The sequence below is a fragment of the Massilia haematophila genome (assembly GCF_042647645.1).
GTDB classification, from domain to species: Bacteria; Pseudomonadota; Gammaproteobacteria; order Burkholderiales; family Burkholderiaceae_D; genus Telluria; species Telluria haematophila.
The window spans coordinates 3703338-3932522 of record NZ_JBHRVV010000001.1; the positions used below are offsets into that span (position 1 = coordinate 3703338).

At 65.8% G+C, this 229185-nt stretch carries 193 protein-coding genes, 5 tRNA genes, 1 pseudogene and 2 riboswitches (2 of these 201 running past the window's edge); of the genes and pseudogenes, 71 read left to right on the plus strand and 128 right to left on the minus strand.

Going from position 1 to position 229185, the window contains the following annotated elements; all coding sequences use genetic code 11:
* Both ACFOPH_RS16400 and ACFOPH_RS16405 read left to right on the plus strand, forming a co-directional pair.
* Window positions 1-248, plus strand: the 3' end of a protein-coding gene (locus ACFOPH_RS16400; RefSeq protein WP_379736457.1) for a S9 family peptidase. 1810 nt of this gene lie to the left of the window's left edge; 248 of the gene's 2058 nt are visible here — the last part of the coding sequence; the start codon falls outside the window, past its left edge; the stop codon is at window positions 246-248.
* Window positions 249-403: 155 nt separating this feature from the next.
* Window positions 404-1099, plus strand: a complete 696-nt coding sequence (locus tag ACFOPH_RS16405) for a flagellar brake protein (RefSeq protein ID WP_379736459.1) — start codon at window positions 404-406, stop codon at window positions 1097-1099.
* 141 nt (window positions 1100-1240) lie between these two features.
* On the opposite strand, the gene ACFOPH_RS16410 is transcribed toward ACFOPH_RS16405, so the two are convergent.
* From ACFOPH_RS16410 to recA, 8 genes are all read right to left on the minus strand, one after another.
* Complete coding sequence (locus ACFOPH_RS16410; protein ID WP_379736461.1) at window positions 1241-1753, minus strand: pilin; 513 nt, start codon at window positions 1751-1753, stop codon at window positions 1241-1243.
* 300 nt (window positions 1754-2053) lie between these two features.
* Window positions 2054-3265, minus strand: a complete 1212-nt coding sequence (locus tag ACFOPH_RS16415; protein WP_379732752.1) for an ISL3 family transposase — start codon at window positions 3263-3265, stop codon at window positions 2054-2056.
* Between the two features lie 171 nt (window positions 3266-3436).
* Window positions 3437-4318, minus strand: coding sequence for a succinate--CoA ligase subunit alpha (gene sucD, locus ACFOPH_RS16420; RefSeq protein ID WP_290421968.1), 882 nt, complete (start codon window positions 4316-4318; stop codon window positions 3437-3439).
* Window positions 4319-4335: 17 nt separating this feature from the next.
* On the minus strand, window positions 4336-5505 hold the full coding sequence (gene sucC / locus ACFOPH_RS16425) for an ADP-forming succinate--CoA ligase subunit beta (protein WP_312548635.1): 1170 nt from the start codon (window positions 5503-5505) through the stop codon (window positions 4336-4338).
* Window positions 5506-5567: 62 nt separating this feature from the next.
* Window positions 5568-6128 carry a DUF2889 domain-containing protein gene (locus tag ACFOPH_RS16430; protein WP_312548636.1) on the minus strand — a complete coding sequence of 187 codons (561 nt, stop codon included), beginning with the start codon at window positions 6126-6128 and terminating at the stop codon, window positions 5568-5570.
* A gap of 247 nt (window positions 6129-6375) precedes the next feature.
* A complete protein-coding gene (locus tag ACFOPH_RS16435) occupies window positions 6376-6735 on the minus strand; it encodes a hypothetical protein (protein WP_312548637.1) in 360 nt (119 codons plus the stop codon).
* Between the two features lie 238 nt (window positions 6736-6973).
* Window positions 6974-7432: a recombination regulator RecX gene (recX, locus tag ACFOPH_RS16440; protein WP_312548638.1), complete on the minus strand. Its 459-nt coding sequence runs from the start codon at window positions 7430-7432 to the stop codon at window positions 6974-6976.
* Between the two features lie 36 nt (window positions 7433-7468).
* Complete coding sequence (recA, locus tag ACFOPH_RS16445; protein WP_312548639.1) at window positions 7469-8545, minus strand: recombinase RecA; 1077 nt, start codon at window positions 8543-8545, stop codon at window positions 7469-7471.
* A 190-nt stretch (window positions 8546-8735) separates the two neighbouring features.
* On the opposite strand from recA, the gene ACFOPH_RS16450 reads away from it, so the two are divergent.
* The 9 genes from ACFOPH_RS16450 to ACFOPH_RS16490 all read left to right on the plus strand — a co-directional run bounded on the left by ACFOPH_RS16450 (window position 8736) and on the right by ACFOPH_RS16490 (window position 21012).
* Window positions 8736-9452: a response regulator transcription factor gene (locus ACFOPH_RS16450; RefSeq protein WP_312548640.1), complete on the plus strand. Its 717-nt coding sequence runs from the start codon at window positions 8736-8738 to the stop codon at window positions 9450-9452.
* The gene (locus tag ACFOPH_RS16455) at window positions 9449-11005 is read left to right on the plus strand and encodes a sensor histidine kinase (RefSeq protein WP_312548642.1); all 1557 of its coding nucleotides are present in this window, start codon (window positions 9449-9451) and stop codon (window positions 11003-11005) included. Before ACFOPH_RS16450 ends, ACFOPH_RS16455 begins: the two co-directional genes overlap by 4 nt.
* The gene (locus tag ACFOPH_RS16460) at window positions 10995-11321 is read left to right on the plus strand and encodes a DUF4212 domain-containing protein (RefSeq protein ID WP_312548644.1); all 327 of its coding nucleotides are present in this window, start codon (window positions 10995-10997) and stop codon (window positions 11319-11321) included. Before ACFOPH_RS16455 ends, ACFOPH_RS16460 begins: the two co-directional genes overlap by 11 nt.
* Window positions 11318-13366 carry a sodium:solute symporter family protein gene (locus ACFOPH_RS16465; protein WP_312548645.1) on the plus strand — a complete coding sequence of 683 codons (2049 nt, stop codon included), beginning with the start codon at window positions 11318-11320 and terminating at the stop codon, window positions 13364-13366. Before ACFOPH_RS16460 ends, ACFOPH_RS16465 begins: the two co-directional genes overlap by 4 nt.
* Before the next feature lie 130 nt (window positions 13367-13496).
* A complete protein-coding gene (locus tag ACFOPH_RS16470) occupies window positions 13497-14483 on the plus strand; it encodes a hypothetical protein (protein WP_379736466.1) in 987 nt (328 codons plus the stop codon).
* 12 nt (window positions 14484-14495) lie between these two features.
* Entirely contained in the window at window positions 14496-15512 is a 1017-nt protein-coding gene (locus tag ACFOPH_RS16475) for an alpha/beta hydrolase family protein (protein ID WP_379736468.1), read from the plus strand.
* 49 nt (window positions 15513-15561) lie between these two features.
* Window positions 15562-16776, plus strand: coding sequence for a 6-phosphofructokinase (locus ACFOPH_RS16480; protein ID WP_312548648.1), 1215 nt, complete (start codon window positions 15562-15564; stop codon window positions 16774-16776).
* 184 nt (window positions 16777-16960) lie between these two features.
* The gene (locus tag ACFOPH_RS16485; protein WP_379736470.1) at window positions 16961-18844 is read left to right on the plus strand and encodes a hypothetical protein; all 1884 of its coding nucleotides are present in this window, start codon (window positions 16961-16963) and stop codon (window positions 18842-18844) included.
* A 140-nt stretch (window positions 18845-18984) separates the two neighbouring features.
* Window positions 18985-21012, plus strand: coding sequence for an alpha/beta hydrolase family protein (locus ACFOPH_RS16490; protein ID WP_312548650.1), 2028 nt, complete (start codon window positions 18985-18987; stop codon window positions 21010-21012).
* A 136-nt stretch (window positions 21013-21148) separates the two neighbouring features.
* Here the strand turns inward: ACFOPH_RS16490 and purM are convergent, their stop codons facing one another.
* A complete protein-coding gene (gene purM / locus ACFOPH_RS16495; protein ID WP_379736472.1) occupies window positions 21149-22192 on the minus strand; it encodes a phosphoribosylformylglycinamidine cyclo-ligase in 1044 nt (347 codons plus the stop codon).
* Window positions 22193-22536: 344 nt separating this feature from the next.
* On the opposite strand from purM, the gene hda reads away from it, so the two are divergent.
* The 7 genes from hda to thpR all read left to right on the plus strand — a co-directional run bounded on the left by hda (window position 22537) and on the right by thpR (window position 27592).
* Window positions 22537-23220, plus strand: a complete 684-nt coding sequence (gene hda, locus ACFOPH_RS16500) for a DnaA regulatory inactivator Hda (protein ID WP_312549372.1) — start codon at window positions 22537-22539, stop codon at window positions 23218-23220.
* Window positions 23217-23891 (plus strand): HAD family hydrolase, encoded by a 675-nt coding sequence (locus ACFOPH_RS16505; protein ID WP_312549371.1) that lies wholly within the window; start codon window positions 23217-23219, stop codon window positions 23889-23891. The genes hda and ACFOPH_RS16505 overlap by 4 nt, the downstream gene beginning before the upstream one ends.
* Window positions 23884-25293 carry a polynucleotide adenylyltransferase PcnB gene (gene pcnB / locus ACFOPH_RS16510; protein ID WP_379736474.1) on the plus strand — a complete coding sequence of 470 codons (1410 nt, stop codon included), beginning with the start codon at window positions 23884-23886 and terminating at the stop codon, window positions 25291-25293. Before ACFOPH_RS16505 ends, pcnB begins: the two co-directional genes overlap by 8 nt.
* A complete protein-coding gene (gene folK, locus ACFOPH_RS16515; RefSeq protein WP_379736476.1) occupies window positions 25290-25763 on the plus strand; it encodes a 2-amino-4-hydroxy-6-hydroxymethyldihydropteridine diphosphokinase in 474 nt (157 codons plus the stop codon). The genes pcnB and folK overlap by 4 nt, the downstream gene beginning before the upstream one ends.
* Before the next feature lies 1 nt (window position 25764).
* Window positions 25765-26112 (plus strand): DMT family protein, encoded by a 348-nt coding sequence (locus ACFOPH_RS16520; RefSeq protein ID WP_312549365.1) that lies wholly within the window; start codon window positions 25765-25767, stop codon window positions 26110-26112.
* 95 nt (window positions 26113-26207) lie between these two features.
* Window positions 26208-27065, plus strand: a complete 858-nt coding sequence (gene panB / locus ACFOPH_RS16525; protein WP_312549363.1) for a 3-methyl-2-oxobutanoate hydroxymethyltransferase — start codon at window positions 26208-26210, stop codon at window positions 27063-27065.
* Window positions 27066-27076: 11 nt separating this feature from the next.
* On the plus strand, window positions 27077-27592 hold the full coding sequence (gene thpR / locus ACFOPH_RS16530; RefSeq protein WP_379736479.1) for an RNA 2',3'-cyclic phosphodiesterase: 516 nt from the start codon (window positions 27077-27079) through the stop codon (window positions 27590-27592).
* Between the two features lie 155 nt (window positions 27593-27747).
* On the opposite strand, the gene ACFOPH_RS16535 is transcribed toward thpR, so the two are convergent.
* Together ACFOPH_RS16535 and ACFOPH_RS16540 are read right to left on the minus strand one after the other, a co-directional pair.
* A complete protein-coding gene (locus tag ACFOPH_RS16535) occupies window positions 27748-29085 on the minus strand; it encodes a glutamine synthetase family protein (RefSeq protein WP_312549361.1) in 1338 nt (445 codons plus the stop codon).
* An 83-nt stretch (window positions 29086-29168) separates the two neighbouring features.
* Window positions 29169-30653 carry an aldehyde dehydrogenase gene (locus ACFOPH_RS16540; RefSeq protein WP_312549360.1) on the minus strand — a complete coding sequence of 495 codons (1485 nt, stop codon included), beginning with the start codon at window positions 30651-30653 and terminating at the stop codon, window positions 29169-29171.
* A 133-nt stretch (window positions 30654-30786) separates the two neighbouring features.
* On the opposite strand from ACFOPH_RS16540, the gene ACFOPH_RS16545 reads away from it, so the two are divergent.
* Complete coding sequence (locus ACFOPH_RS16545) at window positions 30787-32247, plus strand: sodium:solute symporter family protein (protein WP_312549358.1); 1461 nt, start codon at window positions 30787-30789, stop codon at window positions 32245-32247.
* 136 nt (window positions 32248-32383) lie between these two features.
* Here the strand turns inward: ACFOPH_RS16545 and ACFOPH_RS16550 are convergent, their stop codons facing one another.
* From ACFOPH_RS16550 to ACFOPH_RS16560, 3 genes are all read right to left on the minus strand, one after another.
* Window positions 32384-33829: an aspartate aminotransferase family protein gene (locus ACFOPH_RS16550; protein ID WP_312549356.1), complete on the minus strand. Its 1446-nt coding sequence runs from the start codon at window positions 33827-33829 to the stop codon at window positions 32384-32386.
* 33 nt (window positions 33830-33862) lie between these two features.
* A complete protein-coding gene (locus tag ACFOPH_RS16555; protein ID WP_312549354.1) occupies window positions 33863-35233 on the minus strand; it encodes a glutamine synthetase family protein in 1371 nt (456 codons plus the stop codon).
* 117 nt (window positions 35234-35350) lie between these two features.
* On the minus strand, window positions 35351-36109 hold the full coding sequence (locus tag ACFOPH_RS16560; RefSeq protein WP_312549353.1) for a gamma-glutamyl-gamma-aminobutyrate hydrolase family protein: 759 nt from the start codon (window positions 36107-36109) through the stop codon (window positions 35351-35353).
* Window positions 36110-36485: 376 nt separating this feature from the next.
* Here ACFOPH_RS16560 and ACFOPH_RS16565 point away from each other — a divergent pair, with 376 nt between their 5' ends.
* A complete protein-coding gene (locus ACFOPH_RS16565; protein WP_312549352.1) occupies window positions 36486-37223 on the plus strand; it encodes a PEP-CTERM sorting domain-containing protein in 738 nt (245 codons plus the stop codon).
* Window positions 37224-37387: 164 nt separating this feature from the next.
* Here the strand turns inward: ACFOPH_RS16565 and ACFOPH_RS16570 are convergent, their stop codons facing one another.
* A complete protein-coding gene (locus ACFOPH_RS16570) occupies window positions 37388-38773 on the minus strand; it encodes a heavy metal sensor histidine kinase (protein WP_379736482.1) in 1386 nt (461 codons plus the stop codon).
* Window positions 38770-39462: a heavy metal response regulator transcription factor gene (locus ACFOPH_RS16575; protein ID WP_312549350.1), complete on the minus strand. Its 693-nt coding sequence runs from the start codon at window positions 39460-39462 to the stop codon at window positions 38770-38772. The genes ACFOPH_RS16570 and ACFOPH_RS16575 overlap by 4 nt, the downstream gene beginning before the upstream one ends.
* Window positions 39463-39599: 137 nt before the next feature.
* Between ACFOPH_RS16575 and ACFOPH_RS16580 the strand changes: the two genes are divergently transcribed.
* The 4 genes from ACFOPH_RS16580 (at window position 39600) to ACFOPH_RS16595 (ending at window position 42377) form a co-directional block, all read left to right on the plus strand.
* Window positions 39600-40091, plus strand: a complete 492-nt coding sequence (locus tag ACFOPH_RS16580; protein WP_379736484.1) for a GlcG/HbpS family heme-binding protein — start codon at window positions 39600-39602, stop codon at window positions 40089-40091.
* Window positions 40092-40106: 15 nt separating this feature from the next.
* A complete protein-coding gene (uraH, locus tag ACFOPH_RS16585) occupies window positions 40107-40517 on the plus strand; it encodes a hydroxyisourate hydrolase (protein ID WP_312549348.1) in 411 nt (136 codons plus the stop codon).
* A 67-nt stretch (window positions 40518-40584) separates the two neighbouring features.
* Window positions 40585-42039: an NADP-dependent succinate-semialdehyde dehydrogenase gene (gene gabD, locus ACFOPH_RS16590; protein WP_379736486.1), complete on the plus strand. Its 1455-nt coding sequence runs from the start codon at window positions 40585-40587 to the stop codon at window positions 42037-42039.
* The gene (locus ACFOPH_RS16595) at window positions 42039-42377 is read left to right on the plus strand and encodes a hypothetical protein (protein ID WP_379736488.1); all 339 of its coding nucleotides are present in this window, start codon (window positions 42039-42041) and stop codon (window positions 42375-42377) included. The genes gabD and ACFOPH_RS16595 overlap by 1 nt, the downstream gene beginning before the upstream one ends.
* 223 nt (window positions 42378-42600) lie before the next feature.
* Here ACFOPH_RS16595 and ACFOPH_RS16600 read toward each other — a convergent pair whose 3' ends face one another.
* The 7 genes from ACFOPH_RS16600 to ACFOPH_RS16630 form a co-directional block, all read right to left on the minus strand.
* A complete protein-coding gene (locus ACFOPH_RS16600) occupies window positions 42601-42966 on the minus strand; it encodes a nucleotide pyrophosphohydrolase (protein ID WP_312549345.1) in 366 nt (121 codons plus the stop codon).
* Window positions 42963-43637 (minus strand): carbonate dehydratase, encoded by a 675-nt coding sequence (gene can, locus ACFOPH_RS16605; protein WP_312549344.1) that lies wholly within the window; start codon window positions 43635-43637, stop codon window positions 42963-42965. The genes ACFOPH_RS16600 and can overlap by 4 nt, the downstream gene beginning before the upstream one ends.
* A gap of 151 nt (window positions 43638-43788) precedes the next feature.
* Entirely contained in the window at window positions 43789-44913 is a 1125-nt protein-coding gene (dnaJ, locus tag ACFOPH_RS16610; RefSeq protein ID WP_312549343.1) for a molecular chaperone DnaJ, read from the minus strand.
* A gap of 105 nt (window positions 44914-45018) precedes the next feature.
* Window positions 45019-46962 (minus strand): molecular chaperone DnaK, encoded by a 1944-nt coding sequence (gene dnaK, locus ACFOPH_RS16615; protein ID WP_312549341.1) that lies wholly within the window; start codon window positions 46960-46962, stop codon window positions 45019-45021.
* 101 nt (window positions 46963-47063) lie between these two features.
* On the minus strand, window positions 47064-47615 hold the full coding sequence (gene grpE / locus ACFOPH_RS16620) for a nucleotide exchange factor GrpE (protein WP_312549339.1): 552 nt from the start codon (window positions 47613-47615) through the stop codon (window positions 47064-47066).
* Between the two features lie 523 nt (window positions 47616-48138).
* Window positions 48139-49242 carry a ferrochelatase gene (gene hemH / locus ACFOPH_RS16625; RefSeq protein WP_312549337.1) on the minus strand — a complete coding sequence of 368 codons (1104 nt, stop codon included), beginning with the start codon at window positions 49240-49242 and terminating at the stop codon, window positions 48139-48141.
* A gap of 215 nt (window positions 49243-49457) precedes the next feature.
* Entirely contained in the window at window positions 49458-49886 is a 429-nt protein-coding gene (locus ACFOPH_RS16630; RefSeq protein WP_312549335.1) for an organic hydroperoxide resistance protein, read from the minus strand.
* Window positions 49887-50101: 215 nt separating this feature from the next.
* Here ACFOPH_RS16630 and ACFOPH_RS16635 point away from each other — a divergent pair, with 215 nt between their 5' ends.
* Window positions 50102-50731, plus strand: a complete 630-nt coding sequence (locus ACFOPH_RS16635; RefSeq protein ID WP_312549333.1) for a YidC/Oxa1 family membrane protein insertase — start codon at window positions 50102-50104, stop codon at window positions 50729-50731.
* Between the two features lie 87 nt (window positions 50732-50818).
* Here the strand turns inward: ACFOPH_RS16635 and recN are convergent, their stop codons facing one another.
* From recN to ACFOPH_RS16650, 3 genes are all read right to left on the minus strand, one after another.
* The gene (gene recN, locus ACFOPH_RS16640; protein ID WP_379736493.1) at window positions 50819-52483 is read right to left on the minus strand and encodes a DNA repair protein RecN; all 1665 of its coding nucleotides are present in this window, start codon (window positions 52481-52483) and stop codon (window positions 50819-50821) included.
* 26 nt (window positions 52484-52509) lie between these two features.
* Entirely contained in the window at window positions 52510-53412 is a 903-nt protein-coding gene (locus tag ACFOPH_RS16645; protein ID WP_312549330.1) for an NAD kinase, read from the minus strand.
* A gap of 128 nt (window positions 53413-53540) precedes the next feature.
* The gene (locus ACFOPH_RS16650) at window positions 53541-54482 is read right to left on the minus strand and encodes a DUF3667 domain-containing protein (RefSeq protein ID WP_379736495.1); all 942 of its coding nucleotides are present in this window, start codon (window positions 54480-54482) and stop codon (window positions 53541-53543) included.
* Between the two features lie 143 nt (window positions 54483-54625).
* On the opposite strand from ACFOPH_RS16650, the gene ACFOPH_RS16655 reads away from it, so the two are divergent.
* From ACFOPH_RS16655 to ACFOPH_RS16685, 7 genes are all read left to right on the plus strand, one after another.
* Window positions 54626-54937 (plus strand): hypothetical protein, encoded by a 312-nt coding sequence (locus ACFOPH_RS16655; protein ID WP_312550837.1) that lies wholly within the window; start codon window positions 54626-54628, stop codon window positions 54935-54937.
* An 11-nt stretch (window positions 54938-54948) separates the two neighbouring features.
* Window positions 54949-55380 (plus strand): OsmC family protein, encoded by a 432-nt coding sequence (locus ACFOPH_RS16660; protein WP_379736497.1) that lies wholly within the window; start codon window positions 54949-54951, stop codon window positions 55378-55380.
* Window positions 55381-55606: 226 nt separating this feature from the next.
* Complete coding sequence (gloA, locus tag ACFOPH_RS16665; RefSeq protein WP_312550840.1) at window positions 55607-56020, plus strand: lactoylglutathione lyase; 414 nt, start codon at window positions 55607-55609, stop codon at window positions 56018-56020.
* 373 nt (window positions 56021-56393) lie between these two features.
* Entirely contained in the window at window positions 56394-56795 is a 402-nt protein-coding gene (locus tag ACFOPH_RS16670) for a hypothetical protein (protein ID WP_379736500.1), read from the plus strand.
* Between the two features lie 18 nt (window positions 56796-56813).
* Entirely contained in the window at window positions 56814-57521 is a 708-nt protein-coding gene (locus ACFOPH_RS16675) for a hypothetical protein (RefSeq protein WP_379736502.1), read from the plus strand.
* Between the two features lie 189 nt (window positions 57522-57710).
* A riboswitch (FMN riboswitch) is annotated at window positions 57711-57857 on the plus strand.
* 105 nt (window positions 57858-57962) lie between these two features.
* The gene (ribB, locus tag ACFOPH_RS16680; protein ID WP_312550845.1) at window positions 57963-58613 is read left to right on the plus strand and encodes a 3,4-dihydroxy-2-butanone-4-phosphate synthase; all 651 of its coding nucleotides are present in this window, start codon (window positions 57963-57965) and stop codon (window positions 58611-58613) included.
* A gap of 445 nt (window positions 58614-59058) precedes the next feature.
* Window positions 59059-60297 (plus strand): hypothetical protein, encoded by a 1239-nt coding sequence (locus ACFOPH_RS16685; protein WP_379736504.1) that lies wholly within the window; start codon window positions 59059-59061, stop codon window positions 60295-60297.
* 64 nt (window positions 60298-60361) lie between these two features.
* On the opposite strand, the gene ACFOPH_RS16690 is transcribed toward ACFOPH_RS16685, so the two are convergent.
* The 5 genes from ACFOPH_RS16690 to ACFOPH_RS16710 all read right to left on the minus strand — a co-directional run bounded on the left by ACFOPH_RS16690 (window position 60362) and on the right by ACFOPH_RS16710 (window position 64667).
* Complete coding sequence (locus tag ACFOPH_RS16690) at window positions 60362-61720, minus strand: TolC family outer membrane protein (RefSeq protein WP_312550847.1); 1359 nt, start codon at window positions 61718-61720, stop codon at window positions 60362-60364.
* A 40-nt stretch (window positions 61721-61760) separates the two neighbouring features.
* Window positions 61761-62084: a rhodanese-like domain-containing protein gene (locus tag ACFOPH_RS16695; RefSeq protein WP_312550848.1), complete on the minus strand. Its 324-nt coding sequence runs from the start codon at window positions 62082-62084 to the stop codon at window positions 61761-61763.
* A gap of 11 nt (window positions 62085-62095) precedes the next feature.
* Window positions 62096-62749, minus strand: coding sequence for a protein-L-isoaspartate O-methyltransferase family protein (locus ACFOPH_RS16700; protein WP_312550849.1), 654 nt, complete (start codon window positions 62747-62749; stop codon window positions 62096-62098).
* A gap of 173 nt (window positions 62750-62922) precedes the next feature.
* Window positions 62923-63579, minus strand: a complete 657-nt coding sequence (locus ACFOPH_RS16705; protein ID WP_379736507.1) for a TetR family transcriptional regulator — start codon at window positions 63577-63579, stop codon at window positions 62923-62925.
* A gap of 188 nt (window positions 63580-63767) precedes the next feature.
* A complete protein-coding gene (locus ACFOPH_RS16710; protein ID WP_312550851.1) occupies window positions 63768-64667 on the minus strand; it encodes an SDR family oxidoreductase in 900 nt (299 codons plus the stop codon).
* A gap of 181 nt (window positions 64668-64848) precedes the next feature.
* Here ACFOPH_RS16710 and ACFOPH_RS16715 point away from each other — a divergent pair, with 181 nt between their 5' ends.
* Window positions 64849-65106, plus strand: a complete 258-nt coding sequence (locus ACFOPH_RS16715; protein WP_312550852.1) for a YkgJ family cysteine cluster protein — start codon at window positions 64849-64851, stop codon at window positions 65104-65106.
* On the opposite strand, the gene ACFOPH_RS16720 is transcribed toward ACFOPH_RS16715, so the two are convergent.
* Window positions 65103-65336 carry a hypothetical protein gene (locus ACFOPH_RS16720; RefSeq protein WP_379736510.1) on the minus strand — a complete coding sequence of 78 codons (234 nt, stop codon included), beginning with the start codon at window positions 65334-65336 and terminating at the stop codon, window positions 65103-65105. The two genes, ACFOPH_RS16715 and ACFOPH_RS16720, sit on opposite strands and share 4 nt — an antisense overlap.
* Window positions 65337-65437: 101 nt before the next feature.
* A complete protein-coding gene (locus ACFOPH_RS16725; RefSeq protein WP_312550854.1) occupies window positions 65438-65848 on the minus strand; it encodes a hypothetical protein in 411 nt (136 codons plus the stop codon).
* A 254-nt stretch (window positions 65849-66102) separates the two neighbouring features.
* On the opposite strand from ACFOPH_RS16725, the gene ACFOPH_RS16730 reads away from it, so the two are divergent.
* From ACFOPH_RS16730 to ACFOPH_RS16740, 3 genes are read left to right on the plus strand one after another with little or no spacing between them, the layout of a single operon-like run.
* Window positions 66103-66936, plus strand: coding sequence for an undecaprenyl-diphosphate phosphatase (locus ACFOPH_RS16730; protein WP_312550855.1), 834 nt, complete (start codon window positions 66103-66105; stop codon window positions 66934-66936).
* A gap of 17 nt (window positions 66937-66953) precedes the next feature.
* On the plus strand, window positions 66954-68789 hold the full coding sequence (recQ, locus tag ACFOPH_RS16735; RefSeq protein ID WP_379736512.1) for a DNA helicase RecQ: 1836 nt from the start codon (window positions 66954-66956) through the stop codon (window positions 68787-68789).
* Window positions 68790-68828: 39 nt separating this feature from the next.
* Window positions 68829-70115: a sugar MFS transporter gene (locus tag ACFOPH_RS16740; protein WP_312550858.1), complete on the plus strand. Its 1287-nt coding sequence runs from the start codon at window positions 68829-68831 to the stop codon at window positions 70113-70115.
* A gap of 217 nt (window positions 70116-70332) precedes the next feature.
* Here ACFOPH_RS16740 and trmB read toward each other — a convergent pair whose 3' ends face one another.
* Window positions 70333-71013, minus strand: a complete 681-nt coding sequence (gene trmB, locus ACFOPH_RS16745; protein WP_379737951.1) for a tRNA (guanosine(46)-N7)-methyltransferase TrmB — start codon at window positions 71011-71013, stop codon at window positions 70333-70335.
* A 213-nt stretch (window positions 71014-71226) separates the two neighbouring features.
* Between trmB and ACFOPH_RS16750 the strand changes: the two genes are divergently transcribed.
* Window positions 71227-72345, plus strand: coding sequence for a succinylglutamate desuccinylase/aspartoacylase family protein (locus ACFOPH_RS16750; protein WP_312550860.1), 1119 nt, complete (start codon window positions 71227-71229; stop codon window positions 72343-72345).
* 14 nt (window positions 72346-72359) lie between these two features.
* Here ACFOPH_RS16750 and ACFOPH_RS16755 read toward each other — a convergent pair whose 3' ends face one another.
* The 4 genes from ACFOPH_RS16755 to ACFOPH_RS16770 all read right to left on the minus strand — a co-directional run bounded on the left by ACFOPH_RS16755 (window position 72360) and on the right by ACFOPH_RS16770 (window position 75763).
* Window positions 72360-73037: a DUF6064 family protein gene (locus ACFOPH_RS16755; RefSeq protein WP_379736514.1), complete on the minus strand. Its 678-nt coding sequence runs from the start codon at window positions 73035-73037 to the stop codon at window positions 72360-72362.
* 10 nt (window positions 73038-73047) lie between these two features.
* A complete protein-coding gene (locus ACFOPH_RS16760; RefSeq protein ID WP_379736516.1) occupies window positions 73048-73968 on the minus strand; it encodes an aldo/keto reductase in 921 nt (306 codons plus the stop codon).
* 94 nt (window positions 73969-74062) lie between these two features.
* Entirely contained in the window at window positions 74063-75286 is a 1224-nt protein-coding gene (locus tag ACFOPH_RS16765; RefSeq protein WP_379736518.1) for a cyanate transporter, read from the minus strand.
* Window positions 75287-75289: 3 nt separating this feature from the next.
* Window positions 75290-75763: a nucleoside deaminase gene (locus tag ACFOPH_RS16770; RefSeq protein ID WP_379736520.1), complete on the minus strand. Its 474-nt coding sequence runs from the start codon at window positions 75761-75763 to the stop codon at window positions 75290-75292.
* Window positions 75764-75899: 136 nt separating this feature from the next.
* On the opposite strand from ACFOPH_RS16770, the gene ACFOPH_RS16775 reads away from it, so the two are divergent.
* Entirely contained in the window at window positions 75900-76733 is an 834-nt protein-coding gene (locus ACFOPH_RS16775) for a LysR family transcriptional regulator (protein WP_379736522.1), read from the plus strand.
* A gap of 19 nt (window positions 76734-76752) precedes the next feature.
* Here ACFOPH_RS16775 and ACFOPH_RS16780 read toward each other — a convergent pair.
* The 5 genes from ACFOPH_RS16780 to ACFOPH_RS16800 all read right to left on the minus strand — a co-directional run bounded on the left by ACFOPH_RS16780 (window position 76753) and on the right by ACFOPH_RS16800 (window position 82352).
* Window positions 76753-76826 (minus strand) — tRNA-Gly (locus tag ACFOPH_RS16780).
* Window positions 76827-76923: 97 nt separating this feature from the next.
* Window positions 76924-78966, minus strand: a complete 2043-nt coding sequence (locus ACFOPH_RS16785; protein ID WP_379736524.1) for a methyl-accepting chemotaxis protein — start codon at window positions 78964-78966, stop codon at window positions 76924-76926.
* Between the two features lie 17 nt (window positions 78967-78983).
* Window positions 78984-79799, minus strand: coding sequence for a TorF family putative porin (locus tag ACFOPH_RS16790; RefSeq protein ID WP_379736526.1), 816 nt, complete (start codon window positions 79797-79799; stop codon window positions 78984-78986).
* A 212-nt stretch (window positions 79800-80011) separates the two neighbouring features.
* Window positions 80012-81094, minus strand: a complete 1083-nt coding sequence (locus tag ACFOPH_RS16795) for a sugar-transfer associated ATP-grasp domain-containing protein (RefSeq protein ID WP_379736528.1) — start codon at window positions 81092-81094, stop codon at window positions 80012-80014.
* Window positions 81095-81305: 211 nt separating this feature from the next.
* The gene (locus ACFOPH_RS16800) at window positions 81306-82352 is read right to left on the minus strand and encodes a TraB/GumN family protein (RefSeq protein WP_312549812.1); all 1047 of its coding nucleotides are present in this window, start codon (window positions 82350-82352) and stop codon (window positions 81306-81308) included.
* Window positions 82353-82624: 272 nt separating this feature from the next.
* Here ACFOPH_RS16800 and ACFOPH_RS16805 point away from each other — a divergent pair, with 272 nt between their 5' ends.
* Together ACFOPH_RS16805 and ACFOPH_RS16810 are read left to right on the plus strand one after the other, a co-directional pair.
* Window positions 82625-83170 (plus strand): LPP20 family lipoprotein, encoded by a 546-nt coding sequence (locus ACFOPH_RS16805; RefSeq protein WP_379736532.1) that lies wholly within the window; start codon window positions 82625-82627, stop codon window positions 83168-83170.
* On the plus strand, window positions 83160-84389 hold the full coding sequence (locus ACFOPH_RS16810; protein WP_379736534.1) for a flagella assembly protein FlgT middle domain-containing protein: 1230 nt from the start codon (window positions 83160-83162) through the stop codon (window positions 84387-84389). The genes ACFOPH_RS16805 and ACFOPH_RS16810 overlap by 11 nt, the downstream gene beginning before the upstream one ends.
* A gap of 656 nt (window positions 84390-85045) precedes the next feature.
* On the opposite strand, the gene ACFOPH_RS16815 is transcribed toward ACFOPH_RS16810, so the two are convergent.
* From ACFOPH_RS16815 to ACFOPH_RS16895, 17 genes are all read right to left on the minus strand, one after another.
* Window positions 85046-86539: a UdgX family uracil-DNA binding protein gene (locus ACFOPH_RS16815; RefSeq protein ID WP_379736536.1), complete on the minus strand. Its 1494-nt coding sequence runs from the start codon at window positions 86537-86539 to the stop codon at window positions 85046-85048.
* The gene (locus ACFOPH_RS16820) at window positions 86536-87768 is read right to left on the minus strand and encodes a putative DNA modification/repair radical SAM protein (RefSeq protein WP_379737953.1); all 1233 of its coding nucleotides are present in this window, start codon (window positions 87766-87768) and stop codon (window positions 86536-86538) included. Before ACFOPH_RS16820 ends, ACFOPH_RS16815 begins: the two co-directional genes overlap by 4 nt.
* A 347-nt stretch (window positions 87769-88115) precedes the next feature.
* Entirely contained in the window at window positions 88116-90890 is a 2775-nt protein-coding gene (locus ACFOPH_RS16825; protein ID WP_379736538.1) for a M16 family metallopeptidase, read from the minus strand.
* Between the two features lie 121 nt (window positions 90891-91011).
* A complete protein-coding gene (locus ACFOPH_RS16830) occupies window positions 91012-92586 on the minus strand; it encodes a tetratricopeptide repeat protein (RefSeq protein WP_379736540.1) in 1575 nt (524 codons plus the stop codon).
* Between the two features lie 15 nt (window positions 92587-92601).
* Window positions 92602-94830: a putative bifunctional diguanylate cyclase/phosphodiesterase gene (locus ACFOPH_RS16835; RefSeq protein WP_379736542.1), complete on the minus strand. Its 2229-nt coding sequence runs from the start codon at window positions 94828-94830 to the stop codon at window positions 92602-92604.
* Window positions 94831-94899: 69 nt separating this feature from the next.
* On the minus strand, window positions 94900-97059 hold the full coding sequence (locus tag ACFOPH_RS16840; RefSeq protein ID WP_312549819.1) for an HDOD domain-containing protein: 2160 nt from the start codon (window positions 97057-97059) through the stop codon (window positions 94900-94902).
* Window positions 97060-97458: 399 nt separating this feature from the next.
* A complete protein-coding gene (locus ACFOPH_RS16845; protein ID WP_312549820.1) occupies window positions 97459-98739 on the minus strand; it encodes a multidrug effflux MFS transporter in 1281 nt (426 codons plus the stop codon).
* Between the two features lie 4 nt (window positions 98740-98743).
* Entirely contained in the window at window positions 98744-99973 is a 1230-nt protein-coding gene (locus tag ACFOPH_RS16850) for a THUMP domain-containing class I SAM-dependent RNA methyltransferase (protein ID WP_379736544.1), read from the minus strand.
* Window positions 99974-100196: 223 nt separating this feature from the next.
* Window positions 100197-100613, minus strand: a complete 417-nt coding sequence (locus ACFOPH_RS16855) for a CopD family protein (RefSeq protein ID WP_312549821.1) — start codon at window positions 100611-100613, stop codon at window positions 100197-100199.
* Window positions 100614-100652: 39 nt separating this feature from the next.
* Window positions 100653-101918, minus strand: coding sequence for a glutamate-5-semialdehyde dehydrogenase (locus tag ACFOPH_RS16860; RefSeq protein ID WP_379736547.1), 1266 nt, complete (start codon window positions 101916-101918; stop codon window positions 100653-100655).
* A 184-nt stretch (window positions 101919-102102) separates the two neighbouring features.
* A complete protein-coding gene (holA, locus tag ACFOPH_RS16865) occupies window positions 102103-103116 on the minus strand; it encodes a DNA polymerase III subunit delta (RefSeq protein ID WP_312551966.1) in 1014 nt (337 codons plus the stop codon).
* Window positions 103117-103137: 21 nt separating this feature from the next.
* A complete protein-coding gene (locus tag ACFOPH_RS16870) occupies window positions 103138-103650 on the minus strand; it encodes an LPS-assembly lipoprotein LptE (protein WP_312551967.1) in 513 nt (170 codons plus the stop codon).
* A gap of 3 nt (window positions 103651-103653) precedes the next feature.
* Entirely contained in the window at window positions 103654-106299 is a 2646-nt protein-coding gene (gene leuS / locus ACFOPH_RS16875; RefSeq protein ID WP_379736550.1) for a leucine--tRNA ligase, read from the minus strand.
* Window positions 106300-106516: 217 nt separating this feature from the next.
* Entirely contained in the window at window positions 106517-107116 is a 600-nt protein-coding gene (locus ACFOPH_RS16880; RefSeq protein WP_312551969.1) for a YdcF family protein, read from the minus strand.
* Between the two features lie 195 nt (window positions 107117-107311).
* Entirely contained in the window at window positions 107312-107638 is a 327-nt protein-coding gene (locus ACFOPH_RS16885) for a barstar family protein (RefSeq protein WP_312551970.1), read from the minus strand.
* A gap of 1 nt (window position 107639) precedes the next feature.
* Window positions 107640-108449, minus strand: a complete 810-nt coding sequence (dapB, locus tag ACFOPH_RS16890; protein WP_312551971.1) for a 4-hydroxy-tetrahydrodipicolinate reductase — start codon at window positions 108447-108449, stop codon at window positions 107640-107642.
* Between the two features lie 7 nt (window positions 108450-108456).
* Window positions 108457-109068 carry an outer membrane protein assembly factor BamE gene (locus ACFOPH_RS16895; protein ID WP_312551974.1) on the minus strand — a complete coding sequence of 204 codons (612 nt, stop codon included), beginning with the start codon at window positions 109066-109068 and terminating at the stop codon, window positions 108457-108459.
* Between the two features lie 79 nt (window positions 109069-109147).
* On the opposite strand from ACFOPH_RS16895, the gene fur reads away from it, so the two are divergent.
* On the plus strand, window positions 109148-109582 hold the full coding sequence (fur, locus tag ACFOPH_RS16900) for a ferric iron uptake transcriptional regulator (RefSeq protein WP_229439108.1): 435 nt from the start codon (window positions 109148-109150) through the stop codon (window positions 109580-109582).
* A gap of 149 nt (window positions 109583-109731) precedes the next feature.
* On the opposite strand, the gene hrcA is transcribed toward fur, so the two are convergent.
* On the minus strand, window positions 109732-110748 hold the full coding sequence (gene hrcA, locus ACFOPH_RS16905; RefSeq protein WP_312551977.1) for a heat-inducible transcriptional repressor HrcA: 1017 nt from the start codon (window positions 110746-110748) through the stop codon (window positions 109732-109734).
* Between the two features lie 62 nt (window positions 110749-110810).
* On the minus strand, window positions 110811-111527 hold the full coding sequence (locus tag ACFOPH_RS16910; protein ID WP_312551978.1) for an HAD family hydrolase: 717 nt from the start codon (window positions 111525-111527) through the stop codon (window positions 110811-110813).
* Window positions 111528-111743: 216 nt separating this feature from the next.
* On the opposite strand from ACFOPH_RS16910, the gene ACFOPH_RS16915 reads away from it, so the two are divergent.
* Together ACFOPH_RS16915 and ACFOPH_RS16920 are read left to right on the plus strand one after the other, a co-directional pair.
* Complete coding sequence (locus ACFOPH_RS16915) at window positions 111744-112331, plus strand: hypothetical protein (RefSeq protein WP_312551979.1); 588 nt, start codon at window positions 111744-111746, stop codon at window positions 112329-112331.
* Window positions 112332-112358: 27 nt separating this feature from the next.
* Complete coding sequence (locus ACFOPH_RS16920; protein WP_379736554.1) at window positions 112359-112985, plus strand: hypothetical protein; 627 nt, start codon at window positions 112359-112361, stop codon at window positions 112983-112985.
* 167 nt (window positions 112986-113152) lie between these two features.
* On the opposite strand, the gene ACFOPH_RS16925 is transcribed toward ACFOPH_RS16920, so the two are convergent.
* The 5 genes from ACFOPH_RS16925 to ACFOPH_RS16945 all read right to left on the minus strand — a co-directional run bounded on the left by ACFOPH_RS16925 (window position 113153) and on the right by ACFOPH_RS16945 (window position 119178).
* Complete coding sequence (locus ACFOPH_RS16925) at window positions 113153-113344, minus strand: hypothetical protein (protein ID WP_312551357.1); 192 nt, start codon at window positions 113342-113344, stop codon at window positions 113153-113155.
* A 281-nt stretch (window positions 113345-113625) separates the two neighbouring features.
* On the minus strand, window positions 113626-114402 hold the full coding sequence (rsmA, locus tag ACFOPH_RS16930; RefSeq protein WP_312551359.1) for a 16S rRNA (adenine(1518)-N(6)/adenine(1519)-N(6))-dimethyltransferase RsmA: 777 nt from the start codon (window positions 114400-114402) through the stop codon (window positions 113626-113628).
* 11 nt (window positions 114403-114413) lie between these two features.
* The gene (pdxA, locus tag ACFOPH_RS16935; RefSeq protein ID WP_312551361.1) at window positions 114414-115475 is read right to left on the minus strand and encodes a 4-hydroxythreonine-4-phosphate dehydrogenase PdxA; all 1062 of its coding nucleotides are present in this window, start codon (window positions 115473-115475) and stop codon (window positions 114414-114416) included.
* Window positions 115476-115479: 4 nt separating this feature from the next.
* Entirely contained in the window at window positions 115480-116898 is a 1419-nt protein-coding gene (locus ACFOPH_RS16940) for a peptidylprolyl isomerase (protein ID WP_312551363.1), read from the minus strand.
* 51 nt (window positions 116899-116949) lie between these two features.
* On the minus strand, window positions 116950-119178 hold the full coding sequence (locus ACFOPH_RS16945) for an LPS-assembly protein LptD (RefSeq protein ID WP_379736557.1): 2229 nt from the start codon (window positions 119176-119178) through the stop codon (window positions 116950-116952).
* Between the two features lie 95 nt (window positions 119179-119273).
* Between ACFOPH_RS16945 and ACFOPH_RS16950 the strand changes: the two genes are divergently transcribed.
* Genes ACFOPH_RS16950 through ACFOPH_RS16965 form a run of 4 tightly spaced genes read left to right on the plus strand, consistent with a single transcriptional unit; the run spans window position 119274 to window position 123593 of the window.
* Window positions 119274-120344: an aminoglycoside phosphotransferase family protein gene (locus ACFOPH_RS16950; protein WP_312551367.1), complete on the plus strand. Its 1071-nt coding sequence runs from the start codon at window positions 119274-119276 to the stop codon at window positions 120342-120344.
* Window positions 120345-120364: 20 nt separating this feature from the next.
* Entirely contained in the window at window positions 120365-121084 is a 720-nt protein-coding gene (gene murU / locus ACFOPH_RS16955) for an N-acetylmuramate alpha-1-phosphate uridylyltransferase MurU (protein ID WP_312551369.1), read from the plus strand.
* On the plus strand, window positions 121081-122409 hold the full coding sequence (pepP, locus tag ACFOPH_RS16960; RefSeq protein ID WP_379736560.1) for a Xaa-Pro aminopeptidase: 1329 nt from the start codon (window positions 121081-121083) through the stop codon (window positions 122407-122409). The genes murU and pepP overlap by 4 nt, the downstream gene beginning before the upstream one ends.
* Before the next feature lie 2 nt (window positions 122410-122411).
* Entirely contained in the window at window positions 122412-123593 is a 1182-nt protein-coding gene (locus ACFOPH_RS16965) for a UbiH/UbiF/VisC/COQ6 family ubiquinone biosynthesis hydroxylase (protein ID WP_379736562.1), read from the plus strand.
* 172 nt (window positions 123594-123765) lie between these two features.
* Here the strand turns inward: ACFOPH_RS16965 and ACFOPH_RS16970 are convergent, their stop codons facing one another.
* The 3 genes from ACFOPH_RS16970 to ACFOPH_RS16980 are packed head-to-tail and all read right to left on the minus strand — an operon-like array spanning window position 123766 to window position 126708.
* Window positions 123766-125232 carry an NAD(P)(+) transhydrogenase (Re/Si-specific) subunit beta gene (locus tag ACFOPH_RS16970; RefSeq protein ID WP_312551373.1) on the minus strand — a complete coding sequence of 489 codons (1467 nt, stop codon included), beginning with the start codon at window positions 125230-125232 and terminating at the stop codon, window positions 123766-123768.
* Window positions 125229-125585 (minus strand): NAD(P) transhydrogenase subunit alpha, encoded by a 357-nt coding sequence (locus ACFOPH_RS16975; RefSeq protein ID WP_312551375.1) that lies wholly within the window; start codon window positions 125583-125585, stop codon window positions 125229-125231. The genes ACFOPH_RS16970 and ACFOPH_RS16975 overlap by 4 nt, the downstream gene beginning before the upstream one ends.
* Before the next feature lie 10 nt (window positions 125586-125595).
* Complete coding sequence (locus tag ACFOPH_RS16980) at window positions 125596-126708, minus strand: Re/Si-specific NAD(P)(+) transhydrogenase subunit alpha (protein WP_379736565.1); 1113 nt, start codon at window positions 126706-126708, stop codon at window positions 125596-125598.
* A gap of 247 nt (window positions 126709-126955) precedes the next feature.
* Here ACFOPH_RS16980 and ACFOPH_RS16985 point away from each other — a divergent pair, with 247 nt between their 5' ends.
* Window positions 126956-127456 (plus strand): NUDIX hydrolase, encoded by a 501-nt coding sequence (locus ACFOPH_RS16985; protein ID WP_312551379.1) that lies wholly within the window; start codon window positions 126956-126958, stop codon window positions 127454-127456.
* A complete protein-coding gene (gene mnmA, locus ACFOPH_RS16990) occupies window positions 127453-128556 on the plus strand; it encodes a tRNA 2-thiouridine(34) synthase MnmA (RefSeq protein WP_312551380.1) in 1104 nt (367 codons plus the stop codon). Before ACFOPH_RS16985 ends, mnmA begins: the two co-directional genes overlap by 4 nt.
* Window positions 128557-128737: 181 nt before the next feature.
* On the opposite strand, the gene ACFOPH_RS16995 is transcribed toward mnmA, so the two are convergent.
* A complete protein-coding gene (locus ACFOPH_RS16995) occupies window positions 128738-130564 on the minus strand; it encodes a putative bifunctional diguanylate cyclase/phosphodiesterase (protein WP_379736567.1) in 1827 nt (608 codons plus the stop codon).
* A gap of 239 nt (window positions 130565-130803) precedes the next feature.
* Here ACFOPH_RS16995 and ACFOPH_RS17000 point away from each other — a divergent pair, with 239 nt between their 5' ends.
* Complete coding sequence (locus ACFOPH_RS17000) at window positions 130804-131553, plus strand: GAF domain-containing protein (protein WP_379736569.1); 750 nt, start codon at window positions 130804-130806, stop codon at window positions 131551-131553.
* On the opposite strand, the gene ACFOPH_RS17005 is transcribed toward ACFOPH_RS17000, so the two are convergent.
* Genes ACFOPH_RS17005 through ACFOPH_RS17015 form a run of 3 tightly spaced genes read right to left on the minus strand, consistent with a single transcriptional unit; the run spans window position 131522 to window position 133381 of the window.
* Window positions 131522-131911: a response regulator gene (locus ACFOPH_RS17005; protein ID WP_312551056.1), complete on the minus strand. Its 390-nt coding sequence runs from the start codon at window positions 131909-131911 to the stop codon at window positions 131522-131524. The genes ACFOPH_RS17000 and ACFOPH_RS17005 overlap by 32 nt on opposite strands.
* Before the next feature lie 14 nt (window positions 131912-131925).
* The gene (locus tag ACFOPH_RS17010) at window positions 131926-132702 is read right to left on the minus strand and encodes a 5'-3' exonuclease (protein ID WP_312551058.1); all 777 of its coding nucleotides are present in this window, start codon (window positions 132700-132702) and stop codon (window positions 131926-131928) included.
* A 7-nt stretch (window positions 132703-132709) separates the two neighbouring features.
* Window positions 132710-133381: a glutathione S-transferase gene (locus tag ACFOPH_RS17015; protein ID WP_379736572.1), complete on the minus strand. Its 672-nt coding sequence runs from the start codon at window positions 133379-133381 to the stop codon at window positions 132710-132712.
* A gap of 204 nt (window positions 133382-133585) precedes the next feature.
* Here ACFOPH_RS17015 and ACFOPH_RS17020 point away from each other — a divergent pair, with 204 nt between their 5' ends.
* Together ACFOPH_RS17020 and ACFOPH_RS17025 are read left to right on the plus strand one after the other, a co-directional pair.
* Entirely contained in the window at window positions 133586-135169 is a 1584-nt protein-coding gene (locus ACFOPH_RS17020) for a methyl-accepting chemotaxis protein (RefSeq protein WP_312551062.1), read from the plus strand.
* Between the two features lie 61 nt (window positions 135170-135230).
* Window positions 135231-136097: a DUF72 domain-containing protein gene (locus tag ACFOPH_RS17025; protein ID WP_379736575.1), complete on the plus strand. Its 867-nt coding sequence runs from the start codon at window positions 135231-135233 to the stop codon at window positions 136095-136097.
* 46 nt (window positions 136098-136143) lie between these two features.
* On the opposite strand, the gene ACFOPH_RS17030 is transcribed toward ACFOPH_RS17025, so the two are convergent.
* The 4 genes from ACFOPH_RS17030 to ACFOPH_RS17045 all read right to left on the minus strand — a co-directional run bounded on the left by ACFOPH_RS17030 (window position 136144) and on the right by ACFOPH_RS17045 (window position 139252).
* The gene (locus ACFOPH_RS17030) at window positions 136144-136683 is read right to left on the minus strand and encodes an REP-associated tyrosine transposase (RefSeq protein WP_312551066.1); all 540 of its coding nucleotides are present in this window, start codon (window positions 136681-136683) and stop codon (window positions 136144-136146) included.
* A gap of 161 nt (window positions 136684-136844) precedes the next feature.
* Window positions 136845-137108, minus strand: coding sequence for a DUF6587 family protein (locus ACFOPH_RS17035; RefSeq protein ID WP_312551068.1), 264 nt, complete (start codon window positions 137106-137108; stop codon window positions 136845-136847).
* A gap of 2 nt (window positions 137109-137110) precedes the next feature.
* Complete coding sequence (gene feoB / locus ACFOPH_RS17040) at window positions 137111-138991, minus strand: ferrous iron transporter B (protein WP_312551069.1); 1881 nt, start codon at window positions 138989-138991, stop codon at window positions 137111-137113.
* A 3-nt stretch (window positions 138992-138994) separates the two neighbouring features.
* On the minus strand, window positions 138995-139252 hold the full coding sequence (locus ACFOPH_RS17045) for a FeoA family protein (protein WP_312551070.1): 258 nt from the start codon (window positions 139250-139252) through the stop codon (window positions 138995-138997).
* A 211-nt stretch (window positions 139253-139463) separates the two neighbouring features.
* On the opposite strand from ACFOPH_RS17045, the gene ACFOPH_RS17050 reads away from it, so the two are divergent.
* Window positions 139464-139676, plus strand: a complete 213-nt coding sequence (locus ACFOPH_RS17050; RefSeq protein WP_379736578.1) for a (2Fe-2S)-binding protein — start codon at window positions 139464-139466, stop codon at window positions 139674-139676.
* A 104-nt stretch (window positions 139677-139780) separates the two neighbouring features.
* On the plus strand, window positions 139781-140251 hold the full coding sequence (bfr, locus tag ACFOPH_RS17055; protein WP_312551072.1) for a bacterioferritin: 471 nt from the start codon (window positions 139781-139783) through the stop codon (window positions 140249-140251).
* A 196-nt stretch (window positions 140252-140447) separates the two neighbouring features.
* Here the strand turns inward: bfr and ACFOPH_RS17060 are convergent, their stop codons facing one another.
* The 3 genes from ACFOPH_RS17060 to ACFOPH_RS17070 all read right to left on the minus strand — a co-directional run bounded on the left by ACFOPH_RS17060 (window position 140448) and on the right by ACFOPH_RS17070 (window position 143306).
* Entirely contained in the window at window positions 140448-142094 is a 1647-nt protein-coding gene (locus ACFOPH_RS17060) for a CehA/McbA family metallohydrolase (protein ID WP_379736580.1), read from the minus strand.
* Window positions 142095-142301: 207 nt separating this feature from the next.
* Entirely contained in the window at window positions 142302-142757 is a 456-nt protein-coding gene (locus ACFOPH_RS17065) for a hypothetical protein (protein WP_312551076.1), read from the minus strand.
* Window positions 142758-142766: 9 nt separating this feature from the next.
* Window positions 142767-143306 carry a lysozyme gene (locus ACFOPH_RS17070; RefSeq protein ID WP_312551078.1) on the minus strand — a complete coding sequence of 180 codons (540 nt, stop codon included), beginning with the start codon at window positions 143304-143306 and terminating at the stop codon, window positions 142767-142769.
* Between the two features lie 127 nt (window positions 143307-143433).
* Here ACFOPH_RS17070 and ACFOPH_RS17075 point away from each other — a divergent pair, with 127 nt between their 5' ends.
* Complete coding sequence (locus ACFOPH_RS17075) at window positions 143434-143928, plus strand: Hcp family type VI secretion system effector (protein ID WP_312551084.1); 495 nt, start codon at window positions 143434-143436, stop codon at window positions 143926-143928.
* Window positions 143929-144013: 85 nt separating this feature from the next.
* Here the strand turns inward: ACFOPH_RS17075 and ACFOPH_RS17080 are convergent, their stop codons facing one another.
* The 4 genes from ACFOPH_RS17080 to ACFOPH_RS17095 form a co-directional block, all read right to left on the minus strand.
* Entirely contained in the window at window positions 144014-145084 is a 1071-nt protein-coding gene (locus ACFOPH_RS17080; protein WP_312551080.1) for a sugar-transfer associated ATP-grasp domain-containing protein, read from the minus strand.
* 148 nt (window positions 145085-145232) lie between these two features.
* A complete protein-coding gene (locus ACFOPH_RS17085) occupies window positions 145233-146087 on the minus strand; it encodes an outer envelope protein (protein WP_312551082.1) in 855 nt (284 codons plus the stop codon).
* Window positions 146084-154564 carry a GH36-type glycosyl hydrolase domain-containing protein gene (locus tag ACFOPH_RS17090; RefSeq protein WP_379736583.1) on the minus strand — a complete coding sequence of 2827 codons (8481 nt, stop codon included), beginning with the start codon at window positions 154562-154564 and terminating at the stop codon, window positions 146084-146086. The genes ACFOPH_RS17085 and ACFOPH_RS17090 overlap by 4 nt, the downstream gene beginning before the upstream one ends.
* Before the next feature lie 230 nt (window positions 154565-154794).
* Window positions 154795-156759: an aminotransferase class V-fold PLP-dependent enzyme gene (locus ACFOPH_RS17095; RefSeq protein ID WP_379736585.1), complete on the minus strand. Its 1965-nt coding sequence runs from the start codon at window positions 156757-156759 to the stop codon at window positions 154795-154797.
* 138 nt (window positions 156760-156897) lie between these two features.
* Between ACFOPH_RS17095 and ACFOPH_RS17100 the strand changes: the two genes are divergently transcribed.
* The 3 genes from ACFOPH_RS17100 (at window position 156898) to ACFOPH_RS17110 (ending at window position 160442) form a co-directional block, all read left to right on the plus strand.
* Complete coding sequence (locus tag ACFOPH_RS17100) at window positions 156898-157383, plus strand: Lrp/AsnC family transcriptional regulator (protein ID WP_312551736.1); 486 nt, start codon at window positions 156898-156900, stop codon at window positions 157381-157383.
* Between the two features lie 89 nt (window positions 157384-157472).
* Window positions 157473-158618, plus strand: coding sequence for a branched-chain amino acid ABC transporter substrate-binding protein (locus tag ACFOPH_RS17105; protein WP_379736587.1), 1146 nt, complete (start codon window positions 157473-157475; stop codon window positions 158616-158618).
* A 12-nt stretch (window positions 158619-158630) separates the two neighbouring features.
* A complete protein-coding gene (locus tag ACFOPH_RS17110) occupies window positions 158631-160442 on the plus strand; it encodes a DUF885 domain-containing protein (protein ID WP_379736589.1) in 1812 nt (603 codons plus the stop codon).
* A 229-nt stretch (window positions 160443-160671) separates the two neighbouring features.
* Here the strand turns inward: ACFOPH_RS17110 and ACFOPH_RS17115 are convergent, their stop codons facing one another.
* From ACFOPH_RS17115 to ACFOPH_RS17135, 5 genes are all read right to left on the minus strand, one after another.
* Complete coding sequence (locus ACFOPH_RS17115; RefSeq protein ID WP_379736591.1) at window positions 160672-162363, minus strand: PQQ-dependent sugar dehydrogenase; 1692 nt, start codon at window positions 162361-162363, stop codon at window positions 160672-160674.
* Between the two features lie 145 nt (window positions 162364-162508).
* Window positions 162509-164197 carry a M14 family zinc carboxypeptidase gene (locus ACFOPH_RS17120; protein WP_312551732.1) on the minus strand — a complete coding sequence of 563 codons (1689 nt, stop codon included), beginning with the start codon at window positions 164195-164197 and terminating at the stop codon, window positions 162509-162511.
* A 33-nt stretch (window positions 164198-164230) separates the two neighbouring features.
* Window positions 164231-165742: a sensor histidine kinase gene (locus ACFOPH_RS17125; protein ID WP_312551731.1), complete on the minus strand. Its 1512-nt coding sequence runs from the start codon at window positions 165740-165742 to the stop codon at window positions 164231-164233.
* Window positions 165739-166635: a hypothetical protein gene (locus tag ACFOPH_RS17130; RefSeq protein ID WP_379736594.1), complete on the minus strand. Its 897-nt coding sequence runs from the start codon at window positions 166633-166635 to the stop codon at window positions 165739-165741. The genes ACFOPH_RS17125 and ACFOPH_RS17130 overlap by 4 nt, the downstream gene beginning before the upstream one ends.
* Before the next feature lie 6 nt (window positions 166636-166641).
* Window positions 166642-167286, minus strand: a complete 645-nt coding sequence (locus ACFOPH_RS17135) for a response regulator transcription factor (protein WP_312551729.1) — start codon at window positions 167284-167286, stop codon at window positions 166642-166644.
* 317 nt (window positions 167287-167603) lie between these two features.
* Here ACFOPH_RS17135 and ACFOPH_RS17140 point away from each other — a divergent pair, with 317 nt between their 5' ends.
* From ACFOPH_RS17140 to ACFOPH_RS17150, 3 genes are all read left to right on the plus strand, one after another.
* A complete protein-coding gene (locus tag ACFOPH_RS17140; RefSeq protein WP_312551728.1) occupies window positions 167604-168278 on the plus strand; it encodes an energy transducer TonB in 675 nt (224 codons plus the stop codon).
* 139 nt (window positions 168279-168417) lie between these two features.
* Window positions 168418-170751: a M28 family peptidase gene (locus ACFOPH_RS17145; RefSeq protein WP_379736596.1), complete on the plus strand. Its 2334-nt coding sequence runs from the start codon at window positions 168418-168420 to the stop codon at window positions 170749-170751.
* 70 nt (window positions 170752-170821) lie between these two features.
* Window positions 170822-172456, plus strand: a complete 1635-nt coding sequence (locus ACFOPH_RS17150; protein ID WP_312550415.1) for a M28 family peptidase — start codon at window positions 170822-170824, stop codon at window positions 172454-172456.
* A 210-nt stretch (window positions 172457-172666) separates the two neighbouring features.
* Here the strand turns inward: ACFOPH_RS17150 and sodC are convergent, their stop codons facing one another.
* The 19 genes and pseudogenes from sodC to ACFOPH_RS17245 form a co-directional block, all read right to left on the minus strand.
* The gene (sodC, locus tag ACFOPH_RS17155) at window positions 172667-173194 is read right to left on the minus strand and encodes a superoxide dismutase [Cu-Zn] SodC (RefSeq protein ID WP_379736598.1); all 528 of its coding nucleotides are present in this window, start codon (window positions 173192-173194) and stop codon (window positions 172667-172669) included.
* A gap of 186 nt (window positions 173195-173380) precedes the next feature.
* Window positions 173381-173563: a hypothetical protein gene (locus tag ACFOPH_RS17160; RefSeq protein ID WP_312550417.1), complete on the minus strand. Its 183-nt coding sequence runs from the start codon at window positions 173561-173563 to the stop codon at window positions 173381-173383.
* A gap of 295 nt (window positions 173564-173858) precedes the next feature.
* Entirely contained in the window at window positions 173859-174443 is a 585-nt protein-coding gene (locus ACFOPH_RS17165; protein WP_312550418.1) for a PEP-CTERM sorting domain-containing protein, read from the minus strand.
* 157 nt (window positions 174444-174600) lie between these two features.
* Window positions 174601-175287, minus strand: a complete 687-nt coding sequence (locus tag ACFOPH_RS17170; RefSeq protein WP_312550419.1) for an alpha/beta hydrolase — start codon at window positions 175285-175287, stop codon at window positions 174601-174603.
* 100 nt (window positions 175288-175387) lie between these two features.
* Window positions 175388-175887, minus strand: a pseudogene (locus ACFOPH_RS17175) (arsinothricin resistance N-acetyltransferase ArsN1 family B).
* A gap of 30 nt (window positions 175888-175917) precedes the next feature.
* Window positions 175918-177984 (minus strand): acyltransferase family protein, encoded by a 2067-nt coding sequence (locus ACFOPH_RS17180; protein ID WP_379736601.1) that lies wholly within the window; start codon window positions 177982-177984, stop codon window positions 175918-175920.
* Window positions 177985-178138: 154 nt separating this feature from the next.
* Window positions 178139-182383 (minus strand): DNA-directed RNA polymerase subunit beta', encoded by a 4245-nt coding sequence (gene rpoC, locus ACFOPH_RS17185; RefSeq protein WP_312550422.1) that lies wholly within the window; start codon window positions 182381-182383, stop codon window positions 178139-178141.
* A 153-nt stretch (window positions 182384-182536) separates the two neighbouring features.
* Complete coding sequence (gene rpoB, locus ACFOPH_RS17190) at window positions 182537-186646, minus strand: DNA-directed RNA polymerase subunit beta (protein ID WP_312550423.1); 4110 nt, start codon at window positions 186644-186646, stop codon at window positions 182537-182539.
* Window positions 186647-186926: 280 nt separating this feature from the next.
* Window positions 186927-187304 (minus strand): 50S ribosomal protein L7/L12, encoded by a 378-nt coding sequence (rplL, locus tag ACFOPH_RS17195; protein WP_036245558.1) that lies wholly within the window; start codon window positions 187302-187304, stop codon window positions 186927-186929.
* A 69-nt stretch (window positions 187305-187373) separates the two neighbouring features.
* The gene (rplJ, locus tag ACFOPH_RS17200; protein WP_312550424.1) at window positions 187374-187898 is read right to left on the minus strand and encodes a 50S ribosomal protein L10; all 525 of its coding nucleotides are present in this window, start codon (window positions 187896-187898) and stop codon (window positions 187374-187376) included.
* Window positions 187899-188172: 274 nt separating this feature from the next.
* Window positions 188173-188871 (minus strand): 50S ribosomal protein L1, encoded by a 699-nt coding sequence (rplA, locus tag ACFOPH_RS17205; protein ID WP_312550425.1) that lies wholly within the window; start codon window positions 188869-188871, stop codon window positions 188173-188175.
* The gene (rplK, locus tag ACFOPH_RS17210) at window positions 188871-189302 is read right to left on the minus strand and encodes a 50S ribosomal protein L11 (protein WP_020653552.1); all 432 of its coding nucleotides are present in this window, start codon (window positions 189300-189302) and stop codon (window positions 188871-188873) included. Before rplK ends, rplA begins: the two co-directional genes overlap by 1 nt.
* Before the next feature lie 117 nt (window positions 189303-189419).
* Window positions 189420-190058, minus strand: a complete 639-nt coding sequence (nusG, locus tag ACFOPH_RS17215) for a transcription termination/antitermination protein NusG (RefSeq protein WP_312550426.1) — start codon at window positions 190056-190058, stop codon at window positions 189420-189422.
* Window positions 190058-190447 (minus strand): preprotein translocase subunit SecE, encoded by a 390-nt coding sequence (secE, locus tag ACFOPH_RS17220; RefSeq protein ID WP_312550427.1) that lies wholly within the window; start codon window positions 190445-190447, stop codon window positions 190058-190060. Before secE ends, nusG begins: the two co-directional genes overlap by 1 nt.
* A gap of 36 nt (window positions 190448-190483) precedes the next feature.
* Window positions 190484-190559 (minus strand) — tRNA-Trp (locus ACFOPH_RS17225).
* Window positions 190560-190688: 129 nt separating this feature from the next.
* Window positions 190689-191879: an elongation factor Tu gene (gene tuf / locus ACFOPH_RS17230; RefSeq protein WP_312554551.1), complete on the minus strand. Its 1191-nt coding sequence runs from the start codon at window positions 191877-191879 to the stop codon at window positions 190689-190691.
* Between the two features lie 77 nt (window positions 191880-191956).
* Window positions 191957-192031, minus strand: a tRNA-Thr gene (locus ACFOPH_RS17235).
* Between the two features lie 37 nt (window positions 192032-192068).
* Window positions 192069-192142: transfer RNA gene (locus ACFOPH_RS17240), tRNA-Gly, on the minus strand.
* Window positions 192143-192181: 39 nt separating this feature from the next.
* Window positions 192182-192266: transfer RNA gene (locus tag ACFOPH_RS17245), tRNA-Tyr, on the minus strand.
* 209 nt (window positions 192267-192475) lie between these two features.
* Between ACFOPH_RS17245 and ACFOPH_RS17250 the strand changes: the two genes are divergently transcribed.
* Window positions 192476-195730, plus strand: coding sequence for an EAL domain-containing protein (locus ACFOPH_RS17250; RefSeq protein WP_379736605.1), 3255 nt, complete (start codon window positions 192476-192478; stop codon window positions 195728-195730).
* On the opposite strand, the gene ACFOPH_RS17255 is transcribed toward ACFOPH_RS17250, so the two are convergent.
* From ACFOPH_RS17255 to ACFOPH_RS17270, 4 genes are all read right to left on the minus strand, one after another.
* Window positions 195693-197255, minus strand: a complete 1563-nt coding sequence (locus tag ACFOPH_RS17255; protein WP_379736607.1) for an HDOD domain-containing protein — start codon at window positions 197253-197255, stop codon at window positions 195693-195695. The two genes, ACFOPH_RS17250 and ACFOPH_RS17255, sit on opposite strands and share 38 nt — an antisense overlap.
* 3 nt (window positions 197256-197258) lie before the next feature.
* Window positions 197259-198893 (minus strand): tetratricopeptide repeat protein, encoded by a 1635-nt coding sequence (locus tag ACFOPH_RS17260; protein ID WP_379736609.1) that lies wholly within the window; start codon window positions 198891-198893, stop codon window positions 197259-197261.
* Window positions 198894-199069: 176 nt separating this feature from the next.
* A complete protein-coding gene (locus ACFOPH_RS17265) occupies window positions 199070-200002 on the minus strand; it encodes a J domain-containing protein (protein WP_379736611.1) in 933 nt (310 codons plus the stop codon).
* A gap of 132 nt (window positions 200003-200134) precedes the next feature.
* Window positions 200135-201292, minus strand: coding sequence for a class I SAM-dependent methyltransferase (locus ACFOPH_RS17270; protein WP_379736613.1), 1158 nt, complete (start codon window positions 201290-201292; stop codon window positions 200135-200137).
* 58 nt (window positions 201293-201350) lie between these two features.
* Here ACFOPH_RS17270 and ACFOPH_RS17275 point away from each other — a divergent pair, with 58 nt between their 5' ends.
* Genes ACFOPH_RS17275 through ttcA form a run of 3 tightly spaced genes read left to right on the plus strand, consistent with a single transcriptional unit; the run spans window position 201351 to window position 203468 of the window.
* Complete coding sequence (locus ACFOPH_RS17275; RefSeq protein ID WP_379736615.1) at window positions 201351-202133, plus strand: SDR family oxidoreductase; 783 nt, start codon at window positions 201351-201353, stop codon at window positions 202131-202133.
* A 16-nt stretch (window positions 202134-202149) separates the two neighbouring features.
* The gene (locus ACFOPH_RS17280) at window positions 202150-202548 is read left to right on the plus strand and encodes a dihydroneopterin aldolase (RefSeq protein ID WP_312550614.1); all 399 of its coding nucleotides are present in this window, start codon (window positions 202150-202152) and stop codon (window positions 202546-202548) included.
* Window positions 202545-203468, plus strand: coding sequence for a tRNA 2-thiocytidine(32) synthetase TtcA (gene ttcA, locus ACFOPH_RS17285; protein WP_312550613.1), 924 nt, complete (start codon window positions 202545-202547; stop codon window positions 203466-203468). Before ACFOPH_RS17280 ends, ttcA begins: the two co-directional genes overlap by 4 nt.
* Window position 203469: 1 nt before the next feature.
* Here ttcA and ACFOPH_RS17290 read toward each other — a convergent pair whose 3' ends face one another.
* A complete protein-coding gene (locus ACFOPH_RS17290) occupies window positions 203470-204696 on the minus strand; it encodes a YbfB/YjiJ family MFS transporter (RefSeq protein WP_312550612.1) in 1227 nt (408 codons plus the stop codon).
* Window positions 204697-204934: 238 nt separating this feature from the next.
* On the opposite strand from ACFOPH_RS17290, the gene ACFOPH_RS17295 reads away from it, so the two are divergent.
* A complete protein-coding gene (locus ACFOPH_RS17295) occupies window positions 204935-205456 on the plus strand; it encodes a SixA phosphatase family protein (protein ID WP_379736618.1) in 522 nt (173 codons plus the stop codon).
* A 229-nt stretch (window positions 205457-205685) separates the two neighbouring features.
* On the opposite strand, the gene ACFOPH_RS17300 is transcribed toward ACFOPH_RS17295, so the two are convergent.
* From ACFOPH_RS17300 to ACFOPH_RS17310, 3 genes are all read right to left on the minus strand, one after another.
* Window positions 205686-207446 carry a M14 family metallopeptidase gene (locus ACFOPH_RS17300; protein ID WP_379736620.1) on the minus strand — a complete coding sequence of 587 codons (1761 nt, stop codon included), beginning with the start codon at window positions 207444-207446 and terminating at the stop codon, window positions 205686-205688.
* Between the two features lie 127 nt (window positions 207447-207573).
* A complete protein-coding gene (locus ACFOPH_RS17305) occupies window positions 207574-209181 on the minus strand; it encodes a S41 family peptidase (RefSeq protein ID WP_379736622.1) in 1608 nt (535 codons plus the stop codon).
* A 213-nt stretch (window positions 209182-209394) separates the two neighbouring features.
* The gene (locus ACFOPH_RS17310) at window positions 209395-212955 is read right to left on the minus strand and encodes an indolepyruvate ferredoxin oxidoreductase family protein (RefSeq protein WP_312550608.1); all 3561 of its coding nucleotides are present in this window, start codon (window positions 212953-212955) and stop codon (window positions 209395-209397) included.
* Window positions 212956-213221: 266 nt separating this feature from the next.
* Between ACFOPH_RS17310 and ACFOPH_RS17315 the strand changes: the two genes are divergently transcribed.
* Entirely contained in the window at window positions 213222-213737 is a 516-nt protein-coding gene (locus ACFOPH_RS17315) for an Lrp/AsnC family transcriptional regulator (RefSeq protein WP_312550607.1), read from the plus strand.
* A gap of 159 nt (window positions 213738-213896) precedes the next feature.
* Here ACFOPH_RS17315 and ACFOPH_RS17320 read toward each other — a convergent pair whose 3' ends face one another.
* The 6 genes from ACFOPH_RS17320 to ACFOPH_RS17345 all read right to left on the minus strand — a co-directional run bounded on the left by ACFOPH_RS17320 (window position 213897) and on the right by ACFOPH_RS17345 (window position 221260).
* Window positions 213897-214562, minus strand: coding sequence for a GNAT family N-acetyltransferase (locus tag ACFOPH_RS17320; protein ID WP_312550606.1), 666 nt, complete (start codon window positions 214560-214562; stop codon window positions 213897-213899).
* A 71-nt stretch (window positions 214563-214633) separates the two neighbouring features.
* On the minus strand, window positions 214634-216181 hold the full coding sequence (locus tag ACFOPH_RS17325; RefSeq protein WP_312550605.1) for a diguanylate cyclase: 1548 nt from the start codon (window positions 216179-216181) through the stop codon (window positions 214634-214636).
* Between the two features lie 111 nt (window positions 216182-216292).
* Window positions 216293-217501, minus strand: a complete 1209-nt coding sequence (locus ACFOPH_RS17330; protein WP_312550604.1) for a multifunctional CCA addition/repair protein — start codon at window positions 217499-217501, stop codon at window positions 216293-216295.
* Window positions 217502-217515: 14 nt separating this feature from the next.
* Window positions 217516-218235: a glutathione S-transferase family protein gene (locus ACFOPH_RS17335; RefSeq protein ID WP_312550603.1), complete on the minus strand. Its 720-nt coding sequence runs from the start codon at window positions 218233-218235 to the stop codon at window positions 217516-217518.
* Window positions 218236-218264: 29 nt separating this feature from the next.
* Entirely contained in the window at window positions 218265-219227 is a 963-nt protein-coding gene (locus ACFOPH_RS17340; RefSeq protein WP_312550602.1) for a complex I NDUFA9 subunit family protein, read from the minus strand.
* Between the two features lie 35 nt (window positions 219228-219262).
* The gene (locus ACFOPH_RS17345; RefSeq protein WP_379737955.1) at window positions 219263-221260 is read right to left on the minus strand and encodes a lytic transglycosylase domain-containing protein; all 1998 of its coding nucleotides are present in this window, start codon (window positions 221258-221260) and stop codon (window positions 219263-219265) included.
* A gap of 133 nt (window positions 221261-221393) precedes the next feature.
* On the opposite strand from ACFOPH_RS17345, the gene ACFOPH_RS17350 reads away from it, so the two are divergent.
* Window positions 221394-221924, plus strand: a complete 531-nt coding sequence (locus ACFOPH_RS17350) for a 5-formyltetrahydrofolate cyclo-ligase (RefSeq protein ID WP_312552450.1) — start codon at window positions 221394-221396, stop codon at window positions 221922-221924.
* 51 nt (window positions 221925-221975) lie between these two features.
* Here the strand turns inward: ACFOPH_RS17350 and metF are convergent, their stop codons facing one another.
* The 4 genes from metF to metK all read right to left on the minus strand — a co-directional run bounded on the left by metF (window position 221976) and on the right by metK (window position 226283).
* Window positions 221976-222809 (minus strand): methylenetetrahydrofolate reductase [NAD(P)H], encoded by an 834-nt coding sequence (metF, locus tag ACFOPH_RS17355; protein WP_312552448.1) that lies wholly within the window; start codon window positions 222807-222809, stop codon window positions 221976-221978.
* The gene (locus ACFOPH_RS17360) at window positions 222796-223149 is read right to left on the minus strand and encodes a phage holin family protein (RefSeq protein ID WP_312552446.1); all 354 of its coding nucleotides are present in this window, start codon (window positions 223147-223149) and stop codon (window positions 222796-222798) included. Before ACFOPH_RS17360 ends, metF begins: the two co-directional genes overlap by 14 nt.
* A gap of 141 nt (window positions 223150-223290) precedes the next feature.
* A complete protein-coding gene (gene ahcY / locus ACFOPH_RS17365) occupies window positions 223291-224703 on the minus strand; it encodes an adenosylhomocysteinase (RefSeq protein WP_312552445.1) in 1413 nt (470 codons plus the stop codon).
* Window positions 224704-224729: 26 nt separating this feature from the next.
* A riboswitch (S-adenosyl-L-homocysteine riboswitch) is annotated at window positions 224730-224802 on the minus strand.
* A gap of 314 nt (window positions 224803-225116) precedes the next feature.
* Window positions 225117-226283, minus strand: a complete 1167-nt coding sequence (metK, locus tag ACFOPH_RS17370) for a methionine adenosyltransferase (RefSeq protein WP_312552444.1) — start codon at window positions 226281-226283, stop codon at window positions 225117-225119.
* Between the two features lie 186 nt (window positions 226284-226469).
* Between metK and ACFOPH_RS17375 the strand changes: the two genes are divergently transcribed.
* Genes ACFOPH_RS17375 through dapF form a run of 3 tightly spaced genes read left to right on the plus strand, consistent with a single transcriptional unit; the run spans window position 226470 to window position 229053 of the window.
* A complete protein-coding gene (locus ACFOPH_RS17375; protein WP_312552443.1) occupies window positions 226470-227321 on the plus strand; it encodes a lysophospholipid acyltransferase family protein in 852 nt (283 codons plus the stop codon).
* Complete coding sequence (locus tag ACFOPH_RS17380; RefSeq protein WP_312552442.1) at window positions 227318-228181, plus strand: LpxL/LpxP family acyltransferase; 864 nt, start codon at window positions 227318-227320, stop codon at window positions 228179-228181. The genes ACFOPH_RS17375 and ACFOPH_RS17380 overlap by 4 nt, the downstream gene beginning before the upstream one ends.
* Window positions 228182-228189: 8 nt before the next feature.
* Window positions 228190-229053, plus strand: a complete 864-nt coding sequence (gene dapF, locus ACFOPH_RS17385) for a diaminopimelate epimerase (RefSeq protein WP_312552440.1) — start codon at window positions 228190-228192, stop codon at window positions 229051-229053.
* Between the two features lie 26 nt (window positions 229054-229079).
* Here the strand turns inward: dapF and ACFOPH_RS17390 are convergent, their stop codons facing one another.
* On the minus strand, window positions 229080-229185 hold the 3' end of the coding sequence (locus ACFOPH_RS17390; RefSeq protein ID WP_379736629.1) for a tetratricopeptide repeat protein. The gene runs 1508 nt beyond the window's last position; only the last 106 of its 1614 coding nucleotides appear in the window; its start codon lies beyond the right edge, outside the window; the stop codon is at window positions 229080-229082.

Sequence of the window (229185 nt, forward strand, 5' to 3'; positions counted from 1 at the left end):
ATGAGCGCTTCAATCCGGTCCACCACGTGAACAAGTGGAAGACGCCGATGCTGGTGATCCAGGGCGACCTCGACTTCCGCATCCCGACCGCCCAGGCACTGTCGACCTTCACGGCGCTGCAGCGCAAAGGCATCGAGAGCAAACTGCTGGTCTTCCCGGACGAAAACCACTGGGTACTGAAGCCGGCCAATTCGGTGCTCTGGCACCACACGGTGATCGGCTGGCTCGACCAGTACCTGAAGCGCTAACTGAACCGCTAACGTCCTGTCTCGGCCTGCCGACAAAGCCCGCTGTGCAGCGGGCTTTTTTGTTGCCTGTGACAATCGATGGTTTTTTATCAGCATGACCGCTGGTATCATGCTCCTCTTTGCTGGCCGGTCGGTCAGCTCTCCGGAAGATCATCATGCATGGCGGCCAGGCGCAAGAACTGAAACCCGAGGACTACGATTTCGAGACCATGAACTTGCAGGTCGGCACGCGCCTGCAGTTCATCACGCATCGCCGCGTCAAGCCGGTCCAGCATTTCTCGAGCCTGATCGGCTACGTGAAGGACGAGTACATCATCCTCAAGATTCCGATGGAAAACGGGGCGCCAATCGCGCTGACCGAGGGCGAGCGCCTGACGATCCGCGTGTTCTCGGGCGTCAAGGTGTGCTCGTTCGCCTGCACCGTCGAGCGCGTGTTCGCGCGGCCGCTGTTCTACGTCCACGTCTCGTTCCCGAAATCGGTGCAAGGCACCAGCCTGCGCACTGCGATGCGGGTCAAGGTCGACCTGCCGGCCCAGCTCGTCGGCGGCGGCAGCCAGGCCTGCAACATCGTCAACCTGTCGGTAACGGGCGCCCTGATCGAATCGAAGCGCCGCCTGCCCCAGGACGACACGGCCCTGACCCTGCAGTTCGTCCTGAAGGCGCCGCCGGATGACCAGGAAGTGAAAGTCAACACGCGCGCTTCGATCCGCAACGTCAACGTGGTGCAGGCGGGGGATGGCGAGGTGTTCACCTATGGGGTACAGTTCATCGAACTCGATCCGGGACATTACACGCTGTTGCAGAACATGACGTATGAGGCGTTGCTGGCGGATCGGCAGAAGATTGTCTGAGGCGTGGGCTCTCTGCTTGTCGTATTATGCCAGCACGCAAATAGCAAAAAGACCGCCGAGGCGGTCTTTTTGTTTGGGTCCTGCTTTCGAGTTTTGCCTCGAGGCAGCCGAGATGGGCTAGCCTCGTTTTGAGCGATCCTCTTAAGTGTTGTCGGTGCTGGTGTCCGCGTCACCACCGCCAGCCGCTTCGCAGCCGGTCGGCAGGAATTTTTCGCCTGCGGCAAAACCGGTCGCAACGCAGCTGTATTCGCCTTTATCGGAGCGGAACAGGGCGATCGATGCACCAGCGTCTGCATCCGCAGCCAGACGGCCCGGTGCATCGATGGCGCAGCTGATCACCGACGCAGTCGCGCCTTCGGCAGCCGACGGGGCGACGACGGTGAATGCGCTGCAGTTACCGGTCTTGGTTGGCAGGCCGGTGGCTGCCGTGTAGGCCTCGTCCGTAGTGGTCTTGCCTTCGACAACGGCCATTTCGTAGCCAGTCTTGCCGCCGGTGATGTCGGCATAGGCAGCCGCTGCCTTCGACTTGGCGATGTAGTCCTGGTAGGCCGGGATGGCGACAGCGGCCAGGATGCCGATGATCGCGACGACGATCATCAGTTCGATCAGGGTAAAGCCGGCTTGTGCTTTCTTAACGATTTTCATCGATTTCATGGTGTATCTCTCCAAGGGTCAGTAGTCGGTTGGTATTGCGTTGTTTGGTGCCACGCTTCATCTATTGCAAACGCCGTGCCAGCCCATTCCCCTGGGAAATTGTTAGTTTCCTTGAAACAAAAGCGACGATTTACGGCAGAGTTGGCTCAAGGAGTGACAAATTTTGTCAGTTCATAAGCAATTTCTGTCGAGCAATGGACGTGTGCGCAAGAATTGTCGCTCGGGTTCGTGCCAGCCCGGCCGCCCGCATGATGCCGCAAGACGCTCCGTCCACGGCTGAGCTGCCACAATAAAAAAGGTTCATCGCACTTTGCCGGGGAACGCATCCTTGATTTTCAGGAAGAAGTAGGATGCGTCCCGAAAACCGTAGGCCATGCGCTTGATGACCTTGATGCGGTTGTTGACGCCTTCAAGGATCGATGAGCTCATCGGATAGATGGCTGATGCCAGGATGCCGCGGCGATATTTGGCCAGGCGTTTGGCAAACTGGATCAGCGGTGCGATCTGGCTTTGCAAGGCGAGCTTGAGCCAGGCTTTCCACCGCCGGGCACCGTCCCGGACTGATGGCGCATACCAGATTTCCTTCAGCTCGGTCTTGAGCAGGTAAACCGTTGCCAAGGGCTGGTTGGCAGCCAACAGCTCTTCGAGCTTGACGGCCTGCTCGGCCTTGAGGTTGTCACGATTGCGCAGTAACAGCCAGCGACTGCGCTTGATGACCTGGCGGGCTTTTGGTTCGGCACGCAAGGCATTGGCCTGGTCGACACGAACCCGGTCGACCACTTCGCGACCGAAGCGCGCCACCACATGAAACAGGTCGTAGACGACTTCTGCGTTTGGACATTGCTGGCGAACTTCGAGGTCCATGGCCGTGTTCATATCCATGGCAACGGCTTCGATCCGCTGGCAGCCTTCCTCTCCCAGCAACTCGAAGAACGGCCGAATCGCTTCCCGGCTATTGCCTTCTCCCACCCATAGCACCCGCATTCGTTCGGCATCCAGGGCGACAGTGGCGTACCGGTGCCCCTTGTGCAGGGCGAATTCGTCCATGACCAAGCGCCGTACGCCTTCTGCCGAGAAGCCACCATGCAGGTGCTGCAAGCGCCGATGATCGATGTCCTTGATGGTATGCCAGTGCAGGCCGGTCAACCGGGCCACATGGGCTATCGGAAGCAGCTGTGCCAGCGCCTCCACCCAGAGGCGCACGCGGTGCGTGATGCGCGCCCGGCGGTCGAGCCAAACAATGTGCTCGGCTACCCGTGCGTCGCAGTGATGGCAGTCCAGTCGCCGCACCGGCACATCGAGCCAGACACGCCTATCCAGAATGTCGCGGTCACGCACCTTACGCCTTCGGCGCTCATGAACCAGAGCGCAAGGCTGGCGGCATGCCCCGCACAAAGCTTCGCTTGAAGGGCTGGTATCGAGAACGATTAACAGCGACCCGTCCTCTTGTTCGTGGACGGCATCGACAATATGGCCTTCCCAAAACGGGACAGACGGCATAGCATTGAGCATGGCGGTGGTTTGACAGACTGATTTGTTTGGCGACTATCAATCTACCAACATCAGACCTCCGCCACCACCTCCTGCTCAGTTCGTCAATCCCGTCTTCCCCCATTCCCCGCGAAGAACCATAAAAAAGGGAAGCCCGCAGGCTTCCCTCTTCGCGACAAGAATCGTCTGGGATTACAGCATGGCCTTCAGCAGGCGAGCCATTTCCGATGGGTTCTTGGTGGCTTTGATGCCGCACTCTTCCATGATGTCCAGCTTGGCTTGCGCGGTATCGGCGCCGCCCGAGATCAGCGCGCCGGCGTGGCCCATGCGCTTGCCCGGAGGAGCGGTGACACCGGCGATGAAGCCGACGACTGGTTTCTTCATGTTGTCCTTGACCCAATGCGCGGCATTGGCTTCGTCCGGACCGCCGATTTCGCCGATCATGATGACCGCATCGGTATCAGGATCGTCGTTGAACATCTTCATGATGTCGATGTGCTTCAGGCCGTTGATCGGGTCGCCGCCGATGCCGACTGCCGACGATTGGCCCAGGCCCAGTGCGGTCAGCTGGCCGACTGCTTCATAGGTCAGGGTGCCCGAACGCGAAACGACGCCGATGCGGCCCTTCTTGTGGATGTGGCCCGGCATGATGCCGATCTTGATTTCGTCCGGGGTGATCAGGCCTGGGCAGTTCGGGCCCAGCAGCAGGGTCTTCGAGCCGGCCTTGGCCATGCGGTCCTTCAGGGCCATCATGTCGCGGACAGGAATGCCTTCGGTGATGCAGATGGCCAGGTCCAGGTCGGCTTCGACGGCTTCCCAGATGGCGGCCGCGGCGCCTGCCGGCGGCACGTAGATGACCGACACGGTGGCGCCGGTGGCAGCCTTGGCTTCCGAGACGTTGGCGTAGATCGGGATGCCTTCGAAGTCTTCGCCGGCTTTCTTCGGGTTCACGCCAGCAACGAAAGCGGCCTTGCCGTTCGCGTAGTCGCGGCACATACGGGTATGGAACTGACCGGTCTTGCCGGTGATACCCTGGGTGATGACTTTAGTATCTTTGTTGATCAGGATCGACATTTGTTTATTCCTTCGAATTAGGCGTTACCAGCTGCAGCGGCGACCACGGCCTTGGCTGCATCTTCCATCGTATCGGCGGCGATGATCGGCAGACCGGAGTCGGCCAGCATCTTCTTGCCCAGGTCTTCGTTGGTGCCCTTCATGCGAACGACCAGCGGTACTTTCAGCGAGACAGCCTTCGATGCGGTGATCACGCCTTCGGCGATGACGTCGCAACGCATGATGCCGCCGAAGATGTTGACCAGGATGGCTTTCAGGCCTGGGTTCTTCAGCATGATCTTGAATGCTTCGGTAACTTTCTCAGCCGTCGCACCGCCGCCCACGTCCAGGAAGTTGGCCGGCTCGCCGCCGAACAGCTTGATGGTGTCCATGGTGGCCATGGCCAGGCCGGCGCCGTTCACCAGGCAGCCGATGTTGCCGTCGAGCGAGATGTAGGCCAGGTCGAACTTCGATGCTTCGACTTCGGCTGGATCTTCTTCGTCCAGGTCGCGGTAAGCCAGGATCTCCGGCTGGCGGAACAGGGCGTTGGCGTCGAAGTTGAATTTCGCGTCCAGAGCGATGACTTTACCGTTGCCGGTCAGGATCAGCGGGTTGATTTCGGCCAGCGACGCATCGGTTTCCCAGTAAGCCTGGTACAGGCCTTTCAGGTTCTGGCGGGCTTCTGCCAGCGATTCGGCAGGAATGCCGATCTTGGTCGAGATGTCGTCCGCTTCGGCGTCGGTCAGGCCGACCGATGGGTCGATCGCGATCGAGTGGATTTTTTCAGGATTGCTGTGGGCGACTTCTTCGATGTCCATGCCGCCTTCCGACGAGGCCATCAGCACGACCTTCTGGGTCACGCGGTCGGTGACCATCGAGACGTACAGTTCCTTCTTGATGTCGGCGCCTTCTTCGATCAGCAGGCGGCGCACTTTCTGGCCTTCCGGGCCGGTCTGGTGCGTGACCAGCTGCATGCCCATGATCTGTTCTGCGTATTCCTTGACCTGTTCCAGCGACTTGGCAACCTTCACGCCGCCGCCTTTGCCGCGGCCGCCAGCATGGATCTGGGCCTTGACGACCCAGACCGGGCCGCCCAGCTCTTCAGCTGCCTTGACGGCCTCTTCCACCGACATGCACGGAATGCCGCGCGGTACCGTCACCCCGAACTTTCGGAGGATTTCTTTGCCCTGATACTCATGGATTTTCATGCTGGCTTCCCTTCTTCTGTTACTGATATGGATAGTTAATTGGAAAACTTCGACATCGGAGTTTAACCCGGTACGGCCTTGATCGCCCAACGAGGGTAATACCGTGCCACGGCGGGACCGTCGGCGCGCAGCGCGTGGCAACGGTCGATCTCGTAAGGACGCTCAGCGTCGCCTTGGGCGGCATTGCGCGTCTCGAACGCATCATCGGCGAAGGCCTGGATTGCCGCGGTGGGCAGGACCTGCGCCAGTTCAGTCAAATGGGTGCAACCAAGCACGCCCGAGAGGCGGTCTTTCAGGTGCAACCGGAAATGCTTGGCGAGCGACAGGCCGACCAGCTTCTTGTAAGCGGGGCCGATGGTGTCGCAATAGCCAGGATACGGCACCGAGTCGGACGCGGCTTCGGCGTCGACGATCTCGAGGTCGCGATTGATGGTGATGCGCAGGCTCAGGTCGTGCACTGCGGTGCCGGCCGGACGGACGCCGGAAGCAAGCGGGATGTCCTGTGCCTTGATGTCGCGAATGCGCGCGTCGAGGTCCCACAGGCCATCGTCGCGCGCGTACGCTTCGACGGTAATGGCGCGCGTGTGCCGGAGCTGGCGCGGAGCGGGAGAAGACAGAGGCATAAAAACGTTGCCGACAGGGCGGCGGTCAAATGTTGCAGCCGGTGTGCTGATGCACGTTGCCGCAGCTTCTGCGGCAACAACCGCTCATGCGGCGCTGCTTAAACCGTCAAAGTTTAGCACAGGCCGATAGCGGTTGCACTGCAACATGACGCATTGACCACGCCGCCAACCGGGGAATGTCGAAAGAATGGCAAGCCTGCCAACGTTGCCCATACAGGGTCGGTGGACGCCACGGCGGCGGGTCGAGTCAGGAAACGTCGTTGCGGAAGAAGCAGTTGATGCCCTCGCCGTCGAGGCAAATCTGGGCATCGCGGTCGATGATGGCCGACCAGGTGCCCTCCCCCGCCTCGGGCTCGATGCCGCGCCAGACGATGCCGGAAAACGAGACCGATAGCGCCGGGCCGCCGGCTTCGCGCCAGGAGCCGCGGATTTCGTCGGTATTGCGGCCCAGGCCGCTGGTTTGCAGGACGTAGTCGCCGCCGGGACGCACGTCCAGGACGATGGACGTGTCGGCGGTGCTGAGAATATAGACGCCGGCGGGGCTGGTCGGCGCCTGGGTGCAGCCGATCAGGCCGGCAGCCAGTCCTAGTGCGAGCAACGCTTTCATCTTGTTCCCTTCTCGATCGCTCGGGTTGCTGCGGCAGGCGCCGCGGACTGGAGCGGCGAGGCCTGCGGCCTGGAGTGCGGCATGCGCCGCGGACATCAAGCGCCAGCGCGCAGCGCCATCCGTCGTTGAGGAATATGCAGGGCATATCGGCGAATGGCGCTCCGCGCTGGCGCCTGGCCCGGATCGGGCCCAAATCTAGCCCGGATATGGTCCCGGGAGGCTTACCGGTGCTGTAACGTCAACAATCGTCGTCGTCCGGAGCGCCCTTGAGCGCCTCGCGTACGGCGCGCTGGGAAAAGCCGCGCGCCATCAGGAAGCGCATCTGCTTGGCGCGCTCGGGCGCGTCCTGGGCAACGGTGCCGAATTTGCGGCGCCAGACTTCGACGGCGCGCGCCATTTCGCTCTCGGCCAGTTCGGACTTGAGCTCGGCAAGCGCTTCGCCGTTCACGCCGTGACTCTGCAATTCCGCCACGACGCGGCTGTTGCCATAGCGGGAAGCTTTTCGGTGAATCAGCGATTCGGCGAAACGCTCCTGCGACAGCCAGTTATTCTTTTCGAGGAAATCGAGGAGGGCTTCGACGTCGTCGCCCTCCTCGGCATGGCGCGCCAGCTTGCGGCCCAGCTCGAGCCGGCTGTGCTCCCTCATGGAGAGGAAGCGCAGGGCCCGGGCCTTCAGGCTCAGGGGTGGCGCGCGCATGGTGCTGCTGTCAGAACAATCAAAGCACGCTCAAGCTTATTCCGACACGGCCTTCAGCTTCGGCGTATCGCCGCCGTCGGCAGCGACCGGCGGCAGCTCGCGCACGCCCAGCGCCGCGCGGACCTTGTTCTCGATCTCGCGTGCCAGTGCCGGACGGTCCTTCAGGAACTGACGGGCGTTGTCCTTGCCCTGGCCGATGCGTTCGCCGTTGTAGCTGTACCAGGAACCCGACTTCTCGACGATCTTGTTGTCGGCGCCCAGGTCCAGGATTTCGCCTTCGCGCGAGGTGCCTTCTCCGTACAGGATGTCGAAGTGGGCTTCCTTGAACGGCGGCGCGATCTTGTTCTTGACGACCTTGACCTTGGTTTCGTTACCGATCACCTCGTCGCCCGACTTGATCGAGCCGGTACGGCGGATGTCCATGCGCACCGAGGCGTAGAACTTCAGCGCGTTACCGCCGGTCGTGGTTTCCGGGCTGCCGAACATCACGCCGATCTTCATGCGGATCTGGTTAATGAAGATCACCAGGGTGTTGGTGCGGTTGATCGAGCCGGTCAGCTTGCGCAGCGCCTGCGACATCAGGCGGGCTTGCAGGCCCGGCAGCGAGTCGCCCATGTCGCCTTCGATCTCGGCGCGCGGAGTCAGTGCGGCCACCGAGTCGATGACCACGAGGTCGACCGAACCCGAACGCACCAGGGCGTCGGTGATTTCGAGTGCCTGTTCGCCGGTGTCCGGCTGCGAGATCAGCAGCTCGTCGAGCTTGATGCCCAGCTTTTGCGCATAGGTGACGTCGAGCGCGTGCTCGGCGTCGATGAACGCGCAGGTGCCGCCGAGCTTTTGCATCTGGGCGATGGTCTGCAGGGTCAGCGTGGTTTTACCCGACGATTCCGGACCGTAGATTTCCACGATACGGCCGCGCGGCAAGCCGCCGACGCCAAGCGCGATGTCCAGGCCCAGCGAGCCGGTGGACACGGTTTGCACTTCCTCGACCGGTGCATTCGCGTCCATGCGCATGACCGAGCCCTTGCCGAACTGCTTTTCGATTTGCGCGAGGGCGGCAGCCAGCGCCTTGCCTTTTTCGGAGGCATTTACTGCGGATTTTTTGTCGTCCATAATTTTCTTTCAGTCTCGGAGGTAACCAAGGTGTGGGCGCCGTCGCGCAATTCAATACCTACTACTGTATAAAAATCCAGTGGTTTTGGCAAGCGCTATCTAGTGCCAAGGTGTGAGAAAGCTCGCATTGTTGCGCTAAATCAAACACAATAAAGGCCGCAGCGAGGTTTAATCAAAAACGAGGTGGAACATGCGAATTTTACTTGCGGAAGATGATAGCGTACTCGCCGACGGACTAACGCGCTCGCTGCGCCAGTCCGGCTATGCGATCGACTGCGTGCGCAACGGCGCCGATGCCGATACCGCCCTCTCGACCCAGGAGTTCGACCTCCTGATCTTGGACCTCGGTTTGCCCAAAATGTCCGGCCTCGAAGTGCTGCGCCGCCTGCGCGCCCGCTCTTCCCTGCTGCCGGTGCTGATCCTGACCGCGGCCGACTCCGTCGAGCAGCGCGTCGAGGGACTCGACCTCGGCGCCGACGACTACATGGCCAAGCCCTTCGCCCTGTCCGAGCTGGAGGCGCGGGTGCGCGCATTGACCCGGCGCGGCGCCGGCGGCGGCCCGGCCGTGATCCGCCACGGCCCGCTCTCGTACGACCAGGTCGGGCGCAGCGCCTACATCAACGAGCAGATGCTCGACCTGTCGGCGCGCGAACTGGGCCTGCTCGAGATCCTGCTGGCGCGCACCGGGCGCCTGGTGTCGAAGGAGCAGCTGGTCGACCACCTGTGCGAATGGGGCGAAGAGGTGTCGAACAACGCCATCGAGGTCTACGTGCACCGGCTGCGCAAGAAGATCGAGGTCGGCGGCGTGCGCATCGCCACCGTGCGCGGGCTCGGCTACTGCCTGGAGAAGTTCTCGGACGCTGCCCGGGCCGGCGCCAACACCGAACAGGCCGCCGAGCACAAGTGAACGACCGCGACGCCGGCCTGGTGCCGCCCGACGGCGATTTCCCCGCCGGCGTGCCCGAGCCGCTGTACGTGCCGCCGAATCCCGAGCCCGAGGAAAGCATCCAGCACTCGCTGTTCGGCGAAATCCTCGACTGGATGCTGGCGCCGCTGCTGCTGCTGTGGCCGATGAGCATCGCCATCACTTACCTGGTGGCGAAGTCGATCGCCAACCAGCCCTTCGACCACGCACTGGAAGACCGGGTCACGGTGCTGGCCCAGCAGGTGCGCGAGGTCGACGGCGCGATCGCCAGCCGCCTGCCCGGCAGCGCGCGCGACATCCTGCGCGCCGACGACGTCGACAGCGTGTATTTCCAGGTGCTCGACGCGGGCGGCGCGCACGTCGACGGCGACCGCGAACTGCCGCGCCCACGCGACGACGAGGACGACAAGGACGGCGCCGTGCACTTTCGCAACGACGCCGTGCACGGCACGCCGGTGCGCGTGGCCTACCTCTACGTGAATCTCGATCCCCTGCACAGCGCCGACGCTTCCACGCCGCTCGAGCCGCCGGCGCCGCGCAAGGCCCTGGTGCAGGTGGCCGAAACGCTGGACAAGCGCGCCCTGCTCGCCAACGAGATCATCAAGGGCGTGATCCTGCCCCAGTTCATCATCCTGCCGATCATCCTGGCCCTGGTCTGGTTCGCGCTCTCGCGCGGCCTGTCGCCGCTGGCCGAGCTGCAGGAAAGGATCCGCGCGCGCTCCTCGGACGATTTGTCGCCCATCGATTCCCGTCAAGTGCCGGAAGAAATTTCTCCGCTGGTCGGCTCGCTCAACGACATGCTCGGGCGCCTGGCCCAGACCATCGACATGCAAAAGCGCTTCATCGCCGATGCCGCGCACCAGATGAAGACGCCATTGGCCGGCATGCGCATGCAGTCCGAGCTGGCCCTGCGCCAGATCGACCCGGACGAGATCCACCGCTCGCTGGAGCAACTGGCGAAAAGCTCGGAGTCCGCCACCCGCCTGGTGAACCAGCTGCTGGCCCTGGCGCGCGCGGAAAACCAGCCGCATGCCGGCCTGGCCTTCGAGGACCTGGAACTGGGGGCGCTGGCGCGCGCCGTGGTGCAGGACTGGGTGCAGGCCTCGTTCACCCACGACATCGACCTCGGCTACGAGCCGCACGACGAGCCGGTGAACATCGCCGGCAATGCCCTGATGCTGCGCGAACTGCTGTCGAACCTGATCGACAACGCCCTGCGCTACACGCCGGCCGGCGGCAGCGTCACCGTGCGCGTGCGGCGCGACGGCGAACACGCCCTGCTCGAAGTCGAGGACACCGGCCCCGGCATCGCGCCCGCCGAGCGCGCCCACGTGTTCGAGCGCTTCTACCGCATCCTCGGCTCGAGCGCGAGCGGCAGCGGCCTGGGCCTGGCGATCGTGCGCGAGATCGCCCAGCAGCACGGCGCCGAAGTGGACATCTTCTATAACCCGCGCAGCCATTCGAAGAAATACCCGGGCAGCCTGTTCCGGCTGACCTTCCCACCACCCGTCACCGAATCCGCCGATGCCGCCTGAACCTGCGCCCGCTTCCGAACCCCATTCCGACTCCGACCTGCGGCGCCAGCGCCGCCTGCTGGCCGCGCGCGCCGCACACTGGCGCCAGACGCGCCGCCTGACCGTCGTGCTGCTGGCGCTGTGGGTGGCGACAGGATTCTGCACCGTGTTCTTCGCGCGCGAACTGGCGCGCATCACCGTGTTCGGCTGGCCCTTGTCGTTCTACATGGCGGCGCAGGGGGCCTCGCTGGTGTGCCTGGCCATCATCGGCGTCTATGCCTGGCGCATGCGCCGCCTCGACACCGGCTATGCGCGCGCGCTGGAGGGCGGCGCGTGAGCGGCAACAAGCGCTATTTCCGCCGCCTGTCCGGCTACTACGCCTGGTTCTGCGCCTGCTTCGCCGGCTTCCTGCTGGCGCTGACGATGCTCGAGAAGGAGGGCATGCCGCGCCTGTGGATCGGCCACCTGTTCATGTTCGCCACCATCGCGCTGTACGCCACCATCGGCGTGGTCAGCCGCACCTCGAACGTCACCGAATACTACGTGGCCGGACGGCGCGTGCCGGCCCTGTTCAACGGCATGGCCACGGCGGCCGACTGGATCTCGGCGGCCAGCTTCATCAGCCTGGCCGGCGGCCTGTACCTGTACGGCTTCGATGCCCTCGCCTACATCATGGGCTGGACCGGCGGCTATTGCCTGGTCGCCCTGCTGATCGCACCCTACCTGCGCAAGTTTGCCCAGTACACGATCCCCGACTTCCTGGCGGCGCGCTACGCCAACGGCGCAGGCGGGCGCGGCGGCGCGGTGCGCGCGATCGCGGTCGGCGCCACCATCATCGTCTCCTTCATCTACGTGGTGGCGCAGATCTACGCCGTCGGCCTGATCGCCTCGCGCTTCACCGGCGTCGACTTCTCGGTCGGCATCTTCCTCGGGCTGGCCAGCATCCTGGTCTGCTCCTTTCTGGGCGGCATGCGCGGCATCACCTGGACCCAGGTGGCGCAGTACATCATCATCCTGGTCGCCTTCCTGATCCCGACCATGTGGCTGTCGGCCAAGCATGCCGACAATCCCCTGCCCCAGGTGGCCTACGGTTCGGTGCTGCCGAAACTGGCCCAGCGCGAAACCCAGCTGGCGCAGGACCCGCGCGAAGCCGAGGTGCGCGCGCGCTTCCGGCGCGACGCCGAGGACTATGACGCGAAGCTGGCCGCGCTGCCGGCCTCCTGGGAACAAGGCAAGCTGGAAGCCCAGCGCCGCCTCGACACGGCGCGCCTGCGCAACGTCTCGCTGGCCGAGGTGCGCAATGCCGAACGGGCACTGGCGGCCTACCCAAAGACGCCGGAAGACGCCGAAGGCCTGTGGCGCGAGCAGCGCGCGCGCCTGCTCGCGCGCTCGCGTCCGCCGCAGCCGCACGCCGCGCCCTTCCCCGGCGCCACCGAGGCCGAATCGAACGCGCGCCGCAACAATTTCCTGGCCCTGGTGTTCTGCCTGATGTTCGGCACCGCCGCCCTGCCCCACATCCTGATGCGTTCCTACACCACGCCTTCGGTGCACGAGGCGCGCGGCTCGGTGTTCTGGACCCTGTTCTTCATCCTGCTGATCTACCTGAGCATCCCGGCGCTGGCGGTGCTGGCGAAATACGACATCTATACCAGCCTGGTCGGTTCCGACTTCCGCTCGCTGCCGACCTGGATCTCGTACTGGGCCAACGTCGACAAGGTCCATCCCCTGATCAGCGTCACCGACATCAACGGCGACGGCCTGGTGCAGCTGGCCGAGATCGCGATCGACGGCGACGTGCTGGTGCTGGCCACGCCCGAGATCGGCGGCCTGCCCTACGTGATCTCGGGGTTGGTCGCGGCCGGCGGGCTGGCCGCCGCGCTCTCCACCGCCGACGGCCTGCTGCTGGCGATCTCGAACGCGCTCTCGCACGACGTCTACTACAAGCTGGTCGACCCCGGCGCCTCGACCCAGAAACGGGTGACGATCTCGAAGCTGCTGCTGCTGGCCGTGGCCTTTATCGCCGCCTACGCCGCCTCGCAGAAGCCGGCCGACATCCTGTCGCTGGTGGGGGCCGCTTTCTCGTTGGCGGCCTCGACCCTGTTCCCGCCGCTGGTGCTGGGCGTGTTCTGGAAGCGCGCCAACGGAGCCGGGGCGATTGCCGGCATGCTCGTCGGCTTCCTGACCTGCCTCTACTATATGTTCCGCACCAATCCGGCACTGGGCGGTCGGATGGATGCGGCCTGGTTCGATATCGCGTCCATGTCGGCAGGGATTTTCGGCGTACCCGCGGGCATTGCCGCGGTGGTGCTGGTCAGCCTGCTCACCGCACCGCCCAGCCGCGCCAGCAACGGACTGGTCGACTATATCCGGGCGCCGGAGTAGGCGCGCGCGCCAGTGCGGTTTCGACGCAACGGCCCCTGCAAAATATCCTGGGTGAATAGCTTTTTTTCATGCATAAATGTTATTCTGAAGAAACAACTATTCTTTTTGTTTCCAAAACCAGGAGTTTGGCATGTCGTTTTCCCGAGCCTCATTGGCCCACGCCCTTGTGCTTGCCCTGTCGCTGTACGCCGCACCGGCTGTCCAGGCACAGGTTGCCCCGTCCCTGCCGCCGATCGAGCGCTTCTTTTCCGCGGCCGCCTTCACCAGCGGCGTGCTCTCGCCCGACGGCCGCTACCTGGCCGCGCGCACCAGTACCCCCGGCCATCCGCGCGCGCTGGCGGTCGTCGACCTCCAGGCCAACACCGGCAAGATCGTCGCTTCGCACGCCGACGGCGACATCGGCAACATCCAGTGGGTCAACAGCGAACGCCTGATCTTCGACATCAGCGACAACCACCTGGGCGAAGGCGACAGGCAGCATGCCCCGGGCCTGTTCGGGGTGAACCGCGACGGCAGCGAACTGGTGCAGCTGGCCGACCGCGGCTACGACGCCAGCTCCAGCCGCACCGCCAGGCGCCTGCTGCCCTGGCATACCTATATGCGGGACCAGACCGGCTCCCAGGACTCCGACTACGTCTATGTCAAGAACATGGTGGTGAAAACCAGTGCACGCGAGGCGCGCTTCGAGCTGCTGCGCCTGAATACGCGCACCGGGAAAGCGCAACCGGTCACCCGGCCGACGGCGGACGTGACCGAATGGCTGCTCGACCACAAGGGCGAGCCGCGCCTGGCGATGGGCATGGTCGAGGACACCACCACCATCCATTACCTCGATCCGGAAACGAAACAGTGGCGCAAGCTGGCCAGCTACAAGGCCTACGGCGATAATCCGGACACCATCACGCCGCTCAAGTTCGGCCCGGACGGCACCCTGTACGTCGTTGCGCGCAACAACAAGGACACGAGCGCGGTCCACACCTTCAATTTCGCCACCGGCAAGATCAACCCGGAGCCGCTGCTGAGCACCGCGGGCTACGACTTCGCCGGTACGATCCTGACCTCGCCCACCAAGACGCTGGGGATGTACTTCACCACCGACGCGACCTCGATCGAGTAGTTCGACCCGGACATGAAAGCGATCCAGCAGAGCGTCGACCAGCTGCTGCCGGCGACGGTCAACCTGGTCGCGCCGCCGCCCAAGTACACGCAAACGCCCTGGCTGCTGGTGACCGCTTACTCCGATGCGGTCCCGCTGACCACCTACCTGTACAACCGCGATACGAAGCAGATCAGCAAGGCCGGCGAAACCCGCCCCGGCATCGACCCGGCACTGATGGGACGCCAGCAGCCGCTGCGCTACAAGGCGCGCGACGGTCTCGAGATCCCGGCCCTGCTGACCATGCCGCCGGGCGGGAAGCGCAGCGGCCTTCCGATGGTGGTGCTGGTGCACGGCGGTCCCTGGGTGCGCGGCGCCTCCTGGGGCTGGGAGGCGGAAACGCAGTTCCTGGCCTCGCGCGGCTATGTCGTGCTCGAGCCGGAATTCCGCGGCAGCACCGGCTTCGGCGCGGCCCACTACAAGGCCGGCTTCAAGCAATGGGGCCTGGCCATGCAGAACGACATCGCCGACGGCGTGCGCTGGGCGGTCGACAAGGGGCTGGTCGATCCGAAACGCGTCTGCATCGCCGGCGCCAGCTATGGCGGCTACGCGACGCTGATGGGCCTGATCAACGATCCGGACCTGTACAAATGCGGCATCGACTGGGTCGGCGTGACCGACATCAACCTGATGTACGGCAGCGCGAACCACACCAGCGATATGCCGGACGAATGGAAGCGCTACGGCATGCCGGAGATGATCGGCGACCAGGTCAAGGACGCGGCCCAGCTGAAAGCGACCTCGCCGATCGAGCAGGCGGCGCGCATCAAGCAGCCGCTGCTGCTGGCCTACGGCGGCGCCGACATGCGCGTGCCGATCGACCACGGCACCAAGTTCTATTCCGCCGTCAAACGGACCAATCCGAACGTCGAATGGGTCGAGTATCCGGAAGAGGGTCACGGCTTCCGGCTGCCGAAGAACAGCATCGATTTCTGGAGCCGGGTCGAGAAGTTCCTGGACAAGCATATCGGCAAGGGAGCAGCACTGTAATGTACTGATTGACGGACGTCCGTCCGCCACAACCTGAAGGAGGTTCTGTATGTCATCTGGCAAGATCCTCGTTGCACAGGGAGGCGGGCCGACCGCCGTCATCAACCAATCGATGGTCGGGGTGGCGCTCGAAGCACGGCGCTTCCCCGGCGTCACCCGGGTCTACGGCGCCCTGCACGGCGTGCGCGGCATCGTCGACGAGGAGTTCATCGACCTCACCCAGGAAACGAGCCACAACCTGGAACTGGTGGCCGCCACGCCCTCCTCGAGCCTCGGCTCCACCCGCGACAAGCCCGACATGGCGTATTGCCAGCGCATCTTCGAGGTGCTGCGCGCGCACGAGATCGAACACTTCTTCTACATCGGCGGCAACGACTCGGCCGACACCGTGCGCATCGTCAGCCAGCAGGCGCGCCAGGCCGGCTATCCGCTGCGCAGCATCCACATCCCGAAAACCATCGACAACGACCTGGTCGGCAACGACCACACACCGGGTTTTCCATCGGCGGCGCGCTTCGTGGCCCAGGCCTTCGCCGGCGCCAATCTCGACAACGCGGCGCTGCCCGGCGTCTACGTCGGCGTGGTGATGGGGCGCCACGCCGGCTTTCTCACCGCCGCCTCCGCGCTCGGCAAGAAATTCCCGGACGACGGCCCGCACCTGATCTACCTGCCCGAGCGCACCTTCGAACTGGCGCGCTTCCTGGCCGACGTCCAGGCGATGGTCGAGCGCCACGGGCGCTGCGTGATCGCGGTCTCGGAGGGCATCCACGACGCCTCGGGCGAGCCGGTCGCCACCCTGCTGGCGAAGGAGATCGAGCGCGACCAGCATGGCAACGTGCAGCTCTCGGGCACCGGCGCCCTGGCCGATTTGCTGTGCGACGAGATCCGCACCAAGCTCGGCATCAAGCGCGTGCGCGGCGACACCTTCGGCTACCTGCAGCGTTCCTTCATCGGCTGCGTCTCCGACGTCGACCAGCGCGAGGCGCGCGAAGTCGGCGAGAAGGCGGTGCAGTTCGCGTTCTGGGGCGACGCCGACGGCTCGGTGGCGATCCGCCGCACCGGCTTCTATTCGGTCGACTACGAACTGCTGCCCCTCGACGAAGTCGCCGGCAAGACGCGCACCATGGAGGACGAGTTCATCAGCGCGAGCGGCACCGACGTCACCGACGCCTTCCGGCTCTACCTGCGCCCGCTGCTCGGCTCGCGCATGCCTGACGCGTTCCGCCTGCGCGGCGCGCGCGTACCCAAGATTTTCCGGACTTGATGCCTCGTTCGGCAAGCAACGCGGAATACAAGCCCTCCGCGTTGATGGGTGCCTTTTTGACAATGTTGTGATAAGTTAATCGGTGGCGCTCGCTCAGCGGGCGCAACACAGCCACGCCCACACCATTTCCGGTTCCCGCCACTTACTGCACAAGGATCACGCCATGCTAGTCAGGTACACCTTGATGTTCGCAAGTCTCATTTCACTGGCAACGATCGCCGCTCCTTCGGCTGCCGCGCCCTCACTCAGCTGGCGCCTGGAGAATCCGTTCCGGCTGTTTCGCAATCCGGCCGATTTCGAACGCCTGAGGGTTCCTGCCAACACGAAGCTCGAAACCTGGTTCGCGGGAATCGGGCCGCAGATCAAGGGTGATTTCCTCCCTTATCGCCGCACTTATTGGGATCCGGCCGGCGGGGAAAACACCAGTGGCCAGTACGAAGCGGGCTATCTGCGCCCGACCAGCCATCGGATCCTGCTGAGCTGGCGGGACGCCCCGGCGGGCGCGACCTGCGATTGGCAAATTGGCGCACAACAGTCCTGGCGCGCGCCATGTGCATCGACGACGGCGGACATCCCCTACGATGCCAGCCGGCGCGCGCCGTCGTCCACCGAGATCACGGTCCGGGCCGGCGACGGGAGCACCGCCACCGTTCCGGTAAAAATCCACGACTGGCTGATCCTGGGGCTGGGCGATTCGTATTCCTCTGGCGAAGGGTCTCCGGACCGCCCGGCGGAACTTCGCGTCGACGCCGCGCGGAAAGTCTGGGACCCGTATCCACCGGAGGAATCCCGCGGTTTCCAGCGCGTGTGGTTTCCGGACGGCGGCAAAACGCCCCAGGTCGCATGGTGGGACAACGAGTGCAACCGTTCGCTGCTGTCCTGGCAGGCCATGGCCGCGCTGCGGCTTGCGTCGCGACTCGCGGACGAAGCCGGGCAGGAAGGTGCAACCGAGCAGTACGCAGTCACTTTCGCTTCCTATGCCTGCTCAGGCGCCGAGTTCTACGATGGCATATTCACGGCCCAGGCGAATCCGCCCGGGGTGCTGAAACGGGCCGCGGCGGCTGACGAGACCTACCGGGCGCCGTCCTCGGTACAGCACAGCCAGCTATACGCGGCCGCACGCGACCTGTGCGAAGGAGGCCAGCCGGTCCGGGCCTTCCATGGAAACCGGCGGCTCGACATGTTCGGTTGCGCCGCCCCGCGCCGGCCGGACGCCATCCTGCTCAGCATCGGCGGCAACGATGCCGGGTTTGCCAAGGCCATCATGCACACGGTCCTGCCCCAGGCCGGCGACGGCAATACGGCGCCGGGCGCGGCGGCGCTGGGGATCATGCACAAGACGCTCGGAACGGTCGACGGACGGGCGGCGCAGACGCGCATGCAGCGCATGTCGAACCATTACCGGCCTTTGGCGACGACGCTGGAAAGCACTTTCCAGGCGCCGCGCGACAGTGTGATCCTGCTTGCCTATCCGAACTCGATCATGCGTCCCGACCGGCTCCGCGCGAATGGCGCCGGCGACTACTGCGGACTGGAAATGCGAGCCGGTATGGAAGCGGCCCGGGTACGCGCCGGGATCGCCAAATTCTGGTGGCATTTCTGGCCGACGCAGGCCGAAATGACGAGCGCGGGCAACGACATCGTGCTGGCGCTCCAGACCACGATCAAACGCGCATTGCCGGACGGATGGCGCTATGCCGATGGGCACCTCGAGGCTTTCAAGCAGCATGGGATGTGCGCCGACGCGTTCAAGGCCGAAGCCGATTCCGCCAAACAGGCGACCGATGCACATCCGGAAAACGTCGCTCGCTATGGGATGCCACGGCATAAGGTCGTGGCGCGGCAAGTGCAGCCGCTGGAAAACCTGGAATGGCAGCCCTACGATCCGGCGCAGCAGCGCTGGGTGCGCACGCCGAACGATAGTCTGCGCACGCAGACGCGCCCCTCGCTGGCAAAGTCGATCGGCGGCGCGTTTCACCCCACCGGCGCCGGTTATGCGGCGATGGCGGACGCAGCCTACGAGCAGCTGACCCGCCTGTTCGACGAACGACGCAGCGAAGGCCGCTAGCCACAGTTACCGGCAGTTAGGCGCCACCGGCCAGGGTGTGAGAATTGGAGAGCCTTTACAAACGTTCAACTGCTAAGCTCTTGGGAAAAAATGTCCGCGGCAAAAACGCGGACGACGACAAGAACCTGAACGAGAACACCATGCTTTCACGCCCCCTCCTGCGCCGGCTCGGCGCCGCGCTGGCACTGGCCCTGTGCGCTTGCGCGCCCCTGCACGCCGCTCCCGACAGCGCCGCCCTGCCGCCGATCGAACGCTTCTTCATCAACCCGGTACTGTCGGGGCCCAAGCTGTCGCCGAGCGCGCGCTACCTGGCGGCGATCTCGGGCGCGTCGGGACGCCGCGCCTACCTGATCGTGATCGACCTGAAGGAAAACACCGCGAAAGCGGTGGCGGGCTACGGCAATGTCGACATCCTCGACTTCGACTGGGTCAACGACAACCGCCTGGTCTTCAACGTGACCGACAACCAGGTCGGTCCGGGGGGCGAATACCTGGCGGCCGGCCTGTATGCGGTCGACCGCGACGGCGGCAAGCTGCGCCAGCTTGCCAGCCGCCGCGGCGAGGCCGAGGAAACGACCGGCTCGCACATCGCCAGCCGGATGCTGCCCTGGCATACCTTCATGCTCGACCAGCGCGGCGCCCAGGATTCCGACGCCATCTACGTCCAGAGCGCCGAGTACGACTACAACCGCAACTTCGCGCTGCGTCACGTGAACCTGTTGCGCCTGAATACGGTGACCGGCACGTCCCAGGTCGTGCAGCGCCCGGCCGCGGTGCGCGACTGGATGCTCGACCACAAAGGCGAACCGCGCCTGGCCACCGCTTCCGAGAATGGCCAGGTCACCATCTACTACCGCGATCCCGCCAGGAACAACGAATGGCGCACGCTGGCGAGCTTCGATGCCTACAAGGGCGGCAAGGGCGCCTTCACGCCGCTGGGCTTCGGCAGCGACGGCACCCTGTACGTGATCGCCGACAACGGCCAGGACACGGCCAGCGTCTACACGGTCGACCTGGCCACCGGCCAGCTCGGCGCCGAACCGCTGGTGGTGACGCCCGGCTACGATTTCTCGGGCAGCCTGGTGCGCAGCGGCGACAAGCTGCTGGGCATCCGCCTGGTCACCGATGCCGAAACGATCATCTGGTTCGACCCCGCCATGCAGGAAGTCCAGAAGAAGCTCGACGCAAGCCTGCGCGGCACCGTCAACCTGATGTCCTTCCCGTCGGGGAACCATAACGAGTGGGCGCTGGTCACGTCGTATTCGGACACCAGGCCGCTGCGTTACACCCTGTACAACGTCAAGACCGGCGCGATGAATCCGGTCGGCGAGGCCTATCCCGGCATCGATCCGAAGCGCATGGGACGCCAGGACCCGGTGCGCTACAAGGCGCGCGACGGCATGGAGATTCCCGCGCTGCTGACCCTGCCGGCGGGCGGCGCCAGGAATGCGCCGATGGTGGTGCTGGTCCACGGCGGCCCTTACGTGCGCGGCAACCGCTGGGGTTGGGATTCCGAAACCCAGTTCCTCGCCTCGCGCGGCTATGCCGTGCTCGAGCCCGACTTCCGCGGCAGCACCGGCTACGGCAGCAAGCACTTCCGCGCCGGCTGGAAGCAATGGGGCCTGGCCATGCAGAACGACATCGCCGACGGCGTGCGCTGGGCCATCGCCCAGGGCTACGCCGATCCGAAGCGCATCTGCATCGCCGGCGCCAGCTATGGCGGCTATGCCACCCTGATGGGCCTGGTCAACGACCCGGACCTGTACCGGTGCGGCATCAGCTGGGTCGGCGTCACCGACATCAACCTGCTCTACGACGGACACTGGAGTTTTACCTCGGACCTGTCCGAGCAGTACAAGAAGTACGGCATGCCCGACATGGTCGGCGACCAGGTCAGGGATGCGGAGCAATTGAAGGCGACGTCGCCGATCCAGCAAGCGGCGCGCATCAAGGCGCCGCTGATGCTGGCCTACGGCGGCGTCGACCGCCGCGTGCCGATGTACCACGGCCGCAAGTTCATGGAAGCGATCAAGCCGACCAACCGCCAGGTCGAATGGATCGAGTACCAGGACGAAGGGCACGGCTGGAGCCTGCCGGCGAACCGGGTCGACTTCTGGGGACGGGTCGAGAAGTTTCTCGACAAGCATATCGGGCCTGGGGCCAGGTAGGGTGGGGACTCGTCCCCACGCGTGACGTTTGCATCATGTTCGCTTGACCGTTAGGGACAACGCCACGCCAGCCACTCCACCTTGCCGAAAAAAAAGGCGCTCCTCGGAGCGCCTTTTTTATTGCGATGAACCCGGCTTACACCACCACGGTCTGCGCCTGGCCTTCCTCACGGGTGCGGATTTCGCCGATGCGGTAGACGGTCTCGCCGGCGGCCTGCAGCTGGGCCATGGCGGCGTCGGCGTTTTCCTTCGCCACGATGACGGTCATGCCGATGCCGCAGTTGAACACGCGGTGCATCTCGGCGTCGGCCACGCCGCCGTGCTGCTGCAGCCACTGGAATAGCGGCGGCATGGTCCACGACTTACCGTCGAGCACAGCCGTCAGGTTGTCGGCCAGCACGCGCGGGATGTTCTCGACCAGGCCGCCGCCGGTGATGTGCACCATGCCCTTCACTTCCATGGCCTGCATCAGGGCCAGCAGCGGCTTGACGTAGATGCGGGTCGGCGCCATCAGCACGTCGGCCAACTTGCGGCCGTGGAAGTCGGCTTCCAGGTCCGGCTTGGCTACACTGATGATCTTGCGCACCAGCGAGTAGCCGTTCGAGTGGATGCCCGACGAGGCCAGGCCCAGCACCACGTCGCCCGGGGTGATCTTGCTGCCGTCGATCAGCTGCGACTTTTCCACCGCGCCGACGGCGAAGCCGGCCAGGTCGTATTCGCCGTCCGGGTACATGCCCGGCATCTCGGCGGTTTCGCCGCCCAGCAGGGCGCAGCCGGACTGTTCGCAGCCCTGGGCGATGCCCTTGACCACGGCAGTCGCAGTCGGCACGTCCAGCTTGCCGCATGCGAAATAGTCGAGGAAGAACAGCGGCTCGGCGCCCTGCACCAGGATGTCGTTGACGCTCATGGCGACCAGGTCGATGCCGACCGTGTCGTGGCGGTTCAGCTCGAAGGCCAGCTTGAGCTTCGTGCCGACGCCGTCGGTACCGGACACCAGCACGGGTTCCTTGTACTTCTTGCTGATCTCGAACAGGCCGCCGAAACCGCCGATGCCGCCGAGGACGCCTTCGCGCATGGTGCGCTTGGCAAAGGGCTTGATCGCTTCGACCAGGGCGTCGCCCGCATCGATATCGACACCAGCGTCGCGGTAGGACAGAGAAACATTAGATGGTTGGCTCATGGTATTTAGCAGCGGAGGCGGTAAAATAGAAGGCGTAGACCTGTTTCTGGTCAATTCGCTATTCTAGCAAAACGGCCCGGCCCCAACCCGCTAAACCGAGATAACAACAAAAACATGCCATTCTTTCCGCCAACTGGAGAACAGATTGCCGATGGGACATCGGTGCTCCGGCGGGACAATGCGACGGCGATCCACCTGTTTTGCGCAGCGTCGATGCATGCCGTGAGTCCGCGTGGGCTCGAGAGCCCACCCTACCGAACCGTATCCCGGCAGAATTCCATTGTCAGCGCAGCAGCTTTTATAATGGCGGATGCGTATGACTATTCCCGTATGAGACGAACGCCATGAAACAGCTGGTGCTCGATTTAGGCGCCGACCCGGCGCAGAGCCTCGATACCTTCCAGGTCGGGGAGAATGCCGAGCTGGCGCACCTGATGCACCAGTTCGCGCAGCGCGCTTCGCGCGAGCATTTCGCCTACCTGTGGGGCGACACCGGCGCCGGCAAGACCCACCTGCTGCAGGCGCTGGCGGCCACCCCGGCCTCGCGCTACATCGCCGCCGACGCCCCAAGCGAGGCCTTCGTGTTTGCGCCCGAGGTCACGCTGTATTTACTGGACGACTGCGACCGCCTCTCGCCGCAGGCCCAGATCGACGCGTTTGCCCTGTTTAATCAGATCCGCGAGCACGGCGCCTACATGGTCTCGACCGGACCGGTGCCGCCGGCCGTGCTGCCGGTGCGCGAAGACCTGCGCACGCGCATGGGCTGGGGCCTGATCTACCTGATCCATGGCCTGTCCGACGACCAGAAGATCGCGGCGCTGACCCAGGCTGCCGAGGCGCGCGGTTTGACGCTGTCGGCCAGCGTGTTACCCTATTTGCTGTCCCATTTCAAGCGCGACATGCGCTCCCTGGCGACGATGCTGGACGCCCTCGACCAGTATTCGCTCGAAACCCAGCGCCCCGTCACGCTGCCGCTGCTGCGCGACCTGCTGCTCCAAGGAAATCCGCAGTCGGAATCCAAAGAATGAAAAACCTTGCGTTGTTTGACCTCGACCACACGCTGCTCCCGATCGACTCGGATTACGAGTGGGGCCAGTTCCTGGTGCGGGTCAAGGCCGTCGACGCGGACGAGTACAAGCGCCGCAACGACGACTTTTTTGCCCAGTACCAGGCGGGCGTGCTCGACCCGGTCGAGTATCTGGAATTTGCCCTCGGCACCCTGGCGCGCTTCGAGCGCGACGAACTGGAGGCCATGTATGCACAGTACATGGCGGAAGTGATCGCACCGGCGATCCGCCCGGCCGCGCGCGACCTGGTGCAGCGCCACCTGGACGCCGGCGACCTGGTGGCGATCATCACCGCCACCAACCACTACCTGACCGCGCCGATCGCGCGTGCCTTCGGCGTCGAGCACCACATCGCGGCCATGCCCGAGTACGGCGCCAACGGCAAGCTGACCGGGAAACTGGCCGGCACCCCGACCTCGGGCCCGGGCAAGGTGACGCACATGCACGCCTGGCTGGAAGGCCTGGGCCGTCCGTTCGCCTCCTTCGAGCGCAGCCACTTCTACAGCGACTCGCACAACGACCTGCCGCTGCTGTCGCTGGTCTCGCATCCGGTCGCGACCAATCCGAACGCGGCGCTCGCCCAACACGCACGTGCCAACGGCTGGCCTTTACTCCATCTCTTCAATGATTAAAAAATTCATTCGTAAAATCCTTGGCGTGAAAGACCAGCGCAATCCCACCGAGCCGGTGGTCCTCGGCTTCGAGCAGCACCGCATCGACCCGAAGCTGGTGTCGCCGAACGCGATCCGCCTGACGCAAACCCTGCAGGAAGCCGGCTTCAAGGCCTTCGTCGTCGGCGGCGCCGTGCGCGACCTGCTGCTGGGCGTGAAGCCCAAGGATTTCGACATCGCCACCGACGCCACGCCGGAGCAGGTGAAAAAACTGTTCCGCCGCGCCTTCATCATCGGCCGCCGCTTCCAGATCGTGCACGTGATGTTCGGCCAGGAGCTGCTGGAAGTGACGACCTTCCGCGGCGCCGGCAGCGCCAACGCGCCGAAGGACGAGCATGGCCGCGTCCTGCGCGACAACAACTTCGGCCCGCAGCACGAGGACGCCGCGCGGCGCGACTTCACGATCAACGCGATGTACTACGATCCGGCCACGCAAACGGTGCTGGACTACCACGGCGGCATCGAGGACATCCGCGACAAGACCCTGCGCATCATCGGCGTGCCTGAGGCGCGCTACCGCGAAGACCCGGTGCGCATGCTGCGCGTGGTGCGCTTCGCGGCGAAGCTCGGCTTCACGATCGAGCCGACCACGCGCGCGCCGATCCCCGTGATGGCGCCGCTGATCGACAACGTCCCGGCCGCGCGCGTGTTCGACGAGATGCTCAAGCTCCTGCTGTCGGGCCACGCGCTGGCCTGCCTGAAAGAGCTGCGCTCGGCCGGCCTGCACCACGGTTTGCTGCCGCTGCTCGACGTGGTGCTGGAACAGCCGATCGGCATGAAGTTCGTGACCCTGGCCCTCGAGTCCACCGACGCGCGCGTCAAAGCCGGCAAGGGCGTGTCGCCGGGCTTCCTGTTCGCCTCGCTGCTGTGGCACCAGGTGCTGGAGAAGTGGACCGCCTACCGCGCCGCCGGCGAGGCGCCGATCCCCGCGCTGCACCTGGCCGCCGACGACGTGCTGGAAACGCAAACCGAGAACCTGGCCCTGCAGCGCCGCATCGCCACCGACATGCGCGACATCTGGGCCATGCAGCCGCGCTTCGAGCGCCGCGCCGGCCGCGCGCCTTATAAACTGCTGGAGAATCCGCGCTTCCGCGCCGGCTACGACTTCCTGCTGCTGCGCTGCGCCTCGGGCGAACTCGACGCCGAGCTGGGCGAATGGTGGAGCGCCTTCTACGAGGCCGAATCGGGCGAACGCGAACGCCTGGTGACGCAGGCGAATGCGCGCCCCGCCGCCGGCGAGAAGAAGAAACGCGCGCCGCGCCGCGGTCCGCGCAAGAACGCCGGCGAAGGCAACGCCGGCGCGGACACGGGCACGGCTGCTCCGGCCGCCGCTGCCGCCGCACCAGGCCCGGCCCAGGAATGATCGCGTTCGTCGGCATCGGCGCCAACCTGGGCGACGCACGGGCCAACGTGGCCGACGCCCTGGCGCGCCTGGCCGCGTATCCCGGCTGCCGCCTGGTCGCCAGCTCGGGCTGCTGGCGCACGGCGCCGATCGACTCCTCGGGCGACGACTACATCAACGCCGTGGCCGCCGTCGACACCGGACTCGATGCCCACGCGCTGCTCGATGCGCTGATGGCGATCGAACAGGCGCACGGCCGCGAGCGCCCCTACCGCAACGCGCCGCGCACGCTCGACCTCGATTTGCTGCTCTACGGCGACGCCGTGATCGACACGCCGAGGCTCACCGTGCCGCACCCGCGCATGCACGAGCGCGCCTTCGTGCTGGCGCCGCTGCTGGACATCGCGCCCGATGCGGCGATTCCCGGCCGCGGCCGCGCGGCCGACTTCCTGCCAAACGTGGCCGACCAGGCCATCGAACGCCTGAGCTGACATGCACATTCCCGTCTTCGTCCAGACCGCGGGCCTGCTGGTCCTGTCGAACATCTTCATGACCTTCGCCTGGTACGGGCACCTGAAGACCCTGAACACGCGCGCCTGGTACATCGCCGCCTTCGTCAGCTGGGGCATCGCCCTGTTCGAATACCTGCTGCAGGTGCCGGCCAACCGCATCGGCGCGACCCAATACAGCCTGGCCCAATTGAAGATCATGCAGGAAGCGATCACCTTGACGGTGTTCGTGCCCTTCGCGATGTTCTACATGAACCAGCCGTTCAAGCTCGACTACGTGTGGGCGGCGCTGTGCCTGGTCGGGGCCGTGTATTTCATTTTCCGCAGCTGAGTTTGCGCAGCTGGCGGACCAAGGCCACTCCGGCAAGATTTTAAGGACGGCATTACACTACGCCGTCGAATGATTTGTTTTTCAAAAGGATGACTATGAGCGCTTATCTGCAGGGCAAGGAAATGACTGGCGGCGACACCCCTCCACCTTCCAAGCCTGCGCGCAAGCCCATCACCATTCCCGCGCTGCACGCGATGCGCGCGGCCGGCACCAAGATCGGCATGCTGACCTGCTACGACGCCAGCTTCGCTTCCCTGATGGACCGCTGCGAGGTCGACATGCTGCTGGTCGGCGATTCGCTCGGCATGGTCTGCGCCGGCCACACCTCGACGCTGCCGGTGACCCTGGAAGACATGGTCTACCACACCGCCTCGGTTGCACGCGGCAACAAGAACGCGCTGCTGGTCGCCGACCTGCCTTTCGGCACCTATGCCACCAAGGAAATCGCCTTCGAAAGCTCGGCCGCGCTGATGCGCGCCGGCGCCCAGATGGTCAAGATCGAGGGCGGCGCCTGGCTGGCCGAGACGGTCGCCTTCCTGTCCGAGCGCGGCATTCCGGTCTGCGCCCACATCGGCCTGACCCCGCAGTTCGTGCACCAGCTGGGCGGCTTCAAGGTGCAAGGCAAGACCAGCGAAGGCGCCGAGCGCCTGAAGAACGACGCACTGGCGCTGCAGGCGGCGGGCGCGGCCATCGTGCTGCTGGAAGCCGTGCCGGCAGCCCTGGGCAAGGAAACCACCGAACTGCTGCAGGTGCCGACCATCGGCATCGGCGCCGGTCCCGACACCTCGGGCCAGGTGCTGGTCATGCACGACATGCTCGGCGTCTTCCCCGGCCACAAGGCGCGCTTCGTGAAGAACTTCATGGAAGGCCAGACCAGCATCGACGCCGCCGTGCGCGCCTACGTCGACGCGGTCCGCGACGGCAGCTTCCCGGCGCCGGAACACTGCTTCTAAAGAGCCAGGCGATGGACAGCGCACCGACCACCCGCCTGTTCCTCGCCCTCTGGCCGGACCCGGCCATCCGGCACCTGCTCCGCGAGCGGCGCGACGCCTGGGACTGGCCACGCGGCGCCAGTCCCGTCCACCCCGACAAGCTGCACGTGACCCTGCACTTCCTCGGCGGCGTGCCGAGCGAGCGCGTGCCCGCGCTGCGGCGCGGACTGGCCGTCCCCTTCATTCCCTTCGAATTGATGTTCGGCGCGCCGAAACTCTGGCACAACGGCATCGCCGTGCTCGAACCGTCGAGCGAGCCGCCCGCGCTGCTGGACCTGCACGCGAACCTGTCGGCAGCCCTGGTCGCGCTCGGCCTGCAGCCGGAAGCGCGCAAATACCGCCCGCACGTAACCTTCGCGCGCCGCGCGAATGGCGTCGCCGTGCCGCCCGAGCCCCCGCCGCTGGTGTGGAAAATCGATGGCTATGCGCTGGTCGAATCGCGGCCGAACAATGGCGGCGTCTATACGGTGCTGGAAACGTATTCGTGAGAGCCTATCCCAGTAGACGGGGGGAAGCTCATGGCGATGCATGGCAGGCATGGGCAAGGCGCGAGGAGGCCGCGTGGCGAGCCACGCAACGACGAGCAACGCCGCCCATGCTTGCCAGGCGCGCCAGGAGCGACTCCTGACTACTGGGATAGGCTCTAAACCAGTAACATCAAGTGCTCGCGCTCCCAGGAGCTGATCACGCGGCTGAAGGTGGCGAACTCGAGTTCCTTCACTTCGCAGTAGGCCTGCACGAACAAGTCCCCCAGCATGCCTGAAAGCGGCGCGCAGCCGCGCATGCGCAGGATCGCGTCCTCGAGGTTGCGCGGCAGGTCGTCGTGGATGTGTTCGGCGCTATCAAGCGTCGGCTCGGACGGTGCCAGGCCTTCGGCCATGCCGAGGAAGCCGCAACTGAGCGTGGCCGCCATCGCCAGGTAGGGATTCACATCCACGCCCGGCACGCGGTTCTCGACGCGGCGGTTTTGGGGCGAGGAGTTCGGCACGCGGATGCCGCAGGTGCGGTTGTCGTAGCCCCAGCGCACATTGGTCGGCGCCGACTGGAAGCGCGACAGGCGACGGTAGGAATTCACGTGCGGCGCAAACATCAGCAGCGCCGGCGGCACGTAGCGTTCCAGGCCGCCGATGAAATGGAAGAACAGCGCGCTCGGACTGCCGTCGTCGTTCGTGAAGATGTTGCGGCCGGTGACGGCGTCAACCACGCTTTGATGCACGTGCATGGCGCTGCCCGGTTCGGTTTCCATGGGCTTGGCCATGAAGGTGGCGAAGATGCCGTGACGTAGCGCCGTCTCGCGCACGGCGCGCTTGAACAGGAAGACACGGTCGGCCAGCTCGAGCGCGTCGCCGTGGGCGAAGTTGATTTCCATCTGGCCGGCCCCGGCTTCGTGGATCAGGGTCTCGACGCCCAGTTCGTGGGTCTTGCAGAAGGCCGACAGTTCCAAAAAGAACGGATCGAAGTCATTGACCGCGTCGATCGAATAGGACTGGCGGCCGAGTTCGGTCATGCCGCTGCGCCCCATCGGCGGCATCAGGGGCACGTGCGGATCGACATTCCGGGCGACCAGGTAAAACTCCATTTCCGGCGCCACCACCGGCGTCCAGCCGCGCTCGGCGTACTTGGCGAGCACGCGCCGCAGCACCGAGCGCGGGGCCAGCTCGACCGGGCTGCCGTCGAAGTTGCAGCAGTCGTGGATGACCAGCGCCACCGATTCGGCCGCCCAGGGCACCACGCGTAGCGTCGCCTCGTCGGGCACGCAGACCATGTCGGGATCGGTCGCGCCGACGTAGGGCAGGTTGTTCGGCTGCTCGCCGTTGACGGTGTTGAGCAGCACGCTTTTCGGCAGGCGCATGAAGTCGCCGCCCAGGAACAGGTCTTTCGGCAGGATCTTGCCGCGCGCGATGCCGGTCATGTCCGCGATGACGCACTCGACCTCGTGGATCTGGTGTTCCTGCAGAAACGCCCGCATCGCCTCGCTCATCGCCATCCCGTGCAGCCGGCAAGGTGGCCAATATAGCACCGCCCCCTTGCCGTCCGCGCGCCGCTGGATGGGCGAGGATGAGCTCAGACCTGGATCCAGGTGGTCTTCAGTTCCGTATATTTATCGAACGCATGCAGCGACTTGTCGCGCCCGTTGCCCGACTGTTTATAGCCGCCGAAGGGCACGGTGATGTCGTCGTTGTCGTACTGGTTCACGTGCACGGTGCCGGCACGCAACGCGCGCGCGGTGCGGATGGCGCGGCTCATGTCGGCCGTCCAGACCGCCGCGGCCAGGCCGTAGGGCGTGGCATTCGCCTGGCGTACCGCCTCATCCAGATCGGTGAACGACAGCACCGACAGCACGGGGCCGAAGATTTCCTCGCGCGCGATGCGCATGCCGCCGTCGACGCCGTCGAACAGGGTCGGCTCGACGTACAGCCCACCCGTCTCCAGCCGCGCCTGCGCCCCGCCCGCCAGCAGGCGCGCGCCCTCTTCCTTGCCCGAGGCGATGTAGCCGAGCACGGTCTTCATCTGGACCGCGTCGACGATGGCGCCCATCACGGTGTCTTCCATCAGCGGGTCGCCCGGCGCGAACTGCGGCACCAGGGCCAGTGCCTTGTCGAGGAAGGCATCCTTGATCGAGGCCTCGACGAACAGGCGAGAAGGCGCGTTGCAGCTTTCTCCCTGGTTGAAATAGATCGAACCGATCGCGGCGCCGACCGCCGCGTCCAGGTCGGGGCAGTCGGCGCAGACGATGTTCGCGGACTTGCCGCCCAGTTCAGTCCAGGCGCGCTTCAGGTTCGACTGGCCGGCCATCTGCACGATCTGCTTGCCGACCCGGGTCGAGCCGGTAAAGGCGATGCAGTCGACGTCCAGGTGCAGGCCGAGCGCGCGTCCGGCCTCGTCGCCGTAGCCGGGCAGCACGTTGAACACGCCGGGCGGCACGCCGGCCTCGAGCGCCAGCTCGGCCAGGCGCAGCGAGCTCAAAGGCGCCTTTTCAGAGGGTTTCAGCACCAGGCTGTTGCCGGCGGCCAGGGCCGGGCCGATCTTCCAGGCCGCCATCAGCATCGGATAGTTCCAGGGAATGATGGCGGCGACCACGCCGACCGGCTCGCGCGTGATCAGGGCCAGGCTGTCCTCGGGGCTGGGCGCGACCTGGTCGTAGAGCTTGTCGATCGCCTCGCCATACCAGCGGATGCAGTTCTGCGCCAGCTGCACGTCGACGCTGCGGCTGTAGCGGATGGGTTTGCCCATGTCCAAGGTTTCCAGCAGCGCCAGCTCGTCGCGGTGTTCCAGCATCAGGTCGGCGAAGCGCACCAGGATTTTTTTCCTCTCGGCCGGCGCCTTGCCGGCCCAGCGCCTGTCCTCGAAGGCGGCGCGGGCGGCGGCGACGGCCGCGTCGACCTCGGCCTCGCCGCAGCGCGCCACTTCCGCCAGCTTGCGCCCGTCGACCGGAGACAGGCAATCGAAGCGCGCGCTCGAGGCCGCATCGACCCGCTTGCCGTCGATGAAGGCGCGACCGTCAATACGCAGTTCGGCAGCACGTTCATGCCATGGTGTTGTTGTCATGCCAGCATTCCTCCCAAGATGAAAGAAAACTCCACGAAAATGCGAACGAGCTTGATCCAACCGCCGATTTCTGCCGCTATAATCGCCGATTTTCCGCCCGATAATTTCTACGTCCCCCAAGGCCCCCACATATATGAACTACACCTTGATTACTTGTGTCGTGCTCTACCTGCTGGGCACGCTGGCGCTGGGCGTGTGGGCGGGCACGCGCATCAAGAATACCAGCGACTTCGCCGTGGCCGGCCGCAGCCTGCCCCTGATCATGGTGATCACCACGACGTTCGCGACCTGGTTCGGCGCCGAGACCGTGATGGGCGTGCCGGCCCGCTTCGTGCAGGGCGGGCTGAACGCCATCATCGAGGACCCGTTCGGCGCCGGCACCTGCCTGATCCTGGTCGGCCTGTTCTTCGCCACCAAGCTGTACAAGCTGAACCTGCTGACGATCGGCGACTACTACCGCCAGCGCTACGGCAAGGGCATCGAGGTGTTCTGCTCGGTCGCCATCATCCTGAGCTACCTGGGCTGGGTCGCGGCCCAGATCACCGCGCTCGGCCTGGTGTTCTCGGTGCTGACCGGCGGCGCCATGTCGCCCGCGGTCGGCATGGTGATCGGCACCCTGGCCGTGCTGATCTACGTCGTGGTCGGCGGCTTCCTGGCCGTTGCGCTCACCGACTTCATCCAGATGATCGTGCTGGTGGTCGGCATGTCGATCATCGCCTTCTTCGCCGCCGACCTGGCCGGCGGCGCCGACAAGGTGCTGGACATGGCCCAGCAGGCCAACCTGTGGCGCCTGCTGCCGGAACCGAACTTCACCGACATCATCTTCTTCATCGGCGCGGCCATCACCATGATGTTCGGCAGCATTCCGCAGCAGGACGTGTTCCAGCGCGTGATGTCGGCCAAGGACGCGCCGACCGCGCGCAGCGGCGCGGTCATCGGCGGCGCCAGCTACATCCTGTTCGGTTTCGTGCCGATGTTCATCGTCGCCGCCGCCGTCGTCGTGATGGGCAATAATGCGATGGAAATCGCGCGTAACGATTACCAGCAATTGCTGCCGACTTTCGTCATGACCAAGATGCCCTTGATCATGCAGATCCTGTTCTTCGGCGCCCTGCTGTCGGCGATCAAGAGCACCTCGTCGGCCACGCTGCTGGCGCCGTCGACCAGCTTTACCGAGAACATCCTCAAGAACCTGCGTCCGGGCATGAGCGACCGCGAGCAACTGCGTGCGATGCGCATCACCATCGTGATCTTCGCCGCCCTGGTGCTGCTGTACGCGATCGCGATGGAAGGCACCTCGATCTATGAACTGGTGTCCTCGGCCTACCAGGTGACCCTGGTCGCCGCCTTCGTACCGCTGGTGATGGGCCTGTACTGGAAGCGCGCCACCACCCAGGGCGCGATCTTCTCCATCGCGGCCGGCTTGTTCGTGTGGATCCTGTTCTTCCCGCAAATTTCGTCCCTCGGCGAACAGTTCCCGGGCCAGCTGGCCGGCCTGCTGGCGGCGTTTGCCGGCATGTTCGTCGGTTCGCTGGCGCCGCAGGTGCTCAAGAACCGGACCGAGCCGGCGAAGACGCTGGCGGCTAGTGCCTAAACAATTGTTTGGCGTAGGGTGGGCACTCCGTGCCCACGCGTGAAGGTTGCATATTGTTGGCCTGCTTTTCGCGTCAACACGACGCACAGGTCACGCGTGGGCACGGAGTGCCCACCCTACGAACCACCGTCCCAGGTTAGACCCACCCGCGCTGGTACAGATCCGCCAGCGTCAAATCCAGGCAATCCCAGATCCGCTCGGCCATCTCGTCGATTTCAAGCTTCGTCATCACCAGCGGCGGCGCGACGATCATGCGGTCGCCGACCGCGCGCATGATCACCCCGTTGTCGAACATGTGCCCGCGGCACAGCATGCCCACGTGGAGATCGCGGTCGAAGCGGACGCAGTCGTGCGGCCCGCTGCCCTTGCGCCGCACCAGGTTCAGCCCGGCCACCATGCCGCAAGTCTCGGCATGGCCCACTAGCGGATGCGCCGCCAGTTCCGCAAAGGCCGCCTTCAGGTGCGGGCCGGTTTCCAGCGCCACCTTCTCGACCAGCCTTTCCTCGCGCAGGATGCGCAGGTTTTCCAGCGCCGCCGCGCAGGCCACCGGGTGGCCGGAGTAGGTAAAACCGTGGTTGAAGTCGCCGCCCTTCTCGACCAGTGCATGCGCAACGCGCTTGCCCACCAGCACGCCGCCGAGCGGCACGTAGCCCGAGGTCACGCCCTTGGCAAAGCTGATCAGGTCCGGGCGCATGCCCATCAGTTCCGAGCCGAACCAGGTGCCGAGGCGGCCGAAGCCGCAGATGACCTCGTCGGCCACCAGCAAAATGCCGTACTTGTCGCAGATGCGCTGCACCTCCGGCCAATAGGTTTGCGGCGGAATGATCACGCCGCCCGCGCCCTGCACCGGTTCGCCGATGAAGGCGGCGACGCGCTCCGGGCCGCTCGCCAGGATCTGCTCTTCGAGCCAGCCGGCGGCACGCAGGCCGAATTCGTTCTCGCTCATGCCCTGTCCATGCTCGGCATAATTCGGCTGGCCGATATGCACGATGTCGGGAATCGGCAAGCCGCCCTGGGCGTGCATGCCCGCCATGCCGCCCAGCGAGGCGCCGGCCATGGTGCTGCCGTGGTAGGCGTTGTGGCGGCTGACGATGACCGTGCGTTGCGGCTGGCCCATCAGGTCCCAATAGCGGCGGACCATGCGCACGATCGTGTCGTTCGCCTCCGAGCCGGAACCGGTGAAGAACACGTGGCTGAACTGCGGCGGCGCCAGGTCGACCAGTTCGGCGGCCAGGCGCACCGCCGGCACGTTGGTGGTGTTGAAGAAGCTGTTGTAGAACGGCAGGGTTTCCATCTGCCGGTACACCGCTTCCGAGATCGACGTGCGTCCGTAGCCCGCGTTCACGCACCACAGGCCGGACATGCCGTCGATGACCTGGCGGCCCTCGGAATCCCAGAGGTAAACGCCTTGAGCGCGCACGATCACGCGCACGCCCTTGTCCCTCAGGGCGGCGTGGTCGGTGAACGGGTGCAGGTAGTGGGCTGCGTCGAGTTGCTGGATGGCGCGCGTGTCGAACGCTTCCACGTCCGGCACGCGCGGAAATGCACTGCTGGCGGCGAGCGCCGCGCTGTTGGCTGCCATGATGACACCTCGTTTTTTGTGGTTATAAAACCCTCAGACGTGCAGCAGCAGGTGTTCGCGTTCCCACGGGCTGATGACGGTCATGAACTCCTGGTGCTCGAGTTCCTTGATCGCCGAATACACGTCGATGAAACGTTCGCCCAGCACCTCGCGCAGCGCGGCCTCGCCGCGCAGCAGGTTCAGGGCTTCCGGCAAGCCTTGCGGCAGCTCGACCGGCATATTGTAGGCGCTGCCTTCGACGATGGGCGACGGCTCGCAGCCCTCGACCATGCCGAGGTAGCCGCAGGCCAGCGTCACCGCCAGCGCGAGATACGGGTTGGCGTCGGCGCCGATGATGCGGTTTTCCACGCGCCGGTCCTGGGCGCCCGAGACCGGCACGCGGAAGCCCACGGTGCGGTTGTCGACGCCCCATTGCAGGTTGATCGGCGCGGCCGTGTGGCGCACGATGCGGCGATAGGAGTTCACGTAGGGCGCGACGACCGCCATCGCCGACGGCATGTAGCGCTGCAGGCCGCCGATGTACTGGTGGAACAGCTTCGACGGCGCACCGTCGTCGCCGCTGAAGATGTTGCGGCCGGTATTCGCATCGACCACGCTCTGGTGCACGTGCATCGCCGACCCCGGCTCGCCCGCCATCGGCTTGGCCATGAAGGTGGCGTACATGTCGTGCTTCAGGGCCGCCTCGCGCAGGGTGCGCTTGAAGTAGAAGACCTTGTCGCCCAGGCCCAGCGGGTCGCCGTGCTGGAAGTTGATTTCCATCTGGCCGGCGCCGATCTCGTGGATCAGGGTGTCGACGTCGAGGTTCATCATGTCGCAGTAGTCGTAGATGTCCTCGAACAGCGGATCGAACTCGTTGACGGCGTCGATGCTGTAGACCTGGCGGCTGGTTTCCGAGCGCCCGCTGCGGCCGATCGGGGCCGTCAATGGCAGATCGGGGTCGATGTTCTTCGCGGTGAGATAGAACTCGAGCTCGGGCGCGACCAGCGGCTTCCAGCCCTTTTTCTCGTACAGTTTCAACACGCGGCGCAGCACCGAGCGCGGCGCGAAGTCGACCAGCGTGCCGTCGGCGAAGTGGCAGTCGTGGATCACCTGCGCGGTCGGGTCGACCGCCCACGGCACCATGGTGATGGTGGTCGGGTCGGCCTTCAGGATCATGTCGCGGTCGGTGCTCGAGATGGCGCGGTCGTAGGCGTCGTCGTGGGTCGGCGAATTGCCGGTGACGGTCATGCCGAGCACGGCCTCGGGCAGGCGCATGCCGCGCTCTTCGGTGAATTTCACGCGCGGCAGGATCTTGCCGCGGGCGACGCCGGTCAGGTCGGGGACCAGGCATTCGATTTCGGTGACGCGCTTGGCATTGAGCCAGTCGTCCATGTCGTTGTAGGAGAAGTTTTCGCGGATTGCCATGGTTGCCTCTTTATCGGTTCGGTCGACGCAGGCGTGCGTTCACGCCTGCACGTGCAGTGCGGGGAGAGAACGAGGCAAGCTAGGGGACGGCGCGCGCCGCCCATTTCTCGTAGGCGGTCATGAGCGTCCCTGTTTCCTGGCGCGGTAGTCGCGGCATGCCTGGCCGAAGGCGCCGAACATCTTCATGGAATACGGGTTGTGCGTGATGCGCCACTCGGGATGCCATTGCACCGCCAGCGTGAAGCCGGGCGCGGCCGCGACCGAGAAGGCCTCGACCAGGCCGTCCTCGGCGGTGGCTTCGACCACCAGCCCAGGCGCCAGTTCGTTGACGCCCTGGCCGTGCAGGGAATTGACGGGAATTTCGTCGGCGCCGAGGATGCCGTGCAGGAAGCCGCCCGGCACGATGGCAATCTTGTGGGCATCGCCGTACTGCTCGTCCATGCCCAGTTCCGGGTTCTCGCGGTGGTCGAACTTGCCGGGCACGCTCTGCACCGCCTGGTGCAGGCTGCCGCCGAGGGCCACGTTCATCTCCTGGAAACCGCGGCAGATCGCGATGATCGGAATGCCGCGCCCGACCGCCGCCCGGATCAGCGGCAGCGTGGTCTCGTCGCGCGCCGGGTCCTGCGGCAGCGAGGGATCGAGCAACTCTTCCGAGTAATAGCTGGGGTGCACATTCGAGGCCGAGCCGGTGAGCATGATGCCATCGCACAGTTGCAGCATGGTTTCCAGATCGAGCGCCGGCCCGAGCGAGGGCAGGATCATGGGCGCGCAATCGGCGCCGAGCACGACGGCGTCGCAGTACTTGTGCTGGGCCGCGTGATATGGGTGTTCGCCGAAGTCACGCGTGCATGCTGGAACGATTACGATGGGGCGCATGGTGTCTACCTTGTCGTGAGCGCACTAGGACCATCATACGAGCAATCTGGTCCGGGCGCGAGTGGCCGTTAATCCAGATCAAACGCCGTGCGACTCCCTGCACAACGTGCGTCGATCTGCTAGTAAAACGCGGTTTCCGTAGCAAAATCTTAACGTCAACCGCAAAACGATGCCAACACGAATAGGCAGTGCCAGCCTGCCCCGCCCCCGATTCCCAAGGGTTTTGCTGCTGTCGAGAAATCTTACACTTGGGCATCCGCGTCTTGACGCACTTCGCATAAGTGACTGAAAGGAATGAATATTTCTTTACAGGCACATTTATTGCTTGATTTGAATCAAGCGCAATATTGCGATAACTCACCACGTCCAAGAACACATGAACATCCTGAACAAGATCCTCGCCACCGCCACCCTCGCCTTCGGCATCACCTCCGCCGCCCAGGCCACCTACCTGCCGGCCTACCTCACGACCGACGATCCGTATCGCGCCATCCTGCACGTGCAGAAGCAGTCCGGCTACGAGATCGAATCGGCCACCCTGAAGCTCAGCTTTGCCGACCCGCTCAACCTCACCTGGAGCACCAAGGAAACGATCTCGGTGCGCTTGGATAACGTTCTCGCCGGCACGGTCACCAACGTCAGCGACTACGTCACCTACAGCTTCAACGTGCTGCCGGCGATGCTCGACGACGGCAAGCTGAACCTGTCGGTCTCGCTCGGCTGCACCCAGGGCCTGTTCTTCTGCTACGACCAGGACGTCTGGCTGAAAAACATCCTGCTCGAGGTCAACCGCGTGCCGACCAAGCCGACCGTCCCGACGACGCCGCCGACCAAGCCCGCCGACCCGGTGCCGCCGGTCGTCACGCTGCCGGTTCCTCCGGTCGAGCAGCCGGCCGAGCCGCTGCCGCCGGTCGAGCAGCCGAGCACGCCACCAGAACTGCCGACCATCCCGCCGGTCGTCACCCTGCCGGGCACCCCGAGCGAACTGCCGGTCGACCCGGTCGACCCGACCGAGACCCCGGCCACGCCGGCCGAAGTGCCGGAGCCGGCAACCCTGCTGACCCTGGGCCTGGGCCTGCTCGGCCTGGCCGCCGCACGCCGCCGCCGCGCCTGAGCTAGGGAAGCACTGATTTATTCTGGCGCGCAGGAATCGGACACGAAAAATGTGGCCGGCAAGGCGTAAACCGGAGCGATACCGGGGTATCGCGAGGATTTACAACGCAGCAGGACGCATTTTCTCGTGGTCGAGACCGCCGCCATGAATAAATCAGTGCTTCCCTAGTCCGGAAATACCAGCGTGAAGGTGACGCGCGCACCGTCCGTCGCCACCTTCGCCTGGCCGCCATGCAGGTCCATGATGGCGCGCACGATCGCCAGGCCGAGCCCGGTCGATCCCTCGGCGTCGCTGCGCGCCGGATCGGCGCGGTAGAAACGCTCGAACAGGTGGGTTAGGTGCGCGGCGTCGATCGGTGCGCCGCTGTTCGTCACCGCGAGTTCGGTGCGGCCCTCGCCCTGGGACGCGTGCAGGACGACGGTGCTGCCCGGATCGGCATGGCGCACCGCGTTCGACAGCAGGTTGGCCAGCGCGCGCCGCAGCAGCGCGGCGTCGGCCAGCACCGATGCCTCGCCCGTGCATGCCAGCGCCAGGCCGCGTTCCTCGGCCATCCCCTCGTAGAAATCCGCCACCTTGCGCAGCTCGTCCAGCGCCGCCAGCGGCCGGCGCGCCAGCACTACCTCTTCCTGTCCGGCGCGGGCCAGGAACAGCATGCTCTCGATCATGCGCGCCAGCCGCTCCAGTTCCTCGATGTTCGACGCGATCAACTGCTCGTACTCGGCGGCGCTGCGCGGCTGCGCCAGCATGACCTGGCTTTGCCCGAGCAGGTTCGTCACCGGAGTACGGAATTCATGGGCCAGGTCGGCCGAGAAGCCGAGCAGGCGCGCATAGCCTTCCTGCAGCCGGGCCAGCATCGCGTTCAGGGCCTCGACCAGGGGCCGCAGTTCCGACGGCGCGTGTGCCAGGTCGAGCCGCTGCGCCAGCGTGCCCGGCCGCACCAGGGCGGCGTGCTCGGCCAGCATGCGCAAGGGGCGCAGGCCGCGCCGCAGCATCAGGGCCGCCAGCAGGGCCGCGCCCAGCGCGCTGGCGACGACGGCCCAGGCGATCTGGCGCCGGTAGGCGGCGAACATGGCGCTGCGTTCGGCATAGGCGCGGGCGACGACCACCGTCACCGTGCCCGCGCCGAGGCGGGCGCTGGCGGCCACCACCCGGCCTGGATCGCCGCGGCTGGTGGTCCAGCCGGCGATCCCGCCCGCGGACGGCGCCACGCCGTCCGCGGGCGGGATCGGATATCTCTCACCGAGCGCGTTGATGTCGGCCAGGATGCTGCCGTCGGGCGCCGTGATCCGCACCAGCGAATTCTCCTGGCCGCTCATGGTGTCGCGGAAGTAGTCGGGCTGCTCGCGCAGCAGTTCGGCCGCGCCGGGGCGTCCCAGCAGCAGCTGCACCTGGCGCAGCTTGCCCAGCAGCTGGATGTCGTCGCGCCGCACGATCTCGCCGACGAAAGCGCGGTACAGGTAGATCCCCAGGCCGGATGCCGCCAGGGCCACGATCAGCGTGAACATGACGGTCACGCGCAGGGCCAGCGAGTGGCGCAAGCTTCCCTTCACGATGCGGCCGCCGCTTCGGCCTCGCACACATAGCCCATGCCGCGCCGCGTGTGGATCAGTTTCTGGGCGAACGGATCGTCGATCTTGCGCCGCAGCCGGCGCACCGCCGCGTCGATGACGTTGGTGTCGCTATCGAAATTCATGTCCCAGACCTGGGACGCGATCAGGGCGCGCGACAGCACCTGGCCCTGGCGCCGCGCCAGCAAATGCAGCAGCGCGAATTCCTGGGCCGTCAGCGCGATCGGCTGGGCGCCGCGGCGCACGCGACGCCGGATCACGTCGATCTCCATGTCGCCGATGCGGATCAACTCCTCCTCGCGCACCGGGCCGCGCCGCAGCAGGGTGCGGATGCGCGCCACCAGCTCGACGAAGGCGAAGGGTTTCACGAGGTAGTCGTCGGCGCCCAGCTCCAGGCCGCGCACCCGGTCTTCGACTTCGTCGCGCGCGGTCAGGAACAGGACCGGGATCTGCTCGGTCGCCGGATCGGCGCGCAGGGCTTCCAGCACCTGCCAGCCGTCCATGCGCGGCAACATCACGTCGAGCACGACCAGCTCGATCTCTTCCTCGCGCGCGATGAACAGGCCGTCGCGCCCGTTGCGCGCCAGGCGCACGGCAAAGCCCGATTCGGCCAGGCCGCGCTGCAGGTAGTCGCCGGTCTTCGGCTCGTCTTCGATCAGCAGGATGGTCATGGGCGCTCGGTCGATAAAACCCCCATTCTATGCCTTGTGCGGCGCGCCGAAGATGACAGGATTGTCATCTGGCGGTCACGATCGCGTCGCCGGGCGCCCGTTAAGCTGGCGCCATCTTCCTCCTCCTCGAAACTGGTATGCACAAACTCATCGCCATCCTGCTGACAGGCTGCACCGCCCTTCCGGCGGCCGCCCAGCTGCGCCAGCCACCCGACCTGACGCTGGCCGCCGCCAATCGCCTGGCCGCCGGCGCCATCGATGCCTGCAAGCGCCAGGGGCGCGACATCGTGGTGTCCGTCCTCGACCGCGGCGGCCATCCGCTCGCGCTGCAACGTGCCGACAGTGTCGGTCCGCACAACACCGAAGCCAGCCGGCGCAAGGCCTACACCGCCCTGTCGACCCGTACCGCCACCCTGGCGCTGGCGCGCAAGGCGGCGGCCGACCCGGACGCGCGCAATCTCGCGACCCTGCCGGAATTGCTGCTGCTGGGCGGCGGCGTGCCGCTGACGGTGCGCGGCCAGGTGGCCGGTGCGATCGGCGTGGCCGGCGGCGGCGGCGCCGTCAACGACCATGCCTGCGCGCTGGCGGCCCTGGCCGCCGTACCGGAACTCGACCAACCCACTCCCTGATCGAAAGGAAATACCATGAACAGCTTCAAACACCTGATCCTGGCCGGCGCCCTGGCCCTGTCCGCTGGCTTCGCTGCCGCCGCCCCGAATCCGCTCAGCGTCCACGTGCTCGATTTGCAGAGCGGCCAACCGAGCGCAGGCATCAAGGTCACCCTCGAGCAGCGCGCCGGCGAAGAATGGCGCGAACTGGCCGCCGGCGTCACCAACGCCCAGGGCCGCATCGCCGCGCTGTATCCGGAAGGGAAACCGATCGCGGCGGGCGAATACCGCATCGTGTTCCAGACCGGCGAGCACTTTGCGCGCGCCGGCAAACCCAGCTTCTTCCCGCGCATCCCGGTCGAGTTCAAGGTCGAGGACACGCAGCAGCACTACCACATTCCCCTGCTGCTGAGCCCCTTCGGCTATTCGACCTACCGCGGCAACTGAGCAAGGGCCGATCCCGAATCGGTCTACCATGGGGGATCACTTTTACCGGATAGGAAAGAGGCCCCTCATGCTGAACCTGAAAGACCCGTCCCTGCTGCGCCAGCAGGCCTACATCGACGGCCAGTGGTGCGACGCGCTCGAAGGCGCCACGGTCGACGTCATCAATCCCGCCACCGGCGAGAAACTGGGCAGCGTGCCGCACATGGGCGCGCAGGAAACGCGCCGCGCGATCGAGGCCGCCAACGCGGCCTGGCCGGCCTGGCGCAAGAAGACCGCGCGCGAGCGCAGCCTGATCCTGCGCAAGTGGAACGACCTGATGCTGGAAAACGCCGACGACCTGGCGCTCCTGATGACCGCCGAACAGGGCAAGCCGCTGGCGGAATCGAAGGGCGAAGTCGCCTATGCCGCGTCGTTCTTCGAGTGGTTCGGCGAAGAAGCCAAGCGCGTCGCCGGCGACACCATCCAGTCGCCCTGGCCCGACCGCCGCATCGTCGTTACCAAGGAGCCAATCGGCGTCTGTGCGGCGATCACGCCGTGGAATTTTCCAGCGGCGATGATCACGAGAAAAGTCGCGCCGACCCTGGCCGCCGGCTGCCCCATCGTCCTGAAACCCGCCGCGCTGACGCCCTATTCGGCGCTGGCCCTGGCCGTGCTGGCTGAACGCGCCGGCGTGCCCAAGGGCGTGTTCAGCGTCGTCGTCGGCGATTCGAAGGCGGTCGGCGGCGAAATGACGAGCAATCCGCTGGTGCGCAAGCTCAGCTTCACCGGCTCGACCGAAGTCGGGCGCCAGTTGATGGAGCAATGCGCGCCGACGGTCAAGAAGATCTCGCTCGAACTGGGCGGGAATGCCTCGTTCATCGTGTTCGACGATGCCGACATCGACGCCGCCGTCGAGGGCGCGATCGCCTCGAAATACCGCAACGCCGGCCAGACCTGCGTGTGCGCCAACCGCCTCTACGTGCAGGACGGCGTCTACGACGAATTCGCGCGGAAGCTGACGGCGGCGGTCGGCAAGCTGAAGGTCGGCAACGGCCAGGACCCGGGCGTGAACCAGGGACCGCTGATCGAGGAAAAGGCGGTCGCGAAGGTCGAGCAGCACATCGCCGACGCCCTGTCGAAGGGCGCGCGCCTGATGCTGGGCGGCAAACGCCACGAGCTCGGCCACAGCTTCTTCCAGCCAACCGTGCTGGCCGACGTCACATCCGAGATGATGGTCGCGCGCGAGGAAACCTTCGGCCCGCTGGCGCCTCTGTTCCGGTTCCAGACCGAGGAGGAAGTGATCGCCATGGCCAACGACACCGAGTTCGGCCTGGCCTCCTACTTCTACTCGCGCGACATCGGCCGCGTCTGGCGCGTGGCCGAGCAGATCGAAACCGGCATGGTCGGCGTGAACACCGGCCTGATCTCGACCGAGGTGGCGCCCTTTGGCGGCGTGAAACAGTCGGGCCTGGGCCGCGAGGGTTCCATCTACGGCATGGACGACTACCTGGTCATCAAGTACATCTGCATGGGCGGCGTCTGATGGAACGCGATCCGCTGGAGGGCATGGCGGACGCGCCGCTGTTCGTCGTGCCGCGGGTGCTCGATCGCTTGCGCGCGTTCAGCCCCGCGTTCGACGGCCTGCCGCAGCCGCAGCGTGCCCGGCTGTCGGCCGAGATCGACAGCCTGCGCAGCCGGCTGCTCGACGGGATCGAAGGGCATCCGACCAAGTTCTGGGTGATGAAGCAGTTCCAGCGTTCGCTGGAGGTGGTGAAGGATGAGGATGGCGCGACGCGCAAGCATTTCCGGGTCGCGCTGGAGAATTTGATGACAATCGTCGGCATCGACGACAGGAGCGGCGTGATCGGCCACTACCTGTAGGGTGGGCACTTGTGCCCACGCGTTACGAACGTCACGTTTGACTAGAAACCGTGGCGTATCGCCCGCAAACGCATGCTATCACCGCTCAAGCGATATTCATCCTGGCCTGACCAGAAACGCCCGTTCGCGCAACGGGCAAGCTCGGCGCTGCGTGGCGATAAACAACGGCCAACAAAAACGGATACGCACGTAACGCGTGGGCACGGGGTGCCCACCCTACGAATTACACGTCCTTGTACTCGTCATACTTGCGCGCGTCCCCGCGCACTTTATCCGCCGGGTACTTGGCCCGGTTGAGCACCATCTTCTCCTCGACCGCCGCCATCAGGTCGACGTCGAGCTTGTCGGCCAGGCGCACGAGATACACCAGCACGTCGGCCATCTCGTGGCGTACCTGGACCAGCTTCTCGGGACCGAGCTCGTCAGGCCGGCCGGACTGCAGCCACTGGAAGTGCTCCAGCAGCTCGGCCGCCTCGACCGACAGCGCCGACGATAAATTCTTCGGCGTATGGAACTGGTCCCAGTCGCGCTCGGTCACGAACTGGCGGACGATGCCGCGCAGGCGGGCCAGTTCGCCGTCGGGATTCACTTCGCCCCGCCCTCGAGGTAGCCCTGCAGCACGACCTCGAGCTTGGGCGCGATCTCCGCGAAGCTGCTGACCGTGATGCCGAGGTCGCGCAGCAGGCCGTCGTGCACGCCGTAGACCCAGCTGTGGATGGTCAGCGGCTGGCCGCGTTCCCAGGCGTCGCGCACGATCGTCGTTTGCGCCACGTTGATCACCTGCTCGGCCACGTTTAGTTCGACCAGGCGGTCGCTGGCGGCCTTGCCGGCCACGTTACCGAGGTACTTGCCGTGCTTGTCGCGCACGTCGCGCACGTGGCCTAGCCAGTTGTCGGCCAAGCCGACGCGGGTATTCGTGAGCGCGGCGTGCACGCCCGAGCAGCCGTAGTGGCCGCAGATGATGATGTGCTTGACCTTCAGCACGTCGATCGCGAACTGCAGCACGGCCAGGCTGTTCAGGTCCGAATGGACGACGACGTTGGCGATGTTGCGGTGGACGAAGAGTTCGCCCGGGGCCATGCCCAGCAGTTCATTGGCGGGCACGCGGCTGTCCGAGCAGCCGATCCACAGGTATTCCGGGGCCTGTTGCGAAGCCAGGTCGTTGAAGAAGTCCGGGTCTTCCTTGACCATCTCGGCCGCCCATTCGCGGTTGCGTGCAAACAGGTCGGCGGCCGTCAGGCCGGTAGGCGTTTTTGCCATGTTGATTTTCTCCCTTGCTGCGGGCGGCGCGGCGAACGGCGCCATCCCGTGATTTTCCGTGAGTTTTTGGGGTTTTCCGCATTGTAAGCCTTGGCGCGTACAGACGAAAAAAAACCGCCGGGAACTCGCGCTCCCGGCGGTTTGATGCTGCTTATTCGAAGAAGTCCTTGACCTTGTCCATCCAGCCCTTGCTTTGCGGGCTGTGCTTGGCGCCGCCTTCGACCGTCATGCGCTCGAACTCGCGCAGCAGGTCCTTCTGCTTGTCGGTCAGCTTGACCGGGGTCTCGACGACCACGTGGCAGAACAGGTCGCCGGCGTAGCCCGAACGCACGCCCTTGATGCCTTTACCCTTGAGGCGGAAGGTCTTGCCGGTCTGGGTACCTTCCGGCACCGTGAACGAGACCTTGCCGGTCAGCGTAGGCACTTCGATCTCGCCGCCCAGGGCAGCCTTCGAGAACGAGATCGGCATTTCGCAATGCAGGTCGTCGCCTTCGCGCTGGAACACCGGGTGCGGCTTGATGTGGATCTCGACGTACAGGTCGCCCGACGGGCCGCCATTCGTGCCCGGCTCGCCGTTGCCGGTCGAGCGGATACGCATGCCGTTGTCGATACCGGCCGGGATCTTCACTTCCAGGGTCTTGTTGCGCTTGATGCGTCCGGCGCCGCTGCACGATGGGCAGGGCTCCGGAATCATCTTGCCGCTGCCGTGGCACTTCGGGCAGGTCTGCTGGATGCTGAAGAAGCCCTGCTGCATGCGCACCTGGCCGTGGCCGTGGCAGGTGGTGCAGGTGACCGGCTGCGTGCCCGGCTTGGCGCCGCTGCCGTGGCAGGTGTCGCACTTGTCCCAGCTCGGCACGCGGATGGTGGTGTCGTAGCCGTGGGCGGCCTGTTCCAGCGTGATCTCGAGGTTGTAGCGCAGGTCGGCGCCGCGGTAGACCTGCGGGCCCGCGCTGCGCGAGCGGCCGCCGCCACCGAAGATGTCGCCGAAGATGTCGCCGAAGGCGTCGCCGAAACCACCGGCGCCAAAGCCGCCGCCACCGCCCATGTTCGGGTCGACGCCGGCGTGACCGTAACGGTCGTAGGCCTCGCGCTTCTCCGGATTGGCCAGCATCTCGTAGGCTTCCTTCACCTCCTTGAACTTCTCTTCCGCTTCCTTGTTATCGGGGTTGCGGTCGGGGTGGTACTTCATCGCCAGCTTGCGATAGGCCTTCTTGATGTCTTCTTCCGAAGCATTCTTCGCGACCCCGAGGATCTCGTAAAAATCACGCTTTGCCATTTGGCACCTTGCTGTTATCTACTGAACAAAACTGTCTGTTGGAGCAAAAAAACCGAGCCGGCACCTTCCTGGCTGCAGCGGCTCGGTTCCTTACGCGGTCAAGGATTACTTCGCGTCCTTCACTTCCTTGAAGTCGGCGTCGACGACGTCGTCGGCTTTGGCCGAGCCATCGGCGCCACCGGCAGCCTGGGCACCGGCGGCGGCATCAGCACCGCCCTGCTGCGCCTGCATGTCGGCGTACATCTTCTCGCCGAGCTTCTGGGCAGCGGTTGACAGGGCTGCGACCTTGGCGTCGATGTCGGCCTTGTCGCCCGACTTGATCGAGCCTTCCAGGTCGGTGATCGCCGCTTCGATCTTTTCCTTCTCTCCGGCTTCCAGCTTGTCGCCGTATTCGGTCAGCGACTTGCGGGTCGAGTGGACCAGCGCGTCGGCCTGGTTGCGCGACTCGGCCAGTTCCTTGACCTTCTTGTCTTCTTCCGCGTTCAGCTCGGCGTCCTTCACCATCTTCTGGATTTCCTCTTCGGTCAGACCCGAATTGGCCTTGATGGTGATCTTGTTTTCCTTGCCGGTGGCCTTGTCCTTCGCGCCCACGTGCAGGATGCCGTTGGCGTCGATGTCGAAGGTCACTTCGATCTGCGGGGTGCCGCGCGGTGCCGGCGGGATGCCTTCGAGGTTGAACTCGCCCAGGCCCTTGTTACCGGCAGCGATCTCGCGCTCGCCCTGGTAGACCTTGATGGTCACGGCCGGCTGGTTGTCGTCGGCGGTCGAGAACACCTGCGAGAACTTGGTCGGGATCGTGGTGTTCTTGTGGATCATCTTGGTCATCACGCCGCCCAGGGTTTCGATACCCAGCGACAGCGGGGTCACGTCCAGCAGCAGCAGGTCCTTGCGGTCGCCGGCCAGCACCGAGCCCTGGATCGCCGCGCCAACTGCCACGGCTTCGTCCGGGTTCACGTCCTTGCGCGGATCCTTGCCGAAGAATTCCCGCACTTTTTCCTGCACCTTCGGCATACGGGTCATGCCGCCGACCAGGATGATGTCGTCGATGTCCGAAACCTTGACGCCTGCATCCTTGATGGCGACGCGGCACGGCTCGATGGTCTTGGCAACCAGTTCCTCGACCAGCGATTCCAGCTTGGCGCGGGTGATCTTCAGGTTCAGGTGGACCGGCGCGCCGTTCGCCATGGCGATGTACGGCTCGTTGATTTCGGTCTGCTGCGCCGACGACAGTTCGATCTTCGCGCGCTCGGCCGAGGCCTTGATGCGCTGCAGGGCGATCGGGTCCTTCGACAGGTCGAGGCCGTTGATCTTCTTGAACTCGTCGATGATGTAGTCGATCACGCGCTGGTCGAAGTCTTCGCCGCCCAGGAAGGTGTCGCCGTTGGTCGACAGCACTTCGAACTGCTTCTCGCCGTCCACGTCCGCGATCTCGATGATCGAGACGTCGAAGGTGCCGCCGCCGAGGTCATACACGGCGATCTTGCGGTCGCCCTTGTCGGTCTTGTCCAGGCCGAATGCCAGCGCGGCCGCGGTCGGCTCGTTGATGATGCGCTTGACGTCGAGACCTGCGATGCGGCCGGCGTCCTTGGTCGCCTGGCGCTGCGAGTCGTTGAAGTAGGCCGGCACGGTGATGACGGCTTCGGTGACTTCTTCGCCGAGGTAGTCTTCGGCGGTCTTCTTCATCTTGCGCAGGGTTTCAGCCGAGATCTGCGGCGGCGCCAGCTTCTTGTCGCGCACGCTGATCCAGGCGTCGCCGTTGTCGGCCTTGACGATGGAGTAAGGCATCAGCGAGATGTCCTTCTGGACTTCCTTCTCGTCGAACTTACGGCCGATCAGGCGCTTGACCGCGAACAGGGTGTTCTTCGGGTTGGTGACAGCCTGGCGCTTGGCAGGCGCGCCGACGAGGATCTCGCCGTCTTCCTGGTAAGCGATGATCGACGGCGTGGTGCGCGCGCCTTCGGCGTTCTCGATCACCTTCGGCTGGCCGTTTTCCATGATCGCGACGCAGGAGTTGGTCGTTCCCAGGTCGATACCAATAATTTTGCCCATGATTTATTTTCCTTTGAATGCTGAAATGTTCTGATGTTTCGGATATGGGGAAAAACCTGACTGCTTTCAAGGCCTTTTGCCAAGCAGCACCTTACTTTTTCTTATTTCGGCTGTGCTACCGTGACGATGGCCGGACGCAGCAGGCGGTCGGCGATCATGTAACCTTTTTGCAAAACATTCACCACGGTGTTGGCTTCCTGGTCGGCCGGCACCATCGAGACGGCCTGGTGCTTCATCGGGTCGAGCTTCTCGCCCTGGGCCGGCATGACTTCGACCAGGCGGTTCTTTTCAAACGCGGAAGTGAGCTGCTTGAGGGTCATCTCGACGCCTTCGCGAATGCCTTCGACGGTTTGCGTTTCCACTTTCAATGCCATTTCCAGGCTGTCGCGCACCGGCACCATGGCCTCGGCGAAGCTTTCGATGGCGAACTTGTGCGCCTTGCTGACGTCTTCCTGGGCACGGCGGCGGATGTTCTCGCCTTCGGCCTTGGCACGCATGAACGCGTCATGCATTTCAGCCAGCTTGGCTTCGGTCGCGCTCAGTTGTTCTTCGAGGCTGGGCTCGCGCGCTTCGTCGGGCGCGGCCTGGGCGGTCGCGGCTGCGGCGTCGCCTTCCGGCTGTTTAATCACCTCTGGATTTTCTTGGTCTTGCATCGAAAATACTCCTGAAATCAATGACTTGGCTGAATGGTTAGACAGGTCCTGCTTGTCGTACAGCGCCGCATATGGGGCGATCTCCTACATTTTCAAGGGGAATTGCGCATTTGTTAGCAGCAGAACCGACAACATTTGTTACAACTCTTACCGATGAGGTGATTCTTTCCCTGACAGCAAGTTCTAAGATCGGTGCCTGACGCGTTGACACGCGCGTCACCAGAACAAGAACCAGTCGTGGGAGAGACTCATGAGATTGCCGTTGATCAGCAGCGCCGTCGTGGTGTACACCGCCCTTGCGGTGGCGTGCATCTGCTACGCCGGGTTGTGAGCCAAGCCGTAAAACGTAGCATTTTAGCAGGTTGGGCCGTGGGAAGCCCCGGCGGGAGGAAATTGGGAGTCGCGGTATACGGGGTGCGTCGACCGCGCATGCATTGATCCGTAAGGTGGGCGGCTGTGCCGCCCACGCGTCGATAGCTAAACCTGGATTTGCCGCAACCGTGCCGGCAATGATGGTGTTACTTCACGCGCCGAGACGCACCGCATGCTCGCGCGCGACTTCCGCATCGCGCCGCTCCGCTTCCCGCTGCGACGGGCTCATCATGGTCGGCCAGCCGATCAGGTGCTGCTCGGCGATCTCGGCCAGCCCGACGATCCAGGTCGGCGCCTCGTTCAGGCAGGGGATGTAATGAAATTCCTTGCCGCCAGCCGCCTCGAAGTCGTGCTTCACCTCCATCGAGATCTCTTCCAGCGTTTCCAGGCAGTCGGCGGTGAAGCCCGGGCAGATCACGTCGATGCGCTCGACGCCCTGGCGCGCCAGCTCGGCCACGGTCGGCGCGGTATAGGGCTGCAGCCACTCGGCCTTGCCGAAGCGCGACTGGAAGGTGACGAGGTATTCGTCGGGCGCCAGGCGCAGGCGCGCCGCCAGCAGGCGCGCGGTCTTCTGGCATTCGCAGTAATACGGGTCGCCCAGCTCCAGCGTGCGCTTCGGCGTGCCATGGAAACTCATCACCAGCTTCTGGCCGCGGCCGTGCGCCTCCCAGTGCGCCAGCACGGTGTCGTGCAGCGCGTCGATGTAGCCGTCGTGGTCGTGGTAGTGCTTCACCAGGCGCAGCTCGGGGATGTTGCGGATGTGCTTGTAGTGGGCGAACACTGCGTCCCAGAGCGAGGCGGTGGTGGTGCCGGAATACTGCGGATACGACGGCAGGATCGCGATGCGGTCGCAGCCGTCGAGCTTCAACTGGTCCAGCACTTCCGGCAGCGACGGCGAGCCGTAGCGCATCGCCATGCGTACCTGCACGCCTTCGTGGCCGCGCTGCGCGAGCGCCGCCTGCAGCAGCTCGGCCTGTTTCTGGGTATGCACCTTCAGCGGCGAACCCTCTTTCGTCCAGATCGTCTGGTATTTCTTGGCCGATGCGCCGGAACGGAAAGGCAGGATGATCAGGTTGAGGATGAACGACCACACCAGGCGCGGAATTTCGACCACGCGCGGATCGGAAAGAAATTGCTTCAGGTAGCGCTTGACCGCGGAACGGGTCGGCGCATCCGGCGTGCCGAGGTTGACGAGGACGATGGCGCTTTGGGCAACGGTGCCGTGGGTGTGCGGAGGTTCTTTTCGGAAGGGCATAAAAGGGACAGAAACGCGTGGCCCTCCATTATAGGTGGGCGCCGTCCGGCCTTCGAGAAGTAATTTCCGATCGCGGCGATAGCCCAACAGTTGATCGCGGCGATAGGGAGAATCGATGGGTATCGCGGTGAGCGCCCGCGCCTGCCTGCAGGCGGCGCGAGCGCCCTGCTGCCTTGCCGCGACCGGCTATCGGGCCGCTCGCGGCAGCACGGACATCAGGTCGTCACATGCAGGCGCACGTCGATGTTGTTGCGCGTCGCGTTCGAATACGGGCAGACGATGTGGGCCTTGTCGACCAGTTCCTGCAATTGCTGCTGGTCCATGCCCGGACCATGGATGGTCAAATCGGCCTCGATGCCGAAGCCGGTCGGGATCTGGCCGATGCCGACCTCGCCCGTCACCGTCAGCTCTTCCGGCAGTTTCACTTTTGCCTGGCCGGCGACGAACTTTAGCGCGCCCAGGAAACAGGCCGAGTAGCCGGCCGCGAACAGCTGCTCCGGATTGGTGCCGGTGGCGCCATTGCCGCCCAGCTCCTTCGGCGTGGTGAGTTTCACGTCCAGCACGCCGTTATCGCTGCGCGACGTACCCTCGCGGCCGCCCTGCGAGGTGGCCTTGGCGCGGTACAGGACTTTGTCGATGCTCATGCGAACCTCCTTATTTGGTTGGAGGGAGATTGTGGCAGATGGGTGAAGCGGGCAGCGCTCGGTTAGTTCGCCCAGCCAGGCATCGCATTTGCCTGGTGCGCAAGGCGCTTCGACCCTTCCAGAAAACCGAAGTAACCCATCGAGAAATGCATGTTTTTCTTAAGAAATCCCTGCGTACAATTTGTTCATTATTTAATAACTAAAGAAAGAACGAGATGAACGACTTCCTGGCCTCAGCCATGACGCAGCTTGCCACTGTCTTCAATGGAAACATGGGCTGGACCATCCTGGCCCTGGCACTCGTGGTACGGCTGGCCCTTTTCCCGCTGACCCTGCACCTGTCGCGCCGGATGCTGGCAAACCAGGAAAAGATCAAAGCCTTGCAGCCCCAGGTCGACGCCATCAAGGCGCGCCTCGGGTCAGACCCGAAGGCCATGTTCGCGGCGATCTCGGTGCTGTACAAGGAAAACGATGCACGCATGTTCGACCGTTCCAGCCTGCTCGGCGCCCTGGTGCAGCTGCCGGTATTCGGCCTGCTGTACAAGGCGATCACGAACGCCAGCGCGGGCAGCTTCCTGTGGATCAGGAACCTGGCTTCGCCCGACACGGCGCTGACCCTCGTCGTGCTCGCGCTGACCGCCGTCGCGGCCTATTACGCGCCGACTACCGCGGCGGACACGGCGATGGTGATGATGGCCGTGCAAATCCTGGTGACGGCCTTCATCCTGTGGAAGCTGGCGGCGGGCGTTGGTTTGTATTGGGCGGTGTCGGCGTTTGCCAGTATTGTCCAAAACTTTGTGCTGCGTTACGAGCAGCGCCGTTTTGCAGACGTCACCCGGACTTAACCTCGCCTGACGCGCTGAGCCGCGAACGAGTATCGGAATACATGCCATCGTGGCCTGCCAGTCCACAATGGCTTCAACCCTGCCTTGTTACGACGCCAGCAACTCCCGCGCATGCTTGCGCGTCGTCTCGGTAATCTCGATCCCACCCAGCATGCGCGCCACTTCCTCCACGCGCGCCCGGTTGTTCAGCACCTCGATGCGAGACACGGTGCGGCCCTCATTCGTCGTGCCCTTGGCCACCTGGAAGTGCTGGTTGGCCTGGCTCGCCACCTGCGGCAGGTGGGTCACGCACAGCACTTGCCGCTGCTGGCCCAGGCGTTTCAGCAGGCGCCCCACCACTTCGGCGACGCCGCCGCCGATGCCGCTGTCGACCTCGTCGAAGATCAGGGTCGGCGTGGTGGTCGCGTGCGAGGTGATGACGGAGATCGCGAGCGAGATACGCGCCAGTTCGCCGCCCGAGGCGACCTTCGCCAGCGGACGCGGCGCGACGCCGGCGTGGCCGGCCACCAGGAATTCGACCTGTTCGAGGCCGTGTGCGCCCGGCTCGGCCTGGTTCAGGGAGACCTCGAAGCGGCCGCCGCTCATGCTCAGTTCCTGCATGGCCAACGTGACCTGTTCGCTCAGCGCCTTCGCGGCGACCACGCGCCTGCTTGATAAACGATTCGCCACCTTGCGGTAGGCGCTTTCCGCCTTTTCTTCCTGGCGTTTGAGACCTTCAATGTCGCTGGCGTCGGCCAGCTGGCGCAGCTTGGCGGCCAGGGTGGCATGTTCCTCGGGCAGCTCTTCCGGCGTGACGCGGTACTTGCGCGCGGCGCTGTGCAGGGCGTCCATGCGGGCGTCGACTTCGCGCAGGCGGTCCGGGTCGAGCTCGACCTTGTCGATGTAGTTGTTCAGCGCGTACACCGCTTCCTGCAGCTGGATGCGCGCCGGTTCCATGCAGTCGAGCACGCCCTGCAGCTCGGCGTCGACGTCGACCAGCTTGCCGAGCTTGGTGTTCAGCGACGACAGCTGCGACAGGATCGGGTGGTCCGATTCCGAGATGGCGGCCAGCGCTTCCTGTGCGCCTTCGATCAGGCTGGCGGCGTGCGACAGGCGGCTGTGCTCGTTCGAGATCTCGACCCACTCGCCCGGCTTCGGCGCCAGCTTGTCGAGTTCGCTTACCTGCCATTCCAGGCGCTCGCGTTCGAGCAGCACGTTCTTGGCATTGGTTTCGTATTCTTCGCGCTGGCGCGACAGCGCGCGCCAGGCGCGGTAGGCGGCGGCCACTTCCTGTGCCTCGCCGGCGGCGGCGGGATCGCGCACGGCGATCTGGTTGTCCAGCAAGGCGCGCTGGGCGTCGCTTTTCAGCAAACTCTGGTGCGCGTGCTGGCCGTGGATGTCGACCAGCATCTCGCCCAGTTCGCGCATCTGGCCGGCGGTGGCGGCGATGCCGTTGATGTAGCCCTTCGAGCGGCCGGCATTGTCGATCACGCGGCGCAGCAACGCCCCGCCCTCGTCGCTGGCGAACTCGTGCTGCGCGAGCCAGGATGCGGCGCCTTCGGTCACCGCGAAATCGGCCGTGATGTCGGCCTTGGCCGCGCCTTCGCGCACCATGCTGGCCTCGCCGCGCCCGCCCAGGGCCAGTTGCAGCGCATCGATCAGGATCGATTTGCCGGCGCCGGTCTCGCCGGTGAAGACCGAAAAGCCGTTGGCAAATTCGAGCTCGATCGCGTCGACGATGACGAAATCGCGGATGGTCAGTGTGCGCAGCATGAAGGAACAGGTCTCCTGTCGGTTCTTTATTTGAGTTTGCCGTCGTGCGACGGGTATTCGTGCCAGTGCAGCTTTGCGCGCAGGGTGTGGTAGTAGCTCCAGCCTTCCGGATGCAGGAAGGTGATGCTGTTGGGCGAGCGCGAGATGACGATCTCGTCGCCGTGCTGCAGGCTGGCGAAAGTCTGCATGTCGAAGTTCACGGAGATGTCGCGGCCCGAGACGATCTCGACCACGATCTCGCTGGTGTCGGGCACGGCGATCGGGCGGTTCGAGAGCGCGTGCGGCGCGATCGGCACCAGCACGATGCCCTGCAGGCTCGGGTGCAGCAGCGGGCCGCCGGCCGACAAGGCGTAGGCCGTGGAGCCGGTCGGCGTCGAGACGATCAGGCCGTCCGAACGCTGGTTGTACATAAACTGGCCGTCGACGGCGACGCGCAGTTCCGCCATGCCGGCGCCGCTGCCGCGCGCCACCACGACATCGTTCACGGCCACGCCGCAATAGATCATTTCGCCGCCGCGCATGACCCGGCCTTCGAGCAGGGTGCGCTTCTCGGACGTGGCCTTGCCCTGCAGGATTTCGCCCAGCGCCGGCAGCATGCGGTCGACTGGGATGTCGGTGATGAAGCCGAGCCGGCCGAGGTTGATGCCGATGAGCGGAATGTCGTACTTGGCGAGCTGGCGCGCGATGCCGAGCATGGTGCCGTCGCCGCCCATGACGACCGCGAGGTCGGCCTGTTCGCCGATGTCGGCCACGCTCATCGGCTCGACGCCGGGCATGCCGAGGTGGGCGGCCGTGTCGGCCTCGAACACGACGCGGTAGCCCGAGCCTTGCAGGAAGCCCAGGATGCGCGACACCGGCTCTTCGATGCCGGCCGTGTTCTGCCGCACGACAAGCGCGATGATTTGTTGCGGGTCAGGCGTAGAGGGCATAGGTTTCTCGGCATCGATAGGAAAACACGCTGCGAGATTAACCGATAATCCCTGCGCCTGCTACCCGGCCGCACATCGAACACTGTACAAAAGCACAGTATAGATGCGCAGGGGCCGGAAGGGCAAGATCAGCCCATCATTGCCATGCCCGCGGCGAGCAGGGCCGCGAACAGGATGCACAGCGAGTGCGCCGTCATCAGGACCATCCAGCGCAGGGCGGTGACGAGGCGGCTGCCGCCATAGACCTTGCGCATGGCGGTCGGCAAGTAGAACACCAGCCACAGGAACAGCGCCGGCCCCACCAGCGGCACGCCTTCGGGCAGGATCATCATGAGGCTCAGGCAGAGGAAGGCGAAGGCGTTGCTGTGCAGGGCGAACAGGACGTGTTCGCCATAGCGCCGCCCCGACCCCAGGTAGAGCAGCTTGAGCAAGGCCGCGAACACCGGCATCAGGGCGAAGATCGCATACGGCGCATAACTGAAGAAGGCGCGCTTGAGCGCGGTGTTGCGCTCGGCCCTGGGCAGCTCGCTGAAATACGCGACCTTCGCGCCCAGCGCCGGGTGCATCTTCTCGACCAGGTTGCGTGCCTTGCGGGCATCGCCGTCGAACTCGATCAATCCGGGTTCTTCTTTCTTCCTGTTGCTGGCGGCCACCGGCGGCGGCGGCGCCGGCTTGTTCGCGGCTGCCGGCGCCGGCGCCACCGCGGCCGGCTTCTGCGGCGGCGCCTGCCGCTCGCCGTCGCCGAAGTTGATCCCGACCAGCTTGAACAGCGCAAAGAAGATGATGCTGAAACTGAGGTACAGGCGCAGGGGCTCGACGTAGCGCACGCGCCGGCCCTGGATGTATTCGAGCGTCAGCCGGCCCGGCTTGAACAGCAGCAGCGCCACCGACTTCCACAGCTTGCCTTCGAGCGCCACGTAGTGGGCAATGAACTCGTGCAGGAATTCGCGCGCGCTCGGCACGTGCAGGTGTGCCGGCTGCCCGCAACCCTGGCAAAACTTGCCGCCAAGCGGCGTCCCGCAATTTGGGCAAAGGGTGGCGGCCTGGTGCGGGTGGGCTTCGGTGTTCACGGTTTGGCTGGACAATGATAACGAAGTCGTCATGTTATCCAGTTAATTGCAAAAAAGCATCACTCAATTGCGCTATTCAATTGCGCGACTGTCGCAGCCTCGACGCGTTAGGATTCATGCAAGAGTATGCAAAGGAGGATGCAATGGTTACCGAAACCAAGGACCGCTTCGTCAACACCGATGCGAAGATCGAGAACGACGGCGTCAAGCGCCAGCCGCACGAGCGCGACGAGTCGCCCGACGGCCAGGACACCGAGCCGCGCGGCGTCATGAAGCAGGCGGCCGAAGACCTGGCCCAGGGCCTGGTCGATACCGACGCCCGCGCCACCCCCGGCGTGAGCGAATCGGTCGATCCCGCGCCCGGCGCCACCGGCCAGGCCAACCCGCAACCCGACCGCCATCGCTCGATGCGCGATCACGACTCGGTCGAGCCCCTGCCGGGCAAGAACCGCTGAAAGGAACACACATGACCATCAAACGCAACGGCAGCGCCGTCTGGAGCGGCGGCCTGAAGGACGGCAAGGGCGCGGTCTCGACCGGCAGCGGCGTGCTGAAGGATTCGCAATACGGCTTCAATACCCGCTTCGAGGACGGCCCCGGCACCAACCCGGAAGAACTGATCGGCGCGGCGCACGCGGGCTGCTTCACGATGGCCCTGTCCGGCCAGCTCGGCCAGGCCGGCATGACGGCCCAGGAACTGCGCACCACGGCCACCGTCTCGATGGAAAAGGTCGAGGGCGGCTTTTCGATCACCGCGGTGCACCTCGACCTGGTCGCCAATATCCCCGGCGCCAGCCAGGAAGCCTTCGACAAGGCGGCCAATACCGCCAAGGAAAACTGCCCGGTATCGAAGCTCCTGAACGCGAAGATCACCCTGAGCTCGCGCCTGGAAAACTGAGCTGCAGAACGTAGGGTGGGCGGCTCGTGATCCGGTCCACCGGACCGGATCACCCCACGCGTTCAACCATCCTTCGCTCTGCCGCACCGCTCGATGATCGCCATGGATAGTTGACCGTCGAATCATCCGGTCGCCCTGCCCGACATTCCACACGGCCGCCTCCGGCAAGCTTCGCCTCAAACGCATAAAATTGCCCCTTTTCCGAACCATCAAGAAAGACAACACCATGCGCTTCCTCCACACCATGCTCCGCGTCGGCGACCTGCAGCGCTCGATCGACTTCTACACCACGGTCCTCGGCATGAAACTGCTGCGCACCAGCGACAACCCCGAGTACCAGTACAAGCTGGCCTTCCTCGGCTACGGCAGCAACCCCGAGCACGCCGAACTCGAACTGACCTACAACTACGGCGTCGAGAGCTACGACATGGGCACTGCCTACGGCCACATCGCGATCTCGGCCGAAGACATCTACGCCACCTGCGACGCCGTGCGCGCGGCCGGCGGCAACATCACCCGCGAACCGGGCCCGGTCAAGGGCGGCAGCACCGTGATCGCCTTCGTCACCGATCCGGATGGCTACAAGATCGAGTTCATCCAGCGCAAGGACAACGAAGGTGGCGGCGGCCTGAGCGCATAAAGGCAATCGAATCGGCACCGCCAATTTAGTTTAATCAAAACAAATATCTGCTCATGCAGCACGATGCTGCAAAGGGCCAAGCTTCATAAGGAGCTTGGCCCTTTTTTTGCGACAGTTTATAAAAAGGCATTTCAGCAATAGTTAACTCATGACTCAAAAAAATTGAATAATAAAACAGTTTGAGCAATGGCCTTAGAAACTTGATGATTGTCAAAATATTTCACCCAACCTGATTTATTATTTATCCACCACCCGCCCTGAACCCGAAATCCTCGAACGAAAATCCTAGTTTAGCGAGCACTAGTGGACGAAGTAATATTTCTTACTGCTTCATTTTCAGACCTTGAAAAACCAACTCTTAAGGCATATAAGAATGAAAGCCTTAGGAAAAGCTGTCCGCTTGCCCATCATTGCGTCGCTGATGGCGCTACTACTTCCAGCTACCGATGCTATTGCATTGGGCGTCGTCAGCCGTTCATGCTTGGCCGCTGGGGCGCAGGAAAGTATCACTGTCGACTGGTCGTTCAAAAGAGCAATGTTGTGGACTGCATCCGAGCATTACCGAAATGGAGCCTTCCTTCATACAATAAATACAACACGCAACGGCACAACGAGCGGCTGGGAAAACACTTGGCGTTCCTATGCTGGGCATCTCGGTTCGGAATTTTGGTACGGTAGGGTCGTCGGATACCATTGGAAAAGCGACGGGGGGTTCATCCGTTTTTTAGGAAACAGTACAGCTGTTGATTGTAACTTGGCCAATTGGGGCCGTTAACTTTGATACCAAGCCGCCATGAAAATATACCTGGCCTTGGGCCTGTTAATCGCCTTTGCTACGCATCCGGTTTTCGCCAACAATTCCACCGAGAAATTACCGCAAAGTAGTCCAGTACCTGGCGTTCAAATTGGGAAAGTTACCGTTACCAGCATTCACAAATTAACCCCAACCGTGAAAAAAATGGTTGAGGCGGATTTGGCGGAACAGCCGTTTGGCGCTAACCGCAAGCTTGGGGAAATATCTGACGACGCTATCATTTACAGAAAAAACTATTATGCTCAACTTAAGCCGCTGCGCGACGTGGAGAAGAACCTGACGTTCAAGTTGGCAGATATATCTCGTGGAGAACTCGGCAAATATACGCTTGAAGGTGTTATCCCGGAAGGTCCATCACAGAAGGGACCTTGGAGCAGTGTCACACGGATTTTTAAACGTGATGATAATGTTGTGGTAATGCTGCACGAGTGGAATTATGTCGGCGATGGCGGCGGCGTCATGATTATCGAAGAATTGATGAATACAAAAGTGAATAATTCCCCGGCGCGTTTTTCCGTCAAGAGATCACCTGCCGGATGGCTCTCCTCTGAACTAATGTGGGTTACCAATAAAAGTACGTACATGCTAACGGTAATGGATGACGTACCTGACAGCAGCAAGGCAAAATACAATGTCAAATGGTTGACCAGTGTGGCGGCAAGTATCAAGGAACACTTGAAACAGTAAGACAGTTGGACTACATGCCGGCTCAATAGCACGCACGCACGCAAATTATTCTAATCGCGCTAGAAAATGCGCTGCCTGATCTATAAGCAGGTAGCGCATGTATGCCCTGCCCGGCCAACAAGCTCTTCCTCGGCGAGCAAGAACACAATTTAGCTAGTAAAATTGACGAGCCTGCCACGCAGGCAATCAATACGTCTTCGGGGCGGGGTGGAAATCCCCACCGGCGGTAAGGTTGGAAACAACCAAGCCCGCGAGCGCCTGCCTTCCCCGGCAGGGTCAGCAGATCTGGTGCGATTCCAGGGCCGACGGTCATAGTCCGGATGAAAGAAGATGTGCGCTGCAATGCGTTTGCTTTCGCTCGCCCGTACGGCCGGCAGGCATGCGCGTCTATTCGCTTGCCCTGATGCGTTTTTCGCCAACTTTACGCGAGGAGCGTTTCACATGTTAGTCAACACCTACACCCTTCACAGCACCGACCTGGACGGCCGTATCGCAGCAGCACTGGCCGCAACAAAGGCCGGCATTCCCGTCATCCTGCTCGACGATTTCGACCGCGAAAACGAGGCCGACCTGATCGTCGCCGCCGAAAAGCTCACGGTCGAAACGATGGCGCTGATGATCCGCGAATGCAGCGGCATCGTCTGCCTCTGCCTGTCCGCCGACAAGGTGCGCGAACTCGAACTGCCGCCGATGGCGATCGAGAACGGCAGCCGCTACGGCACCCCGTTCACGGTCTCGATCGAGGCGCGCCACGGCGTCACGACCGGCGTTTCCGCAGCTGACCGGGTCACCACGGTGCGCGCCGCGACGGCGCTTGAAGCCAAGCCGGAAGACCTGGTGCGCCCGGGCCACGTGTTCCCGCTGCGCGCCACCCCGGGCGGCGTGCTGGCCCGCGCCGGCCACACCGAAGGCTCGGTCGACCTGGCGACCATGGCCGGCCTGCAGCCGGCCGCGGTGCTGTGCGAGCTGATGAATCCGGACGGCACCATGATGCGCGGCGAGGACATCGAGCGCTTCGCCGAGGAGCGCGGCTTCCCGATCCTGACCATCGCCGAGATGATCGCGTGGCGCAAGGCGCGCGAAGGCAAGTAAAGGAACGGGAAGAAGAGAAGAGAACGGCAACGGCGCTGCGGCGCTAATGTCGTTCAGTTAACCCGCCATCGTAGGGTGGGCACCCTGTGCCCACGCGTTACGCACGTGGCCGACAGTCACATACGCCGATATGTCGCCCGCACAGTGTGCAATGGCAGCGGGCCAGGCTTGACGTTCGCGGGCGAGGATTTCCAGCCGCAGACACAGGAGGCGCACGTAACGCGTGGGCACGGCGTGCCCACCCTACGACGGCTACCCGAGCCAAGCCATTTCAGCTTAACCGAACGGCATGAGCGCTGCGGCGCCGTTTTTCTTTCTGGAAAAAATTTCTCTTATTGCCGGTAGTCAATGGCTTGTTTGATGGCGATTAAGCAAGCTCATCTTTAAGGCAGCTTCGCGGCAATCGCGTCCTAGACTGGACATGAACTCTTCAATGGAGGCACCCATGTTCACATCTCGTTCAGGAAGCGCCGTGCGCCCCGCACTGCGCACGGCGGCAACGTTCGCGGCGCTCGCGTTGCTGGCCGCCTGCGGTGGCGGCGGCAATGGCCCGGGGCGGCAACCCGCTCCGCCGGTCGCGTCGCTGCCCCCGCCCGCGCCCCCGGTGGAACGCGGCCCGCTCTACCATTTCACGCCGATCGGCTTGCCGGGCATGAGCCTTGGCGCCGTCGTGCGCCAGGGCATCGCCAACGGCGCACTGGTGGCGGGCACCGTCTGGGTCGGCACCGAGGCCCGGGCCTTCCTGTACGACGGCAAGAAGAACATCGACCTCGGCACCCTTGGCGGCGGCAGCGCCCGCGCCTTCTCGGTCAACCCCTGCGGCCATGTGACCGGCTGGGCCTATACGGACACCGGCATCCCGCACGCCTTTTACTACGAAAACGGCAGCCTGCGCGATCTCGGCACGCTCGGCGGCGCCGACTCCTATGGCAACGTGATCAGCACCTGCGGCAAGGTGGCTGGCTGGGCTGCCACCAGCGCCGGCCAGGCCCACGCCTTCTACCACGATGGCAAGGCCATGCACGACATCGGCACCTTCGGCGGCAATTCATCGGCTGCGACAGCCCTCAATTCGCTGGGACAGGTCGTTGGTCACGCTTACCTTGCGGATAACACCTATCATGCCTTCCTGTACGACGCCCGCACCGGTGGGCCGATCCAGGACATCGGCCCGGCGGGCTGGCGCTCGATCGCGGTCGACATCAACGAAGCCGGCCAGGTCGCCATCTCGGCGGTCGGCGCGACCACCCTGCGCGCCTACCGCTATGCTGGCGGCGCCCTGCTCGATCTCGGCCTGCCGCCCGGTGCCCGCGATACGGAGGCCACGGCCATCAACGCCGCCGGCCACGTGGTCGGCACCGTCACCTATCCCGACAACCGCCAGGTCGCCTTCCTGCACGACGGCACTAGCTTGCATGAACTCGGCACCCTGGGCGGCGGCCGCATCTCGCAGGCGGTCGCGATCAACGCGTCCGGCCTGGTGGTGGGATCGTCCGTCGACCCCACCGCCGTCGGCCAGCGTGCGTTTGCCTGGAGCAGCAGTTACGGCATGGTCAACCTGAACGAACGGGTCACGAACCTGCCCAAGGGCGTCACGCTGATCGCGGCGCTGGCCGTGGCCGACGACGGCGGGATTGCCGTGCGCACCAACGAGGGCTTGGGGTTGCTGCGGCCGCGCAAATGAACGCGCCAGTGGCGCTGCAATGAAAAACGGCGCCAAGGCGCCGTTTTGTTTCGAAACGAGATGCTTACTTCTGCAGCAGGTTATTCACCGGCACCAGATCCGCCTCGCGCAGCGAGCCCGAGGCCGCCTTCAGGCGCAGGCCGTTCAGGATCGTGTTGTAGCGCGCGCGGGCCAGGTCGGTGCGGGTCGAGTACAGCTGGCGCTGGGCATTCAGGACGTCGATGTTGATGCGCACGCCGACCTGGTAGCCGAGCTTGTTCGACTCGAGCGCCGACTGGCTCGACACTTCGGCCGCTTCCAGCGCCTTGACCTGGGCCAGGCCGCTGTTCACGCCGAGGAAGGCCTGGCGCGCCTGCAGCGCGGCGTTGCGGCGGGTCGCTTCGAGGTCGCTGCTGGCGCGGTCTTCCAGCGCGATCGATTCGCGCACCTGGCTGGTCACGGCAAAACCGCTGAAGATCGGCACCGTCCACTGGATTCCGATCGAATTGTTGCGGTTGACGCCCGAGGCGTTCTCGAGGCGGCCGCCGGTGTCGGTGCGCGTCGAGGCGGCGACCAGGTCGAGCGTCGGCAGGTGGCCTGCGCGGCGGCGCTTGATCTCGCGCTTGGCGGACTCGAGCGACAGCTCGGACACGGTCACGCCATAGTTCTGGCTCTCGGCCGACGACACCCATGGATCGACCGTGGCCGGCTGCGGCGGCGCCAGCGAGACGCCCGACTGCAGCGGCGCCAGCGCGCCCGGTTCGGTGCCGATAATCGCCTGCAGCGCACTGCGCTTGTTGTCCAGGTCGTTCACGGCGGCAAACTCCTGCGCCACCACCAGGTCGTACGCTGCCTGCGCCTCGTGGGTGTCGGTGATGGTCTGGGTGCCGACCTCGAAGTTGCGCTTGGCCGAGGCCAGCTGCTCGGTGACGGCGCTCTTCTGGGCGCGGGTCGATTCCAGCGTGTCCTGGGCCGACAGCACGTCGAAATAGGCTTGCGCCACGCGCGTGATCAGGTCTTGCTGGGCCTGCGCGAACTGGGCTTCGGCAATGGCCTGCGCCAGCTTGCTCTGCTCGTAGGTCTGCCAGCGGTCCCAGCGGAACAGCGGCTGGCTCAGCGCCAGCGTATATTGAGTGGTGGTCAGGTTCGAGCCGCCGCCGCGCACCTGGACCGGCACGCCATTCACGACCCTGGTCTCGCCCTCATTGAAGGGCGAAAAATCGCTGTTGTTCCTTTGGGTCGAGCCCGACAGACCGAGCGTCGGCAGCAACCCTGCCCGCCCCTGGGCGACACGTTCCCGCCCGGCGGCGAGCGATGCGCGCGCGCTGGCATAGGTGGCGTCGTTGGCCAGGGCCTGCTGGTATACCTGGATCAGGTCGATCGCGTTCGCGTCGAACGACACGAAAGCGCTGGCCAGCAGCATGGCGATAAGGGGTTTCTGCATTGCGGTCTCCGTCGGAGTCATCAAAAGTTAGGAAAACAGGTCAATACTTCGGCATCGCCGGATCGACCTGCATGGCCCAGGCGTGTATTCCGCCCGTCAAATTCGTTACGTTCTCGAAGCCGTTACGCTCGAGGAAAGCGGCAACCTGCATGCTGCGCGCGCCGTGGTGGCAAATGCAGACGATTTCCTGGTCGTCGCCGAGCTCGCCGGCGCGGATCGGGACCAGGTGCATCGGGATCTGGGTCGAGCCTGCGATGTGGCAGGTCTCGAATTCCCAGTTCTCGCGCACGTCCAGCAGCAAGGGGCGCTCGCGCGCCGGGTCGGCCAGCCAGGCGGCCAACTCGGGAGCGGTAATGTGCTGCATCGCGCGTCCGATCAGAACGTGAAGCGCGACGCGACCGGCGCGCCGGCCAGCGGCTTGGCGTTGGTCTCGAACAGCTTGGCCGTGTCGTAGCCGGTTTCCGAGACGCGGGTGACGATCTCGCAGACCATGGCCGGCGCCTGGCCGACGATGGCGGCGATGCGGCCGCCCACCTTCACCTGGCGCAGGAAGGCTTCCGGCAGGCTTTCCAGGCCGCCCGAGATGACGATCACGTCGTAGGGCGCGCCCTGCTCCCAGCCCGCCGCGCCATTGCCTTCGACCACGGTGACGTTGTCGATGCCGGCCTTCTTGAGGTTCTGCTCGGCCAGCGCCTTGACTTGCGGCGAGAGCTCGACCGCGGTCACGTGCTGCGCCTTGTGCGCCATCAGCGCCGCCATGTAGCCCGAGCCGGCGCCGATTTCCAGCACTTTCTCGTGCTTCTTCAGATTCAGTTCCTGCAGAATGCGCGCTTCGATCTTCGGGTTGAACATCGTGTCGCCACCCGGCAGCGGGATCTCGACATCGGCGAAGGCCAGGTTCTGGTAGGCCTCCGGCACGAACTGTTCACGCTTGACCACATGCAGCAGGTCGAGAACATCCTGGTCCAGCACGTTCCAGGGACGGATCTGCTGTTCGATCATGTTGAAGCGGGCTTGTTCGATATTCATCTCAATACTCAGTGGAAAAAGAAATAATCCGATATTTTATCGTTGAACTGCCTCAGGACGCACATCTTATCGGGATGGCATCGAGATCGCGAGAAATTGCGACAGTCTGCAGTTTGGAGGGAATGAACACCTGAAAAAGGTGTCCTGAAGAGATCGGCCGTTCACGCCGCCGATCACGTGCCGGCGACTGCGGCGGCCGGGGGCAGCAGGCCGTGCAGCGCCATGTCGAGGAAGGTGTCGAGAAAGGCTTTTGGTTCGAGGGCGCCGCGCTCGCAGGGGCCGACCGAATGCTTCCAGGTGACGAGCATGAGCATCGGCGCGATCAGGACCTGGGTCATCTGGGTGACGTCGATGGCACGGAACTCGCCGCGGGCGACGCCGCGTTCGAGCATGCTGGAGATCATGCGCGTGCCGCGGTTGATGACTTCTTCCTTGTAGAACTTGGCCAGCTCGGGGAAATTGTCCGCTTCGGCGGTAACGAGCTTGGCGATGCCCGACACCTTGGTGCCGCCGACCCGCTCCCACCAGGCCAGCATCACGTTGCGCAGCAGGTCGGCGCTGTGGCCGTCGAATTCGGCGACCGAGGACTCGGCCTCGCCGATCACCGGTACGATGCTGGTGCGCACCACGGCCTTGAACAATTCTTCTTTGTTTTCGAAATACAGGTACAGCGTCCCCTTCGAGACGCCGGCGCGGCGCGCGACGTCTTCCAGACGGGTAGCGGCAAACCCCCGTTCGACGAACAGGTCGATGGCTGCCGCCAGCAGTTCCTGCGGACGAGCATCCTTGCGGCGCTCCCAGCGCGGCTTGGTGTCAAATGGGCATTCCATGCTTCTGTCCGACAACTTTCAAAGAGTCATCGAATATAGACCCCGGTCCGTGGCCAGTCAAGCATACATACGCTTGCCGGCAGCGGGATCCGGCCCGTGTTTACAAGTCCTTGCGCGCTTTTCGTACGCTTTTCACGTATTTTCGACACCTTTCCAGCGCCTGCGCCGTTCTGCTTCCTACCTGCTTCCTACCTTGCCTTGCCGTTGCCGCAACCGTAGATCCGGCCTTCGCTGCGAGGCCGGTAGAGCGCGCCTTCGCGCTCGCGCGCCGGCTGGTCGGTTTGCTGGCGCGGCACCTGGAACACCGACAAGACGTCCGCCACGCCCGGCAGGAATTTGCCCACTGCCACGTCGAGGCTGGCGATGGCGCCGACCTTCAGGTTGCGCGTCGGCGTGGTGGCGGCCTGCAGGATCGCCGCGGCCACCTGGTGCGGGTCGAGTTGCGGCCCAGGCAGCTTCGGTTCGTTCTTGAGGTAATTGCGCGCGTGCCGGGGCAGCGGCGTGTCGACCGCGGTTGGCTCGATCAGGGTGATCGACACCGGGGCGCCGTCGACCTGTTCGATCTCGATGCGCAGCGCATCCGTGAAGCCCTTCACGGCATGCTTGCTGGCCGAATACATGCCCTGCAGCGGAATGGCCACTTCGGACGCTTCGCTGCCGACGTTGACCAGGGCGCCGCCGGTCATGCGCAGGTGCGGCAGCGCCGTCAGCGAACCGTTGACCATGCCCCAGAAATTGATGTCGAACAGGCGCCGGCTGTCGGCCTCGCTCACTTCGTCCAGCCTGCCGTAGATGGTGCAGCCGGCGTCGTTGACCCAGGTGTCGATGCGCCCGAAGCGCGCGATCGCCTGCGCCGCCGCGTTCTCGACCTGGGCGCGGTCCGAGACGTCGGCCACGACGTGGATGGCCTCATGGCCGCTGGCGCGCAGGCCGCCGACGATGGCCTCGAGCACGTCGCCATTGCGCGCGACCAGCACGAGCTTGGCGCCACGCCGCGCCGCGTCCTGGGCGGTGGCCAGGCCGATGCCGCTCGATGCCCCGGTAATGACCATCACCTGCTGGTCGAGTGGTTTGAGCGAACTGGCCATGCGCAGCGTCCTCCGTCGGCGTGATCTCCTGGGGCTTACCTTAGCAGGAATGCCAACTGTGCAGCGCCCGCCAGCCACAGGCGTGGGCGGTCATGCTCAGGCCGCGCGGATTGCTTGCGCTGTCTACTTGCTATACTGGTCGGCCAGCCGGTGCGACGCCGGCCTTTTATGTTGAAACACGATGAATTGCCGCGACCATTGCGGTGCCTGCTGCACCGCGCCCTCGATCACCAGCCCGATTCCCGGCATGCCCAACGGCAAGCCGGCGGGCGTGCGCTGCGTGCAACTTGCCGACGACAACCGCTGCCGCATCTTCGGGCAGCCGGATCGTCCGGCCTTCTGCGCCGGCCTGCAGCCTTCGCTGGACATGTGCGGGAGCAGCCGCGAGCACGCCATGCTATGGCTCGGTGAACTGGAGCGGGCGACGGCGCCCGGTTAAGTCTTGGGCGCGTCGTTGTCCTCGTCGTTGTCCTCGTCGTCCGCCTCGGTCTCGCCCGGCGCAAGCAGCCTGGCCTTTTTCTTCTTGACGGTGGTGGAGATCTCCTGCCCCGGCTTGGTGGCCGGCGGCGGCGCGACCGGGATCGGGAAGCCGAGAAAGACCATGATGAAAAAGACCGGCAGCAGCAGGTAGAAGAGCGGACGCTTCCAGTTGAGCTTCTGTTTCATCATTGCCAATAGATGAGCATTGGCAATGGCTATTCAAGAGCTGCCTGTAAATACCCTGCGCGGGTAATAGCGGGAGCAAGCGGCACCGCTCGCCGCGGGCGAAGTCAGCGTGCCGCGGCTGGGCGCTGTGCCTGCTGGATGTGGGCGAACAGCGTGCCCAGGGTCATGCGCTCATCCCAGATGTCCTCGAGCACGATGCCGAAGCGGGTGCGCAGTTCGCGTGCGAGCGTGTCGAATTCCATGGCGCCGCTCATCCATTTCGGGGAAGACAGGGCACGATAGAGGCCGAGCAATTGGTCGTCGGGACGGAATTTCAAGAGGTCGGCGTCGCGGAAATCGAACGCGGAGGTGAAGACGGAAAGGAATTCGCGGATTTGTTTCTTTGTCGCGGAGGGAAAGGCGCGGCGCCATTGGCGGCCCTGGCAAGTGCGTGTGCGCAAGGGGTTGGGCAACTGCCCGAACGCCAACATGGCCCAACCAACGGCCAGGATGACGAGGATTGCAAGGATGCTCATGGGTAGACGACAGCGTTACTCATGCGGACCAGTCTAGCACGTTGCATGCGCCGTGGCGCAGATGGCGACGATATTGTGCGCGCCTTGCCGGCCGCGCAACTTTGGTAACGAAACAGCAATATTGCAGGCATAAAATTCTCTCGCCGTTGAGACCGACTCAACGGCATTCGCCCTGCTCGTGGTAAGCTTCGGCCCCTACGGCATGCCCGCGCAGTTCCTCCGCGCCGTATTCCCACTAATAAACAGCAAAGTTCATGGATATCCTTCTCGCCGTCAAGGCGATCATCATGGGCCTGGTCGAGGGCTTCACCGAATTCCTGCCGATCTCCTCCACTGGTCACCTGATCCTTGCAGGCAGCCTGCTCGACTTTACGGGCGAGAAAGTCAAAGTCTTCGAAATCGCGATCCAGGCCGGCGCCATGCTGGCCGTGATCTGGGAATACCGCGAACGCATCGCGCGCGTATTAAGCGGCCTGTTCACCGAACGGCGCCAGCAGAAGTTCGTGATCAACCTGATTGTCGCCTTCCTGCCGGCCGCCGTGCTGGGCCTGATCTTCGCGAACGCCATCAAGGCCGAGCTGTTCAAGCCGGTGCCGGTGGCGCTCGCGTTCATCATCGGCGGCCTGGTGATCCTGTGGGTCGAGCGCCGTCCCCAGGGCAAGCCGCATGCCGCGCGCATCGAGACCGTGGACGAGATGACCGTGCTGGACGCGCTGAAGGTCGGCTGCGCCCAGGCCTTCGCCCTGATCCCGGGCACCAGCCGCTCGGGCGCGACCATCATCGGCGGCATGCTGTTCGGCCTGTCGCGCAAGGCGGCCACCGAATTCTCCTTCTTCCTTGCGATCCCGACCCTGCTGTCGGCCACCGCGTATTCGATCATCAAGGAACGCGAACTGCTGTCGATGGCCGACCTGCCGATGTTCGGCCTCGGCGGCCTGGCCGCATTCGTCTCCGCCTTCCTCTGCGTGCGCTGGCTGCTGCGTTACATCAGCACCCATGACTTCACGATCTTCGCCTGGTACCGTATCGTGTTCGGCGTGATCGTCCTCGTCACCGCGCATTACGGCCTGGTGAACTGGGCGGAATAAACCCGGAAAAACCCTGCATGCATACCGAGACTCTTGCCCCCGACACCGAAGCACGCGCGCTGGACGTGCTGCAGACCGTGTTCGGCTACCCCGCGTTCCGCGGGAACCAGGCCGACATCGTCCAGCACGTGGCCAATGGCGGCGACGCCCTGGTCCTGATGCCGACCGGCGGCGGCAAGTCGCTGTGCTACCAGATCCCGGCGCTGCTGCGCGAGGGCGTCGGCGTGGTCGTCTCGCCGCTGATCGCGCTGATGCAGGACCAGGTCGACGCGCTGGAAGAAGTCGGCGTGCGCGCCGCGTTCCTGAACTCGACCCAGACCTTCGAAGAGACCCTGCGCATCGAGCGCCTGGTGCGCACCGGCGAACTGGACCTGGTCTACGTCGCGCCCGAGCGCCTGATGACCCAGCGCTGCCTCGACCTGTTCCACGATTCGCGCATCTCGCTGTTCGCGATCGACGAGGCCCACTGCGTGTCGCAATGGGGCCACGATTTCCGGCCCGAGTACATCCGCCTGTCGATCCTGCACGAGCAGTTTCCCGACGTGCCGCGCATCGCCCTCACGGCAACGGCCGACCAGCAGACCCGCGCCGAGATCGCCCAGCGCCTGCAGCTGGAAGAGGCGCGCCAGTTCGTCTCCTCGTTCGACCGCCCGAACATCCGTTATGCGATCGTCGAGAAGACCAACGGCCGCAAGCAGCTGCTCGACTTCATCACCACCGAGCACCCGGGCGACTCCGGCATCGTCTACTGCCTGTCGCGCAAGAAGGTCGAGGAGACCGCCGACTTCCTGAACGAGCACGGCATCCGCGCCATGGCCTACCATGCCGGCATGGAGCATAGCGTGCGCGCTGGGAACCAGGCGCGTTTCCTGCGCGAAGAGAACATCGTGATGGTGGCCACCATCGCCTTCGGCATGGGCATCGACAAGCCGGACGTGCGCTTCGTGTGCCACCTGGATCTGCCGAAGAGCATCGAGGGCTATTACCAGGAAACCGGACGCGCCGGCCGCGACGGCGCACCGGCCAGCGCCTGGATGGCCTATGGCCTGCAGGACGTGGTGCTGCAGCGCCGGATGATCGACGAATCCGAGGCCGACGAGACTTTTAAACGCGTGCTGTCGGTCAAGCTCGACGCCATGCTCGGCCTGTGCGAGACCCTCAGCTGCCGGCGTATGCGCCTGCTCGACTATTTCGGCGAGCGCTCCGGCCCCTGCGGCAACTGCGACACCTGCCTGATCCCGCCGGTGTCCTTCGACGCCACGGTGCCGGTGCAAAAGCTGCTGTCGGCGATCTACCGCGTCGACCAGCGCTTTGCCGCCGGCCACGTGATCGACGTGCTGCGCGGCGTGCAGACCGACCGCATCAGCCAGTGGCACCACCACTCGCTGTCCGTGTTCGGCATCGGCAGCGACCGCAGCGAGCAGGAATGGCGCGCCATCGTGCGCCAGACCATTGCGCTCGGCCTGGTCGCGGTCGACCACGACGCCTTCAGTTCGCTGAAACTCACCGAAGCGGCGCGCCCTGTGCTCAAGGGCGGCCAGAAGGTGCAGCTGCGCCAGTACCAGAAGCCGGTCAAGCCCAAGCGCAGCTTCGCGTCTTCGAAGGGTTACGAGGAGCTGGAGCTGTCGAAATCCGAGCAGGCGATCTTCGAACGCCTGCGCGCCTGGCGCATGGGCGCGGCGCGCGAGCACGGCGTGCCGGCCTATGTCGTGTTCCAGGACGCGACGCTGCGCGAGATCGCCAAGACCAAGCCGACCTCGCTCGACGCACTGCGCGGCGTGTCCGGCGTCGGCGAGAAAAAACTGGTTTCCTACGGCGAGGACATCGTCGGCATCATCAACGACATGCTGTAGCACCCTGCCGCGGCACGATTCACCCACACGTTTCACATCATGCACATCGAATCCTCTACCGCCTCGTCCAACGCTTCCGCCACGCACCAGGTCCCGGCCAACGCCGCCAGCCTGCAGACCTTCGTGTTTGCGCTGTTCTTCATCTTCGGCGGCATCACCAGCCTGAACGACGTCATCATCCCCAAGCTGAAGGACCTGTTCACGCTCTCCTACGCGCAGGCGATGCTGGTGCAGTCGGCCTTCTTCGCCGCTTACTTCATCGTCTCGATCCCGGCGGCGGCCATCGTGCGCCGCCTCGGCTACATGCGCACCGCGGTGGTGGGCCTGCTCACCATGACGGCCGGCTGCCTGCTGTTCATCCCGGCGTCGTCGTCCGGCGTGTTCGCCACCTTCCTGGTCGCGCTGTTCGTGCTGGCCGCCGGCATCACCATCGTGCAGGTGGTGGCCAACCCGCTGATCTCGCTGCTGGGAGCGCCGCAGACCGCGCACAGCCGCCTGACCTTCGCCCAGGCCTTCAATTCGCTGGGCACCACGGTGTTCCCGTACGTGGGCGCGATTGTGATCCTGGGCTCGCTTGCGACCATCGACCCGAGCACGCTGTCGGGCGCCGCGCTCGACGCCTTCCGCGCCGAGGAGACCCGGGTCGTGGTGCAGACCTATCTCGGCCTGGCGATCGCGCTGGTGATCGTGGCGGCCCTGGTCTGGCACAACCGTAAAAAACTGGTGGAGACGCCGGCGCCGAAGGTCAGCATGATGAAGGCCTTCGAACTGCTGCGCCAGCCGCGCTTCGCCTTCGGCGCGGCCTGCATTTTTCTTTACGTGGGCGCCGAAGTGGCGGTCGGTTCGGTGATCGTGAACTACCTGATGGAGTCCAACGTGCTGGGGCTGAGCGCCGAGGAAGCGGGCAAGCACGTGCCGCTGTACTGGGGCGGCGCGATGGTCGGCCGCTTCATCGGCGCGGCCCTGCTGCGCATGTTCTCGCCGGGTAAAGTGCTGGCCTGCGCCGGCGCCATGGCGATCACGCTGCTGCTGGTGTCGGCGAATACAACCGGTGCGGTATCGGGCTGGTCGCTGCTGGCGATGGGGCTGTTCAATTCCATCATGTTCCCGACCATCTTCTCGCTAGCCTGCGAAGGCCTGAACGAGCGCGCGGCGGAAGGGTCGGGGCTGATCTGCATGGCGATCGTCGGCGGTGCGATCGTGCCCCTGATTACCGGGCACGCGGCCGATGCGGTGGGGCTCAAGATGGCGCTGGCCGTGCCGGCCATCTGCTATGCCGTCATCCTGTGCTTCGGGGTGTTTGCGCGCAGGCCGCGGGCGCTGTAGGGTGGGGTCATCAAGGCCAATGGCCTTGATGACGTGCCCACGCGGAAATCGGCATCGTGATGACGCCGATTCCTGACGGGCCATACGCAAAAAATAAACGCCTCCAACTGATCGTTTGGAGGCGTTTCCTTTTGCGTGCGGCCGGGCACAACAGGGCCAACACCAGGCGTCGTTCCGCGTGGGCACGGGGTGCCCACCCTACGAAAGCCGGTGTCGGCTATTTTTTGGTGAACACCAAGTCCCACACCCCGTGGCCCAGCTTGAGGCCACGGTTCTCGAACTTGGTCAGCGGACGATAAGCCGGCTGCGGCGCATAGCCCTCGGCGGTATTCGCCAGCATTTCTTCCGCGCCCAGCACTTCCAGCATCTGCACCGCGTAGTCTTCCCAGTCGGTCGCGAGGTGGATGTAGCCCCCGGTCTCCAGCTTCTGGCACAGCAGCTTCACGAACGGCGCCTGGATCAGGCGGCGCTTGTTGTGGCGCGCCTTGTGCCAGGGGTCGGGGAAGAACACGTGCACGCCGGCCAGCGAGCCGTCCGGGATCATGTGGTTCAGCACCTCGAACACGTCATGCTGGACCAGGCGCAGGTTCTGGATGTCCTGCTCGCCGATCTGCTTGAGCAGGCTGCCGACGCCCGGCGTGTGCACTTCGACGCCGAGGAAATCCTTCTCGGGCATCAGGCGCGCGATGTGGGCCGTGGTGTCGCCCATGCCGAAGCCGATCTCGAGGATCACCGGCGCCTTGCGGCCGAAGGCGGCCTCGTAGTCGAGCAGCTCCTTCTTGTACTCGACCAGGAAGCGCGGTCCGAACTGTTCGAATGCGCGGGCCTGGCCGGTCGAGAGCCTGCCGGCGCGCGTGACGAAACTGCGGATGCGGTGTTCGGTCGGGTCGTACAGCATCGGACGGGCCGGGCCGTTGCTTGGCTTTTCTTCGGACATGGGAATCGGGTAATGAGGAAAGAACGGCCGCCATTATAGGGGATTCGCGGCGCGAACTGGCTACGGCGTGGTCACGGCACTGTTGTTACGCCGCATTACTGTGTGATCAGAAAGGCAATTTGCGCCATAATAAATTCCTTACCTTTCATTTTCCGAACCCCGCCGAGGCACACGATGCATGCGACCAAACACCCGATCGCGATCGAAGACAACGTCGCTACTTTCCAGCTCACCTCCTACCACTACGGCCAGCCCGGCAGCGGCAGGAAGGTGTATATCCAGGCCTCGCTGCATGCCGACGAAGTGCCGGCCATGCTGGTCGCCCACTTCCTGCGCAAGGAGCTCGACCGGCTCGACGCCGAGGGCAGGATCCGCGGCGAGATCATCCTGGTGCCGGCCGCCAATCCGATCGGCCTGTCGCAGACCATCCACGGCACGCCTTTCGGACGCTACGACCTGTCGACCGGCGTGAATTTCAACCGCGCGTATAAACACGTGGCCGAGGATCTCAAGCAATCGCTCGAAGGCAAGCTCGGCCAGGACGCCGAGGCCAACGTCGCCCTGATCCGCGCGCATGCGCGCACCTCGCTCGAGGAATGGGCACCAATCACCGCCGGCGGGCAGCTCAAGAAGACCTTGCTGTCGATGGCGATCGACGCCGACATCATGCTCGACCTGCATTGCGATAACGAGTCGGTGCTGCACATGTACGCGGGCGAACCGCTGGCCGAGGCGGTGGCGCCGCTGGCCGCGCTGATGGACGCGCACGTGCTGCTGCTGGCGCGCGAGTCCGGCGGCGAACCCTTCGACGAAGCCTGCAGCCGCCTGTGGTGGGACCTGGCCGAGCACTTCGGACCGGAAGTGGCGATTCCGCCGGCCTGCGTCGCGGTGACCGTCGAACTGCGCGGCGAGAACGACGTGCGCTACGACCTGGCCAAACCCGACGCCGCGGCGCTGCTGCAATACCTGGCGCGCGCCGGGGTGCTCGACCTGCCGGTCGAAGCGCTGCCGGCGGCGCGCTGCAAGCCGACCCCGCTCGACGCCGTCGAGCCGCTGTTCGCGCCGCACTCGGGCGTGCTGGTGTTCCTGAAAAAACTGGGCGACCGGGTCGAGGCCGGCGAAACGGTGGCCGAGATCGTCAATCCGGTGAGCGGCAAGGTGACGCCGGTGCAGCCGGCGCGCGCCGGCATCTTCTTCGCCAGCACGGCGCACCGCCACCTGCTGCGCGGCATGCACGTTTGTAAAATCGCCGGCGAGACGGGTTACCGCACCGGGAACCTGCTCAGTCACTGAACCAGGCACCGGGCTCAAGCCCGTGCCTCGCGCAAGCCTCGGTGCGCGGCGATGCCGGCGGCCAGCGCCAGCACGCCGGCTGCCGGCAGCACCCAGGCCTGGGCCACGCCCAGCTCGTTCAGGGTGGCGCCGCTGACCGCGCACCACAGCAGCGGCAGCGGCCACAGGAACCAGGGCGCGCGCCACAGCAGCAGCATGCCCAGCGTGGCCGCCACCGTCGGATCGGGGGCGATGCCGAACACTTCTGCCTGGCGCCAGCCGTGTTCTTCGATCAGGGCGAACAGCGGATACAGCAGCAGGGCCAGCAGCACGAGCGCGAACGCGAACGCGCCCAAAGGACTGCGCCAGGACACGATAGCCGGCGCCCGGTGCCGGGTGGCCAGCCAGGCCAGCAGCACGGCCTGCAGCGCGAAGCCGATCGCGAAAAACGGCGCCGCCAGGTTGATGTCCGCATAGCGCTGGGCGTGATAAGCCCAGGCCACCCACAGCCAGGCCAGGGCCAGGAGCGCCGCCGCCAGCCGGCCCGCCCTGCCCGCGCCGCGCAAGACGCAGCCGACCAGCACCAGCCCCGCGGCGATCGCGGCCAGGTGCGCCGGCCAGACGGCCTCGTTGTGCAGGGCGAACAGGCGAAAGTAGGTGCGTGCCGAGAACATCAGCAGATCAGACAGCGTATAGGTCCACCACTCGCTCATGGCGGCCTGCTCATGTCAGCCGCTGGACGTCCGCCACGATGCGCCGGCGCAGCGCCGCATCCGGCAGGGGTCCGCGCGCGGCCAGCATGTTTTCGCGCGCATGCGCCGGGTTCGAGGTGGCGGGAATCGCGCACGTGACGTCCGGATGCGAGACGATGAATTTCAGCAGAATCTGGGCCCAGCTGGTGCAGCCGATCTCGCGCGCCCATCCCGGCAAGGGCTTGCCGGCCAGCGCCTGCGTCAACTCTCCCTGGCGGAACGGCCGGTTGACGATGACGGCGATGCGGCGCTCGCGCGCCAGCGGCAGGATGCGGTTCTCGACCTCGCGGTCCAGCGCGTTGTAGCTGAGCTGCACGAAGTCGAGCGGCTGGCTTTCCATGATTTTCACAAATTCGCCGTGGCGCCGCCCTTCCGAGGTGGTGATGCCGACATAGCGCAGGCGCTTTTCCGCCTTCATGCGCAGCAGGAGCGGCAGGTGCGCTTCCCAGGCCAGCAGGTTATGCACTTGCAGCAGGTCGAAGCGCGGGATGCGCCACAACGTGCGTGAGGTATCTATCTGCTGCGCGCCGCCGCTGCTGGTCCAGACTTTGTCGGCGGAGAACAGCGTTTGGGGATTGCCAAGGCGCGCCAGCGCGTCGCCGATCACGGATTGCGCCGAACCGTACATCGGCGAGGAATCGATCAGGCGCCCGCCGCCGGCGAAGAATGCGCGTACGACCTCGGTGCAGGTGGCGCGTTGCTGCGGGTCCCTGCCGACGTTGAAGGTGATCCAGCTGCCGAGGCCGACGACGGGAAGCTGTTCGCCGGACGAGGGAATCGGGCGCGTGATCACTGGCGCCTGGGCCGCGGCGGGCGGGTTGACGAGCGCGCAACCGCCGGCCGCCAGCATGGCCTGCAATACGAACCTGCGATCCGGGGACGGCGTCGGCATACCTTGCTCCAGCAAACGGTGGACTGATTAGCTTCGCTTTCATGTCAACACAATTTGCCGTGGTGTTCAAGGAGCGCACGCCCCTGCCGGGACGTTACGCTTCCTGGTCCACGACGTCGGCACGGGGACGCGCCGCCGCCGCACCCATCGCGCCGGCATAGCTGGCCGGTGTGACCCGCCAGTACAGCATCGCGACGATCACCACGGATCCCAGGTGCAGCAGCCAGCCTGCCGCGAATCCGCCCAGCACCTCGCGCAGCATGGCGACGATCAGCGGCGGCAAGGCGGCGATCAGGAAGCCGCCGCCCTGCATCAGCGCCGACAAGGCGCCCGCCTGGGCCGGATCCGGCAAATGATCGAGCGCCACGATCAGCGACAGCGCGAAGCAGCCGCCCAGGCCCGCGCCCAGCAGCACCGCCCAGGCGTAGGGCGCGGCGTCCGGCCACAGGGCCAGTGCGCCGAAACCGGCGGCCTGCATGGCCAGCGTGAGCCACAGCCAGGGCCGGCGATCGTGGCTGGTGCGCGCCAAGGCCGGCAGCAGCAGGGCCGACGTCGCCTGGCTGACGGCCAGCAGCGCCAGCAGGCTGCCGCTGGCGGCGGCGCTCCAGCCGTGCTCGCGGTAGAACGGCGCCAGCCACGCCACCACGGTCGAGTAGCCGCCATTGACCAGGCCGAAGCAGGCCATCAGCAGCCAGACGCGCGGCAGGCGCAGCCAGGTGCCGAGAACCATCGCCTTGCGCCCGCCGGCCGGATCGCGCGGCAGGCTGCATGCGGCCAGCACCAGCGCCAGCCCGGCCGGCAGCGCCATCCAGGCCAGGCCGGCGCGCCATTCTCCGCCGAACGCCGCCATCAGGGGCGCGGCCTGGGCGCCGAGTGCGCCGCCCGCCATCAGCATGGCCGAGTACAGGCCCATGACGAGACCCACATGCCGCGGGAACTGGCGCTTGATCACGCCGGGCAGCATGGCCTGCACCACCGCGGCGCCCAGTCCCAGCAAGGCGGCGGTGCCGACCAGTTGCCAGCCGCTGGCAGCGAACAGGCGCAGGCCGGAACCGGCGGCCAGCAGGACCAGCGCGCCGATCACGGACGGCCGCGCGCCGAAGCGCGCCTGCAGCGCGGGGCCGGCAAAGGCGACCATCCCCATCAGCAGCATGGGCACCAGGGTCAATAGCGCCATGCCCTGCAGGTCGAGGCCGGTCTGGCGGCCAATATCGGCCGCCAGCGGTCCGATGCCGGTGATGAAGGGACGCAGGTTGAGTGCGATCAGGGCCACGGCCGCCAGCAACAGCGGGGCCGGTGCGCGGAGTGCCGGGTGCATGGATCAGGCCTGTGTTTTTTTCGCCTGCGCCCACTCGGCATACAGGTCGGGCTGGCCCTCGCGCCGCACCGGCAGGTAGCGGATGTCCATGCTTTGCTCGGCAAACGGTTTTGCCATCTCCTGGTACAGCGCCGCCGTCGACAGGCCGAAGGGTTCGCCGTCCTCGTTCGAATAGGCGTAGACGACCGTGGCGACGCCGGCCAGGCGCATGGCGGCCATGCACATCGGACAGGGATGGCCGCTTGCGTAGACGGCGCAGCCGCCCAGGTCGGGCGTACCGAGGGCGCGGCTGGCGGCGCGCAGGGCGCTCATCTCGGCGTGGGCGGTCGGGTCGTGGCTGGTGTGGATCTCGTTGACGCCGGTGGCGATCACCGCGCCATCGCGCACCACCAGCGCGCCGAAGGGGCGGCCGCCCTTGCCGACGTTGGCCTGCGCCAGGGCGATGGCTTGGCGCAGGTAAGTTTGTTCGTCGCTCATGCTCTCTTCCTTTCATTGGATGGCATGCGTCCGACTATAGACAGATCAGCTCATATTTGAAAATTAAATATTCGGATAAACTTCATTCATTTCCTGCATGATTTCCGATCTCTTCCGAACGATGCTCGACCCGCGCTTGCTCCGCTCCTTTGCCGCCATCGTCGATACGGGCAGTTTCACGCTCGCCGCCCAGCGCCTGGCGATGACGCAATCGACCATCAGCCAGCAGCTCGCCCGGCTCGAGGATGGCCTGGGCGTGGTGCTGGTCGACCGCGCGGCGCGCCCGATCAAGGCGACGCCGGCGGGCGAGCGTCTGCTGGGCTATGCGCGCCGGATCCTGGCGCTGCAGGAAGAAGCGCAGGCGGCGCTCGGCGATCCGGCCGGCACCGCGCCGATCCGGATCGGCGTGCCCGAGGACATCGCCGGCAGCGAGATGGCGCAGGTCTTCCACGACTTCACCCGGCGCCACCGCGAAGTCCACCTCGACGTCACGGCCGGCCTGAGTCGCGACCTGACGCGCGCCTACCGCGCCGGCGAATTCGACATCCTGGTCGCCAAGGAGCCGGCCGCCAGTCCCGACTGCCGCGCCACCTTTCCCGAGGCGCTGGCCTGGTTCGAAAGCGCCGGCGCGGAGGACTGGCCGAATCCAGTCCCCCTGGTGACTTTCCCGCCTGGCGGCCTGTACCGCGACGCCATGTTCGAGCGTATCGAGAGCGAACGGCTGCGCTGGTACATCGCCTTCTCGGGCAGCAGCCTGCACAACGTCCTGGTCGCGGTGGAGGCCGGGCTCGGCCTGTCGCTGCTGCCCAGGGCCGCCGCTGCCCGCTACCGCGTGCGGCCGTATGAACGCTTTCCCGACGAGCCGGCGATCGCGGTGTCGATCTACGCCTGGGAGAACACGGGGCTGGTTGCCGAACTGGTCGAAGGAATACGCGCGGTGCTGGCCGACAGGCAGGCGCGGTTCGGATAGGCGGGGGAAGGAAGTGGAGTGGAGCGGGTGAAGGGAATCGAACCCTCGTCTTAAGCTTGGGAAGCTTCAGCTCTACCATTGAGCTACACCCGCGTTGCCAGCATTCTAAGCGTGTTTGTGCCGCTTTGGCTAGTTCAAGCGCAACGCAGCAACCCGGCCCGGCGCGCAAGCCGGGCCGGCGCAGGTATCGTCATGCGGCCCGCATGGCCAGCCGCGCAGCCGCTTGCGGTGCGATGGCCGTGCGCGTGGCAGGCTGCGCCTGGGCGTCGCCGCCGATCCGGAACTCGCCCACCAGCGCCACCAGCGTGGCCGCCTGCTGCTGCAGGCTTTCCGCCGCCGCCGCCGCTTCCTCGACCAGCGCCGCGTTCTGCTGGGTCACGCCGTCCATCTGCACGATGGCCTGGTTGACCTGGCCGATGCCGGTGCTCTGCTCCGCACTGGCCGCGCTGATCTCGGCCACGATGTCGCTCACGCGGCGCACGCTGGCCACCACGTCCGCCATGGTCTTGCCGGCTTCCTCGACCAGCATGGTGCCGGTGCTGACCTTGTCGACCGAATCGCCGATCAGGACCTTGATCTCCTTGGCGGCGGCGGCGCTGCGCTGGGCCAGGTTGCGCACTTCGGTCGCCACGACCGCGAAGCCGCGGCCCTGTTCGCCGGCGCGCGCCGCCTCCACCGCCGCGTTCAGCGCCAGGATGTTGGTCTGGAAGGCGATGCCGTCGATGACGCCGATGATGTCCACCACCTTCTTCGACGATGCGCCGATCGACGCCATCGTGGTCACCACCTGGGCCACCACCTCGCCGCCGCGTCCGGCGATCTCGCTGGCCGATGCGGCCAGCTGGTTGGCCTGGCGCGCATTGTCCGCGTTCTGCCGCACGGTGCCGTTCAGCTCTTCCATCGAAGCGGCCGTTTCCTCCAGCGCGCTGGCCTGCTGCTCGGTGCGCACCGACAGGTCGGCATTGCCCTGGCGGATTTCGTTCGACGCGATCGCCACGGCGTCGGAACTGGTGCGCACGCGCCCCAGCACGTCCTCGATCTTGGCCACGAAGCCGTTGAAGCCGCGCGCGATGTCGGCCAGCTCGTCGTTGCCGCGCACGGCCAGGCGCACGCCCAGGTCCGCGTTGCCGCCGGAGAGGTCGGTCATGGCGTCGCCCAGCACGCGCAGCGGGCGGGTCAGGCGGCGCAGCACGGCCACCATCACGCCCACGGCGGCCACGGCGCACAAGACCGACACCAGCGCCGCGTAGCCGGCCAGCTCGCGCGCCGGCGCGGTCGCCACGCTGTGCGGGAAGGCGAGCGAGATCGCCCACGGCGCCATGTCGTCCTGCACGCGCAGCGGCTGCAGCAGATGCACCACGCCGCGGCCGTCGATGTAGTCGTAGGGCTTGCCCTGCTTGAGCGCGTCCAGCGCGGCGGCCGGCAGATCCTCCGCCTTCTTGCCGTTCAGGGCATGGTCCTGGTTGCTGGCGTACAGGCCGCCGTTCGAGATCAGCGCCAGCGTGCCGCCCTCCATCACCTTCATGTTGGCCAGCATGGCGCCGAGCGTGGTGAGCTGGAAGTCGCCGCTGACCACGCCCTTGAACTGGCCGTCCACCTTGATCGGGGTCGACAGGGTGGCGATCACGACATCCTTGCCGTTGATCCGGTACATGTAGGGTTCCGTGAAGTACGCGTGGCCGCTGGCCTTCGGAATGTCGTACCAGTCGTTCCCGCCCGGCGTGGCGACGAACACGATCGGCTCGACGTTCACCTTGCCGTCCGGGGTCCGCGTCCAGTACGGCATGTAGCGGCCGGTGGCGTCGTACAGCGGCTGCCGGCCGGCGAACTCGCCGTCCTTGCCGTCCAGCGCGTTCGGCTCGTAGGCCGCCGCGTTGCCGATGAAGTCTTCCGATCCCACCAGCGTGGCGCGCACCACGTCGGCCACCTGCGCCCGGCTCAGGGGCTGCTGCGCCGCCTGGGTCGATTGCAGCACCGTGGCGACGCTTTTCAACGATGCCAGGTTGGCGGCCAGCTGGCTCCTGAGCCGCGCCGCTGCTTCCTGGGTCAGCGTGCGCGCCTGGCGCATGGCCGCTTCCTCGGCGCTCTGGCTGCTCTTGACCGCGATGAAGGCCGAGGTCGCGCCCAGGCTCGTCACGACAAGCAGGGTGGCGGTGGCGCAGATCTTGGCGCTCAGGGACATCGAACCCAGGGACAGGCGGCGCGCGCTGTGCGCCTTCGATTGGTCGGTCATGCTGGTCTCTCTCGTTCTCAGAAGGTACGGGCAAGGTTCACGGCGAACGTGCCCTTGGCGGGATTCGAATAGGCGACGGCGCCGTCCGCGCGCGCCACGCCGGTCGTGTAGCGGTCGTAGGCATCGGTGGCGCCCCAGGCGCGGGTGTAGGCGGCGGCGATGCTCCAGCCGCCGTCGAAGCTCCTGGTCACGCCCGCCTTGGCGTCGCGCCAGTCCCAGACGGCGTTGCCGCTGCCGGCCACGCGGCCATCGCCGGCGTGCAGGTTCAAGGTATAGCCGCCGCCCAGCGCGACGTTGGCGCCGATGTCGAGGTAGCCGGTGCCGCGCGCCCCGGCGATGCCGAAGAAGTCGCGCGACACCGTCCGGTTGTATTTGCCGTAGAACGGTCCGTACGTCATGCCCGGCACCAGTTCGGTGTAGTCGTAGCGCGTGCCGGTGGCGCCGATGCGTGCGCCCGGATAGCGGTAGTGCATGAGCATCAGGCTGACGCCGACCTGCCCGATGGTAGCGGCATAGCCGCCGTACAGGTCCCACTCGACGCGGCCGCCTTCGACGAAGCGGTCGCTGACGGTGGATGCCCAGGTGCCTGCCGACCAGCCGCTCGGATGCGCATAATCGACACCCAGCTGCAAGGCCGGGCGGCCCCAGGTCTGGCGCATGCCGCGCGAGACGTATTGCGACGCGAAGGTCGCGGTGGTGGTGAGAGACGCGCCTGGGGTAGCGAATCCGGCCGCGTCACCGGCATGCGCGGCGGGCAGGGCCAGTAACAGCAAGGGAACCGGCAGCAGCCGGGAAAGCGGGAAAGTAAGTGCGAAAGTAAGCGGCGGAATCATGGGGCGTCTCGTCATCTCCAGCGAAAGACAGGACGCCTTCCGCTTGCTCAGCAATTAGTGCCGTGTGGAAATTCTACGAGACGATTGTGATTATTCACGAAAATGTAAATTTTCGATAACGAGATTTTGTGGCTATGTACGTCGCCTACGCAACAATCGTTCAATCCGTCGATTTCAGCCGGAACCCGCCAAGGTCCGGCCGGGCGCGCCGCTCAGACCACGAGGTTGTCGGCGATCACCTGCCGGTACCCCTTCTTGTAGGCGACCTGCAGGATGTCGATGTCGTAGCGCCAGTTGGCCTCGACGATGACCGGGCCGTCGTCGGTGATCGCCACGTCCCAGCCGACCGTGTACAGGCTCTCGATCGAATGATGGGCCTTGGTGACCAGGTCGACCACCTCCTGCCAGTAGGGCAGCTGCACGCCGACGATGGTCTTACCGGTGCGCGGATGCGCCAGCACGTCGGTCATCTTCGGCCAGGTGCGCGAGCGCGAGGCGCGTACGCCGATCAGTTCGCCGGTGTCGGAATCGATGGCGCCGACCAGGTTGCCGCTCGAGCCATGTGTAAAATTGTCGGTCTCGCTGTCGCCGACGATGATGCGCAGGCAGGAGCCGATGACCTTGATCTCGCTGCCCTTCCTCACCGTGCAGATGCGCACCGTCGACAGGCCTTTGGCCTGGGTGATGTTGCGGATCACCTGGTGGTTGATCATCTTCGGCTGCACGATCAGCGCGCGGGTGTACTCCAGGGCCGACTGGCAGTAGGTGAAGAATTCCTCGTAGGTGCCGCTGTTGCCGGCCCAGTGCAGGCCGAAATCGTCCACGCGCAGCGAGAAGGTGCCCTTGCCGTGCGAGCCGTTGCTCGGCTTGAAGAAATACTGGCCCGGCACCAGCAAGCGCGCCAGTTCCCCGGCCGAATTCAGGTGGGGAATGATGCCGCCGTTCGACGGCTGCTTCGTCACCAGCGCCAGGATCGGGATGGTGCGGATGCCGTGGGCGTGGCAGTGCTCGAAAAAGCGCGACTTGTCGTCGGCGATCTGGCGCGCTTCCTTCGAGGTGATGGCCGCGTATTTCGCCTTCAGCGGTTCGTTGATCAGGTAGTCGGACCAGCTCCGCTTCGGCGTGCTCGCCAGGCGGTACAGGGAAAAGTCCTTGGCGCCGATGCCGTACGCCGTGCGGGCATGGATCGGCCCCCAGATCAGGTGGACGTCCGACAGCTTGCGGATCGACGACAGCGCGTACATTTCGGCGCGCGCGTAATCCGAGAGGACCTCGGCGACACGGGATAACTTCATGCTCTACCCTTTTCCACTGGTTGTTCTGATGGCGCGAGCTGGTTCCTGCCGATGACAGAACTGCCAGGAATCCATGTCGCGTCGTCAGTAATGATAGCGCAATGGCAAGTATTTCAGGTGCACGGTAGGCGTGCGCGGCGGTAGCGCGGAAAAGTGTGGTGGGATGGGGACGGTTTTACCGACAAATGCCCGGACAATACCGTCGGGTCTTTCAGTTCGGCTTTTCGACCGTGTAGCCTTTGGCCTTGAGCCTGGCCAGCGTGCCTTGCGGCGACAGCACGTCCTTCATGCTCAACAGGGCAAAGGTGCTGGTGTTGTTTTCCAGCGCTCGCTCGGCCGCGGCCAGCCAGCTGTCGCGGGCGCGCTGCTGCATCGTCAGCAGTTCCGGCTGCAGCTTCGTGATGGCGCTGCTGAGGAAGGCGTTGTTGCAGGCGGTCTCGCGGTCGGAGTAATCGAGTTTCTCGATGGCGTCGAGTTCGCCGACGGCCCAGGCGTTGGCCCGCGTGCGCATGGCTTCGATATCGGTTTCGAGCTGGCTGATCGTCGCGGCCAGGCAAGGCACGTCTTCCATCGCGCCCTTCTTGAATTCGCGCGCCGCCTTGCCCGGCTCCTTGAGTTCGACCTGGATCTTGTTCGAGGTGTATTTGATCTTGTGCTGGTTGGCGAGCTTGCCCAGCGCTTCGCGCAGGTCGGGGCCCTTGTGCAGCCCGGCCTGGACCTTGGCGCGGTGGTACAGTTCCTGAGCCACGAAGACCGGGCGCTCGCGCTCGATATCGTCATCGTCGCCGAAATATTTCTGCTTCAACGGCGCCCAGCGCGCGTACAGGTCCGGCGGCAGCACGTCCTTCAGCGTGGCGCCGTCCGGATTCTTCTTCAGGCCGATGAGGAAGGGCAAGGCGCCCAGGCCGCCACCCCAGCCGACCTGCACCCCACCGGTCGGCGCGCCCAGGAATTCCTGCGATTGCGCGATCTTGCGCTCGACTTCCTTCGAACGCCATTCCATGCCCTTCGGCAGTGGATCGTGGATGCCGAACACCCACATCACATGATCGCCCTTCGACACTTTCCACAGGCCGGGCCCGGGACGCTGGCCCGAGACGAGGATGGTCTGCGGGACCGGTTCGCCGGCGGCATCGGTCGGCGCGGTGGCCGCCGTGGCGGCTGCAGGCGCCTCCGGCTCGGCCGCGGGCGCGGTCTGCGCCACGGCCGGCAAGGTCAGGAAACACAGGGTCAATGCGGGCAAGGCGCGTTTCAACATGGTGGCATCCCTTTTCTTGTTTAATGAGGGCATTGTCATTGCGCCAAGCAATATAAGCAAGGAACAAGATGTTACAAGAGGCATATGCATGCTTGGTAGCTGTGCCGCCCTGAAGCGGGCGCCAGTCGCGTCATGCCGATCCGCCAAGCCAGCCGCATTGTTGCGTCATGTCGGCACAAATATTTCCCAAATCCATCAAGATCCGACGCCAGCGGCCGTTATCCAGTCTGATACCGCGCCCGTTTGCGCACCGAATACTTACCGGATCCGTCATGAAACTCGTCGCTGTCCTCGCCCTTGCCGCCTCCACGCTGCTGACCGCATGCGGCACCGTGCGCACGTCCTCCTTCTCCGCCCAGCCGGCCGCGGGTGCGCCAAGCACCGTCATCACCCTCACCGCCACCGGCTACGGCGCGGTCAACACCGCCGGCTGCCAGGGCGATTGCGAGCGCGTCTCGCCGGCCCAGCGCAAGCTGCTGGCCATGCGCGCCTCGCGCCTGGACGCCTACCGCGCGATGGCCGAACAGGTGTACGGCGTGCGCGTCGAGGGCGGCAGCACGGCCGGCTCGCTCGCGCTCAAGGACGACAGTTTCAAGGTGTATATTGACGCCTTCATCCGTGGCGCGCGCGTGACGAATACCGCGCAGCGCGAGGACGGCACCTACGAGACGACCGTGGAGATGGATTTCGACCCGCATGCGGCACAGTACCAGCCCCAAGGCGCCACCCAGCCGGCCGTGGCCAAGAACGCCCGCACCATGGTGGGCAACGCCGGCCCCGGCGCTGCCTATGGCGCGTCGTTCTACCATGCCCAGTAAGGCAGCAAATTTCCTGCGCGCTGCCCTGTTTGCGCGGCTGATTGCGCCGCTGTTTGCGCTCCTGGCTGCGCTGCACGGCGGAACCGCCTTCGCCGCGCCGGCCGAAGCCGAAGGCGTGGCGCTGGTGGCCGAAGGCGGCGTCGCGCGCGCGCGCCAGGTCGCGATCCGCGACGCGCTCGAGCAGCTCGGCCTGCGCAGCGCCGCGCGCGTGGACGTCGCCGCCGGCGCCGGCACGCGCGGCAAGACCCTCGACAGCAGCCGCATCCAGCCGGCCGCCGAATTCGACCGCTACAGCATTGTGCGCGAGTGGCAGACCGGCCAGTTGCTGCACGTGCGCGTCCAGGTGAAGGAAGAGGAAGCCCGTCCGCGCGGCAACCTCAATCTCGGCTACCGCAAGAAGATCGTCGTCACGCCCTTCCACCTGCGCAGCTCGCCCCAGCTCGACGACGTCGACGACATCGCCACCCGCCTGCCGCAGGAACTGCTGCGCCGCCTGAGCGGCAGCGGCAAGTTCCTCGGCAAGGACAGCCCCTACGTGATCGCGCCCGGCGCCAGCGGCCCGGCGACCGACGTCGCCGCGGTGCGCCGCATCGCCACGATGCACGACGCCCAGTTCGTCATCGCCGGCGAGATCGTCGACGCGAGCAAGTTCGGCAAGCCCGCTTATTACGGATTGATCAAGAAGGATGCGCGCCGCATCGAGATCGCCTTCTACGTCTACGACGGCCTGTCCGGCGCCCTGGTCGCGCGCCGCACGGCAGTGGCCGAGGGCGTCGGCGAGCAGCGCATCGGCCGCGACAAGCCTTTTGGCAGCGCCAGCTTCGCCGCCACGCCGTTTGGCGGCGCGATCCTGCGCGCGCTCGACGAAGGCGCCGACCAGATCGCCCAGGACCTGGCGCCGCTGCCCTTCATGGCGAAGGTGGTGCAGGTGCAGGGCGAGCGCGTCTTCATCGACGCCGGCAGCACCTCCTCGGTGGCGCCGGGCGACCAGCTGGTGGTCTACCGGCTTGATGCGCGCCAGCAGGTCTACGGCAGCGATCCGCTGGCGCCGCTCGGCACGGTGGAAGCGCCGGTGGGCACGCTGTCGATCGTGCAGGTGCAGCCGGGGTTCGCGATCGGGAAGCTCGATCCGCCGGCCTCGGCCAAGCAGGTCAGCGCGGGCGACCTGGTGCGGTTCGACGTGGCGCTGGCGCCGGCCGAGAAGGATGCCGGGCGCTGAATCGTAGGGTCGGCACCTGTGCCCACGCGGTGCAAGGGCGCCAAGTCGAACATTTCTTCGTCATGCAAGCGGTGACTTGATGCCGCGTGCAAGCGCAAGCTCCACCCCTTGCCGCTGCCGTACCGCGTGGACACAGGTGTCCACCCTACGCCTTATTCAAAGTCCGTGGCAAGATCATCAGCAAGTGCTTGCCACTGTCGTACCGCGTGGGTTCGAGAACCCACCCTACGGCCTCCTCTAACGCCGCGTGCGAGATTCAGTGCGTAATATCGTAGGGTGGACACCTGTGTCCACGCGGTACAACGGCTCCTGGTCGAACATTCTTTATATCGACAAGCACTGATTTGAGGCCGCACGCTGGTTTCGTCGTTCGTAGGGTGGGTTCTTGAACCCACGCGGTGCAACGGCTGCGAGTTGAACATTCCTTTTTGTCAGCTCGCATCCATTTGAAGCCATCGGCAAGATCATTCTCAGACGCTTGCTAACTTCGTACCGGTGGGTTCGAGAACCCACCCTACGTCCTGTTTTGAGGCCACGAGCGAGATCATTCGTCGCTTGCCGGCGCCGTACCGCGTGGGCTCAGGAGCCCACCCTACGCCTTCCTCGGCGTCCGTGATTGCCGATACCGATGGCTGAACGCCGTCATGTAAAACACATCACGCCGGCGGCGCTTCCGGCGGCCTGCTCAGCAATTCATGCGCCAGCTTCAGGCCGTCGACCATCACCTTGAACGCCTCGCGCTTGGCCTCCTCGTCGGGCACGCGCAGGATGTATGAAGGGTGGTAGACCGTCACCACCCACCTGCCCTCGTGCATGATCGGCTTGCCGAGCTTGTCCTTCAGCGTCACGCTGCCGCTGCCCAGCACCGACTTCAAGGCCGTGGCGCCCAGCGCCACGATCACCTTCGGCTTGATCGCCGCCAGCTCCTTGTCGAGCCAATAATGGCAGGCCTCGACCTCGCGCTGGGCCGGGGTCTTGTGCAGGCGGCGCTTGCCGCGCGGCTCCCATTTGAAATGCTTGACGGCGTTGGTGAGGTAGATCTCGCGGCGCTCGACGCCGGCGGCGTCGAAGACCTTGTCGAGCAGCTTGCCGGCCGGGCCGACAAAGGGGTGGCCGGCGAGGTCTTCCTGGTCGCCCGGCTGCTCGCCGACCAGCATGATCGGCGCCTTCTTCGACCCTTCTCCGCCCACGGCCTGGGTGGCGTATTGCCACAAATCGCAGCGCCGGCACTCATCGAGTTTCGAAGGCTGCTGGCGCTCGGGCTGGGCATCGGCCGGGGCGATCGGGATGGTGGCGCCGCTCTTGCGGCCGACCGCCTGGGCCTGGCCGGTGCGGCGCGCACCAAGCGCGGCGTTGGTGACCATCTCGGGCACGATCGCCCCCTCGGGCAGGTTCTTCCAGAAGCGCGAGGGGATATGGCTTTGCATGACCTGGGTGTTCAGGCGCGCCGGGTTGAAAATGCTGCGGTAATAGGTGAGCCAGAGCGCTTCGCCGGCGTCGTCGAGCTCGGCCGCGCTGCTCATCAGGGGGCCGGCGTTGTGCAGGGTGTGGCCGTCCCACAGCACGCTGGCATCGGGCGTGGCGATCATCCAGCTCACATTACCCATGCGGTTCACGAAGTGTTCGGCGACCTGGGGCAGCACGTCGTGACGCGGCTCGAACCAGGCGACGAAGCGCGGCGGGCCGGCGGCCTCGGGACGCTCGCGGAATCGGATGTAGGCATGCATGTCGTGCTCCTCGCGGCGCACCGCCTTTACCATCGAATGCAATCGCGCGCCGTCGGCGTCGGCGGCGGATTGCACGTCGTGCTCGCCCTGGGTCCAGCGCCAGATCACGCGGTAGAGAAAAGCCCAGCGGTCCGGCATGCGACAGCAGGCCGCCGTCTGCAGCATGTCCATCAGCGAGCGCGGCAAGTGCGGTGGCGGTTTCGGTTCGTTCAAGCCGATGGAGGCATTATGCGTGGGCTCGACTGGCGCCGGCGCACCCGAGAACAGGTCGGCCGCGAGCAGGTCCGGCGCACCCGGCTGGCTCCAGGTGACGAGCTCGGGCGCAACGGAATGGATGAGGAGATCGCGCGCGGCGTCGCGCCATTCGGCGAAATTCGCGACCGCCAGCGGCTGGCCGGCGGCAACCGCTGCGGCCGCGCTCATGCCGCCTGCAATTCCGGCCAGAGGTTCATCTGCCGGGGCGCGTCGGCCAGGTGGCGCCGCAGCAGGTCGGAACTGGATTGTCCCTGGGCCGGCTTGTAGTCGGCCGTGACGACGAAGGGGGCGATCTTCTTCATGCTGCAGCGCAGGCGGGATAAGTCTTCCCAGCGCACCCGCCGCACCCGGCGCAGCTCGACGATGCGCTTGGCGTTGCGCAGGCCGATGCCGGGGATGCGGGCGATCATTTCGGCGTCGACCCGGTTCAGGTCCATCGGGAAGTGCTCGCGGTTGGCCAGCGCCCAGGCCAGCTTCGGGTCGACGTCGAGCGCCAGGTTGCCGGCCTTCGGCATCAGTTCCCCGGCCGTGAAACCGTAGCCGCGCAGCAGGAAGTCGGCCTGGTACAGGCGGTGCTCGCGCAGCAGCGGCGGCGGCGCCAGCGGCACGCTCTTCGGGCTTTGCGGGATCGGGCTGAAGGCCGAGTAGTACACGCGCTTGAGTTTATAGCTGCCGTACAGGGTTTCGGCGGTGTTCAGGATGGTGTGGTCGTCGCTGGCGTCGGCGCCGACGATCATTTGCGTGCTCTGGCCGGCCGGGGCGAAGCTCGGCGCCTTCGGCTCCTCGGCCTTTTCGTCGAGCTTGCGGCGGATCGAGCCCATCGCCAGTTTGATCGTGTGCACGTTCTTTTCCGGCGCCAGGCGCGTGACGCTGTCGTGGGTCGGCAGCTCGATGTTCACCGACAGGCGGTCGGCATAGCGCCCCGCCTTCGCAATCAGGGCCGGATCGGCGTCGGGAATCGTCTTCAGGTGGATGTAGCCGCGGAAGTTGTGGTCTTCGCGCAGGCGGCGCGCCACTTCCACCAGTTGCTCCATCGTGTAGTCGCTCGAACGGATGATGCCGGAGCTGAGGAACAGGCCGTCGATGTAGTTGCGCAGGTAGAAATCGTGGGTGAGCTTCACCACTTCGTCGACCGAGAAACGCGCGCGCGGCACGTTCGAGCTGCGCCGGTTGACGCAGTACTGGCAGTCGTAGACGCAGAAGTTGGTGAGCAGGATCTTCAGCAGCGAGACGCAGCGCCCGTCGGGCGTGTAGCTGTGGCAGATCCCCATGCCGGTGGTGGCGCCGATGCCGCCGTCGCTGCCGTCGGAAGCGCGCTTGGGCGCGCCGCTGCTGGCGCAGGAGGCGTCGTATTTGGCGGCGTCCGCCAGGATTTCGAGCTTGTCGGTAAGTTCCATCACGAAAGGTGGAGCTGTATGGATGTACAGTATATACCAGTCGCGTCCCGCGCGGCGCGCGGGTGAGGTTGGGGGACAACAGGTTTGGTTGGGGCGGTGCGGGTTTGCCGTTTGATGCGTTGGCGGATGGCGTACGGTCGGGTTCAAAAAACGACGCCACAATGCGGCGTTTCGCGTGGGCACGGGGTGCCCACCCTACGGTTGGCGTTCTGGCCGCAACACCGTTAACAACGCGATGCTTCCCGTAGGGTGGGCACCTGTGCCCACGCGCTACGTGTTCATCCATGCACCCGCAGCGGCGGCACATCACCCGCAAACGCCGCCGCGAGTCGCAACCAGGCCAGGCCTTAGCGCACCGGCTTGCCATCCTGGTCGAGCACCACCACCTCGCCCCAGCCCAGCGCGCGGATCCCGGCTTCCACCTTGCGCAGGTCGCCGATCACGATCCAGGTCACCTCTTCCGGCTTGACGAACTTGCCGGCGGCCTGGCCCAGCTGCTGCGGAGTCAGCGCCTTGACGTTGGCGGCGTACTTGCTCCAGTAGTCGTCCGGCAGGCCCAGGTTGACGGTCGCCAGCGCCGCGCCTTCGAGCGCGTTCAGGGTGCCGAAGCGGCCGGCCAGGCGCGAGGTCATGTTGCGCATGATGCTCTCGTACTCGGCGCCGACCAGCGGACGCTCGCCGGCCACGCCCTGCACTTCCTTGCGCACTTCGCGCATCGCCTCGACCGTCTTGTCGGTCTGTACCGGCGCCATAGTGACGAAGCTGCGCTGGCCGCGCACTTCCGACAGGCGCGCGCTGGTGCCGTAGCTCCAGTGCTTGTCCAGGCGCAGGTTGCGGTTCAGACGCGAGGTCGCGATGCCGCCGAAGTTGGTCATCACCGGTTCGATCGCCAGGTCTTCCGGCTGGCCGTAAGGCAGCGACAGCTGGGCGGCGACGATGGTCGACTGCGGCGCGTCCGGCTTGTCGATCAGGTAGATCTTGCGCGGTGCGCTATTCGGCGCGCCATTTACCTGCTTGGCCGGCGCCGTGCCGGCGGCCCACTTGCCGAACGCCGCTTCGAGCGCCGGCAGCAGCTTGTCCATGGTGACGTCGCCGGCCACGACCAGGGTCGCGCTGCCCGGCTTGAACCAGGTGGCGTGCCACTGCGCCAGGTCGTCGCGCGTGATGCCGGCGACGCTGGTTTCGTAGCCGCTGGCCGGCTTGCCGTAGACGTGCTCCTGGCCGTACAGCAGGCCCGGCAGGATGCGCGTCGCCAGGCTGTTCGGCTGCGCCTTCTCCTGGCCGATCTGGGCCACGCGGCGCTGCTTTTGCAGCGCGAACTGGTCTTGCGGGAAGCTCGGCGCCAGCGCCGCCTCGGCCATGATCGCCAGCGAAGGCGCCAGGTTGGCGGCGGTGGCCTGCAGGCGCACCAGCGACTGGTCGGGGCTGGTGCCGGTGGACAGGCTCGCGCCCAGGTTTTCCAGCGCGTCCGACAGCGCAAAGGCGTCGCGCGTCTTCGTGCCCTTGTCGAGCAGGTCCAGGGTCAGCGCGGCGGCGCCGGCTTTCGCGGCGGTGTCCGAGGCGGTGCCGGCGTCCACCGCCAGGGTCGCGTTCACGATCGGCGCGCTGTGGCGCTCGACCAGGATCACCTTCAGGCCGTTCTTCAGCTGGGCGCGCTGCAGGGCCGGGAACTTCACGTCCGGCGCCTCGCCCAGTGCCGGCAGCTGCTTGCGGTCGATGGTTGATTTCGTCGCCGCCAGCTTGGCGAACGGACGCACCGTCATCGTGTAGTGGTTGGCGCGCAGCCAGCGCTGGCCGGCGGCCTTCACGTCGGCCGGGGTGGCCTTGGCCATCTGCTCCAGGCGGTCCAGGTAGGCGTCCGGCGTACCGCCATAGGTCATGCTTTCGGCCAGCACGTCCGAGCGTCCGCCCATGCCGCCCAGGCGCTCGATGCTGCGCGAGAAGCCGGCCAGGCTGCTGGTCTTCACGCGCGCCAGTTCGGCCGCGCTCGGGCCCTTGTCCAGCGCCTCGGCGACGATGGCATCCAGCTCGCGCTCCACCAGCAGCGGGTCGACGCCCGGCTTGACGGTGACGACGATGTTGAAGGTGCCGCCCAGCTCGGCGTCGTTGACGTAGGTGCTGACGTTGGTGGCCAGGCCCTTGTCGTAGACCAGGCGCTTGTCCAGGCGCGCGCTCTTCGAGCCGGCCAGCACCTCGGCCAGCAGCGCCAGGCGCGGCGTGTCGGCGTCCTTCCACGAAGCGGCGTGCCAGCTGCGGTAGATGCGCACCTGCGGCACGTGGTCTTCCATCTCGTCGCGGATGTTGCGCTCGAGCGTAGGGATCCAGGTTTCAAGACGCGGCAGCGGCGGGCCCGGCGGGATCGCGCCGAAGTATTTGTTCACCAGTTCCAGCGCGCGCTCGGGCGTGATGTCGCCGGCCAGCGAGATCACCGCGTTGTTCGGGCCGTAGTAGGTGCGGTACCACTCCTTGATGTCGTCCAGCGAGGCGGCCTGCAGGTCTTCCATGTAGCCGATCGTCGACCACGAATACGGGTGCGAGTACGGGTACATCTTGGCGGAGACTTCCATGCGCACGCGCCCATAGGGCTGGTTCTCGCCCTGCCGCTTCTCGTTCTGCACCACGCCGCGCTCGCGCTCGAGCATGGCCTGCGAGATGTAGTTGCCGAGGAAGCCCATGCGGTCCGATTCGAGGAACAGGGTGCGTTCCAGCGCCGACACCGGCACGTCCTCGAAGAAGTTGGTGCGGTCGGTGTTGGTGGTGCCGTTGCGGTTGTTCGCGCCGAGGTCGTCCATCGCCTCGCGGAAGCCGTGCGGGTAGTTCTCGGAGCCGTTGAAGAAGAAGTGCTCGAACAGGTGGGCGAAGCCGGTCTTGCCGCGCTTCTCGTTGCGCGAGCCGACGTGGTACCACATGTTGACGGCGACCACGGGCACGCTGTGGTCTTCGTGGACGATCAGGGTCAGGCCGTTCTGCAGGACGAATTTTTTATGGTTGATGGCGTAGGCGGCGCGGTCGAAGGGCGCGGCCTTGACGCTGGCGGCGGTGGCGGCGGGTGCGGCGTGCAGCGGCGCCGTCGCGGTCGCGGCGAAGGCCAGCGACAGCGCGGCGAGGAGCTTCTTGTTCATGGGTCTCCGAAGACGGGTGGTTGTTGTGGGCGGTATTCTAATGGCCGGGCGGCCAGGCGTGCGGAGTTTTACGGGCCGCGATGATGCGGCCGTTCGATCAACCGCGCCGCTGGGTGAGTACTTAGGCGCCTTCGGTAAATACCTGCGCCTGCGCCAGCTGCAGCGGCGCCATCCTGGACGCGATGCGCTTCAGGTAAGGCGCGGCCGCCGGAATGCCGCCCGCCGCCGCCCGGTGCAGCCAGCCATAGGCCTCGACCGGGTCGCACCCGGTGCCCTGTCCGGTCGCGTACATCACGCCGAGATTGAACTGGGCGCGCGCATGGCCCTGGCGCGCCGCGCACAGGTACCAGAAATGCGCGGCCTCGTAGTCGCGTTCGACGCCATGCGCACTGTCGTAGCGCAGCGCCAGCGCGAACTGCGCCGGGGCGTGGCCCTGCTCGGCCGCCTTGCGGTACCAGTCGGTGGCCTCGCGCGGGTCGCCCAGGTCCTCGCGGTCGATCAGGGTGCCGACCATGTGCTGGGCCGGCGCATATGCCTGGGCCGCCGCGCGCCGGTACCATTCGAGCGCGTGCGCCACGTCGCGCGGCACGCCGTTGCCGGCCTCGAAACGCAGGCCGAGGTCGAACTGGGCGCGCAGGTGGCCCTGCTCGGCCGCCTTGCGGTACCAGGCCGCGGCCTGCGCCGGATCGTGCTCGACGCCCTGGCCGGCATCATAGAGCTGGCCCAGGTGGTATTGCGCGGCAGGCAGGCCCTGCTCGCCGGCCTTGCGGTACCAGTGCGCGGCGAGGCCCGCGTCGCGCGCCACGCCCTGGCCGTGCTCGTAGCGCAGGCCGAGGTTGTCCTGGGCGCCGGCGTGGCCCTGTTCGGCCGCGCGCCGGTACCACGCGAGCGCCTTCTCCTCGTCGCGCGCCACGCCATGGCCGCTGTCGAAGACCAGGGCCAGGTTGAACTGGGAACTGAGGTGGCCTTGCTCGGCGGCGCGCTCGTACCAATGAATCGCCTGGGCGCTGTCCTGCTCGACGTCCTGCCCCTTGTCGTAGCGCAGGCCGAGGTTGAACTGGGCCGGGGCGTGGCCCTGCCCGGCGGCGCGGCGCAGCCAGTCCAGCGCCTGCGCCAGATCGCGCTCCACGCCCTGCCCGCTGTCGTAGCGCAGCGCGAGGGCGAACTGGGCGCGCGCATAGCCCTGGGCGGCGGCGCGGCGGTACCAGGTCAATGCCTGTTCCTGGTCCTGGGCGATGCCCTTGCCGCCCTCGTACATCATGCCGAGATTGTGCTGGGCGCCGGCGTCGCCCTGCTCCGCGGCGCGGCGGAACCAGTGCAGCGCCTGGTGCACGTCGGTGGCGACGCCCTGCCCTTTCGCATACAGCCAGCCCAAGTTGTACTGGGCCGGCGCATACCCCTGCCCGGCCGCGCAACCGTACCAGTACAGCGCCTGCTCGTAGTCCTGGGCCACGCCCTGGCCCTTCTGGTACATCACGCCGAGGTTGTACTGGGCCTGCTCCAGGCCGGCGGCGGCGGCCATGCGGTACCAGGCGACGGCCAGCTCGTAGTTCCGAGGCACGCCCTGGCCGTTCACGTACATGAAGCCCAGGCTGTGCTGGGCGCTGGCGACGCCGCGCTCGGCCAGGCCCTTCACGCGCAGGAATTCGGCCGTATGGCGTTCCCCTGCTGCGGGCGCGGTCGTCGCGGTGTCCATGGAAAGCAGAAGGCCTTAGGCGCGGATCGCGCGCACCTGGGTCGCGGGACCGCCCAGGGCCGGCTGCGGCGCGCCCAGCGCCTGCGAACGCAGCACGCCGATGAAGTTCGACAGCGAGATCGGGCGGTAGTAGAGGTAGCCCTGCATGGTCTCGCAGCCGTTGGCCTTCAGGTAGTTGGCTTGCACCTCGGTCTCGACGCCTTCGGCGATCAGGTGCAGCCCGAGGCCGCGCGCGATCGAGATGATCGCCAGGATCACCGGGTAGTGCCCGTTCTCGTCGTGGATCTCCTTCACGAACGACTGGTCGATCTTCATCGTGTGGATCGGGAAGCGGTGCAGGTAGGAGAGCGACGAGTAGCCGGTGCCGAAGTCGTCGATCGCGACCGACACGCCGAGCTGGCACAGTTTGTTCAGCTGCTCGATCGCGTACTGCGGATTGCGGATGCAGATGTTCTCGGTGATCTCGACCTCGATCTGGCCGGGCGAGATTCCGTAGCGCACCAGCGCGCCGCGCATCTTCTCGAAGAAGTCGCCGCGGTCCAGGTATTGCGGAGACAGATTCAGCGACAGCCGCACCGCCTGGCCGCTGGCCAGGTTCCACTGCAGCATGTCGCGGCACAGGGCGCCGATCATCCAGTCCGAGATCGGCAGCATCAGGCCGTTCTCTTCCGCGAACGGCAGGAATTCGCCGGCCGACAGCAGGCCGCGGGTCGGGTGGTTCCAGCGCATCAGCGCCTCGGCGCCGACGATGCGGCCGGTGACGGCGTCGATCTGCGGCTGGTAGTACATCTCCAGTTCGTTGTGCTCGAGCGCGCGGCGCAGCGCCTGCTCGAGCGCGATCTTCTGGTGCGACACGTCGAGCATCGAGTCGTGGTAGAAGCTGTGGCCGTTCTTGCCCAGCGCCTTGACCTGGTACATCGCGATGTCGGCGTGGCGCAGCAGTTCGTCGATCGATTCGCCGTCGCCCGGATAGATCGCAATGCCGATCGAGGCCGAGATGTGCACCTCGTGGCCGTCGAGATCGAAAGGCTTGTGCAGGCACTCGAGGAACTTGTCGGCCACCATGCGCGCGTCGTCGCGGTCGCGCAGTTCCGGCAGCACGATGGTGAACTCGTCGCCGCCCTGGCGCGCCAGGGTGTCGCCCTTGCGCAAACACTCCTTCAGGCGCACCGCGACCTGCTGCAGCAATTCGTCGCCCTTGACGTGGCCGAGCGTGTCGTTCACGAGCTTGAAGCGGTCGAGGTCGATGAACATCACGGCGAGCTCGGTCTGCTTGCGCTTGGCCTGGATCACGGCCAGGCCGAGACGGTCCTTGAACAGGATGCGGTTCGGCAGGTCGGTCAGGATGTCGTGGTAGGCCTGGTAGGAGATGACCTCTTCCGCGCGCTTCCTGTCGGTGATGTCGCGCGCGACGCCGTAGGTGCCGAAGAACTCGAGCTTCTTGACCTCCTGGTCGGGCACGTGCATGCCGATCGAATTCAGCGAGATCGTCATCAAGGTGTTGTTGAAGGTGCGGTCGCCGCTGTTGCTGAGCTTACCGGTGGCGCCGCGGCACTTCAGGCGCAGCTCGACGTTGCGCGATGCGCGTTCGTCGACCCGTCTCTCGTTGAACACGTAGCGGGCGCGCTCCAGGTCCTCGTCGTGCACCAGGATCGAGTAGTGCTTGCCGATCAGCTCGTCGCGCGTGAAGCCCAGCAGCTGGTAGGCGCGGTCGTTCACGAAGGTGAAGCGGCCTTCGTGGTTCAGGGTGTAGATGATGTCCGGCGAGCTGTCGACCAGGTAGCGGTACATCTTCTCCGAATTTTCCAGCTGGTTGGCGATGCGCGCATTGCTTGCTGCCAGGCGGCGCTGTTCGAGCGCGTTGCCGACGGTGGTCAAGAGTTCTTCGCGCGCGTAGGGCTTGCGCAGGTAGTCGTAGGCGCCGCGCTTCAGGGCGCCGATCGCGGCGTCGATGCCCACTTCCCCGCTCATCACGATCACGTCGGCATCGATGCCCCTGGCATTGATGAAGTCCATGATTTCGTGGCCGCCGATGTCCGGCAGGCGCAGGTCGAGCAGCACCAGGTCGAAGCGCAGGGTCGACAGGTGGGCGATCGCCTCGCTGCCCGAGCTGGCCGTGGTCAGGTGATAGTCGCGGTCGCGCAGCAGTTCGTAGAGCGAGGCCAGCAGGCGCGGTTCGTCGTCCACGAGCAGCAGGCGGGGCTGCTCGGCGATGCCGGGCAGCCCCGCCGGCGTGTCGGGCATCCCGGCCGGAGCCTCCGCACCCTGGAACATGGCTGAAGTTGCGCTGGCTGAGTACACGTTTGTCATACCTTATACAGAACCCAGGGCGCGCGCCGGCAGGGCCGGCGCGGCGCTGGCGCCGGACCATGCCGGCAGCAGAATTTCAAATGCGGTGCCGCTCCTGCCGCTGCGGCAGGCGATCTGGCCGTTGAGCTTCTTGACCAGGCCGTGCACGATCGACAGGCCCAGGCCGCGGTGCGCGCCATCCTTGGTGCTCTTCACCGCCGAGAACAGGTTGGCCATCACCTCGGGCGCGAGGCCAGGACCGGTGTCGGACACCGTCAGCTCCAGGTAGAGCTTGCGCTCGCGGTGCACGTGGCCGCGGTTGGCGATCTCGATGCGCCCGCCGCCGCTGCCGGCCAGGGCCTCGACCGCGTTCTTCACGAGGTTGACCAGGATCTGCTTGAGCGTATCCGCGTCGCCCGCGACCAGGCGCGCCTCGTCGTGCATCGCGGTGACGATCTGGACGTTGGCCGGCACGAACTGGCCGGCGCGGAACAGGCGCACCACATCCTCGACCACCTTCGCGGCGTCCAGCGGACGCGGGCCGCCCTCGGCCGCCGCCGGCTTGATGTCGGCCAGGGTGCCGATCAGCTGGCCGACGCGGTCGATTTCCTCGTTCAACACCGACATCTCGCTGGCCACCGGTTCCTGGCGCGCCAGCTTGCTGTCGAGGACACTGAGGTAGTTCTTGATGATCGACAGCGGGTTGTTCACCTCGTGCAGCACGCGGCGCGACGCCTCGCGGTATTCCTCGGCGACGCTGGCGATCTGGCGCCGCGCCTGGCCGCGTTCGAGCAGCGCCGTCTCCAGCGCGGTCGCGGCCTGGGCGCCGAAGGATTGCAGGAAGCGCTCGCGCTTCTGGCAGGCGGGCAGCTGCCAGGACGCCACGCCGCCGACCAGCACGCCCAGGCAGCGCGCGCCGGCCACCAGCGGCAGGCAAACCAGGCTGTCGGTGCCGAGCATGCGCAGCAACTGCTCTTCCGGCAGGCCGAGCGACTCGCTGCCGCGCTGCAGGTAGGCAGGTTGACGCTCGATCGCCGCGGCGGCGATCGGTCCCCCCTTCGACAACGGGATCGCGAATTCGGCGATGCGCGCCGTGGCCACGCCGGGCGCGCCGACCAGCATCTGGCCGGTCGGGTTTTCGAGCAGGACCACGGTGTTGTCGAAGTCGAACAGGATGCGCGCGCTGCGCGTCATCGATTCGAGCAGCGCGCTTTCGCCCTGCTGGCGCGCGAAGGTCTGGCCGACCTCGGACACCAGCACCAGGTTGCGCACCTCTTCCGACAGGCGCTGCTGGACCGGGTCGACGACTGGCGGCGCATAGGCCGGCGGTGCAAGGATGTCGTCGGCGCCCGCGAGGTCGATGCCGAGGTGGACGGCGGCGCGGTCGACCTGGCGCGCGGCGGCAGCCAGCATCTCGGCGATCTCGGCGGGGGCCAGGCCGCACAGCGCCGCGCCGTCAAGCAGCGCCTGCGTATCGTCCGGATGGCCGGCCATCAGGTGCGCCAGGCGCACGATGCGGATCAGGGGATGGGCCGCCTCCAGGCGCTCGCTCGATTCGTGGTGGTAGAGCACGGCGTCGGCCAGGAAGGAGTCGAGCTGCCAGCGCTCGACCAGCCAGGCGCCCGCTTCGGCGTGGGTGATCTGCAGCGTGCGCTGCTCGACCGCGCACAGGTCCTCGTCGTCGCGCGCGGTGAAGTTGAAGCTGTATTCCTTGGGCGCGGTCGCCAGCAGCGCCAGGCGTCCGACGTTGTGCAGTAGCCCGGCCAGGTAAGCCTCTTCCAGGTGCGGGTAGTCGATGCGGCGCGCGACGTCGCGCGCGATCACGGCCGCGGCTAGCGAGTTCTTCCAGAACGCGCGCAGGTCGGTGCTGCCGGAATGGGGAAAATTATTAAAGGTCTGGAACACCGAATCGCTGATGACCAGGGTCTTGATCATGTCGGTGCCGAGCGACACCAGCGACTGCTCCAGGTTGGCGGTGCGGCTGCCGCGATGGTAGGCCGAGCTGTTGGCGACCGCCAGCAGCTTGGCGGTCATGCCCGCATCCTTGGCGATCAGCTCGGCCAGCTCTTCCATCCCCAGGTCGTCGGCCTGCAGATGCCCGAGCAGCTTCACGAGAATCTGCGGCATCGCCGGCAACCGGGCAACGAGCAGGCGATGACGGATATCCTGGTCAGTTTGGTGCATGGTCTCGATCGCAGATGCCACTGAAAGTTGCGGGGTGGCGCCCCTTTCCTGAGCTACCACAACATGGTATTCACGCATCGTCGAAACAGGACACGCTTTCAACAGTTGTTCCGACGCTAAATTAAGGGTCTTAGCATATATACATTTCTGATCGGGAACAATACTTTCTGTTAAAAGTGTGAGTTTTTCCCCGATGAATGATGTATTTCACCTTCATTTATTGCCGCACTGCAATTGCATAGCCAAATAGACGCGACCCCGGACTGGACACGGTTTTTGTAACCGTCAGTCCGGAACGTATTCCGTAGGGTGGGCTCTCGAGCCCACGCGGATCATGAACACCGGTGACTACACAGGCAACAGCCCCACGACGCTTGCGTAGGGGCTGTTACCAGAACTTTAGCGACCGCTGCGCGCCAGCCTGCGCCGATACTGCCGCGCCACCACCCAGCACGCCAGCGCCGCCAGCGCGAACCCCGCCTGCCCCAGCGCCAGCGCCAGCACCGAATGCGACAGCGCCGGCGCGATCAGGCCCGCCACGATCGCACCGAGCAGGGTCGTGACGAAGGACTGGCAGGACGCCACCGTGCCGCGGATGTGCGGGAACAGGTCGAGCGCGAGCAGGGTCGCGCCCGGCGAGATGATCGAGCTGCCGAAGGTGAAGAAGAACATCGGCAGCACGGTCCACGGCAGCGCCGGCGGCAGGAACAGGTGGTAGCCGACGTTGAAGGCCACGGCGCTGAGCATGAAGCCGAAGCCGATCCATATCTGCTTGGCGAAGCTCTTCTTGCCGGCCATCCGGTTGGCCGCCATCGAGCCGAGGAAGATCCCGGCCACGGTCGGCACGAACAGCCAGGCGAAGCCCGAGGGGCCCAGGTGCAGCTGCTCGGGCAGCATCACGGGCGAGGCCGTGATATACAGGAACAGCCCGGCGAAGTTCAGCGCCGTGATGCCGGCCTTCATGTGGAACAGGAAGGAACCGAAGATGGCGCTGTAGCTCCCCGCCAGGAAGCGCGGGTTGAAGGGCTGGCGCCGCTCCTTCGGCACGGTCTCGGGCAGGTGCTGCCAGCACACCCAGCCCAGCACGATCGTGAACAGGCACAGCGCCAGGAAGATCGCACGCCAGCCGAAGAAAATCACGATCCAGCCGCCCAGCACCGGCGCGATGGCCGGCGCGATCGAGAAGATCATCGTCACCATCGACAGCAGGCGCGCGGCCGCCGTGTCGGAATACAGGTCGCGGATGATCGCGCGCCCGACCACGACGCCGGCGCCGGCCGACACCCCTTGCATGATGCGGAACACCCACAGGTAATGGACCGACGACGCGGCGGCGCAACCGAAGGTGCCGATCGCGAACACCACCAGCGCCACCAGGATCACGTTGCGCCGCCCAAAGGCGTCCGACAGGGCGCCGTGCCACAGCACCATGCCGGCAAAGGCCAGCATGTAGGCGGTCAGGGTCTGCTGCACCTCCAGCGCGGACGCATGCAGGGTCGACTGGATCTGCGGGAAGGCCGGCAGATAGGCGTCGATCGAGAACGGTCCCAGCATCGACAGTCCGGCCAGCAGGGTGGCCAGGCCGCCGGCCGACAGCATCGTGATCTTGCGCGGTTCCGGCAGCGGGACCGGGATCACCGGGTCCTTCGGTAGTTCGTCGGGTTCTGTGGGTGGCAGCATGGGGTCAGTTGGCGTCCGTGTCCGGTGTCGAATCCTGTTTAGGCTTGGCTTCCTCGCGGCGGTTATAGCCCGCCACCATGTCGAAGCGGAACAGGCGGCATTCGAGGGCGCCGTTGAAGAAAGGGGTCTTGCGCGCTTCCTTCAGGCGCAGCAGCTTGGGCAGCGACAGGTCGGCGGTGAACAGGAACACGGTCCAGCCGGCGAAACGCTGCTTGAGCGTGGTGCCCAGCGCCGAATAGAAGGACACGGCCATCTCGTCCTGCGGCATGGTCGAGTCGCCGCGCACGCCGATGCGCTCGCCGTACGGCGGGTTGGTCAGCAGGATGCCCGGCTGGCTAGTCGGTGGCGAGACGTGCTGGGCCTCGATCTGCTTCAGCGGCACATCGAACAGGACGCCGGCGATCTTGAGGTTATGCCGGGTCATGGCCACCATGTCGCCCGAGATGTCGGAGCCGAAGATGGTCGGCTCGCTCGGCAGCGGATTGGCCTTGATCGCGGCCTTCATCTCCTGCCAGGCGTCGCGGTCGAAGTCGGCGAATTTTTCAAAGGCGAAGCGGCGCCGCGCGCCCGGCGGGATGCCCTGCACCATTTGCGCCGCCTCGATCAGGATCGTGCCCGAGCCGCACATCGGGTCGAACAGCGGCACGCCCGGCTTCCAGCCCGACACGCGCAGCATGCCGGCGGCCAGGTTCTCGCGCAGCGGCGCGTCGCCCGTCTCTTCGCGCCAGCCGCGCTTGAACAGCGCTTCGCCCGAGGTGTCGAGGTAGATGATGAAGTTGCGCTGGTCGAGGAAGCCGACGATGCGCATGTCCGGCTCGCGGGTGTCGACCGAGGGACGCTTGTTGAACTGGTCGCGGAAGCGGTCGCAGACGGCGTCCTTGATCTTCAGGGTCGTGAATTCCAGGCTCTTCAGGGGCGACTTGACGGCGGTGACGTCGACACGGATCGTGTGGTGGACGCCGAACCAGTCTTCCCAGGGCTGCTCGAGCACCAGGTCGTAGATGTCGTTCTCGTTGTTGTAGCTGCGCTGGCCCATGCGCATCAGCACCCGCGAGGCGATGCGCGAGTGCAGGTTGATGCGGTAGGAGTCGACCAGGGTGCCGGAGCAGTGCACGCCGCCCGGCACCTGGTTGTGCACCTTCAGCGTGGGGCTGTACTGCTGGGCGATTTCGTTGAGTTCTTCGGCGAGCGCCGCTTCCATGCCGCGCGGGCATGGGCAAAAGTATGACGTCATGGGGGTACCCTTTGTCCGTTAATAAAAAATAATGTGGCTGCAAGCGCCGATCGCTTGCAGCCACGTGTTGGTTCGTTGTTTCTTGTACGGCTAACGCTGCTCAAGGGTGCAAACGGTGGGTACAAGTACCCACCCTACGGCCCGTATCGCATTGTAGGGTGGGTACTTGTACCCACCGTTCAACGCGCGAACCAGCCCTGCGGATGACCTGCCGCCCGAAAAATCAGAACGGCTTCACCACTACCAGGATCACGATCAGGAGCAGCAGGACGACCGGCACCTCGTTGAACCAGCGGTACCAGGTATGGCTGCGCTTGTTCACGCCCGCCTCGAATTTCTTGAGCAGCGAGCCGCAGGCGTGATGGTAGCCGATCGTCAGCACCACCAGCGCCAGTTTTGCGTGCAGCCAGCCACCCTTGATGCCGAAACCCATCCACAGCCAGAGACCCAGCAGCAGTGCCGGCACCGCCAGGATCGAGGTGAAGCGGTACAGGCGGCGCGCCATCAGCAGCAGGCGCGCGGTGGCGACGTTGTTGGTTTCCTGGGCCAGGTTCACGAAGATGCGCGGCAGGTAGAACAGGCCGGCGAACCAGGAGGCGATGAAGACGATGTGGAGGGCTTTGATCCAGAGGTAGAGCATGCGGGTCCTTGTGGTTGTTGTTCCGTTAGCTTTGTCTTGTCAGCTACGTACTTCGCCGTGGCCGAACACCACGTACTTCAGCGAGGTCAGTCCTTCGAGACCGACCGGGCCGCGCGCATGCAGCTTGTCGTTCGAGATGCCGATCTCGGCGCCCAGGCCATATTCGAAGCCGTCGGCGAAGCGCGTCGAGGCGTTCACCATCACGGATGCCGAATCGACTTCGCGCAGGAAACGCAGCGCGGCGCTGTAGTCTTCGGTGACGATGGCCTCGGTATGCTTCGACGAATAACGCTCGATGTGATCCATCGCCTCGTCGATGCCGGCCACCACCTTCACCGCCAGGATCGGCGCCAGGTATTCGGTGCTCCAGTCCTCTTCCACTGCCGCGGCCAGGTGCGGATAGCCGGCCAGGATCGCGCGCGCCTCCTCGTCGGCGCGCAGCTCGACCTGCTTTTCGCGGTAGAGCGCCGCCAGCTGCGGCAGCACGTTTGGCGCGATCGCGCGCGCGACCAGCAGGGTTTCCATGGTGTTGCAGGTGCCGTAGCGGTGGCACTTGGCGTTAAAGGCGATTGGCAGCGCCTTCGCGATGTCGGCCTTGTCGTCGATGTAGACGTGGCAGATGCCGTCCAGGTGCTTGATCATCGGGACCGTCGCTTCCTCGATCAGGCGCGCGATCAGGCCCTTGCCGCCGCGCGGCACGATGACGTCGACGTATTGCGGCATGGTGATGAGCGTGCCGACGGCGGCGCGGTCGGTCGTGTCCACGACCTGGATGGCATCGAGCGGCAGGCCGGCCGCGACCAGGCCCTCGGTGACCAGTTTCGCCAGCGCGCGGTTGCAGTGGATCGCTTCCGAGCCGCCGCGCAGGATCGCCGCGTTGCCGCTCTTGATGCACAGGCCCGCGGCGTCCACCGTCACGTTCGGACGGGCTTCATAGATGATGCCGATCACGCCCAGCGGCACGCGCATCTGGCCGACCTGGATGCCGCTCGGACGCGACTTCATGTTCGAGATTTCGCCGATCGGGTCCGGCAGGGTCGCGATCTGGCGCAGGCCGTCGACCATGGTGGCGATCGCGGCGGGCGACAGCGCCAGGCGGTCGAGCAGCGCCGGCGCCAGGCCGGCGGCGCGCGCGGCGTCGAGGTCGCGCCCGTTGGCCTCGGCCAGGTTGGCGGCGTCGCGCTCGATGGCGTCGGCGATCAGGAGCAGCGCGCGGTTGCGCGTGGCGCCGTCGGCGCGCGCCATCGCCCGCGACGCGGCCCGGGCATTGCGGCCCAGCGTGTGCATGTAGTCGGTGATGTCCATCGTGTTGGTTCCAGTTGCGTTCAAACAGCGGGTAATGAGGCAGGATCGTAGGATGGGCACTCCGTGCCCACGCGTGAACGATGAGCAGACGCGACGCCCGATAGCGTCAACACGGCGCATGCTTTACGCGTGGGCACGGGGCGCCCACCCTACGTCATATCACCGCCAACGCGCGACGAACGATTTACCGCGCCACCCTCAACGCCAGCTGCAGCATCGCATCCCACGCATCCCCCGCGAACTGCTTCGCGCGCAGGCCCTTGACCATCTTGTCGACCTGCGCCGCATCCTGCAGCGCCGCTTCCAGGGTCGGCAGCGACACGCGCCGCAGCGCCGGTTCCATCATGCGCTCGCGCGGGCCCCAGATCCGGTATTCCTTCATCAGCGCGCCGAGGGGCCTGCCCTGCGCCATCCCCGACTTCAATTTTAGCAGTGTGCGGATTTCTTCACTGACGGCCCACAGCACCAGCGGCAACGCCTCGCCCTCGCCCTTCAGGCCGTCGAGCATGCGCGCCAGGCGCGCCGCATCGCCCGACAGCATGGCCTCCGAGAGCTTGAACACATCGTAGCGCGCCACGTTCAGCACGGCGTCGTGCACCTGCTCGAAACTCAGCTTGCCTGGCTCGTACAGCAGGCCGAGCTTCTGGATTTCCTGGTGCGCCGCCAGCAAATTGCCCTCGACGCGATCGGCGATGAAGTCCAGGCTCTGGCGGTCGACGCTCTGCCCCTGGCTGGACAGGCGCATGCCGATCCAGCCCGGCAGCTGGGCGCGTTCCACGTTCGGGATCTCGATGTAGACCGCAGCCTGCTGCAAGGTCGCGACCCAGGACGCCTTGGCCGTCTGCCAGTCGAGCTTGGGCAGGGTGATCAGGGTCAGGTTGTCGGGGGACAGGTCCTTGGCGTAGGCCTGCAGGGCGGCGCTGCCGTCCTTGCCCGGCTTGCCGCCCGGGATGCGCAGCTCGATCAGCTTCTTGTCGCCGAACAGGGACAGCGCCTGGTTCGCGGCCAGCAGTTCGCCCCATTTGAAGGTGCGCTCGACGGTGAGCACGTCGCGCTCGGTGTGGCCCGCCGCGCGCGCGGCGCGGCGGATCTTGTCGGCCGCCTCCAGCGCCAGCAGGTGCTCGTCGCTGGTGATGACGTACAGCGGCGCCAGGCCTTTCGACAGGTGGCCTTCGAGTGCCTCAGGCCGCAGTTGCATCGCTCAATCCTGCTCCGTCAATCAGGTTTTGATCGCCGCCAGGCGGCGGATGATCTGCTGTACCAGGTCGGACTGCATGTCGCGGTACAGCAGCGCTTCCTCGCCCTCTTTCGCCAGCACCTCGTTCTCGCTGAAGGTCAGGTTGCGGTGCAGCGTGATCTCGGTCGGGCCCAGCAGCAGCTGGCCGCTGGCGTCGCGCACCTGGAACACCAGGGTATAGCCGAGCAGGTACTCGCGCACCCGGCCCAGGTTGTTCAGCGACAGGATCGCCTTGTTGCGCGCCTCGGAAACCACTTCGAAACGCGCCTGCGCTTCCTCCGGCTTGTTCACGACGCGGACCGTGTCGAGCGCGCGCAGGTTGCGCTTGAGCTCATTGCCCAGCGGGGAAGTCTCGCCGAAGGCCAGGTGGATGCTCTGGAACGGCATGTTGTACGAACCGTTCGAGCCGCGCAGCTGGAAGCCGCAGGCGGCCAGGACGGTCGCCAGCAACAGGGCGCCCAGGGCGCGCGTCATGAAAAGGGAGGAAGCGCGCATGGGTTACACCACAATGTTGATGAGTTTGCCGGGCACGACGATGACCTTCTTCGGCGTACCTTCCACGAACTTCTGCGCCGCCTCGGAGGCCAGCGCGGCCGCCTCGATCGCCGCCTTGTCGGCATCCTTGCCCACTCTCACCGAGCCGCGCAGCTTGCCGTTCACCTGGATCATCAGTTCGATCTCGGCCTGTTCCAGCGCGCCTGGGTCGACCTGCGGCCACTGCACGTCGAGGATGTCGCCGTAGGCCTTGGCGTAGCCGAGTTCCTGCCACAGCGCGTGGGTGATGTGCGGCGCCACCGGGTTCAGGATGCGCAGGAAGATCGACAGGCCTTCGGCGACGACCGCGTCGCCCGCCGCACCTTCGGCCAGCTTGCTTGACTCCAGCGTGTTGAGCATCTTCATGCAGGCCGAGACGACCGTGTTGTACTGGATGCGCTTCAGGTCGTAGTCGGCCTGCTGCAGCACCTTGTGCACTTCGCGGCGCAGGGTCTTGTGCGCTTCGTCCAGGGTCGCGGCGCCGTCCTGGTTGGCCAGCGCGGCGGCGATGCGTTCGCGCTGGGCGTAGCCATAGGCCCAGACCCGGCGCAGGAAGCGGCTGGCGCCTTCGACGCCGCTGTCCGACCACTCCAGGGTCTGCTCCGGCGGCGAGGCGAACATGGTGAACAGGCGCGCGGTGTCGGCGCCGTACTGTTCGATCTGGGCCTGCGGGTCGATGCCGTTGTTCTTCGACTTCGACATCTTCTCGGTGCCGCCGATGTCGACCGGCTGGCCGTCGCTCTTCAGGGTCGCGCTCTGCGGGCGGCCCTTGTCGTCGAACACCAGCTCGACGTCCGCCGGGTTGAACCAGGTCTTCTTGCCGGCTGCGTCTTCGCGATAGTAGGTCTCGTTCAGCACCATGCCCTGGGTCAGCAGGTTGACGAATGGCTCGTCGAACTTGACCAGGCCGAAGTCGCGCATGACCTTGGTCCAGAAGCGCGCGTACAGCAGGTGCATGACGGCGTGCTCGATGCCGCCGATGTACTGGTCCATCGGCATCCAGTAGTCGTTGCGCTCGTCGACCATCTTGTCGTTCGAGCCCGGCGAGGTATAGCGCATGTAGTACCACGACGAATCGATGAAGGTGTCCATCGTGTCGGTCTCGCGGCGCGCAGGCTTGCCGCACTTCGGGCAGTCGCACTTCAGGAACGCTTCGTCCTTGTTCAGCGGGTTGCCGGTGCCGTCCGGGACCAGGTGCTCGGGCAGCACGACCGGCAGGTCGGCTTCCGGCACCGGCACCGCGCCGCAGTCGCCGCAGTGGATCATCGGGATCGGGGTGCCCCAGTAGCGCTGGCGCGAGATGCCCCAGTCGCGCAGGCGGAAGGTGACCTTCTTGTCGCCCAGGCCTTGCGCAGCCAGGTCGCCGGAGACGGCGTTGACGGCGGCGATGTAATCCAGGCCGTCGTACTTGCCCGAGTTGATGACCTTACCGTTTTCCTTGTCGCCGTACCACTCCTGCCAGGCCTCGAGCGAGAACTCCTGGCCTTCGACGGCCACCACCTGCTTGATCGGCAGGTCGTACTTCTTTGCGAACGCGAAGTCGCGCTCGTCATGGCCCGGCACGCCCATCACGGCGCCGTCGCCATAGGTGATCAGGACGTAGTTGCCGACCCAGACCGGAACCTGCTCGCCCGACACCGGATGCGTGACGAACAGGCCGGTCGGCATGCCCTTCTTCTCCATCGTCGCCATGTCGGCTTCGATGACCGAGCCCTTCTTGCACTCGGCGATGAAGTCGGCCAGTTCCGGATTGTTCTTCGCGGCGTGCTGGGCCAGCGGGTGCTCGGCGGCGACAGCGCAGAAGGTCACGCCCATGATGGTGTCGGCGCGGGTGGTGAAGACGTAGAGCTTGCCGTCGTTGATCAGCTCACCGGACTCGCTCATGATCACGTGCGGGAAGGCGAAGCGCACGCCGGTCGACTTGCCGATCCAGTTGGTCTGCATGGTGCGCACGCGCTCCGGCCAGCCCGGCAGCTTGTTGTCGACGTAGTCCAGCAGCTCGTCGGCATAGTCGGTGATGCGCACGTAGTACATCGGGATCTCGCGCTTTTCGATCAGCGCGCCCGAACGCCAGCCGCGGCCATCGACGACCTGCTCGTTGGCCAGCACGGTCTGGTCGACCGGGTCCCAGTTCACGGTGCCGGTCTTCTGGTAGATGATCCCTTTTTCCAACATCTTCAGGAACATCCACTGGTTCCACTTGTAGTATTCCGGCTTGCAGGCGGTCATTTCGCGCGACCAGTCGATGGCCAGGCCCATCGATTCCATCTGTTTCTTCATGTGCGCGATGTTCGAATAGGTCCACTCGGCCGGCGGCACGTTGTTCGCCATCGCCGCGTTCTCGGCCGGCATGCCGAAGGCATCCCAGCCCATCGGCATCAGCACGTTGTAGCCGTTCATCCGCAGGTAGCGGTACATCACGTCGTTGATTGTATAGTTGCGCACATGGCCCATGTGCAGCTTGCCGGACGGGTAAGGCAGCATCGAGCAGGCGTAATACTTGCCCTTCGGGAAACGTGGGTCGTTCTCGACGGCCTTGTAGGCGTCGATCGACTTCCAGTATGCCTGGGCGGCCTGTTCAACTTCGGCTGGACTATATTTATCTTGCATGATGTTCTGCGGACGAAATTTGGAGGTGGAACGGGACATTATACTGGTTCATCTTGCACTGCGGCGAAGCGGGGCGGCTGTGTTGGGCGGCCACGTAGGGTGGGCACTCCGTGCCCACTCTTTGCGCACCTGGCCGGCAGTCGGAGGCGGCGATGCACTGCCCCGCGGCGTGTGCAAAAAATACGAACCGCGACGACATTGGCGTGAGCCGGCCGCCTTAGTTTTTGACGCCAAGCACCGGATAAGGCGCCTGTCCGTCGAGTTCGCGAAGAAAACCCTGCTCCAGGTAGCCCGGGATCTTGCCGAATTCGGCCAGCACGCGCCTGCGGAATTCCTCGTGCTCGTGCCAGCGCTCGGCCGGCAGGCCGAAATAGTTGACCGCGCAGGCCGACATCGTCACCTCCGGCCAGTGCCGCGCCAGGGTCATCAGGTAGCGCCGCATCGCGCAGACCTTGCCGATCGCAAGCACGCTGTCGACCTGGTCCAGGCCCATGGCCTGGGCTACCCGGCGCCGGCCGAGGATGACGTTTTCGCCTGTATTCGTGGCTTCGGTTTCGAGGATCAGGATGGATTGCGGCACGCCCAACTGGACCAGGCGCTCGGCGATGACGAGGGCTTCGGGCTGGGGATTGCCGGCGGTGGCGCCGCCCGAAACCAGCAGTTTGCGGAACATGCCGGCTTGCCACAGGGCGCAGGTCTCCTGGCAGAATTCCTCGATGCCGTGGCGGGTGCCGAACAGGAAGCCCAGCGCGGATGGCTGCGCCGGCAGGGGCGGCATGACGTAGCGGGAGATGCGCAGGAGGTCGTCGGCGGTCATGGGCGTGTGCGTTGTTGCGGTGCCTCGTCGGGGTATGCATCAGCCTGTGGAGCTGCTGCTGCCCCTGGTATTGGTGTGCATGATCCGCGTGGGCTCGAGAGCCCACCCTACGGGTGACGTTCCGGGCCGTTTGCAAGCAAAAAGCGTGACGTTCCGGGCCGTTTGCGGGAAAAAGACCGGGGCGCCGCCGCTTTTCTAGCGCAGCACCAGCTTCAGGGCCGGCTTTTCGCCGTAGTCCTCGTAGCGCTCGTTGATGCCGCCGACACAATAGGCGATTTCCTCGACCAGGTCGGGCAGGCGCTGCTGCAGCGCCTGCCCGTCGGTGATGACGATCTCCAGCACCTCGTTCGGCTTGAGGCGGAAAGCCGTCATGTTCTCGTCGTCGCGCAGGTAGCTGAGGCAGTCGACCCAGGCGTCGATGGTGTCGGCGTAGGACTCGGGAAAGCCGAAGGCGCGGCGGCTCTCGGCGTGGAAGGCCGCCTCGTCGACGATGGCGGCGCCGTTCAACTGTACGCTGGCCATGTCAGCCCTTCAGGCCCAGCACGTCCTGCATGTCGTACAGGCCGGCCGCCTTGTCGGCGATGAAGCGGGCGCCGCGCAGCGCGCCGTGGGCGTAGGTCACGCGGCTGCTCGATTTATGGGTGATCTCGATGCGCTCGCCGGTGCCGGCGAACAGCACGGTGTGGTCGCCCACGATGTCGCCGCCGCGCACGGTGGCAAAGCCGATGGTCGACGGATCGCGCTCGCCGGTCACGCCCTCGCGGCCGTAGACGGCGCAGTCCTTGAGGTCGCGGCCCAGGGCGTCGGCGATGACCTCGCCCATCTTCAGGGCGGTGCCGGAGGGCGCGTCGACCTTGTGGCGGTGGTGGGCTTCGATGATCTCGATGTCGTAGCCTTCGGCAAAGCTCTTCGCCGCCATTTCCAGCAATTTCAGGGTGACGTTCACGCCCACGCTCATGTTGGGGGCGAACACCACCGCGGTCTTCTCGGCGGCGGCGCGGATCGCGGCCTTGCCTGCCTCGTCGAAGCCGGTGGTGCCGATCACGATCTTGATGCCGTGCGCGGCGCAGTAGGCGAGGTGCTGCAGCGTGCCTTCCGGACGGGTGAAGTCGATCAGGCAGTCGGCGCCGGCCAGGGCGCGGTCGAGGTCGGACTGGATGATCACGCCAGCCAGCTGGCCCGAGAAGGCGCCGGCATCGGTGCCGATGAAGGGCGAACCGGCGACGTCGAGCGCGCCGGACAGGGTGGCGTCGGGCGAGGCGGCGATCGCCTCGATCAGCATGCGGCCCATGCGCCCGCTGGCGCCGGCGACCGCGATTTTCAGTTGCGTCATGACAGTCTTACTGGATATTGGTATTGGCCGGGGCGGCGTTGGTCACCGGGGCGACCGGCCGGGTCGGCGCATTCTTTTTCGGGAACTTGGACGGGCCGGCAATGCGATCGATGTACTCGCGCTCGGTCGGCAGGTTGCCGCCGTCGAAGCGCTCGACGACGTTGTCCTTGAAGTAGACGGTCACGCGGCTGGTGGTCAGTTCGCCGTTGCCGCGCGCCAGGTAGAAGGGGTAGTCCCAGCGGTCGGCATGGAACATGTCGGCCAGCATCGGCGAGCCGAGGATGAAGCGCACCTGGTCGCGGGTCTGGCCAACTTTCAACTGGTCCAGCATTTCCTGCGAGACGAAATTACCCTGCTGGATGTCCGGACGGTAGGGCGAGAATATCCACAGGAATTTCTGCAGCTTGGTCACCCTGGTCGTCTGGGCGCCGGCATTCGCGAGCGCGGCCGCCTTGTCGGCATCGGATTCCACTGCCGCCGCCTCGGTGCTGACCGGCGCGGCCGGCTTGGTCTGGTTGCGCCAGGATGCGCAGCCGGACAGCAGCAGCGTGCATGCGAGGCCCGCGGCGAGCGCAGCCCGGGCATAAGGACGGTGTTCTACGGCATGGGTGACGCGCATATGTAACCTCAAAACGTTTAAGCGAGAGCTTCCAAAACGCTATATCATAAAGCACTCCGCCCATCTACGAGTAACAAACATGAGTAACAAACCTACCGACCTGAAGGCGAGCGGCCTGAAGGCGACCCTGCCACGCCTGAAGATCCTGGAAATTTTCCAGAACAGCGAAGTGCGGCACCTGACGGCGGAAGACGTGTATAAAATCCTGCTGGCCGACAACATGGACGTGGGCCTGGCGACTGTCTATCGCGTGCTGACCCAGTTCGAACAGGCCGGCTTGCTGAACCGCAACCATTTCGAAACCGGCAAGGCGATCTACGAGCTCAACGCCGGCTCGCACCACGACCACCTCGTCTGTCTCGACTGCGGCCATGTCGAAGAGTTCTTCGACGAAGAGATCGAGTCGCGCCAGAACAAAATCGCCGTCGAACGCGGCTTCAAGATCGCCGAGCACGCGCTGGCGATCTACGGCAACTGCATCAAGACGGCGTGCCCGCATCGCGGCAATAACTGATCGGAGCTTCTTCGCTTCAAAGAACAACGGCGCCGCGGCGCCGTTTTTTATTGTTTGCGTACGACGAAGGCCGTAGGGTGGGCACCCCGTGCCCACCAGAACCATGCGCAAACGCGATGCCAACATTCGGTGGGCACGGGGCGCCCACCCTACGAATGACTCAGCGCGTTCGACAGCAGCTTGGCCGTGATGTCGACGATCGGGATCACGCGCTCGTAGGCCATGCGCGTGGGGCCGATCACGCCCAGGGTGCCGACGATCCTGCCGTTCACCTCGTAGGGAGCGGTGACCACGCTCATTTCGTCCATCGGCACCAGGTTCGACTCGCCGCCGATGAAGATCTGCACGCCGCCGGCGCGGCTGGAGACGTCGAGCAGCTGCATCAGACCGGTCTTCTGCTCGAACATCTCGAACAGCTGGCGCAGCGAACTCATGTTCGACGACAGGTCCGACACCGACAGCAGGTTGCGTTCGCCGGCGATCACCATGTCCTCGCCTTCGGCCATCGCTTCGCTGCCGGCCTCGACCGCGACCGTCATCAGGCCGCCGATGTCGTCGCGCAACTGGCGCAGTTCGCCGGCCAGGCGCGCGCGCACCTCGTCGAACGAGAGGCCGGCATAGTTCTGGTTCAGGTAGTTGGCCGACTGCACCAGCTGGGCCGGCGTGTAGTCGACGTCGGTGTGCAGCAGGCGATTCTGCACGTCGCCGCGCGGATCGACGATGACGAGCAGGATGCGGCGCTCGGACAGGCGCAGGAATTCGATCTGCTGGAACACCGATTCGCGCCGCGGGCTCTGCACCACGCCGGCGAACTGGGTGAGCGACGAGAGCATCTGCGCCGCGTTGGCGATGATCTTCTGGGGCTGCTGGGCCGCCAGGCGCATGCGCTCGGCGTCGACGCCCTGCTCGTTCAGGTGCTGCACGGTGAGCAAGGTATCGACGAACAGGCGGTAGCCGCGCGGCGTGGGCACGCGGCCGGCCGAGGTATGGGGACTGGCGACGTAGCCCATCTCCTCGAGGTCGGCCATGATGTTGCGGATCGTGGCCGGCGACAGGTCCAGGCCCGAAATCTTCGACAGCGCGCGCGACCCGACCGGCTGGCCATCGGCGATGTAGCGCTCGACCAGGGCTTTCAGCAGGGTTTGGGCACGGGTATCAAGTTGCATGGGAGGGAGAAGCGGAAAATGGTTCCGCTCCTATTATGCACCTTAGTCCGACGCCTGTGCAGTCAGCCGTGCTCTTGCCTGAGCCAGGCCAGCAGTTCGTCGAAATTGGCGGCGATGGCGTCCGGCTGCACGCCCTCCTCCAGGTGGCGCCGGCTGGCGGTGCGGTTCATCCACACCGCGCGCAGCCCAGCGCGCTGGGCGCCCTGCACGTCGAGGATGAGGTCGTCGCCGACGTATACCGCCTCGTGCGGCGCCACGCCCAGCGCCGCACAGCCGGCGTGGAAGATCGCCGGATCCGGCTTGGCGCGGCCGAAGCGCGGCGCCGCCACCGAGGCATCGAAATGGTGGGCCAGGCCGATGGTCTGCAAGTCGGCATTGCCATTGGTGATCGAACCGATCAGGACCCTGCCCTTCAGGCCCGACAGGCCCGGCAGCACGTCGTCGTAGGGAACCACGGCATTGCGCGCGGCGAAGAATTCGGTCATCGCCAGTTCCACCTTGGACAGGTCCTCGCCGACCTGCTCGAAGGCGGCCTCCAGCCCGACGCGGCGCAGCGCGCCCAGGTCGAGCTGCAACTCGGGGCGCTGCGCCAGCAGTTCCAGGCGCGCCTGGCGCAGGCTGTCGATGGTGAAGCGCTCGGCCACGCGCGGCGCGTTGGCGGCGAGCCAGGCGAACAGGATCTGCTCGGCCTGCAGGATCACGGGGGCGATCGGCCACAGGGTATCGTCCAGGTCGAACAGGACGGCTCGGGGCCAGGGGCGGCGGGGCGTGGTCGTCATCGGGTGGCATGCTGAAGAGGGCGAACAGAGCATAGCGAGGCCCGCGCCGAAATGCAAACGCACGCCAGGGCGCGCCGTTGCCGTTACACCGTGATACAAACGACGATGAGCCCGGCCCTTGTCAAATGCTCTAAAATGATGGGCAAAACTCAAGCATTCGACGCGGCACGGACGCCGTAGCGCGTCTTGTCCAGTTCCCTTTTATTTGGAGAAATTATGATGCGTTCCCCCCTGCGTGCCGGCCTCGCGCTCGCATGCGCGCTGAGCCTGTCCGCCTGCGGCGGCGGTGACGGCGAGTTCTACCTGGGCGGTACTGTTAGCAACAATACGATGGCAGGCCTGGTGCTGACGAACAACGACGGCCCGGATTTCGCCGTGCCGGCCAACACGAGCGAGTTCTACTTCCCCAACCTGGTCGATGCGGACTCCTCCTACAACGTCAAGGTCAAGGCTTCGCCACCGAACACCGAGAAATGCGAAGTCGTCGGCAACACCGGCACCGGCAAGGCAACCTTCAACATCACCACGATCAGGATTGCCTGCACCCTGAAGTCGAAGCCGCTGGACGTGACCGTGTCCGGCCTGAAGGCCGGCGGCACCCTGGCCCTGGTGAACGGCTCGGTGCGCACCGACATCACCGCGAACGGCACCCTGACCATGACCCGGGCCGGCTGGGGCCAACCGTATGGCGTCACCGTCCTGACCCAGCCATCCGGCCAGGTGTGCACGGTGCAGAACGGTACCGGAACGGTGCCGAGCGCCGACGAGCCGCCGGCAATCAACGTCACCGTCACCTGCGCCTGACGGCCTGACGGATTCCAGGAGATGAACTTGAAGAAAAATGTGTTAATCCGTTCGGGCCTCGTGCTGGCGCTGGCGGCAGCGCTCGCTTCCTGCGGCGGTTCCACGAACTACACGATCGGCGGCACCGTGACCGGCCTGCAGTATGGACCGTTGGTGCTGGAAACGAACGGCATGACCAAAGAAGTCATGCCGGACGCGGCCTCGACGGACATCGCGGTCAGGAACGTGGACTACGCCTTCCCCAAGCAGCTTGAATATGGCGAAGTCTACGATGTGAAGGTCAGCAAGCAGCCACCGCACCAGGTGTGCGAGGCGGCAGGCCGGACCAACGACACCGCGGGTCGCCTGTCGGAAATCAATGCCGACTTCCAATGCTTCCTGCTCAGCCCAACCATCGGCGGTGTGGTGAAAGGCCTGGGCGCCGGCAGCCTGAAACTGAACAATGGCAGCAACTCGACGATTACGGTCACGGCCGCCGATCCGGTGGCAGACGTTCCCTACACGCTGGGCAGGGTTACCTACGGCAAGACCTATGGCGTCACGATCGAGACCCAGCCGGCCGGCTATACCTGCACCGTGGCCAATCCCGTCGGGATCATGGACGATGTGGACATCACCAACATCGACGTGACCTGCGTCGCCAACCCGACCTGATGGAGACATATGCTGCGCTTATGACGACCATTCCAAAAGAAAATTGGATTTATATGTTGTAGCGCAGCATAATCCTACCTGTCTCCTCCAACTCTCCTCAGAAAAGAATTGGATTTAAGCCCACCCGCAACGGTGGGCTTTTTTTTGCCCGTATCCCGGGCGCCGGCTCAGCCGAGCTTGGTGACCGGGGTCAGGCGCTTGCCGACGACCTTCACCACCGCCATTTTTTCGGTGCCAATCGTCACCATCGAGGCGGCGCGGACCTCGGCCTTGTAGCTCTCGGCGCTGGCGTAGGTGCTGACACCGACGAGCAGGGCGGCGACGACGAAGATGGCTTCCATGTGCTTGAGGACGTTCATGTTGATACTCCCTTCGGTTGGCTGGTGGGGCCCTGCGCTGTGCGTTCGGGCTTTCGATGGGAGTACTTTAGCAAGCCCCCTTGTGCCTTTCCATCGGCCTGCGACGAACTGCAAAAAGGGGGCGCCGAAGCGCGTCAAACGGCGATGTACCGCGTTTGTGCGGCGCCGCAAGCGAACTGATGAGGGGGAGTTCCGGATGGGGTGACCGGGCCGGCCGGCTGGCGGCCAGGAGAGACGGCAAGGGCGGCAATAGGCGGCCGCCCGGGTGCTTCAGGCGGGCTTCAGACGGGTTTCAGGATATTCGCCAGCGCCACGTACTGCTCGAGACCGACCGCTTCCGGACGGGCGCCCGGGTCGATGCCGGCATCGACGAGCTGCTGCTCGGTGAACATGCCGGCCACGCAATTGCGGATCACCTTGCGGCGCTGGGAGAAGGCCTTCTGCACCACCGCTTCCAGGGTCGGGCCGTCGGCCGGGAGCTTCCTGCGGGTCGGCACCATGCGCACGATCGCCGAATCGACCTGCGGCGGCGGATCGAAGGCGGTCGGCGGCACGACGAACAGCATCGCCATGTCGTAGCGCCATTGCAGCATCACCGACAGGCGGCTGTAGGCCTTGGTGCCGGGCTCGGCCACCATGCGCTCGACCACTTCCTTCTGCAGCATGAAGTGCTGGTCCTCGACCAGGTGCGCAAACTCGGCCAGGTGGAACAGCAGCGGGCTCGAGATGTTGTACGGCAGGTTGCCGACCACGCGCAGCTTCTGCCCTTCCGGCACCGGGATCGAGGCGAAGTCGAACTTCAAGGCGTCGCCGGAGTGGACCGTGAGTTTTTCGCGCGGATATGCTTTCTCGAGACGCGCCACCAGGTCGCGGTCGAGTTCGACCACGTGCATGTGGTCCAGTCCCTTCAGCAGCAGCGCCGTCATCGCCGCCAGACCCGGGCCGATTTCGACCATGGCCTGGCCGCGGCGCGGGTCGATCGCGTCGATGATGTTGTTCAGGACATGGTCGTCGGTCAGGAAGTTCTGGCCGAAGCGCTTGCGTGCTACGTGTTTCATTGGTGCTTTCGTTAAATGGGGTTGGCGCCGCGGGCGCCCTTGCTGGCCGCCACCATCAGCAGGGCGGCGCGGATCGCCTCTTCCATGCTGCCGCAGTCGGCGTGGCCAAGGCCTTGCGCCGCCAGGTCGAGCGCGGTGCCGTGGTCGACCGAGGTGCGGATCAGCGGCAGGCCGAGCGTGACGTTGATGCCGCGCCCGAAGGTGGCGTGCTTGAGCACCGGCAGGCCCTGGTCGTGGTACATCGCCAGCACGCAGTCGGCGTCCTGCAGGTACTTCGGCTGGAACAGGGTGTCGGCCGGATAGGGACCGCGCGCATCGATGCCGCGCGCGCGCGCCGCCGCCAGCGCCGGCTCGATGACGTCGATTTCCTCGCGCCCCAGGTAGCCATTCTCGCCGGCATGGGGATTCAGGCCGGTGACCAGGATGCGCGGCGCGGCGATGCCGAACTTGGCGCGCAGGTCAGCGTGCAGGATGTCGAGCACCTGGCCCAGGCCGTCCGGCGTGATCGCGGCGGGCACGTCCTTGAGCGGCAGGTGGGTGGTGGCCAGCGCCACGCGCAGGTAGGGCTGATTCGCAGGCTGGCCGGCCAGCATCATGACCACGCGCGGGGTGCCGGTCTTCTCGGCCAGGTATTCGGTATGGCCGGAAAACGCGATCCCGGCCTGGTTGATGGTGCTCTTTTGCAGCGGCGCGGTGACGATGGCGTCGAACCAGCCGGCCTGCACGCCCTCGACCGCCAGGTCGAGCGTGGCCAGCACCGCGCGGCCGTTGTCGGCATCGAGGGTGCCGGGCACGACGTGGGCCGCGAGCGGCACGTCGACCACGGCGATACGGTCCTTGCCGAAATGCGGCAGGCCGCCGTTGCGCAAGGCCTGGACCGACAGGGCGGAAAGACGGATCGACGGATCGACCAGGCTGGCGGTCAGCGCCAGGAAGGCGGCGTCGCCGACCAGCACGCAATTGGCCGCCTCGCGCAGCGCCCAGGCCGCGCGGATCGAGATCTCCGGGCCGATGCCGGCCGGCTCGCCGACCGTCAACGCCAGGGTCGGGCGCACTGCCTGCGGCGCGGCCATGGGCTTACTGCTCCTCGCGATACTCGACGTAGGCACGGTCGCGCACCTGGCGCGCCCAGTCCTCGAAGGCTTCGCCCAGCTTGCGCTCGCGGATGATGGCGCGCGCGCGGCTGCGTTCCTTCTGCAGGGTCACGTCTTCGCTCTTGCGCTCCAGGACCTGGATCAGGTGGAAGCCGAACGGGGTCTGGACCACGCCCGACAGCTCGCCCGGCTTCATGGCCGCCATGGCGGCCTCGAATTCCGGCATCACGTCGCCCGGATACAGCCAGCCCAGGTCGCCGCCCTTGGTGGACGAGCTGTTGTCCTGCGAGTTCTGGCGCGCCAGGTCCTCGAAGGTGGCGGCCTTGCTCTCGATCTTGGCGCGCATTTCTTCCAGCCTGCGCTTGACTTCGTCGGCCGACATGGTCGGCGTCGCCTTCATCATGATGTGGCGCGCGCGGGTCTGCTCGACCACGGACTGCTCCGGCGTGTTGTTCGCCAGGCTGCGCTTGTCGTTCAGCTTCAGGATGTAGAAGCCGATGTTGGTCTTGATGATGGGCGTCACCTGGCCCGGGCTGAGCTTGCGCAGCGCGTTGGCGAACACCGGCGGCAGGCGGTCCGCCTCGCGCCAGCCGACCACGCCGCCCTTCAGGGCGTCGGCGGAGTCGGAATAGGTGGCGGCGACCTTGGCGAAATCGGCGCCGGTGCGCAACTGGCGCATCACCTCTTCGGCGCGGGCGCTGCGCGCGGCGATCTGCTCGGGCGTGGCGTTGGCCGGAATGCCGACCAGGATCTGGGCGATGTCGACCTCGATGCGGTCGGCGGCGGCGGCCTTCTCGGCGGCCAGGAAGGTGTCGACCTCGGCGTCCGAGACCTGGATCTTGCTGTCGACCTCGTGCTCGCGCAGGCGCTGCATCATGATCTCGTTGCGGATCTCTTCGCGGAAGGCCGCAAAGGCCATGCCTTCCTTTTCCATCTGGTTGCGCATTTCCTGGACCGACATCTTCTGTTCCTGGGCGATGCGGCCGATGGCGGCGTCGAGCATGCGGTCGTCGACGCGCACGCCCATTTCCTTGGCCAGCTGGACCTGGGCGCGTTCGACGATCATCGCCTCGATCACCTGGCGCTCCAGGTCTTCCTGCGGCGGCAGCTGGGTGTTCTGGGCGCGCAGGCGCTGGACGATCTGCGCCACGCGGTTGCGCACTTCGTTACGGGTGATGACCTCGTCGTTGACGACGACGCGGACGGCGTCGACGACCTTGGCGCTGCTCGAGGCCGGCGGCAGGAAGCCGCTGCCCGGATTGGCCGGGGCGGTGCCGGTTGCCGGATTGGCATTGGCTGGAGCACCGGCCGTTGGAGCGGCCTGGCCGAACGCGGTGCCGGCCGTGAGCGCGCACAGCAGCGCCGCTGCGAGCTGGAGGTGATGCAAACGGGTAGTACGCATAATCTGGGAAGCACTCATTCAGGTCAAAAAAACATCCATGGTCCCGGTCGATCAGGGACGGCCGACGTTGGTGTTCAGCCGCGTATAGCCGGGAATACTCTTGTAAAACGAATCCAGCGGGTTGCCCATGCCGATGCCCGACAGGCCGTTGAGCTCGAGCTGGAAGAACACCGGCGTCGAGGTCGACTGGGCCGCCGTCACGAAGCGCTGCGCGCCCATCCGGAAGATCCAGCAATCGGCCTTGTACTCGAGCCCGACCAGGCTCTCGAGCACCTTGTGGTCCTGCAGCGAATAGCTGACGCGGCCGACGCCGAACCAGCGCTTCGACAGCGGCCACTGACCCGAGATGTCGGCGTTGCGGAAGCTGTCGCGCACGTAGCGGTACTCGGCGTTGAGCACCTTCAGCAGGCCCGGGGTCCAGCGCACGCCGTAGTTGCGGCTGTACACACTCGAACTCGTCGCGTCGTATTGTACGCTGGCGTCGACGTTCAGGTTCTCGACGATGCGGCCGGACGCCGCCAGCAGCAGGTCGGAGCGGTCCTTGCGGTCCTGCACCGGGCGGCCCGGCAGCTGCACGCGCGGCTCGGTGAAGTAGAAGCGCTGGCCGAAGGCCAGGCGCAGGCGCTCGGCGCCGCTGCTCTCGATGAAGCGCGACACCACGGCCGCCGTCAGCTGGTTGGCGTCGGAGACGCGGTCGTTGCCGACGAAACGGTTCTCGCTGAACAGCTGGGCGTAGCTGAAGCCGGCCTCGCCGCTATCGAAGATCGGGAAGTCGTCCTGGTTCTTGTAGGGCGTGCGCACATAGAACAGGCGCGGTTCCAGCGTCTGGGTGGCGGCGGTGCCGAACAGGCTGGCTTCGCGCTCGAACACCATGCCGGCGTCGACCGAGAACGTCGGCAGCGTGCGCGACAGGCTGGTCGGACGGCCGGCGTTGCTGTCCATGTCGTATCTGCTGGCATGGAACATCACCTTGGGCGTGATGTAGTAGCCCGGACGCACCCAGGGATAGCTCACCTGCGAGATCATCACCGCGCGGTTGCCGCTGTCCCAGGTCGAGTGGGTGAAGCGGGTCGCCTCGGCGTCGATGGCCCAGTCGAAGCCGTTGACGTCGAAACGGCCGGTGTGGAAGTTAATCTGCGGCAGGCGCGCGTAGGGCTTCGGGATCGCCAGCGCCGGATTGGCCGCCGCTGCCGGTTCCTGCAGCACCTGGAAGTTCTGGGCGCGCGCGCTCAGGTTCCAGTACTGGGTGGCGTAGTTGGTGTAGACCTCGCGCACCAGCTGGCGCTCGGCGCTGGTCGAGACCGAGCGCGAGAAATCACTGAGGTACTGGTCGTCCGAGGCCGCATGCAGGTTCCAGCCGTAGGACCAGTTCGGGCTCAGCTGCTGGTTGTGCAGCGAGTCGACCAGCCAGCGGTCGGTGTTGGAAATGCGGTCGTTGCGCAGGCCCTCGAAGTGGGTTTCGCCGCCATAGGTGCCGCCGTCGGTGGCGCCGATGTAGCGGCCGGTCGCGCCCAGCTGCAGGCCGCGGTCGAACATCATGCGCGGGAATACCGTCAAATCGCGGTTGGGCGCGATGTTGAAGTAATACGGCACCATGATCTCGGTCTTGCCCTTCGAGCCGAAGCCGATCGAGGGCGGCAGCCAGCCCGAGCGGCGCGCGCCCGAGAGCGAGAACGACATGGCCGGCGTGCCGAGGATCGGCACGTCCTTGAAATAGATGACGGTCTTGCCGGCGGTGCCGACGTCGCGTCCGGAATCGAGGCGCAGGGTGCTCGACTTCAGGTACCAGTCGGGGTTCGTCCCCTCGCAGGTGCTGTAAGTGCCGTCCACCACCAGGGCCTCGTTCTCGCCGAGGAAATCGATGCGGTCGGCCCGGCCCTGGGCATTGTTCACCTGCAGGCGGTACTGGGGGTTGAGCACCCAGCCGCGCCCGGTCTCGAGGTTCAGCTGCAGCGCATCGCCCTGGTAGCGGTCGCCGAAACGCCACATGTTGACGTTGCCGCTGGCCGTGACCTCGTCCTCGACCAGGCGGTAGCAGGCCGTGTCGGCGGTCATCCTGGTCTGGCCGCGGGTGATCTCGACGTCGCGGTTGAGGTTGATCTCGCGGTCCGGGCGGCCGCCGATTTCCTCGGCGCGCACGGTGACGGGAAGATCCTGTTCGTTGGCGGGGGGCGCAGCCGGCGCGACTTGCGCGTGCAAGGGCCCCGAGGCCACGGTAACGAGGGCGGACAAGGCAACTGCCCGCCGCTGCGGGAATGGTAGGGCCGTAAACCAGCTCATGGATTCTTGGGCTGCACCATAAAGGGCGATTTTTTGGATTGAATCCCTTATTATATGGGAATACTCTCCCTCAACCGGTTTCACCTGGACGTTTCATGTCTTCTTTGTATCAAAACATTCCTACTTCCGCCGAGCAGGATGCACGCCTGACCCTGCTCACCGAATGGCTGGGCTCGCTCGACCTGGTGGAAGTCGGTTCGCGCCGCCCGGCTTCGTCGGATGCCAGCTTCCGTCGCTATTTCCGCCTGGATGTGGCGCCGGCGCTACGCGAGAAACTGGGTGACACCCTGATCGCCATGGATGCCCCGCCCGAGCGCGAGAACGTCCCGGCCTTCATCCACGTCCAGGGCCTGCTGCAGGAAGCCGGCGTGACGGTCCCGGCGATCGTCGCGCGCGACATCGAACGCGGCTTCCTGCTGCTGTCGGACCTGGGCACCACCACGTATTTGCAGCGCCTCGATCCCGACAACGCCGCCTTCATGTATTCGGACGCGGTCGACGCCCTGATCAAGTTCCAGCTGCACAGCCAGCCCGGCGTGCTGCCCGAGTTCGACCGCGCCTTCGTCCTGCGCGAAATGAACCTGTTCCCGGAATGGTTCCTCGGCCGCCACCTCGGCGTGACCATGAACGAGGCCCAGCAGGCGCAGCTCGACAAGGTGTTCGAGACCATCACGAATAATGTGCTGGCGCAGCAGCAGGTGTTCATGCACCGCGACTTCCATTCGCGCAACCTGATGTTCCTCGACCAGGGCAACCCGGGCGTGCTCGACTTCCAGGACGCCGTCTACGGCCCGGTCACCTACGACCTGGCCTCGCTCCTGCGCGACGCCTACATCCAGTGGGACGAAGAGATCGTGCTGGACTGGGTGGTGCGCTACTGGCAGAGCGCGAAGCAGGTCGGCCTGCCGGTCAACCCGGACATCGACGCCTTCTACCGCGACTTCGAATTCATGGCCCTGCAGCGCCACCTGAAGATCCTGGGCATCTTCTGCCGCCTGAACTACCGCGACGGCAAGCCGATCTACATGGGCGACCTGCCGACCGTGATGGACTACGTGCGCAAGACCGCCAACCGCTACACCGAACTGAAACCGCTGCTGCGCCTGCTCGACGCCTTCGACGCCTTTGGCGACGGCGCCGCGCCGCAGGTCGGCTACACGTTCTAAGCGCATTTTTCGAGAAGCCCATGAAAGCCATGATCTTCGCCGCCGGCCGCGGCGAGCGCATGCGTCCGCTGACGGACACCTGCCCGAAACCCCTGCTCAAGGTGCGCGGCCGTCCGCTCATCACCTGGCACGTCCTGAACCTGGTGCGCGCCGGGATTGTCGACATCGTCATCAACCATTCGCACCTCGGCCACATGATCGAGGCGGAGCTGGGCGACGGCAGCAAGTACGGCGCGCGCATCGTGTATTCGCACGAGCCGACCCCGCTGGAGACGGCCGGCGGCATCGCCAACGCACTGCACCTGCTGGGCGGCGAACCCTTCCTGGCGGTGTCGGGCGACATCTACGCGCCCTACTTCGATTTCTCCCAGGTGCTCGAGGCGCTGCCCGACAACGACATGCTGGGCCAGCCGATTCCGCCCGAAGAACGCGACATCGCCTGGCTGTATCTGACGCCCAACCCCTGGCACAACCCGGACGGCGACTTCGGCCTGGACATGTACACGCTGGCCAATGACGGCGATCCGAAGTGGAACTTCGCCGGCATCGGCGTCTACCGTCCCGAGATGTTCGAGGGCGTCCGGGCCGGCGAGTTCCTCAAGTTCGGTCCCCTGATGCGCAAGTTCATCGACATGAAGCGCGTCGGCGGCGAGATCTACACCGGCCCCTGGGTCAACGTCGGCACGGTCGAACAGCTCGAGGAACTGAACGCGCCGCTGGCCCGGAGGGCCGGCGCGTGAACCCGTTCGCCGCGCGCCGCGCCCGCCTGGCGGCGGCCATCGAGCCGGGCGCGGTGGCGGTGCTGGCCACGGCGCCGGAAGCACTGCGCAACGCCGACAGCGAGTATCCCTACCGGCACGACAGCTATTTCTATTACCTGACGGGCTTTACGGAACCGGAAAGCGTGCTGGTGCTGGTCGCCGCGAACGGCGGCACACCTGCGCGCTCCATCCTGTTCTGCCGCGAGAAGAACGTCGAGCGCGAGATCTGGGAAGGTTTCAGGCATGGCCCCGAAGCGGCGCGCACGGCCTTCGGCTTCGACGAGGCGTATCCGATCGGCGAACTCGACGCACAGATGGCGCGCCTGCTGGCCGACGCTCCCGCCCTGTACTACGCGAACGCCCACAGCCCGGCCTTCGATGCCCAGGTCGCCGGGTGGTTGAAGGCAGTACGCGGGCAGTCGCGCTCGGGCGTGACGGCGCCCGCGCGCATTCACCACCTGCTGCCACTGCTCGACGAGATGCGCCTGCTGAAGGACGACGTTGAACAGACGCTGATGGCGAAGTCCGCGAGCATCGCCGGCGCCGCCCACCTGCGCGCCATGCGCGCGGCCAAACCCGGCATGTTCGAGTACGAGATCGAGGCCGAGCTGCTCTACGAATTCCGCAGGAACGGCGCGCAGTTCCCGGCCTATACCCCGATCGTGGCGAGCGGCGCCAATGCCTGCATCCTGCACTACAACGCCAACAACGCGCAGACCCGCGACGGCGACCTGGTGCTGATCGACGCCGGCTGCGAGTTCGACAGCTACGCGTCCGACATCACCCGCACCTTCCCGGTCAACGGCCGCTTCAGCGCGCCGCAGAAAACCCTGTACGAACTGGTGCTGCGCGCCCAGGAAGCGGCGTTGGCGGCGATCGTCCCGGGCCGCCGCTACAGCGATTTCCACGATGCCGCCGTCGACGTGCTGGTCGAGGGCATGCTGGAACTCGGCCTGCTCGACAAGGCGAAATACGGCAGCGTCGAGAACGTGCTGGCCGAGCGCGCCCATGCCCAGTTCTACATGCACGGCACCGGTCACTGGCTGGGCCTGGACGTGCACGACGCCGGCGTCTACCGCGACCTGGCGCGCGACGACAAACCTTCGCGTCCGCTGCTGGCCGGCATGGCGCTGACGGTGGAACCGGGCATCTACGTGCGCCCGGCGCCGGGCGTGCCCGAACAATTCTGGAACATCGGCATCCGCATCGAGGACGACGTGATCGTCGATGATGGCGGGGCCCGCGTGCTGTCCGGCGCGGCGCCGAAGACGGTGGCCGAGATCGAGGCCCTGATGGGGAATTGAACATGGAACAGCATCACGACACCTATGAAGTGGCGATCTGCGGCGCCGGTCCGGTCGGCCTGGCGCTCGCCGCCCTGCTGGCGCGGCGCGGCATCGACGGCCGCCGCATCGCCCTGATCGACGCACGCGCGCTCGGCCAGTCGATTTCCGACCCGCGCTCGATCGCGCTGGCCTGGGGTAGCCGCATGCTGCTCGAAGAAATCGGCGCCTGGCCATTCCCGGCAACACCGATCCACAGCATCCACGTCTCGCGCCGCGGCCACCTGGGACGCAGCCTGATGGACCGCGACGAGCATGATCTCGACGCGCTCGGCTACGTCACCCGCTACGGCGAAGTGGTCGATGCGCTGGCGCGCGCGGTCGACCGCGCGGGCGTCGAGGTGATCCGCCCGGCGCGCGTCGCGTCGCTCGACGAAGGCGCCGACCACGTTGCCATCACCCTCGACGATGGCCGCACGCTGACGAGCCAGGTCGCGGTCGGCGCCGAAGGCGGCGTGTTCGGCCAGCAGGAAGACAAGGCACGCACGCGCGACTACGGCCAGAGCGCCGTGATCGCGCGCGTCTCGAGCAGCAGCCCGATCCCGCACCGCGCCTTCGAGCGCTTCACCGACGAGGGGCCGCTGGCCCTGCTGCCGCAGGACGGCGCCGACGGCCATCACTATGCCCTGGTCTGGTGCGTGAAACCGGAACGCGCGCAGGCACTGCAGGCGATGGAAGAAAGCCGCTTCCTGGCTGAACTGAACGACGCCTTCGGCGGCCGCCTGGGCCGTTTCACCAAGGTGTCGCCGCGCATGAGCTATCCGCTCGGCCTGAACGCCGAGGCCCACGCCACCACCCGCACGGTCGCCATCGGCAATGCGGCGCAGACGCTGCACCCGGTGGCCGGCCAGGGCCTGAACCTGGGCCTGCGCGACGCCGCCGTGCTGGCGCGGCTGCTGGCGCGCTGCCCGGGTCCCGAGGGCATCGGCCGCTTCCTGGACGAACGCGCCCAGGACCGCAAGCTGACCATCGCCCTCACCGACGCCATGGCACGCGCCTTTGTCGGCAGCGGGCCGCTGCAATCGGTCTTCGGCCTGGGCTTGGCCACGCTCGACGCGGTAAAGCCGGCGCGCACGCTGCTGGCCGAAGTCATGATGTACGGCCGCCGCGGCGGCTCGTCGTTCCTGCCGCACCGGCAGGGCTGATCCGCGGCGTGGGTCATACCTTGCTCACCCATTCCATCTGCGCCTGAATCCGTAGGGTGGGCGCCCCGTGCCCACGCGTAAACGATGAGCAGACGCAGCGCTTATGCACGCCAACACGACGCAGGCTTCACGCGTGGGCACGGGGCGCCCACCCTACAATAGCAACGCCTACCTACTCCACCGCCTTGACCATCGACTCGATCACCTTCTTGGCGTCGCCGAACACCATCATCGTGTTCGGCTGGTAGAACAGGTCGTTGTCCAGGCCCGCATAACCTGAGGCCATCGAGCGCTTGTTGACGATGATGCTCTTGGCTTTATAGGCCTCGAGGATCGGCATGCCGGCGATCGGCGATTTCGGGTCCTTGGCGGCCGGGTTCACGACGTCGTTCGCGCCCAGCACCAGCACCACGTCGGTCTGGCCGAACTCGCCATTGATGTCTTCCATCTCGGCCACCTGGTCGTAGGGCACTTCGGCCTCGGCCAGCAGCACGTTCATGTGGCCCGGCATGCGTCCGGCCACCGGGTGGATCGCGTAGCGCACGGTGACGCCGTGTTCGGTCAGCTTGTCGACCAGTTCCTTCACCGAGTGCTGGGCGCGCGCCACCGCCAGGCCGTAGCCGGGCACGATGATGACCGATTCCGCATTCTGCAGGATGAAGGCCGCGTCCTCGGCCGAGCCGGATTTCACCGGACGCTGCTCCTGCGCGCCGGCGCCGGCGTCGCTGGACGCTTCGCCGCCGAAGCCGCCCAGGATCACGTTGAAGAAGGAGCGGTTCATCGCCTTGCACATGATGTAAGACAGGATCGCGCCCGACGAGCCGACCAGCGAGCCGGCGATGATCAGCATCGAGTTGTTCAGCGAGAAGCCGATGCCGGCCGCCGCCCAGCCCGAATACGAGTTCAGCATCGACACCACCACCGGCATGTCGGCGCCGCCGATCGGGATGATGATCAGCACGCCCAGCACGAAAGACAGCAGCGCCATGATGACGAAGGGCGTCCAGGCCGGCTCCACCGCATCCGAAAAGCAGAACACCACGCCCAAGGCGACGATGGCGATGGCCAGCACCAGGTTCAGGATGTGCTGGCCCCCGAAGCGCACCGGCGCGCCCTGGAACAGGCGGAATTTGTATTTGCCCGACAGCTTGCCGAAGGCGATCACCGAGCCGGAGAAGGTCACCGCGCCGACAAAGGTGCCGAGGAAGAGCTCGAGACGATTCCCGAAGGGCAGCGCGCCGCCGCGTTCGGCGATGTTGAAGGCCCAGGGTTCGGACACCGCCGCGATCGCGATGCACACCGCGGCGAGGCCGATCAGCGAGTGCATCGCCGCCACCAGTTCCGGCATCTTGGTCATCTCGACCTTCTTCGCCGCGTAGGCGCCGATCGCGCCGCCCACCACCACGCCCAGCAGCACCAGCGTGAAGCCCATGCCGCCGCCGCTGCGCTCGGCGAACTCTGCCTGCAGCTTGAAGATCAGGGCGATCGTGGTAACCACCGCGATCGCCATCCCGGTCATGCCGAAGGCGTTGCCGGCACGCGCCGAGCTGGGCGAGGACAGGCCTTTCAGGGCCTGGATGAAGCAGACCGACGCCACCAGGTAGAGCAGCGTCACCATGTTCATGCTGATGAGGTTCATGCGGCCTCCTTCGTGGCCGATGCTTCCGGCGCGGCTTTCGCTGCCGCCGCGTCGGCGGACCGTTTCGGCTCCTTCTTCTTGAACATCTCCAGCATGCGCTGGGTGACGAGGAAGCCGCCGAACACGTTGACCGCGGCGAGCGCCACCGCGACCGTGCCCATGACCTGGCCGAGGGCGCCTTCGGTCAGGGCGGCGGCCAGCATGGCGCCGACGATGATGATGGCGGAGATCGCGTTGGTCACCGCCATCAGCGGCGTGTGCAGCGCCGGCGTGACGGTCCAGACGACGTGGTAGCCGACGTAGATCGCCAGCACGAAAATGATCAGGTTGATGATGGTGTGGCTGATGTCCATGGCGGTCTCCTTATTTGCGCAGCGTTTCGCCGTCCGCGCACAGCAGGGTCGCGCGCACGATCTCGTCCTCGCGGTCGATGAAGAACTTGTCTTCCTTGTCGATCACGAGCTTGAGGAAGTCCAGCACGTTGCGCGCGTACAGGGCCGAGGCGTCGGCCGCGACCAGCGCCGCCAGGTTCGGCTCGCCGATGATGTACACGCCGTGCTTGACGACGGTCTTGCCCAGTTCCGTCAGCGGGCAGTTGCCGCCCTGCTCGATCGCCATGTCGACGATCACCGAGCCGGGTTTCATGGCCTGCACCGTTTCTTCCTTGATCAGCACCGGCGCCGGGCGGCCGGGAATCAGCGCGGTGGTGATGATGATGTCGGCCAGTTTGGCGCGCTCGTGCACCAGTTCGGCCTGGCGCCGCATCCAGTCGGCCGGCATCGGCCGCGCGTAGCCGCCCGCGCCTTGCGCGATCTCGCGCTCCTCGTCGGTGAGGAAGGGCACGTCGATGAACTTGGCGCCGAGCGACTCGACCTGCTCCTTCACCGGCGGGCGCACGTCGGACGCTTCGATCACGGCGCCCAGGCGCTTGGCGGTGGCGATCGCCTGCAGGCCGGCCACGCCGACGCCCATGATCAGCACGCGCGCCGCCTTGACGGTGCCGGCGGCGGTCATCAGCATCGGCATGAAGCGTTGATAGGTGTTCGCCGCCAGCATCACCGCCTTGTAGCCGGCGATGTTGGCTTGACTCGACAGCACGTCCATCGACTGCGCGCGCGTGATGCGCGGCGCCGCTTCCAGGGCAAAGGCGGTCAGGCGCGCGCTGGCCATGGCGGCGAGGTTGTCGGTATCGAAGGGATTGAGCATGCCGACCAGGACCGTGCCCGGCCGCATGCGGCTGCGCTCGAGCTCGTTCGGGGCGCGCACTTTCAGCACCATGTCGGCGCCGAAGGCCTCGTCCGCATTGACAATCCTGGCGCCGGCGGCGGCATACGCATCGTCGACGACGGCGGCATGCAGTCCGGCGCCGGACTGCACCAGGACCTCATGCCGGCCCGCCAGTTTTTTGACGGTTTCTGGAGTTGCTGCTACGCGGGTTTCGCCCGGCCGTGTCTCAGCCGGTATGCCGATTCTCATGCACGCCTCTCTGGTTGTTTGTTTTCTATATGAAATCTACCACGTAAACATTGGATTTTTTCTACTAAAAATGGCAATCCCGGCCGACCGGTCATTTTCGAGGCAAATACGATACAGCTGGGGCTGGATGTGCTGTTTTTTTGTATCAGATCAACGCAATTGGCGCTTTTTTGCTGCGCTGCACACGTACCGGCGAGCAACGCTTTGCGCAGCACTGTAAAATACCGGCTCATTTCCGAGGACGCGCATGACCCATACCTTCAGACCGTCAGTCACCGTTGCCGCCATCATCGAACGCGATGGGCGTTTCCTGCTGATCGAGGAAGAGACAAGCGAAGGAATCAAGCTCAACCAGCCGGCGGGCCATCTCGACCCGCACGAGTCGCTCGAGCAGGCGGTGGTGCGCGAATCCCTGGAAGAAACCGCGCACGAATTCATTCCCGAGGCGCTGGTCGGCATGTACATGTCGCGCTACCACTCGAAGTCGCGCAATGCCGACGTCACCTATTTGCGCTTCACCTTCTGCGGCAAGGCCGGCCGCCAGTTCGACCAGCCGCTCGACGAGGGCATCCTGCGCACCCTGTGGATGACGCGCGACGAAATCGCCGCCTGCCCGGAACGCCACCGCAGCCCGATCGTGCTGCAATGCGTGGACGACTATCTGGCGGGCAAGCGCACCGAACTGGCGCTGCTGCACACCCACCCTTCGGTGTTCGAGGGCGGGCTATCAACAACGGACGTAACATGAGCAAGAAAAAAGTCGTGATCGGGATGTCGGGCGGAGTCGACTCCTCGGTCGCGGCATGGATGCTGAAGGAACAGGGCTACGACGTGGTCGGCCTGTTCATGAAGAACTGGGAAGACGACGACGATTCCGAATACTGCTCGTCGCGCCAGGACTGGATCGACGCGGCCAGCGTCGCCGACGTGGTCGGCGTCGACATCGAGGCCGTCAACTTCGCCGCCGAATACAAGGACCGCGTGTTCGCCGAATTCCTGCGCGAATACCAGGCCGGCCGCACCCCGAACCCGGACGTGCTGTGCAATGCCGAGATCAAGTTCAAGGCCTTTCTCGACCACGCCATGAAGCTGGGCGCCGACCTGATCGCGACCGGCCACTACGCGCGCGTGCGCCAGAACGACGCGGGCAAGTTCGAGCTGCTGAAAGCATTCGACCACACCAAGGACCAAAGCTACTTCCTGCACCGCCTGAATCAGGCGCAGCTGTCGAAGTCGCTGTTCCCGCTGGGCGAGATCCCGAAGACCGAGGTGCGCAAGATCGCCGAAAAACTGCAATTGCCGAACGCGGCAAAAAAGGATTCGACCGGCATCTGCTTCATCGGCGAGCGCCCGTTCCGCGAATTCCTGAACCGCTACCTGTCGCACAAGCCGGGCCCGATCAAGCTCGACAACGGCCAGACCGTGGGCGAACACATCGGCCTGTCGTTCTACACGCTCGGCCAGCGCAAGGGCATCGGCATCGGCGGCCTGAAGTCGCACAAGAACGCCGACGGCACCAGCGAGCCGTGGTTCGTGGCGCGCAAGGACATCGCGACCAACACCTTATATATCGTGCAGGGCCACGACCATCCGTGGCTGCTGTCCGCCCGTCTCGAGGCCGGCCAAGCCAGCTGGATCGCGGGCGAGCCGCCGGCCGGCATGCTGTCGGCCAAAACGCGCTACCGCCAGCAGGACGTCGCCTGCGAAGTCGTCGCCGACGGCCTGGAGCGCTTTGCGCTGGAGTTCCTTGAACCGCAGTGGGCGGTCACGCCGGGGCAGTCGGCCGTGCTGTACGACGGCGATATCTGCCTGGGTGGCGGCATCATCGACGGGATGGTCAAGGGCTGAGTTCTCGCTTTACGTGCATAAAAAACGGCGCACCGGAGAAATCCGGTGCGCCGTTTTTGTAGGGTGGGCGCGGCCGGCGTAGGCACTCGTGCCCACGCGGTGATAGGTGACGGCAAGATCATCGAGCCCGATCACGGAGCCGATAACGATCACCGCGTGGGCACAAGTGCCCACCCTACGTTCAAGCGCAGCTCAACTCCACCATATCCACCGCCGGCCGCGCCGCACGCACCCTCGGCAGCGTCCACTTGGCGCAGATCCAGCGCTCGAAATCCGCGGCCGCCAGCGGGCGCGCGTACAGGTAGCCCTGCACCTGGTCGCAGCCGGCTTCCCTCAGGTAGCCCGCTACCGCCGCGGTCTCGACGCCTTCGGCCACGACCTGGTGCCCGAGGTCGTGCGACAGCTTGATCATCGTACTCACCAGGGCGCGCTTGTGGCTGTCGGTGTCGACGTCGCGCACGAAGCTCTGGTCGATCTTGACCACCCGCGCCGGCAGGCTTTGCAGGTAGGCCAGGCTGCTGTAGCCGGTGCCGAAATCGTCGATCGCCAGGTGCACGCCGGCCGCCGCCAGGCTGTGCAAGGTCTGCATCGCCAGCACGCGGTTCTTCATCAGCGCGCTTTCGGTGATCTCCAGCGCCAGCGCCTCGGGCGGCAGTCCGTGCAGGCGCAGCTGCTCGGTCACGTGGGCGCAGAAATCCATCTCGAGCAGGTTCACGGCCGACACGTTGACCGCCATCTGCAGCGTCAGGCCGGCTGCGCGCCAGGCCGCCAGCTGGCGCAGCGCGCGCGCCAGCACCCAGCGCGTGGTGGCGCGCGCCAGCGAGGTCTGCTCGATAACGGGGAAGAATTCGCCCGGCGAGACCGCGCCCAATACCGGGTGGTCCCAGCGCAGCAACGCCTCGGCGCCGGTGCAGCGGCCGGTCGCCAGCTCGACCTTCGGCTGGAACACCAGGCGCAGCTGGCCCTCGCTCTCGAGCGCCGCGCCGAACTCGTTGGCCAGGTAGAAGCGGCGCAGGAACACCGCATTCTGCTCGGCCGAGAACACGCGCACGCGGCGCGCGCCGTCGAGGGCGTCGTGGGCGGCGCTGTGCATGTCGCGCAGGACGTCGTGCGGATCGCTGCGGGCGACCGTGAACGGCGCCACGCCGATCGTGGCGGTGGTCACGAAGCGCGACGTCATGGCGCCGGCGCGCATGTCGAGCCAGCAGCCGAGCCAATCGCAGAAACGATTGACGTCGGCGCCCGGCTCGGCCAGGAACACGAACTGGGTTGCCGCCACGTGGTACAGCTTGCGCCCCGGGCCGATCGCCGCGCGCAGCATGCGCACCGCCTCGCCGACGATCTCGTCGAGATAGGCGGCGCCCAGCGCGCGCAATGCGTCGCTGAGCTGCTCGGGCGTGACCAAATTCACCATCGCCGCCAGGCGCGTCTCGCCTGGCGCGCGCTCGTTGGCCAAATCGGCCAGGTCTTCGATGAACTGGCTGCGGTTCGGCAGGCCGCTCATCGGGTCGATACGCCCGAACGCATGCTGCAGCTCGATCTGGGCCATCACCATCGAGGCCAGGTCGGAGAGGCCCTTGCGCTCGGCCTCGGTGATCTGGCGCGGCTCAGGCCCCAGCACGCACATCGCGCCCAGGCAGTAACCGTCGCGCGTCAGCAGCGGCGCGCCGGCGTAGAAGCGCACGCCGGTACTGGCCAGGTGGCTGTCGTGGAAGCAGGCGTCCCGCTTCAGGTCCGGCACCACCAGCAGGCCGCCGCTCTCGGTCACCCGGGCGCAGGGCGCGCGCTCGCGCGGGATCGAGGCATGTTCGACGCCCACCCGCGACTTGAACCACTGGCGGTCGGCGTCGGTCAGCGACACCGCGGCCACCGGCAGGTCGAACAGTTGCGCCGCCATGCGCGTGATGCGGTCGAAGGCCTCGCTGGGCGGGGTATCGAGCAGCTCCAGCTTGCGCAGGGCATCGAGGCGTTCGGCTTCCTGCTGCGCGGATGGGATGGAGTGGGACATGGAATTCCTTGGCAAGCTGAGCCAGGCAACAGCTCAAATGACGAAAATGACGACAAGCCCCATTTTGTTCGTCAAATTTCCCGAGGTCAACAAAAATCTTGCGAACCAACCGTAAAGAGTAGGGAATGGGAGACGATGTGGTAAGTTTTATGGCAACCTGCATCATCAAATTCGATAAATTTTCTATTTCCTAAAGTAAAATAACGTCGTTAGTTTTTCTGTCTGAAAGAATTCTTGTCATGTCCGCACCCACTTCCGACGCGCTGGACGATCCGATCCTGACGACCCGCGAAGCGGCCGCGCTGCTCGGGATCGCAGTCAGCACGGCCCAGCAGTGGATCGAGAACGGCGCGCTGCCGGCCTGGAAGACGCCGGGCGGGCACCGCCGCGTGCGCTTGAGCGCCGTCAGCGCCCTGCTGCGCGAGCGCGCCGGGCAGCCGCCTGCCGCCGCGCAGGACAACGCGCTCGGCGCCTGGCGCAACGGAGAGGCCCCCTGCCCGCTGCCGGCGGAGGAAACGGCGCGCCTGGCGGCGCTGGCCGCCAGCGGCCTGCTCGACAGCACGCAGGAAGCCGTGTTCGACCGCCTCACCTTTCTCGCGGCCCAGGTCACCGATTGTCCGATGGCCTTGCTCACCCTGGTCGACGCGAACCGCCAGTGGTTCAAGTCGCGCGTCGGCCTGGCGCTGGCGGAGACCCCGCGTGAGCAGTCGTTCTGCAGCCACGCGATCCTGGACGAGCAGCCGATGCTGGTGTTCGATGCGCGGCAAGACCTGCGCTTCGCCGACAATCCGCTGGTGACCGGCGCGCCGCACATCCGTTTCTATGCGGGCGTGCCGCTGCTCGACGCCCAAGGTTACCGGCTCGGGACGCTGTGCGTGCTCGACCGCGAGCCGCGCCGGCTGCGCGAGCGCGAGCTGCGCGCCCTGTGCGAGCTGGCGAAAATCGCGATGGAGGAGATCAGGCGCCGCCGCCCGCCTGCTGCTTCCTGACGGCGGCGATGACGGTATTGCGGATGGTCTTCAGGACGGCGTCGGCCTTGAAGGGCTTGACGATGAAGCCGTGCACGCCGCGCGCCAGGGCGGCCTGGATGGTCGGCGCGTCGAGGGTGCCCGAGACCATGAAGATGAAGGTCTTGGGCAGCATGACGCGCAGCTGCTCGACGACGTCGCCCTCCTCGATCTGCTCGCGCGCGATGCAGATCAGCTGCGGCCGGAACTTCGCGGCCAGCTGCAGCGCCCCGTGGGCCGTGTGGGTCTGCCCCACGACCTCGTAGCTGCCGTCGGTCAGCACCGTATTCAACAGGCCGCGCGAGATCGCGTTCGAGTCCACCAAAACTGCCTTGAGCATGCTGTTCCTTCAATTCAGGTCGCGTCGTAGGCCAGCATCTTCCACGTGACGCCTAGGCGCACGTCGGTCTTGAGCTGCACCAGTTGGCGCGACAAATACAAAATTTCTTTTTCGGCGCGCAGGCGCTCGCCCAGCGGCGTCATGAGGATGCCGGCGCCGGCCATCACGGCATCGAGGCTGCCGTAGGCGTTGAGCAGGCGCGCCGCGGTCTTCATGCCGATCTTCGACACGCCCGGCACGCCGTCGGTGGCGTCGCCCATCAACGCCAGCAGATCGTGCAGCAGCTCGGGCGCGACGCCGAACTTGTTGCGCACCCAGGCGTCGTCGTGCCACTCGTTCTTGAAATGGTCCCACACCAGGGCGCCGTGCGCGACCAGGGCGTGCAGGTCCTTGTCGGTGGTGGCGACAATCGCCTCGCCGCGGTTCTCCTGCAGCCAGCGCATCACGCAGGTCGCGACCACGTCGTCGGCCTCGACCCCGGGCAGCATCGCGACGTGCACGCCGGCGCGGGTCAAGCGTTCCTGGAATTCCGGCAGCGCCTCGCGCAGCACCGAAGGCATCGGCGCCCGGTGCTCGCGGTAGCGCGGATACAGCGCGTGGCGCCAGGTCTGGCCGCCGTAGTCGAAGGCGGCCAGCACATGGGTCGGCGCGTGCGCCTCGAGCACGTTGCGGAACGACGAGAACGCGTGGCGCAGCGCGATGCTGGCCTTCAGGTCGGAGTCGGGCTCCGGGCTGGCTTCGTAGACCCGGCGCACGATGTTCAGTCCGTCGATCGCGAGCAGCTTTCCCATCGATGTCTTACCTCGCGTAGTCGTACTTGCCGCCGCGCTCGAGGGCGAGCTGGTAGGCCGGACGCGCATGGATGCGCTGCACGAAGCCGGAGAGCTTCGGGTACTGCGCGCCCAGTCCGCCGCGCGCGGTGGCCGCCTCCAGCGGGAAACTCATCTGGATGTCGGCGGCCGTGAACTCCTGGCCGGCGAACCAGGGCCGCGCCGCCAGTTCCGATTCCAGGTAGTCGAGCTGGGCCCGGATGTTCGGGTTGACGAAACCGTCCTTCACCTTGCGTGCGATGGCGCGCGCGATCGGCTTGACGAAAAACGGCATCGGGCCATTCTCGACACGGTCGAACACGAGCTTCATCAACAGCGGCGACATGGCCGACCCTTCCGCGAAGTGCAGGAAATACGTGTACTTCAGCTTTTCCGGCGTGCCGGCCGTCGGCGCCAGGCGCCCATTGCCGTAGCGCTCGACCAGGTACTCGACGATCGCGGCGGATTCCGCCACCACGGTGTCGCCGTCGGTGATCACCGGCGACTTGCCCAGCGGGTGCACGGCCTTCAGTTCCGGCGGCGCCAGCATCGTCTTCGGGTCGCGCTGGTATTTTTTGATCTCGTATTCCAGGCCCAGTTCCTCCAGCAACCAGAGGATGCGCTGCGAGCGCGAGTTGTTCAGGTGGTGGACGGTGATCATGGCGGCGGCCGCAGTGTGGAAAGGACCGCTAGCTTAGCACTGTTGCGCCAGCACAAAAAGGCATCGGAAGATTTGCGGTGGAATGTTTATGGTTTGCAACAAAGACATATACTTGCGAACTTTTTACCAGTTCCTTGTAACCGTTATTCAAACTCCGCTGTCGCAGGACGCGACGGCTTCTTTTCAACCCACCCACCATCGCTCATGAGAAAACTGCCGCGCCTGAACATTGCCCGAAAGCTGGGCCTCCTCACCATCTGCACCGGGATCGGCATGGCCATCGTCGCCACCTGCTTCCTGGTCTCCGAGCGCAAGCTGATCCTCGAGGAGCGCGGCCACGGCGTGCGCCAGGCGGTCGAGGTGGCCAGCGGCGTGATCGAGCGCTACCGCCTGGCCGCCGCCAGCGGCAAGATGGACGAGTCCGAGGCCAAGCGCGCCGCGCTGGCCGAACTGAAGACCCTGCGCTACAGCGGCTCGGAATACTTCTGGGTCAACGACATGGCGCCGCGCATGATGATGCACCCGACCAAGCCGGAGCTCGACGGCCAGGATCTCGGCGCGATGGCCGACCCGAACGGCCTGCGGCTGTTCGTGGCGATGGTCGAGGTGGTGCGCAAGGACGGCGCCGGCTTCGTCGCCTACATGTGGCCCAAGCCCGGCGAACAGGCGCCGGTGCCGAAGGTGTCGTACGTGCAGGGTATTCCCGGCTGGGACTGGGTCATCGGTTCCGGCGTCTACATGGACACCGTCGGCGCCGTGTTCTGGCCGCGCGTGGCCTGGTTCTCGGGCGCCACGATCGTCCTGTCCGGCGTGATCATGCTGTTCGGCCTGACGCTCTCGCGCAGCATCGCCCAGCCGCTGGCGCGCGCCGTGACGGTCGCGCGCACCGTGGCGGCCGGCGACCTCACCGCCGTGATCGACGTGCGCGGCCACGACGAGACCGCGCACCTGCTCGACGCGCTGCGCGAGATGAACGGCAGCCTGAACAACATCGTCGGCGAAGTCGACCTCGGCATCCAGGCGATCGCCAGCGCCTCGGCCCAGATCGCGGCCGGCAACCACGATTTGTCGAGCCGCACCGAGCAGCAGGCCGGCTCGCTCGAGGAAACCGCCTCCTCGATGGAGCAGCTGACGGGCGCCGTCCAGCAGAACGCGGAACACGCGCGCCACGCCAACACGCTGGCCTCGAAGGCGGCCGAGGTGGCGGTGCGCGGCGGCGAAGTCGTGCAGCAGGTGGTGCAGAAGATGGAGTCGATCAACACATCCTCGCGCAAGATCGTCGACATCATCGGCGTCATCGACGGCATCGCCTTCCAGACCAACATCCTGGCATTGAACGCGGCGGTCGAAGCCGCGCGCGCCGGCGAGCAGGGACGCGGCTTCGCGGTCGTCGCCGGCGAGGTGCGCAACCTGGCGCAGCGCTCGGCCGCGGCGGCGCGCGAGGTGAAGACCCTGATCGACGATTCGGTCAGCAAGGTCGATGCGGGCAGCAAGCTGGTGAACGACGCCGGCACGACCATGCAGGAAGTGGTCGCCAGCGTGCGCCAGGTGAACAGCATCATCGGCGACATCACCGCCGCCAGCGTCGAGCAGGAAGCCGGCATCGGCCAGGTCAACCGCGCGATCGCCGAGATGGACGGCGTGACGCAAAAGAACGCCGCCCTGGTCGAGGAAGCGGCGGCCGCCGCCGAATCGATGCGCCAGCAGGCCGACCGCCTGTCCGAGGTGGTGGGCGTGTTCAAGGTCGTGGCCGGGGGCGGCGCACGTAAGCTCCCGGCCCTGGCCTGATCTCCGCACCGCGTTCGGCACCGCACCGAGCCCGGCGGCACAAGGACCCTATGATCGCCCCATGGCGATCCACATTGGCATATCCGGCTGGCGCTACGTGCCCTGGCGCGGCGTCTTCTACCCCAAGGGACTGGCGCAGGCGCGCGAGCTCGACTACGCCTCGCGCCAGCTGCCGACGATCGAGATCAACGGCTCCTTCTACTCCCTGCAGCGTCCGGAAAGCTACGCCGCCTGGTATGCGGCCACGCCACCGGGCTTCCTGTTCGCGGTCAAGGGCAACCGCTTCCTGACCCACATGCTCAAGCTGAAGGACATCGAGGGGCCGCTCGCCAACGTGCTGGCCTCGGGCGTGTTCGAGCTGCGCGAAAAGCTCGGTCCCTTCCTGTGGCAGTTTCCCGAAATGGTGAAGTTCGATCACGCGCGCTTCGAACACTTCCTCGGCCTGCTGCCGCACGACACGGAAGCGGCCCTGGAGCGCGCGCGCCAGTACCAGCCGCGCATGGAAGGGAAAGTCTCGCTGGCGATGGAGACGAAGCGCCCGATGCGCCACGCGGTCGAGGTGCGCCACGAGAGCTTTCGCGACGAACGCTTCATCGCCCTGCTGCGCAAGTACAACGTCGCCCTGGTGGTGGCCGACACCGCTGGCAAGTGGCCCTATATCGAGGACGTGACGGCCGACTTCATGTACCTGCGGCTGCATGGCGACAAGGAGCTGTATGCCAGCGGCTACGACGACGAGGCGATCGCACGCTGGGCCGCGCGGATCCGCGCCTGGAGCACGGGTGGGGAGCCGGAGGCGTGCCGGCGGGTGTCGTCGCAACCGCCGCCGAAGCGCAAGAGCCGGGATGTGTACTGCTACTTCGATAACGACATCAAGGTGCATGCGCCGTACGATGCGAAGCGGCTCATCGAAGCCCTGGGGTTGTAGGGTGGGTACTCGTACCCACCTTTCCTTACTCTTGTCTACCCCACCGCTACTCGATCAACATCTCGCCGATATCCGGCGTCCCGCCCCAATCGGCCGGATACACACCTTCACGAACATATCGATGAAATGTCGAATGCGGCCATTCCCTCACCTGCGGCACGTATCGGTGCTTCACCGGATTGAAATGGATGTAATCCATGTGCCGTTCGAAATCGACATCGTCCCGAATGCCGTGTTCCCAAAACCGCCGCTGCCAAATGGTCGACTCGCATTTGCTCTGTCGTGATTGGGTCAGTAGTCGCGGATCGTGCAGTCTTCGGCCATAGTTCGTGGACACGAAGCGCTTGATTGCGAACCAGCGTTTCGAGTAATCGGAATCGCCATCCGGTAGCGTCCAGATGCAATGCATATGATCCGGCAAGATGACCCATGCATCGATGACGAAGGGCCGGGTCGTGCGAACGAACTGGATTGCTTTTCTGAGGCTTGCGCGGAGCGCCGGATCGCAAAAGATCGGGCGGCGTCGATAGGAGACGGCCGTGAAGAAGAACGTGGAGCCCGTATGGAGGCGACGGTAGCGTGACATGGTGCGGCATCGTAGGCCGCCGGCCGAGCCCGCGCTGTGTGATTGGTCAATCGTGTGTGGGGCGTAGCGGAAACGTTGACATATGCCGGCGGTGAGAACGCGTGGGTACGAGTACCCACCCTACGAACCCCGAGCAAGCCCCATCAACCAGCAATGAACCGTCAGCGTTTATCGTGCAGCTTGATCACCCTATGCTTCGCCCCCGCCGGCGGCGTCGGCTCAGCGGGCGTCTCACAGGTATTGCAGCTGCTGCACCCGCTCCCGCAACTGCCGCCGGTATCGAGCCAGCGCACCAGCTTCGAGTCGGCGCCGCCGCGCGAGAGGCGGTTGACGATCCTGACGCGCCAGGCGGCAGGCAGGTACTTGGCGCCGATGTACACCGCCGCCACCGCGACGAACAGGCCGACGACCAGTTCCTGCCACATGATCAGCCTCCGCCCAGCGCCAGCGCGACGCGGTAGGTGATGAAGGAAGCGGTGTACGCCAGCGCGAACATGTAGCCCGCCATCATCCAGGCATATTTCGCGCTGCCGGTCTCGCGGCGTACCGTCGACAGGGTCGCGATGCACTGCGGCGCGTACACGTACCAGGCCAGCAGCGACAGCGCGGTCGCCATCGACCAGGAACCGGCGATCAGCGGGCCCAGGGTGTTGGCGACGTCGTCGCCCGAGCCGGCCAGGGCGTACACGGTGCCCAGCGCGCCGACCGCCACTTCGCGCGCGGCCATGCCCGGCACCAGCGCGATGCAGATCTCCCAGCCGAAGCCGATCGGCGCGAAGACCACCGACAGCGCGCGGCCCAGCATGCCGGCCACGCTGTAGTAGATCGGCGGGTGGGTCGCGCCTTCCGGCGCGCCCGGGAAGCTCGACAGGAACCAGAGCAGCACCATCAGCGTCAGGATCAGGGTGCCGACGCGCATCAGGAAGATGACGGCGCGTTCCCACAGGCCGATCGCCAGCGAGGGCAGGTGCGGCCAGTGGTAGGCGGGCAGTTCCATCATCAGCGGGTGCTGGCCGCTGCCGCTGCGGCGCTTCATGAACCAGGCCACGCCCATCGCGCTGGCCACGCCCAGCGCGTACAGGACGAACAACACCAGGCCCTGCAGGTTGAAGATGCCCACTTCGCGGTCGGGGATGAAGGCGGCGATCAGCAGCGCATACACCGGCAGGCGCGCCGAGCAGGTCATCAGCGGCGCGATCATGATCGTCACCAGGCGGTCGCGCGGATTCTGGATGGTGCGCGCGGCCATCACGCCGGGAATCGCGCAGGCGAACGAGGACAAGAGCGGAATGAAGGCGCGGCCCGACAGGCCGACGCCGCCCATCATGCGGTCGAGCAGGAAGGCCGCGCGCGGCAGGTAGCCGATGTCCTCGAGGATCAGGATGAAGAAGAACAGGATCAGGATCTGCGGCAGGAACACCAGCACCCCGCCGACGCCGGCGATGATGCCGTCCACGATCAGGCTGTGCAGCGGGCCTTCGGCCATGGTCGAGCCGACCCAGGCGCCGAGCGCGTCGACGCTGTTCGTGATGAAGTCCATCGGCGCTTCGGCCCAGCTGAACACGGCCTGGAAGATCACGAACATCATCGCCGCCAGGATCACCGGACCGGCGAACGGATGCAGCACCACGTTGTCGATCGTTTCCGACAGGTTGCCCTTGTCGTGGGCATGGCTGGCGCAGGCGTCGACGATGCGGCGCACTTCGCGCTGGGTCTGTTCGACCGGGACGGCGTCGATCGCGGCCAGCGGCTGCGGCTTGACGCGGGCATCGAGGTCGATGCGGTCGAGCACGTCCAGCAGCGCGCGCTCGCCGCCGGCCTGGATGGCGACGGTTTCCACCACCGGCATGCCGAGTTCCTTCGACAGGGCCGCGGTGTCGATCTCGATGCCGCGCTTTTTCGCGACGTCGACCATGTTCAGGGCCAGCACCATCGGCAGGCCGAGGCGCTGGATCTCCAGCACCAGGCGCAGGTTCAGGCGCAAATTTGTCGCGTTGACCACGCAGACGATGACGTCGGGCGCGCTTTCGCCCTTGCGCAGGCCGGCGACCACGTCGCGCGTGATCGCCTCGTCCGGCGTCTGCGCCGACAGGCTGTAGGCGCCCGGCAGGTCGAGCACGCGCAGCGCGCGCCCGGCGGGCGAAGTAAAGCTGCCTTCCTTGCGTTCGATGGTGACGCCGGCGTAGTTCGCGACCTTCTGGCGCGAGCCGGTAAGACGGTTGAACAGTGCGGTCTTGCCGCAGTTCGGATTACCCAGCAATGCGATCAGGGGCGCGCGTGTCGCCACCTGTTGTTCCATGACACCCATCGATTATTCCGGCTGAATTGATACGAGTGCGGCCTCGAACTTGCGCAGGGCGAAGGTCGACTCGCCGACTTTCACCGCCACCGGGCCGCCCGGCAGGCCGCGCTTGAGCATGCGGATGCGTTCGCCCGGCACGAAGCCCAGTTCCATCAGGCGACGCGGAACGTCGGCACCGCCCTGCGCGGTCGGCGCGAGGTGGATCACGGTGGCAGTCTGCCCAACCTTCAGGGCGTCGAGGGTGGTCAGGGTGGGAGCAAGAGTCATGGCAACGATCCGTTGATGTGACGCACTATATGTAGCGCTGATGAGACAGATACTAGCATCATAAACCTAAATGCGAATTATTTCTATTTGCAGGATCGATACGCAACAAATTCGCTTGCGTTCCCGGCCGAGTTTCAGCAGAATAGAACACGAATGAGAACGATTCTCATTATTAGACAAGCAAGCTTAATCCGGTAGCAAGGGAACTTCGATGATCGTCTGTGTCTGCAACAACATCTCCGACCGTGAAATCCGCCAGGCGGTCGACCTCGGCATCACTTCGGTGGCCGAGCTGCGCAAGGAACTGGGCCTGGGCACCTGCTGCGGCAAATGCGTCAGCTACGCCCGCGAAGTCCTGCACGAAGCCATCGACAGCAAGACGACCGTTACCGAACTGAGCTTCCGCACGGCCCAGCTCGCCTAAGCTGAGCCTATCCCCTGCCGGACCGGCGCTCGCCGGTTTCCGGCACGCCTTGACGCGCCCTTTGCTATGATTGCGTCAACATCACCACAACAAGGTAAACAATCATGAAGGGCGATCCCAACGTCATCCGGCTGCTCAACGCGCAGCTGACCAACGAACTCACCGCGATCAACCAGTACTTCCTGCACGCGCGCATGTACCGCCACTGGGGCTTCGAGAAGCTCGGCAAGAAGGAATACGACGAATCGATCGGCGAGATGAAGCACGCCGACAAGCTGATCGACCGCATCCTGATGCTCGACGGCCTGCCGAACCTGCAGGCCCTGCACAAGATCCTGATCGGCGAATCGACCCAGGAAATGTTGGAATGCGACCTGAAGCTCGAGCGCGCCGCCCAGCTGACCGTCAAGGAAGGCATCGCCGCCTGCGAAGCCGCCGCCGACTACGTCTCGCGCGACCTGCTGCTGATGATCCTGGAAGACACCGAAGAGCACATCGAGTGGCTCGAGACCCAGCTCGACCTGATCGTCAAGGTCGGCATCCAGAACTACCTGCAGAGCCAGATGGGCGAATAAATCTCATCGCACTGCACACGGAACGGCGGACCTTGAGTCCGCCGTTTTTGTTTGCACTCCGCTGCCGCTCCTGGAATTGCTGGCCTCGACCGTAGGGTGGGCGCCCCGTGCCCACGCGGTGATAGTGTGCGGCAAGATCATCCGGCACGCTATCGGAGCCGTTATCTTTCCCCGCGTGGGCGGCGCAGCCCCCACCCTACGGCTGCACCTGTTCCTGCGTCACCCACACCGGCGCCGACCACAGCACGTTACCGTCGGCCTGGGTCACCTTCGCATAATAGAAGTGCGCTCCCGGCGCCGGCGTGAAGGTCGTCGTCGCCTCGCTCGACAATTGCGTCACCATGCCGCCGCGCCCCGGCACCCCTTCCATGATCGCCACCGCCGCCACCTGCTTGCCGGCCGTGCTGGCGAAGTTCGCCACCAGGGTCAAGGGACCGCTGTTGGTAAAGCGCTCGCCCATCAGGCGGCCGTTGGCGGTCAGGACCAGTTGCGAGCCCTTGTCCATGGTCGCGAACACGCGCCGCGCCCGCACTGCCTCGACAAAGCTGGCGCGGCCCAGGGGCGTCCCGTTCGGGACCAGGATGCCGGTGCGGTTGCTGTAGGCCGTGCCCCAGTTGGCGCAGTGGTTGTCCTGGTTGGTGCTGAAGGCCACATGAAAACCCGCTTCCAGCAGCTTGTTGCAGGCCGCCTCGTAGTTGCTGCGCCGGGTCTCGCCCTCGCGGTCGTTGGTCGAGAAGGCGGTGCTGTTGGCGACTTCGCACAGCGCCATCGCCTCGTCGCCGTCGGCCGTGTAGCCGAGCGCCTGGCCATTGATGGCGAACTGGCCGCTGGTCGACGGGTGGTTGAACTGCCCGATCCAGCCGCGCTCGCGCATCAGGGTGTACATGGCCGCGTAGTCGCTGCGCGGCGTGGCGATGTCGGCCAGCAGTTCTCCTTTGCCGTTCTTTTCCCAGCCCAGCAACTGGTCGCTGTTGAAGATGTTGACGTGCCCGCCCTTGTTGATGACGCCCCACTCCATCCCGTACAGCGCCAGGAAGCCCGGGTTGGCCGCGCTGTAGGCGGCCGCGGTCTCCAGGCCCTTGCGGTAGAGGCCGGTCGCGGTAGCCGGATCGGCGTTCGCATTGGTGCCGTCCGAGCCGTCGTACATGTGGTTGTGCTCGGACGCGACCAGGATGTCCAGCCCGTGTTTGTGGGCGTAGGCGAAGGCCGCGTCCGGGCCGTATTTCGCCGTCAAAGGATCCTGGGCGCCCTTGCAATTATCCAGCTCGGCGCCGCCGTCGCTGTGGTTGGTCTGGCTGTGCAGGTTGCCGAGATAAACCGTGTAGGGCAGCGCGCCGAGTGCCGGCGCCGCCTGCAATGTCCCGCGGCCCACCGGCAGCGGCGCGAACTGCGGCGTCGCCGGACGCTGCGCCGGGCCGATCTCGATCTGCCAGCTTTGTTCGTGGACGTCATTGGAAGGCGCCACTGCCTCGGCGTCGCGGCTGCCGGCACGCAGGCGCACCTGGTAGACACCGGCCGCCAGCGGGCCGGCGTCCAGGCCCGACCAGGCGACCGGCACCGAGACCGGGCCACGGTCCATGCGTGTGCTGCCCTGCCAGCGCCGCACCACGCGCCCGCCCAGGTGGATGAGTTCCAGTTGCCAGTCGACGCGCTGGGCGCGGCGCGCATTCGGGTAATCAAAGGTCAGCGTGAAGGTACGCGCATCGGGGCGCGCGGGATCAGGCGCCCGATAAGGCGCGTGCAGGGTGGCTTCGAACTCGCTGTGCTCGTCGATGGCGGCGGAGGCGCAGCCCGACAGGAGAAAAAAGGCGAGAAGGGACGGGGAGAGGAGTGAGATTTTCATGATGCAATTTTTGCAATTGCATCAGGGATTGCCTTTGCGCTAGAGGTAGATTTTATTGCTATTTATTACACATTGTTTGACGAAAGAACAACGCTTGGCTGACGCTGCCTTTCAGCCCATCAGGCCGCACTCATTCGCCGATCCATCTGCTTCGGCGCAGGTTGATCCGCGTACAGGCGATCTGCTCCGACTAGCGTCAAATTACCGCTACCGCTGGCGCCGAGCGTCGAAGAACCAGCCGTCCCAATGGATCACAAGCCTGTCCTTGGCTTTGATGAACGCGACAGTGCAGCCGAGGTCAACGACCGTTACAGGATTAGGTAATCCAAGCTTCGAGGCGCTTGCGTGCGCCTGCTCGCGCAGGTACAGCCGAGGCTCGACACGTTCGGCCTCAAGCTCTGGCGGTAAGCATTTCCGCGTGCCGAACTCAACCCTGTCTGGCGCTATCGTAAAAACTTTTCCGACAAGCTGCTTTGCTTCTCGCTCATCGAGCGACGTTATCTCAGATGCATCGAGCGCAGCCTTCAACCGCCATTTGCCAATAACGCTACGTTCCTGGTTATCGCCAGCATGTACAGGACTTACCACGCTTGTGAAAGCAAGCGCTACGACAACTGGAAATATCGTCGTGCGTTGACGCAAGACAGAAATCAGGACAGACATATCTCCCCCCTATTTAGCAGCATTTTCTTTTTTCACGCGAAAAGGAGCACTTTCCTCTTCGCGGCGCTTGATCAACCCTGGAGCAATGACATATTTCGTCTTGCCCTTCTCTTTAACCTGAACTCTGATCATCTTCGAGATATTGGAGGCGGCGCCTTCAAAATCGTTCGCATTCACGTAGCCATACGTGCCGTTCGCGCCGGTTGGCCCTGCGTTATAAGTCAGACTGCAAAGTGCATCGAATTGGGCCTGGCTGATCGGCACCTTGATATTGCGGAGGACCGTACGTTCAGCCTCCGCCACGCGGTGCTCGAATTCCTGATCGACCATCCCGGCACTGACTTTCTTGCCGAGCTCTTCTTCTGTACAGACTCCTTTGTGGGCGAGAATGCCCGCACCCCATGTGCAATGCCCCTTGTTCTTGCCCATGTCGTTGTAGTACTTGTAGACATTCTTTTCCGTTGCCCGCATTTTCGCCCTGGCCTCGGGGCTCATCGTCATCTTCACAGCAGGTTTGCCAGCTTCAGGCTTGCCGGGCACGTCGGTCATCACATCCTCCGCAGTCGGGACAAACGTTCAATCTAGCACCGCAATACGTCGACTCGTTGAGTCCACGCAAGCGAGCTCTGCATTGAGTACTGCAACATGGCAGGCTCAACAAATATGTGGAGGAATGATGGCAATCGATGTATATCTCCAGATCGATGGGATCAAGGGCGAGTCCCAGGACGACAAACATAAGGACTGGATCGAATGCGAATCGGTGAATTGGGGACTGATTCAACCCCGCAGCGCCACGGCGTCGACTGGCGGTGGACACACCGCGGAGCGCGTCGAGGTGCAGGAAGTCACCTTCAGCAAGCTGGCTGATTTATCGTCGCCGATCCTGATGCAGACTTGCGCGATGGGCAAAACCATCCCCAAGGCAAAGTTCGAGTTCATGCGCGCCGACGGCAACGGTACGCCGGTCAAGTATTTCGAAATCGAGCTGGAAAATGTGCTCATCGGCGCAATTACCCCAGGCATCGAAGCGGGCGCGATCCTCGCTGAACATGTCAGCCTGAAGTTCTCGAAGGTGAAGTGGAAATACACGCAGCAGAAAATTGGAGGCGGCACCGGCGGCACGACGATGGGCGGATGGGATCTCGCCGCCAATAAAGTGGCCGCATAAGGCCCCCGAACGTAAAAAAAGCCCCGGCAGAATTCCGGGGCTTTTTACTTTATTCGGGTCTTTCGCCAGAGGCTTCTTTATCCTTTCAGGCCGCACTCATCCACCGATCCACCTGCTTCAGCGGCAAATTGATCCGCGCACACCCGATCTGGTCCGGCCGCACGTTCAGCTCGATCATGCGCGGGCCGTCGACGCCGATCGCCACGTCCACCCCGGCCACGTTCACGTGCGGGAAGGCCTGCAGCGCGCGCATGGCGACTTCCTGGCATTCGCGCCAGTAGGGCAGCTGCACGCCGCTGATGCGCCCGCCCGTGTCCGGGTGCGCGTCCATGGTGTCGAGCGGGTTCTTGGCGTTGGCGGCGTGGGTCAGGGTGCCGGTCGCCAGGTCGACCGGGCAGAAGATGCCGCCGCTGCTGGTGTTGTCGACCAGGCTGCCCTTGCGTCCCACGCGCAGGAAAGCGCCGGCGATGCGGCACTCGCCGCGCGCCTGATAGAGCCAGATGCGCAGGGTGTTGAGCGAATTCGGGTGGATCGCCGCCAACACCGGATGCTGCGGCAGGTAATGTTCGACGATGTAGCCGTCGCGGTTGTTGCCGGCCTTGTCCCACCACTCGGCCAGGGTGGTCACCGCGCCGCTGAAGGGATGGACGAAGACCGGCTGGCCGTCCCTTTCCTCGACCTGGAACGCGAAGAAGCCGGCGCCGCCATAGCCTTCCACCAGCTTGAAGCAGATTTTATTGCCGACCAGCTCGCGGCTCAGCGCCTCGAGGTCGGCCAGGCTGCGCAGCGACGTGCCATCGGCGCGCGCGCCGCGCTGCGGGTGGATGAAGCCGATGAATTCCGGAGTCGGCACGCCGACCAGTTGCAGGATCGCCTTTTCGATTACCTTGTGCTGGGAGCTCTTCTGGTAGGGCCGGCGGTTCCAGCGGTCGATGAATTCGTTGTATTCCTTCTTGTTGACGTGGGCCCACTTGTCGGCGAAAGGCACCGAGGTACGCCACCAGCGCGCCTGCAGGTAATAGCCGGGGCCGATGCGGCGCACCAGGAACAGGGCCGTCATCTCGGCGAGCTGGCGCCAGAACGGCAGGTAAGGCTGATCGGCTTTTCCGGCGCGCAATTGCGACCAGGCGCGCTGTATGTCTTTAATGACTTGCATTCACAATCCAGTGTTCGTCAACTCGGCGCGAAGGCCTCGAAATTGCCATTATATTATGCAATTCCGATATGCAAACATTGAACTGTGTGCGGCGGCGGCAGGGACCATCCAGCCACCTGCCGCCGCGTCCTGCTTAGTTCATGAACAATCAGAAGTGGTACTCGGCGCGCACCATCGGCGTGCTGGCGCGCTGGCCCTGTCCGCCCGTGGTCTTGCGCGTGTTGCCGAACTTGTTGTTCCAGAACTGGTACTCGAGGCCGAGGCGGAAGCGGTTCTTCGGCTGGCCGAAGTGGGAGCCGATGTCGTACATCAGCGCCATGTCGAGGTTGGTCTCGGCGCCGGTGCCGTTGCCGACCTCGTCGCGGCCCTTGGCGGCGATGAAGTTCAGGTAGCCCTCGAAGGAGAGGCGCTCGGCCACCGGGATGCCCCAGGTCGCCGACAGCATGGCGTGGGTGTCGTAGGTGTAGCGGCCGTTGACGTTCGAGATCGGCGGGAAGGCGCCGCTCGGGGCGTTCGATTCGCGCAGCAGCAGGATGCTGGTGTTCAGGAAGCCCGGCACGTCCCACATCAGGGTCGGCCCAAGCACCAGCATGCGCTTGCGCGAGTTGTAGCCGACGTCGTTCTTGGTGTTCCAGTCGAAGCCGAAGGTCACGCCCACGCCCTTGACCGGGCCGTAGCGCATCTCGGTGCCGCGCAGCGCGCCGATGTCGAGCGTGTGGCGGTAGACGATGTAGGCTTCCTGCGCGCCTTCGGATTGGGTCAGCGAGGCCGGGTCGCTCTTGTCGGACTGCAGGAGGTCGACGTTGAAGAAGTTGCTGCCGTACTTGTAGCCGCTGGCGTGGGTCAGCGCGAAGATGTGTTTCGAGATGTGTTCCGGATTGTACGGCTCGGCGAAACGGGTGCCGTAGCGCCAGCTGATCGAGGTATCGCTCCAATCGGCGGCTTGCGCGGCGCTTGCCGCCAGCAGGAAGGCGGCACCGGCCGCCAGCGTGGTTTTCTTCATGTGATGGACTTCGACTGAGGTTCTTCCCTTGCCGCCGCAATGGCGGTCCCATGCCGGCGCGCGACCAGCAGCTCGACCCGGTGCGTGCGACCGTCGTCGGTCAACGGCACGAGGTTGCCCTCTTCCTCCCGGCCGTCGACCAGCAGCGCGTCCGCCTCGGCGAAGCGCACCTCGATCTCGTACAGGGTAGTGCGGTAGCGGTAATCCAGGCGAAAGCCCGGCCACCCGCAAGGCAGCTGCGGCGACAGCACCAGGCGCTCGCCCTGCCGCCCGATTCCGAGCAGCGATTCGACGATCAGCCGGTACGTCCAGCCAGCCGAGGAAGTGTACCAGCTCCCGTGCCCGCAACCAACGTATGGATGAGCCGGCGGCACACAGTCCGCCATCACATAGGGTTCCAGCCCATAGTCCGCGCAGTCCTCCAGCGTCGCCGTGCGCCGCGCCGGGTTGATCGCGTCCAGCAAGGCCCAGGCGCGTTCGCCCTGTCCCAGCTGGGCAAACGCCATCGCGGCCCAGGCGGCGGACCGGGTGTCCAGGCGATCGCCCTCGCCCACCGCGAACGCTTCCATCGCCCTGGCCGCGCGTTGCGAATCGGCCACGCCCGACAGCACGCTCCAGCTTTGTGCGTCGCGGTCTACCGGAGCATCGCCGCCCGGAGTCCGGCGATAACGCTCGCCGTCCCAGGCGTGTTCCTCGACCTGGGCGGCGAGCACCTGGGCCGTCGCGCGGCAGGTGGTGGCGAAGCCGTAGTCGGCGCGGCGCTCGGCCAGCCCGGCGAAGCGCTGCAAGGTCGCGGCCATGAACCAGCCCAGCCAGGTGCTTTCGCCATCGCCTTCTCCTCCACCCACCGGCAGGCCGTGTGCGCCGAAGCGCATTGCGTGACGGATCGCACGCACGCAGTGTTCGTACAGGTCGCCGCGCACGTTTGATTCGGCCGGCTGGCCCTCATGCGCGCTGTCGCCGGGCTCGGGCGCGCGCCCCTCGAGGTAGGGCAGCGACTCGTCCAGCACGGCGCTGTCCGCGGTCGCCGCGACGTAGCTGCACACCGCGAACGGCAGCCACAACACCTCCGTCGTGGCGTGCGTACGCAGCCCGCGGCCGGACGGCGGATGCCAGCAGTGCTGGACATCGCCCTCGACGTACTGGCGCGCCGCGCACCGCAGCAGTTGCGCGCGCAGCAGCTCCGGCCTGGCGTGGACCAGCGCCAGTGCGTCCTGCAGGACCTCGCCGAACACGATGGCGCCGCCCGACTCCGCGCTGCCCCCGCGCGCCCACATGCGGCCGGCGATGGTTTGATACGGCAGCCAGCCATTGGCCAGGGCATCGAGCGCCGGGTCGGGCGTGGTCACGCGCACGGCGCCCAGGGTTTCGGTCCACCAGGCGCGCACCTTCTCCAGCGCGGCGCCGGCGGCCGCCGGCCCGCCGCAGCGCCGCACCAGGCTGGCGGCATCGTGGTCGTCCTGGCCGCCCACGCCGAGCATGAACACCAGTTCCTTCTGCTCGCCCGGCTGCAGCTCGAACGCCACCTGCAGCGCCGCGCAGGGATCGAGCGCGGCGCCCATCGTGCCCGCCAGCGTGGCGCGCGCCAGCGCCGCCGGGCTGGCCAGGTCACGGCCGCGGCCGATGAACTCCATGCGGTCGCAGGTGAAGGCGGCAGGTTCGGCGTCGACGTGGAAGAAGGCGGTGCGTCCCGCGAAATCGGCATGCCAGGCATTGTGCGCGACCAGGGCACCGCTGTCCGCGTCGCGTCCGGTCACCACGTGCATGGCCTCGGCGCGCGAACGCCCCAGCACCCAGGCGACGTAACCGGTGGCCGACAGCCGGCGTGGCGCGCTGCTGTCGTTGCGCACCCGTAGGACGGTGTACTTCAGCGGCGCGTCCAGCGACACGAAGCTGGTCAGTTCGGAATGGATGCCGTGCGCCGCGTGTTCGAACGTGCTGTAGCCGAAGCCGTGGCGCGCCAGGTACTCGCCGCCGGACGGCGCCGGCAGCGCGGTCGGCGACCAGAACGCGCCGCTGTGCTCGTCGCGCAGGTAGAAGGCTTCGCCGCCGGTCCCGCGCAGCGGGTCGCCGTCCGAGTCCGTGAGACGGAAATCCCGCGCGTTCTCGCTCCAGCTCGTGGCATGGCCGCTTTCCGATACCTGCGAGCCGAACGCCGGACTGGCCAGCACGTTCGTCCAGGGCGCCGGCGTGCGCCGGCCCGGCCCGGTGCGAACCACGTATTCGCGGCCGTCCTCGCTGAAGCCGCCGATGCCGTTGTCGAGCACCAGCTGCGGTGCTGCGGTGCCGGGGGCGTGCGCCGTCCAGGTCTCGCTCCCCTCTTCCGGATAGGTAACCGGCGGCGCCGGCGCCGCCACCGCCGCGCGGCGCAGCTGCTCGGCCAGGCTGCCGCGTTCGTCCGCCAGCACCACGTGCGCCACCGCCTGCATCAGCACGCGGTCTTCCTCCGGCACCTGGTCGACAGCCAGCATGAAGACGGCGCCGGGGCGCCCGGAGGGCGGCGCCAGCGCCGCGGCCAGTTCCATGAGCTGCTCGCCCAGCGCCTCGCCCTCGTACCAGATCACCAGGTCGGCCGCCAGGCCCTTCAGGCCCCACCAGGCCTGTGCCTGCACCAGCTGGCGCGCGAGGGTGATGTTCGCGGCGTCGCGCAGGTGCAGCAGGACGATCGGATGGTCGCCCGAGATCGCGTACGGCCACAGGCCGGGCTGGCCGAGCCGGTTGCGCGCAACGAGTGCGGGGTCGGCGCGCAGCGCGCGGCGCGGGTACAGCAGGTGGCTGGCCAGTCGGCCGCAGAGCCGGGCGTCGGCCGCGCCCATGCCCAGCCCGGCCAGGAAAGCCTGGTCGTAGGTCCAGGCCAGCGCGGACACGCGCGCGGCCGCGTCGCGCTCGCGCAGCTTCGCCGCCAAGGCCAGCGCGGCGGCGCGGGTCGCGGCCACACCCAGCACCAGGTCGACCACCACTTCCTCGTCGGGGGCGAGCGCGAGCACGCGGCGGATCGCCAGCGCCGGATCGGGCTCGGCGCCAGCCGCGCCGCCCAGCGGCTCCCGGCTGCGCAGCGCCGCCGGCAGCGGATTGCCGTCTGCGCGGCCCAGGAAGCGCGCGCGGCTGGTTTCGAACGAGGCCGCATCAGGCTTGCCGCCGTCGATCGTTACCTGGTGCAGCAGCCAGGGGGCCGGCTCGTCCTGCACGCGCGGCGGCCGCATGCACAGGATAGCGCCGTCATCGGCCAGGATCTCGCATTGCACCGGCCAGGCGCGGTCCGGGTCATGCGGCGCCGGCAGCACTTCCACATAGCTCGTCAGCTCGATCGCGCGCGCCTGGCCGGAGCGGTTGCGGACGCGCATGCGGCGCAGCTCGACGTCGTCCTCGGGCGACACGACGATCTCGGTGAGCAGGTCGATGCCGCGGTCGCGCCGGCGCAGTTGCGCGCTCCCTTCCGGGAACAGGGCCTCGTACTGTTCGGGCTTGGCCAGCGCCGGCTGCCAGGCAGCGGTCCAGACCGCGCCGCTGCCGAGGTCGCGCAGGTAGCAGGCCAGGCCGCCGCTGCCATCGGTGGCGTCGCCGCGCCGGCGCGTGAGGGCCAGGCCGTGCCAGCGGCTGTAGCCGCCGCCTTCGCTGTCGACCACCAGGTGATAGCGGCCATTGGACAGCAGCTGCACCTCGGGCTGCGCGCGGCCCGGACGCGGCGCCGTGCGCACCGGCAGCGGCGCCTGCGGCCGCGCCGCCGGCTCGATGGAGGCGACGTCGAAGGCGCCCGACCTCGGCACCCGTTCCTGCAGCAGCGGGAGCGCGGCCTGCAGGCGCGGATCGGCCGCGAAGCGCTTCTGCATCGGACGATCGAGCAGCAGGTACGACAGCGCCAGCAAGCCCATGCCCTGGTGCTGCGCCAGGAAGGCGCGCACGACGGCGTGAGGCTGCCCCTGCTGCAGGCGCGCGCCGGTATAGTCGATCGCTTCGTAAAAGCCGTAGCGGCCGACCAGGCCGAGCCCGGCCATGCGTTCCAGATTCGCGCAAGCTTGTTCCGGCGCCACCATCAGGCCGAGCATGGCGGCATGCGGCGCGATCACCAGGTCCCGTTTCAATCCGCGCCGCAGGCCCATGCCGGGTACGCCGAACGCGCGGTAGTCGTAGTGCAGCGCCGCGTCGACCGTGTTGCAGGCGCAGTCCGAGACGCCCCAGGGGACGCCGTGGCGGCGCGCATGGTCGGACTGGACGTGGATCGCGGCGCGCGCGGACTGGTCGAGCAGCGTGCCGCGCCAGGCCGGCATCACCAGCGAGGGCATCAGGTAGTCGCGCAGCGCGCCGCCGCGCGACAGCAGCAACTGCTCGCCGCCGACCACGCCCAGCTGGCGCCCAAGCGCGTACCAGTGCTCCTGCGGCAGCTGGCCATGGGCGATGCCGATGAAACTTGCCAGGCGCGCTTCCGACGCCAGCTGGTCGCAGGCGGCGTCTTCCAGGCGGCCTGCGGTGATGTCGTAGCCGGCCACCAGCAGCCTGGTGTGGCGATCGTAGAGCAGGCCGAAATCCATGTCCGCGAAGGCGCGCGCCTGCCCGGCGAGCGCGGCGATCTCGTCCAGCCGTGCACGGGCGGCGGCCACGCCCTCCTCCACCAGCGCGGCGAGCGTGCGCGTGGCGTCGTCATCGCCGGCCGGCGCGGTGAACGCGGCCAGCTCGCGCAGCGTCGGGATGCGTGTCAGGCTGGCGTCGAGCACGTACTCGTGCACCGCGCGCATCCACGGCGCCTGCGCCAGCAGGTCGGCATGCGCGGCGCGGGCATCCTGGTCCAGGCGCGCGCACCATGCGCGCAGCTCGGGGTCGGCATTCTCGGGCAGCAGCGCGCTCAAGGCCGCGGCGGCCGCGCTGGCCGCCTGCAGGCAGTCGGTGAGGCCCGGCAGCGTGCCGGCCTTGCGGGAGTTGTCCGGATCGAGCGCCTGCGCGCAGCGGCCCAGCGCCTCGCGCAGCGTCCGCGGCGCCTTGCTCGCGTGGTCCTCGACGACCCGCAGCGTGGCGCGCATGCCCGCCAGCGCCTGCTCTCCGGCGATCGGCTGCTGCGCCAGTTGCTCCAGGCCGGCGGCCAGGGTGAGCAGGTGGCCGGCCAGGTGGCCGCTGGCGGCGGTGTCGATCCTGACCGGCGCCAGCGGCGCCAGCGTGCGCGTGTCGTAGCCGGCATGGAAATGGCCTCTGTGGCGCTCCAGCAGGGCCATGCTGTCGAAGCTGGCCCGCAGCCGCGCCAGCAGCGCGGACTGGGGGATGAAGCCGAAGTCCCAGGCGCTCAGGGTGGACAGCAAGCCGATGCCGATGCTGGCGGGCGAAGTGCGGTGCACCAGCATCGTGTCCGGGTGCTCCTGCAGCCGGTCCGGCGCGAACCAGTTGTCCTGCGCACCGGCCAGGGTCTCGAAATACGCCCAGTGGCGGCGCGCCAGCGCGGCCAGGAAACCGGCCTGCGCGGCGGACAGGCGCGGTGTACGGTACAGATGCGGCAGGCTGAGCCACCAGGCAAGGACCGGCGACAGGAACCACAGCAGCAGCAGGGGCGCCGCCGCGAACAGGGCGAACGGATGCAGGAAGCTGAGCAGCACCGCCGTGCCCACCGCGAGCGCGGGCGCGAACCACATGCTGCGCCAGTTCGATTCCATGTCGGTGCTCGATCGCACCAGCCGGGTCGAGCGCCACTGCAGCAGCTTGCGGCGCGAGACCAGCATGCGCCAGCCGCTGCGCAGGATCGCATCCATGCCGTACCAGGCCCGGTGCGGCAGGAAGGCGGTGTCCAGCGCCGCGTGGCCGAGTGCGAAGCGGGTATCGCGCCACCAGTTGGCCAGGTGCTGGCGCCACAGCATGTCGTGCGGCTGGTCGGCCAGCCGCACGAATATGCCGAGGAAGGCCGGCAGGAAGAACACCGCCAGCGCGGCGCCGCTCCAGAACGCGGGCTCCGGCAGCAGCGCCCAGCACAGCAGCAGCGTCGCCAGCAGGGTCGGCGCGACCAGGCTGCGGCGCAGGCCATCGAACAGGGTCCAGCGCGCCAGTGGCGGCAACGGATTCGGCTCGCGCTTGCCGTTCGCACCCGGCGCCCGCGCGCGCAGCCAGCCGGCCAATTGCCAGTCGCCGCGGATCCAGCGCTGGCGGCGCGCGACGTCGTCGCTGTAGCGCGCCGGCACCTCGGCAGCGAGCGGCACGTCGTCCAGCAGGCCGGCGCGCAGGTAGCAGCCGGCCAGCAGCTCGTGCGCCAGCACCTGCCCCTGCGGCAGACGGCCCAGCACGCGCTCGCAGGTGTCGACCTCGTAGATGCCTTGTCCGCCATGGACCGACGCGCCGAACAGATCCTGGTACAGCTCGGGCGCGCCGCGCCAGGCCGGATGCAGGCCGCCGCCGCCGCCGCTGCCGTTGCCGCTGCTTAGCCGGGCGTAGCGCGACGCATCCTCCGCGGGCAGCGCGGATACCGTGCGCGGCTGCAGCAGCGCGTGGCCGGCAACGACGTGGCGGCCGGTCCCATCGAGCAGCGGCCGGTTCAGGGGATGGACCATTGCCGCCACCAGCCGCCGCGCGCCATCGCGAGGCAGGCGGGCGCCGGCCTCGAGCGCGATCACGTAGCGCACCCCTTCCAGGCCGTCGAGATTCCCTTCGACCAGGCAGAAGCGCTCGCGCGCGCCGCCACGCAGCAAGGCGTTCAGGTCGGCGAATTGCCCGCGCTTGCGTTCGCGGCCGATCCAGGCGCCCTCGCCCGCGCTCCAGCTGCGCGGACGGTGCAGCAGCAGGAAGGGCGCGCCGTGTCCGGCCGCTTCGCCGTGACGCGCGTTCAGGGCCGCGATCGCCGCGCGCGCCTGCGCCAGCAGTTCGGCGTCGCCGAACACGGTTTCCTGGTCCGCATCGGCGAAATCGCTCAGCAGGCAGAAGCGCAGGTTCGGATCCTGGTTCGCCAGGTAATGCGCCTCGAGCGCACCGCACAGGGCGGCGACCTTTTCTTCGCTGTCGAGCAGCGCGGCAACCGCGACCAGCGTGCGGGCTCCGTCCGGGATGCCGGCGCTGGCGTCCATGCGCGGCAGCGGCCGCGGCGTCGCCAGGCGCGCGGCCATCATCCTGGCCAGCGTCTGCCCCAGTTCGCTGGCGCCGAACGCGGCCAGGACACCGAGCACGATCAACAGCGGCGCCCCGGCGCCGCTGCGCCAGGCATGAACCAGCAGCGCCGCCGTGAACAGCAGGGTCAACGCGCCGATGGCGCCGAGATACGTCAGCAGCGGCCTGCAGCGCGCGGCGCGGCGCAGCGCGGCCAGTGGCGCGGCGCGCATCCCGAGCCTGGCGCGCAGCGCCGGCGCGCCTTCGGCGACCAGGTAGTAGCCGACGTGGCGCCGGCGCGCATCCTCGCCGTCGCCCGGGACGGGGGCCGCATTGGCCAGCGCCAGCGCCTCGGCCGCCACGTCGGCTTCGCCGCGGTTTGACGCGCGCGCCAGGCGCTCGACCGTACGCCGGTAATGGCTGCGCGTGGCGGCATCCATCCGGCCATAGCTGCCGCAGGGGTCCAGGCGCAGGGTCTGCTCGACCGGACTCACGGTTTCCAGGAAGTCGCGCCAGTCGATCGCGCCGAGCAGACGCAGGCTGGCGATGCTGTTGTCGACCGAGACCTGGTCGGCGGCCCGGCCGGCGGCGTCCGCCTGCACTTCGGCCTGGATGCCGGAATCCTCGTCGGCCAGGCGGGTGTCGAGCCACTCCAGCACCTGGGCCAGCGCGGCGCCGCGTCCCTGCAGGCGCCGCGCCAGCTCGGCTACGAAAGTCCCGCGCATCGGCTGCACGGTGCGCGCCATGTCGGCCATCACGAGGACCAGGTCGCCGGGGCGGTTGCCGGCGGTGGCGATCAGGCGCTCGGCCCAGTCCCGGGCCAGCACGCGCTGCGCGCGCCCCTGCTCCAGGCGCAGCGCAAGACGGCGCAGGTTCTCGACCAACGCCAGGCGCAGCATGGTCGGGATCGCCCGCAGTTCGGCCAGCAGCAGGGGCGCGCCTTCCTGGTAGGCGGCAACGAAGCGCGCCAGGCTGTCGCGCTCCAGGCGGCCATCGCCGTGGGAGACGGCTTCGAGCGCGAGCTGGTAGGCGCGCGCATTGCCGTTGGCCAGGCAGGGCAGCGCGCGGGTGGCGCGCGGCGAAAGGTGGTGGCGCGCGACGCGGACCTGTTCGTCGATCAGCGGGTAGTGGTCGAGCAGGCAGCCGGCGCCCGGGGCGAGCGGATCGGCGCCGTCGGCCGCGTGCGCCAGGGCGGTGCAGGCGTCGCGGATGAGCTCGGCATTGCGCTCCAGGCGCGCCAGCAGGCGCTCGGGGAAACCGCCCCGCACCAGTTCGTGGCGGGCAGCCAGCTGGCGCCCATGCACCGCCATCTGCGCGGCGCTGAACGGCTCGGCGCGCAGCGGGGCCTCGTCCGCGGCGCCGAACGCGCGGACAGGCTTGCGCCCTTCACGCTGCGCGCCGGGCAGGAGATGCAATTCTTCATTCAACAGGGGCCTCGACGATGAGCGCGCATACGGGTTCTGGCGCGGCCTGGCCGGCCTGGCGGGAACACGATGCACGACTGGCGCCATGCTAAGGCGTCATCGGATGAGAAACCGTGCGCTAACGTACGCTGGTGTTGCGCGGGGCGCACGGTGACGGCCGCAGGAACGAAACGGATGGCACTGCGGTGATAGGCAGTGTGCGATTTGCCACGCGATACAGGTATGCGCTACGACTACTCGGCGCGGTACAAGGCCAGCCCGCCAGCCAGGTGCCAGGCCTGCCCCGCTCCCACTCCCAGTCCTTGCAGGACCTGCACCGCCTTCAGGCTGCGGTTCCCGCTGCGGCAGAAGAACACCAGCGGCCGCGCTTCGCCGTGCAGCCAGGAGGCGTGCTCGGCGAGCCGCGACAGCGGCAGGTTGTAGGCCGCGCGCCCGTGCAGCATCGGCGTGCCGGCCGCGTGCTCGCAGGCTTCGCGCACGTCGATCAGGAGCGCGTCCGGATGCTCATCGAAGAAGCGTGCCAGCTGCGCGGCCCGCAGCGTGGACGTTTCATGGGCGACCTGGGCCGGCGCGCGGATGCCGGCCGGCGCGCACACGAGCACCTGCGCCGGGGCGGCGCCAAAGGCCAGCCTGACCTGGCGCACAACGCCGTCTTCCAGGCTGCCGAGCAGGTAGCCGGGCTGGCCCGGGCGCCGCACCAGCATCTCGCGGCCCACCCGGATCGCCTCGGCGGGCGCGCCGTCGTCCATGCGCACCGCATCGCAGTAGGCCGGCCAGCCGCCGACGTCGAACTGGGCGCGCAGGGCGGTGACGGCTTCCTCGTCCGGTCCGGTGCCGAGCACCGCACGCAGGCGGTAGCCATGCTGGCGCATCATTGCCGCCACGCGGTCGGCCAGGCCTGGCGCCAGGTCGATCGCCACGCACTCGCGCCGGTCCGGATCGAACACCAGCCAGCCCTCGTCGCCGACGAACTGGTAGACCCCGGCGCGTCCATCGCCGCAGCGCGAGGCGGACAACACCGGCTGACGCAAGGCTTCGCCGCAACGCGCGAGGCGCCGGCAGGCTTCGTCGATGAAGGCTGCATCGAACAGCGGCCCGAACGACAGGCGCACGGCGTTGGCGCAGCGCCAGTCGGACAAGCCCATCGCCTGCAGCACATAGCTGGGCGCGGACTTCGCCGCCGAACAGGCCGAGCCCGCGCTGACGCGGATGCCGGCGGCGTCGAACAGGTCGAGCAGCTCCTTGCTGGTGCAGCCGGGCACGGCGAAGTTCAGGGTGGTCGGCAGCGCTTGCTCGAAGGGCGCATTGAATTCGATCGCGGGGAAAGCGTCGCGCAGCGCGCCAGCCAGCCGCTCGCGCGCCGCCAGCATGTCGGCGTGGGAGCGGAAAGTGCCGCCCTCTTCCAGCGCCTGGAGCACGGCGCCGAACGCGGCGATGCCGGCCATGTTCTCGGTGCCCGAGCGCTGGCCGGCTTCCTGGCCGCCGCCGCAGACCAGCGGCGTAAACGGCGCGCCGGCGCGTACGTAGAGCAGGCCAATGCCCTTCGGCGCATACAGCTTGTGGCCCGAGAAGGGCGCGTAGTCGATGCGCGTGCGGTCCAGTTGCAAGGGCAGCTTGCCCAGCGCCTGCACGCAGTCGACCATCCACAACGCGGGGCTGTCCGTCTGTTCGAGCACGGCCGCGATGCCGTCCAGGTCGGACACCACGCCGCTCTCGTTGTTGGCGGCCATCGTGCACAGGAAGGCGGTGCGCGGCACCAGTTCGCGCAGCAGGTCGAGCCGGTGGCGGCCGCCGGCATCGACCGGCAGCGCCTGCAGGGTCAGCCCGGTGCCGAGGATGCGGTTCCAGTGCGCCAGGCTTTCCGGCACCGCCTTGTGCTCGGTGGCGCCGTACAGCAGCAGCTCGCCGCAGGGCAGGCCGGCGGCGCGGCGCTCGCGCAGCGCGCACAGGGCCGAGAGCACGGCGGTCTGGATGCCTTCGGTGGCGCCGCTGGTGAACAGCACCCGCCCGATGGCCGCGCCGAGCACGCGGCGCGCACTGGCGCGCGCGGCGTCGAGGATGGCACGGGCGCGCAGGCCGGCGCCGTGGCTGCTGCTGGGGTTGCCGAAATCTTCCTGCAACGCGGCCTGCGCCGCCGCGATGGCGGCCGGCAGGACGGGGGAAGTGGCATTCGCGTCGAGGTAGATTTCTGCGTCCATAAAAAACTGAAAAATGCGGCACGGATCGTGTTATTGTTCAGCAATATGTTACGAAGTTGTGTCGAAGCGCACGTTCTATATTCGTCTCATTTAATCCAAAACTAAGCATGTTTGTTCTCATAGTGAGCTATAAATAGAATGAATTCACTAGACAAATTTGATTGCGCCATTCTCGCAGCGTTGCAGGCAGACGCAACGCTGTCGATCTCGGGCCTGAGCGAAAAAGTGGGCCTGTCCAGCACCCCCTGCTGGAAGCGCGTCAAACGCCTGGAGGAAGAGGGCTACATCGAAAGCCGCGTCACCATCGTCAACCGCCACAAGGTCGGCCTGCCGGTCACTGTGTTCGTCAGCGTGCGCACCCGGGAGCACGACGAAAAGTGGCTCGAGCGCTTCGCGGCCGCCGTCGTCGCCCTGCCCGAAGTGCTCGAGTTCCACCGCATGAGCGGCGACGTCGACTACCTGCTGAAAGTGGCCACCACCGACATCGAAGGCTACGACCGCTTCTACAAGAAGCTGATCAAGACCGCCCAGCTGACCGGCGTGTCCTCGGCCTTCTCGATGGAGCAGATCAAGTGCAGCACCGCCCTGCCGCTGGAGCTGATCGCGCACGGGCTGCCTGCCTGAGCCTCCCGCTCCTGGACAGCGTGCAGGTTTTCGACCTGCGCTTTTTCATGCGATGATGACGTCCGTTTGTAATCAACGGAGACAGGCTGATGCCATCGAAAATGAACATGGCGCCGCTGGCGCTGGCCGCGCTGCTGTGCGCGCTTCTGAGTACGCCCTACGCCGCACTGGCGCAGGAACAGGTCGTGAAAATCGGCGTGACCGGCCCGCTGTCGGGCGCCAATGCCTTTGCCGGCAAGGACAACGAAAACGGCGTGCGTCTCGCGGTCGAAGACCTGAACGCCCAGAAGATCAAGGTGGCGGGTAAGCTGCTCCGCTTCGAGCTGCAGTCCGAAGACGACGCCGGCGATCCGAAACAGGGCGTGACGGTGGCGCAAAAGCTGGTCGACGGCGGCGTGAAATTCGTCCTCGGCCCGTACAACTCGGGCGTCGCGATCCCCGCCTCGCGCGTCTACAACGACGCCGGCGCGCTGATGTCCACCGTCGGCACCAATCCGAAGATCACGCAAGCCAACTACAAGACGGTGTTCCGCATCGTCGCCAGCGATTCGCAGGTCGGCGGTTCGATGGCCAATTACGCGGCCAAGGAGCTGAAGCTCAGGAACGTCGGCGTGATCGACGACCGCACCGCCTTCGGCACCGGGATTGCCACCGAATTCAAGCGCCAGGCGCAGGCCGCCGGTATCAAGGTCGCGGGCCACGAATTCACCAACGACAAGGCGAGCGACTTCGCCGCCATCCTGACCTCGCTGCGCGCCAAGAAGGTCGACGCGATCTTCTTCGGCGGCTATGCGCCGCAAGGAGCGCCGATGGCGCGCCAGATGAAGGCGCTCGGCCTGAACGTGCCGCTGCTCGGCGGTGACACCCTGTGCAGCCCCGAAATGGCCAAGCTCGGCGGCCCGGCCGTCGGCGAGAACGTGCGCTGCGCCCAGGCGGGCGCGATCATCGCCAAGCAGCCCGGCGGCCCGGCCTTCCTGGCCAAGTACAAGGCGCGCTTCAAGCGCGACCCGGACGTCTATGCCCCTTCCTTCTACGACCAGACCATGTTCATCGCCGAGGCCATGAAAGCGGCGAACAGCACCGCACCGGCCGCAGTGGCGCAGCAACTGCGCACGCTGAGCTACCAGGGCGTGGTCGGCACCTACGGCTACGACGACAAGGGCAATCTCAAGAAGACCGCCGTCACCGTCTACACCTTCAAGAACGGCGCGCTGGCGCCGCTGGCCAGCTATTAAGGAAACACCCACATGACCCCGTTTTTCAAGCTCGGCGCACTGGCCGCGGCAAGCCTCATCGCCTGCGCCCCGGCGCTCGCGGCCGAACAGCCGGCAGGCGCCGCGACCAGCCAGGCCGCCGTCGACCCGCAGGCGGGCAAGACCCTCAACCTGCTGGCCGACGAGTACTACGACGCGCTGGCGCGCTTCGACCCGGTGTCCGCCAGCGAGAGCGGCGACAACCGCTTCATCGACCAGATCGGCATGTCGATCGCACCGGCGGAACGCGCCAAACAGTTTGAACGGTATAAATCGTTCCAGAAGCGCCTGCGTGCGATCAAGCGCGACCGACTGAACGGCCGCGACCAGACCAGCTACGACATCCTCGACTACGAGCTGACCACCGCGCTGCGCTTCGAGCCCTTCCCCGAGCACCTGCTGCCGATCAACCAGATGGACAGCCTGCCCGTCACGCTGGCGAACTACGCCAGCGGCCAGGGCGCCCAGCCGCTCGCCAGCGTGAAGGACTACCGCGCCTACGCCAGCCGCCTGGACCAGCTCGGCCCCTGGGTCGACCAGGCGATCGCCAACATGCGTGAAGGGATCAAGCGCGGCATCGTGCATCCGAAGCCGGTGATGACGTCGGCCCTGCCCCAGTTCCGCCAGCTGGTCGCTGGCTCGCCGGAAGCCAGCATCTATTACTCGCCGGTGAAGAACTTCCCGGCCGGCTTCTCCGACGCCGACAAGCGCAGCCTGACCAAGCTGTATGGCGACATCATCGGTGGCAAGCTCAATCCGGCGCTGGCGCGGCTGTCGACCTTCCTCGAGAAGGAATACCTGCCGGCAGCGCGCACTAGCACCGGCTGGAACGCGCTGCCGAACGGCGCCGACTGGTACATCGTGCGCGTGGCGAGCCAGACCACGACCAGCCTGAGCCCCGCGCAGATCCACGAGATCGGCCTGAAGGAAGTCGCGCGCATCCAGGGAGAGTATGGCCGCATCGGTCCGAAGATGGGCTACACGGGACCTGCCGCCGGCCTGCCGGCCTGGGTCTCGCAGCAGGCGAAATACAAGCCGTTCAAGACCGACCAGGAAGTCATCGACGTCTACCGCAAGCTCGACGCCCAGCTGCGCACCAAGCTGCCGTCGATGTTCAACCTGATGCCGAAGTCCCCGCTCGACCTGCGCCTCGAACCGGAACTGAGCCGCGCCACGGCCTCGGACCACTACACCCCGCCTGCCGTGGACGGCTCGCGTCCGGGCGTGTTCTGGTCGGTCGTGAACGATCCGCGCCAGTACGGCAGCACCGGCATGGTCACGCTCTACCTGCACGAAGGCCAGCCCGGCCACCACTTCCACATCGCCCTGGTGCAAGAACTGGGCCTGCCGAACTTCCGCAAGTTCGGCGGCAACAACGCCTTCACCGAAGGCTGGGCGCTGTACGCGGAAACCCTGGGCAAGGACATGGGATTGTTCGACAAGCCGGAGGATTACTTCGGCCACCTGAACGACGAAATGCTGCGCGCCGCGCGCCTGGTGGTCGACACCGGCATGCACACCAAGGGCTGGACGCGCGAACAGGGCATCAAGTACTTCCAGGAGACGCTGGGCTACAGCGAAGCGGATTCGCGCGCGCAGATCGAGCGCTACATGGTCTGGCCGGGCCAGGCACTGGGCTACAAGATCGGTTCGCTGAAGATCCTGGAGCTGCGCCGCCGCGCGGAAAGCGCGCTGGGAGACAGGTTCGACATCCGCAAGTTCCACGACATCGTGCTGGGTGAAGGAACGCTGCCGCTGTCGCTGCTGGAGGCGAAGGTGGATCGGTGGATTGCGCAGAGCAAGTAAGAGCTCAATGCTTCGCTTTGGACGTTTGACGCAAAGAAAAACGTCCGAAGCGAAAACAGTGCTTGCTCCGCCAGATGCAGTAGCAGTCTGGGTCCTTCCACTGGCCCGCTGAGGCAACCGGGGCTGTTGCCTGCCCCGCTATTGGACCATTCAAGCAGCGTGGGCACGGCGGGCCTACGCCGGCCGCGCCCACCCTACGGGATACATCACGGGTAGCGCGCCAGTAGCCTTACTTACCGGGCACGATCCGCCACACCACCCCACCCCCATCATCCACCACCAGCAGCGCCCCATCCGCCGCCACTTCGACGGCCGCCGGACGTCCCCACACGTCGCGGTCGCTGAGCACCATGCCGGTCATGAAGTCCTGGTACTGCCCGGTCGGCACACCGTTCTTCATGAACACGCGCACGACCTTGTAGCCGGTGCGGATGCCGCGGTTCCAGGAGCCGTGCAGCGCGACGAAGATGTCGCCTTCGTACTCCTGCGGGAAGGCGTGCTTCGCCCCTTTCGGCGCCTGGTACACGACCATGCCCAGCGGCGCGGAGTGCGACTGGATCAGGGTGTCGGGCACGATGGTCTTGTCCTTCAGGTCCGGCCGGATACCTTTCAAACGCGGGTCTTCGTTGGCGCCGATGTAGTACCACGGCCAGCCGTAGAAGCCGCCCTGCTTGACGCGCGTGACGTAGTCCGGCGGCAGGTTGTCGCCCAGTTCGTCGCGCTCGTTCACGCTGCAGAACAGGTCGCCCGTGGTCGGGTGCACGATCATGCCGACGCAGTTGCGCAGGCCGTTCGCATACGCCCGGCGGTTCTTGCCGTCCGCATCGAAGGCCAGCACGGCGGCGCGCTCGGTCTCTTCGCCCCAGGCGGCACCGACGCCATATTTTGCTTCCCACTGCGCCAGCGGCTGCGGCGGCTGTGGGCCGATGCTGGCGGCGACGTTGGTGGCCGAGCCGACCGACAGGAACATGGTCTTGCCATCCTTCGAGAAGGCGATCGTGCGCGTGACGTGGCCGCCGCTGGTGTCGCTGATCTTCTCGATCACGACTTCCGGCTCGCCTTTCGCCTTCAGGTCGCCCACGCTGTAGGGGAAGCGCACCACCGAGTTGACGTTGGCGACGTACAGGTACTTCGGATTCTCCGCCGGCCACAAGGCCATGCCGTAGGGGCGCGACAGGCCGGTGGCGTAGACGCTGACCGTCTCGGCCTTCTCGCCATCTTTCGAGCGCAGGACCGTGATCTGGCCCTTGGCGGCTTCGGACAGGACGATGTCGCCGTTCGGCGCGCGCAGCGGCAGGCGCGATTTACCGAGGCCGTCGGCATAGATGCCGATCTTGAAACCTGGCGGGACGGCCGGCATCACGCCGTCCGGACGCGGCGCGAGCTTGGGGCCGTTGCCGGCGCTTTCGCTGGCGTAGGGTTTTACCAGCTCGGTCGGCTTGATGTGGCGCAGGTCGCCTGGCTTGTCATCGAGCCAAGCGCCGGTCTTGTCGGCGGCGGCGCGCTTGCTTGCTGCGGCTGCGGCGGGCGCGGCGGCCTTGCCGCTTTGCGTGGCCAGATAGGCGATCACGGCGGCGCGCTGTTTCTCATCGGCGATCCCGATCGGCATCGTCGTGCCGGGGACGTCCTTGTTCGGGTCGCGCAGGAAGACGTCGAGTTCTTCGCGGGTCCAGGTTTTACCGGCCGCGCCGGCTTTCGACAGCGCGTCGCTGTAGTTGTAGCCGGGGACGGCGCCGGCCTTGCGGCCGATGACGTTATAGAGGCCGGGGCCGGCGCGCGAGGACAGTTTGTTGTCGACGGTGTGGCAGCTGGCGCAGTTCTGGTTGAAGTAGGTTTGGCCGGGTGATGGAGCGGCGGCTTGTGCGAGGCCGGTGAGCGACAGGCAGGCGGCGGCGATGGCGGCGTGGGTGGTGTGTCTCATTGGTGTTCTTGTGTTGACGTTGTTCGGTGTGCGGACGGTGGTGGGGCTGTTGCCTGTGCTGTTCGTGGTGTGCTTGATCCGCGTGGGCTCGAGAGCCCACCCTACGGGAGACGCCGCGTGTCGGGGACGCGGCGTTGCGTGTGCTTCAGCCCAGCATGAATACCGGGTAGCGGCGCCACTCGGGTTCGCGGTATTTGGCGCAGTTGGCGAAGATGAAGTCGAGGACGGCTTCCTGGTTGGACAGCAGCTCGGCGTTCGCGGCCTTCCAGGTGGCGAACTTCGCGGCCAGCTCGGGTTCTTCGTTCAGCAGGCGCTCGGCTTCGTCTTCGAACACGTAATCCGAATAGGCTTCCTTCTTTTCCAATACGCTGTTGAAGAAACCCCAGCGGAAGAAGCTGTCGTGGGCCAGCGGCTCGAGGGTCTCGACGATGTAGCGCGCCTTGTCCTGGTCCAGCGAAACGATGACGTCGCCGGCGCGCAGCAGGACCTGGCCGCAGCGCTGTTCCAGCTGCACGTCGTCGTGGAACATGTGGCCCTCGTACGCGTTCGGACGCGAGGCGACCGACACGATGTGGTAGTAGTCCACCTCTTCCATGCGGTCCTCGGCCACGCGCTCGGTCTTGACGCCGTTCAGTTCCAGGCGCTCGATCGCTTCGCGCCAGGCCTGCGGGATGACGTAGGCTTTCGGCGCTTGCACGGTGATGTCGGCGTTGAAGCGGTTGTACCAGGCGATGTCGCGCTCCCACGGCTTGGAGCGGTCGTAGTACAGGCGGCTGTAGTCGCCCAGCACGCTCGGCTTGTAGCCGGCCTCGTAGCCCTTGAAGCGGAAGCTGCCGGGATTCTGCTCGTCCATCGTCCAGTGGATCGGCCATTCGACGCGGGTGCGGCCCGCCTCTTTCGCGGCGCGGCGCAGCGCCTGGATCTGCGCGGCGTTCTTCACCGTGAAGTCGAGCGCGGTCTCGACCAGGGCGCGCATCGAGTCGTAGCGGTCCGCGAACGGTTTCAGCATGTGCGTCTCGGGCATGAAACCGATGGTGTGGTGCAGGGCCGCGTAGCCGGTCGAGAAGCGCGCGGTCTCGAGGAAGTCGGCGATGCCGTGGTCGGGGCTGTCCTTGACCGGGTTCACATACGGGCAGGTTGGCCAGCCGCGCGCTGCCATCTGTTCGTACATCGCCGGCAGCATGGTGTCGCGCAGGAAGCCGCCCAATTCTCCGCCCAGCTTGTCGGGCTGGGTGTGGATCAGGGTCATGGTGTAGCTGTAGTCGGCGCCGTTCGAGGTATGGGTGTCGACCATGACGTCCGGATCCCAGGACGTGAAGAACTGGTTGAAGACCTGGGCCGTCAGGGTGTCGCACTTGACGAAGTCGCGGTTCAGGTCGAGGTGGCGGCTGTTGCCGCGGAAGCCGAACTGCTCCGGGCCGTCCTGGTTCACGCGCGAGGTGTTCGCCCGGTTCAGGCTGCCGTCGACGTTATAGAGCGGGATGAAGATGAACACGGTCTCGCCCAGCGCGGCCAGGCGCGACGGCTGCGTGCAGAAGTCGCGCACCAGCGCCATGCAGCCGTCGACGCCTTCCGGCTCGCCCGGGTGGATGCCGTTGTTGTTGAAGAAGACCGGACGCCCGCTCCCCTTGATCGCCTCGCGGCTGAACACGCCGTCGCTGCTGACCACGCCGGCGTGGATCGGCACGCCCGCGTCCGAGGTGCCGATCGCGCCGAAGCGCAGCACGCTCGGGTAGCGGCGCGCCAGCTCTTCGTACCAGGCGATGCAGTCGCTCCAGGTGGTGGTCTGGTTCTGGTTGCCCAGTTCATAGGGGGTCTTCAATTCGTTCGACATGAGGGTTCCGGCAAGCGTGATTTAACCAAGGCGCTAAGATACCGCAGTTGCGCCCGATAGTGGCAGCGTGATCTCGACCGTGGTGCCGCGCTGCGGCGCCGAGCGCACCGCCATCGTGCCGTGCAGCGCGTACACACGCTCGCGCATGCCGATGATGCCGATGCCCTCCGAGCTGACGGCCGGATCGAAACCCTGGCCGTCGTCCTCGACCGCGATGCGCAGCACCTCGTGCGCGTCGTCGAGCGCCAGCGTGACCTGGGCATTCGACGCCTGCGCGTGCTTCATCACGTTCGACAGCGCTTCCTGCACGATGCGGTAGGCCGAGATCGCCAGCTCGTTGCCGAGGCGCGAGAAATCGCCCTCGGAGTGGAAGGCAAAGCGGCAGCCGGAGCCGCTGTCGTAGTGGCGCAGCATCTCTTCCACCGCCCCGTGCAGGCCGAGCATGTCGAGCACCTCGGGGCGCAGGCGGCGCACCAGGCGCCGGCCGTTGGCGTACAGGTCGAGCGCCAGGCGCGTGATGGCTTGCGCCTTGGTGCGGATTTCGTCCACCTCGGCGCTGGGCCCGGCCTTCGCTGCCAGCATGCCGATGCTCTGCGCTTCCAGCCGCACCGCGATCAGCGAGGCGTTCAGTTCGTCGTGGATCTCGACCGCGATGCTCTTGCGCTCGTCCTCGATGATGCTGTTCACCTTCTGGATCAGCTTGCGCTTGTCGGCGTCGGCGCGCAGCGCCTCGTTGCGCGACGCGAGCAGTTCGCGCGTGCGCTCTTCCACCTTGTTCTCCAGGTCCTGCTTGGACTGGTCGAGCGCCACCGACATCTCGCCGATCGAGGCCTGCAATTCACCGACCTCGCCGCCGGTCGTCACCGGCAGGTTGACCCGGAAATTCCCGCCGCGGATCTCGCGCAGCGCGCCAATCGCGTCGCGCAGGGGCAGCGTCAGCGAGCGCGCCAGCACCCAGGCCAGCACGCCGCTGGCCGCCAGCGCCAGCGCGGCGATCGCCACCTCGACCTGGAAGCGGCGCGTCTGCTTGGCCAGCATGTGGGCCGGCGACATGGTGACGCGCACCGCGCCCACCACCTCGGTGGTCAGCGTCGGCGGGCGCGTGTCGCTCGAGGCCGAGACGTGCGGGATGCCGTTGTCCGAGAACAGGTTGATCCACACCACCTGCTTGCGGATCGGCGCCTCGTAGTAATGGGGCTCGGCGTCGAGCGCCGACTCCGAGGTGACGCGCACGGCGCGCTTGCCGCCCGCGTCCACGACGTCGACCCGGAAGATGCTTTTATCGGACTGCACCAGGCCGTTGATGGTCAGGCGCAGGTCGGTCAGGTTGCCGGAGATGACGTTGTATTCGCTGGTCTCGGCCAGCGCGCGTGCCAGGATGCGGCCGCGCTCGGCCAGCTCTTCGGCCACCTGGGCGCGGTGCGCGTACCACGAGTACCACACAAAAGATGTGAACAGGAACACCACCGGCAGCATGCTGATGAAGGCCATGCGCAGGCCGATGCTCCAGCTGCGCCAGGGCTGGAGGATGCGGGGCAGGCTCATGGCCGCGGCCTTGCGAAGCGGCGCGCCTCTTCGCTCACGTCGATGTCGAGCGAGCGCGCCACGCCCTCGTTGATCGCGGTGCGGAAGTAATGCGGGAACTGCGGCGCCGGCAACTCGCCGGTGGCGACAAAGCTGGCCGCGACTTCCGCCACCTGGGCGTTGATGTCCTCGACCTCGGAATAGGTGGAAGCGAGCGCGCCCACCTTCACCATGTCGGCCGAGAAGCCGATTACCGCCTGTTTTCTGCGGTAGGTCGAGAGCAGGATGCTGCGCACGTTCTCGGGCGTGTACACGGCGCTGTCGGGCAGCGCCAGCAAGGCTTCGCTGCGCTTGACGCGCGCCAGCAGGTCGTTGACGTCGTCGTCAGGCCCGGCCTGCACCAGGTCGGCCTTGCCCTGCAGGCTGGGCGCATAGAAGGCCGTGTGGCGGCCGAGGATGGCCGCGACCCGCACCGGACGCCGGTACAACAGGCTGGCCAGCTGCAGCTGGTCCGCTGGCGCCGGCTCGGCATACACCGCCGTCATGGCGGCCGCGCGCGCCGGCGGCAGTTTTTCGAGCACCGAGCGCCACACCTGGCTCGATGTAAAGGCGGTGATCACCACGCAATCGCAGCGGCGCGCGGCGACCTTGCGCAGCGCGTCCGGCCCCACCGCGATGGTGACCATGCGGCGGCGCTGGGCCAGCTCGGTGCGGAAGGCGGCGAAGGTCGGCACCAGGCGCTTGTACAGGTCGTCCGTGATGCGCGCGGTGACGGCGCTGTCGTCGTCGCCGGTGACGATCTCGAAGCGGTAACCCTGGGCTTTATCTGGCGCGGCGGCACTCGACAGGCAGGCGGCCAGGCCCAGCGCCAATGCCGCGGCCAGGCGGCGCATCGCTCGCGCGGCGCTGCGCATCGGCGCTTAGGGCTCGATCAGGCCGTATTTGACGGCCAGCCGGGTGATGTGGGCCTGGCGCTCCACGCCCAGCTTTTCCTTGATCGACTGGCTGGTATTACTGATGGTCTTGGTCGACAGGTTCAGGCGCTCGGCGATCTCGGCGTTGGTGAGGCCTTCGGCCATCAGCTTGAAGATTTCGAGTCCGCGCTCGTCGAGCTGCGACTGCGGCGAGACGTCCCCACGCACCGCGATGCTGGCCAGGCGCTCGGCGATCTGCGGCGGGAAATACAGCTTGCCCGCATGCGCCTGGCGCACGGCGGCGGCCAGGTCGGCCGGATCGCAGTCCTTGGTGACGAAGGCGTGGGCGCCGATGCGGTAGGTCTCCTTGATCAGGCTGTCCTGGTCGAACTGGCTCAGGAAGACGACCTTCGCGCGCGGGTCGCTTTTGAGGATGTTCTGGGCCGCGTCCAGGCCGGTCAGCTCGGTGCCGAAGCGGATGTCGAGGATGACCACGTCCGGCTGGCACTCGGCATACAGCGCCACCGCCTCGCTCGGCGTGCGCGCCTGCCCCACCACGTCCATGCCCTCGGCCGCCAGCGACATGGCAAAGCCGGTCATCACGATCGGATGATCGTCGGCCAGCATTACGCGAATTGCTTTTGTCTGCACGCTACTTCTCCCTGAATCCCTCTACATGCGCTTACCAATCCCTGGTAGCTATGTGTGCCAATAAACAGAACATGCATCTTGAGGGTTGATTATTTCATACAACGGCGCGGGTGGCGAGCAGGGAGCGCCGGTCGCGATGCGCCAGGCATGCCGTCACGATGGGACAAGCACGATTGCCGAGAAAACGCTTTACTCTTTGCCATGCTGTGGCATATATTTATTCCATCAATTAGAAACATGCTGTTCTTTCCATAGTAAAAGCCCTGCTATCGGCCCTGCCCGGCCGCCCGCATGGGCACCAACAAAAGGAGATCGCCATGCATTTCTCTCATACGCACGATGGCAACGGCGGCAAGGCCAGCAAGTTCGCCCTGGTCGCCGGCCTGCACGCGCTGATCGCGGTCGGCGTGGTCAACATGATGAATGCGAAAGTCATCTCGCTGCCCAAGCTGCCCGAGAATCTCACCGTCTTCATGACGCCCGAGCCGCTGGTGCCGCCGCCACCGCCGCCCGATCCGCCGCGGCCGATGCCGCAGGTGGCGCCGCCCGAGATCGTGGTGCCGAAGGTCGAAGTCGAGGTGCCGCCGCCACCGATCGAGAACCCGGTGCAAACCGCCACCGAGGTCGACCCGATGCCACCGCAGCCGGCCCAGCCGGCGCAGGCCGCGGTTCCGGCCCAGCCATCGAACACTTCCTCGAACAGCGGCACGATGCGCAGCATCGCCCTGGCCGAGGCGAGCGGCTGCGCCACGCCCGCGTACCCGGCCCGCGCCGCGCGCAACCAGGAAAGCGGCACCGTCGTCCTGGCCCTCATGATCGGCACCGACGGACGCGTGGCGAATGCGCGCGTGCAGAAGTCGAGCGGCTCGCGCGACCTCGACAAGGCCGCCCTGAACGCCCTGAGCATGTGCCAGTTCAAGCCCGGCATGAACAACGGCGTGCCGGAAGCCGGCTGGGGCCAGATCGCCTTCGACTGGAAGCTCGAAGGCTAGCCGGACAGTCTCCCGTCTTTGCCCGCCATCCCTCAGCCTGGCGGGTTTTTTTGTGCCTTTTCGAGCCCCCTAACGAGGGAAGGCAGCAGCTCGGCCCGCAATAACGATAACAACGCGATCACAACGCAAGGACTGACCCATGATTCCCGATCCAGACCGGCCCACGAGCGCCACCCCGGCCGGCATTGCCGCCGCACTCCTGTTCGTCATGCTCGTCGCCTGGCTGGCGCTGCGCCAGCAGGATGCGCCGCGGCCGCCGCCCGCGCCGCTCGACGCCCCTGCCACGCAGTTCGCGGCCGACCGCGCACTGGCGCACCTGGCCGTGCTCGCGCAAACGCCGCGCCCGATCGCCAGCGACGCGAACCGCCGGGCGCGCGGCTACCTCGTGGAACAACTGCGGGCGCTCGGCCTGGACCCGCAGGTGCAGCCTGCGACCGTGCAGAAGAACTACGTCGACTACAACGCCAACTACGAGGCCATCGTCGGCGTGGTGCACAACGTGCTGGTGCGCCTGCCGGGGACAGGCGCCGGCCGGGAGCGCCGCCCGGCCCTGCTGGTCGCCGTGCACTACGACAGCGCCCCCGCCAGCGTCGGCGCGGCCAGGGGAGCGCCAGCGGCGGCGCTGCTCGAGATGCTGCGTGCGCTGCGCACGGGGCCGCGCCTGGCGAACGATCTGATCGTGCTGTTCGCCGACGGCGAGCGCGCCGGCAGCCTGGGCATGCAGGCCTTCGTCGAGCAGCACCCGTGGGCGCGCGACGTCGGGCTGGCGCTGCGTTTCGACGCCGGCGGCAGCGGCGGGCCGCTGGTGCTGTACAACACGCGCGGCGCGAACGTCGCCGCGATCGACGGCTGGCGCCGCGCCGCCCCCGACGTGCGCGGCTCCTCGCTGATGCACGAGATTTACCAGCTCGCACCAGGCGCCCTGCGCATCGGCGCGCTCGACACGCTCGACGCGCCGCTACTGCAGTTCGCGAACATCGGCTTGCCGCTGGACCGCGACGGCGAGCGCGACAGCCTCGCGCGCCTGGACGGATCGACCGTCCAGCAGACCGGCGAGGCGATGCTGCGCCTGGTGCGCCAGTTCGGCAACGCGGCGCTGGAGCCACGCCGCGCCAGTCCACAGGTCGTGTTCGAGCTGCCCTTCGGGGCCATGGTCCACTACAGCGGCGAGGTGGTGTGGCCGCTCGCGCGCCTGACTTGCCTGCTGCTGTTCGGCGTGGCCTGCCTCGCCTGCCAGCGCGCCGGCCTGCGCTACGGTCCCTTCCTGCAGGCGGCCTTCGTCGTGCCCGCGATTGCGGTGGCGCTGGGCATCGGCGCCTGGCAGCTGTGGCTGCACGTGCCGGAGCTGCACCGCGCCTGGAATCCGGCGGCGCCGCAGTTCGCGCGCCACGCGCTGGCCTACCTGGTCGGCGTGTGCGCGCTGGCGGCGGCCGGCTTCGTGCTGGCCCAGCGCCGCCTGCAACGGCATGCCGGCGTCACGGCGGCGGCGCTGGCCGCGCTGGTCGCCTTGACCCTGGTGCTGCTGCTGGCGAGCTGGCTCGCGCCCGGCGCCAGTTACCTGGTCGCCTGGCCCTTGATCGCGGCCCTCGCCTGCTTCGCCGCCCTGCACGCGCGCCGCGTGGCTGCCTGGTCCGCGAACGCGCGCCTGGCCCTGCTGCTGGCAGGCAGCGCGCCGGCGATCCTGCTGGTGCTGCCGGCGCTGCGCGACAGCTTCCTGGTGCTCTCGCCGCAGCGCATGAACCTGCCGGTGGCGATGCTGGCGCTGCTGCTCGGCGTATCGACCGTGCTGCTGGCGCTGCATGCGCGGCGCTACGTCGCGCGCGCCCTGCTGCTGGCGGGACTGGGCTCGCTGGCGCTGGCCGGGACTGCGGAAGAAGCGGCCGAGGCAGCCAATGCTGCGCCGCCCGCGCGCGCGAACCGCCTGGTTTACTACAAGGACATGCCGACCTGGGACGCCTACTGGCTGAAGCCCGCCGGGCCGCTCGACGCCTGGGAGCGCCGACTGTTCGCCAACCTGAGCCGGCCGCATTATTTGGTGAGCGTGTTCGGCTGGGAGAAGCCCGAGCAATGGTATGCCTGGGCGCCGCGCACCGGCCTCGAGTTCCCCTTCATCCGCGTGCTCAGGAACGGCAAGGCGCCCGAGCGCCACGCCGATTTCACGCTGGTCTCGAAAAACCGCGCGCCGGAGATCCGCCTGGCGTTGAGCGGCGCGCGCGCGCTGCGCGCCACGATGAACGGCCGCGTCCTGACCGACAAGGAAGCCAAGACCCTGAAGATCGTCGTCTACGGGATGGAAGACGCCTTGCTGCACTTTCGCATCGACGTGCTCGGCGATCCGATCTTTGCCGTGCGGGTCGAGGAAATCGTGCCAGGCCTGCCCGAACACCTGCTGCCGCCACGGCCTGTCGATGCCGCGCCGCTGATTCCGCTGAGCGGAACATCGGTGTCCGCGGACACGCTGTGGTTCTACTAGAAACAACAATGCCCTACAATGTGGCGCACACTCAGCAGTGCGCTTCCACTAACCATCGCAGCAGGATTCCATGCACAAGATCGTCTCCTCCGTTGTCGTTACCGCCCTCGCCAGCAGCCTGGCGCTCGCCTATCCCGCCCACGCCGCCGGCAAGGCGCCCGCCGCCACCGTCAAGGAAGCGCCGTTGCGCGCGCACCTGGCCTTCCTCGCATCCGACGCCGTCGAGGGCCGCGGCACCGGCCAGCGCGGCGGCGAGCTGACCGTCACCTATCTCGAGACCCAGGCCATGGCCGCCGGCCTGCAGCCGGCCAACGGCACCAGCTACCGCCAGGAAGTCAAGATCGCGGGCGTGCGCGCGCTGCCGGAGAAGAGCAATGTCGGCATCGTTGCGGGCGGCCAGGCGCTGCCCCTGAATTTCGGCGCCGATTGGGTCTGGGGCCCGGGCGACGCCAAGCCGGACCACAGCCTGGACGCGGAACTGGTCTTCGTCGGCTACGGCATCAGCGCGCCGGAAGAAGGCTGGGACGACTTCAAGGGCCTGGACGCCAAGGGCAAGGTACTGGTCATGATGGTCAACGACCCGGCCCCGACCGCCGCCGAGCCGAACCGCTTCAACGGCGCCGGCCTGACCTATTACGGCCGCTGGACCTATAAGCTGGCCGAAGCGGCGCGCCAGGGTGCGGCCGGCGTCCTGCTGATCCACACCGACGCCTCGGCTTCCTACGGCTGGAGCGTGGTGCAGAACAGCTGGGCCGCCGCCGAGCGCTTCCAGCTGGCCGACGCCGACCTCGGCACCGGCATGCAGGGCTGGATCACCGACGCCACGGCGCGCAAGCTGTTCGCCGCCGCCGGCCAGGACCTCGACAAGCTGCGCGCCGCCGCCGAAGACAAGAACTTCAAGCCGGTCGTGCTGAACGCCCGCGTCAAGGGCGAGGCGCGCGCCGCCGTGCGCACCCTGAACGAGTACAACGTGGCCGGCGTCGTCCCGGGCACCGATCCGAAGCTGAAGGACGAAGTCGTCATCTACAGCGCCCACTGGGACCACATGGGCAAGCAGGGCACCGAAGGCGACACCATCTTCAATGGCGCGGTCGACAACGCCTCCGGTACCGCCGCCCTGCTGGCGATGGCGCAGGAAGCGGCGCGCGCACCGAGCAAGCGCAGCCAGATGTTCCTGTGGGTCGCGGCCGAGGAGCAGGGCCTGCTGGGCAGCGCGGCCTATGCCGCAAAGCCGCTGTGGCCGATCGAGAAGACCGCCGCCAACCTCAACCTGGACAGCCTGAACTGGGTCGGCCTGGTCAAGGACGTCAGCGTGCCGGGCAGCGAGCGCACCGAACTGGGCGCGATGGCAGCGGCCACCGCCAAGGCCATGGGCCTGACGGTCGCCCCGTCCAAGCCGGACCTGGCCGGCGGCTACTTCCGCAGCGACCACTTCAGCTTCGCGAAAGCCGGCGTGCCGGCCTTCTCGGTCGGCGCCGGCAGCACCTGGGCCAAGGACGCCGAAGCGAACAGCGCGAAAGCCAAGACCTACCGCGCCAAGTACCATCAGGCAAACGACGAATACGATCCGAGCTGGGACCTGTCGGGCATGGTGCAGCAGGCGCAGTTCACGCTGAACCTGGGCCGCACGGTCGCCGACGCACCGAAGATGCCGGCATGGAAAGCCGGCGATCCTTTCGGCAAGGCACGCACCGCCGCGAAGTAATGAGGTGTTCATAACGAAACGGCCGGTCAGGAATGACCGGGCGTTTTTATTTGTGCATACCTGCCACGCCGTTCTGATCGGTGGCCAATGCACTGGCGTAGGGTGGGCTCTCGAGCCCACGCGGTACGACTCATGCACATGGCACGCTTGCGATGCAACTACGCGCCATGAAATATTATTTCACTTTAGCAATAATCCTGAAATATTATTTCACTCAATAATCCCACACACAATCCTCGCCCCGCCCCCACCCAGCGGCGCCGGATGATCCGAGTGATTATCCCCACCCGCATGCACCATCAAGGCCTTGCCCTTCACATCGGACAGCTTCAAACGCGGCGCCAGCACCGGATTGTTCGCCGCCCCCGAGCTCTCGACATACAGCGCCGGCAAATCGCCGATATGGCCATCGCCCCACGGCAGGCCATGCTTCTTGCTGCCGGTCGTATCCAGGTGACCGCCCGCGGCGCCCGCCGGCACCGGCTTGCCGTCCTTCTGGTTGGTGGCGCAGCTGTTGTTCTCGTGGACATGGAAGCCATGCACGCCCGGCGGCAGGCCGGTCAGTGCCGGCGTGAACACCAGCCCGTATTTCGTTTCGCTGATGGTAACGGTGCCGGTCGACTTGCCGACACCGGCATCGGACACCGCATTCATCGTCGCGCGCATCTCGGCGGCGTGCACGGCCGCTCCCAGCCAGGTGGAGCACAGTAGTGCCGCGCAGATCCATTGAGCTTTCATCGCATATCCCTTTCTTGGAAAGTTATTGAACGAGACAACGCGCATCAGTGTAGAACATCCGCTCGAACCGGGCCGTACGGCTCGCCGGGTCAAGCCGGCAACAAAAAAAATGGACCGGCGTGGGCCGGTCCAATTCGGTTCGATGCGCGCGCAGTGCGCTGATGAATTGCTGCGCGTTGCGGTATTTCAGCTCAGGCCGTAGACGTGGCACAGGCGGCGGAAGGTGGTGCAGTCTCCACCGGCGTAGCACTCTTCCTGCATGGCGAGGCAGGTTTCGTACGACGGCAGCGCCCAGGCCGGCGCCATCGAAGAAACCATCACGCCCGACGCCACGGCGACGGCAAATACGGCTTTCTTAAAGATATTCATCGTGCACTCTCCGTTTATTGGAATATTTATGCGATTGAAAATCCTGCTGTTTCCACCATAAAAAGACGGCAATAAATACTAGAGCCGCATTTTTATGATGGCAAAAACTATTTTTACCCATTTGGCATTTTGCATTTGTCGATATATGCCGAATAAATAATTCTCACGCGCGGTGCATGATTCATTCAAAAAGCGTGATTTAGACGGGATGGCGCCGGCAGCACTGCGCCGGTGACGCGAGAAGACGGGGAGGAAGCAGCGGGACGCGCTGGCGGCGTCCCGCTGGCGGGCAATATCAGCCGCGCTTGGCTGCGAATTTGCGACGCACGGCGGCGGCGCCGAACAGGCCCAGGCCGAACAGGGCGACATTGCCAGGTTCCGGCACCGGGTTGGCATCCGCGATCGCGAAGTTCCATACGTGCAAGTAGCTGCTGTTCACGTTGTCGCCGATGTTGGCGACGCCTGCTACCAGCTGGTACACGCCTGCGGTGGCGGCGGTATAGCTGAATTTCACCGGTCCGGAGCTGGTTGCCTGGGGGGTGTTCGACACGTCGCGTGCGAACAGCTGGGCGCCGCCGATCGACACGAAGCTGGTGTCGTTGTACCTGCCGTAATCGAGGCTGAAGAATTCGGCGTAACCGGTCAGCACGTCGCCGGCGTCAAGTTCGATCGCCTGCGAAATCGTCGTGTAAAGGCCTTCACCACGGCCACTGTACAAGGCCGCCACGGTAGCCTCGACCGTGCCGGTGATCATCACGTCGCCTTCGGTTTTCCAGCCGGTGAAATCGCCGGTGCCGAAATCGCCGTTGACGATGACGCCGGCGGAGGCGATGTTGGCAAAAAATGCGAAAGCGGCTGCTGCGATAAGTTTGGTCTTCATTTTATTATTGCTACCTAGTTTGGATTGGATACGATCCAAGAAGCAATAGTTGTGCCGAGAAGCAAATAACTAATCCGGTCAATAAGTTACGCAGAGCAATCCACATTGCATATGCTCATGTGTAAAGTTTTTCGACAGTGAAGACGTGTCTGAAGCGCTATTTCTCATCGGTGAACCAGCTGACTGCCTCCTCCGCAATATTCTGCGGAATTACATGCCCGCCATGAAATTCCTTGTAGAGGAGCGGATATCCGGCAGTACGCAGCTGATGCACGATGGTGCGGCTGCAGGGTTCGATCGGCAGCACGCGATCCTCGTCGCCGTGGGAAATGAAGACCTTCGGTACGCCGCGCTGTTCCATCGAGCCGATGAATCCGGGCGAGAACGCCAGCACGTGGGTGAACAGCGCCCCGTTGGCCAGGCCGAGTGTAAGCGCATACGAGGCGCCGTCCGAGAAGCCGCCGATGCCGAGATGCGCGGTGTCGAGCGCATAGTGCGCGAACGCGTGAGCGAGTGCGCGGTCGACCAGGGCCAGGTCCTTGCCGTATCCGCTGCGGGCGATGATGTCCCAGGTCGATGCGTGCGAGGCCGGCGCTACCAGGATCAGGCCGGCGCGATCGGCCAGGTGCAGCAGGATGCGCAACCCATCGTGGGCGTGGCCGCCTGCGCCGTGCAGCAGCAGGACCAGCGGCATCGGCTGCTCGGCCCGGTAGTGCTCGGGCACGTAGATGTAACTGTCGCGCCGGCCGCCGACGTCGAGCTTGTGCAGGCCGGTCGGGGCATTCGCCGGCGGTACCGTGCCGGGCGCCGGCGGCCGGACGTCGAGATGACCGCGTTCGTTCATGCTGTCCTCCCCTGCTCGTGACTGAAGGCGCAGTGTAGGACGCGGTTATCGCGGGCGGCGCAGGCTTCGATCTTGTCGCGGGCGCTGCTGCGCAGTCGACTCAGTTCAACTGCAATTGCCAGTAGCCGACATCGACCCAGTTGCCGAACTTGCGGCCCACTTCGCCGAAATGCGCGACTTTTTTGAACCCCAGCCGCTCGTGCAGGCGCACGCTGGCCTCGTTCGGCTGGGCGATGCCGGCGATCGCCAGGTGCAGTTCGCGCTGGCGCAATTCGGCGAGCAAGGCTTCATACAGCATGCGCCCGGCGCCCTGCCCGGTCTGTTGGCGGTCCAGGTAGACCGAGGTCTCGACCGAAAACCGGTAGGCCTGGCGCACCCGCCATTTGTGGCGTAGGCGTAGCCGATCAGCGTGTCGCCGTCGATCAGGACCAGCCATGGCAGCCCGGCCGCGCCGACGTCGGCGATGCGCTGCGCCATCTCGCCTGCGGAAACCGGCGCTTCTTCGAACGAGATGGTCGTATTGCCGACGTAATGGTTATAGATGGCGCAGATGGCATCGGCGTCACTGGGGAGTGCGGCGCGAATCGTTGGTCTTGTCATGGCTGCCGGACGAGGAATACTGGATAACGATCATTCAATATTACCCTTGTTCGTGCCAAAAATCTGGTCCAGCTGCCCCGGGTGTTTGCGCATATACAGCTCGTGGAAGATGGCGGTGCCGCCCATGCCCAGGTGTCCTGTGTCGTCATGCTTGTAGAGCGGAACACCCTGCAGTTCGGCATGGCAGCGCGTCTCGTCGCATGGCACATCGTACGTATTGATGACAGCCGTCGTCGGGAATGCCTGCACGGCGCGCCCCAGCAGGTCAGCCGCGACCCGGTGCTGCTCCTCGGCGACCGCGCGTGGGAAACTGCATTCGCGTCGTGCGAAAGCCGGGAGATAAAGACAGTCCGACGGACAATTCACCAGTTCCGCAGGCAGCATCGGAATGTCGTCGAGCATGATGACCCGCTTGCCGGCGGCGTTCAGACGGGCAATTGTAGCGCCCAGCTCGGTTTCGAACTGGCCTTGCGTGTAGCCGCGCGCATTCGGCGCATTGTCGCCAGGTGCATGCGCGTACGCATCCCACACCGCACCCATGAAGACCAGCGTGATCTGCGGATTGGCCAGGATATGGTCCATGACGGCGAGGTTGTGGGCACGGCAGTCCTGGGCGTGATTGCGGATGATCACCTCGGGCGAGTGCTCCGGGCTGTTGGCAACCGGCGCACACAAGGTATAGGTCATGTCCTGGATCGCGATCTGTTTGGCCTTGCCGATCGCATCGATCAGGCCGATCTGCTGATAGGCGTGGCTATCGCCCCAGAGTACGGCCTTGCTCGCGCTGCCGGGTGCGCCCAGGGTGCACTCCGCCGCGGACGTGACGCCGGCTTGGCGCCAGCATTTCTTGGCGCGTGGAACATCGAACACGGAGTAGCCGGCGTGGTGATAGTCGTCCCGATACTGCTGCGGGTAGAACTTCGTGAAGTTATCGGTCGGCCGCGCGAGCTGCGTCAACGCGAGCACGACCACGACCGGCGCCAGCCATAGCATGAGCCAGGTGCGGCCAGGACGGTCCTTGCGCGCGCGCCATGGCAGCTCGACCCAATGGTGGGTCAGCACCGCCAGCACCGTGGACAGGACCAGGGCGAGGATCATCCAGGGCGCGTCGCTCAGGCCGAAGCGGTTGAACGCGAAAATGCAGGGCCAGTGCCATAGATACAGCGGATAGGAAATACGGCCCAGGTAGCGCAGCGGCGCGTTCGACAGCAGCGGCCGCGCAATGCCCGCATGGCGCCCGCCGATGATCAGGAGCGCCGCGGCGACGCATGGCAGCAGTGCAGACGTGCCCGGCATGATCGTCTGCGGCCCGAGCTTCACGCAGCATATCCACACTGCCACGGCGCCCAGGACAAGCAGCAGGTCGGCCAGGTAAGCGGGCAGTGCCCGTGCCCGCGCAATACCCAGGGCAATCACCGCACCAAGCAGGAATTCGAACAGCCGCGCCGGCAGGAAATAGTAGCCGCTCGCCCCCACCTTGTTGGTCTGTACGATCGAATAGGCCAGGGTCAACACGAAAGCCAGGACCAGGACAATCGCCCGCGTCCGGGGTTTATAGCGTCCCAAAAATACCAGGCACAGCGGCAATATCAGATAGAACTGCTCTTCCACCGACAGCGACCAGGTATGCAGCAGCGGCTGTTTCGCGCTCTCGAGGTCGAAGTAATCCGTATGCTTGGCCAGGTAGAAATTCGACCCGAACAGCGTCAGCGCCATCAGGTTCTTGAGAAGCTTGAAGTTCGTTTCGGGGAAATTAAAGACCAGGCAAAACGCGAATGTCGCCAACGCCATCAGGTACAGGGAAGGCAATAGGCGCCGCAAGCGCCGCGCATAGAATTCCGCGAGCGAGAACGTTTTGTTTTCCTGCTGGCGCACGATGGCCAGCGTGACCACATAGCCCGAGATGACGAAGAAGATGTCGACGCCGACAAAACCGCCGGCAAAGCCCATCAGCTTTGCGTGACAGAACATCACCATCAGGACGGCGATGGCGCGGATGCCGTCGACTTCAGGGAAGTAGCGCTGGTCGTGCCTGAATAAACCGGAGGATGGGACCGTGCTTGCGGTAGAGGCCTGCTTGTACGCGACGTCGCTCATTGTGCTGTGGAGAAACCGAACAGGGCGCGATCATAGCATGGGGTTCGGGGCTTTTATAACGATCAGGCCGGGTGATCGGCGCACCCTCTGTCGCGAGAGACGCAAAAAAAAACGGCACCCCAAGGGGTGCCGTTTTCGCTAGCAACTAACCGATTTACTCGGCGTCGCCGTGATGCTCGGTCGTCTGCGCCTGCGCCTGGTCTTCCATCGCCTGCAGCTCGGCAGCCATGTTGGCCTTCTCCTGCTGCAGCAGCGCCTGGCGCTCTTCCGCTTCCCAGACTTCCTTCTCCTTGCGGGCGCGGTGGAATGCCAGACCGGTACCGCCAGGGATCAGGCGGCCGACGATGACGTTTTCCTTCAGGCCGCGCAGACCGTCGCGCTTGCCCATGATCGCCGCTTCGGTGAGGACGCGGGTGGTTTCCTGGAACGATGCGGCCGAGATGAACGAGTCGGTCGACAGCGATGCCTTGGTAATACCCAGCAGCACGTTTTCGTACTGTGCCGGCAGCTTGCCGACGGCGTTGACCTTGTCGTTCTCTTCCAGCAGCTCCGAACGCTCCACCTGCTCGCCGACGATGTAGTCGGTGTCGCCGGCGTCGGTGATCTGCACGCGGCGCAGCATCTGGCGAACGATCACCTCGATGTGCTTGTCGTTGATCTTCACGCCCTGCAGACGATAGACGTCCTGCACTTCGTCGACGATGTAACGGGCCAGCGCTTCGATACCCAGCAGGCGCAGGATGTCCTGCGGGTCGGCCGGACCATCGACGATCATCTCGCCCTTGTTCACCACCTGGCCGTCGTGCACCAGCACTTGCTTGTCCTTGGTGATCAGGAACTCGTGCTTGTTGCCGTCCATGTCCGTGATTTCCAGACGCTGCTTGCCTTTGGTTTCCTTACCGAATGCAACCGTACCGGTGACTTCCGCCAGCATGCCCGCGTCCTTCGGCGAACGTGCTTCGAACAGTTCGGCAACGCGCGGCAGACCACCGGTAATGTCGCGGGTCTTCTGCGATTCGGTCGGGATACGTGCCAGCACTTCACCCACCGATACCTGCTGGCCGTCCTTGACCATGATCAGTGCGCCGACCTGGAAGCCGATCGTCACGGCGTGCTCGGTGCCGGCGATCTTGACTTCCTGGCCTTCTTCGTTCAGCAGCTTGACCTGCGGACGCAGGACCTTGCCCGAACCGCGGCGCTTCGGATCGATCGCCACCAGGGTCGACAGGCCGGTCACTTCGTCCACCTGGCGAGCGACGGTGACGCCCTCTTCCACGTTTTCGAACTTGATGGTACCTGCGTACTCGGTGATGATCGGACGGGTCAGCGGATCCCAGGTCGACAGCGGGGTGCCGGCCTTGACGACTTGACCATCCTTGACGATCAGGGTCGCGCCGTACGGCACCTTGTGACGCTCGCGCTCGCGGCCGTGGTCGTCCGTGATCAGCACTTCGCCCGAACGCGAAATGACGATCTGGGCGCCCTTGCCGTTGGTGACGTAACGCATGGTCGCGGTGAAGCGGACCGTGCCGTTCGACTTGGCTTCGACCGACGAGGCCACTGCCGCACGCGATGCCGCACCACCGATGTGGAAGGTACGCATGGTCAGCTGGGTACCCGGCTCACCGATCGACTGTGCCGCCACGACGCCGACTGCTTCGCCCGAGTTGACCAGCAGGCCACGGCCCAGGTCGCGGCCGTAGCACTTGGCGCACAGGCCGAAGCGGGTGTCGCAGTTCAGCGGGGTGCGGACCTTCACTTCGTCGATGCCGACGCGTTCGATCTCTTCGACCATGTCTTCGTCCAGCAGCGTGCCGGCTTCGAACAGGGTTTCCTGGGTTTCCGGATTCACGATGTCGGTACCGGCAACGCGGCCGAGGATACGGTCGCGCAGCGGCTCGATGACTTCACCGCCTTCGACCATCGCCTTCATGTGCGTGCCGTTGGTGGTGCCGCAATCGTCCTCGATCACGACCAGGTCCTGGGTCACGTCGACCAGGCGGCGGGTCAGGTAACCCGAGTTCGCGGTCTTCAGTGCCGTATCCGCCAGACCTTTACGAGCGCCGTGGGTCGAGATGAAGTACTGCAGAACGTTCAAGCCTTCGCGGAAGTTCGCCGTAATCGGCGTCTCGATAATCGAGCCGTCCGGTTTCGCCATCAGGCCGCGCATACCGGCCAGCTGGCGGATCTGGGCTGCCGAACCACGGGCGCCCGAGTCGGCCATCATGTAAATCGCGTTGAACGATTCCTGGGTGCTTTCGGTGCCGTCACGCTTGATGACCGGTTCCACTTTCAGCTGGTCCATCATCGCCTTGCCGACTTCGTCCGAGGTCTTGCCCCAGATGTCGACGACCTTGTTGTAACGCTCGCCGGCGGTGACCAGACCCGAGGCGTACTGCTGCTCGATCTGCTTCACTTCCGCTTCGGCGGTCGCGATCATGCCCTTCTTGACGTCCGGGATCAGCATGTCGTCGACGGCGATCGAGATGCCGGCGCGGGTTGCCAGGCGGAAGCCCGACTGCATCAGCTTGTCGGCGAAGACGACGGTCGCACGCAGGCCGCACTTGCGGAACGACGTGTTGATCAGCTTCGAGATTTCCTTCTTCTTCAGGGCGCGGTTCAACACCGAGAACGGCAGGCCTTTCGGCAGGATCTCGGAGAGAATGGCACGGCCAACGGTCGTCTCGTAACGGGTCACGGTACGTTCGAATTCATCGGTGCCGGCAACGCGCGGGTACTCGACGATACGCACGGTGATGCGGGTCGCCAGTTCGACTTCCTTGTTGTCGTACGCGCGGATGACTTCCGAGACGTCCGGGAACATCATGCCTTCGCCCTTGGCGTTGATCGCCTCGCGGGTCGCGTAGTACAGACCCAGCACGATATCCTGCGACGGCACGATCGACGGTTCGCCGTTCGACGGGAACAGGATGTTGTTCGAGGCCAGCATCAGGGTGCGGGCTTCCATCTGTGCTTCGATCGACAGCGGGACGTGGACTGCCATCTGGTCACCGTCGAAGTCGGCGTTGAACGCCGCGCAGACCAGCGGGTGCAGCTGGATTGCCTTGCCTTCGATCAGGACCGGCTCGAACGCCTGGATACCGAGACGGTGCAGGGTTGGTGCACGGTTCAGCATGACCGGGTGTTCTTTGATGACGTCTTCCAGGATGTCCCAGACGACCGGCTCTTGCACTTCGACCAGCTTCTTGGCGGCCTTGATGGTGGTCGCGAGACCCATCAGTTCCAGCTTGTTGAAGATGAACGGCTTGAACAGTTCCAGGGCCATCAGCTTCGGCAGGCCGCACTGGTGCAGTTTCAGCTGCGGACCGACCACGATGACCGAACGGCCCGAGTAGTCGACGCGCTTGCCCAGCAGGTTCTGACGGAAACGGCCGCCCTTACCCTTGATCATTTCGGCCAGCGACTTCAGCGGACGCTTGTTGGCGCCGGTCATCGCCTTGCCGCGACGGCCGTTGTCCAGCAGCGAGTCCACTGCTTCCTGCAGCATGCGCTTTTCGTTACGCGTAATGATTTCCGGCGCGCGCAGTTCCATCAGGCGCTTCAGGCGGTTATTACGGTTGATGACGCGGCGGTACAGGTCGTTCAGGTCCGAGGTGGCGAAACGGCCACCGTCCAGCGGGACGAGCGGACGCAGCTCCGGCGGAAGGACCGGGAGCACTTCCATGATCATCCACTCGGGCTTGATGCCCGAACGCTGGAACGCCTCGAGCACTTTCAGGCGCTTGGCGTATTTCTTGATCTTCGCTTCGGACTTCGATTCCTTCAGCTCGACGCGCAGGGCTTCGGCATCGCGGTGGATGTCGATCGAGCGCAGCAGTTCACGGATGCCTTCGGCGCCCATGTACGCGGTGAAGTCGTCGCCGTACTCTTCGTACTTGGCGGCGTAATCGTCTTCCGACATGATCTGGCACTTTTTCAGCGGGGTCATGCCAGGATCGGTCACGACGTATGCTTCGAAGTACAGCACGCGTTCGATGTCGCGCAGGGTCATGTCCAGGACCATGCCCAGACGCGACGGCAGCGACTTCAGGAACCAGATGTGCGCGGTCGGCGAGGCCAGCTCGATGTGGCCCATGCGCTCACGACGCACTTTGGCCAGCGTCACTTCGACGCCGCACTTTTCGCAGATCACGCCGCGGTGTTTCAGGCGCTTGTACTTGCCGCACAGGCACTCATAATCCTTGATCGGGCCAAAGATCTTGGCGCAGAACAGGCCGTCACGCTCCGGCTTGAAGGTACGGTAGTTGATGGTCTCGGGCTTCTTGACTTCACCGAACGACCACGAACGAATTTTTTCAGGCGACGCCAGGCCAATCTTGATGGCGTCGAAACTTTCATTTTGCTGTACTTGCTTGAATAGATCGAGCAGTGCTTTCATGTATCACTCCAGAGGTGACTAAATTTCATTGCGAGGCGCTGCTTGCGCAGCGCCTCAAACCAAGCGGCAATTCAGGAGTCGGACAGGAGTACTTTGGGGCTCCCGCCCGGATGGCAAGGCCAATCACTCAGCCTTGCCGCTCCGTCCTGCTTCTTAGTTACGCTCGAGGTCGATATCGATACCCAGCGAGCGGATTTCCTTGACCAGCACGTTGAACGATTCAGGCATGCCGGCGTCGATCACGTGGTCACCCTTGACCAGGTTCTCGTACACCTTGGTACGGCCGTTCACGTCGTCCGACTTGACAGTCAGCATTTCCTGCAGCACGTACGATGCGCCGTACGCTTCCAGTGCCCACACCTCCATCTCACCGAAGCGCTGGCCACCGAACTGGGCTTTACCGCCCAGCGGCTGCTGCGTCACCAGCGAGTACGGACCGGTCGAACGGGCGTGCATCTTGTCGTCGACCAGGTGGTGCAGCTTCAGCATGTGCATGAAGCCGACGGTGACCTTGCGCTCGAATGCTTCGCCGGTGCGGCCGTCGTACATCGTGACCTGGTTCTTCGACGGGGTCATGCCGAGGTTGGCGGCGATGTCGTCCGGGAACGCCAGGTCCAGCATGCGGCGGATGTCTTCCTCGTGGGCACCGTCGAACACCGGGGTCGCGAACGGCACGCCGTTCTTGAGGTTGTTCGCCAGGCTCAGGATTTCTTCATCGCTGAAGCTGTCCAGGTCTTCCTTGCGGCCGGTTTCGTTGTAGATCTTGCCCAGGAAGGTGCGCAGATCCGCTGCCTTCGCTTGCGCCGCCAGCATTTCGCCGATGCGCCAGCCCAGGCCCTTGGCTGCCCAACCGAGGTGGGTTTCCAGGATCTGACCGACGTTCATACGCGACGGAACGCCCAGCGGGTTCAGCACGACGTCTGCCGGACGGCCATCGGCCATGAACGGCATGTCTTCGACCGGGACGATACGCGAGACCACACCCTTGTTACCGTGGCGGCCCGCCATCTTGTCGCCCGACTGCAGGCGGCGCTTGACGGCCAGGTAGACCTTGACCATCTTCTGCACGCCAGGCTGCAGCTCGTCGCCTTGCGTCAGCTTCTTGCGCTTCTCTTCGAAGGCCAGGTCGTACTGGTGACGCTTCTCGTTGATCGACTCCTTGATCGCTTCCAGTGCGTTGGCGGTCTCGTCGTCGCTTGGCCTGATGTCGAACCAGTGGAACTTGTCCAGGTCGGCCAGGTACTCGGCGGTGATGACGGCGCCTTTCGACAGCTTCTTCGGACCGCCGTTGACGACTTTACCGACCAGCATACGCTCCAGACGCTGGAAGGCGTCGCCTTCCACGATACGCATCTGGTCGTTCAGGTCCAGGCGGAAACGCTTCAGCTCGTCGTCGATGATCTGCTGGGCGCGCTTGTCGCGCTGGATGCCTTCGCGGGTGAACACTTGCACGTCGATGACGGTACCAACCATGCCCGACGGCACGCGCAGCGAGGTGTCCTTCACGTCCGAGGCTTTTTCGCCGAAGATCGCGCGCAGCAGCTTCTCTTCCGGGGTCAGCTGGGTTTCGCCCTTCGGGGTCACCTTACCGACCAGCACGTCGCCGGCGGTCACTTCCGCGCCGATGTAGACGATGCCCGACTCGTCCAGGCGAGCCAGCTGGTTTTCCGCCAGGTTCGAGATGTCGCGGGTGATCTCTTCCGCACCGAGCTTGGTGTCGCGTGCGACGACCGACAGCTCTTCGATGTGGATCGAGGTGTAGCGATCGTCCTTGACCACGTTTTCCGAGATCAGGATCGAGTCCTCGAAGTTCAGGCCGTTCCACGGCATGAAGGCCACCAGCATGTTCTGGCCCAGTGCCAGTTCGCCCAGGTCGGTCGATGCGCCGTCGGCGATCACGTCGCCGCGGGCGACACGGTCACCCACCTGCACGATCGGACGCTGGTTGATGTTGGTGTTCTGGTTCGAACGGGTGTACTTGATCAGGTTGTAGATGTCGACACCGACTTCGCCGGCTTGCGCCTCGTCGTCGTTGACACGAATAACCACGCGACCCGCGTCGATGTAATCGACGACACCACCACGGACGGCCTGCACGGTCGTACCCGAGTCGACCGCCACGGTGCGCTCGATGCCGGTGCCGACCACGGCCTTTTCAGGACGCAGGCAAGGAACCGCCTGGCGCTGCATGTTGGCGCCCATCAGTGCACGGTTCGCGTCATCGTGCTCGAGGAACGGAATCAGCGATGCTGCAACCGACACGATCTGGCCCGGGGCCACGTCCATGTACTGGATGCGCTCTGGCGAGACCAGGATGGTTTCGCCGGCTTCGCGTGCCGATACCAGTTCGTCGATCAGCTGGCCTTCGTCGTTGATCTTGGCGTTGGCCTGGGCGATGATGTAGCGGCCCTCTTCGATCGCCGACAGGTAGTCGATCTTGTCGGTGACCTTCGAACCTTCGACCTTGCGGTACGGGGTTTCCAGGAAGCCGTATTCGTTCAGGCGGGCGTACAGTGCCAGCGAGTTGATCAGGCCGATGTTCGGGCCTTCAGGCGTTTCGATCGGGCAGACGCGGCCGTAGTGGGTCGGGTGCACGTCGCGCACCTCGAAGCCGGCGCGCTCGCGGGTCAGGCCGCCCGGGCCCAGTGCGGAAACGCGGCGCTTGTGCGTGATTTCCGACAGCGGGTTGGTCTGGTCCATGAACTGCGACAGCTGCGACGAACCAAAGAATTCACGGATCGCGGCCGAGATCGGCTTGCTGTTGATCAAATCGTGCGGCATCAGGTTGTCCGCTTCGGCCTGGCCGAGGCGTTCCTTGACGGCGCGCTCGACGCGCACCAGGCCGGCGCGGAACTGGTTTTCGGCCAGTTCGCCGACGCAACGCACGCGGCGGTTACCCAGGTGATCGATGTCGTCGACTTCGCCGCGGCCATTGCGCAGCTCGACCAGGATCTTGATCACGGCCAGGATGTCGTCGTTCGACAGGGTCATGTCGCCGGTCAGCTCGTCGCGACCGATGCGGCGGTTGAACTTCATGCGGCCGACAGCCGACAGGTCGTAGCGCTCAGGGCTGTAGAACAGGCCGTTGAACAGGGCCTCGACCGATTCTTCGGTCGGCGGTTCGCCAGGACGCATCATGCGGTAGATCGCCACGCGCGCGGCCATCTGGTCGGCGGTGTCGTCGGTGCGCAGGGTCTGCGAGATGTAGGCGCCCTGGTCCAGGTCGTTGGTGTACAGGGTCTGGATAGCCTCGATGTTGGCGTCGCGCAGCTTGCCCAGCAGTTCGTCGGTCAGCTCGTCGTTGGCGTTGGCGATGATTTCGCCGGTGTCGCCGTCGACGACGTTGGTCGCCAGCACGCGGCCGACCAGGTAGTCTTCCGGTACCGAGATGGCCTTGATGCCGGCCGCCTCGATGTCGCGCACGTGCTTGGCGTTGATGCGCTTATCCTTCGTCACGATGGTCTTGCCGGTCTTCGGATCGACGATGTCGAAGCGCGCGACTTCGCCGCGCAGGCGTTCGGACACGAACTCCAGCTCGGCGCCTTCGGAGCGCAGGGTGAAATTGTCGAAGACGAAGAAGTTCGCCAGGATCTGTTCCGGCGTCATGCCAATGGCCTTCAGCAGGATCGTCACCGGCATCTTGCGGCGGCGGTCGACGCGGAAGAACAGGATGTCCTTCGGGTCGAACTCGAAGTCCAGCCACGAGCCGCGGTAAGGAATGATACGGGCCGAGAACAGCAGCTTGCCCGACGAGTGCGTCTTGCCGCGGTCGTGCTCGAAGAACACGCCCGGCGAACGGTGCAGCTGGGAGACGATCACACGCTCGGTGCCGTTGATGACGAACGAACCGTTGGCGGTCATGAGCGGCAGTTCGCCCATGTACACTTCCTGCTCTTTCATTTCCTTGACGACCGGCTTGGTCGGCGATTCCTTGTCCAGGATCACCAGGCGCACCTTGGCGCGCAGCGGCGAAGCGAAGGTCAGGCCACGCTGCTGGCATTCCTTGACGTCAAATGCGGGGTCGCCCAGCACGTAGGACAGGAACTCGAGGCGCGCAAAGCCGTTATGCGACACGATCGGGAAAATCGAGGTGAAAGCCGATTGCAGGCCTTCGTTCTTGCGCACGGAGGGGACGGCGTCCGCTTGCAGGAAATTCTCGTAGGATTCAAGCTGGGTAGCCAGAAGATATGGAACGTTGTGAACGTTGGCGCGCTTCGCGAACGACTTGCGAATGCGTTTCTTCTCAGTAAATGAGTAGTGCATGGACACTCCGTGAGTGACAGAAAGGATGAGAATTCAGGGATTGCCAGTGGCGGTCACCACATACAAGGCCTCAAGTCTCTTCTTGTTCCGCCAGATGAAAAGGACAACCGTACTGCTGTGTTACGATTTATTCTGTGCTGCGCGCTGCCGGTACTGCAGGGGTATTGCGTTTGCCGCGGGGACGACAAAAGAGCCAAAGCCGCAGCCCCCGCCTTCCGGCAGGGGTGTGCAAGCTTTGACTCCGGCTCCGGGCGCCTGAACGGCGCCCTTTGCGTATGTATTACTTGAGCTCGGCCTTGGCGCCAGCTTCTTCCAGCTTCTTCTTAGCGGCTTCAGCGTCAGCTTTCGGCAGGGCTTCCTTGACGGTCTTCGGTGCGCCGTCGACCAGGTCCTTGGCTTCTTTCAGGCCCAGACCGGTGATTTCGCGGACGGCCTTGATGACGCCGACCTTGTTCGCGCCGACTTCGGCCAGAACAACGTTGAACTCGGTCTGCTCTTCAGCAGCAGCTGCGCCGCCAGCGGCACCGCCAGCTGCCGGTGCTGCCATTGCAGCTGCCGACACGCCGAACTTCTCTTCGAAAGCCTTGACCAGGTCGTTCAGTTCCATGACCGACATTGCGCCAACTGCGTCCAGGAACTCTTCTTTGCTAATTGCCATTTGAAACTCCAAATATTGTGTGTGTGTAGTACAGGTTTGGTTCTACTTGAACAGAAAGACGCGAAGCGATTACGCTTCGGTGGCTTCTGCTGCCGGAGCAGCGGCGCCTTCGCCTTTTTGTGCTGCGACTGCAGCCAGAACTCGTGCAAAGCCCGACACCGGTGCCTGCATGACGCCCAGCAGCTGGGCGATGAGGACTTCACGGCTCGGGATGCTTGCCAGCGCGGTCACGCCGGCGACATCCAGTGCCTTACCAGCGTAGTTACCGGCTTTCACGACCAGCTTGTCGTTGGTTTTAGCGAAGTCGTTGATGACTTTAGCTGCTGCAACGGCATCGTCCGAGATCGAGTAGATCAGCGGACCGGTCATGGAATCAGCCAGCGAGGCAAACTGCGTGCCCTCAACCGAGCGACGAGCCAGCGTGTTCTTCAGAACACGCAGGTAGACGCCCTGGGCACGTGCGGCTGCACGGAGTTTGGTCAAGTGAGCAACCTGGATGCCACGGTACTCAGCCACGACGATGGTTTGCGCGGTTGCAACTTTAGCGCTTACCTCTTCGACGACGGCCTTTTTGTCATTCAGATTAAGACCCACGGTCAATCTCCTTAAATGATGCAAACAACATGTCTGCATCGGTTCGAACACGGCGTCCGAAGTTAAGAAGTCAATCTAACGCGGATGAACTCACGCAGCGTGGACTACAAAACTTGTTCGGGTACACCATCTGCGTTGGGTGTGCTTTTAACCTCCTGCCCAACCTCTGCATTCGGCCCAACGGTCTTTGATTGCCTGCCGGAGCGGTGTTCCTGCCCCGGCAGCCCAAAGATGCGCCCCGCGCTGTTCTGCGGGGACTTGATTCTTGCTTTAATTAAGCAGCGGCGATCGAAGCGTGATCGACACGGACGCCAGCGCCCATGGTCGACGAGATCGCGACCTTGCGCAGGTACACGCCCTTCGAGGTAGCCGGCTTGGCCTTGTTCAGGGCATCGATCAGTGCGGCCAGGTTGGCCTTCAGATCGTCGTCCGAGAACGACTTGCGGCCGATGGTCGCGTGGATGATACCAGCCTTGTCGGTACGGTACTGGACCTGACCGGCCTTGGCGTTGCGCACGGCGCCAGCCACGTCCGGGGTCACGGTGCCAACCTTCGGGTTCGGCATCAGGCCGCGCGGGCCCAGGATCTGGCCCAGGGTACCGACGATACGCATGGTGTCCGGCGAAGCGATGACGACGTCGAACGGCATGTCGCCGGCCTTGACGCGCTCTGCCAGGTCTTCCATACCGACGATGTCGGCGCCGGCTGCTTTAGCGGCTTCGGCCTTGTCGCCCGAGGCGAACACGGCGACGCGCACGGTCTTGCCGGTGCCTGCTGGCAGGACGACCGAACCACGAACGACCTGGTCCGACTTCTTCGGATCCACGCCCAGCTGAACGGCGACATCGATCGACTCGTTGAACTTGGCGGTTGCGAATTCCTTGACGATCGACAGTGCGTTGTCGAAGGCGTAGACCTTGTTACGGTCGACTTTCGCTTTCATTTCTTTGACGCGCTTGGACAGCTTAGCCATTACACACCCTCCACCGTGATGCCCATCGAACGTGCCGAGCCGGCGATGATACGCACTGCGGCGTCCATGTCGGCGGCGGTCAGGTCCGGCTGCTTGGTTTTTGCGATTTCTTCAGCCTGGGCACGGGTCAGCGTACCGACTTTGTCGGTATGTGGCTTCGGCGAACCCTTGGTGATGCCAGCGGCTTTCTTGATCAGGTAGGTTGCCGGCGGGGTCTTCATCACGAAGGTGAAGGACTTGTCGGCGAACGCGGTGATCACGACCGGGATCGGCATGCCTGGCTCGAAACCTTGGGTCTGGGCGTTGAACGCCTTGCAGAATTCCATGATGTTCAGGCCGCGCTGACCGAGTGCAGGACCGATCGGTGGGGATGGGTTTGCCTTACCAGCCGCAACTTGCAGCTTGATAAAGCCAATAATTTTCTTTGCCATGAATGGCTCCTAGATTGGCATTGAGTAGTAGCGCCCCGCCGCTACCTGACTGCCGGCTCGGCGGGGCTCCTCTTACCGGATTCCGCCTTGCTGCTGCGACGCTCCGATTAAAGCGTTTTAGACTTTCTCTACCTGCCCGAACTCCAGTTCCACCGGAGTTGCGCGGCCGAAGATGGTGACAGTGACACGCACCTTCGATTTTTCGTAGTTGACTTCTTCGACGTTGCCGTTGAAGTCGGTGAACGGGCCTTCCTTGATGCGGACTTGCTCGCCCACTTCGTACAGCACTTTCGGCCGTGGCTTCTCGACGCCTTCCTGGACCTGCTGCATGATCTTGTCGATCTCGCGCGCCGGAATCGGGGTCGGCTTGTTCGATTTGCCGCCGATGAAGCCGGTGACCTTGCTGGTGTTCTTTACCAGGTGCCAGGTCTCGTCGGTCATTTCCATCTCGACCAGCACGTAGCCAGGGAAGAAGCGGCGCTCGGAAACCGATTTGCTGCCATTCTTGACTTCCACGACTTCTTCGGTCGGAACCAGGATGCGGCCGAACTGTTCCTGCATGCCGGCGCGGTCGATGCGCTCGGTGAGCGCACGCATGACGCTCTTTTCCATGCCGGAGTAGACGTGTACGACGTACCAGCGCTTGTTGCTGACCGGGACACTCACGGGAGCGTCCGCCGACGCGCCGGCGTCCTGTGCCGGAACTTCGCCCGGCACCGGATCACCGGCTGCGTTATCTTGCACGTTTTCGCTCATTATTGTTTCCATCCCAGGACCAGGTCGTACAACAGGAATTCCAGAATCTTATCCGTGCCCCAGAGGAAAATCGCCATCACGACGACGAAGGCAAACACGATCATGGTGATCATGCGCGCTTCCTTATGGCTCGGCCAAACAACCTTCTTGGTTTCGCGAACGGACTCTTTGGCGAAGTTCAGGAACTCGCGGCCGGTGGTGGACGTCCACAAAAGCAGGACAGCAAAAACTAAACCAGCCACGAGGGCGCCGGCGGCGACCAAGGCTGGTTTGTTCTGGCCTTTCAGGTAAAAGAACCCGACTACGCCTGCAATCGCGGCAACCACCGCCAGGGCAACCTTGAACTTGTCATTCGAGGTGCTAACGGTTTGCACGGATTGATTAGACATTCTTCTTTACTTTCGGTGCTGCGCACCAGAATTCGGTGGCAGGGGCGGAGGGAATCGAACCCGCGACCTTCGGTTTTGGAGACCGACGCTCTGCCAATTGAGCTACACCCCTACGAAGACTTCAGCTGAATCACACATTCTACACCATGCGCGCGCATGGCGGGGAATGTTTTTTAGAGGAGGAAACAATTTCCTCCTCTAAAAGATCTTACTTACTGCGTACTGCTTTACTACAAATTACTTAGGCGATGATCTTGGCAACCACGCCGGCGCCGACGGTACGGCCGCCTTCGCGGATTGCGAAGCGCAGGCCTTCTTCCATCGCGATCGGGTTGATCAGCTTGACGGTGATCGACACGTTATCGCCTGGCATGACCATTTCCTTGTCCGCCGGCAGCTCGATCGAGCCAGTCACGTCGGTGGTACGGAAGTAGAACTGCGGACGGTAGTTGTTGAAGAACGGGGTGTGACGACCACCTTCGTCTTTCGACAGCACATAGATCTCGCCGGTGAAGTGGTTGTGCGGCTTGATCGAGCCCGGCTTGGCCAGAACCTGGCCGCGCTGGACGTCTTCACGCTTGGTGCCGCGCAGCAGCAGACCGACGTTGTCGCCTGCCTGACCCTGGTCCAGCAGCTTGCGGAACATTTCCACGCCGGTGCAGGTGGTCTTGACGGTATCGGTGATGCCGACGATTTCGATTTCTTCGCCGACCTTGATGATGCCGCGCTCGACACGACCGGTCACGACGGTACCACGACCCGAGATCGAGAACACGTCTTCGACTGGCATCAGGAAGGCGCCGTCAACAGCGCGCTCTGGCGTCGGGATGTAGGTGTCCAGGGCTTCTGCCAGGCGGATGATGCACTCTTCGCCCATTTCGCCAGGCTGGCCTTCCAGGGCCATACGTGCCGAACCTTTGATGATCGGCAGGTCGTCGCCAGGGAACTCGTACTTCGACAGGAGTTCGCGGACTTCCATTTCGACCAGTTCCAGCAGTTCTGCGTCGTCGACCAGGTCGCACTTGTTCAGGAACACGATGATGTACGGAACGCCAACCTGACGCGCCAGCAGGATGTGCTCGCGGGTCTGTGGCATCGGGCCGTCAGCGGCCGAGCACACCAGGATCGCGCCGTCCATCTGCGCAGCACCGGTAATCATGTTCTTGATGTAGTCGGCGTGGCCTGGGCAGTCAACGTGCGCGTAGTGACGCGATTCGGTTTCGTACTCGACGTGCGCGGTGTTGATGGTGATGCCGCGTGCCTTCTCTTCCGGAGCCGCGTCGATCTGGTCGTACGCCTTGGCTTCGCCGCCGAACTTCTTCGACAGAACGGTTGCGATTGCAGCCGTCAGGGTGGTTTTACCGTGGTCAACGTGACCGATGGTGCCGACGTTGACGTGCGGCTTGGTCCGTTCGAATTTACCTTTTGCCATTTGAGACTCCTAACGATATTTTGAGAATTACCAGGCACACCTGACGGACGAGTACAACGGACTGCCGCGCTAAATTCTGGTGCCCTTGACGTGGATTGAACACGTGGCCTCTCCCTTACCAAGGGAGTGCTCTACCACTGAGCTACAAGGGCTGATTTGTTTGCGATACACAGACTGCATCGCAATAACTGGAGCGGGTGAAGGGAATCGAACCCTCGTCGTAAGCTTGGAAGGCTTCAGCTCTACCATTGAGCTACACCCGCGAGGTACAACTTCAATTCGACTTCACGACTTCTTCTTTTTGGTGGTGGGGGCTGGATTCGAACCAGCGTACTCAGAGAGGGCAGATTTACAGTCTGCTGCCTTTAACCACTCGGCCACCCCACCGCGAAGAACCGCAGAGTATGAAGCAAGCTCAACATGCTGTCAACTATTTTTGCCATCACTACCAACCTGGCTCAATAGCAGCGTTGCTTCGGGGCGTGATTGTAACCGTAGCTTATACAAACCTGCAAGGGTTCTTTTTTACATGCTGTGCGCTGCGGCCGCGCGCGCTGCGATACTGTATGCCTCATGGGTATGTAAATACGGGGCAGATGGACACCAAGAAGCCTGGCTATCCCCGCTGGGGTTGGCGGCAGCTGCTGCTGGCCAACCTGGCGATCGTCGCGGTCCACCTGGCCACGCGGTTGGCCGCGAACGCCCTGGCGCTGGGCGAGAACTACGTGCTGCCACTGTTCCTGCCGGCCGGCGTGGCGCTGGCCCTGGCCACGATCGGCGGCGCGCGCGTGTTGCCCGGCGTCGTGATCGGTGTCACGCTGGTCAACCTGCCCTGGTACCTGAGCAATACCGAACTGACGCCAGGCATGGCCGTGCTGACCACCGCGATCACAGCGCTCGGTGCGGTGCTGCAGGTCTGGCTCGGATCGCGCCAGTTCCGGCGCTGGCTGCGCCCGGCGATCGATTCCGGCCAGGACGTGATCGCCTTCCTCGTGCTCGCGCCGCTGATCTGTCTCATCAGCCCCAGCATTGGCGTACCGGCGCTGCACGCGCTGGGCGCGGTGGACGATCCCGCGCCGATCCGCAGCTGGCTGGGCTGGTGGGCCGGCGACACCATCGGCGTGCTGCTGGCCGCGCCCCTGTGCTGGATCGCCTGCGGCGAGCCGCGCCGCCTGTGGCGCCAGCGCGCCACGATCGTCGGGCTGCCCCTGCTGCTGGCCAGCGCGGCGGTGCTGACCGTGTACCGGCTCACCGTCGGCTGGGAGCACGAGCAGCACCTGCAGCCCTACCGCCTGAAGGCGCAGCAGACCGCCGACATGCTGCAGGCCGAATTCAACGAGCACGTACGCTTCGTCGGCACGTTCGCGCGCACCCTTGCCGACACCGAGCACATCCTGGCGCGCGACAAGTTCCTGCACATCGCCAGCGGCTATGTCGACGGCCGCCCCGAGATCCAGGGCGTGAACTGGGCGGTGCCGGTCACGGGCGAGGAGCGCGCCGGCTTCGAGATCTGGGTGCGGCGCGCGCTCGATACCTCGTTTCCCGGCATCCAGGATGTCGCGCCCGGGCGGCGGCTGTCCCCCGCCGGCCAGCGCGACCGCTACCTGCCCATCCTCTATACCTGGCCGCCGTCGAATTCGATGTTACGGGGGATCGATTTCCTCACCGCCCCGGGACGCGCCGCGGTGGCGGCACAGTCGCTCACTGCGCGCACGCCGATCGCCACCGAGCCCTTCCCGCTGATGACGAGCGGCGACATGGCCATCAGCCTGTTCCGCTCGGTGGGCGATCCGGTGCTGCCGACCTCCGGGGTGGTGGTGGTCGTGCTCAATGCGGAAATCCTGCTGGAACAGACGATCGCGCGCGCCGGCTTCGACGGCTTCCAGGCGGCCCTGGTCGACGTCACCGGCGGCGCGGCGCTGCCGGTGGTGGGCACGCTCGGCAGCCCCCATCCCGACGAGCATCGCGTCGGCCTGTCCTTCGCCGGCCGCAGCTACCTGGTCGCCTTCCGTCCGACCGCCGCCTACATCGCCGCCGAGCGTGGCGTGGCCAGCTGGACCGTGCTGTCGGCCGGCTTGCTGCTGACCGGCCTGCTGGGCGCCCTGCTGCTGCTGGTCAGCGGCGAGCGCGCGGCGATCGAGGTGCAGGTGCGCGACCGCACCGCGCGCCTGCGCGACCGCGAGGCGCGCCTCGAAGCCATTCTCGACAACGCGGCCGACGCCATCCTCACGGTCGACGCGGACGGCGTGGTGGTCTCGGCGAATGCCGCCACCGCGCGCCTGTTCGGCTATCCGGTCCAGCACCTGGTCGGACTGCTGTTCGGCTCGCTGGTACCGGCCGGTGTCGACGGCGACGCCGGGGCCCAGCTGACCCGCCTATCGCAGTCCGGCCCGGACGACTGCGTGCTCGAGGGCCGCAATGCGCGCAACGAGGTGTTCCCGCTGTCGATCTCGGTGGCGCCGGTGCGGATCGCGAACGACCAGCTGTTCGTCTGCATCCTGCGCGACCTGACGGAACAGCAGCGCTCGCAGGAACGCATCTACCGCCTGGCCCACCACGACGTGCTCACCGGCCTGGAAAACCGGGTCGCGCTGAACGCCCGGCTGGAACAGCAGCTGGCCAGCGCGCGCCGCCACAAGGAGCCGGCGGCGGTGCTGTTCATCGACCTCGACCACTTCAAGAAGATCAACGATTCGCTCGGCCATGCGGCCGGCGACAAGCTGCTGGTCGGCGCGGCCGAGCGCATGAAGGACCTGCTGCGCGACGTCGACACCCTGGCGCGCCTGGGCGGCGACGAGTTCATCATCGTGCTGGCCGGCCCGCTTACGCCCGACAGCGTCACCGGCGTCGCGGTGCGCCTGGTCGAGTCGCTGTCCCAGCCCTATCAGCTCAACGGGCATACGGCGCACAGCGGCGCCAGCGTCGGCGTGGCCCTGTTCCCGGACGACGGCGAGGACGCCGGCACGCTGCTGCGCCATGCCGACATGGCGATGTACGCGGCCAAGCGCGAGGGCCGCAACAACTTCCAGTTCTTCTCGCCGGCGCTGAACGCGGCCACGCACGAGCACCTGCTGCTGGAAAACCGCATGTGGAGCGCACTGAGCGCCGAGGGCTTCGAGCTGCACCTGCAGGCCCAGGTCGCGCTCGACACCGGGCGCGTGATCGGCGCCGAGGTGCTGCTGCGCTGGCACGACAGCGAACTGGGGGCGGTCGAGCCGAGCCGCTTCATCCCGGTGGCCGAGGAAAGCGGGATGATCGTGCCGCTGGGCGACTGGGTGCTGGCGCGCACCATGGCCCTGCTGGCCGAGTGGCAGCGCGAGGGACTGGACCACCTGCGGCTGGCGGTGAACCTGTCGGCGCGCCAGTTCTCGGGCGCCTCCCTGATCGATCGCCTGGACGAGCTGGTGGCGCACTACGGCATCGATCCGGCCTTGCTGGAACTGGAGATCACGGAAACGGCCGCGATGCGCGATCCGGAGAACACGCGCCAGCTGCTGCGCCAGCTGCGCATGCGCGGCTTCAAGCTGGCGATCGACGACTTCGGCACCGGCTACTCGTCGCTGGCCTACCTCAAGTTGTTCGCGATCGACCGCATCAAGATCGACCGCGGCTTCGTGAAGGACATCGAGCACAATCCGAACGACGCGGTGATCGTCGCCGCCACCATCGGCCTGGCGCACTCGCTGGGCCTGACGGTGGTCGCCGAAGGGGTGGAAACCCAGGCGCAGTGGGGTTTCCTGCGCGACAAGCACGGCGACGAAGCCCAGGGCTTCCTGTTCGCGCGGCCGATGCCGGCCGCCGAGTTCCGCGAATTCATCCGGCGGCAAGCGCAGACAGTATCTGGCGCTTGAGGGCGCGGATCAGCGCGGTCTCGTCGGGCGGCACGCCTTCGGGCGCGGTGCACGCACGGTCCGCGTAGAAGAAGCCCAGGCGGGCCTTGCCGACCACCAGCGGCAGTACGATGAAACTCTTCGCATCCGGCAGCAGCGCGCGGTGCCAGGCCGGCAGCAGTTCGCGGATCTTCGGGCTGGCGGCATCCGAAATCATCAGGTCGGCATCGTTGTCCAGCGCCAGCAGGAACAGGTCGCGGCCGGGGCCATTGTCCGCCACAGGAAAGCTGAAGCCGGCCTGCACCCGCGCGTGCTCCTCGCCGAACGAGACGCGCGCGCGATACCCGTTCTGGCGCGCGTCCTTCAGGCACACGGTGGCGAAGCGAAAGCCCAGCGCGCGGTACAGCGTCTCGAGCACCGCCAGAATCACGTCGTTCAGGCGCGCCGTTCCACCGGCGCGCAGCTGGGTCACGTCCTGCACGCCGGCCAGCAGCAGCGCGCGCGCGTTCTTCGGCTTGCCGCTCGGGTGCGCGCCCTCGTCGCTGTCGCCGGCGTCGAGCGTGGCCAGCAGCAGGACCTTGGGCAGGCCGGCGCCGTCTTCCGGCTCGGGCGGCGCCAGCGGCTGCAGGTTCATGCTTTCCATCAGGGCCTGCATGCCGCCGGCGACGTTCGCGAACAGGGTCTCCAGCCGGTCCGTGTCGAGCTCGAAGGCGGCGCCGTAGCGCGCCAGCAGCGCGCGCGCCTCGGGCGAGCCGGCCGGGTCGGGCACGCGCGCGAGCAGGCGCGCCACTTCCAGGCTGAACGCAGCCACCTGGCGCATCCACTCGCCGCGGTTGGCGGCCAGCTTCAGCACCCCCGCCGGCAGCGCGGCCTGGGCGCGCACGATCACGTCCGGGATCTTCCATTCGGCCAGCACCGCCGCCGACAGGGTGTCGTAGCTGCAGCCGAGGATCAACTGGGAAGCCTGCGCCGGCGTATGCCTGCCGCCGGCGACCAGCTGCCGGATCTCGCGGTAGCGTTCGTGCGCGTGCGAGGCCACCAGCAGCGCGCCCAGGTTCTTGAACAGCGCCCCGATCGCCGCTTCCTCGGCGCCCTGGTAGAAGGACAGGCGCGCCATCTCGCGCCCGACCAGGCTGGCGCACAGCGCCGCTTCCAGCTCGACGCGCACGCTGCCGGCATGGGCGCCGTTGTCCAGGGTGTCGACCAGCAGCATCGCCAGGGCGGTGGTCTTGACGTTGTCGAAGCCGAGCAGCGCGATGGCGCGCGACACGGTGGTGACCACGGTGCCGGCCATGGTGCGGTACTGGACCGTGTTCGACAGGCGCAGGATGCGCTGGGTAAGCGCCACGTCGGACAGCACGAAGTAGGCGAGGTCGTGGGTGCCCTGGTCGTCCGAGGACGCCAGTTCGACCACGCGCGCGATCGCGGCGCCGAGGGCGAACATCTCCTCGTCGCCGTTCACCTTCTGCATCAGGGCCGCGCGCACGCGGCGCGTCGCCTGTTCGTCCGGAGGAGGCGCCCCTGCCGCCATGTTTGCTGCTGCCATCGCTTATCCGGCTTTCCTGGCGCGTGCGCCCTTGTCGTATTTTTTCAGGACTGCCTGGTGCAGCGCGGTGAGCGCCGGCAGCTTGGGGTTGCGCGGATCGAGCCGGCGCACCGCCCCCAGGTGGACCAGGGCCTGCTGGCCCAGCTTCTCGTCCCAGCCGGTGTGTTCCAGGCAGCGCAGCAGCGCCAGCGCGGCATTGAAGGCCACCTGCGGATTGCCCGGCATGCGCTGGGCCGCTTCCTGCATCAGGGTGACGGCGCCGTGGTAGTCGCCGCTCCTGGCGCGCTCGGCGCCGCCGGCGACCAGGTCGACCACGTGCTGGCGCGCTTCCTGGGCGAGCGTCGCGCCCAGTTCGGCCTGGCCGGCCTGGGCCATCACGCTCATCGCGCGGTCCATGCTCGAGGCGTCGCTGGCGTTGCGCATCACCTCGCGCACGATGCTGGCGGCGCCCTCGGCCATGTCGTGGTCGAGGCAGCTGCGCGCCAGCTCGAGTTTCAGGTCGGCCGACATCGCCGGGATGTCGCGGCTGGCGGCCACCGCCGCGTTCAGCGCCTCCGCCAGGCGCTCGCCGTTGCCGGTGTATTCGTGCAGCAGGGCCGAGGAGATCGCGCTGCAGGCATCGGCGTGCTGGCGTCCGCCCATCGAACGGTCCAGTTCGCGGATCACGGCGGCGGCAGCCACCGGATCGCCCCTTTTGACCAGGGTGCGCACCAGTTTCACGTGGTCCTCGGGGTCGCGGAACTCGGAATACTTGGCCTTCGCCACCACCTGCTTGAACGCCTTTTCGGCGGTGTCGCTGTCGCCGGCTTCGAAGGCGACTTCGCCCAGCGTGCGCAGGCGCCGCACGGCGTGCGGCGACACCGCCACCGCCTTGGCCAGCACCGCCTGCGACCGGTCCAGCTCGCCCATCGCGGCATGGGTGCGCGCCAGCCAGTCGTAGGCGTCGACGAAGTTGCTGTTGGCCTGCACCAGCTCGGTGAGCAGGGTCTCGGCCTGGTCGTACTGCTCGCGCAGGTAGAGGGTCTTGGCCAGGCCCAGGCGCGCCCAGGCGATGGCGCGGGTTTCGGACAGGCGCCGGTAGATCGGCTCGGCCTGTCCGGCTTCGCCGAGGAACAGGTGCAGTTCGGCGCGCAGGCGCAGGAAGTCGACCGCGTAGCGGGGGTGCGCCGCCTCGCCCTCGATGCAGGCCTGGATCGCCTCGTGCTGGGCGCCCGCTTCCATCAGCCGGTACACCGGCAGCAGCACGTTGCGCCGCTCCAGCGCGCGCGCAATGCGTTCCAGCAGGCGGTCGGCGGTGAAGGGCTTCAGGATGTAGTCGGTCGGGGCCAGCTCGGCGGCGCTGACGACCTTGCCGTAGTCGCCCTCGGCGGTCACCATGAAGAACATGGTCGAGAGCGCGATCAGCTTGTGGTGGCGCAGGTCTTCCAGCAACTGCTGGCCATCCTGGCCGCCCTCCAGGTCGTATTCGCACAGCACCAGGTCGAAGGCCTTGAGGCCGAGCTGCTTGACGGCCTGGTTGGCGCTGCTGGCATGGTCGATGCGGGTCAGGCCGCACATGGTGAGCATGCCGTGGATGTTCGCCCGCATCCCGGCATGCGGCTCGATGAGCAGTGCGGTCAGACCGTCGAGTTCGTTCATGGCGATTTTTTTCCGTGGGCCGCAAGGGCAGCCTGCCTGCCGGCGGCTACGTTGGCCGCTGCTCGGTCCAGTATATTACGGCGAGGAAAAAAATTTACTTAAATTGAATAGCAGGCTTGCACAAAAGCAGCGCGCCGATGGGGAAAAGCGACAGACGGGTTTTGGAGCGTCGCTCGCTAGAAGCTGGCGCCGGCCTGGCGCAGCGGCGGCGCGGCACCCGCGCAGGCCGCGCGCGCCGCTTCGGTGACGACGTTCTGGTAACGCACTTCGTAGCGCCCCGCCGCCAACTGGTCGATCGTCAGGGTGGCATGCGCCTCGACATAGGCGTGGCGCACGTTCGAGCGGCGGTCGAGGTCGTAGATCTTGACGAATACCGGCGCCTCGTTGGCGCCGTTGTCGACCACCACGGACATCTCCTTGCCCAGGTTGCCGACCGGGTAGCCGGCGATGTAGCCGGAATCGGCCGGCCAGGGTTCGCCGTTCGGCGCGGCCGGGGTCGCCATGTCGGTGGCGCACTCGGGTTTGCGGGGCGGGACCACCAATTGGGTGACGGCCAGTGCCTTGACCTGGCCGGCCGGCGTGCGGGCGCCGTCGAGGCCGGCCCAGACGTCGGGCTCGGCATCCTGCACCGGCGTCGGCGTCTCGGTTTTCGCGGCGGCCTTGCCGTTGAAGGCCAGCGCGGCCGGCAGGATCTTCGGCGGCTGGAGCAGGAGCACCGCGGCCGCCGCGCCTACCGTCACGCCGCCGAGGATGCCCAGCCACCACTTCGGGTCGCGCAGCAGGCTCGGACGCGGCAGGGCCGGCGCCGGCGGCGCTTCCCAGCCGCTTTCGCCGCGCGGGCGTGCGCCCTCCTCGCCGCTGCTTTCCAGCCACTCGACTTCCCACTCCTCGGCCGCGATCCACTCGTCGTGCTCCTTGCGGCGCACCGGATCGGACAGGGTGTTGTAGGCGGTGTTAACGATCGCCATGATGCGGGCGGCCTTTTCGTCGCCCGGATTCTTGTCGGGGTGATACTTCTGGCTCAACGCCTTGTAGGCCGCACGAATGACTTCCTGCGGCGCTCCGCGCGCCACCTTCAGGTTGTCATAATGGGTGTGGATCTTGGCCATGGTTCGTGTCAGCGGGAGTCGCTCATTCTGGCGCCTGTCTCTTTCCGGACGGTAGCCGATCCCGCGAGCCCGTCGAGCGGTGCAATCGGTACAGCATAGCCGGGTTTGTATCCACAGCGCAAGATGTCAATCTTATAAGCGATGACTGCGATCCGCGCGCACGATTGCCTCCGGCAACTCGACATCCCGTCCTACCACCAGCACCTTGAACAGCTCGCCCATCTCGGCCGGGGACAGCAGCTTTTGCACCGCCTTCGACTGCGGCAGGTAGCGCAGCGCGTCTTCCGGGTCCGTGCGCAGGAGCAGTTCGCCGATGCCGCAGCCGAGCAGGAAGCTGGCCTGGTTCATGTAGCCCAGCACCTCCAGCCCGGCGTCCTGGGCGGCCAGGGCCATCGCCGTGAAGTCGACGTGGGCGGTGATGTCCTGCAGGCCCGGCAGGTAAAACGGTTCGGGATGCGCATGGTGGCGGTAGTGGCACATCAGGGTGCCGCCCACGCGCTGGTCGACATAATATTCATGGGCCGGGAAGCCGTAGTCGAACAGGAAGGCGGCGCCTTTTCCGCCATTTTCGCCGTCGAACATCCGCGCCAGCGAAGCCATGAAGCCGCAGGCGACCGGGTGGAGCTCGGTCAGGTAGCCCTCGGGCAGCGCATCCGCAGCGGGAACCTGGCGCGCCAGCTGTTCAAGCAGCGCCGCATCGAGTTCCTCTTGCACGTAGGCGAAGCGGCCATCCTCGACAGTCACCATCTGGCGCCGCCAGCCGTCCGCGGTTTTCACCACCAGTTCGATCGGCATGGCGTCGAGCACCTCGTTGGCCAGCACCACGCCGCTGTACGCTTCCGGAAAGCCGTCGAGCCAGCGCACCTGCGGGAAGTCCTTCAATGCTTCCTGCTGGCGCGCCCGCAATTCTCCCGACAGTTCGATGATGGTATAGCTGTCGACCTGCACGCCCTGCTGCGCCAGCGCGGTCAGGACGTCGCGCGCCAGCTTGCCGGTACCGGCGCCGAATTCGATGATGTTGGGCGCGCTTTGGGCGATAATAGCGGCTGCCGCGCGCGCCAGCGCTTGCCCGAACAGGGGCGTGATCTCGGGCGCGGTGGTAAAGTCGCCGTCGCTGCCCAGCTTGGCCGCGCCGCCGCTGTAATAGCCGAGCCGGGGCGCATACAGCGCCAGCTCCATGAAGCGCGAAAACGCAATTGCGCCGCCCTGTTGTTCGATTTCGGCGGCAATCAATTGCTGCAAGGCGTGGGACGCGGCCAGCGCGTCGCTGTCGGGAAGGGGTAGGGACATCCCGGCATTGTAGCCAGATCGGCAGGGATCAACAATTTCAGGCAACCCACATTCTGTTATGACGCAAGACACATCGCCGCATGACACGCCACGCGTCGCGCTCGTCACCGGCGCCGGACGCCGCATCGGCCGCGCGATCGCGCTCGGCCTGGCGCAGGCCGGCTGGGACGTCGCGGTCCATTACCGCCATTCCGAACGCGAGGCCGACGAGACCGCGCAGGCCATCCGCGCGCTGGGCCGGCGCGCCGCCCTGCTCGCCTGCGACCTCGCCGACGAAGCGGCGGTGCGCGCCCTGCCCGGCCGCGCAGCCGAGGCCCTCGGCCGCGTGACTTGCATCGTCAACAACGCTTCGTTGTTCGAATACGACAACGCGACCACGTTTTCTCCGGCGCTGTTAATTGCGCACATGAGCGCGAACCTGGCCGCGCCCCTGCTGCTGGCCCAGGCCCTGCACGCGGCCACGCCGGAAAACAGCCAGGCGGCAGTGATCAACCTGCTGGACCAGAAACTGTACAATCTCAACCCGGATTTTTTGTCGTACACGCTGTCGAAGGCCGCGCTCGATACGGCCACGAAGATGCTGGCCCAGGCGCTGGCGCCGCAGCTGCGCATCGTCGGCGTGGCGCCCGGCATTACCATGGTGTCGGGCGACCAGAGCGAGGAAGGTTTCCAGCAGGCGCACACGGTGACGCCGCTGGGACGCTCCTCGACGCCGCAGGATATTGCCGATGCCGTCGTGTATGCGGCCTCGGCGCGCGCGCTCACCGGCACCACGCTGGTGGTCGACGGCGGCCAGCACCTGGTGCCGCTGGCGCGCGACGTGATGTTCCTTACCAAATAACTTATTAAGGCTTGTTATGCTGTCCGCCCTGTCCCACCCGAGCTTGCGCGATTGCCGCCGGCTGTTCCTGCGCAATTACGAAGTGATGATCAACATCGGCGTCCACGACTTCGAGAAGAAGGGCGAACAGCGCGTGCTGATCAACGTCGACCTCTACATCCCGCTGGCCGAATCGACCCCGAAGGCCGACCAGCTCGACGAAGTGGTCGACTACGATTTCATGCGCGAGACCATCGCGCGCCGCATGGCGCAAGGCCACGTGCACCTGCAGGAAACCCTGTGCGACGACGTCGTGCGCGCCATGCTGGCGCACCCGCGCGTGCGCGCGGCCTGCGTGTCGACGATGAAGCCGGACGTGTATCCCGACTGCGAAGGCGTCGGCGTGGAAGTATTCCAGATCAAGGATCAAGCATGAGTGCAGTAATGAACGAGGTCTCCGCAGAAGCAACGGACGCCAAAAAATTGGAAAAGATCGCGCACGAGAACAACAAGCTGCACAAGCGCTTGTGCCGCCTGGTGGGCCAGGCGATCGGCGACTTCAACATGATCGAAGATGGCGACAAGGTGATGGTCTGCCTGTCAGGCGGCAAGGACAGCTATGCCCTGCTCGACATCCTGATGACCCTGCGCGAGCGCGCGCCGATCCATTTCGACATCGTCGCGGTGAACCTCGACCAGAAGCAGCCGAACTTCCCGGCCGAGGTGCTGCCGGCCTACCTCGATAAACTGGGTATTCCGTACCACATCGAGAACCAGGACACCTACAGCATCGTCAAGCGCCTGATTCCGGAGGGTAAAACCACCTGCTCGCTCTGTTCCAGGCTGCGGCGCGGCATCCTGTACCGCGTCGCCGACGAACTCGGCTGCAACAAGATCGCGCTCGGCCACCACCGCGACGACATCCTCGAGACCTTCTTCCTGAACATGTTCTTCGGCGCGAAGATCAAGGGCATGCCGGCGAAGCTGGTGTCGGACGACGGCAAGCACATGGTGATTCGCCCGCTGGCCTACGTGAAGGAAGCGGATACCGAGCGCTATGCGGAAGTAAAAGGCTTCCCGATCATCCCGTGCGATTTGTGCGGATCCCAGGAAAACCTGCAGCGCAAGCAGATCAAGGCCATGCTGCGCGACTGGGAAAAGAAGCACCCGGGCCGCGTGGAAAACATCTTCTCGTCGCTCACGACAGTCGTCCCTTCGCACCTGATGGACCGCGACCTGTTCGGCTTTGTCGAACTGAAGACCGACGGCGTGCCGAACCCGAACGGCGACATCGCCTTCGACGAAGAGCCGTGCTCGACGCCGGCAAGCAATACGATTTCGCTGACCCAGCTCTAATCTAGCTCAGAGCGCGCTGGCGCGAAGCAAGCAGCGCGCCGATGAATAAGGCCAGCGCAGAAAACACCAACCCGCGCTGCAAGCCGCCGGGGCCGTCGGCGATCCAGCCGATCACCGACGGGCCGACGATCTGGCCCAGTGCGAACACGGTGGTAAAGGCGCTGATGCCGGACGACCACGCGTGCTGCGGCAGGTTGTGGCGCACCAGGGCGGTGGTCGAGGCCACCACCGACAAGAAAATCCCGCCGAACAGCAGGCCCGAGACGAACATCAGCGCCGGCGCGGCCGTCAGGGCCGGCAGGATCGTCGCCACGCCCAATAAGGCGTTCAGGATGGCCAGCGACTGGCCGCCCTTGAAGCGGTCCAGCATGCGCGCCCAGATCCGCGACGAGGCCATTACGGCCAGGCCCAGCGCCGTATAGAACAGCGTGACGGTGGCGCCATCCATCCCCTGCTCGCGCAGCAGGGCGATCACGAAGGTCATGTAACCGATATAGCCGACGCCAAACATCAGGTAGCCCAGCAAACCGAAGGCGAAGGCACGGGCCTTGAAGCCGCCCTGCCCGTTCGCGCTGGAGGCGGCGCCGTCGACCTGGCGCGCCGGCAGCGCCATCGCCAGCGTCGCCAGCAGGCACAGCGTCCCGAGCGCGATCCAGGCCCATTGCCAGCCGTGCGCCGCGCCGTGGGCGGCAGCGGCGTCGAGGACCAGCGGCACCAGCACGGCGGAGGCGGCGATCCCCAGGCCCGTGCCGCCGTAATACATCCCGAGCAGCAGGCCCGAACGCTCCGGGTGCAGCAGGCCCAGGCGCGCCGCCAGCAGGCCGCCCGAAATGAAGATGAAGGCGCTCGCGATGCCGGCCAGCACGCGCTGGCCGATCAGCAGGTCGGCATCGATCACGAAACCGGACAGCATCATGAACAGGCCGGCCAGCACCGCCCCGCCGACCAGGGCGGCATGGGCGCCGAAGCGGCGCATCAGGGCGGGCGTCATCAGGGCGCCAATAAAATAGCCCAGGGCATTCCCGGTGTTCATCGCGCCGGACAGGAAGTAGGACCAGTCCAGGTCGGCGCGCATGGGCGGCAGCAGCAGCGCATACGAGAAGCGCGTCAGCCCCAGCGAGATGGCGGCGCCGAGCGACAGGGCGAATGCGGTGAGAAACGGGCGCCGCTCGGCCAGGGATCGCAGGCCCGGCAGGGTGGCCGGCGCGGCTTTCGCATGATTGTCCATCCCCTGCCCCTAGGGAAGCACTGATTTATTCATGGCGGCGAACGCGCTGGCGCATAGTTTCAGGCCGCATGTGCGCCCGGTGTGGAGGACGATCGTCGGCGCGCTGGCAGGTAGATGAGCGGTCACGGAGCTTCCTTGCGATGGCTGGTAACCTGTAGTTTACGTCAAGCCTTAACATTGTGATACTTTTGCATTCGGGCCCGCCGGGCCATCCGCCGCTACCTGACGAAAGACCACGATGCCCCTGCTGCCACGCCTGTCCGCCGCCTTTGCCCTCGTCCTCGCTATGCTCACGCCCTGCGCCGCCCTCGCCGATCCCGCCATGGTCTACCTCGTGCGCCACGGCGAGAAGGAAACGGTGGGCAAGGACCCTGCCTTGAGCGCGGAGGGCCTGCAGCGCGCCCGCAACATCGCCACGATGCTGGGCAAGGCCGGCATCCGCCACGTCTTCGCCACCCCGACCGTGCGCACCAGGCAGACCGCGCAGCCGCTGGCCGACCGCAACGGGCTGCAGGTCGAACTCTACGATCCGCGCACGCCGCAGGCGCTGGTGGCGAAGGTGAAGGGTCTATCCGGGCCGGTGCTGGTGGTCGGGCATTCGAACACGCTGCCGGAACTGGTGCGGCTGTTCGGAGGACAGGCGGGGGCCGAGATTACCGATAACGAGTTCGATCGGGTGTACCAGCTGATTCCGGGGGCGGATGGGGGCATGATGACGGTGGTGTTCACGTCGCTGCCGGAGACCGGCGCGGCGCCGTAGGGTGGGTTCTCGAACCCACCGGTTTGGAACGGATGATGAATCGAAACGGATGGTTCGACTGCTCACGCAGTCAACCGCGTGGGTTCGAGAACCCACCCTACGAAAAACTGAATCAAGCGTTTCGATGGTTCAACCGTGCCAGACCGCGTGGGCACGTAATTGAGGCCATTGGCCTCAATTACCCCACCCTACAAAAACAACGGCCGGGGATTCCCGGCCGTTCTTTTTTTTACGGCGCCACGTTCGTGCGCAGCACCGGATACAGGTTCAGGCGCTCGTCCCAGGATGCGTGACGGCGCGCGAAGAATTCCAGGCGGGCATGGGCGCTCTTGGCGAAGGCCGGGTCGGTGTCGATGCGGCGCTGGAATTCGGCGGCGATCGCCGGGTCGGCCGCCATCTGCTCGCGCGCCACGTCCTCGGCGACGTATTCCTCCATGTATTCCTTGGCTTCGAAGGCATTGTTGAACATGCCCCAGGCCAGCAGCGAGTCCGGCGCCTGCGGTTCCAGGATCGCCATCACCAGGCGTGCCTTGGGCTGGGCGATCGGCACGAACAGGGCGCCGCGGCCGACGCTGCGCGGCTCGCTCTTCCAGCTGCCCTCGAGCGTCAGGCGCTGGTGGGATTCGAGGGACTTGGCGCCGAAGGTGACCTTGTCGGCGCGGAAGGTCTCGGTCTCGACACGGTCGATCGCCTTGTCCAGCTTGCGGAAAGCGATGCCGTGCTGGGTCAGCTTGGCGGCCACCATCGCCGCATGCGCGGCCGGGACGATGTAGCCGGCGCGCGGCGCCGCCACCTCCAGGTCGGCCACGACTTCGTCGCGCAGCGGCACGCGCCATACCTGGGGCTTGGTCTCGTCGTAGCGCGTCATCAGGATGCCCGAGACATCCGACGGGGTGCGCGTGTATGCGTAACCGTTGAAGTCGACCATCTTCGATTTGTCGGTGGTTCTATAGGTCAGCGCCACCGGCGTGCCCGCAAGCTTCGCGGCGCGCGCGTCGGCCGCGGCGGCGGCCTGCTGCCAGGCCTTGCCGTGTTTCGCCACTTGCTCGAGCACCGAGACGAAGCTGTTGTGGGTGATGCGCACGCGGGTCGGGTAATCCTTCCACGAGTGGGTCTCGACCAGCATCGCCATGCGGTTACGCAGCGGGAAGTAGCCGGTCGAGAAGCGCGGGTCCGATACGCCGTCGACAAAGCCCGACATCGGGTCGTCGGTCTTGGCGAACGACATGTAGTAGGACTGCGGGCTCGAGCCCTGTTTGGCAAGGTCGGCGATCACGTTGTCGCGCAGCGCCAGGCCGGCCTTGCGGAAGTCCGGGTCGGCCGAATACACCGGCTCGACCTGGATCGAGACGTCGTGCTGGAACTTGGCGCCGTCGGTCACGTGCAGGTCGACGTAGGTCAGCGGGTCCCAGGCGTTCACCAGCGTGAGCATGGCCTGCATCTCGGGCGCGTCGGCCTTCACGTAGTCGCGGTTCAGGTTGAAGTTCTGGGCGGTGGTGCGCCAGCCCATCTCGACCGGGCCGCGCTGGTTCGGGCGGTTCCACTTCTGGAAGCGCTCGTGGCCGTCGACGTTGAAGACCGGGACGAACAACAGCACCTGCCTGTCCAGCGCGCCGGGCGCCAGGCGGCCCGCCAGCATCTCGCGCAGGGCCAGGAAGCCGGCGTCCTTGCCGTCGATCTCGCCGGCGTGGATGCCGCCCTGGATCAGCGTGACCGGCAGGCCCTTCTTCGCCGCCGCCTGCGGCGTAAAGGCGCCCGTTTTGGTGACGACCAGCGCCAGCATCGGACGGTCTTCCGGCGTGCGACCGAACTCGATGCATTTCACGTCTTTCGGATAGGCCTTCTGGAATTCGCCGCACAGCTTGATGACTTCGTCGTAGCGGCCGGTGGCCTGGAAGCCCGAACGCTCGGACACGGTGGTCAAATCGGGCGCGGCATGGGACAGGGGGGCGGCGGCAAGCAGCGCAAGCAGTAACGCAGAACGAATCATCGATGAAGCTCCGGCAGTTGGGAAAGAGGCAAAGCGGAAAATTATAGTCGGGTTTGCGCGGCGGCAGACCAACAAAAAAAGCGCCACCCGAAGGTGGCGCTCCTGCTATCTATCGACCAGCCGGCGATCAGCGCGGACGGGAGTAGATCTTCAGTTCCGACACGTGCTTGCGCACCAGGGTCCGCGGCTGCGCCAGCGACATCGCGACTGCCGAAGGCTGGACCGGGCAGGCGCCGGTTTCGCGGTGCTTCAGCGCGGTGGCCAGCAGGGCTTCGTTGCGGTCGCCCAGCTCGCGGGTCAGGTCATCGGCCACGGCGCAGGTCGGCGCGAAGCCTTGTGCGTAGTCGCCGACGCCCTTCGCGTTCACGCCCTTGAACTCGATCGAGAAGTAGGTCGTACCGCAGTTCGGCACCGGAGTGAAGCCATACGGCTTGCCGCAGGTCTGGCTACCGACGATGTCGACCTGGACGTCGACGCCGCGCAGCGCGTTGATCACCGCTTCGCTCGCCGAGCAGGTGCCGTCGGTGGTCAGGATCGTTACGCGCGGCAGGCTCAGGGTCGGCAATGCGGTGCCGCGGGCAACCTTGTTCGGCGCCTCGAAGCCTTCCGCGGTCGACTTGAACAGGACCGTGTCCGCTGCGTCCGGAATGACCTTGTTGTTGTACTGCAGGCGCTCGAAGACCTTGCCGGTCGAATTCGGACCCGCCACCATGTAGGCCAGCTCGGCCGCCATGTACAGCAGGCCGCCGCCGTTGTAACGCATGTCGATCACCAGGTCGTTGACGTTCTGGCTCTTCAGCGTGCTGAAGGCATCGATCAGCTGGCGCTCGGCAACCGCGGTGTGGTTGTCGAAGGTCAGGTAACCGACGCGGCGGCCACCGGCGATGTCGAAGGTCTTCACGTTCTTGACCGGGGTGGCCTTCACGTCCTGCGCGGTCAGCGTCACGGGGACCGAGATGCCGGCGCGGGTGACGGTGAAGCTGTGCTGCTCGCCCGCGTTGGCCGGGAACAGGCCGGCATTGATCTTGGCGACCGAGGCTTCGTCGGTGGCGTTCACGAAGTCGACGCCATCGACCATGGTCAGGCGGTCGCCGCGGCGCAGGCCTTGCAGCGCGGCCGGGGAACCCGGTTCGACGGTCGTCGCGCGCCAGTCGCGCGGCGCGGTCGGGCCGCTGCTCGACCAGGTGACGCCGTAACCCATCTCGATGCCTTCGGTGCTCAGCTTGTCCCACTCGGCCGAATCGTAGGTGAAGTGGAAGCGGTCCTTCGGCATGCCCGGCGCGATTTCCTGCGGCGTCTTGAGCTTGTCGAAGTAGGCCACCGGATCGGTGAAGTCGGCCATCTTGAAGTCGGTCGGGATCTCGTCATACCACAGGTAGTACATGTGCGACCAGGCGCGCAGGAAGGTCAGCTCGTCGCGCAGGGTGCCCTGCTTGTCCGGATAAGCCTGGCCGGTGTACGGATCGATGCCGGTGCGCGGCGTCTCGCAGCGGTTCAGGTAAACGAAGGGATCGCCGAGCGTGGCCAGGTCCGGATCCGGCTGCTTGTTCGGATCGGTCGGCGTCGGCGTTGGCGTCGGCGTCGGCACGGGCGTCGGCGTCGGCGTCGGCGCGGGCGTCGGATTGCCCGCAATCGGGCCGCTGCCGCTACCGCCGCCACCGCCACCACCGCCGCAGGCGGCAAGCGCGGATGCGGCCACGACGGCGGCGCAGATCAAGCGGAGCGAAGTGGTCATCTGACCCTTGGAAGTAGTTGGCGTCTTCATGGTATTAGTTAAATAAAGGACAATTATGTCAAGCAAGAGTATGACAAGCTCGTCGGTTTGAGAAGACCCGCACGATTGCAATTATTAAATTTTTTTTTGATAAGTTCTGATTCGTGAGCGCAAAAAAACGCCGGGGCCGGCGCAAAGCCAGTCCCGGCGCGGGAGATGCCGGACAAGACGGCGTCAGGCGGCGCGCGTCACGCCTCCCGGGGTGTGGAAAGCAGACAACAGCTTCGCTTCTTTTTCCTTCGCCGCCTTCAGGTGGCGCGCCTTCACGTGGCCGTAGCCGCGGATGTCTTCCGGAATGCTGGCGATCGCGACCGCCTGCGCCAGGCTCTCGCTCGTCAGCTTCGGCAGCAGGCCCGCCACCGTGTCGCGGTACTGCTTGACGAGCGCACGCTCCATCTTGCGCTCCTCGGTATAGCCGAACACGTCGAACGGGGTGCCCCGCAGGCCCTTCAGCTTGGCCAGCACGCCGAAGGCGCTCATCATCCACGAACCGTATTCCTTCTTCATGGCGCGGCCTTCCTTGTCGTGCTTGGCCATCAGCGGCGGCGCCAGGTGGAATTTCAGCTTGATGTCGCCTTCGAACATGTTGGCGATCTTTTCGCGGAATGCCGGATCGGTATGCAGGCGCGCGACCTCGTACTCGTCCTTGTAGGCCATCAGCTTGTAGTAGTAGCGCGCGACCGCTTCCGTCAGGCGGGTGCCCTTGCCCAGCTTTGCCTCTTCGGCACGGACCTGGTCGACAAACGTCTTGTACTGCGCGGCGTAGGCGGCGTTCTGGTAGGCGGTGAGCAGCTCGACGCGGCGGTTGATCAATTCGTCGAGGGTCTGGGCGCGCTTGAACTCGACCACCTTGGCGGGCGTCGCCAGCTTCGTCACCGAGGCCAGGTCGTGCGCGGCGGTGCGGCCCCAGTTGAAGGCGGCCTTGTTGAACGGGACCGACACGCCGTTCAGTTCGATCGCCTTGATCAACGACGATTCCAGCAGCGGCACGTGCCCCTTCTGGAAGGCATAGCCGAGCATGAACATGTTGGTCGCGATCGCGTCGCCCATCAGCGCGGTGGCGATGCGGCCGGCGTCGAGGAAGTCGACATTGCCCTCGCCGCAGGCCTGCACGATGGCGCCGCGCGAACCCTCGGCCGGGAACTGCCAGTCCGGGTTCTTGACAAAAGCCGCCGTCGTGGCGCCAGTGCCGTTCACGGCGGCCCAGGTACGCCCTTCTCCCATGCGCGACAGGGCGTCGCGGCTGGCGGTGACGATCTGGTCGCAGCCGATCACGAGATCGGCGCTGCCGGTGCCGACACGGGTCGAGTGCAGGTCCGATTGATGCTGGGCCAGGCGCACGTGCGACATCACCGGGCCGCCCTTCTGGGCCAGGCCGGACTGGTCGAGCACGATCGCACCCTTGCCTTCGACGTGGGCCGCCATCGCCAGGATCTGGCCGACGGTCACCACGCCGGTGCCGCCGATGCCGGCGACCAGGATGCCGAAAGGCGCATCGATCGCCGGGATCGCGGGCGAAGGCAGCACCGGCAAGGCGTTATCGGTCGCAGCCGCGGCTTTCTTCGGCTTCTTCAGGCCGCCGCCCTCCACCGTGACGAAGCTCGGGCAGAAGCCGGAGACGCACGAGAAGTCCTTGTTGCACGAGGACTGGTTGATCTGGCGCTTGCGGCCCAGTTCCGTTTCCAGCGGCTCGACCGACAGGCAGTTCGACTGCACCGAGCAGTCGCCGCAGCCTTCGCAGACGGCCTCGTTGATCACCGCGCGCTTGGCCGGGTCGGGGAATTCGCCTTTTTTCCTGCGGCGGCGCTTCTCGGAGGCGCAGGTCTGGTCGTAGATCACGGCCGACACGCCCGGCATCTCGCGCAGTTCCTTCTGCACGTCCATCAGCTCGGAGCGGTGGCGCACGGTGACGCCCTCGGCCCAGGCGTAGTCGCTCGGGTATTTATCGGGTTCGTCGGTGACGACGATGATCGGCTTCACGCCTTCGGCGGCGATCTGGCGCGTGATCATGCCCGGATCGAGCGGGCCGTCGACGTTCTGGCCGCCGGTCATCGCGACCGCGTCGTTGTAGAGAATCTTGTAGGTGATGTTCACCTTGGCCGCCACCGCGGCGCGGATCGCCAGGATGCCCGAGTGGAAGTAGGTGCCGTCGCCCAGGTTCACGAACACGTGCTTCTCGCTGGTGAACGGTGCCTGGCCGATCCAGGTCGTGCCTTCCGCGCCCATGTGGGTGAAGGTCGAGGTTTCGCGGTCCATCCACAGCACCATGTAGTGGCAGCCGATGCCGGCCATCGCGCGCGAGCCTTCCGGCACCTTCGTCGAGCTGTTGTGCGGGCAGCCCGAGCAGAAGTACGGGATGCGGTCGGTGTCCGGATTGGCCTTGGCCGGGATATTCTTGAGCACCAGCTCCTTCGCTTCGAGGAAGGCGATGCGTTCCTTGACGCGCTCGGCCACCGGGTGGCCCGCGCAGTAGTGCGAGATGCGCGAAGCGATGGCGCGCGCGATCTGGGCCGGGTTCAGTTCATACGTGGCCGGCAGCAGCCAGTCGCCGTGGCCGGTGCGGTTCTTGTTGTGCCACTCGCCGGTGTCGTCGAACTTGCCGACCACGCGCGGACGCTCGCCGTCGGGCAGGTTATAGAGTTCTTCCTTCAGCGCGTATTCCATCACCTGGCGCTTTTCCTCGACCACCAGGATCTCGTCCAGTCCGCGCGCGAACTCGTGCACGCCTTCGGATTCGAGCGGCCAGGTCATGCCGACCTTGTACAGGCGCAGGCCGATGTCGCGCGCCGCCTGCTCGTCGATGCCGAGATCGGCCAGCGCCTGGCGCGTGTCGACATAGCTTTTGCCGGCAGTGATGATGCCGATCTTCGGCTGCGGGCTGTCCCAGATGATTTTATTGAGCTTGTTGGCGCGCGCGTAGGCCAGCGCGGCGTACCACTTGTAGTTGCTCATCCGGACTTCCTGGTCCAGCACGGCGTCCGGCCAGCGGATGTTCAGGCCGCCTTCGGGCAGCTCGAAATCGGTGGGGGTGACGATCTGGACGCGGTCCGGGTCGAGGTCGACCACGGCGCCGGACTCGATGATGTCGGTGACGCACTTCATCGACACCCACAGGCCGGTGTAGCGGCTCATGGCCCAGGCGTGCAGGCCGAAGTCGATGTATTCCTGGACCGAGGACGGGTACAGCACCGGGATGCCGCAGTGGGTCAGGATGTGATCCGACTGGTGCGCGGTGGACGAGGATTTCGCCGCATGGTCGTCGCCGGCCAGCACCAGCACGCCGCCGTTCTTGGCGGAACCGGCGTTGTTGCCGTGCTTGAAAACGTCGCCGCAGCGGTCCACGCCCGGCCCCTTGCCGTACCACATGGCAAACACGCCGTCGTAGTTGGCGTCCTTGTACAGGTTGGTTTGCTGGGTGCCCCAGACAGCGGTCGCGGCCAGGTCCTCGTTCATGCCCGGGTGGAATTTCACATGGTGGGCTTCGAGGTGCTTGCGCGCCTTCATCGCGGTCTGGTCGACGGCGGTGACGGGAGAGCCGCGGTAGCCGGTGATGTAGCCGGCGGTGTTCAGGCCGGCTTTCAGGTCGCGTTCGCGCTGCAGCATCGGCAGGCGGATCAGCGCCTGGGTGCCGGTCATGAAGGCGCGGCCGCGCTCGAGCGTCCACTTGTCGTCGAGCGTGATCTCGTGCTCCGGCTGGGATGGTTGCAGCTGGGAACGGTCCAGGGGTGCGTTCATTGATGTCTCCGTTGTGTTGAGCCGGACGCAAGACGGCGGGCCGCGCCGCCCTTCTGGGGCAGCGTTTCCGCACTATCTATACAGATATGTCTTGTCGTCCTAGGGTGTCGGCGCCTTGTTGTTATTGGTTGCGCCACGACGGAGATGTCTCCTCCGCGATTTGCGACAGTATAGTCTTGTGCCCTCGGCATTAAATACCAATCAATTCCCCACGATGAGGCAATTGCGCAATAAAATTGCGGTTCCAAACCGTAGCAAGGAAATTCATGTCAAAAATCGAGCTGGATAAAACCGACCGCAAAATCCTGGAAATCCTGCAGGCCGATGGCCGCCTGTCGAACCAGGACGTGGCCGAGCGGGTGAACCTGTCGCCCTCGCCCTGCCTGCGGCGTATCAAGCGGCTGGAGGAAGCCGGCGTCATCCGTCAATACGTGGCCCTGGTCGACCCCGACAAGATCGGACTGGGGCTGCTGGCCTATGTCAACGTGCGCCTGGAAAAGCACAGCGAAGGCCCGGCCAACTCGCGCGTGCCGGCGACCTCGCCGCGTTTCGAGTTCGCGCAGGCGGTGGCGACCTGGCCGGAAGTGGTGGCCTGCTATGCGATGACGGGGGAGATGGATTTCCTGCTGCGCGTGCATGTGGAAGACATGGACCACTTCTCGCGCTTCATGATGGCGACCCTGCTGCGCCATCCGTCGGTGCTGGACGTGAAGTCGAGCTTTGCGTTGCAGCGGATCAAGGAAACGACGGCGCTGCCGATCGACGCGCCGGCGGCGCGGTGATCGGGGGGCGTAGGGTGGGCTCTTGAGCCCACGCGGTACGACTTATGAATATCGACAAGTCCCCCGGTAGGGTAAGGAAGAGAGCGCTTCGCGAGGCTTATCGGCAGACCAGCAGCTCTACCGCGTGGGCACAAGTGCCCACCCTACAACGGCAAAACCCTATTTGCTGCGCTTCTTCGGCGTGAACCACTTCACCGCCGCCCGCGCATTCGCCTTCACCGTGTAATCGATCACGGCAAACTGCTCCTCCAGCGCTTCGCGCATCACGCTGCCCGGGCTGGGCGGCGGCAGGTGCAGGTAGGCGTCCGCTTCCCCATACTCGCGCTTGATCTCCATCCCGGCCTTCTTGGCGATGTGCATCATGGTGCGGTTGCTCGACAGGCACTGCATATACAAGGTGTCGATGTCGGAGTTGCGGCAGTGGATTGATGCGCGCTGGAACAGGCGCGTGCCGACGCCCTGCCCGCGGGCCGACTTCGAGACCGAGACGCCGAATTCGGCCACCCGCTTCTTGGTGGTCGTGCCGGCGCGGCCCTTCTCGGCAGGCGCGAAGGCCAGGTGGCCGACGCCGACCAGCTGGAATACGTGGCTGAACACGCCGAACACGATGTCGCGCGAAAAATCGATCTTGTTCACGTAGACGTGGATCTGCTCGTCCGGCAGGACCGTGCCGAAGCGCAGCAGGCGGTCGCCCTCGTCGAGCGCGAGGAAATGCTTGAGCATGCGCCGGCGGTCGCGCTTGCCCAGTGCCTTGACCAGCACCGCCGGACGGTCGGTCTTGCCGGCCAGGCTGGCCAGCCAGTGGGTAAACGGATTATCGGGCATACGGAGTCGGGATCGGGTTCAGCGGTTCGTTATTGTGCAGCGCAGCATGCGGATATTGTAGCGGATTACGCTCAGCTTGCCGGGCTCGTGCCGCCGTGCGCGCCCTTGTCGGGATCGGGCGCGCCCCACTGCGCGTTCGGGCTGATGATGAAGGTGCCCTTGCCGGCCTGCTTGGCCGCATACATTGCCTTGTCGGCATCGGCCAGCAAGGCAGCCGCGCCCCATTCGGCGCCGGCGCGGCCGCGCGCGCTGGCGATGCCGATGCTGGCCGAGATCGAGACCGGGTTGCCGTCGGCCTCGACGATGCCCTCGATCTGCTCGAGCACCAGCTTGGCGATGCGCAGCGCGCCTTCGGGCATGTTCACGCCCTCGAGCATGATGACGAATTCGTCGCCGCCCAGGCGCGCCAGCACGTCCTCCGCGCGCAAGACCTTTTGCACGCGGCGCGCCACCAGCTGCAGCACCAGGTCGCCGGTGGCGTGGCCCCAGGTGTCGTTCACGCCCTTGAAGCCGTCGAGGTCGATGAACATGGTCGAGACCACGGTGTCGCGGCGCGCGGCGCGCACCAGCGCCAGTTCCAGCAGGCGGGTCAGCTGCCCGTAGTTGACCAGCCCGGTCAGGCTGTCGTGCTGGGCCAGGCGCGCCAGCTTCTTCGACTGCTCTTCCAGCTCGGCGGTGCGCTCGGCCACGCGGTGTTCGAGCGTGTCGTTGGCCGCCTTCAGGCGGTGGTTGACGTCGTTGATGATGCGGTAGCTGCGGCGCAGGCGCCAGCCCGCATACGCGAGCAAGGCCAGCAGCAGGATCGAATAGGCGAACAGGAAGCCGCGGTAGCGCTGGCGCTCGAGCACCTCGGCCTGGAACGAACGGTCGAACTCGCGGCCCAGCAGCGCCATCATCTCGCCCGTGCCGAGCGCGGCGATCTGGGCCTCGACCTCGTTCTCGCGCGGCCGGTTGGCCAGGACGATGCGGGTATCGCGCGCCAGTGCGTCGATCTGGTCCATCACCGCCTGCGAAAAGCGCGACTTCTGGTCCTCGATCTGGGCCAGGTTGCTCTCGATGCGGCGCGCCAGCGCCGGCGACGGCGCCAGGTTGTAGCGCAGCGTATCGGCCAGCAGGTCGTTCAGCAGCGCATCCAGGCGCACCACCAGGCGCCCCGGCGCCAGCGCACCCTCGATGCCGCCGAGTTCGGTCTTGAGGTCGGCCAGCGCGGGCGGCAACGTCTGCAGGGCCGTGCGCAAGGGCGTGTTCAGGGCGCGGAACTCGTTCACCAGGTCGGCCTTCATGCGCAGCGCTCCGGCCAGCTCCGTATGGGCCTGGCGCGCGCCGCGTCCGCGCGTCATCGGCAGCGCTTCTTCCAGGCGGTCCATCAGCTGGCGCATCTGCGTGACCGGCGCGGCCAGGCGCGCATCGGCCATGCCGTTGCCGATATGGGCCCGCAGCAGGTTCGCGTCCCACTCGGCATCGAGCTGCTGCAGCTCGTGCAGGTCGAACATCACGCGGTTCTGGTTGTCGACATCGACCCCGGTAGTGCGCGTGTACAGGACCGCCAGCAAGGCGATCAGGACCAGCGCCGCGGCGCCGATCAATTGCAGCCGCCGTCGCGGATGCAAGGCTTCCACACGACGCACCCACCCCGCAAACAAGCTGTCCGACCAACGTAACAATCTACTCATAGTTGCAGGAGCATATCAAAACGGCGGCGGCAGTCGCGCACGTGGTATTTACGACAACTAACCGGGTCCGTGCGGGGGCTGCGCTTGCGCCTTCCAGCGCTCGACGGCGTCGATGCGGGCAGCGAGCACTGCCTCCGGAATCTTCGCCTTGTCGCCGCCGCAACCGGCCGCGATGGCGCCCGCGTCGACGCCGCGCGCCACCTCGAGCGCGGCCAGCAGCCAGGCGCGCAGTGCTGCCGCGCCGGCCGCATCGCCGTCCTCGACAGCGTGGCATTCGGCGGCCAGCAGCATCTCGGCGAAGCGTTCGGGTTTGCGCAAGGCGTCGCAGCGTCCGAACAGGGCGACCAGCGCGGCGGCATCAAACGTCGGGGCGGCGCCGACAGCGCCTTGCTCGCGCGCCGTCATCAGGGCCAGGTCGCGGCAATCGTTGGGCACCTTCAGGCGCTTGCACAGCGCGGCGATCGCATCGAGGCCGCCGCGCCCGGCCGCGTCGTCCCTGCCGGGTTCGCGCATCAGCGCCGCGAAGCGCACCGCCAGCGTGTGGCCGCACGCCGCCGCGCGGTCGAGTACCCGCATCGTGCGGACACCGTTGTCCGCTTCAAGCTGTTGCAACTGCGGCCGGGATTGGTCCCACAGCGCGTCGACCTCGGGCATGATGCGCGCCAGGGCGCCGCAGTCGCGCAGCACGGCGAACATGCGCGAGGGACACCGCTCCATCAGGCCACGCGACAGTTCCTGCCATACCCGCTCCGGCACCAGCGCATCGACCTCGCCCGCCTCGACCATGCTGCGCATCAGGGCGTTCGTGTCGTCGGCCACGCGGAAGTCGGCGAAGCGCGCGGCGAAGCGCGCCACGCGCAGGATGCGCACCGGGTCTTCGGCGAATGCGCTCGATACGTGGCGGAACAGGCGCGCGTCCAGGTCCTGCTGCCCGCCGTAGGGGTCATGGATGCTGCCGTCGTCGGCACGCGCCATGGCGTTGATGGTCAAATCTCGCCGCACCAGGTCGTCTTCCAGGGTGACGTCGGGAGAAGTATGGAACACGAAGCCGTGGTAGCCGGGCGCGGTCTTGCGCTCGGTGCGCGCCAGGGCATATTCCTCCTGCGTCTCGGGATGCAGGAACACCGGGAAATCCTTGCCGACCGGGCGGAAGCCGGCGGCGACCATGTCATCCGGGGTAGCGCCGACCACGACGTGGTCGCGGTCCTGCACCGGCAGGCCGAGCAGCTCGTCGCGCACGGCGCCGCCGACAACATACGTCTTCATCTTCATCGTGTGCGTCAACCCTGCGGCAGGTCCGCGTCGTGCAGCGGGGTCGGGTCGGTTTCGCGCATCGCCTCGTTCACCCAGCGCGCCACCGCCGGGTGGGCCAGCACGCGGTCGCAGTAGGCCTGCAGCGCCGGCGCCAGCGCCACGCCATAGGTTTTAAAGCGGGTGACCACCGGGGCATAGAAGGCGTCGGCGATCGAGAAGTCGCCGAACAGGAATGCGCGGTGGCCGAAGCGCGCCAGGCACTCTTCCCAGATCTCGCAGATGCGGCCGATGTCGGCCTGGGCGCCGGGCGTGCGGCCGCGGCCCGGCAGGCTGGCCTGGATGTTCATCGACATGTCGTTGCGCAGGGCCTGGAAGCCCGAATGCATCTCGGCCACGACGGAACGCGCCAGGGCGCGCGCGACCACGTCCTGCGGCCACATGTGCTTGTCGGGGAACTGCTCGGCCAGGTATTCGCAGATGGCGAGGCTGTCCCAGATCGTCATCTCGCCGGCCAGCAGCACCGGCACCCGGCCCGCGTGCGAGTAGCGCGCGATGTTGGCGGCGGTGTCGGGCTGGTCGAGCAGCAGGCGCACTTCGGTGAACGGAATGTTGAATGCGACCGCGGCGACCCAGGGCCGCATCGACCACGAGGAGATGTTCTTGTTGCCGATGACGAGGGTGAGGCCGGGCTTGCGCGCCTGCGCAAGGGTGTTCGAGAGGGTCGGGTCGAGTTCCGTGGTCTGCATGACGTTCCTGGCGATGGATGAGAGGTCAACTAGCGGCCGGCGCGGGCGCGCAGGCGGTCGAGCGGTTCCTGCGGCGCCAGGTAGTGCGGCGCCACCGCTTCGAGCGCAGTGAGCTTGATTCCCAGCGCCGCGGCTGTCAAGTCCTGGATGGCCGGATCGATCACGTTGTCGACTTTCATGGAGTCGAGGTTGTCGCGGGTGATGAGGGGCTCGCCCGGCAGCCGCTCGAACAGGCGCGCCTGCAGCCGGGCCAGGCGCGGCGGCAGTTCGACGATCGGACGCTCGCAGCCGGCGTAGCGCCCGGCCAGGCGCACCAGCTCGGCCAGGGTGTAGACGTTCGGCCCGCCGAGCTGGTAGACGTGGTGGCGCGCGGCCGGATCGCGCAGCGCGTTGAGGAAGGCCTGGGCGACGTCGCCGACGTAGACCGGCTGGAATACCGCCGAGGCGCAGGCCAGGGGGATGACGGGAAAGCGCCGCTGCAGCCGCGCGAACACGGTCAGGAAGTTGTCGCCCGGGCCGAACACGACCGAGGGCCGGAAGATGGTCGCCGCCACCTCCGGCCGGCTGCGCGCGGCCAGCTCGCCGTCGGCCTTCGAGCGCTGGTACATCGAGGGGCCCTCGACGCTGGCGCCGAGCGCGCTCATGTGCAGGTAGCGCTCGACGCCCATGACGGCGCAGGCTTCGACGATGCGGCGCGGCAGGTCGACGTGGGCGCGCCGGAACTCCGGCCCGTAAGGCTGGGCGCGGCTGCCGTGCAGGATGCCGACCAGGTTGATCGCCGCCGTATGCCCGTCCAGCAGGCGGCGCAGGGTGGCATCGTCGTGGATGTCGGCCTCGACCACGTCGACCCCGGGCAGGGTCGTCAGGTGGCGCACGCGCGCGGCGTGGCGCGTCGGCACCAGCGCGGGGATGCTTTCCTCGGCCAGCAGCGCCAGCAAGTGACTGCCGATGAATCCGGAACCGCCAAATACCACCACCGACAGGTCGCGCATGGGGTCCTCGTCTGATAAACCGTTTCGGTATCGCGTCAGGGGAGTCCGCTCGCGGCACCGCGCGGGGCGATCGTTCCCAGGCGCGCCTTGAGCGACTGCGGCCGCCGCTCGAACAGCGCGGCGTAGTTCGTTGCGTTCGACATCACGTTGCGCACGTAGGTTCGGGTCTCGGTGAACGGGATCGACTCGACGAACACTGCCCCCTCCATCGGCGCCTCGAGCTGGCCGCGCCAGGTGCGCGAGCGCGCCGGGCCGGCATTGTAGGCGGCGGTGGCCAGCACCTGCGAGCCGCCATTGTTTTCCAGCACCATGTTCATGTAATTGGCGCCGAGCGTGATGTTGGTGCGCAGGTCGTTGAGCATGTCGTGCACGAAGTCGGTGAGCCCGATTTTCGCCGCCACCCACTTGCCGGTGGCCGGCATCACCTGCATCAGGCCGGAGGCGCCCACGCCCGAGCGTGCGTCGGAAATGAAACGCGATTCCTGGCGGATCAGGCCATACACCCAGGCGGTGTCGAGCGACAGGTTCTTTGCCGTCGGATGCAGGATGTCGTTGTGCGGCGCCGGGAAGCGCTGGTCGAAATCGAGCTCGTTGCGGGTGCGCAGCGAGGTCTCGACCATGCGGTCGAGCAGGTCGTTGCGGCGCGCATACTCGGCGGCGGCGAGCAGCTGGCGGTCGGACAGGCCGCGCAGCGCCCAGCTCCACTCGCGGTTGCCTTCCGGGCGCAGGCGCAGGGCATAGAATTTCATGGCCTGCTTCATCGCCGGCAAGGCCGCCACATAGGCCACTTCGCCCGGCGTCGGCGGCGCGGCCGCAGGCGGGATCGTCACCAGTTCGCCCAGCTCTTCCATCGCCAGTTGGCCATAGAAATTGTTCTGGGTAGCGATCCGGCGGAACAGGGCCTCGCCCTCGTCCTTGCGGTTCTGCGCCGCGTAGGCACGCCCGCGCCAGTAGATCCAGCCCGATTCGGCAGCCAGGCCGGCCGGCATGGCGTCGATGGTGGCGGCGACCGTCTTCCAGTCGCCGCGGCGCAGCGCCATGCGGGTCTTCCATTCGAGCTGGAAGTTCGACAGCGGCGCGCCTTCGGCACGCTTCCAGTAGTCGTGGGCGTCGGGCGACAGCGCGATCGAGGCGGCCAGGGCCAGGTTGGCCCAGCCGATCGCGCGCTCTTCCTTGTTCAGCTTGGCGCTGTTCTTCTCGAGCGCGACCACGGCCAATTTGAGGCTGGTGCGCGCCATGCGGCCCAGCGCGACCAGGTAGATCTCGTGCTCGGCGCGGTTCGCGCCGATGCCGCGCGCCATCGCCACCGCCGGCACGTCGACCGCCTGCGCGGCGCGGGTATCCGAGGCGCCGAGCAGCTGGGCGATGCGACGCGAAGGACCGGTGGCGCCCATTTCGCCGGCCAGGCGCAGCTGCACCAGCAAATCGTCCTGGCCCAGTTGATTCATCTGCACCAGCTGGGTCATCAAGGCGGCGCAACCCTCGCCGTAAGCGGGCGGATTGGTCAGCAAGGCACGCGCTTCCGGCCCTACCCGTTCGCCGCGCAGCGCGCGCGCCTGCAAGCCATAGCAGCGCACCTGCAGCTCGGGGGTGCCGGCGAGCTGGCGCATTTCGTGCTCGAAGTTGTTCCAGTCGCGCTGGCGCCCGAGCTCGATCAGCCAGTCGGCGCGCAGGCGTTCGGCGATCGCGCTGCCCTCGTGGCGGCGCAGCACGGCGCGCACCTCGTCCGGCGTGGCGTCGCGCAAACGCGGTTTGAGACGATAATAGTCGACGTAGCCTGGGAGCACGTAGTCCGGCAGGCGCGAGGCCAGCGCGTTGGCGCGGGCGGCGTCGTTCTGGCGCACCGCTTCGCGCAGCAGCAGGAATGTGTCATCCTCGGCGCTGGCGGCGTCGACCGCCGGAGCGGCGCCCGGCGCGGCCGGGACCGAGGAGGCGCCCGGTACGGGCGGCACCGCCTGCGGGGCCTCGGCCAGGGCGGCGAGACTGGTGGCGGCAAGGACTGCGCCGGCTATCAATTTCCACGGAAACAACAACACAGCTTTTCTACCCTCATTCGATATCATGACCGGCGAATCAAGAATACCATGCACATCAATCGTGCCGCCAGAGAACGGCTCAAGCGGGGCGTCTTTGGAGGCAAGAGTGAGCGCGGCGGCCAAGGCAGCGTTGCGCAAACACCTCAAAGCCCAGCGCGCCGCCCTCGATGACGCGGGCAAGGCCGAGCGTGACCGCCGTATCGGCGCGCAGGTGCTGGCCTGGTGGCGCCGCACGCGTCCGCCCCTGCTGGCCGTGTACTGGCCGCTCAGCGGCGAAGCGGACTTGAGCGGCACCTACCGCGCCCTGGTGCAGGAAGGCGCCGCGCTGGCGCTGCCGGTGGTGCTCGAACGCCATGCGCCGCTGGCCTTTGCCGCCTGGACGCCCGGCGAAGCGATGGTCAGCGATCCGATGGGCGTGGCGGTGCCGGCCACGCTGCGCATGGTGGAGCGTCCGCCCGCCCTGCTGGTTCCCTGCCTCGGGTTCAACGAGCACGGTTACCGGCTCGGCTACGGTGGCGGCTTCTACGACCGCACCCTGGCCGGCGGCGTGCGCCCGGCAACGCTGGGCATCGCCTACGCCTGCCAGGCCGCCGCTTTCGATGCCGACGCGCACGACGTGCCGCTCGACCTGATCGTCACCGAGGAAACCGACGTGGAATAAAAAAATCCCGGCGACGCGCCTGCGCCGCCGGGACTTTCCATTTCCGCCACCTTATTTACCGGTCAGGCGCTTCCAGATGGCGGTGGTCGCCACCGCCTGGTTCATGCTGTAGAAGTGCAGGCCTGGCGCGCCGCCTGCCAGCAGGCGTTCGCACAGACTGGAGACCACGTCCAGGCCGAAGGCCTTGATCGAGGCGCTGTCGTCGCCGAAGCTGGCCAGCTTGAGGCGCACCCAACGCGGAATCTCGGCGCCGCACATGTCGGAGAAACGCATCAGTTGCGTGTAGTTCGTGATCGGCATGATGCCGGCCACGATTGGCACCTCGATGCCCATCTTGCGCACGTTGTCGACGAATTGGAAATAGGCGTCGGCATTGTAGAAGTACTGGGTGATCGCGGCGTTCGCGCCCGCATGGACCTTGCGCGCGAAGTTCTGCAGGTCGTCCTGGGGCGAACGGGCCTGTGGATGCATTTCCGGATAGGCCGCCACTTCGATGTGGAACCAGTCGCCGGTTTCCTGGCGGATGAACTCGACCAGTTCGTTGGCGTAGCGCAGTTCGCCGGCGCCGCCGTAGCCGCTCGGCAAGTCGCCGCGCAGCGCCACCAGGCGACGGATGCCGTGTTGCTGGAATTGCTTGAGCAGGGCGCGGATCGATTCGCGCGTGGCGCCGATGCACGACAGGTGGGGCGCGGCCGGGTGGCCGTCGGCCATGATGTCGAGCACGGTGTCGAGCGTGCCCTGCTGGGTCGACCCGCCGGCGCCGAAAGTCACCGAGAAATACGTCGGCGACAGTTCAGCCAGCTGGCGGCGCGTGGCGCGCAGCTTTTCCGCGCCCTCGGGGGTCTTGGGCGGGAAGAACTCGATGCTGAAGTTATGCGTTTCCATCGTCTTTCAGGAGCAAGGTAGAAAGCGCCCACGAAATCACGCTGTACAGGATCGCCGCCAGGAAAGCCGACCAGAAGCCCGCCACCTCGAAGCCTTCCACCCAGTGCGACACCAGCCAGAACAGGAAGGCGTTGATCACCAGGATGAACAGCCCCATCGACAGCAGCGTGACGGGCAAGGTCAGCAGGACCAGCAGCGGCCGGATCAGCGTGTTGACCAGGCCCAGCACCAGCGCGGCGATCAGGGCGGTGCCGACATTGCTGACGGCGACGGAATGCATCAGGTAAGGCAGGGCCATCAACGCGGCAGCGTTGATCAGCCAGGTCAGGAGCAGGCGCATGTTCAGCTTCTTTCGTGTACGTTTCTTGTTGTTGGGTCGCGGGAACGAGCTTCCGCTCCCGCAAGCTGCGTGTCTCTTGCAGCGAAACCGCCGCACGCAGCAGGGCCGGCACGGGCGCGCGCGGCGCCCGCTGACCGCTTATTAATAGCGGTAGTGGTCCGGCTTGTACGGGCCTTCCTTCTGCACCGAGATGTAGGCGGCCTGCTCGTCGGTCAGCGTGGTCAGCTGGGCGTTGAGCTTCTTCAGTTGCAGGCGTGCGACCTTCTCGTCCAGGTGCTTCGGCAGCGTGTAGACGCCGACCGGGTACTTGTCGGTGTTGGCGAACAGCTCGATCTGGGCGATGGTCTGGTTCGCGAACGACGAGCTCATCACGTACGACGGGTGACCGGTGCCGCAGCCCAGGTTCACCAGGCGGCCTTCGGCCAGCAGGATGATGCGGCGGCCCGACGGGAAGATCACGTGGTCGACCTGTGGCTTGATGTTTTCCCACTCGTACTTCTTGAGCGCGGCGACTTCGATCTCGTTGTCGAAGTGGCCGATGTTGCAGACGATCGCCTGGTCCTTCATCTTGAGCATGTGCTCTTCGGTGATGACGTGGTAGTTGCCGGTGCAGGTAACAAAGATGTCGCCGTGTTCGGCGGCGTAGTCCATGGTCACGACGCGGTAGCCTTCCATCGCCGCCTGCAGTGCGCAGATCGGGTCGATCTCGGTGACCCACACCTGCGCCGACAAGGCGCGCATGGCCTGGGCGGAGCCCTTGCCGACGTCACCGTAACCGGCGATGACGGCGATCTTGCCGGCGACCATCACGTCGGTGGCGCGCTTGATGCCGTCGACCAGCGATTCGCGGCAGCCGTACAGGTTGTCGAACTTCGACTTGGTGACGGAATCGTTGACGTTGATCGCCGGGAAGGCCAGCTTGCCTTCCTGGTGCATCTGGTACAGGCGGTGCACGCCGGTGGTGGTCTCTTCGGTCACGCCCAGGATGCATGGCAGGCGCTTCGAGTACCACTGCGGATCGCGCGCCAGGCGACCCTTGATCGCGTTGAACAGGCAGATTTCTTCGTCCGAACCCGGATTCGCCAGCACCGAGATGTCCTTTTCGGCGCGGGTGCCCAGGTGCAGCAGCAGGGTCGCGTCGCCGCCGTCGTCGAGGATCATGTTGGCGTGGTTGTCGCCCGGCCATTCGAAGATGCGGTGGGTGTATTCCCAGTACTCGTCCAGGGTTTCGCCCTTGACGGCGAACACCGGGGTGCCGACCGAAGCGATGGCGGCGGCGGCGTGGTCCTGGGTCGAGTAGATGTTGCACGAGGCCCAGCGCACTTGCGCGCCGAGGGCTTCCAGCGTGCGGATCAGCACGGCGGTCTGGATGGTCATGTGCAGCGAGCCGGCGATGCGCGCGCCCTTCAGGGGCTGGCTTGCTGCGTATTCTTCGCGGATCGCCATCAGGCCCGGCATCTCGGTTTCGGCGATGCGGATTTCCTTCTCGCCCCAGGCAGCCAGGGAGAGGTCGGCAATGTGGAAGTCTTGGGTTTCTTTCAGTACGGCGCTCATCACGCCCTCCTTTCAGTTAGAAAAAAGTAACGTGAGCGCGGTTGCTTGATATCCGAGCCTGGCGAAAGAGATTCTTTCGTCGCAACGCTCCTCGGAACGGGATAGTTTAGCACGACCAAGGCCGGGATGGCTTGGGTGGCGCTGGATTTGCTGCACCTGCAACATGGGGGGCAGGTGTTGTAGGGTGGACTCCTGAGTCCACGCGGTATGGCACGTTTGAGCATCCGGCCATGACCGAAGCCGCCAGTTGTGTAGGGTGGGTTCTTGAACCCACATGGCATGGCGCATTCGACCATCCCGGACGCCGCCGAAGCGAACACCAGTGGCGTGCACAAGCACCATACCGCGTGGGCACAGGTGCCCACCCTACGAACGGCCATCCGCCTTCAGGCTGACGGCCGTTTTTCCTACGATTACGCCAGGCCGGCTTCGGCGCGCAGCAGCGCGGCCTTGTCGGTGCGCTCCCAGGTGAACTCCGGCTCTTCGCGGCCGAAGTGGCCGTAGGCGGCCGTCTTGGCGTAGATCGGGCGCAGCAGGTCGAGCATTTGCACGATGCCTTTCGGGCGCAGGTCGAAGTGTTCCATCACCAGCTGGGCGATCTTCTCGTCGGAGATGACGCCGGTGCCTTCGGTGTAGACGGTGATGTTGATCGGCTTGGCCACGCCGATCGCGTAGCTGACCTGCACCTGGCACTGGCGCGCCAGGCCGGCGGCGACGATGTTCTTCGCCACGTAACGCGCGGCATAAGCGGCCGAGCGGTCGACCTTGGACGGGTCCTTGCCAGAGAACGCGCCGCCGCCGTGCGGGGCTGCGCCGCCGTAGGTGTCGACGATGATCTTGCGGCCGGTCAGGCCGCAGTCGCCCTGCGGGCCGCCGATGACGAAACGGCCGGTCGGGTTGACCAGGTAGCGCGTGCCTTGCAGCCACTCGCGCGGCAGGATCGGCTTGATGATCTCTTCGATCACGGCTTCCTCGATCTGCGAGTGGGTGACGTCCGGGTGGTGCTGAGTCGAGAGCACCACGGTGTCCACGGCAACCGGGCGGCCGTCGACGTAGCGCAGCGTGACCTGGGATTTCGCGTCCGGGCGCAGCCATGGCAGGCGGCCGTCCTTGCGCAGCTGCGACTGGCGCTCGACCAGGCGGTGCGCGTAGTGGATGGCGGCCGGCATCAGCTCGGCGGTCTCGTCGCAGGCATAGCCGAACATCAGGCCCTGGTCGCCCGCGCCCTGGTCGAGGTCGAGGCCGGCGCCTTCGTCGACGCCCTGGGCGATGTCCGGCGACTGCTTGTCGTAGCAGACCATGACGGCGCAACCCTTGTAGTCGATGCCGAAATCGGTGTTGTCGTAGCCGATGCGCTTGATGGTATCGCGTGCAACGCGAATATAATCGACGTTCGCGTGGGTCGTGATCTCGCCGGCCAATACCACCAGGCCGGTGTTGCACAGCGTTTCGGCAGCGACGCGGGCGCGCGGATCCTGCTCGAAGATCGCGTCGAGGATCGCGTCCGAGATCTGGTCGGCAACTTTGTCGGGATGGCCTTCCGAGACGGATTCGGAAGTGAAGAGGTAGTCGTTGGACATGAAGGCTCCTGTTACTGTTCAAAAAACTGCCGCAGCAACATGTGCCTGCGACGCTTTAGCGACATTTATATTCCGCTTCGCAAGTTGTCTATTAACTCGGCGGATCCTGCGTAAAGTGGTATTTTACGCTCCTTTAAGAAATTTTTGGCAGAGCAGGCCTGCTCGTCCTGAACGCCGATCAATCGCATGTTAGTTATCCTATTCAGAGTTCTCTCCATATTTCCCCTGCGCCTGCTGCACGCCCTCGGTGCCGCGCTGGGCTGGCTGGTCTACCTGCTGTCCCCTTCGTACCGCCGCCGCCTCGACGCCAACCTGGCCCAGGCCGGCTATAGCGCCTACCGCCGCGCCGCCGTCGCCGAGGCCGGCAAGGCCATCGTCGAACTGGCCTTCGTCTGGTGCGGCAAGCCGGAACGCGTGGCGCGCCACGCCAGCATCGAGAACTGGGACCTGGTCCAGCGCACGCTCGACGCCGGCCGCGGCATTGTGTTTTTAACGCCACACCTGGGCTGCTTCGAGATGACCGCCCAGCAGATCGCCCTGCACACGGCGCTCACCGTCATGTACCGGCCGCCGCGCAAGAGCGCCCTGAAACCCCTGGTCGAAGGCGCCAGGGCCCGCCACAACCTGCACCTGGCCCCGGCCAACCTGTCGGGCGTGCGGATCCTGGCCAAGACCCTCAAAAGCGGCCAGCCGATCGGCCTGCTGCCCGACCAGGTGCCGCAGGAAGGCGAAGGCACCTGGGCGCCGTGGTTCGGGCGCACTGCCTACACCATGACCCTGCCCGCCAAGCTGGCCCAGCTGGGCAAGGCCGACATCCTGCTGGTCTATGCCGAGCGCCTGCCGCAAGGCCGCGGCTACGTCGTGCGTTTCGTGCCCTTCGACGGCGACTTGACGGGCACGCCGGCAGAACAGGCGGCGAGCATCAACCGCTCGATGGAACAATTGATCTCCCGTTGCCCGGCCCAGTATTTCTGGAGCTATAACCGCTACAAGCAACCACAGGGTGTGGACGCGCCGCAAGCCGAGGCCGTCGCATGAGGATCGCCATCGCATTCATGTGGCTGCTGCACTGGCTGCCACTGCCCGTGCTCGGGCGTTTTGGCGAAGCCGTCGGCAGCCTGATATACCTGATCCTCGGCAAGCGCCGCAAGATCGCCCTGACCAACCTGCGCCTGTGCATGCCGGAGCTGTCGGAAAAGGAAAGGCGCACCATCGCCCATCGCCACTTCCAGGGCTATTCGCGCAGTATCTTCGAGCGCTCCATTTTGTGGTGGGCGTCGGAAGAACGCGTGCGCAGCCTGATCAAGGTGGAACCGGCGGTGCCGCAGGCCGAGATGGAAGCCGGTCCCACCATCCTGCTGTGCCCGCACTTCGTGTGCCTGGACGTGGCCGGCGTCGCCGCGCGCGTGATCCCGGTGTGCAGCATGTACGTGCCGCAGAAGAACGAAGCGTTCGACAAACTGCTGCGCCATGGCCGCGAACGCTATGGCCCGGTGCGACTGGTGACGCGCAAGGAAGGCATCAAGCCGATCCTGCGCGCGCTGCGCGACGGCCTGCCCTACTTCATGCTGCCGGACATGGATTTCGGCGAGAAGGACGCCGAATTCGTGCCCTTCTTCGGCGTGCCGGCCGCGACACTCACGGCCCTGGGCCGCATCGCCGCCACCACGGGCGCGAAAGTCATCCCGGTGGTGGCGACCTTCCTGCCGAACTACCAGGGCTGGCGCGTGCGCTTCTACCCGGCCTGGGAAAACTACCCGGGCACCGACATGACCGAGGCCACGCGCCGCATGAACGCCTTCATCGAAGAGCGCGTGCGCGAAGCGCCGGCCGAATACTTCTGGACCCATAAACGCTTCAAGACCCGTCCGCCGGGCGAGCCTTCCCTGTACGACTGATATATAGAATGAAACTCAAGTTCACCAAGATGCACGGCGCGGGCAACGACTTCGTCGTGATCGACGCCATCAACCAGCAGATCGACTTCGGCACCGAGCAGTGGCGCCGCCTGGGCGACCGCCGCTTCGGCGTCGGCGCCGACCAGATCCTGGTCGTCGAGCGCCCGCTCGATCCCGGTTGCGACTTCCGCTACCGCATCTTCAATAGCGACGGCGGCGAGGTCGAGCAGTGCGGCAACGGCTCGCGCGCTTTTGTCCGTTTCGTCAGCGAGAAAGGTTTGACCGCTAAGCGCAGTATCCGCGTCCAGACCATGGCCGGCATCATCGAGCCGCGCCTGGAAGACGACGGCAGCGTGACGGTCGACATGGGTGCGCCGGTGCTGGAACCGGCCGCCGTGCCGTTCGACAGGGAGGGGCTGGCAGGCCGCTCCGAGGGGCGCGACACGCTGTGGCCGCTGTCCCTGCGCCAGGGCGGCGCGGAACACACCGTATTCGTGTCCGTGGTCTCGATGGGCAATCCACACGCCGTGCAGACGGTCGACGATGTCGACAAGGCACCGGTGGCCGAACTCGGTCCGCAAATCGAACACCACCCGCGCTTCCCGAAGCGCGTGAATGCCGGCTTCATGCAGGTGGTGCAGCGCCAGCATGTGAAACTGCGCGTGTACGAACGCGGCGCCGGCGAGACCCTGGCCTGCGGCACCGGCGCCTGCGCCGCCGTCGTGGCGGGCATCCGACGCGGCCTGCTCGACTCGCCGGTGCGGGTGTCGGCGCGCGGCGGCGAATTGTCGATTGCCTGGGCCGGCGAAGGCCAGCCGGTCTACCTGAGCGGTCCGGCCGTCACTGTCTTCGAAGGCGAAATCGAGCTGTAATCCGCCCGCCGCCAGCCTGGGTCACGTCAAGCGGCCAGCCCGTAGGAAGCGCCACGACCCGGCACCGGCGGCTTGCCCGGCTTGATGACCTGGGCCATGTCGGCCACTGCGGTGCGCAGGCGGTACAGGCGC

Bases quoted from the DNA above. Each gene is read 5' to 3' on its own strand.
- ACFOPH_RS16405 (WP_379736459.1), top strand. From the start codon at position 404: ATGCATGGCGGCCAGGCGCAAGAACTGAAACCCGAGGACTACGATTTC.
- ACFOPH_RS16410 (WP_379736461.1), bottom strand. From the start codon at position 1,753: ATGAAATCGATGAAAATCGTTAAGAAAGCACAAGCCGGCTTTACCCTG.
- ACFOPH_RS16415 (WP_379732752.1), bottom strand. From the start codon at position 3,265: ATGCTCAATGCTATGCCGTCTGTCCCGTTTTGGGAAGGCCATATTGTC.
- sucD (WP_290421968.1), bottom strand. From the start codon at position 4,318: ATGTCGATCCTGATCAACAAAGATACTAAAGTCATCACCCAGGGTATC.
- sucC (WP_312548635.1), bottom strand. From the start codon at position 5,505: ATGAAAATCCATGAGTATCAGGGCAAAGAAATCCTCCGAAAGTTCGGG.
- ACFOPH_RS16430 (WP_312548636.1), bottom strand. From the start codon at position 6,128: ATGCCTCTGTCTTCTCCCGCTCCGCGCCAGCTCCGGCACACGCGCGCC.
- ACFOPH_RS16435 (WP_312548637.1), bottom strand. From the start codon at position 6,735: ATGAAAGCGTTGCTCGCACTAGGACTGGCTGCCGGCCTGATCGGCTGC.
- recX (WP_312548638.1), bottom strand. From the start codon at position 7,432: ATGCGCGCGCCACCCCTGAGCCTGAAGGCCCGGGCCCTGCGCTTCCTC.
- recA (WP_312548639.1), bottom strand. From the start codon at position 8,545: ATGGACGACAAAAAATCCGCAGTAAATGCCTCCGAAAAAGGCAAGGCG.
- ACFOPH_RS16450 (WP_312548640.1), top strand. From the start codon at position 8,736: ATGCGAATTTTACTTGCGGAAGATGATAGCGTACTCGCCGACGGACTA.
- ACFOPH_RS16460 (WP_312548644.1), top strand. From the start codon at position 10,995: ATGCCGCCTGAACCTGCGCCCGCTTCCGAACCCCATTCCGACTCCGAC.
- ACFOPH_RS16470 (WP_379736466.1), top strand. From the start codon at position 13,497: ATGTCGTTTTCCCGAGCCTCATTGGCCCACGCCCTTGTGCTTGCCCTG.
- ACFOPH_RS16475 (WP_379736468.1), top strand. From the start codon at position 14,496: ATGAAAGCGATCCAGCAGAGCGTCGACCAGCTGCTGCCGGCGACGGTC.
- ACFOPH_RS16480 (WP_312548648.1), top strand. From the start codon at position 15,562: ATGTCATCTGGCAAGATCCTCGTTGCACAGGGAGGCGGGCCGACCGCC.
- ACFOPH_RS16485 (WP_379736470.1), top strand. From the start codon at position 16,961: ATGTTCGCAAGTCTCATTTCACTGGCAACGATCGCCGCTCCTTCGGCT.
- ACFOPH_RS16490 (WP_312548650.1), top strand. From the start codon at position 18,985: ATGCTTTCACGCCCCCTCCTGCGCCGGCTCGGCGCCGCGCTGGCACTG.
- purM (WP_379736472.1), bottom strand. From the start codon at position 22,192: ATGAGCCAACCATCTAATGTTTCTCTGTCCTACCGCGACGCTGGTGTC.
- hda (WP_312549372.1), top strand. From the start codon at position 22,537: ATGAAACAGCTGGTGCTCGATTTAGGCGCCGACCCGGCGCAGAGCCTC.
- ACFOPH_RS16505 (WP_312549371.1), top strand. From the start codon at position 23,217: ATGAAAAACCTTGCGTTGTTTGACCTCGACCACACGCTGCTCCCGATC.
- pcnB (WP_379736474.1), top strand. From the start codon at position 23,884: ATGATTAAAAAATTCATTCGTAAAATCCTTGGCGTGAAAGACCAGCGC.
- folK (WP_379736476.1), top strand. From the start codon at position 25,290: ATGATCGCGTTCGTCGGCATCGGCGCCAACCTGGGCGACGCACGGGCC.
- ACFOPH_RS16520 (WP_312549365.1), top strand. From the start codon at position 25,765: ATGCACATTCCCGTCTTCGTCCAGACCGCGGGCCTGCTGGTCCTGTCG.
- panB (WP_312549363.1), top strand. From the start codon at position 26,208: ATGAGCGCTTATCTGCAGGGCAAGGAAATGACTGGCGGCGACACCCCT.
- thpR (WP_379736479.1), top strand. From the start codon at position 27,077: ATGGACAGCGCACCGACCACCCGCCTGTTCCTCGCCCTCTGGCCGGAC.
- ACFOPH_RS16535 (WP_312549361.1), bottom strand. From the start codon at position 29,085: ATGAGCGAGGCGATGCGGGCGTTTCTGCAGGAACACCAGATCCACGAG.
- ACFOPH_RS16540 (WP_312549360.1), bottom strand. From the start codon at position 30,653: ATGACAACAACACCATGGCATGAACGTGCTGCCGAACTGCGTATTGAC.
- ACFOPH_RS16545 (WP_312549358.1), top strand. From the start codon at position 30,787: ATGAACTACACCTTGATTACTTGTGTCGTGCTCTACCTGCTGGGCACG.
- ACFOPH_RS16550 (WP_312549356.1), bottom strand. From the start codon at position 33,829: ATGGCAGCCAACAGCGCGGCGCTCGCCGCCAGCAGTGCATTTCCGCGC.
- ACFOPH_RS16555 (WP_312549354.1), bottom strand. From the start codon at position 35,233: ATGGCAATCCGCGAAAACTTCTCCTACAACGACATGGACGACTGGCTC.
- ACFOPH_RS16560 (WP_312549353.1), bottom strand. From the start codon at position 36,109: ATGCGCCCCATCGTAATCGTTCCAGCATGCACGCGTGACTTCGGCGAA.
- ACFOPH_RS16565 (WP_312549352.1), top strand. From the start codon at position 36,486: ATGAACATCCTGAACAAGATCCTCGCCACCGCCACCCTCGCCTTCGGC.
- ACFOPH_RS16575 (WP_312549350.1), bottom strand. From the start codon at position 39,462: ATGACCATCCTGCTGATCGAAGACGAGCCGAAGACCGGCGACTACCTG.
- ACFOPH_RS16580 (WP_379736484.1), top strand. From the start codon at position 39,600: ATGCACAAACTCATCGCCATCCTGCTGACAGGCTGCACCGCCCTTCCG.
- uraH (WP_312549348.1), top strand. From the start codon at position 40,107: ATGAACAGCTTCAAACACCTGATCCTGGCCGGCGCCCTGGCCCTGTCC.
- gabD (WP_379736486.1), top strand. From the start codon at position 40,585: ATGCTGAACCTGAAAGACCCGTCCCTGCTGCGCCAGCAGGCCTACATC.
- ACFOPH_RS16595 (WP_379736488.1), top strand. From the start codon at position 42,039: ATGGAACGCGATCCGCTGGAGGGCATGGCGGACGCGCCGCTGTTCGTC.
- can (WP_312549344.1), bottom strand. From the start codon at position 43,637: ATGGCAAAAACGCCTACCGGCCTGACGGCCGCCGACCTGTTTGCACGC.
- dnaJ (WP_312549343.1), bottom strand. From the start codon at position 44,913: ATGGCAAAGCGTGATTTTTACGAGATCCTCGGGGTCGCGAAGAATGCT.
- dnaK (WP_312549341.1), bottom strand. From the start codon at position 46,962: ATGGGCAAAATTATTGGTATCGACCTGGGAACGACCAACTCCTGCGTC.
- grpE (WP_312549339.1), bottom strand. From the start codon at position 47,615: ATGCAAGACCAAGAAAATCCAGAGGTGATTAAACAGCCGGAAGGCGAC.
- hemH (WP_312549337.1), bottom strand. From the start codon at position 49,242: ATGCCCTTCCGAAAAGAACCTCCGCACACCCACGGCACCGTTGCCCAA.
- ACFOPH_RS16630 (WP_312549335.1), bottom strand. From the start codon at position 49,886: ATGAGCATCGACAAAGTCCTGTACCGCGCCAAGGCCACCTCGCAGGGC.
- ACFOPH_RS16635 (WP_312549333.1), top strand. From the start codon at position 50,102: ATGAACGACTTCCTGGCCTCAGCCATGACGCAGCTTGCCACTGTCTTC.
- recN (WP_379736493.1), bottom strand. From the start codon at position 52,483: ATGCTGCGCACACTGACCATCCGCGATTTCGTCATCGTCGACGCGATC.
- ACFOPH_RS16645 (WP_312549330.1), bottom strand. From the start codon at position 53,412: ATGCCCTCTACGCCTGACCCGCAACAAATCATCGCGCTTGTCGTGCGG.
- ACFOPH_RS16655 (WP_312550837.1), top strand. From the start codon at position 54,626: ATGGTTACCGAAACCAAGGACCGCTTCGTCAACACCGATGCGAAGATC.
- ACFOPH_RS16660 (WP_379736497.1), top strand. From the start codon at position 54,949: ATGACCATCAAACGCAACGGCAGCGCCGTCTGGAGCGGCGGCCTGAAG.
- gloA (WP_312550840.1), top strand. From the start codon at position 55,607: ATGCGCTTCCTCCACACCATGCTCCGCGTCGGCGACCTGCAGCGCTCG.
- ACFOPH_RS16670 (WP_379736500.1), top strand. From the start codon at position 56,394: ATGAAAGCCTTAGGAAAAGCTGTCCGCTTGCCCATCATTGCGTCGCTG.
- ACFOPH_RS16675 (WP_379736502.1), top strand. From the start codon at position 56,814: ATGAAAATATACCTGGCCTTGGGCCTGTTAATCGCCTTTGCTACGCAT.
- ribB (WP_312550845.1), top strand. From the start codon at position 57,963: ATGTTAGTCAACACCTACACCCTTCACAGCACCGACCTGGACGGCCGT.
- ACFOPH_RS16685 (WP_379736504.1), top strand. From the start codon at position 59,059: ATGTTCACATCTCGTTCAGGAAGCGCCGTGCGCCCCGCACTGCGCACG.
- ACFOPH_RS16690 (WP_312550847.1), bottom strand. From the start codon at position 61,720: ATGCAGAAACCCCTTATCGCCATGCTGCTGGCCAGCGCTTTCGTGTCG.
- ACFOPH_RS16695 (WP_312550848.1), bottom strand. From the start codon at position 62,084: ATGCAGCACATTACCGCTCCCGAGTTGGCCGCCTGGCTGGCCGACCCG.
- ACFOPH_RS16700 (WP_312550849.1), bottom strand. From the start codon at position 62,749: ATGAATATCGAACAAGCCCGCTTCAACATGATCGAACAGCAGATCCGT.
- ACFOPH_RS16705 (WP_379736507.1), bottom strand. From the start codon at position 63,579: ATGGAATGCCCATTTGACACCAAGCCGCGCTGGGAGCGCCGCAAGGAT.
- ACFOPH_RS16710 (WP_312550851.1), bottom strand. From the start codon at position 64,667: ATGGCCAGTTCGCTCAAACCACTCGACCAGCAGGTGATGGTCATTACC.
- ACFOPH_RS16715 (WP_312550852.1), top strand. From the start codon at position 64,849: ATGAATTGCCGCGACCATTGCGGTGCCTGCTGCACCGCGCCCTCGATC.
- ACFOPH_RS16720 (WP_379736510.1), bottom strand. From the start codon at position 65,336: ATGATGAAACAGAAGCTCAACTGGAAGCGTCCGCTCTTCTACCTGCTG.
- ACFOPH_RS16725 (WP_312550854.1), bottom strand. From the start codon at position 65,848: ATGAGCATCCTTGCAATCCTCGTCATCCTGGCCGTTGGTTGGGCCATG.
- ACFOPH_RS16730 (WP_312550855.1), top strand. From the start codon at position 66,103: ATGGATATCCTTCTCGCCGTCAAGGCGATCATCATGGGCCTGGTCGAG.
- recQ (WP_379736512.1), top strand. From the start codon at position 66,954: ATGCATACCGAGACTCTTGCCCCCGACACCGAAGCACGCGCGCTGGAC.
- ACFOPH_RS16740 (WP_312550858.1), top strand. From the start codon at position 68,829: ATGCACATCGAATCCTCTACCGCCTCGTCCAACGCTTCCGCCACGCAC.
- trmB (WP_379737951.1), bottom strand. From the start codon at position 71,013: ATGCTGTACGACCCGACCGAACACCGCATCCGCAGTTTCGTCACGCGC.
- ACFOPH_RS16750 (WP_312550860.1), top strand. From the start codon at position 71,227: ATGCATGCGACCAAACACCCGATCGCGATCGAAGACAACGTCGCTACT.
- ACFOPH_RS16755 (WP_379736514.1), bottom strand. From the start codon at position 73,037: ATGAGCGAGTGGTGGACCTATACGCTGTCTGATCTGCTGATGTTCTCG.
- ACFOPH_RS16760 (WP_379736516.1), bottom strand. From the start codon at position 73,968: ATGCCGACGCCGTCCCCGGATCGCAGGTTCGTATTGCAGGCCATGCTG.
- ACFOPH_RS16765 (WP_379736518.1), bottom strand. From the start codon at position 75,286: ATGCACCCGGCACTCCGCGCACCGGCCCCGCTGTTGCTGGCGGCCGTG.
- ACFOPH_RS16770 (WP_379736520.1), bottom strand. From the start codon at position 75,763: ATGAGCGACGAACAAACTTACCTGCGCCAAGCCATCGCCCTGGCGCAG.
- ACFOPH_RS16785 (WP_379736524.1), bottom strand. From the start codon at position 78,966: ATGACCGACCAATCGAAGGCGCACAGCGCGCGCCGCCTGTCCCTGGGT.
- ACFOPH_RS16790 (WP_379736526.1), bottom strand. From the start codon at position 79,799: ATGATTCCGCCGCTTACTTTCGCACTTACTTTCCCGCTTTCCCGGCTG.
- ACFOPH_RS16795 (WP_379736528.1), bottom strand. From the start codon at position 81,094: ATGAAGTTATCCCGTGTCGCCGAGGTCCTCTCGGATTACGCGCGCGCC.
- ACFOPH_RS16800 (WP_312549812.1), bottom strand. From the start codon at position 82,352: ATGTTGAAACGCGCCTTGCCCGCATTGACCCTGTGTTTCCTGACCTTG.
- ACFOPH_RS16805 (WP_379736532.1), top strand. From the start codon at position 82,625: ATGAAACTCGTCGCTGTCCTCGCCCTTGCCGCCTCCACGCTGCTGACC.
- ACFOPH_RS16810 (WP_379736534.1), top strand. From the start codon at position 83,160: ATGCCCAGTAAGGCAGCAAATTTCCTGCGCGCTGCCCTGTTTGCGCGG.
- ACFOPH_RS16815 (WP_379736536.1), bottom strand. From the start codon at position 86,539: ATGAGCGCGGCCGCAGCGGTTGCCGCCGGCCAGCCGCTGGCGGTCGCG.
- ACFOPH_RS16820 (WP_379737953.1), bottom strand. From the start codon at position 87,768: ATGGAACTTACCGACAAGCTCGAAATCCTGGCGGACGCCGCCAAATAC.
- ACFOPH_RS16825 (WP_379736538.1), bottom strand. From the start codon at position 90,890: ATGAACAAGAAGCTCCTCGCCGCGCTGTCGCTGGCCTTCGCCGCGACC.
- ACFOPH_RS16830 (WP_379736540.1), bottom strand. From the start codon at position 92,586: ATGGACACCGCGACGACCGCGCCCGCAGCAGGGGAACGCCATACGGCC.
- ACFOPH_RS16835 (WP_379736542.1), bottom strand. From the start codon at position 94,830: ATGCCCGACACGCCGGCGGGGCTGCCCGGCATCGCCGAGCAGCCCCGC.
- ACFOPH_RS16840 (WP_312549819.1), bottom strand. From the start codon at position 97,059: ATGCACCAAACTGACCAGGATATCCGTCATCGCCTGCTCGTTGCCCGG.
- ACFOPH_RS16845 (WP_312549820.1), bottom strand. From the start codon at position 98,739: ATGCTGCCACCCACAGAACCCGACGAACTACCGAAGGACCCGGTGATC.
- ACFOPH_RS16850 (WP_379736544.1), bottom strand. From the start codon at position 99,973: ATGACGTCATACTTTTGCCCATGCCCGCGCGGCATGGAAGCGGCGCTC.
- ACFOPH_RS16855 (WP_312549821.1), bottom strand. From the start codon at position 100,613: ATGCTCTACCTCTGGATCAAAGCCCTCCACATCGTCTTCATCGCCTCC.
- ACFOPH_RS16860 (WP_379736547.1), bottom strand. From the start codon at position 101,918: ATGGACATCACCGACTACATGCACACGCTGGGCCGCAATGCCCGGGCC.
- holA (WP_312551966.1), bottom strand. From the start codon at position 103,116: ATGCAACTGCGGCCTGAGGCACTCGAAGGCCACCTGTCGAAAGGCCTG.
- ACFOPH_RS16870 (WP_312551967.1), bottom strand. From the start codon at position 103,650: ATGCGCGCTTCCTCCCTTTTCATGACGCGCGCCCTGGGCGCCCTGTTG.
- leuS (WP_379736550.1), bottom strand. From the start codon at position 106,299: ATGCAAGATAAATATAGTCCAGCCGAAGTTGAACAGGCCGCCCAGGCA.
- ACFOPH_RS16880 (WP_312551969.1), bottom strand. From the start codon at position 107,116: ATGACCGCCGACGACCTCCTGCGCATCTCCCGCTACGTCATGCCGCCC.
- ACFOPH_RS16885 (WP_312551970.1), bottom strand. From the start codon at position 107,638: ATGGCCAGCGTACAGTTGAACGGCGCCGCCATCGTCGACGAGGCGGCC.
- dapB (WP_312551971.1), bottom strand. From the start codon at position 108,449: ATGACGCAACTGAAAATCGCGGTCGCCGGCGCCAGCGGGCGCATGGGC.
- ACFOPH_RS16895 (WP_312551974.1), bottom strand. From the start codon at position 109,068: ATGCGCGTCACCCATGCCGTAGAACACCGTCCTTATGCCCGGGCTGCG.
- fur (WP_229439108.1), top strand. From the start codon at position 109,148: ATGAGTAACAAACCTACCGACCTGAAGGCGAGCGGCCTGAAGGCGACC.
- hrcA (WP_312551977.1), bottom strand. From the start codon at position 110,748: ATGCAACTTGATACCCGTGCCCAAACCCTGCTGAAAGCCCTGGTCGAG.
- ACFOPH_RS16910 (WP_312551978.1), bottom strand. From the start codon at position 111,527: ATGACGACCACGCCCCGCCGCCCCTGGCCCCGAGCCGTCCTGTTCGAC.
- ACFOPH_RS16915 (WP_312551979.1), top strand. From the start codon at position 111,744: ATGATGCGTTCCCCCCTGCGTGCCGGCCTCGCGCTCGCATGCGCGCTG.
- ACFOPH_RS16925 (WP_312551357.1), bottom strand. From the start codon at position 113,344: ATGAACGTCCTCAAGCACATGGAAGCCATCTTCGTCGTCGCCGCCCTG.
- rsmA (WP_312551359.1), bottom strand. From the start codon at position 114,402: ATGAAACACGTAGCACGCAAGCGCTTCGGCCAGAACTTCCTGACCGAC.
- pdxA (WP_312551361.1), bottom strand. From the start codon at position 115,475: ATGGCCGCGCCGCAGGCAGTGCGCCCGACCCTGGCGTTGACGGTCGGC.
- ACFOPH_RS16940 (WP_312551363.1), bottom strand. From the start codon at position 116,898: ATGCGTACTACCCGTTTGCATCACCTCCAGCTCGCAGCGGCGCTGCTG.
- ACFOPH_RS16945 (WP_379736557.1), bottom strand. From the start codon at position 119,178: ATGAGCTGGTTTACGGCCCTACCATTCCCGCAGCGGCGGGCAGTTGCC.
- ACFOPH_RS16950 (WP_312551367.1), top strand. From the start codon at position 119,274: ATGTCTTCTTTGTATCAAAACATTCCTACTTCCGCCGAGCAGGATGCA.
- murU (WP_312551369.1), top strand. From the start codon at position 120,365: ATGAAAGCCATGATCTTCGCCGCCGGCCGCGGCGAGCGCATGCGTCCG.
- ACFOPH_RS16965 (WP_379736562.1), top strand. From the start codon at position 122,412: ATGGAACAGCATCACGACACCTATGAAGTGGCGATCTGCGGCGCCGGT.
- ACFOPH_RS16970 (WP_312551373.1), bottom strand. From the start codon at position 125,232: ATGAACCTCATCAGCATGAACATGGTGACGCTGCTCTACCTGGTGGCG.
- ACFOPH_RS16975 (WP_312551375.1), bottom strand. From the start codon at position 125,585: ATGGACATCAGCCACACCATCATCAACCTGATCATTTTCGTGCTGGCG.
- ACFOPH_RS16980 (WP_379736565.1), bottom strand. From the start codon at position 126,708: ATGAGAATCGGCATACCGGCTGAGACACGGCCGGGCGAAACCCGCGTA.
- ACFOPH_RS16985 (WP_312551379.1), top strand. From the start codon at position 126,956: ATGACCCATACCTTCAGACCGTCAGTCACCGTTGCCGCCATCATCGAA.
- mnmA (WP_312551380.1), top strand. From the start codon at position 127,453: ATGAGCAAGAAAAAAGTCGTGATCGGGATGTCGGGCGGAGTCGACTCC.
- ACFOPH_RS16995 (WP_379736567.1), bottom strand. From the start codon at position 130,564: ATGTCCCACTCCATCCCATCCGCGCAGCAGGAAGCCGAACGCCTCGAT.
- ACFOPH_RS17000 (WP_379736569.1), top strand. From the start codon at position 130,804: ATGTCCGCACCCACTTCCGACGCGCTGGACGATCCGATCCTGACGACC.
- ACFOPH_RS17005 (WP_312551056.1), bottom strand. From the start codon at position 131,911: ATGCTCAAGGCAGTTTTGGTGGACTCGAACGCGATCTCGCGCGGCCTG.
- ACFOPH_RS17010 (WP_312551058.1), bottom strand. From the start codon at position 132,702: ATGGGAAAGCTGCTCGCGATCGACGGACTGAACATCGTGCGCCGGGTC.
- ACFOPH_RS17015 (WP_379736572.1), bottom strand. From the start codon at position 133,381: ATGATCACCGTCCACCACCTGAACAACTCGCGCTCGCAGCGCATCCTC.
- ACFOPH_RS17020 (WP_312551062.1), top strand. From the start codon at position 133,586: ATGAGAAAACTGCCGCGCCTGAACATTGCCCGAAAGCTGGGCCTCCTC.
- ACFOPH_RS17025 (WP_379736575.1), top strand. From the start codon at position 135,231: ATGGCGATCCACATTGGCATATCCGGCTGGCGCTACGTGCCCTGGCGC.
- ACFOPH_RS17030 (WP_312551066.1), bottom strand. From the start codon at position 136,683: ATGTCACGCTACCGTCGCCTCCATACGGGCTCCACGTTCTTCTTCACG.
- ACFOPH_RS17035 (WP_312551068.1), bottom strand. From the start codon at position 137,108: ATGTGGCAGGAACTGGTCGTCGGCCTGTTCGTCGCGGTGGCGGCGGTG.
- feoB (WP_312551069.1), bottom strand. From the start codon at position 138,991: ATGGGTGTCATGGAACAACAGGTGGCGACACGCGCGCCCCTGATCGCA.
- ACFOPH_RS17045 (WP_312551070.1), bottom strand. From the start codon at position 139,252: ATGACTCTTGCTCCCACCCTGACCACCCTCGACGCCCTGAAGGTTGGG.
- ACFOPH_RS17050 (WP_379736578.1), top strand. From the start codon at position 139,464: ATGATCGTCTGTGTCTGCAACAACATCTCCGACCGTGAAATCCGCCAG.
- bfr (WP_312551072.1), top strand. From the start codon at position 139,781: ATGAAGGGCGATCCCAACGTCATCCGGCTGCTCAACGCGCAGCTGACC.
- ACFOPH_RS17060 (WP_379736580.1), bottom strand. From the start codon at position 142,094: ATGAAAATCTCACTCCTCTCCCCGTCCCTTCTCGCCTTTTTTCTCCTG.
- ACFOPH_RS17065 (WP_312551076.1), bottom strand. From the start codon at position 142,757: ATGTCTGTCCTGATTTCTGTCTTGCGTCAACGCACGACGATATTTCCA.
- ACFOPH_RS17070 (WP_312551078.1), bottom strand. From the start codon at position 143,306: ATGACCGACGTGCCCGGCAAGCCTGAAGCTGGCAAACCTGCTGTGAAG.
- ACFOPH_RS17075 (WP_312551084.1), top strand. From the start codon at position 143,434: ATGGCAATCGATGTATATCTCCAGATCGATGGGATCAAGGGCGAGTCC.
- ACFOPH_RS17080 (WP_312551080.1), bottom strand. From the start codon at position 145,084: ATGCAAGTCATTAAAGACATACAGCGCGCCTGGTCGCAATTGCGCGCC.
- ACFOPH_RS17085 (WP_312551082.1), bottom strand. From the start codon at position 146,087: ATGAAGAAAACCACGCTGGCGGCCGGTGCCGCCTTCCTGCTGGCGGCA.
- ACFOPH_RS17095 (WP_379736585.1), bottom strand. From the start codon at position 156,759: ATGGACGCAGAAATCTACCTCGACGCGAATGCCACTTCCCCCGTCCTG.
- ACFOPH_RS17100 (WP_312551736.1), top strand. From the start codon at position 156,898: ATGAATTCACTAGACAAATTTGATTGCGCCATTCTCGCAGCGTTGCAG.
- ACFOPH_RS17105 (WP_379736587.1), top strand. From the start codon at position 157,473: ATGCCATCGAAAATGAACATGGCGCCGCTGGCGCTGGCCGCGCTGCTG.
- ACFOPH_RS17110 (WP_379736589.1), top strand. From the start codon at position 158,631: ATGACCCCGTTTTTCAAGCTCGGCGCACTGGCCGCGGCAAGCCTCATC.
- ACFOPH_RS17115 (WP_379736591.1), bottom strand. From the start codon at position 162,363: ATGAGACACACCACCCACGCCGCCATCGCCGCCGCCTGCCTGTCGCTC.
- ACFOPH_RS17120 (WP_312551732.1), bottom strand. From the start codon at position 164,197: ATGTCGAACGAATTGAAGACCCCCTATGAACTGGGCAACCAGAACCAG.
- ACFOPH_RS17125 (WP_312551731.1), bottom strand. From the start codon at position 165,742: ATGAGCCTGCCCCGCATCCTCCAGCCCTGGCGCAGCTGGAGCATCGGC.
- ACFOPH_RS17130 (WP_379736594.1), bottom strand. From the start codon at position 166,635: ATGCGCAGCGCCGCGCGAGCGATGCGCCGCCTGGCCGCGGCATTGGCG.
- ACFOPH_RS17140 (WP_312551728.1), top strand. From the start codon at position 167,604: ATGCATTTCTCTCATACGCACGATGGCAACGGCGGCAAGGCCAGCAAG.
- ACFOPH_RS17145 (WP_379736596.1), top strand. From the start codon at position 168,418: ATGATTCCCGATCCAGACCGGCCCACGAGCGCCACCCCGGCCGGCATT.
- ACFOPH_RS17150 (WP_312550415.1), top strand. From the start codon at position 170,822: ATGCACAAGATCGTCTCCTCCGTTGTCGTTACCGCCCTCGCCAGCAGC.
- sodC (WP_379736598.1), bottom strand. From the start codon at position 173,194: ATGAAAGCTCAATGGATCTGCGCGGCACTACTGTGCTCCACCTGGCTG.
- ACFOPH_RS17160 (WP_312550417.1), bottom strand. From the start codon at position 173,563: ATGAATATCTTTAAGAAAGCCGTATTTGCCGTCGCCGTGGCGTCGGGC.
- ACFOPH_RS17165 (WP_312550418.1), bottom strand. From the start codon at position 174,443: ATGAAGACCAAACTTATCGCAGCAGCCGCTTTCGCATTTTTTGCCAAC.
- ACFOPH_RS17170 (WP_312550419.1), bottom strand. From the start codon at position 175,287: ATGAACGAACGCGGTCATCTCGACGTCCGGCCGCCGGCGCCCGGCACG.
- ACFOPH_RS17180 (WP_379736601.1), bottom strand. From the start codon at position 177,984: ATGAGCGACGTCGCGTACAAGCAGGCCTCTACCGCAAGCACGGTCCCA.
- rpoC (WP_312550422.1), bottom strand. From the start codon at position 182,383: ATGAAAGCACTGCTCGATCTATTCAAGCAAGTACAGCAAAATGAAAGT.
- rpoB (WP_312550423.1), bottom strand. From the start codon at position 186,646: ATGCACTACTCATTTACTGAGAAGAAACGCATTCGCAAGTCGTTCGCG.
- rplL (WP_036245558.1), bottom strand. From the start codon at position 187,304: ATGGCAATTAGCAAAGAAGAGTTCCTGGACGCAGTTGGCGCAATGTCG.
- rplA (WP_312550425.1), bottom strand. From the start codon at position 188,871: ATGGCTAAGCTGTCCAAGCGCGTCAAAGAAATGAAAGCGAAAGTCGAC.
- rplK (WP_020653552.1), bottom strand. From the start codon at position 189,302: ATGGCAAAGAAAATTATTGGCTTTATCAAGCTGCAAGTTGCGGCTGGT.
- nusG (WP_312550426.1), bottom strand. From the start codon at position 190,058: ATGAGCGAAAACGTGCAAGATAACGCAGCCGGTGATCCGGTGCCGGGC.
- secE (WP_312550427.1), bottom strand. From the start codon at position 190,447: ATGTCTAATCAATCCGTGCAAACCGTTAGCACCTCGAATGACAAGTTC.
- tuf (WP_312554551.1), bottom strand. From the start codon at position 191,879: ATGGCAAAAGGTAAATTCGAACGGACCAAGCCGCACGTCAACGTCGGC.
- ACFOPH_RS17250 (WP_379736605.1), top strand. From the start codon at position 192,476: ATGGACACCAAGAAGCCTGGCTATCCCCGCTGGGGTTGGCGGCAGCTG.
- ACFOPH_RS17255 (WP_379736607.1), bottom strand. From the start codon at position 197,255: ATGGCAGCAGCAAACATGGCGGCAGGGGCGCCTCCTCCGGACGAACAG.
- ACFOPH_RS17260 (WP_379736609.1), bottom strand. From the start codon at position 198,893: ATGAACGAACTCGACGGTCTGACCGCACTGCTCATCGAGCCGCATGCC.
- ACFOPH_RS17265 (WP_379736611.1), bottom strand. From the start codon at position 200,002: ATGGCCAAGATCCACACCCATTATGACAACCTGAAGGTGGCGCGCGGA.
- ACFOPH_RS17270 (WP_379736613.1), bottom strand. From the start codon at position 201,292: ATGTCCCTACCCCTTCCCGACAGCGACGCGCTGGCCGCGTCCCACGCC.
- ACFOPH_RS17275 (WP_379736615.1), top strand. From the start codon at position 201,351: ATGACGCAAGACACATCGCCGCATGACACGCCACGCGTCGCGCTCGTC.
- ACFOPH_RS17280 (WP_312550614.1), top strand. From the start codon at position 202,150: ATGCTGTCCGCCCTGTCCCACCCGAGCTTGCGCGATTGCCGCCGGCTG.
- ttcA (WP_312550613.1), top strand. From the start codon at position 202,545: ATGAGTGCAGTAATGAACGAGGTCTCCGCAGAAGCAACGGACGCCAAA.
- ACFOPH_RS17290 (WP_312550612.1), bottom strand. From the start codon at position 204,696: ATGGACAATCATGCGAAAGCCGCGCCGGCCACCCTGCCGGGCCTGCGA.
- ACFOPH_RS17295 (WP_379736618.1), top strand. From the start codon at position 204,935: ATGCCCCTGCTGCCACGCCTGTCCGCCGCCTTTGCCCTCGTCCTCGCT.
- ACFOPH_RS17300 (WP_379736620.1), bottom strand. From the start codon at position 207,446: ATGATTCGTTCTGCGTTACTGCTTGCGCTGCTTGCCGCCGCCCCCCTG.
- ACFOPH_RS17305 (WP_379736622.1), bottom strand. From the start codon at position 209,181: ATGACCACTTCGCTCCGCTTGATCTGCGCCGCCGTCGTGGCCGCATCC.
- ACFOPH_RS17310 (WP_312550608.1), bottom strand. From the start codon at position 212,955: ATGAACGCACCCCTGGACCGTTCCCAGCTGCAACCATCCCAGCCGGAG.
- ACFOPH_RS17315 (WP_312550607.1), top strand. From the start codon at position 213,222: ATGTCAAAAATCGAGCTGGATAAAACCGACCGCAAAATCCTGGAAATC.
- ACFOPH_RS17320 (WP_312550606.1), bottom strand. From the start codon at position 214,562: ATGCCCGATAATCCGTTTACCCACTGGCTGGCCAGCCTGGCCGGCAAG.
- ACFOPH_RS17330 (WP_312550604.1), bottom strand. From the start codon at position 217,501: ATGAAGACGTATGTTGTCGGCGGCGCCGTGCGCGACGAGCTGCTCGGC.
- ACFOPH_RS17335 (WP_312550603.1), bottom strand. From the start codon at position 218,235: ATGCAGACCACGGAACTCGACCCGACCCTCTCGAACACCCTTGCGCAG.
- ACFOPH_RS17340 (WP_312550602.1), bottom strand. From the start codon at position 219,227: ATGCGCGACCTGTCGGTGGTGGTATTTGGCGGTTCCGGATTCATCGGC.
- metF (WP_312552448.1), bottom strand. From the start codon at position 222,809: ATGGAAACGCATAACTTCAGCATCGAGTTCTTCCCGCCCAAGACCCCC.
- ACFOPH_RS17360 (WP_312552446.1), bottom strand. From the start codon at position 223,149: ATGCGCCTGCTCCTGACCTGGCTGATCAACGCTGCCGCGTTGATGGCC.
- ahcY (WP_312552445.1), bottom strand. From the start codon at position 224,703: ATGAGCGCCGTACTGAAAGAAACCCAAGACTTCCACATTGCCGACCTC.
- metK (WP_312552444.1), bottom strand. From the start codon at position 226,283: ATGTCCAACGACTACCTCTTCACTTCCGAATCCGTCTCGGAAGGCCAT.
- ACFOPH_RS17375 (WP_312552443.1), top strand. From the start codon at position 226,470: ATGTTAGTTATCCTATTCAGAGTTCTCTCCATATTTCCCCTGCGCCTG.
- ACFOPH_RS17380 (WP_312552442.1), top strand. From the start codon at position 227,318: ATGAGGATCGCCATCGCATTCATGTGGCTGCTGCACTGGCTGCCACTG.
- dapF (WP_312552440.1), top strand. From the start codon at position 228,190: ATGAAACTCAAGTTCACCAAGATGCACGGCGCGGGCAACGACTTCGTC.